This window comes from Enterococcus sp. 3G6_DIV0642 (genome assembly GCF_002140635.1).
In the GTDB taxonomy this organism is placed as follows: Bacteria; Bacillota; Bacilli; order Lactobacillales; family Enterococcaceae; genus Enterococcus_D; species Enterococcus_D casseliflavus.
This window is the reverse complement of record NZ_NGLH01000001.1, coordinates 816,421-1,047,106: the sequence shown is the minus strand read 5'-3', so window position 1 is coordinate 1,047,106 and position 230,686 is coordinate 816,421. Positions and strand designations below refer to the sequence as shown.

Annotated in this window: 215 protein-coding genes, 2 tRNA genes, 2 pseudogenes and 2 other annotated features (1 of these 221 cut by a window edge); of the genes and pseudogenes, 40 read left to right on the top strand and 179 right to left on the bottom strand. The window is 42.0% G+C overall.

What is annotated here, in order from left to right; translation table 11 throughout:
* The 4 genes from A5878_RS05100 to A5878_RS05080 all read right to left on the bottom strand — a co-directional run.
* Positions 1-415: the beginning of an amidohydrolase family protein gene (locus A5878_RS05100; protein WP_008379093.1), read on the bottom strand. Its footprint begins 809 nt before the window's first position; the window shows 415 of its 1,224 coding nt (coding positions 1-415); its start codon is at positions 413-415; its stop codon lies off the left edge, out of view.
* A gap of 16 nt (positions 416-431) precedes the next feature.
* On the bottom strand, positions 432-1,793 hold the full coding sequence (locus A5878_RS05095) for a hypothetical protein (RefSeq protein ID WP_005225442.1): 1,362 nt from the start codon (positions 1,791-1,793) through the stop codon (positions 432-434).
* 349 nt (positions 1,794-2,142) lie between these two features.
* Positions 2,143-3,066, bottom strand: coding sequence for a peptide-methionine (S)-S-oxide reductase MsrA (gene msrA / locus A5878_RS05090; RefSeq protein ID WP_086294820.1), 924 nt, complete (start codon positions 3,064-3,066; stop codon positions 2,143-2,145).
* A 315-nt stretch (positions 3,067-3,381) separates the two neighbouring features.
* Entirely contained in the window at positions 3,382-3,927 is a 546-nt protein-coding gene (locus A5878_RS05080) for a cysteine hydrolase family protein (protein ID WP_185953313.1), read from the bottom strand.
* A gap of 120 nt (positions 3,928-4,047) precedes the next feature.
* Between A5878_RS05080 and A5878_RS05075 the strand changes: the two genes are divergently transcribed.
* Positions 4,048-4,455 carry an Lrp/AsnC family transcriptional regulator gene (locus A5878_RS05075; RefSeq protein ID WP_373270289.1) on the top strand — a complete coding sequence of 136 codons (408 nt, stop codon included), beginning with the start codon at positions 4,048-4,050 and terminating at the stop codon, positions 4,453-4,455.
* 315 nt (positions 4,456-4,770) lie between these two features.
* On the opposite strand, the gene A5878_RS05070 is transcribed toward A5878_RS05075, so the two are convergent.
* From A5878_RS05070 to rlmH, 7 genes are all read right to left on the bottom strand, one after another.
* Positions 4,771-5,121 carry a type II toxin-antitoxin system PemK/MazF family toxin gene (locus A5878_RS05070; protein ID WP_086294818.1) on the bottom strand — a complete coding sequence of 117 codons (351 nt, stop codon included), beginning with the start codon at positions 5,119-5,121 and terminating at the stop codon, positions 4,771-4,773.
* Positions 5,115-5,405 (bottom strand): AbrB/MazE/SpoVT family DNA-binding domain-containing protein, encoded by a 291-nt coding sequence (locus A5878_RS05065; protein WP_086294817.1) that lies wholly within the window; start codon positions 5,403-5,405, stop codon positions 5,115-5,117. The genes A5878_RS05070 and A5878_RS05065 overlap by 7 nt, the downstream gene beginning before the upstream one ends.
* 258 nt (positions 5,406-5,663) lie before the next feature.
* Positions 5,664-5,831 (bottom strand): PTS glucose transporter subunit IIA, encoded by a 168-nt coding sequence (locus tag A5878_RS17810; protein ID WP_016610017.1) that lies wholly within the window; start codon positions 5,829-5,831, stop codon positions 5,664-5,666.
* A gap of 344 nt (positions 5,832-6,175) precedes the next feature.
* On the bottom strand, positions 6,176-6,274 hold the full coding sequence (locus A5878_RS17340) for a type I toxin-antitoxin system Fst family toxin (protein WP_074534955.1): 99 nt from the start codon (positions 6,272-6,274) through the stop codon (positions 6,176-6,178).
* An 87-nt stretch (positions 6,275-6,361) separates the two neighbouring features.
* Positions 6,362-7,120, bottom strand: coding sequence for a type I methionyl aminopeptidase (gene map / locus A5878_RS05055; RefSeq protein ID WP_005234612.1), 759 nt, complete (start codon positions 7,118-7,120; stop codon positions 6,362-6,364).
* Positions 7,121-7,162: 42 nt separating this feature from the next.
* Positions 7,163-7,900 carry a tRNA pseudouridine(38-40) synthase TruA gene (truA, locus tag A5878_RS05050; protein ID WP_005225435.1) on the bottom strand — a complete coding sequence of 246 codons (738 nt, stop codon included), beginning with the start codon at positions 7,898-7,900 and terminating at the stop codon, positions 7,163-7,165.
* Between the two features lie 65 nt (positions 7,901-7,965).
* On the bottom strand, positions 7,966-8,445 hold the full coding sequence (gene rlmH, locus A5878_RS05045) for a 23S rRNA (pseudouridine(1915)-N(3))-methyltransferase RlmH (RefSeq protein ID WP_060791768.1): 480 nt from the start codon (positions 8,443-8,445) through the stop codon (positions 7,966-7,968).
* Between the two features lie 373 nt (positions 8,446-8,818).
* Between rlmH and A5878_RS05040 the strand changes: the two genes are divergently transcribed.
* Positions 8,819-10,123, top strand: coding sequence for a S1C family serine protease (locus tag A5878_RS05040; RefSeq protein ID WP_086294816.1), 1,305 nt, complete (start codon positions 8,819-8,821; stop codon positions 10,121-10,123).
* A 68-nt stretch (positions 10,124-10,191) separates the two neighbouring features.
* Here the strand turns inward: A5878_RS05040 and ytpR are convergent, their stop codons facing one another.
* The 4 genes from ytpR to pepA form a co-directional block, all read right to left on the bottom strand.
* Positions 10,192-10,806 carry a YtpR family tRNA-binding protein gene (gene ytpR, locus A5878_RS05035; protein ID WP_005225431.1) on the bottom strand — a complete coding sequence of 205 codons (615 nt, stop codon included), beginning with the start codon at positions 10,804-10,806 and terminating at the stop codon, positions 10,192-10,194.
* A 570-nt stretch (positions 10,807-11,376) separates the two neighbouring features.
* Positions 11,377-11,838 carry a universal stress protein gene (locus A5878_RS05025; protein WP_005225429.1) on the bottom strand — a complete coding sequence of 154 codons (462 nt, stop codon included), beginning with the start codon at positions 11,836-11,838 and terminating at the stop codon, positions 11,377-11,379.
* Positions 11,839-11,850: 12 nt separating this feature from the next.
* Positions 11,851-12,171 (bottom strand): thioredoxin family protein, encoded by a 321-nt coding sequence (locus A5878_RS05020; RefSeq protein WP_026008043.1) that lies wholly within the window; start codon positions 12,169-12,171, stop codon positions 11,851-11,853.
* Between the two features lie 133 nt (positions 12,172-12,304).
* The gene (gene pepA / locus A5878_RS05015) at positions 12,305-13,381 is read right to left on the bottom strand and encodes a glutamyl aminopeptidase (RefSeq protein WP_034872382.1); all 1,077 of its coding nucleotides are present in this window, start codon (positions 13,379-13,381) and stop codon (positions 12,305-12,307) included.
* 292 nt (positions 13,382-13,673) lie between these two features.
* Between pepA and A5878_RS05005 the strand changes: the two genes are divergently transcribed.
* Positions 13,674-14,018, top strand: a complete 345-nt coding sequence (locus tag A5878_RS05005) for a peptidase (protein WP_005234590.1) — start codon at positions 13,674-13,676, stop codon at positions 14,016-14,018.
* Positions 14,019-14,078: 60 nt separating this feature from the next.
* On the opposite strand, the gene A5878_RS05000 is transcribed toward A5878_RS05005, so the two are convergent.
* The 3 genes from A5878_RS05000 to A5878_RS04990 all read right to left on the bottom strand — a co-directional run bounded on the left by A5878_RS05000 (position 14,079) and on the right by A5878_RS04990 (position 16,026).
* Positions 14,079-15,113: a YncE family protein gene (locus A5878_RS05000; RefSeq protein ID WP_086294814.1), complete on the bottom strand. Its 1,035-nt coding sequence runs from the start codon at positions 15,111-15,113 to the stop codon at positions 14,079-14,081.
* A gap of 77 nt (positions 15,114-15,190) precedes the next feature.
* A complete protein-coding gene (locus A5878_RS04995) occupies positions 15,191-15,592 on the bottom strand; it encodes an Ohr family peroxiredoxin (protein WP_086294813.1) in 402 nt (133 codons plus the stop codon).
* 185 nt (positions 15,593-15,777) lie between these two features.
* Complete coding sequence (locus A5878_RS04990; RefSeq protein WP_005225422.1) at positions 15,778-16,026, bottom strand: GlsB/YeaQ/YmgE family stress response membrane protein; 249 nt, start codon at positions 16,024-16,026, stop codon at positions 15,778-15,780.
* Between the two features lie 406 nt (positions 16,027-16,432).
* On the opposite strand from A5878_RS04990, the gene A5878_RS04985 reads away from it, so the two are divergent.
* The 3 genes from A5878_RS04985 to A5878_RS04975 all read left to right on the top strand — a co-directional run bounded on the left by A5878_RS04985 (position 16,433) and on the right by A5878_RS04975 (position 19,498).
* Positions 16,433-17,692 (top strand): ABC transporter substrate-binding protein, encoded by a 1,260-nt coding sequence (locus tag A5878_RS04985; RefSeq protein WP_086294812.1) that lies wholly within the window; start codon positions 16,433-16,435, stop codon positions 17,690-17,692.
* A 92-nt stretch (positions 17,693-17,784) separates the two neighbouring features.
* On the top strand, positions 17,785-18,657 hold the full coding sequence (locus A5878_RS04980; protein ID WP_074534946.1) for a carbohydrate ABC transporter permease: 873 nt from the start codon (positions 17,785-17,787) through the stop codon (positions 18,655-18,657).
* Positions 18,647-19,498, top strand: coding sequence for a carbohydrate ABC transporter permease (locus A5878_RS04975; protein WP_010747711.1), 852 nt, complete (start codon positions 18,647-18,649; stop codon positions 19,496-19,498). Before A5878_RS04980 ends, A5878_RS04975 begins: the two co-directional genes overlap by 11 nt.
* Before the next feature lie 72 nt (positions 19,499-19,570).
* On the opposite strand, the gene A5878_RS04970 is transcribed toward A5878_RS04975, so the two are convergent.
* Entirely contained in the window at positions 19,571-20,512 is a 942-nt protein-coding gene (locus A5878_RS04970) for a magnesium transporter CorA family protein (RefSeq protein ID WP_086294811.1), read from the bottom strand.
* A gap of 185 nt (positions 20,513-20,697) precedes the next feature.
* On the opposite strand from A5878_RS04970, the gene A5878_RS04965 reads away from it, so the two are divergent.
* Positions 20,698-21,525 carry a manganese catalase family protein gene (locus A5878_RS04965; protein ID WP_005225417.1) on the top strand — a complete coding sequence of 276 codons (828 nt, stop codon included), beginning with the start codon at positions 20,698-20,700 and terminating at the stop codon, positions 21,523-21,525.
* A 135-nt stretch (positions 21,526-21,660) separates the two neighbouring features.
* Entirely contained in the window at positions 21,661-22,500 is an 840-nt protein-coding gene (locus A5878_RS04960; protein WP_086294810.1) for an aldo/keto reductase, read from the top strand.
* 351 nt (positions 22,501-22,851) lie between these two features.
* On the opposite strand, the gene A5878_RS04955 is transcribed toward A5878_RS04960, so the two are convergent.
* From A5878_RS04955 to A5878_RS04920, 8 genes are all read right to left on the bottom strand, one after another.
* The gene (locus A5878_RS04955) at positions 22,852-24,375 is read right to left on the bottom strand and encodes a hypothetical protein (protein ID WP_086294809.1); all 1,524 of its coding nucleotides are present in this window, start codon (positions 24,373-24,375) and stop codon (positions 22,852-22,854) included.
* A gap of 67 nt (positions 24,376-24,442) precedes the next feature.
* A complete protein-coding gene (locus tag A5878_RS04950; protein WP_086294808.1) occupies positions 24,443-25,984 on the bottom strand; it encodes a hypothetical protein in 1,542 nt (513 codons plus the stop codon).
* Positions 25,985-26,116: 132 nt separating this feature from the next.
* Positions 26,117-30,250: a S8 family serine peptidase gene (locus A5878_RS04945; protein WP_086294807.1), complete on the bottom strand. Its 4,134-nt coding sequence runs from the start codon at positions 30,248-30,250 to the stop codon at positions 26,117-26,119.
* 399 nt (positions 30,251-30,649) lie between these two features.
* Positions 30,650-31,387, bottom strand: coding sequence for an SIS domain-containing protein (locus tag A5878_RS04940; protein ID WP_086294806.1), 738 nt, complete (start codon positions 31,385-31,387; stop codon positions 30,650-30,652).
* On the bottom strand, positions 31,388-32,638 hold the full coding sequence (locus tag A5878_RS04935) for a PTS ascorbate transporter subunit IIC (RefSeq protein ID WP_086294805.1): 1,251 nt from the start codon (positions 32,636-32,638) through the stop codon (positions 31,388-31,390).
* 2 nt (positions 32,639-32,640) lie between these two features.
* Positions 32,641-32,922, bottom strand: coding sequence for a PTS sugar transporter subunit IIB (locus A5878_RS04930; RefSeq protein WP_005225413.1), 282 nt, complete (start codon positions 32,920-32,922; stop codon positions 32,641-32,643).
* A gap of 12 nt (positions 32,923-32,934) precedes the next feature.
* Positions 32,935-33,363 (bottom strand): PTS sugar transporter subunit IIA, encoded by a 429-nt coding sequence (locus A5878_RS04925; RefSeq protein ID WP_086294804.1) that lies wholly within the window; start codon positions 33,361-33,363, stop codon positions 32,935-32,937.
* Positions 33,360-35,000, bottom strand: a complete 1,641-nt coding sequence (locus A5878_RS04920; protein ID WP_086294803.1) for a PRD domain-containing protein — start codon at positions 34,998-35,000, stop codon at positions 33,360-33,362. The genes A5878_RS04925 and A5878_RS04920 overlap by 4 nt, the downstream gene beginning before the upstream one ends.
* Positions 35,001-35,201: 201 nt before the next feature.
* Between A5878_RS04920 and A5878_RS04915 the strand changes: the two genes are divergently transcribed.
* Positions 35,202-36,092 carry a neutral zinc metallopeptidase gene (locus A5878_RS04915; RefSeq protein WP_086294802.1) on the top strand — a complete coding sequence of 297 codons (891 nt, stop codon included), beginning with the start codon at positions 35,202-35,204 and terminating at the stop codon, positions 36,090-36,092.
* Between the two features lie 285 nt (positions 36,093-36,377).
* Here A5878_RS04915 and A5878_RS04910 read toward each other — a convergent pair whose 3' ends face one another.
* The 6 genes from A5878_RS04910 to A5878_RS04885 form a co-directional block, all read right to left on the bottom strand.
* The gene (locus A5878_RS04910; protein WP_086294801.1) at positions 36,378-37,193 is read right to left on the bottom strand and encodes an ABC transporter permease subunit; all 816 of its coding nucleotides are present in this window, start codon (positions 37,191-37,193) and stop codon (positions 36,378-36,380) included.
* Positions 37,190-38,074 (bottom strand): ABC transporter ATP-binding protein, encoded by an 885-nt coding sequence (locus A5878_RS04905; RefSeq protein WP_086294800.1) that lies wholly within the window; start codon positions 38,072-38,074, stop codon positions 37,190-37,192. Before A5878_RS04905 ends, A5878_RS04910 begins: the two co-directional genes overlap by 4 nt.
* Before the next feature lie 443 nt (positions 38,075-38,517).
* Positions 38,518-39,348, bottom strand: a complete 831-nt coding sequence (locus A5878_RS04900) for an energy-coupling factor transporter transmembrane protein EcfT (protein ID WP_086294799.1) — start codon at positions 39,346-39,348, stop codon at positions 38,518-38,520.
* Complete coding sequence (locus A5878_RS04895; protein ID WP_086294798.1) at positions 39,338-41,047, bottom strand: ABC transporter ATP-binding protein; 1,710 nt, start codon at positions 41,045-41,047, stop codon at positions 39,338-39,340. Before A5878_RS04895 ends, A5878_RS04900 begins: the two co-directional genes overlap by 11 nt.
* A 25-nt stretch (positions 41,048-41,072) precedes the next feature.
* A complete protein-coding gene (locus A5878_RS04890; protein WP_086294797.1) occupies positions 41,073-41,627 on the bottom strand; it encodes an ECF-type riboflavin transporter substrate-binding protein in 555 nt (184 codons plus the stop codon).
* Positions 41,624-42,472: an S-adenosyl-l-methionine hydroxide adenosyltransferase family protein gene (locus A5878_RS04885; protein ID WP_005225399.1), complete on the bottom strand. Its 849-nt coding sequence runs from the start codon at positions 42,470-42,472 to the stop codon at positions 41,624-41,626. The genes A5878_RS04890 and A5878_RS04885 overlap by 4 nt, the downstream gene beginning before the upstream one ends.
* Before the next feature lie 91 nt (positions 42,473-42,563).
* Positions 42,564-42,803 (bottom strand) — a binding site (T-box leader).
* 630 nt (positions 42,804-43,433) lie between these two features.
* Between A5878_RS04885 and A5878_RS04880 the strand changes: the two genes are divergently transcribed.
* Positions 43,434-43,515 (top strand) — tRNA-Leu (locus A5878_RS04880).
* A gap of 93 nt (positions 43,516-43,608) precedes the next feature.
* On the opposite strand, the gene A5878_RS04875 is transcribed toward A5878_RS04880, so the two are convergent.
* A complete protein-coding gene (locus tag A5878_RS04875) occupies positions 43,609-45,261 on the bottom strand; it encodes a peptide ABC transporter substrate-binding protein (protein ID WP_086294796.1) in 1,653 nt (550 codons plus the stop codon).
* Between the two features lie 561 nt (positions 45,262-45,822).
* Between A5878_RS04875 and A5878_RS04870 the strand changes: the two genes are divergently transcribed.
* Entirely contained in the window at positions 45,823-46,275 is a 453-nt protein-coding gene (locus A5878_RS04870) for a DIP1984 family protein (RefSeq protein WP_005225396.1), read from the top strand.
* Between the two features lie 235 nt (positions 46,276-46,510).
* On the opposite strand, the gene A5878_RS04865 is transcribed toward A5878_RS04870, so the two are convergent.
* From A5878_RS04865 to A5878_RS04850, 4 genes are all read right to left on the bottom strand, one after another.
* Positions 46,511-47,227 (bottom strand): NADPH-dependent F420 reductase, encoded by a 717-nt coding sequence (locus A5878_RS04865; protein ID WP_086294795.1) that lies wholly within the window; start codon positions 47,225-47,227, stop codon positions 46,511-46,513.
* On the bottom strand, positions 47,220-48,281 hold the full coding sequence (locus tag A5878_RS04860) for an LLM class flavin-dependent oxidoreductase (protein ID WP_086294794.1): 1,062 nt from the start codon (positions 48,279-48,281) through the stop codon (positions 47,220-47,222). Before A5878_RS04860 ends, A5878_RS04865 begins: the two co-directional genes overlap by 8 nt.
* A 152-nt stretch (positions 48,282-48,433) precedes the next feature.
* Complete coding sequence (locus A5878_RS04855) at positions 48,434-48,796, bottom strand: TIGR02328 family protein (RefSeq protein ID WP_086294793.1); 363 nt, start codon at positions 48,794-48,796, stop codon at positions 48,434-48,436.
* Between the two features lie 14 nt (positions 48,797-48,810).
* A complete protein-coding gene (locus tag A5878_RS04850; RefSeq protein ID WP_086294792.1) occupies positions 48,811-49,779 on the bottom strand; it encodes an NADP-dependent oxidoreductase in 969 nt (322 codons plus the stop codon).
* Positions 49,780-50,046: 267 nt separating this feature from the next.
* Here A5878_RS04850 and A5878_RS04845 point away from each other — a divergent pair, with 267 nt between their 5' ends.
* Together A5878_RS04845 and A5878_RS04840 are read left to right on the top strand one after the other, a co-directional pair.
* Entirely contained in the window at positions 50,047-51,126 is a 1,080-nt protein-coding gene (locus A5878_RS04845; protein ID WP_086294791.1) for a PotD/PotF family extracellular solute-binding protein, read from the top strand.
* Positions 51,127-52,728, top strand: coding sequence for an amidohydrolase (locus A5878_RS04840; RefSeq protein ID WP_086294790.1), 1,602 nt, complete (start codon positions 51,127-51,129; stop codon positions 52,726-52,728).
* Positions 52,729-52,845: 117 nt separating this feature from the next.
* Here the strand turns inward: A5878_RS04840 and A5878_RS04835 are convergent, their stop codons facing one another.
* The 3 genes from A5878_RS04835 to A5878_RS04825 are packed head-to-tail and all read right to left on the bottom strand — an operon-like array spanning position 52,846 to position 57,023.
* The gene (locus A5878_RS04835) at positions 52,846-54,276 is read right to left on the bottom strand and encodes a glycoside hydrolase family 1 protein (protein ID WP_086294789.1); all 1,431 of its coding nucleotides are present in this window, start codon (positions 54,274-54,276) and stop codon (positions 52,846-52,848) included.
* Positions 54,277-54,304: 28 nt separating this feature from the next.
* The gene (locus A5878_RS04830) at positions 54,305-56,176 is read right to left on the bottom strand and encodes a beta-glucoside-specific PTS transporter subunit IIABC (RefSeq protein WP_086294788.1); all 1,872 of its coding nucleotides are present in this window, start codon (positions 56,174-56,176) and stop codon (positions 54,305-54,307) included.
* The gene (locus A5878_RS04825) at positions 56,166-57,023 is read right to left on the bottom strand and encodes a PRD domain-containing protein (RefSeq protein WP_074534926.1); all 858 of its coding nucleotides are present in this window, start codon (positions 57,021-57,023) and stop codon (positions 56,166-56,168) included. Before A5878_RS04825 ends, A5878_RS04830 begins: the two co-directional genes overlap by 11 nt.
* A gap of 720 nt (positions 57,024-57,743) precedes the next feature.
* Here A5878_RS04825 and A5878_RS17475 point away from each other — a divergent pair.
* Both A5878_RS17475 and A5878_RS04810 read left to right on the top strand, forming a co-directional pair.
* Positions 57,744-57,890, top strand: coding sequence for a hypothetical protein (locus tag A5878_RS17475; RefSeq protein WP_005234527.1), 147 nt, complete (start codon positions 57,744-57,746; stop codon positions 57,888-57,890).
* A 218-nt stretch (positions 57,891-58,108) separates the two neighbouring features.
* Positions 58,109-58,693 carry an SOS response-associated peptidase gene (locus A5878_RS04810; RefSeq protein WP_005225388.1) on the top strand — a complete coding sequence of 195 codons (585 nt, stop codon included), beginning with the start codon at positions 58,109-58,111 and terminating at the stop codon, positions 58,691-58,693.
* Positions 58,694-58,775: 82 nt separating this feature from the next.
* Here A5878_RS04810 and A5878_RS04805 read toward each other — a convergent pair whose 3' ends face one another.
* The gene (locus A5878_RS04805) at positions 58,776-59,381 is read right to left on the bottom strand and encodes a short chain dehydrogenase (RefSeq protein ID WP_086294786.1); all 606 of its coding nucleotides are present in this window, start codon (positions 59,379-59,381) and stop codon (positions 58,776-58,778) included.
* 201 nt (positions 59,382-59,582) lie between these two features.
* Positions 59,583-59,814, top strand: a binding site (T-box leader).
* 49 nt (positions 59,815-59,863) lie between these two features.
* On the opposite strand from A5878_RS04805, the gene A5878_RS04800 reads away from it, so the two are divergent.
* On the top strand, positions 59,864-60,703 hold the full coding sequence (locus tag A5878_RS04800) for a MetQ/NlpA family ABC transporter substrate-binding protein (protein WP_086294785.1): 840 nt from the start codon (positions 59,864-59,866) through the stop codon (positions 60,701-60,703).
* Positions 60,704-60,841: 138 nt separating this feature from the next.
* Positions 60,842-61,753, top strand: coding sequence for a LysR family transcriptional regulator (locus tag A5878_RS04795; RefSeq protein WP_086294784.1), 912 nt, complete (start codon positions 60,842-60,844; stop codon positions 61,751-61,753).
* 137 nt (positions 61,754-61,890) lie between these two features.
* Here A5878_RS04795 and A5878_RS04790 read toward each other — a convergent pair whose 3' ends face one another.
* The 11 genes from A5878_RS04790 to fdrA (A5878_RS04735) all read right to left on the bottom strand — a co-directional run bounded on the left by A5878_RS04790 (position 61,891) and on the right by fdrA (A5878_RS04735) (position 77,582).
* Positions 61,891-63,639, bottom strand: a complete 1,749-nt coding sequence (locus A5878_RS04790) for an ABC transporter ATP-binding protein (RefSeq protein ID WP_086294783.1) — start codon at positions 63,637-63,639, stop codon at positions 61,891-61,893.
* A complete protein-coding gene (locus tag A5878_RS04785) occupies positions 63,623-65,377 on the bottom strand; it encodes an ABC transporter ATP-binding protein (protein ID WP_086294782.1) in 1,755 nt (584 codons plus the stop codon). The genes A5878_RS04790 and A5878_RS04785 overlap by 17 nt, the downstream gene beginning before the upstream one ends.
* 462 nt (positions 65,378-65,839) lie before the next feature.
* Positions 65,840-67,483, bottom strand: a complete 1,644-nt coding sequence (locus tag A5878_RS04780) for a peptide ABC transporter substrate-binding protein (protein WP_074534921.1) — start codon at positions 67,481-67,483, stop codon at positions 65,840-65,842.
* 28 nt (positions 67,484-67,511) lie between these two features.
* Positions 67,512-68,222 carry a gamma-glutamyl-gamma-aminobutyrate hydrolase family protein gene (locus A5878_RS04775; protein WP_074534920.1) on the bottom strand — a complete coding sequence of 237 codons (711 nt, stop codon included), beginning with the start codon at positions 68,220-68,222 and terminating at the stop codon, positions 67,512-67,514.
* Between the two features lie 293 nt (positions 68,223-68,515).
* Positions 68,516-68,998, bottom strand: a complete 483-nt coding sequence (ssb, locus tag A5878_RS04765) for a single-stranded DNA-binding protein (RefSeq protein ID WP_074534919.1) — start codon at positions 68,996-68,998, stop codon at positions 68,516-68,518.
* A 228-nt stretch (positions 68,999-69,226) separates the two neighbouring features.
* Positions 69,227-70,288 (bottom strand): ureidoglycolate dehydrogenase, encoded by a 1,062-nt coding sequence (allD, locus tag A5878_RS04760; RefSeq protein ID WP_074534918.1) that lies wholly within the window; start codon positions 70,286-70,288, stop codon positions 69,227-69,229.
* 48 nt (positions 70,289-70,336) lie between these two features.
* The gene (locus tag A5878_RS04755; RefSeq protein ID WP_081343838.1) at positions 70,337-71,554 is read right to left on the bottom strand and encodes a dicarboxylate/amino acid:cation symporter; all 1,218 of its coding nucleotides are present in this window, start codon (positions 71,552-71,554) and stop codon (positions 70,337-70,339) included.
* 13 nt (positions 71,555-71,567) lie between these two features.
* Positions 71,568-72,500: a carbamate kinase gene (gene arcC / locus A5878_RS04750; protein WP_074534917.1), complete on the bottom strand. Its 933-nt coding sequence runs from the start codon at positions 72,498-72,500 to the stop codon at positions 71,568-71,570.
* Positions 72,497-73,747, bottom strand: coding sequence for an MFS transporter (locus A5878_RS04745; protein ID WP_005225376.1), 1,251 nt, complete (start codon positions 73,745-73,747; stop codon positions 72,497-72,499). The genes arcC (A5878_RS04750) and A5878_RS04745 overlap by 4 nt, the downstream gene beginning before the upstream one ends.
* 15 nt (positions 73,748-73,762) lie before the next feature.
* On the bottom strand, positions 73,763-74,584 hold the full coding sequence (locus A5878_RS04740) for a DUF2877 domain-containing protein (RefSeq protein ID WP_086294781.1): 822 nt from the start codon (positions 74,582-74,584) through the stop codon (positions 73,763-73,765).
* Positions 74,574-77,582 (bottom strand): DUF1116 domain-containing protein, encoded by a 3,009-nt coding sequence (gene fdrA, locus A5878_RS04735; RefSeq protein ID WP_086294780.1) that lies wholly within the window; start codon positions 77,580-77,582, stop codon positions 74,574-74,576. The genes A5878_RS04740 and fdrA (A5878_RS04735) overlap by 11 nt, the downstream gene beginning before the upstream one ends.
* A 116-nt stretch (positions 77,583-77,698) precedes the next feature.
* Here fdrA (A5878_RS04735) and A5878_RS04730 point away from each other — a divergent pair, with 116 nt between their 5' ends.
* The 3 genes from A5878_RS04730 (at position 77,699) to A5878_RS04720 (ending at position 81,421) form a co-directional block, all read left to right on the top strand.
* Positions 77,699-79,276: a PucR family transcriptional regulator gene (locus A5878_RS04730; RefSeq protein ID WP_010747680.1), complete on the top strand. Its 1,578-nt coding sequence runs from the start codon at positions 77,699-77,701 to the stop codon at positions 79,274-79,276.
* Positions 79,273-80,070: an alpha/beta hydrolase gene (locus tag A5878_RS04725; protein ID WP_086294779.1), complete on the top strand. Its 798-nt coding sequence runs from the start codon at positions 79,273-79,275 to the stop codon at positions 80,068-80,070. The genes A5878_RS04730 and A5878_RS04725 overlap by 4 nt, the downstream gene beginning before the upstream one ends.
* Positions 80,071-80,275: 205 nt before the next feature.
* Positions 80,276-81,421, top strand: coding sequence for a cation:proton antiporter (locus A5878_RS04720; RefSeq protein ID WP_015509193.1), 1,146 nt, complete (start codon positions 80,276-80,278; stop codon positions 81,419-81,421).
* Positions 81,422-81,577: 156 nt separating this feature from the next.
* On the opposite strand, the gene abc-f is transcribed toward A5878_RS04720, so the two are convergent.
* The 4 genes from abc-f to A5878_RS04700 all read right to left on the bottom strand — a co-directional run bounded on the left by abc-f (position 81,578) and on the right by A5878_RS04700 (position 87,309).
* The gene (abc-f, locus tag A5878_RS04715; RefSeq protein WP_086294778.1) at positions 81,578-83,047 is read right to left on the bottom strand and encodes a ribosomal protection-like ABC-F family protein; all 1,470 of its coding nucleotides are present in this window, start codon (positions 83,045-83,047) and stop codon (positions 81,578-81,580) included.
* A gap of 358 nt (positions 83,048-83,405) precedes the next feature.
* A complete protein-coding gene (locus A5878_RS04710) occupies positions 83,406-84,674 on the bottom strand; it encodes a dicarboxylate/amino acid:cation symporter (protein ID WP_086294777.1) in 1,269 nt (422 codons plus the stop codon).
* 18 nt (positions 84,675-84,692) lie between these two features.
* Entirely contained in the window at positions 84,693-85,943 is a 1,251-nt protein-coding gene (locus A5878_RS04705; protein WP_005225368.1) for an MFS transporter, read from the bottom strand.
* A 151-nt stretch (positions 85,944-86,094) separates the two neighbouring features.
* Positions 86,095-87,309, bottom strand: coding sequence for an alanine--glyoxylate aminotransferase family protein (locus A5878_RS04700; RefSeq protein WP_005225367.1), 1,215 nt, complete (start codon positions 87,307-87,309; stop codon positions 86,095-86,097).
* Between the two features lie 130 nt (positions 87,310-87,439).
* Between A5878_RS04700 and A5878_RS04695 the strand changes: the two genes are divergently transcribed.
* A complete protein-coding gene (locus A5878_RS04695) occupies positions 87,440-89,071 on the top strand; it encodes a PucR family transcriptional regulator (RefSeq protein ID WP_086294776.1) in 1,632 nt (543 codons plus the stop codon).
* Between the two features lie 30 nt (positions 89,072-89,101).
* On the opposite strand, the gene arcC (A5878_RS04690) is transcribed toward A5878_RS04695, so the two are convergent.
* Genes arcC (A5878_RS04690) through allC form a run of 7 tightly spaced genes read right to left on the bottom strand, consistent with a single transcriptional unit; the run spans position 89,102 to position 97,070 of the window.
* Positions 89,102-90,037 (bottom strand): carbamate kinase, encoded by a 936-nt coding sequence (gene arcC / locus A5878_RS04690; RefSeq protein WP_005225365.1) that lies wholly within the window; start codon positions 90,035-90,037, stop codon positions 89,102-89,104.
* Positions 90,010-90,873 carry a DUF2877 domain-containing protein gene (locus tag A5878_RS04685; protein ID WP_086294775.1) on the bottom strand — a complete coding sequence of 288 codons (864 nt, stop codon included), beginning with the start codon at positions 90,871-90,873 and terminating at the stop codon, positions 90,010-90,012. The genes arcC (A5878_RS04690) and A5878_RS04685 overlap by 28 nt, the downstream gene beginning before the upstream one ends.
* 38 nt (positions 90,874-90,911) lie before the next feature.
* Positions 90,912-92,174, bottom strand: coding sequence for a DUF1116 domain-containing protein (locus A5878_RS04680; protein WP_005234461.1), 1,263 nt, complete (start codon positions 92,172-92,174; stop codon positions 90,912-90,914).
* 12 nt (positions 92,175-92,186) lie between these two features.
* The gene (fdrA, locus tag A5878_RS04675) at positions 92,187-93,941 is read right to left on the bottom strand and encodes an acyl-CoA synthetase FdrA (RefSeq protein WP_086294774.1); all 1,755 of its coding nucleotides are present in this window, start codon (positions 93,939-93,941) and stop codon (positions 92,187-92,189) included.
* Between the two features lie 8 nt (positions 93,942-93,949).
* Positions 93,950-95,026, bottom strand: coding sequence for an ureidoglycolate dehydrogenase (gene allD, locus A5878_RS04670; RefSeq protein WP_086294773.1), 1,077 nt, complete (start codon positions 95,024-95,026; stop codon positions 93,950-93,952).
* Between the two features lie 13 nt (positions 95,027-95,039).
* A complete protein-coding gene (gene allE / locus A5878_RS04665; protein ID WP_086294772.1) occupies positions 95,040-95,825 on the bottom strand; it encodes a (S)-ureidoglycine aminohydrolase in 786 nt (261 codons plus the stop codon).
* A 15-nt stretch (positions 95,826-95,840) separates the two neighbouring features.
* Positions 95,841-97,070 carry an allantoate deiminase gene (gene allC / locus A5878_RS04660; RefSeq protein WP_005225359.1) on the bottom strand — a complete coding sequence of 410 codons (1,230 nt, stop codon included), beginning with the start codon at positions 97,068-97,070 and terminating at the stop codon, positions 95,841-95,843.
* Between the two features lie 170 nt (positions 97,071-97,240).
* Between allC and A5878_RS04655 the strand changes: the two genes are divergently transcribed.
* Entirely contained in the window at positions 97,241-98,113 is an 873-nt protein-coding gene (locus A5878_RS04655; protein ID WP_086294771.1) for an alpha/beta hydrolase, read from the top strand.
* Between the two features lie 85 nt (positions 98,114-98,198).
* Here the strand turns inward: A5878_RS04655 and tkt are convergent, their stop codons facing one another.
* From tkt to rhaB, 11 genes are all read right to left on the bottom strand, one after another.
* Positions 98,199-100,202 carry a transketolase gene (tkt, locus tag A5878_RS04650; RefSeq protein WP_086294770.1) on the bottom strand — a complete coding sequence of 668 codons (2,004 nt, stop codon included), beginning with the start codon at positions 100,200-100,202 and terminating at the stop codon, positions 98,199-98,201.
* A gap of 165 nt (positions 100,203-100,367) precedes the next feature.
* A complete protein-coding gene (gene alsE, locus A5878_RS04645) occupies positions 100,368-101,060 on the bottom strand; it encodes a D-allulose 6-phosphate 3-epimerase (RefSeq protein WP_086294769.1) in 693 nt (230 codons plus the stop codon).
* Between the two features lie 70 nt (positions 101,061-101,130).
* Positions 101,131-102,231, bottom strand: coding sequence for a PTS fructose transporter subunit IIC (locus A5878_RS04640; protein ID WP_086294768.1), 1,101 nt, complete (start codon positions 102,229-102,231; stop codon positions 101,131-101,133).
* 24 nt (positions 102,232-102,255) lie between these two features.
* Positions 102,256-102,576, bottom strand: coding sequence for a PTS fructose transporter subunit IIB (locus A5878_RS04635; protein WP_008380953.1), 321 nt, complete (start codon positions 102,574-102,576; stop codon positions 102,256-102,258).
* A 25-nt stretch (positions 102,577-102,601) separates the two neighbouring features.
* The gene (locus A5878_RS04630; RefSeq protein ID WP_074536500.1) at positions 102,602-103,054 is read right to left on the bottom strand and encodes a PTS sugar transporter subunit IIA; all 453 of its coding nucleotides are present in this window, start codon (positions 103,052-103,054) and stop codon (positions 102,602-102,604) included.
* A 58-nt stretch (positions 103,055-103,112) separates the two neighbouring features.
* The gene (locus A5878_RS04625) at positions 103,113-103,550 is read right to left on the bottom strand and encodes a PTS sugar transporter subunit IIA (protein ID WP_086294767.1); all 438 of its coding nucleotides are present in this window, start codon (positions 103,548-103,550) and stop codon (positions 103,113-103,115) included.
* Positions 103,543-105,021: a PRD domain-containing protein gene (locus A5878_RS04620; RefSeq protein WP_086294766.1), complete on the bottom strand. Its 1,479-nt coding sequence runs from the start codon at positions 105,019-105,021 to the stop codon at positions 103,543-103,545. The genes A5878_RS04625 and A5878_RS04620 overlap by 8 nt, the downstream gene beginning before the upstream one ends.
* A gap of 352 nt (positions 105,022-105,373) precedes the next feature.
* Complete coding sequence (gene fucO / locus A5878_RS04610) at positions 105,374-106,525, bottom strand: lactaldehyde reductase (protein WP_086294765.1); 1,152 nt, start codon at positions 106,523-106,525, stop codon at positions 105,374-105,376.
* Between the two features lie 84 nt (positions 106,526-106,609).
* Positions 106,610-107,434: a rhamnulose-1-phosphate aldolase gene (rhaD, locus tag A5878_RS04605; RefSeq protein WP_086294764.1), complete on the bottom strand. Its 825-nt coding sequence runs from the start codon at positions 107,432-107,434 to the stop codon at positions 106,610-106,612.
* A gap of 7 nt (positions 107,435-107,441) precedes the next feature.
* Complete coding sequence (gene rhaA / locus A5878_RS04600) at positions 107,442-108,695, bottom strand: L-rhamnose isomerase (protein ID WP_016612607.1); 1,254 nt, start codon at positions 108,693-108,695, stop codon at positions 107,442-107,444.
* The gene (rhaB, locus tag A5878_RS04595) at positions 108,692-110,107 is read right to left on the bottom strand and encodes a rhamnulokinase (protein ID WP_205905110.1); all 1,416 of its coding nucleotides are present in this window, start codon (positions 110,105-110,107) and stop codon (positions 108,692-108,694) included. Before rhaB ends, rhaA begins: the two co-directional genes overlap by 4 nt.
* A gap of 199 nt (positions 110,108-110,306) precedes the next feature.
* On the opposite strand from rhaB, the gene A5878_RS04590 reads away from it, so the two are divergent.
* A complete protein-coding gene (locus A5878_RS04590; RefSeq protein ID WP_086294762.1) occupies positions 110,307-111,188 on the top strand; it encodes an AraC family transcriptional regulator in 882 nt (293 codons plus the stop codon).
* 56 nt (positions 111,189-111,244) lie between these two features.
* Here the strand turns inward: A5878_RS04590 and A5878_RS04585 are convergent, their stop codons facing one another.
* Positions 111,245-113,059 (bottom strand): beta-glucoside-specific PTS transporter subunit IIABC, encoded by a 1,815-nt coding sequence (locus A5878_RS04585; protein ID WP_086294761.1) that lies wholly within the window; start codon positions 113,057-113,059, stop codon positions 111,245-111,247.
* Positions 113,056-115,713 (bottom strand): glycosyl hydrolase, encoded by a 2,658-nt coding sequence (locus A5878_RS04580; RefSeq protein WP_240937517.1) that lies wholly within the window; start codon positions 115,711-115,713, stop codon positions 113,056-113,058. Before A5878_RS04580 ends, A5878_RS04585 begins: the two co-directional genes overlap by 4 nt.
* A gap of 152 nt (positions 115,714-115,865) precedes the next feature.
* On the opposite strand from A5878_RS04580, the gene A5878_RS04575 reads away from it, so the two are divergent.
* Positions 115,866-116,834, top strand: a complete 969-nt coding sequence (locus A5878_RS04575; protein WP_086294759.1) for an AraC family transcriptional regulator — start codon at positions 115,866-115,868, stop codon at positions 116,832-116,834.
* A 176-nt stretch (positions 116,835-117,010) separates the two neighbouring features.
* Here A5878_RS04575 and A5878_RS04570 read toward each other — a convergent pair whose 3' ends face one another.
* The 21 genes from A5878_RS04570 to A5878_RS04470 form a co-directional block, all read right to left on the bottom strand.
* Complete coding sequence (locus tag A5878_RS04570) at positions 117,011-117,865, bottom strand: GRP family sugar transporter (protein WP_086294758.1); 855 nt, start codon at positions 117,863-117,865, stop codon at positions 117,011-117,013.
* A gap of 102 nt (positions 117,866-117,967) precedes the next feature.
* Entirely contained in the window at positions 117,968-120,553 is a 2,586-nt protein-coding gene (locus A5878_RS04565) for a glycoside hydrolase family 38 C-terminal domain-containing protein (RefSeq protein ID WP_086294757.1), read from the bottom strand.
* A gap of 2 nt (positions 120,554-120,555) precedes the next feature.
* A complete protein-coding gene (locus A5878_RS04560; protein ID WP_071859233.1) occupies positions 120,556-121,692 on the bottom strand; it encodes a PTS fructose transporter subunit IIC in 1,137 nt (378 codons plus the stop codon).
* Entirely contained in the window at positions 121,682-121,999 is a 318-nt protein-coding gene (locus tag A5878_RS04555; RefSeq protein WP_008380922.1) for a PTS fructose transporter subunit IIB, read from the bottom strand. The genes A5878_RS04560 and A5878_RS04555 overlap by 11 nt, the downstream gene beginning before the upstream one ends.
* A gap of 23 nt (positions 122,000-122,022) precedes the next feature.
* Positions 122,023-122,472, bottom strand: coding sequence for a PTS sugar transporter subunit IIA (locus tag A5878_RS04550; protein WP_086294756.1), 450 nt, complete (start codon positions 122,470-122,472; stop codon positions 122,023-122,025).
* A gap of 1 nt (position 122,473) precedes the next feature.
* Positions 122,474-124,378, bottom strand: a complete 1,905-nt coding sequence (locus A5878_RS04545; RefSeq protein ID WP_086294755.1) for a BglG family transcription antiterminator — start codon at positions 124,376-124,378, stop codon at positions 122,474-122,476.
* 304 nt (positions 124,379-124,682) lie between these two features.
* Positions 124,683-126,512, bottom strand: a complete 1,830-nt coding sequence (locus A5878_RS04540; protein ID WP_086294754.1) for a lantibiotic ABC transporter permease — start codon at positions 126,510-126,512, stop codon at positions 124,683-124,685.
* Positions 126,487-128,751 (bottom strand): glycosyltransferase family 2 protein, encoded by a 2,265-nt coding sequence (locus tag A5878_RS04535; protein ID WP_086294753.1) that lies wholly within the window; start codon positions 128,749-128,751, stop codon positions 126,487-126,489. The genes A5878_RS04540 and A5878_RS04535 overlap by 26 nt, the downstream gene beginning before the upstream one ends.
* Positions 128,748-129,788, bottom strand: a complete 1,041-nt coding sequence (locus tag A5878_RS04530; RefSeq protein ID WP_074536517.1) for a bifunctional glycosyltransferase family 2/GtrA family protein — start codon at positions 129,786-129,788, stop codon at positions 128,748-128,750. The genes A5878_RS04535 and A5878_RS04530 overlap by 4 nt, the downstream gene beginning before the upstream one ends.
* 59 nt (positions 129,789-129,847) lie before the next feature.
* Entirely contained in the window at positions 129,848-130,900 is a 1,053-nt protein-coding gene (locus tag A5878_RS04525; protein ID WP_005225346.1) for a GGDEF domain-containing protein, read from the bottom strand.
* A 332-nt stretch (positions 130,901-131,232) separates the two neighbouring features.
* On the bottom strand, positions 131,233-132,342 hold the full coding sequence (locus A5878_RS04520) for a GGDEF domain-containing protein (RefSeq protein ID WP_086294752.1): 1,110 nt from the start codon (positions 132,340-132,342) through the stop codon (positions 131,233-131,235).
* A 4-nt stretch (positions 132,343-132,346) separates the two neighbouring features.
* Entirely contained in the window at positions 132,347-133,054 is a 708-nt protein-coding gene (locus A5878_RS04515; protein ID WP_086294751.1) for an EAL domain-containing protein, read from the bottom strand.
* Between the two features lie 375 nt (positions 133,055-133,429).
* On the bottom strand, positions 133,430-133,837 hold the full coding sequence (locus tag A5878_RS04510; protein ID WP_034868672.1) for a NusG domain II-containing protein: 408 nt from the start codon (positions 133,835-133,837) through the stop codon (positions 133,430-133,432).
* A 25-nt stretch (positions 133,838-133,862) separates the two neighbouring features.
* On the bottom strand, positions 133,863-134,258 hold the full coding sequence (locus tag A5878_RS04505) for a hypothetical protein (protein WP_086294750.1): 396 nt from the start codon (positions 134,256-134,258) through the stop codon (positions 133,863-133,865).
* Between the two features lie 37 nt (positions 134,259-134,295).
* Entirely contained in the window at positions 134,296-134,466 is a 171-nt protein-coding gene (gene rpmF, locus A5878_RS04500; RefSeq protein WP_005225341.1) for a 50S ribosomal protein L32, read from the bottom strand.
* Positions 134,467-134,495: 29 nt separating this feature from the next.
* The gene (locus A5878_RS04495) at positions 134,496-134,630 is read right to left on the bottom strand and encodes a putative metal homeostasis protein (RefSeq protein ID WP_005237325.1); all 135 of its coding nucleotides are present in this window, start codon (positions 134,628-134,630) and stop codon (positions 134,496-134,498) included.
* A 15-nt stretch (positions 134,631-134,645) separates the two neighbouring features.
* Positions 134,646-134,915 carry a 30S ribosomal protein S14 gene (rpsN, locus tag A5878_RS04490; protein ID WP_005225340.1) on the bottom strand — a complete coding sequence of 90 codons (270 nt, stop codon included), beginning with the start codon at positions 134,913-134,915 and terminating at the stop codon, positions 134,646-134,648.
* A gap of 16 nt (positions 134,916-134,931) precedes the next feature.
* Complete coding sequence (rpmG, locus tag A5878_RS04485; RefSeq protein ID WP_005225339.1) at positions 134,932-135,084, bottom strand: 50S ribosomal protein L33; 153 nt, start codon at positions 135,082-135,084, stop codon at positions 134,932-134,934.
* 300 nt (positions 135,085-135,384) lie between these two features.
* A complete protein-coding gene (locus A5878_RS04480) occupies positions 135,385-137,364 on the bottom strand; it encodes a S9 family peptidase (protein WP_086294749.1) in 1,980 nt (659 codons plus the stop codon).
* Positions 137,365-137,454: 90 nt separating this feature from the next.
* Positions 137,455-138,399 (bottom strand): tocopherol cyclase family protein, encoded by a 945-nt coding sequence (locus A5878_RS04475; protein WP_086294748.1) that lies wholly within the window; start codon positions 138,397-138,399, stop codon positions 137,455-137,457.
* A 128-nt stretch (positions 138,400-138,527) separates the two neighbouring features.
* Positions 138,528-139,565 carry an NADH:flavin oxidoreductase/NADH oxidase gene (locus A5878_RS04470; protein WP_086294747.1) on the bottom strand — a complete coding sequence of 346 codons (1,038 nt, stop codon included), beginning with the start codon at positions 139,563-139,565 and terminating at the stop codon, positions 138,528-138,530.
* A gap of 263 nt (positions 139,566-139,828) precedes the next feature.
* Between A5878_RS04470 and A5878_RS04465 the strand changes: the two genes are divergently transcribed.
* Positions 139,829-141,967 carry a UvrD-helicase domain-containing protein gene (locus A5878_RS04465; RefSeq protein ID WP_086294746.1) on the top strand — a complete coding sequence of 713 codons (2,139 nt, stop codon included), beginning with the start codon at positions 139,829-139,831 and terminating at the stop codon, positions 141,965-141,967.
* 171 nt (positions 141,968-142,138) lie between these two features.
* Here the strand turns inward: A5878_RS04465 and A5878_RS04460 are convergent, their stop codons facing one another.
* Positions 142,139-143,515 carry a CHAP domain-containing protein gene (locus tag A5878_RS04460; protein ID WP_167823093.1) on the bottom strand — a complete coding sequence of 459 codons (1,377 nt, stop codon included), beginning with the start codon at positions 143,513-143,515 and terminating at the stop codon, positions 142,139-142,141.
* 391 nt (positions 143,516-143,906) lie between these two features.
* On the opposite strand from A5878_RS04460, the gene A5878_RS04455 reads away from it, so the two are divergent.
* Positions 143,907-145,307 (top strand): metallophosphoesterase, encoded by a 1,401-nt coding sequence (locus A5878_RS04455; protein WP_086294745.1) that lies wholly within the window; start codon positions 143,907-143,909, stop codon positions 145,305-145,307.
* 450 nt (positions 145,308-145,757) lie between these two features.
* On the opposite strand, the gene A5878_RS04450 is transcribed toward A5878_RS04455, so the two are convergent.
* The 5 genes from A5878_RS04450 to A5878_RS04430 form a co-directional block, all read right to left on the bottom strand.
* On the bottom strand, positions 145,758-146,111 hold the full coding sequence (locus A5878_RS04450; protein WP_086294744.1) for a nuclear transport factor 2 family protein: 354 nt from the start codon (positions 146,109-146,111) through the stop codon (positions 145,758-145,760).
* Positions 146,112-146,679: 568 nt separating this feature from the next.
* A complete protein-coding gene (locus A5878_RS04445) occupies positions 146,680-146,880 on the bottom strand; it encodes a cold-shock protein (RefSeq protein WP_005225331.1) in 201 nt (66 codons plus the stop codon).
* Positions 146,881-147,127: 247 nt separating this feature from the next.
* A complete protein-coding gene (locus tag A5878_RS04440) occupies positions 147,128-148,588 on the bottom strand; it encodes a glycoside hydrolase family 1 protein (protein ID WP_086294743.1) in 1,461 nt (486 codons plus the stop codon).
* Between the two features lies 1 nt (position 148,589).
* The gene (locus A5878_RS04435; RefSeq protein WP_086294742.1) at positions 148,590-150,032 is read right to left on the bottom strand and encodes a glycoside hydrolase family 1 protein; all 1,443 of its coding nucleotides are present in this window, start codon (positions 150,030-150,032) and stop codon (positions 148,590-148,592) included.
* Positions 150,029-151,900, bottom strand: a complete 1,872-nt coding sequence (locus A5878_RS04430; RefSeq protein WP_005225328.1) for a beta-glucoside-specific PTS transporter subunit IIABC — start codon at positions 151,898-151,900, stop codon at positions 150,029-150,031. Before A5878_RS04430 ends, A5878_RS04435 begins: the two co-directional genes overlap by 4 nt.
* 107 nt (positions 151,901-152,007) lie before the next feature.
* On the opposite strand from A5878_RS04430, the gene A5878_RS04425 reads away from it, so the two are divergent.
* Both A5878_RS04425 and A5878_RS04420 read left to right on the top strand, forming a co-directional pair.
* Positions 152,008-152,817, top strand: coding sequence for a MurR/RpiR family transcriptional regulator (locus A5878_RS04425; RefSeq protein WP_086294741.1), 810 nt, complete (start codon positions 152,008-152,010; stop codon positions 152,815-152,817).
* A 245-nt stretch (positions 152,818-153,062) separates the two neighbouring features.
* On the top strand, positions 153,063-153,647 hold the full coding sequence (locus tag A5878_RS04420) for a polymer-forming cytoskeletal protein (RefSeq protein WP_010747631.1): 585 nt from the start codon (positions 153,063-153,065) through the stop codon (positions 153,645-153,647).
* Positions 153,648-153,843: 196 nt separating this feature from the next.
* Here A5878_RS04420 and A5878_RS04415 read toward each other — a convergent pair whose 3' ends face one another.
* The 4 genes from A5878_RS04415 to A5878_RS04400 all read right to left on the bottom strand — a co-directional run bounded on the left by A5878_RS04415 (position 153,844) and on the right by A5878_RS04400 (position 158,411).
* Positions 153,844-155,508 (bottom strand): peptide ABC transporter substrate-binding protein, encoded by a 1,665-nt coding sequence (locus A5878_RS04415; protein ID WP_086294740.1) that lies wholly within the window; start codon positions 155,506-155,508, stop codon positions 153,844-153,846.
* Positions 155,509-155,735: 227 nt separating this feature from the next.
* A complete protein-coding gene (locus A5878_RS04410; RefSeq protein ID WP_086294739.1) occupies positions 155,736-156,683 on the bottom strand; it encodes a hypothetical protein in 948 nt (315 codons plus the stop codon).
* A 108-nt stretch (positions 156,684-156,791) separates the two neighbouring features.
* Positions 156,792-157,631 carry a Cof-type HAD-IIB family hydrolase gene (locus A5878_RS04405; protein ID WP_179190622.1) on the bottom strand — a complete coding sequence of 280 codons (840 nt, stop codon included), beginning with the start codon at positions 157,629-157,631 and terminating at the stop codon, positions 156,792-156,794.
* A gap of 156 nt (positions 157,632-157,787) precedes the next feature.
* Positions 157,788-158,411 (bottom strand): GNAT family N-acetyltransferase, encoded by a 624-nt coding sequence (locus A5878_RS04400; RefSeq protein WP_086294737.1) that lies wholly within the window; start codon positions 158,409-158,411, stop codon positions 157,788-157,790.
* A gap of 73 nt (positions 158,412-158,484) precedes the next feature.
* Here A5878_RS04400 and A5878_RS04395 point away from each other — a divergent pair, with 73 nt between their 5' ends.
* Positions 158,485-159,273: a MerR family transcriptional regulator gene (locus A5878_RS04395; protein WP_086294736.1), complete on the top strand. Its 789-nt coding sequence runs from the start codon at positions 158,485-158,487 to the stop codon at positions 159,271-159,273.
* A gap of 87 nt (positions 159,274-159,360) precedes the next feature.
* Here the strand turns inward: A5878_RS04395 and A5878_RS04390 are convergent, their stop codons facing one another.
* The gene (locus tag A5878_RS04390; RefSeq protein ID WP_086294735.1) at positions 159,361-161,133 is read right to left on the bottom strand and encodes an oleate hydratase; all 1,773 of its coding nucleotides are present in this window, start codon (positions 161,131-161,133) and stop codon (positions 159,361-159,363) included.
* A gap of 244 nt (positions 161,134-161,377) precedes the next feature.
* Complete coding sequence (locus A5878_RS04385) at positions 161,378-163,021, bottom strand: SH3 domain-containing protein (protein WP_086294734.1); 1,644 nt, start codon at positions 163,019-163,021, stop codon at positions 161,378-161,380.
* Between the two features lie 612 nt (positions 163,022-163,633).
* On the opposite strand from A5878_RS04385, the gene A5878_RS17470 reads away from it, so the two are divergent.
* Complete coding sequence (locus A5878_RS17470; protein WP_005237363.1) at positions 163,634-163,774, top strand: hypothetical protein; 141 nt, start codon at positions 163,634-163,636, stop codon at positions 163,772-163,774.
* A gap of 74 nt (positions 163,775-163,848) precedes the next feature.
* Here the strand turns inward: A5878_RS17470 and A5878_RS04380 are convergent, their stop codons facing one another.
* Positions 163,849-164,727 (bottom strand): DMT family transporter, encoded by an 879-nt coding sequence (locus A5878_RS04380; protein WP_086294733.1) that lies wholly within the window; start codon positions 164,725-164,727, stop codon positions 163,849-163,851.
* 114 nt (positions 164,728-164,841) lie between these two features.
* Between A5878_RS04380 and A5878_RS04375 the strand changes: the two genes are divergently transcribed.
* Positions 164,842-165,681 (top strand): AraC family transcriptional regulator, encoded by an 840-nt coding sequence (locus A5878_RS04375; protein WP_086294732.1) that lies wholly within the window; start codon positions 164,842-164,844, stop codon positions 165,679-165,681.
* A gap of 255 nt (positions 165,682-165,936) precedes the next feature.
* On the opposite strand, the gene A5878_RS04370 is transcribed toward A5878_RS04375, so the two are convergent.
* From A5878_RS04370 to A5878_RS04325, 10 genes are all read right to left on the bottom strand, one after another.
* Positions 165,937-166,395 carry an N-acetyltransferase gene (locus A5878_RS04370; RefSeq protein ID WP_086294731.1) on the bottom strand — a complete coding sequence of 153 codons (459 nt, stop codon included), beginning with the start codon at positions 166,393-166,395 and terminating at the stop codon, positions 165,937-165,939.
* A 72-nt stretch (positions 166,396-166,467) separates the two neighbouring features.
* Positions 166,468-166,767, bottom strand: a complete 300-nt coding sequence (locus A5878_RS04365; RefSeq protein WP_074536540.1) for a MazG-like family protein — start codon at positions 166,765-166,767, stop codon at positions 166,468-166,470.
* A 91-nt stretch (positions 166,768-166,858) separates the two neighbouring features.
* A complete protein-coding gene (locus A5878_RS04360; protein ID WP_086294730.1) occupies positions 166,859-168,331 on the bottom strand; it encodes an L-fuculokinase in 1,473 nt (490 codons plus the stop codon).
* A complete protein-coding gene (locus A5878_RS04355; RefSeq protein ID WP_086294729.1) occupies positions 168,328-169,707 on the bottom strand; it encodes a PTS galactitol transporter subunit IIC in 1,380 nt (459 codons plus the stop codon). Before A5878_RS04355 ends, A5878_RS04360 begins: the two co-directional genes overlap by 4 nt.
* A 1-nt stretch (position 169,708) precedes the next feature.
* The gene (locus A5878_RS04350) at positions 169,709-169,999 is read right to left on the bottom strand and encodes a PTS sugar transporter subunit IIB (protein WP_086294728.1); all 291 of its coding nucleotides are present in this window, start codon (positions 169,997-169,999) and stop codon (positions 169,709-169,711) included.
* Positions 170,000-170,016: 17 nt separating this feature from the next.
* Complete coding sequence (locus A5878_RS04345; RefSeq protein ID WP_086294727.1) at positions 170,017-170,481, bottom strand: PTS sugar transporter subunit IIA; 465 nt, start codon at positions 170,479-170,481, stop codon at positions 170,017-170,019.
* Positions 170,481-171,326, bottom strand: coding sequence for a class II aldolase (locus A5878_RS04340; protein WP_086294726.1), 846 nt, complete (start codon positions 171,324-171,326; stop codon positions 170,481-170,483). The genes A5878_RS04345 and A5878_RS04340 overlap by 1 nt, the downstream gene beginning before the upstream one ends.
* Entirely contained in the window at positions 171,327-172,097 is a 771-nt protein-coding gene (locus tag A5878_RS04335; protein ID WP_256925762.1) for a GntR family transcriptional regulator, read from the bottom strand.
* A gap of 254 nt (positions 172,098-172,351) precedes the next feature.
* Positions 172,352-173,665 carry a PTS sugar transporter subunit IIC gene (locus A5878_RS04330; RefSeq protein ID WP_016620624.1) on the bottom strand — a complete coding sequence of 438 codons (1,314 nt, stop codon included), beginning with the start codon at positions 173,663-173,665 and terminating at the stop codon, positions 172,352-172,354.
* A gap of 11 nt (positions 173,666-173,676) precedes the next feature.
* Positions 173,677-175,056, bottom strand: coding sequence for a glycoside hydrolase family 1 protein (locus A5878_RS04325; RefSeq protein ID WP_086294724.1), 1,380 nt, complete (start codon positions 175,054-175,056; stop codon positions 173,677-173,679).
* Positions 175,057-175,255: 199 nt separating this feature from the next.
* On the opposite strand from A5878_RS04325, the gene A5878_RS04320 reads away from it, so the two are divergent.
* On the top strand, positions 175,256-175,954 hold the full coding sequence (locus A5878_RS04320) for a GntR family transcriptional regulator (protein ID WP_034858220.1): 699 nt from the start codon (positions 175,256-175,258) through the stop codon (positions 175,952-175,954).
* Positions 175,955-176,018: 64 nt separating this feature from the next.
* Here A5878_RS04320 and A5878_RS04315 read toward each other — a convergent pair whose 3' ends face one another.
* The 25 genes and pseudogenes from A5878_RS04315 to A5878_RS04195 all read right to left on the bottom strand — a co-directional run.
* Complete coding sequence (locus A5878_RS04315; protein ID WP_015509139.1) at positions 176,019-177,338, bottom strand: glycosyltransferase; 1,320 nt, start codon at positions 177,336-177,338, stop codon at positions 176,019-176,021.
* Positions 177,322-177,843 (bottom strand): hypothetical protein, encoded by a 522-nt coding sequence (locus tag A5878_RS04310; protein WP_086294723.1) that lies wholly within the window; start codon positions 177,841-177,843, stop codon positions 177,322-177,324. The genes A5878_RS04315 and A5878_RS04310 overlap by 17 nt, the downstream gene beginning before the upstream one ends.
* Positions 177,844-177,939: 96 nt before the next feature.
* The gene (locus tag A5878_RS04305) at positions 177,940-178,686 is read right to left on the bottom strand and encodes a YcjF family protein (RefSeq protein WP_086294722.1); all 747 of its coding nucleotides are present in this window, start codon (positions 178,684-178,686) and stop codon (positions 177,940-177,942) included.
* 788 nt (positions 178,687-179,474) lie between these two features.
* Positions 179,475-179,864 (bottom strand): DUF6379 domain-containing protein, encoded by a 390-nt coding sequence (locus tag A5878_RS04295; protein WP_086294721.1) that lies wholly within the window; start codon positions 179,862-179,864, stop codon positions 179,475-179,477.
* On the bottom strand, positions 179,857-180,876 hold the full coding sequence (locus A5878_RS04290; RefSeq protein ID WP_086294720.1) for a sugar phosphate isomerase/epimerase: 1,020 nt from the start codon (positions 180,874-180,876) through the stop codon (positions 179,857-179,859). The genes A5878_RS04295 and A5878_RS04290 overlap by 8 nt, the downstream gene beginning before the upstream one ends.
* A gap of 41 nt (positions 180,877-180,917) precedes the next feature.
* Positions 180,918-181,871 carry an ROK family glucokinase gene (locus tag A5878_RS04285; RefSeq protein WP_086294719.1) on the bottom strand — a complete coding sequence of 318 codons (954 nt, stop codon included), beginning with the start codon at positions 181,869-181,871 and terminating at the stop codon, positions 180,918-180,920.
* An 11-nt stretch (positions 181,872-181,882) separates the two neighbouring features.
* The gene (locus A5878_RS04280) at positions 181,883-182,794 is read right to left on the bottom strand and encodes a sugar phosphate isomerase/epimerase (RefSeq protein ID WP_086294718.1); all 912 of its coding nucleotides are present in this window, start codon (positions 182,792-182,794) and stop codon (positions 181,883-181,885) included.
* Between the two features lie 109 nt (positions 182,795-182,903).
* Positions 182,904-183,962, bottom strand: coding sequence for a Gfo/Idh/MocA family protein (locus tag A5878_RS04275; protein WP_086294717.1), 1,059 nt, complete (start codon positions 183,960-183,962; stop codon positions 182,904-182,906).
* 16 nt (positions 183,963-183,978) lie between these two features.
* Positions 183,979-185,073 (bottom strand): Gfo/Idh/MocA family protein, encoded by a 1,095-nt coding sequence (locus tag A5878_RS04270; RefSeq protein WP_086294716.1) that lies wholly within the window; start codon positions 185,071-185,073, stop codon positions 183,979-183,981.
* Between the two features lie 286 nt (positions 185,074-185,359).
* A complete protein-coding gene (locus tag A5878_RS04265) occupies positions 185,360-185,683 on the bottom strand; it encodes a PTS lactose/cellobiose transporter subunit IIA (RefSeq protein ID WP_086294715.1) in 324 nt (107 codons plus the stop codon).
* Between the two features lie 209 nt (positions 185,684-185,892).
* Positions 185,893-186,210, bottom strand: coding sequence for a PTS sugar transporter subunit IIB (locus tag A5878_RS04260; protein ID WP_086294714.1), 318 nt, complete (start codon positions 186,208-186,210; stop codon positions 185,893-185,895).
* A gap of 20 nt (positions 186,211-186,230) precedes the next feature.
* Positions 186,231-187,568 (bottom strand): PTS sugar transporter subunit IIC, encoded by a 1,338-nt coding sequence (locus A5878_RS04255; RefSeq protein WP_086294713.1) that lies wholly within the window; start codon positions 187,566-187,568, stop codon positions 186,231-186,233.
* Between the two features lie 155 nt (positions 187,569-187,723).
* Complete coding sequence (locus tag A5878_RS04250) at positions 187,724-188,368, bottom strand: histidine phosphatase family protein (protein WP_086294712.1); 645 nt, start codon at positions 188,366-188,368, stop codon at positions 187,724-187,726.
* 203 nt (positions 188,369-188,571) lie between these two features.
* Positions 188,572-188,745: a hypothetical protein gene (locus A5878_RS17465; RefSeq protein ID WP_179190620.1), complete on the bottom strand. Its 174-nt coding sequence runs from the start codon at positions 188,743-188,745 to the stop codon at positions 188,572-188,574.
* A 5-nt stretch (positions 188,746-188,750) separates the two neighbouring features.
* Positions 188,751-191,018 carry a helix-turn-helix domain-containing protein gene (locus A5878_RS04245; protein ID WP_086294711.1) on the bottom strand — a complete coding sequence of 756 codons (2,268 nt, stop codon included), beginning with the start codon at positions 191,016-191,018 and terminating at the stop codon, positions 188,751-188,753.
* Between the two features lie 273 nt (positions 191,019-191,291).
* On the bottom strand, positions 191,292-191,987 hold the full coding sequence (locus A5878_RS04240; protein ID WP_086294710.1) for a lysozyme: 696 nt from the start codon (positions 191,985-191,987) through the stop codon (positions 191,292-191,294).
* A gap of 24 nt (positions 191,988-192,011) precedes the next feature.
* Positions 192,012-192,680, bottom strand: a complete 669-nt coding sequence (locus A5878_RS04235) for a peptidoglycan amidohydrolase family protein (protein WP_256925800.1) — start codon at positions 192,678-192,680, stop codon at positions 192,012-192,014.
* Positions 192,681-192,771: 91 nt separating this feature from the next.
* The gene (locus A5878_RS04230; RefSeq protein WP_086294709.1) at positions 192,772-193,152 is read right to left on the bottom strand and encodes a transcriptional regulator; all 381 of its coding nucleotides are present in this window, start codon (positions 193,150-193,152) and stop codon (positions 192,772-192,774) included.
* Between the two features lie 50 nt (positions 193,153-193,202).
* A complete protein-coding gene (locus A5878_RS04225; protein ID WP_086294708.1) occupies positions 193,203-193,967 on the bottom strand; it encodes an N-acetylmuramoyl-L-alanine amidase in 765 nt (254 codons plus the stop codon).
* A 143-nt stretch (positions 193,968-194,110) separates the two neighbouring features.
* Complete coding sequence (locus A5878_RS04220) at positions 194,111-194,338, bottom strand: phage holin (RefSeq protein ID WP_205905107.1); 228 nt, start codon at positions 194,336-194,338, stop codon at positions 194,111-194,113.
* 7 nt (positions 194,339-194,345) lie between these two features.
* Positions 194,346-194,636 carry a hypothetical protein gene (locus A5878_RS04215; protein WP_086294706.1) on the bottom strand — a complete coding sequence of 97 codons (291 nt, stop codon included), beginning with the start codon at positions 194,634-194,636 and terminating at the stop codon, positions 194,346-194,348.
* 374 nt (positions 194,637-195,010) lie between these two features.
* Positions 195,011-195,418 (bottom strand): integrase, encoded by a 408-nt coding sequence (locus A5878_RS04210; protein ID WP_086294705.1) that lies wholly within the window; start codon positions 195,416-195,418, stop codon positions 195,011-195,013.
* Between the two features lie 68 nt (positions 195,419-195,486).
* Entirely contained in the window at positions 195,487-195,795 is a 309-nt protein-coding gene (locus tag A5878_RS04205; protein WP_086294704.1) for a hypothetical protein, read from the bottom strand.
* On the bottom strand, positions 195,773-196,111 hold the full coding sequence (locus A5878_RS04200) for a hypothetical protein (protein ID WP_086294703.1): 339 nt from the start codon (positions 196,109-196,111) through the stop codon (positions 195,773-195,775). The genes A5878_RS04205 and A5878_RS04200 overlap by 23 nt, the downstream gene beginning before the upstream one ends.
* 44 nt (positions 196,112-196,155) lie before the next feature.
* Positions 196,156-196,644, bottom strand: a pseudogene (locus A5878_RS04195) (phage replisome organizer N-terminal domain-containing protein); the annotation flags it as partial.
* 572 nt (positions 196,645-197,216) lie between these two features.
* Between A5878_RS04195 and A5878_RS04190 the strand changes: the two are divergent.
* From A5878_RS04190 to A5878_RS04160, 7 genes are all read left to right on the top strand, one after another.
* Complete coding sequence (locus tag A5878_RS04190) at positions 197,217-197,561, top strand: helix-turn-helix domain-containing protein (protein WP_086294701.1); 345 nt, start codon at positions 197,217-197,219, stop codon at positions 197,559-197,561.
* Positions 197,562-197,573: 12 nt separating this feature from the next.
* Positions 197,574-197,930 (top strand): ImmA/IrrE family metallo-endopeptidase, encoded by a 357-nt coding sequence (locus A5878_RS04185; RefSeq protein ID WP_086294700.1) that lies wholly within the window; start codon positions 197,574-197,576, stop codon positions 197,928-197,930.
* A 498-nt stretch (positions 197,931-198,428) separates the two neighbouring features.
* On the top strand, positions 198,429-199,730 hold the full coding sequence (locus A5878_RS04180; RefSeq protein ID WP_086294699.1) for an ISL3 family transposase: 1,302 nt from the start codon (positions 198,429-198,431) through the stop codon (positions 199,728-199,730).
* Positions 199,731-200,192: 462 nt separating this feature from the next.
* On the top strand, positions 200,193-200,513 hold the full coding sequence (locus tag A5878_RS04175) for a hypothetical protein (protein WP_228074215.1): 321 nt from the start codon (positions 200,193-200,195) through the stop codon (positions 200,511-200,513).
* Between the two features lie 11 nt (positions 200,514-200,524).
* Positions 200,525-200,815 (top strand): DUF5960 family protein, encoded by a 291-nt coding sequence (locus A5878_RS04170; RefSeq protein WP_086294698.1) that lies wholly within the window; start codon positions 200,525-200,527, stop codon positions 200,813-200,815.
* A gap of 1 nt (position 200,816) precedes the next feature.
* Positions 200,817-201,083, top strand: coding sequence for a hypothetical protein (locus A5878_RS04165; RefSeq protein ID WP_179190619.1), 267 nt, complete (start codon positions 200,817-200,819; stop codon positions 201,081-201,083).
* Positions 201,004-201,276, top strand: coding sequence for a hypothetical protein (locus A5878_RS04160; RefSeq protein WP_086294696.1), 273 nt, complete (start codon positions 201,004-201,006; stop codon positions 201,274-201,276). Before A5878_RS04165 ends, A5878_RS04160 begins: the two co-directional genes overlap by 80 nt.
* Positions 201,277-201,293: 17 nt before the next feature.
* On the opposite strand, the gene A5878_RS04155 is transcribed toward A5878_RS04160, so the two are convergent.
* The 25 genes and pseudogenes from A5878_RS04155 to A5878_RS04035 all read right to left on the bottom strand — a co-directional run bounded on the left by A5878_RS04155 (position 201,294) and on the right by A5878_RS04035 (position 221,902).
* On the bottom strand, positions 201,294-201,566 hold the full coding sequence (locus tag A5878_RS04155; RefSeq protein WP_086294695.1) for a hypothetical protein: 273 nt from the start codon (positions 201,564-201,566) through the stop codon (positions 201,294-201,296).
* On the bottom strand, positions 201,553-202,056 hold the full coding sequence (locus A5878_RS04150; RefSeq protein WP_086294694.1) for a hypothetical protein: 504 nt from the start codon (positions 202,054-202,056) through the stop codon (positions 201,553-201,555). The genes A5878_RS04155 and A5878_RS04150 overlap by 14 nt, the downstream gene beginning before the upstream one ends.
* Positions 202,057-202,476: a hypothetical protein gene (locus A5878_RS04145; protein ID WP_086294693.1), complete on the bottom strand. Its 420-nt coding sequence runs from the start codon at positions 202,474-202,476 to the stop codon at positions 202,057-202,059.
* Positions 202,477-202,580: 104 nt separating this feature from the next.
* Positions 202,581-202,654: transfer RNA gene (locus tag A5878_RS04140), tRNA-Ile, on the bottom strand.
* A 50-nt stretch (positions 202,655-202,704) separates the two neighbouring features.
* Positions 202,705-202,983: a hypothetical protein gene (locus tag A5878_RS04135; RefSeq protein WP_086294692.1), complete on the bottom strand. Its 279-nt coding sequence runs from the start codon at positions 202,981-202,983 to the stop codon at positions 202,705-202,707.
* A 388-nt stretch (positions 202,984-203,371) separates the two neighbouring features.
* Positions 203,372-204,067 (bottom strand): lysozyme, encoded by a 696-nt coding sequence (locus A5878_RS04130; protein ID WP_086294691.1) that lies wholly within the window; start codon positions 204,065-204,067, stop codon positions 203,372-203,374.
* 23 nt (positions 204,068-204,090) lie between these two features.
* Entirely contained in the window at positions 204,091-204,747 is a 657-nt protein-coding gene (locus A5878_RS04125) for a peptidoglycan amidohydrolase family protein (protein ID WP_086294690.1), read from the bottom strand.
* A gap of 101 nt (positions 204,748-204,848) precedes the next feature.
* Positions 204,849-205,229 carry a transcriptional regulator gene (locus A5878_RS04120; protein WP_086294689.1) on the bottom strand — a complete coding sequence of 127 codons (381 nt, stop codon included), beginning with the start codon at positions 205,227-205,229 and terminating at the stop codon, positions 204,849-204,851.
* 48 nt (positions 205,230-205,277) lie between these two features.
* Positions 205,278-206,057, bottom strand: a complete 780-nt coding sequence (locus A5878_RS04115) for an N-acetylmuramoyl-L-alanine amidase family protein (protein ID WP_086294688.1) — start codon at positions 206,055-206,057, stop codon at positions 205,278-205,280.
* A 167-nt stretch (positions 206,058-206,224) separates the two neighbouring features.
* A pseudogene (locus A5878_RS04110) lies at positions 206,225-206,593 on the bottom strand (phage holin family protein); the annotation flags it as partial.
* Positions 206,594-206,708: 115 nt separating this feature from the next.
* A complete protein-coding gene (locus A5878_RS04105; protein WP_010749501.1) occupies positions 206,709-206,957 on the bottom strand; it encodes a hypothetical protein in 249 nt (82 codons plus the stop codon).
* 21 nt (positions 206,958-206,978) lie between these two features.
* Positions 206,979-207,401, bottom strand: coding sequence for a DUF1617 family protein (locus A5878_RS04100; RefSeq protein WP_086294687.1), 423 nt, complete (start codon positions 207,399-207,401; stop codon positions 206,979-206,981).
* A 10-nt stretch (positions 207,402-207,411) separates the two neighbouring features.
* On the bottom strand, positions 207,412-211,467 hold the full coding sequence (locus A5878_RS04095) for a hypothetical protein (RefSeq protein ID WP_086294686.1): 4,056 nt from the start codon (positions 211,465-211,467) through the stop codon (positions 207,412-207,414).
* 11 nt (positions 211,468-211,478) lie between these two features.
* A complete protein-coding gene (locus A5878_RS04090) occupies positions 211,479-211,835 on the bottom strand; it encodes a DUF6711 family protein (RefSeq protein WP_010749498.1) in 357 nt (118 codons plus the stop codon).
* Positions 211,836-211,848: 13 nt separating this feature from the next.
* Entirely contained in the window at positions 211,849-216,744 is a 4,896-nt protein-coding gene (locus A5878_RS04085) for a transglycosylase SLT domain-containing protein (RefSeq protein ID WP_086294685.1), read from the bottom strand.
* 10 nt (positions 216,745-216,754) lie between these two features.
* Entirely contained in the window at positions 216,755-217,129 is a 375-nt protein-coding gene (locus tag A5878_RS04080) for a hypothetical protein (protein WP_086294684.1), read from the bottom strand.
* A 23-nt stretch (positions 217,130-217,152) separates the two neighbouring features.
* Positions 217,153-217,560 (bottom strand): DUF6096 family protein, encoded by a 408-nt coding sequence (locus A5878_RS04075; RefSeq protein ID WP_086294683.1) that lies wholly within the window; start codon positions 217,558-217,560, stop codon positions 217,153-217,155.
* A gap of 95 nt (positions 217,561-217,655) precedes the next feature.
* Positions 217,656-218,075, bottom strand: a complete 420-nt coding sequence (locus A5878_RS04070; protein WP_086294682.1) for a phage tail protein — start codon at positions 218,073-218,075, stop codon at positions 217,656-217,658.
* Between the two features lie 12 nt (positions 218,076-218,087).
* Positions 218,088-218,450 carry a hypothetical protein gene (locus A5878_RS04065; RefSeq protein WP_086294681.1) on the bottom strand — a complete coding sequence of 121 codons (363 nt, stop codon included), beginning with the start codon at positions 218,448-218,450 and terminating at the stop codon, positions 218,088-218,090.
* Positions 218,450-218,992, bottom strand: a complete 543-nt coding sequence (locus tag A5878_RS04060) for a hypothetical protein (protein ID WP_086294680.1) — start codon at positions 218,990-218,992, stop codon at positions 218,450-218,452. The genes A5878_RS04065 and A5878_RS04060 overlap by 1 nt, the downstream gene beginning before the upstream one ends.
* Positions 218,982-219,332 (bottom strand): hypothetical protein, encoded by a 351-nt coding sequence (locus A5878_RS04055; RefSeq protein ID WP_086294679.1) that lies wholly within the window; start codon positions 219,330-219,332, stop codon positions 218,982-218,984. The genes A5878_RS04060 and A5878_RS04055 overlap by 11 nt, the downstream gene beginning before the upstream one ends.
* The gene (locus tag A5878_RS04050; protein ID WP_086294678.1) at positions 219,329-219,664 is read right to left on the bottom strand and encodes a phage head-tail connector protein; all 336 of its coding nucleotides are present in this window, start codon (positions 219,662-219,664) and stop codon (positions 219,329-219,331) included. Before A5878_RS04050 ends, A5878_RS04055 begins: the two co-directional genes overlap by 4 nt.
* 162 nt (positions 219,665-219,826) lie before the next feature.
* On the bottom strand, positions 219,827-220,846 hold the full coding sequence (locus tag A5878_RS04045; protein WP_086294677.1) for a major capsid protein: 1,020 nt from the start codon (positions 220,844-220,846) through the stop codon (positions 219,827-219,829).
* Positions 220,847-220,868: 22 nt separating this feature from the next.
* Positions 220,869-221,195, bottom strand: coding sequence for a hypothetical protein (locus A5878_RS04040; RefSeq protein WP_086294676.1), 327 nt, complete (start codon positions 221,193-221,195; stop codon positions 220,869-220,871).
* A gap of 20 nt (positions 221,196-221,215) precedes the next feature.
* The gene (locus tag A5878_RS04035; RefSeq protein ID WP_252708600.1) at positions 221,216-221,902 is read right to left on the bottom strand and encodes a DUF4355 domain-containing protein; all 687 of its coding nucleotides are present in this window, start codon (positions 221,900-221,902) and stop codon (positions 221,216-221,218) included.
* Between the two features lie 204 nt (positions 221,903-222,106).
* Between A5878_RS04035 and A5878_RS04030 the strand changes: the two genes are divergently transcribed.
* Positions 222,107-222,844, top strand: coding sequence for a hypothetical protein (locus A5878_RS04030; protein WP_086294674.1), 738 nt, complete (start codon positions 222,107-222,109; stop codon positions 222,842-222,844).
* A 23-nt stretch (positions 222,845-222,867) separates the two neighbouring features.
* Here the strand turns inward: A5878_RS04030 and A5878_RS04025 are convergent, their stop codons facing one another.
* The 8 genes from A5878_RS04025 to A5878_RS03980 form a co-directional block, all read right to left on the bottom strand.
* Positions 222,868-223,965: a minor capsid protein gene (locus A5878_RS04025; protein ID WP_086294673.1), complete on the bottom strand. Its 1,098-nt coding sequence runs from the start codon at positions 223,963-223,965 to the stop codon at positions 222,868-222,870.
* 12 nt (positions 223,966-223,977) lie between these two features.
* Entirely contained in the window at positions 223,978-224,241 is a 264-nt protein-coding gene (locus A5878_RS04020; protein ID WP_086294672.1) for a hypothetical protein, read from the bottom strand.
* Positions 224,231-225,673: a phage portal protein gene (locus A5878_RS04015; protein WP_086294671.1), complete on the bottom strand. Its 1,443-nt coding sequence runs from the start codon at positions 225,671-225,673 to the stop codon at positions 224,231-224,233. The genes A5878_RS04020 and A5878_RS04015 overlap by 11 nt, the downstream gene beginning before the upstream one ends.
* Before the next feature lie 13 nt (positions 225,674-225,686).
* Positions 225,687-226,982: a PBSX family phage terminase large subunit gene (locus A5878_RS04010; RefSeq protein WP_086294670.1), complete on the bottom strand. Its 1,296-nt coding sequence runs from the start codon at positions 226,980-226,982 to the stop codon at positions 225,687-225,689.
* Positions 226,967-227,746 carry a terminase small subunit gene (locus tag A5878_RS04005; RefSeq protein WP_086294669.1) on the bottom strand — a complete coding sequence of 260 codons (780 nt, stop codon included), beginning with the start codon at positions 227,744-227,746 and terminating at the stop codon, positions 226,967-226,969. The genes A5878_RS04010 and A5878_RS04005 overlap by 16 nt, the downstream gene beginning before the upstream one ends.
* Positions 227,747-227,972: 226 nt before the next feature.
* Positions 227,973-228,914, bottom strand: a complete 942-nt coding sequence (locus A5878_RS03995) for a hypothetical protein (RefSeq protein ID WP_086294667.1) — start codon at positions 228,912-228,914, stop codon at positions 227,973-227,975.
* A gap of 321 nt (positions 228,915-229,235) precedes the next feature.
* Entirely contained in the window at positions 229,236-229,688 is a 453-nt protein-coding gene (locus tag A5878_RS03985) for a hypothetical protein (protein ID WP_086294665.1), read from the bottom strand.
* A 23-nt stretch (positions 229,689-229,711) separates the two neighbouring features.
* A complete protein-coding gene (locus A5878_RS03980) occupies positions 229,712-230,623 on the bottom strand; it encodes a hypothetical protein (RefSeq protein ID WP_086294664.1) in 912 nt (303 codons plus the stop codon).
* Positions 230,624-230,686: the final 63 nt, after the last annotated feature.

Here is a 230,686-nt window from a genome sequence, read left to right as displayed (position 1 = left end):
GGTATTCTTCTTTTAAGCGCATGATGGTGTCAAATCCAGTGAAGCCTTGTGCTGGATCAAATTCGGCATGGGTGCGCACAGCAGTCGTGCCATGTACGATCAGCATTTCTAATGCGCGTTTCGCCCGATCATAAATGTCTTCTTCGGTAAAGGTCGGTTTCAGCTTTGCCGTAACTTGGATCGCTTCTTGCAATGTTCCTGAATTATTGGGCTCACGATCGGCGATCAAGGCTTTGTCTAAGTGGATATGGCTTTCGATCAATCCAGGGATCACCACTTTGCCTTTCGCCTCAATCGTTGTTGCTGCTGATTCTTCAATGTTGGGTGCAACTGCGGTGATTTTTCCTTCTGAAATTGCAATGTCTACTAATTCTGCATCGTCTTCAAGACGTGCTTGCTTGATCAATAAATCCATGTTTTCCTCCTATCCATCAGCCAAACACTAAGCCGATGACTAATAATAATACGGCTGCTAAACTCAACCACTTCACGTTTCCTTTGACTACATCCAGAATCGGAATTTGGAAACCAGAAGATAAAGCTTGCATCGTAATGTTGACAAAACTCATTTGACTGCCGAGGCCAACCCCCATCGTTACAAAGCCAAGAGCTAAGACTGGGAAGCCTAATGAAACGGCAACTGGTAGCACGAGTGTTAAAACGGAGCCGACATAGGCACCTGCGGGAATCCCAATCAAGACACCCGTCAAGATCGCCACGGGAACGACGATCGCTGCGGGGGCATTTTGTGCCGCACCTGCAATTACAGCAAACGTCCCAGTTTCAGCGATCACGTTGATGAAGGCTAAAAAGATCCCCACTTGGAACAAGCGGGTCAAAATATACGTGGATCCGTCCACCATCGCTTCCACCGATTGATTCATGGAAAAGTCGGTACAAACAAAAATCAACGCTAACGTGACCACCATATAAACTAGCGGTGTAAAGAGGACAAAGCCGATCAGGTCATTGATCAACGGGCCAAAGATGACCGCAAAAAGCAAGAAGATCGCAGGCAGTGTCGTTTTGAATAACTCGCCATTGCTTTTGTTTTCGTACTCTTGGTTGGCTGATTCTTTGAAGCCCAGATGACGACGCTTGGTCCCGAAGAATGCCAATAAAATCGCCAAACCAACGAATAACAACCAAAATGGGCGCATTTGATCGACATAAGAAGCGACACTAAAACCGCCTAGTTCAGACACGATACTAGATTCCAAAGAGGCAGGAGAAGTCGTAAAGGAGACCGCTGCCGCTAACGACATCGCTGCGATCAATTCGGGTACCACCCCAACTGCCGCAAATGCTAACGGTGCGATCACCATCGCACTCCCGCCGCCGATTCCAGACATATAAGTCGCTGCTGCCAATAAGATGACAATAAAACCAGCCACATATTCCACTTTTCCTTTGGTTCCTCTTTTGGCTAAGGTTAAGGCCGCCGTATAACTGCCCGCTTTGAAGACCGCCATCGCTACAGCGGAATTGATGATTGGCACCGTAATACTCAACATCGTCGGAATAGCTTCCAACAGTTGCGAATTGGCTTCAGCTAAACTGATCCCGCCAATAATCATCGCCAAGATCCCAGCAATCAAGCCAGCAATGATCATATCTACTTTTTTAAAGAGCAAAACCAGCACTAACACTAATGGAATCAGTACTAGAAATGCTTTAACTCCTGTTGGTGCGACGATCTCATTGATCGCTTCTGCCGCAAACACTGTTCTTTCTGAAAAGATAAAAAGAATGAGAGCCATAAACAGTGAGACGAACGTTCCCTTTTTTTTCATCACATTTCTCCTAACTTATATGAACCTTCATATAATAAATGTTGTGTTGCTATGGGGTGTTGCCGATTGATTTTTCCGCTGATTTTTCTCTGGTGTTTCCCACCTTCTTTCCTCGAAGAAAGGAATCAAGCAAAAGACACCTGCTTTTTCGACCTTTTTCGCCACTTTTTCTTTCTCTATTATAATTCTTGTTGTTAACGCTTTCTTTGGACATTATTCTAAAATAAATCTACGTTTTTTATCCAATTGGCTAAAAGCGCAGAAAAAAGCGCGGCTTGTGGAGAAAAGAGCCTTCATTTGATTCTTTTCCCCTTTTCTCGGAGCCCCGCTTTTTTTAGTGATCCTCTGTTTATGATCGTTTTTTTCCTCGGTTTGTCCAGCGTTTCAGCCGATAAAAAAGCATCAGTTGTTTGCGCGCTCGCTTGATCCGCTGGTAGCGCTTTGGCTGTTTCTTGTAAAATGCTTGATGGTAGTTTTCCGCTGGCCAAAACTGTGTGGCCTTGCGGATCTCGGTCACGATGGGTTGCTGATAATAACCAGATTGGGCTAGTTCCTTTTTGGCTTCTTGCGCAAGCACTTCCTGTTCAGCAGTCGTATAGAAAATGATTGGGCGATAAAAATTGCCGCGATCTTGAAATTGTCCGAAAGCATCTGTCGGGTCTGTCACTTGCCAGTACAACTGCAACAAGTCCTGATAGGTGATGATTTTGGGATCAAAAACGATCTCTACCGCTTCGACATGCCCTGTTGTTCCGCTTAGTACTTGATCATACGTCGGATTCGGGACTGTTCCCCCAGTATACCCCGACAAGACGGAAAGAATGCCCGGCTGGTCTTCAAAAGGCTCTACCATACACCAAAAGCAGCCGCCAGCAAAAATAGCCACTTCTTGTGCTTTTCCACCTGTTTCGTTCGGCTCCACGGAAACTTCTGCTGGTTGGACTTTGCTTGTTTCTTCATTCTTTGCCTTTTTCGGTGCTGACTGGCTGATTGTTTGATAAAACTCTGCGACATTCGGGGTCAGATTGTTTCTCAGTGCCAACGGACGCAACGACGCTTCTAGTTTTTCCAAAACCCGTCTAGTCTGTTGGTCTTCAAGGCTATTTGACGATTCCTTTTCGTGTTTGCCTGCTTTTTGTTTGGTCGCCAGCTGGGTTTCCAGTGTATTTTTTGCTTGCACCAGTTGTTCTCGTTCCCACTGTCTCGTGCCAGGATGCAAGATCAAATTATAGATTTCTGACAGCCACGCCATCGTTGTTTGCTTCATCACCATTGCCCCTTTGCCTCATGAAGGAGCGACTCTCGCTCCTTGTTTGGTTGCACTGTACCATAGTTTCGCCGATTCGCCCAATTTGATGCCCAAAAAACGTTCGAGAGAAATCCTCGAACGTTTTTGGCTTTTGTATGGGTTAGTTCTTATTCATCCTCTGAGGGATCAGCTCAGTATCATTGGTGGGTACGCAACTGGGCATTCATTTTTTAAAGAAACATTGAAGCGGAATGAGATAGGATTGCCTATCTCAAAGAGTGATCAAGAACCACTCAATGCAAATGAACCTTTGCCTTTGTTAGTAAATACGCAATTTTTCTACAATCCGTTTAAATAGTCATCGGTTTTCATCACCGTAGAGAAGGTTTCCAAGGCCGATAAAAACGCTCGTTGAACAGCTTCTGCAGGAATTTCGTGTGCTTCAAATGTTAATGTTTTCGTTGCCGTGGCATCAGAAATCAGTATGGGCTGATAACCGAGCTCTTTACTAGCTCTTGTGGTTGAGTCGATGCACATATGCGTCATCATCCCAGTGATGATGACTTGTTGAACACCTAAAGAGTCTAACGTCTCTTTTAAATTTGTTTCAATGAACGAGTTAGGAAAGTGCTTTTCGATAATAATAGAAGAATGCGTTGTTTTTAACTGTTCATGCAGCAGTACGCCTTTGGTCCCTCGTTCAAAAAAATCAGCTGCTTCTTGATCGTTGATGTGTTGGATATAGATGATCGGGAGTTGCTTTTCGATAAAAGATGCTTCTAGTTTATTTATGTTTGCAAGCGCCTGTTCAGGGGAATGAAGGGCCATTCTTCCTTCTTTAAAATAGTCATTTTGGACATCAATAATTACTAAAGCTTTTTTCATAGAATCACCATTTCTTTTCTTATTTGTTATAATCCAGTATAAATACATATGACCCTACAACAAAGCGTCTCTTGAAAAAGATAAAGTCAATTTACTTTCATTATGAAAGGAGGAACCCTTATGGACATCATCGATGAACAAATCCTAGCTATCCTGAAACAAAACAGCAAATTATCGAACAAAGAAATCGGCGAAATGGTCCACCTGACGGGACAAGCCGTGGGCAATCGGATCTTGAAATTGCAAGATGAGGGAATCATTCAGCGATTTAGTATTGTAGTAAACTACCCAAGTACGCAATACATCCGGTTTTTTATGGATTCAAATCGCTATACAGCTTTTGAAGCCTTCGTGAATCAATACAAAGAAATTGAGGTCTTTCATAAAGTTTCAGGTCAAGCTTGTTATCTCTTGGTCAGTCATTTTACAGATGTAACCTTCCCTTTATTTATAGAGAGTCTCTCAAAATGGGGCAGGTATAGTGTAGAAACCTTTGTGGCTGACAAACTCAATCATGAGGATGTTTGATGTTAGCGGCTGTGGGCTAGTCCTCCATTCATTAGATTCCTTGATAAATTTATCGAAGACTCAATCGCCGAAATTTTGGCAATGATGCCCAGCAGCAGCGTGCCGAATTCAACCATCGCCAAGCACAAAGTATTAAGATTGCTAGTGCAAACACAAAAGCGCCCCCCGTTGCCTTGTTTATATAAGTATCGTTCAGGATCACGGGAATAGAGCTAGTATCTCAAAGATTGTACGGCGTATAATGTTACGAGACAAAGCGTTTATAGAATAAAAGAAAACAGCATGGTCAACATCGATAAGATGAGCATGCTGTTTTTATCTACTTACTTTTTGAAATACTGTTCTAACTTTCATCAATAACTCATCAACCAAGTGCTCATGCGCTTTTTCCAAAAAAACACATGCTCTGGCTTCATAATCAATTGTCGTTAATTGATCCAACAATACTTTTCCTGTTGTCTTCATGCCATAATCTGGATTAATACTTACATATAACGGATAGTTTCTACTTGTACTCGAAATCGGAGCAACGGTGGCAACGTTACTATAATCTGCAATCATGTCATGACTTAAAACAATATAGGGCCTTTTTCCCGTTTGTTCATGTCCAGCACGAGGAGCTGTATCCAATAACAAAATATCCCCTTGTCTAGGTTTTCTTACCATTTTTCATTCCCTACTGCTTCACCTAAATGTTGAATTTCCACATGATTTCTCTCAGCAGTGTAGTTTTCAAATAACTCTTCAATCGTTAACTCGTTTTCTACATTTGCCGCTTCGATGATTAGCCGTTTATGCCCGTTTACTTCTTCTTGTATTATCTTCACTTTGTCATCTGTATGAATGCCAAGATACTCCATAATGTACTTTGGCAATCTAAGACCGTTACTATTGCCCCATTTTTTTACAGGTAACATTTCCATGCGCGACACCTCTTTCTGTATATACATAGTATAACATATATCGGACAGAGTATATACATAATTATCCTTTTTGGTCGATTCACCTAAATTCCATTAAAAAGAATCGTTCTTACAAGTTTACACTGCTGTGCTAATAAAAATTTGTAGTATGCCGAAATGTCAAATTGCAGGACAATGACTGACATAAACGATTTGATTATAACCACGTTGATACGCTCTTTAGGTATTAACAATATTTGGATGCAAGTAAGTAGTAAACAACAGGGATTGCTGTCCCTCCCCTACTTATTCCCTCATGTGTTCTATATTCGATAGCATAGCTAGTTCGAAAAAATAGTTAACTTTCCCACTAATCAGGAAGCCAATAATTTCTTCAATAGGAATACCTGCAAAACCGTCACCCATGGCTTTATCAGAAAATACTGGGTCGTTTACTTTATCCGAATTTATCACTTACATGTACATTTAATTTAAATTTTCTCTATTTAAAAAAAAGAGAAAACAGTAACTCCCACTATAGACTATTTTTTTCACGGTAATACCTCAAGTGGGGGTTACCATCCATATTTCGGAAAATAGAAGTAGAGGTAATTAAATTTCAAATTTATTAGGTTTTCTTTATCTATTCGAATGGATATCACGGGTAGTTTTTTATTTTTCCTGTGATATAATAACCTTGCGAAACGATAGAAAGTTTATAGCACTGCAGCACAAAGGCGCTCCCTAACCGCGACGAAAGGGAGCGCCTTGTTTATGCTAGTTGCGACTGCTAGCATGTGAGTTGGATAGCAACTTGCTTAGTTATCGTCTTTGTCTTTCTCATCCAACCAGTGAGAAAATAGTTCGATGACTATACCAACAACAATTGGTGCGACAACCAACGATAGATAAATCATATACACTACACCCTCCACAGGGGGAGTAGAAAATATTCATATTACGGAAATTACACACAGTTATTTTTCAAAGACATTAAGTGATGTTCACGTTTCTTCCTTTTGCAACGTCATGATGACTGGACCTTCTTTGGTGATGGCGATCGAATGTTCATATTGGGCACAATAACTGCCGTCAATGGTGCGTGCTGTCCAGCCGTTCGGGTCCATCTTCATGCGCCAAGTGCCGGTCGTGATCATCGGTTCGATAGTGATCGTCATGCCCTCTTTCAACCGAATTCCTTTGCCTGGTAAGCCGAAATGAGGAAAGAATGGTTCTTCGTGAATGGTTGGGCCAATGCCATGAGCAATAAAGTCCCGCACGACACCATACCCTTTTTCTTCAGCGAAGCTTTGGATCGCATAACCAATATCGCCGACACGGTTACCGACTTGTGCTTGCTCGATGCCTCTCATCAAGGCTTCTTTCGTTACTTCCATCAGCGCTTGATGTTCTGGTGAAATCTCTCCTACCGCATACGTCCAACAGCTGTCAGAGATTGCCCCTTTGTAATCGACACAAAAATCGACTTTGACGACATCGCCTGATTTTAAAACATATTCTGAAGGGAAACCATGACAAATCTCTTCATTGACACTGATACACGTCGCAAATTCATAGCCTTCAAACCCGATTTGCGCGGCTGTTGCCCCTGCAGCTTCTATCTGTTGATGGACAAAGGCGTTGATTTGGTTCGTGGTGATACCGGGAACGATTTTTTCCCGTAGCTGTTCGTGAATACTTGCCAAGATACGACCAGAAGTTTTCATTTGTTCGATCTCTCGTGGGGATTTTAATGTGATCAATAGATGATCTCCTTTCCTTAAATAGCCATTACCATGTTTCTTTTAATAATACACCTCATCTAGAAATAAGCCATGAGAAGGCACTGTCTCACCAGCTGCTTGTCGTACTTTATCGGCTAACACTTGATCGATCACTTCTGGTGGCAGTGTGCCATCGCCAATGGCAATCAGTGTGCCTGTCAAGATTCGGACCATTTTATGCAAAAAGCCGTTGCCTTTGAAGGTAAACCGCAATAGGTCGCCTTCTGGTGTGATGGTGATTTCATCGATCGTGCGCACCGTTGATTTTTTTGATTTTTTCAATGCAGAAAAGCCGATAAAATCATGGGTGCCGATCAACTTCTCAGCCGCTTGCTGCATTTTTTCCAAATCAAGGGGCTGCGGGCAATGAAAACTAGTATTGCGAGCAAAGACTGATGGGATCGCGTTGTTCCAAACATAATAGCTGTATTGCTTGCCTTTGGCGTGATAGCGTGCATGGAAGCGCTCAGGCACCTCTTCAATCTTGTTGACGACGATGTCTTGCGGCAAATAGCGGTTAAAGAACTGCTGCATCTCTGGCAAACTCATTTGATGGGTCGTCTTGAAATTCGCCACTTGTCCTCGAGCATGCGTGCCCGCATCGGTTCTACCAGAACCGACGATCTCAATTTCTTCTCCCGTCAATAATTTGATGACCCCTTCAACTTTTTCTTGGATCGTTTTTTCAGAATCTCCTAGTCGTTGCCACCCTAAGTAGCGCTTGCCGTCATATTCAATCGTTAATTTGATATTTCGCATGGTTGTTGCTCCTTTTTACCGATACTATCGGTGGATAGTTTTTTCTATTCTATTGCTTGAGGTATTTACTTATGATAAGGCGCCCCCGTATTGATTCGATACGCACGATAGATTTGCTCCAATAAGATCAGTTTCATGAGTTGGTGGGGGTAGGTCATTTTGCCAAAGGAGATCTTGGCATCACTGCGCGTCATGACTTCTTGACTCAAGCCTAGGGAGCCGCCAATGACGAAGGTCAGCTGGCTTTTTCCTTGGATGCCGAGTTGATCGATTTGTTTGGCGAAGGCTTCGCTGGTGGGGTTAGTGCCTTCGATCGCTAAGGCAAAGACGTATTCGGTGTCTTTGATTTTGGCTAAAATGCGCTGTCCTTCTTTTTCTTTGATTTGCAGCATTTGGGCTTCACTCAAGGTTTCTGGTGCTTTTTCATCCGATACTTCGACAAACTCAAGCTTTGCGTATGCCCCCAATCGCTTGGCGTACTCGTTGATTCCTTGAACGAGGTACTTTTCTTTTAGTTTTCCTACTGTGACGATTTTGATTTTCATAGGTTCCTCCTCGTTATCCCCTTATTTTATGAAAATGTGGACAATGCTATCCACAACCTTTTACACACTTTGACTTTCTTTGAAATTCTCCTATCCCATCTATAAAACCGCGACACTTCAAGGGTTTCTTCATCCATCCAAACAAAGTTCTCAAGTTTGTCCACACACTGTGGATAAACAGACCTTTGCTTCTCCCCAGATTCCCCTGCTATTTTTATTCAAAAATGAACGGGTTTTGCGAAGAAAATTTCATCGTTTGAAACAGATTCTTACGCAACTTCTTCATATTTTTTTCAAAATCTCTTAGTAGACTAATCTCAGATAGAAGGAATATACTGATTATAACGAATTATTCATTAAGGGGGAAATAGTAATGGCAAGAAAATATGTCACACCAGGCAAGAAAACTTCTCCTGGTTTATTAAAACGATTAGGTATTGGGATTTTAGGCGGTATGGTCGGCGGTTTATTGACCTTCGGCGGTCTGTATCTGGCAATGGGTTCCTCTTTGACTTCAACACCAGAAACCACGACCAACAGCGGGGTCCAAGATTCTAACGGACAAACCCAAGTATCCAATGTAAAACTTGATGTGACTAGCGATGTCACTGAGGCAGTTGAAAAAGTACAAGATTCTGTCGTTTCCATCATTAATCTACAACAAAGTCAAAGCAACGATTGGAACAGCCTCTTTGGTCAGCAAGGCGGACAAAGTGAAGGCGATAGCCAAAGCGACGACGACAGTGCTTTAGAAGCTTCTTCTGAAGGGAGTGGGGTCATCTACAAAATCGATGGCGACGATGCCTATGTTGTAACCAACAACCACGTCGTAGAAGGTCAAGACGGTTTAGAAGTTGTTTTAGCAGACGGTACGAAAGTCAAAGCTGAATTGGTCGGTACTGACGCTTACACAGACTTAGCTGTATTGAAAATCTCTTCAGAGCATGTGACGACTGCCGCAACATTTGGTGATTCAAGTGCCTTGAAAGTCGGCGAACCAGCCATCGCGATTGGTTCTCCTCTAGGCTCTGACTACGCAAACTCTGTGACACAAGGGATCGTTTCTTCCTTGAATCGTCAAGTAACAAGCCAAAACGAATCTGGTGGTACGATCAGCATCAATGCGATCCAAACGGATGCTGCGATCAACCCAGGGAACTCAGGTGGTCCACTGATCAACGTTGATGGTCAAGTGATTGGGATCAACTCAAGTAAAATCGCCAGCACATCTGGCTCTGCTTCAGGTGTTAGTGTCGAAGGGATGGGCTTTGCGATCCCAAGTAACGATGTCGTTGAAATCATCAATCAACTAGAAGCAGATGGCAAAGTGGTTCGCCCTGCACTAGGTATCCAAACGATCGATTTAGGTTCCATCACATCACAACAACAAGAAGAAATCTTGAAAGTTCCTTCATCCGTAACTTCTGGCGTTGTGATCTACTCAGTCAACAATGCAACACCAGCAGAACAAGCAGGATTACAACAATATGACGTTATCACGAAGATCGATGATACAGAAGTCAGCACAACAACGGATCTGCAATCTGCGTTGTACAAACACAAAGTCGGTGACACGATCACTGTAACCTTCTATCGTGGCGATGAAGAAAAAACAGCAGAAGTAAAACTTTCCGTTGATACGTCGATCAACGAACAATCAACAGACAGCAGCAACTAATCACCAAAACCAATCAAAACAATCAAAAAATGAACTGCCGCAAAAACAGGAAGCGGCAGTTCATTTTTTTAGGCTTTACCGACTGGAAAAGCTTCACCTACAACGGCATCTTGAGGCAGCTCAAGGATGCCTTTTTTCATTGGTGCACCTTCTAAATGCAGTTCTTTAGCAGAGCAGATCATTCCGAAGCTTTCTACGCCACGAAGCGTCCCTGGCCAAATCATCAAGCCATCTGGCATCATTGCCCCAGGTTTTGCGACAACCACTTTCAAGCCTTTACGGATATTGGCAGCACCACAGACGATTTGCAAGACTTCTCCATCTCCAACTTCTGTTTCCGTGATAGACAGATGGTCGCTGTCTGGATGTTCCACACAAGATTTCACATAGCCAACGACGATTTTTGGTTCCGTATCTGCAGGCAGTTCTTCGCTGAATCCTGCTTCTTTGATCATGGTGTTCAATTGTTGGATTTGTTCTTTCGTCAATGTCACTTGGCCACGTCCTTCGATCGTCATCACTTCTGAGATCGCAAAAAAGTTCCAGCCGACGATCGTGCCTTCTTCATTTTTGATTTGGGCAACATTGCCTTTGCGTTCGACGGTTTGTTCTAATCCTTTATCATCTGCTGTGATGGCAAGCAGTGTATCACTGACATATTCTTTGTTATAAGCAAAAATCACGTTTTTTCCTCCTTAGGTACTTACACATTCCGCCCATAATCTTAACAAATTTTTCGGCATCCGTCATGGAATTTCTTTGTTTTCCTTGAAATTCTACTTATTTTCAAAGACAAAAAACGCCTGAGAACCAACTTCTGCTGGCTTAGGTTGAAAATTGACGAAGGAGCAGAACCCGCGGCTTCTGAAGAACTTGCTGGTAGAACTAAGCTCTACGAAAGAAGGCAACAATAAGTTATCCAAAAACTGTATACAGGAAAAAACTAAGAACCAGCTGCGGCTTATTAGCTAAGACGCTGCTTTGCTAACGAGTCGATAAACGCTGGTTCTAAAAACTTCTGTTTGGCACTATTACCTACGAAACAAGACAACAGCGACAGATGTCTTCCCTCAAAACGAGCACAAAAAAACCTAAGAACCAGCTGCAGCTTATCAGCGAAAGCCAATGCTTTGCTAACAAGTGAAACATCGCTGGTTCTCAGGAACTTTTTTTTTACCCTTGTCTTCTTTTGCTGCCATCTTCTCTAAGGAAAAGAACTCGGCAACGACAAGTTTATTTTTCAAAAAAAGACCTTACGCTTTGGTTTCTTCAGGCGATACGATCAGCACGTCGCACCGAGCTTCACGGATAACGAAGCTGGCGACACTCCCCATCATGAAGCGTTCCACTGCGTTCAGCCCAGATTGCCCCACCATGATCAAATCGATGTCGTATTGGTCTGGTAATTGAGTGGCAAGGGCATCTTTGATGGAGCCGTATGCGACGATGCCTTCTACTAGATCAAAATCCACTGATTTTGCGTAAGCTTTGCAGTCGTCGATCAGATTTTTCGCCGTATCTTTTTCTTGTTCTAAGATGGAACTATCCAAAGGTGCATAGCCCATCATGGTCGGCACTTGCTGATCAATGATCGTTGCTGCATAGACCTTCCCTTGATTTCGACGAGCGACTTCCACTGCTTTTTTGAAGGCAGACATCGCTTGATCTGAACCGTCGATCCCTACTAAAATGTTTTGATATCTTTGTGCTTCCATCTTTTTCCCCTCCTATGCTGATTGTACGCTGGTTAAAAAGGCTTCGATCTCTTCTTTGGTTTTGCGATCCTTGTTGACTAACCGTCCCAGCTCCTTGCCGTCTTCGATAACGACGAGGCTAGGAATACCAAAAATGTTCCATTCAACCGCTACATCCATGTATTCATCACGGTCGACTTCGATAAATTGAAGATCTGGAAAGTCCGCTTCGATCTCAGGCAATTGCGGTTTGATGTATCGACAATCGCCACACCAATCGGCGGTGAAAAAGAAGACATTTTTGCCTTTCTCCACATATGTTGCTAACTCTGCTAAATCTTTTGGAATAATCAAATACTCACCACTTTCTTTTCTTTCAGTATACACCTTTCTTTCAGGGACTACCAACTGACATGCTGATCTTGCAAAGCCCTGCAGAAAAAAAGAGACAACGGATGGCTGTCTCTTTGCTTTCGTTCGTTCTCGCTTATTGTCCAGCCAAGATCGTATCAACAGTTGAACGATCCAAACCTTTCAAGACTTGAATCACCATTTCCCGTGCCGCTTCAAAATCAGCGATACTGAATAGGGTTTGGTGAGTATGGATGTAACGTCCAGGAACACCGATGACTGAACTTGGGATCCCTTCATTTGCCATGTGTGCCGCACCAGCGTCGGTACCGCCTTTTGAAACAAAGTATTGGTAAGGAATATTGTTGCTTTCTGCTGTATCCAACAAGAATTCTTTCATCCGTGGCAACATGATCATGCCTGGATCATAGATTCGCATCAAAGTCCCGGCTCCTAGATGACCAAAGGTACCATTTTTGGTGACTGTGTCATCTGCTGGCGAGCAATCGACCGCAAAGAACAAGTCTGGCTTGAATTTCGTCACAGACGGACGAGAACCTCGTAAGCCGACTTCTTCTTGAACGTTGGCACCAGCAATCAGCGTATGGCCTAACGTTTCCTCTTTCAAGGCTTCAAGAGCTTCTAATACGACTGCACAGCCGTAACGGTTGTCCCAAGCCTTCGAGATGATGTTTTTCCCATTGGCTGTTTTGATGGTTTCCACTTGTGGGACGATCGTATCGCCAGGACGTACCCCAAAGCTTTCTGCTTCTTCTTTTGATTCAAACCCAGCATCAAACAAAATATCTGTGACTTCGACATTTTTTTGACCGCTGCTTCCTCGCAACAAATGTGGCGGTACTGAAGAAGAAACACATGGATAATCGCCTTTTGCTGTTTTCAATGTAAAGCGTTGAGCAGAAACCACATAAGGGTTCCATCCGCCCAAAGGAGTGACTTTGAATAAGCCGCGATCGGTGATCGTCGTCAATAAGAAACCAACTTCATCCATGTGAGCAGCTAACATCACTCGTGGGGCATCTGCTTCTTGGTGGTGACGCAAACCGAAGATGCCGCCTAAGCCGTCTTGTTGGATCTCGTCCACCAAGGGGGTCATCGCCTCACGCATATACGCTCGCACGTCGTGTTCAAACCCGCTGGTTCCTTGTAACTCCGTTAGTTCTTTGATGCGTTGAAATGTTTTTTCTTCCATGATCATTCGAGAAACACGTATCGGTTGTTTGCTGCCCTAAAGAAACAAAGCTGCTTTTTTTGAAAAAGCAACGCTTGCTGTTGCTGTGTTTTCCAGCAATTTTTGGGTGAAACAACGGATGTGCTCTCTTCCTCCTTATTCCTACTGACATTCTTTATTATAGCGCAAATTTCTATTGTTGGTTATTTTTCTTATAGAATATTTCTAAACTATGGTAAACTATTGTTAAGAGAACCTGTGCTTTCACCGAGATCAAAACATTCGGGAAAACTTACTTTAGGAGGGACATTAGATGGAGAATGAGCATCCATTGCATTATTTTAAAAATGGACTGACCATCGGTTTAGGTCTTGGCTTTGCAGGAGGGATTTTTTCAACGATCTGGTTGAAGAAAAGGCAAGCCATGAATGCCGATGATGTCTTAGACAATATAAAAGCAGCATTTATCAAAGAAGGACCGATCGAAGGTTCTTGGATCAATTTCGAAAAACAACCTTTGCGCAAATTTGCGATCACTTCCCAAGGATATACTGGCGGCATCACCCGCACCGAAGACGGGCAACTTGTCACCTATGAATTTTTGGCAGATGCTCATACAGGCACCGTCTTAGATATCCAACGAGCAATCGTGGAATAATCACTGCACTTACGACCAGCTTCTTAAGAGGCTGGTCTTTTTTCTTTTTAAGCAGTGCTTTTACTGGAGCAAGGTCGCAAGATCCAATACTACGACTTCATCGATGCTGCCGCCTTTTTGCCGATACGCCCATGCCCCACTTTCAAACAAGCAGTACAGCTGCCCTTTTTCTACCACGATCTGTTCAAGGTAATGGGGAAACTTGATGCGCCGCAACGCATGTTTGCGGGTCAGCACCGTTGCATCCTTTGAAAAGACCCATAACTCCGCCGACCCTGGTCCAAAAGAACGTGCCAGCAACATGTATTCAGTGGTAAAGGCGATACTTTGGACTTTCGTGGTGGTGACCCTTCTCTTACGAGGCTTGATGCGAGGAGGCGCTTTGCGACCGCTGTCTGAAAGGACAGACAACGGATAATTCGCCACCTCGCCTCCTTGTTTCAAGGCAAAGGTCCCTGAGACAAGTTCACCGCCATCGGCTGCCAAATAGGAGCTGTGAGTGATGCCTGCCAATTCGATGACTTGCTGATAAGCGATAGGCTGATTGGTTGCCAAGGAATCATCTTCCAGCAGTGCTTGTAGAGAAACACACGCCACGCGCCCCATTCCTTTCCCTGTAATGGTTAGCCACAGCATTTGCGTTGCTCGATCAAAGACTAGTCCACCGACATGGGGGCGTTTTGGCAGAACCACCGTTTTCAGATGCCGCCCGCTCGTTCTTTCTATTATATAAAGCTGTGAGTGATGTTCCTGCTGCGAACAATACGCTGAGATGAACAAATAGTCCTCTGAAACGGCCACCCCTTGTGGGGTCATTGCCTGACATTGATCTGCATGCTTGTGCAGCCTCGTTTCTGCTTTCGCCGTTGCCGTCGTTGCCACTGCGGCAGTGGCTTCTTTTAAACCGGGAACCAAAAGGACTGCTTCCCTTTTCGCCCCGGCTGCCAGCCACGCTTGCCGCACACTGGGATAACGCTTCAGCTGGGCTGCCAGTGCTTGGTTGTGGCGTGTATGTCGGTGCTTTTTTAGCCAGTACACCACAAAAAGGCCAACCGCAAACACACCCAAAAGCAGCAAGCTCTCTGTTTGTCTCATTGATTGACCTCCTTGATGAATTCCCTCTTGTCGGTTGATTTACCAACCGCTTATTGTTTGTCTATTCGTAATAATGCTTAGACTACTTGAACTTCGACATCAATGTTGCCGCGAGTGGCACGAGAATACGGACAAAAATCGTGGGCTTCTTCTGCGATTTTCTCTGCCTCGGCTTTTTCAATGCCTGGTAACGATACTTCTAAAATCACGCCGATTTGGTAACTACCGTCCTCATGCTGATACAAAGACACTCTTGCTTTAACTTCGGATTCGGATTCGATGTTATGCTCTTTCAGCATATGCTGTACGGCACCGTTGAAGCATGAAGCATAGCCTGCGGCAAATAATTGCTCAGGATTGGTCCCTTCACTATGAAGACCTGGCTTGTCGATTTTCAGATGAAAACTACCGTTTGGTGCTTCGACCTCTCCGACACGTCCGCCTCGATTGATCATCGCTGTTTCATATTGCTTTTTCATTGAACCTCTTCCTTTCTTTTTTTGACCTACTTCAAGTGTAACGACAATTTTCAAATCTGACAAAAGGATTGCTTATGCATCCTTTTAAAAAACAAAAAAAGACAAACCCAGAAACTCTGGATTTGCCTGTCTATTCGAGGTAATTGCTACCCGAAATAAATGAATGAAAACAATTGCTGAATGGACTAGCCGTTTGAACGTCCTAAGAAGAATGAAACAACAGCAACTACAATAACCGCACCAATAATTGATGGGACGATTGCCATTCCAGCAAGTGATGGACCCCAAGAACCTAAGATCGCTTGTCCAATAGCTGAACCTACTAAACCTGCAACGATGTTGGCGATCCAACCCATTGATCCACCTTTATTTGTGATAGCTCCGGCGATCAAACCGATAATAGCTCCTACGATTAATACCCATAACCAATGCATATTTTTCTCCTTCTTTCTTTTAAGTAGTTATTACACATATTATGTTACGCTTAATCCCCGTTTTAGACAAAAGATTTGCACTCAATTTGCAAAAATAATTCTCAAACCTTGTTATATTAACGTTTATCAGCACTTCTTAATTATCGTTGTAAGAGCTTTAATTCGTTTTTTTTAGTATTGGTGCATTTTTTGAAATCGTTTTATTTTGTATTTTGCATCTTATCCGCTAAACTGAGGGAGAACCACTCTTATTTTGTCAGATAATTGGCACTTTTCACTCCTCGATCAGTCCTAGGACTGCTATCATTTCAGTACTTCAGCTATTTTTCATTGGGGGACGTTTCGATCGTTTTCGATTGGAAACGTTTTTTTGAACAAAAATCATTCAATAAAGGAGAGGAACAAAATGAACAAAAAAATAGGGTATTCAATTTTGTCTTTGGCGGCAGTGATGTTAGGGGTCGCTGGCTGCGGCAGTGGTGACAGTGCCAGCGAGAACAAGCAGATTCGTATGTTCGTTTCTGGAGATACCAGTGAAGGCGGCGCTTATTCGAAAATGGCGGAAAAATACAAGGAAGAAACTGGTGTAACTGTCGAAGTCACCGACGTGCCTTATGCAGACTTGCTGACAAAGATCACCAAAGCTGTTCAAGCGGATGATGCGCCAGAAGTCGTGCGGGTTTCTACCGTTCAACCTGACTGGAATGACTATCTGATGGATCTATCGGACATCGCCAGTGAGGCAAAAACATTGGAATCGATGATGATCAAAGATGAAGCAGATGTCGTCAAAGCACTTCCTTCTGATGTCACTGCCACTGGGTTGTTTATCAATACGGATTTGTTTGACGAAGCTGGTGTGACCTACCCCACTTCGGAAGAGGACATTTGGACTTGGGATGAATTTTTAACCGCGATCAATGAAGTCGTTGAAAAAACCGATGCCAAATACGGTATGGTCATGGACGCGTCGGATCACCGTTTACGGGCTTTCACCTATCAATACGGGGGACAAGATTTCTTTTTAGATGACAGCGGTGATTCTTACACGACCGATGATGCTACGAAAGCGGCTTTGCAAAAATTTGTTGATTTGAACAATGACGAAGTGATGCCAAAATCGGTTTGGACCTCTGGAGAAGATGCTTCTGCTATGTTCAAGAGCGGCCGTGTTCCAGCTTACTTTTCTGGCAGCTGGCAGATCGTTGATTTTTCTACCAACATCAGCAACTTTAACTGGCAATCCACCTATTCTCCTTATGAAGAGACCCGCGCGGTCAATATGGGCGGCAACTTCATCACTGGCTTCAACAATAGTAAAAACAGTGAAGAAGGCGAAAAATTCATCAAATGGTTGTACGAAGAAGAAAATTACAAACAGCTTTGTACCTATGCTGGTTACTTACCTGCGGTGGAAGATTTGACGGTCGACTATGAACAAGGCCAGGATGCTTATGAAATCTACAACCAAGAGATCGCAGCCGCTGCTCAACCAATCAGCAGCAAGCAAACCACCGATCAAGTGACGATGAGTATGAAAGGCTACACTGGATTGACAGGGGCTTACCGTGATGCCATCGTGCAAGTATTAAATGATGAAATTACATTAGATGAGGCAATCGACAAGACGATCAAGGATTACAATGATGGGTTTTTGAAGAAATAAACAGACGTTCAACCACAAAGAACCCATAGTCTGACTTTTTGCAGACTGCGGGTTCTTTGTTGCTGATACGATCGTCGGAGGAGGAATTTTCTGTGAGTACTTTACAAAAAAACAAATGGCCGTTGCTATTCACTGGCGCAAGCATCATTTTGTTCATTATCTTCTTTTTGATTCCAGCACTCTTAGGACTTTATTACTCGTTAACCGACTATAAAGGCTTTGCGACAGCCAATTTTATCGGTTTGGCGAATTATCAAGAATTGTTTCAAGACGCCAGCTTCTATAAAGCACTATTTCGTACATTTCGTTATGTGATCATTCTGGTCCCAAGCATCTATGTCGTTTCTCTCGCCGTCGCTTTGATGTTGAACAGTCAGCTGGCGAAAGGCAAATTTCTCGCAAAGATCATTTTTTTCTTACCATGGACTATCTCTGGGATCATCGCTGGGGTTATCTGGAAATGGCTGTTTGGTGAAAACTTTGGCTTTATCAACTTTATTCTAGAGCAAGCAGGACAACCAACTGTCCCGTGGTTTACCGACTCGAATGCTGCCTTTTCTGTCATTATTTTGGCTGCCATCTGGGGCGGGACTGCCTTTAACATGCTGCAATTTACTGCAGCTTTGAAAAATATCCCTCGCTCATTGTATGAAGCTGCCGAGATCGACGGCGCCAGCTTTGGGCATAAATTACGCTACATCACCTTGCCTATGCTGCGGCCGACTTCCTTTATGGTCATCTTATTGGCTTCGATCGGCGCTATGAAAGAGTTCGCCCTCGTGCAATCGCTGACCAATGGTGGTCCAGGAACCGACAACATGTTGATCGTGCAATATATCTATACGACTGGGTTTGACAAAATGCGGGTCGGCTATGCCAGTGCTGCCTCCATGGTACTTTTCGTGATTCTTTTACTGTTAGGCTTAGCACAAATGAAGATTGGAGGCGGCAAGAATGACATCTAAGACCATCAAAACCAAACGACCTGTCACAAGAAAGTCAGCGATGTTTTTTTTAACGCTGGCACTGATCATCACTTCCCTGCTGTACCTTTTCCCACTACTTTGGTTCTTATTAAGTGCCTTTAAACCAGGGACTGAACTATTTGCTTATCCCTTGAAAATCATTCCTGAAAATCCAACCATTCAAAACTTTATTGATGCTTGGACAACATTGGATTTCTTTCGTTACTTCAATAATACGTTGATTTCAGCGGTGGTCACCACTTTATTGACGATCCTAGTCAGCGCCGCCTGTGGCTATGCCTTTGCAAAATACGATGCCAAATGGCTGCGTTTTTTCTTCATCTGTATCATCGCCACCACCATGCTGCCGACGGAAGTTATCATGAACCCAACGTTTTCTGTCATTCGTTCGCTAGGCTTATATGATAACTTATTGGGGATCATCATCCCTTCCATCAATACAGCAACAGGTATCTTTATGTTCCGAACCTTTTTCGTCTCCGTTCCTGACGATCTGATTGAATCAGCCCGCATCGATGGCGCTTCGGATGGGATGATCTTTTTGAAAATCATGCTGCCGATTGCCCGACCAATCATTATGACACTGGGGATCTTTTCCTTCCAGTGGCGGTGGAATGATTATATCTGGCCCTTGATCGTCTTGAATGATCCGAAAAAATACACCTTGCAAGTGGCGATCCGCAGCTTGGTGGGTGCGGAAAATATCAATTGGACGATTTTGATCGCTGCCTCGGTAATTTCCATTTTGCCTTTGCTGCTGGTCTTCCTCGCCTTTCAGCGCTGGATTCTCGATAGCAATTTAGACAGCGGACTAAAATAAAAAAAGTGCCGACTGCTTCGTCACACCTTTCTCCTTTTATGGATGAATGGTGCAACAGAGCAGCGGCGCTTTTTATTTTGAAAAGTCTTTTCGTGACAAGTAGACGGCAGTTAAAATGCCGACTAATATAGCCAAACCAAAGACAATGATCGTGCCGATGGCATTGTCTTTTCCTGGCAGTCCCCCGGTGTTGATCCCCCATAGCCCCGCGATCAAGGACGGCACAGCCACCACTAATGCCGCAGAATCTAAGTATTTCATCAGATGGTTTAGATTGTTGTCCATCATATCAGAGAACAAGCCACCGATGGTTTCTAGCAAGTCGCGATAGATGGTGACCATTTTCATGGCAAATTTCTGCCGCAGCTTGATGTCATAAACGAGTGCTTCATTATCCAAACGATCCAAAAATTCTTTGCGATCCATCAAACGATCGACAGTATGGTTTTGGTCCCGCAAGGTGTGATCCAGATAGACCATGTCTCGTTCGGTATCGGCTAAATTAAACAATTCGTTGTTTTCCGTCGTTTTACGGGCTGCTTCATCTAGTGCATCAATCTGTTTCTTCATTTCCTGCAGACCTTTGATGTAATGGGTGTAGATCATCAGCGTCGAGTAGGCAACAATATCTTCATACCGTTGAATGTCTTGCTCATGCTTTTCGATCAATCGTTTGATCAGATTGGATTGATGAGAGACATACGTGATCAACAGATCTTTGGTGTAGATAAAAGTCACAGGCTCAAGACGGTCTTCGATTCGATCCTCAGTCACTTCCGATAAATCGATCAGGGTATAGAGAATCGGATGATTCAACTTAGTGTTGCGCAAGTATTCCAACCGCGACACTTCTTCCGGTTCATTGGCGCCAATAAAAATATCTTCGGGCAGTTGATACTTATCTAACAAGTGGCGTTGTTCCTCTGGATCTGTGCCAGAAACCACTAGCCAATTGTAATCCTCCTCCGAAGATTTCCTTATTTTTCGGTCTTCCATTTTGTAATACTGAAACATGGTGACTCGCTCCTTTTCTAATTCTCTCTTAATTTAACTATCTAACGCTTCAGGCTTTTTGTCAAAATAAATGGCTTTTCTTTTCAATGCTTTTTTCATTTTGGCAAAGTGCGTTTTATTAGACGAACGTTTCGATTCATGAGAAACTTTTTATGGGCCCAATAAAAAATTTTAGGAGGAATCGTATGTTTCGTCATCAGAAAGAATTACAGTTTGAAGCTAAACCAGAAAAACCAAATCCGTTAGTTGCGAAATACCTTCAAGAATTAATCGGTGGACAATATGGAGAAATGAGTGTTGCCATGCAATACTTATTCCAAGGATGGAGCTGCCGTGGGGAAGAAAAATACAAAGACATGTTAATGGATATCGCTACTGAAGAGCTTGGACACGTTGAAATGTTAGCAACGATGGTTGCACGTCTACTGGAAGGTGCACCTGTGGAAGATCAAGAAGCGGCTATGAAAAAAGACCCAACGATCGGTGCGATCATTTCTGGAATGAATCCGCAACATGCCATCGTTGCCGGCTTAGGACCACGTCCTGCTGATAGCGTCGGCAATCCATGGTCAGGTGCGTATATCATTGCTAGTGGCAACTTACTTGCTGATTTCCGTGCCAACTTAAATGCGGAATCACAAGGTCGTCTGCAAGTAGCACGCATCTATGAAATGATCGATGACCGTGGGGTCAAAGACTTACTTTCGGTCTTATTAGCGCGTGATAGCTACCACCAAAATCTCTGGGCAGCTGCCGTGAAAGAATTGGAAGAAAACGAAGGCTCAATTTTAGTGCCGACTACCTTTGACCGCAAAAACGAACGCTTAGATATCGCTTATGATTTCTATAACTTCTCAGAAGGCGACCAAAGCAAAGAAGGCTCTTGGGCGAAAGGCAAAGCCCTTGATGGTGAAGGCGAATACCAATGGCTAGACGAACCAAAAGTCGAAGGAAAAGCGCCAAAACTCGATCAAGTCACACCAAAAATGTATGGCACACCGCCTGAAAAATAATTTGATCAAAAAGAGCAATTGTTTCTGAAACAGAAACCGTTGCTCTTTTTTCTTTGTCTGCTTGAGCAAGTTGGTTACGTTCCTGTCAAAAAAGCGTTAGAGTAGAATGTAGAAAAGAAAAGGAGGAATCATTTTATGAAAGCACCTTTACTGACATTAAACGACGGCAATTTACGCCCCGCAGTGGGTATCGGTACCTATCAGATCCGCGGTGAAGAAGGATTGAGCCAGCTGCAAGCAGCGATCGCCGACGGGTATCGCTTGATCGATTCTTCAACCAATTATGACAATGAAGGCATTGTCGGCAAAGCGATCCGTCGCTCTGGTATCCCACGTTCAGAATTTTATATCACCTCAAAATTACCAGGAAAATACCATGGCTATGATGATGCCTTAACCAGCATTCAAGAATCCCTTGCTCGCATGGGGCTCGACTACTTCGATGCCTTTTTGATCCACTGGCCATTACCAAAACGCGGCAAATATGTCGAAGCTTGGCAAGCCTTAGTGACCGCCCAAAAATTAGGCTTGATCCGTTCCATCGGCGTTTCCAATTTTGAACCAGAACATTTGGATGCCATCATTGAAGCAACTGGTGTGACCCCTGCACTAAATCAAATTGAGATCCATCCTTACTGGGTCCAAGAACGGATGGTCGCAGAAAACAAAAAGCGCGGCATCGTAACGGAAGCTTGGAGCCCATTAGGTCGTGGCAGCGATGCCCTGAAAGAACCACTGATCACTGAATTAGCTGAGAAATACCAAAAATCCGCTGGTCAAATCATCTTGCGCTGGCATGTGGATCGTGGCATTTTGCCCCTTCCAAAATCAAGAAACCTCGCCCATCAACGAGAAAATCTTGCGATCTTCGACTTTGAACTGACTGAAGATGAAATCAATCAAATCAATCAGTTAAACAAAGCAGACGGCCGCATCGATAGTCAAGACCCAAATGAGTATGAAGAATTTGAATAAACAATTTCAACTGGAAAAAACACCATAGCTATCTCTTGGTAGACAAAACCTCTCAAAAATCAGCGACCAGCTGCTTTTGAGAGGTTTTTTATGTAACCAAGGCTCCAGTGGTTAGCTTTGCGTGGATCAAAGTCGTACGATCAAAATATTCTTTTTGGCAGAAATTCCCTTGCTAGCACTTCGATTTTCTTAAAGGCGACAAGCGTCAGCTAGGCGTTCATCACAGCTTTTAATCGAATGTTGGTTTCTCGAAAGAAGGTTGTCCTTCACTGTTTCGACACTTAAAGACAACAGCGTTTCCCCCGTTCTCCTTCAGCTTGAAAGGACTTTCCACATGCCAATCAATGAACGTTATCCCCAAAACTCGTGTTTCTTGCGAGGAGGTCTTTTTCGGTAAATGAAGATGGCGAAATTCAGAATGCCACAAAATAGACCGGCGCCTCCTAGTAGTTTCACGATAGTCGGCAGCCCTCTTAAGCCCATTTTGTATATGGATGATACTGTGCCATTCCTATTGATGGTCGCCCAGATAGGATAGTTCCGTTCTTCAAAGGTGCTCATAACACGCCATCGTCGTTTGTATTCGGCTGTGGTAGTATAGCCATAATTATTTTGCCTTCCTCTGATTATTACATACCCTTTTGAAAAGACTTCGGGATAATTCGTCAGTAGTTGTTGCCCTTTCTTCACTAAATTCCTTGGTGTATTTCCTCCTACAGCTATTTGCACATAAGGATAAGAAAGTCGATTTTCTTCTAAACGAACGCCGCCAATCGCTGCAACAGCTTCATCGATTTTTTCGTTTATCAGTGCCTTGCTGAGATAAGTTTCAGGAAATGATTCTGGACTTAAAAATGTGGTTTCTTCATGCAGCTTGAAACCTACTACATTGTCCTGATATCTTCGGAAAAACAAACCTGGTACCCAGCCGATTTTTAGCATCTCTGGTTTGAATTCTACAGAACGATTGACAGGTTCCTCTGTCCTCGGTAATCGTTCTGCTGCTGCTAAAGTCATTTCTTCAATTTCTCCATCGGTAACAATATCCTCAGTAAATGTTTCTAAATCACGAATAAATCTATTAAGCTCTCTATAAGGAGTTTGTTTTAACTGAATCGTTACTCGGGCATTCTTGTCTGGACCAGCAATCAATACCATGTCGTAATATGCAAGTTCATCAAGCAAATCATCTAAAAATTTTTCGGCATTCACTTCATTTTCTTGCACGAATTTCTCATTATTCAATTGGAGATGAAGCCGATTGTTAATGAAGGTCACTTCTTCCCCATAATAATCTTCCGTCGTTACATCAGCGATAGTCGGCAACGGCGGCTCGGGATTTTCCGATAACCAAAATGACTGCTCTATGGGATAATAAGTCCTTTTGTTACTACTATCGACGGCGACCAATTCAAATTTACTTTCCTGTTGGTCACTAGAGAGAAAAAGCCTCGCCTCACCAAATGTTCGCTCCGTGAACTTTGGCTCTCCTATCGCTCTTTGATACAAATGCCGATCATATTCACCGTTCACATTGACATAGACTTCTTTCAGCATTTCCCCCTCACTTGGTGTCACTGCATAAATCAATTCAAAAAAGGGAATCATTAGTTCTGAATCGGGTAGCTCTGTGACGATTTCTAGCAATGGTTCAGTGAGTGGCTCTGTGGGTTCTGGGGTATTCCTTTCGCTGTTGAAGATGTCGGCTAAGACGCCTTGAGACTGGCCGGTTGGTACTTCGACTGCTGATACTTGCCAACTGGTCATATGATAGATGGCAAGAGAAAAGAAACACAAACAAAAGATTTTATGGTTGCGAAAGAGGTTTTTAATACCTTTCTCGTCGGTTGAATTTATTTTCGCAGCGACTTGCATTCACTTTGCTCCTTTCTTCTTTAGAGGTAACAGAATTCTTTCAGATTTTAAGAATGACAAACGGGTATCAGTTTTTACCTGGTTCCCTATTCCTCTTCCGTTTTTCTGCCCTTTGACAAGCAAAAAATTCAAATATAAACACAATAAAGCCGATAGAACCAAATCCTATCACTAACGCCATGCTGACAGTCACGCCGTGCCAACCCATACTCGTTAACGACGAAACTGTGCCGTTCGGGTTGATGATTGCCCAGATAGGGTAGTTCCGTTCTTCAAAGATACTCATAACACGCCATCGTCGTTTGTATTCGTCTGTGGTAGTATAGCCATAAAAATTTTGCCTTCCTCTGATTATTACATACCCTTTTGAAAAGACTTCGGGATAATTCGTCAGTAGTTGCTGCCCTTTCTTCACTAAATTCCTTGGTGTATTTCCTCCTACAGCTATTTGCACATAAGGATAAGAAAGTCGATTTTCTTCTAAACGAATGCCATCAATCGCTGCAACAGCTTCGTCGATTTTTTCATTTATCAGTTTCATACTGAGATAAGTTTCAGGAAACGACTCGGGATTTAAAAAAATGGTTTCTTCATGCAGCTTGAAACCTACCACGTTGTCCTGATACCTTCGGAAAAACAAGCCCGGTACCCAGCCGATTTTTAACATATGCCGTTTAAACTCAACCGAGCGATCGACGGGTGCTGCTGTTTTGGGTAACTGGTCCACCTCAGCTAAAGTCATCTCTTCAATTTCTCCATCGGTAACAATATCCTCAGTAAATGTTTCTAAATCACGAATAAATCTATTAAGCTCTCTATAAGGAGTTTGCTTTAACTGAATCGTTACTCTCTCATTCTTGTTTGGTCCAGCAATCAACGCCATGTCATAGTAAGAAAGTTCATCCAACAGCTGATCTAAACTCGTTTCGCCGTTTTGCTCGTTTATTCCTGTAAGTATCTCGTCATTATATTGGAGATGGAGACGATTATGTACAAAAGCTATCTTTCCTTCATAACGATCAAGGATTGATATGTCGGCAATAGTCGGCAACGGCGGCTCGGGATTTTCCGATAACCAAAATGACTGCTCTATGGGATAATAAGTCCTTTTGTTACTGCTATCGACGGCGACCAACTCAAATTTACTTTCCTGTTGGTCACTAGAGAGAAAGAGTCGTGCCTCACCAAATGTTCGCTCCGTGACCTTCGGCTCCCCTATCGCTCTTTGATACAAATGCCGATCATATTCATCGTTCACATTGACATAGACTTCTTTCAGCATTTCCCCCTCGCTTGGTGTCACTGCATAAATCAATTCAAAAAAGGGAATCATTAATTCTGAATCAGGTAGCTCTGTGACGATTTCCAGCAATGGTTCAGTGAGCGGCTCTGTGGGTTCTGGATTAATTCTTTCGCTGTTGAGGATGGCGGCTAAGGTGCCTTCTATCTGAATTGAATCAGTATCTGAAACTTCGGCTGCTTTTACAGGTAAAACTAAAAAGTGACAGATGGTGAAACAAATTAATAAAATACAAAGAATGATACATAAGGGATTTGCTCTATCAGTCTCTTTCTTATTCATTGCGGTTATGCGTTGATCTGATTGCATTCAATTCACTCCTTACATCTAAGGTTTTCGAAGTTTATGAAAAATGTCCATCAAATGATTATTTTTCACTAGTAAAAAAACTAATTGATAACCATTTGATGAACAACAAATTCATATTCCTTAAAAAGAACTCTATGCTACTAAACGTTCAGACTCCACATTGGTCGTCTGAAGATTTTGAGCAATAGTATCTGAAAGTTCGATTTGCAGCTTTTGGATATCTTCGTCAAATAGTTCGTAACGAATTTTTTCAAAAATTTCTGCTAATTGTTGGAAGTTAGAGATATGGAAGAATTCACCATCTGTTTCTTTTGCAATATTTTCGAGAAAGCGTTGATTTAGATTATTCCCCACCCCTATAGAAAAGATTGTTACATCGTTTTCTTTAGCCTGTTGGATCAACTCTGCCTCTGGGGGACCTGAAATATTATTGTGTCCATCTGTAAGAACAACCATTACTTTTTTTGCGTTTTTTCGTCTATACTGTTCAAATTCTTGGTTACCTTGCGCAATTGCTTGGTTTAATGCAGTACTACCGCCAACTTGCCTAGGAAGCCGCTCAGCTGCAAGTAAAGGATTTAAAAATGAGAAATGTAGATTTACTCTAGAATTAAAGGTAAACAAGCTAATCCGATCGTCACTCGTAAAAGCATCTTCATTTAAAAATAATGCCTGTACTTCATTAGTCATCTGCCTAAAATTATTCGCGCTGATACTGCCAGAATCATCTAATAAAAAGACAGTGTCAATTCCTACATAAGAAGATTCATGGAGGAAAATTAGCCCTACATTCGTTTCTTGACTGCCAGCAGTAGTTGAAAGATTATTGATTCTGGCAGCTGCATGCCATGGGTAGTGCACTGTTATTCGGTAATCATGACCGGGCGTTTGATTGTGGAATCGAAACTCTCCCCCTTGATCTGTCCATGTTCGTTCTAATAGTTCATTATTCTGATACAAATGAACACGAGCATTTTCGACCATATGACCATTAGATTCTAGACAAACTTTTCCACGAATGAGAACCGTATCAATATCTGGATTTACTCCACGAGCTTGACTTAGTGCAGCATGAGCATCTACTTGATAGTATGTTAGTTTAGGAAGATCTGCCCTAGTTTCTTTAACCTCTGTGCCAGACCTTTTTGCAGATTGGGTGATGACCTCTTTAACTTGTGCACTCGAAAGTCCTGGATTTTCCGACCATACAAGAGCGGCAAGACCAGCAACATGAGGTGCTGCCATGGACGTTCCACTCTTATGAACATATAAGTCTTTACTAACCGATGAAGTACTTTTTATACTATGCCCTGGAGCAACAACATCTATAATCGTTCCATAATTTGAATCGCTCCACATTTCAATTTGATTGTTCTCAGTCATTGTTGCTCCTACTGTTATTATTCGTTCTCTTAATGCATGGTTTTCTCTAATGTTAGAAAAAGACGTTGTATATTTAGCATCCATTGTACTGTTCCCTGCAGCATGGATAATCACGAACTCATATTGAGCACTAGCTAAGTTCTGAGTTATTTTTATAAAAGGATTAAAAAAACTAATCTGTGGTAATGGTTTAACCCCCTTATTTGAGCCAATACTTGCATTGATTACTTTGGAACCGCTTATGACATTCCATTTTAAACCACTTAATTGAGCATTAGCACTGGTTGTTAAAGATTTTTTACCCGTGTTTCTATCTGTAGCTATCCTATCAAACGAATTATAACTAAGAAGATTCTGTCGTGAAATATTAATTACTCCACTAACTCCTAGTTGATTATCTTGAATGGCTCCGATCGTTCCCATAACATGCGTACCATGATCGGCTGTAAATAGATCCGTATTTGTTTTAGCTCTGGGATCATTTTGAATATTTCCAGCTGGTATTTGTAGATCCTCGTGCTCCCCCCATACACCATCATCGATAATTCCTACTTTGACATTCTCCCTTTCATGTGTGCCAAATGACGCCCATGCTTCGGGTAAATTAATCGCACGTAGCCCCCATTCACCGTTATTCCACCATGGATCGTCAGGAAAATATTCCTTATTGCTCATTGTTTCCACAGGGGTGACTTCGTCGATTGATGCATCATCTAATGTATCAAGATTGCCATTTTCAAAGACTTCTGGAAATTTTTCTATCACATCTTCAATCATTTCAATCAGCTCTTCTGCTGTACTTTCTTTCACTTGAACAGTAAGCTGACCGAGCCAATCAGGTTCGATCAATAAAGTGGCATCAATGGAAGCAAGTGCTTCTTCAATCATCTCTGGCGTCACATTTTTTCTTTCCTCAACGGTAGCTCCTGTAAGCCATAACTGGAAGCGATTATTCACAAAGGTGCGTTCATCTTCCCAAAAGAACTCCGTACTAATTTCTTCTGGTTTTGGTGAATCTGGAACAGGATGTTCCACCACTTTCACAGGCTGATCAACTTTATAACTTCCTGTCACACCACTACTATCAAAAGCCACGACCTCAATATGATTTTCTCCTTGTATCGGTCGGAAAAAGACTCTCCCTGTGCCCAACTCACCCTTGGGCGTAATACCATTCCCGCCTTTCAGATACAAATAACTATCAAAATTACCGTTGATCTTCACATAGACTTCTATAATCTCATTGCCTATTGTTGGGGTTGCTGTATACTCAATGTCAATGAATGGGACAGTGACTTCTCCTTCTGGAAACGCTGTATGAACAATGATCATGGGTTCTTCGATCTCCTTTGGAATGTCAAGTTCTTTATAGGAAAATTGAAATACTGGATAGCCCTTATCAATGATCCAAGTATCTTCAAAGTCCCACCCATCGAATGTCCCTGACTGTGAAAATTCTTGCGTATCTTTTCCTTGAGGTCTAGCTCCACTCGTTTGCTCGCCGCCTGCATTACTTAAATTTTGTGCGATACCAGCTATTTGCTGATCAAAATAATTCGTCCCTGCATATTGTTGCCGTGTGCCAAGATGTTGACCGGCAAAAGCACCGGCACGCTCTTGATTTCTTTCATCCGTATGGATCGTATTCGCTGCATAGCTGTTTTCAATGATCGCAGAATCATAGAATGTACCAACAAAACCACCTAGTTCGGTCGTTCCAGTCACTGCTCCTCGTGCGTAAGAATTACTTACAGAGGCCGAGTTATACAATGCTCCGACAAAGCCACCTGTATAGCGCACAGCCTCGACAGAACCATAAGCCGCAGACTGGTCAACCTTTGAACGATTGTAAATGACTCCAGCAAAGCCGCCATTGTAGGATCCTTTGCCGTTTATTTTCGCATGCGTCAGTGTTTGCCGCACTTCACTGCCTTCATAAATTGCCCCAATTGCCCCACCGGCATAGGAGCCTCTTCCCTGTACGCTGCTTTCAGTATCGACAATGTTTTTCGTTACTAATGTGCCATTGCTGTGCGCCTGAGCAGAGTATCCATAAGTAACCCCAGCTATCCCTCCAGCATAGGAATACGCCTCTACCTTGGCACGATTGATTGCATTATCGAATAATGAAGAGTTACGAGCAGCACCGACAAGTCCTCCGGCGTAATTGCTAACGCCATTTGTCAGGACATTGATATGGTCAACCTGATTGTTTTCCAGTCGTGTATTATCTCCAGAATAACCAATCAGCCCGCCTGCATACCCAAGCAGCGCCGTGGCTCTAACTGTATGCCCGTTGCCAATCACCTGATTGTTTTCTAAAACGGCACCATTGTTTGTTACATGCGTCGTTCGCCCTGCAATGACACCAACAGCGGAAGATCCTAGGATATCTCCACCAAGTGCAACGGTCACATTTTTGATTGTCGCTCCATTGACTGAACCAAATAAACCTAAAAAACTACTACCTGTTCGATTTATCCGCAACCCACTGATCGTATGGCCATTACCATTGAACACACCCGTAAAGTTTGAGATCGGTAGCCATCCTTGATTCGCAGTATTTGTATTAGAACGATAGTCGGATAGATCAATGTCCTTAACTAGCTTAAAATTCCCGTTTAGTTCCTTACGTATTAAGGTATCTAATTCTTCTGCTGAATGAATCTCTGTATATTCGATACCATCTTCACTATTTTGCTTTTGTTCTGTAGAAGTAACGGCTTCTACCACATTGTCAGCATAACGACCAAATGGAAATAGATTAAGTACAAGGACAACGATCAGTCCGACAAGCAGATACTTATGTAGTTTCCGACTCCTTCGCTTGTCTGTTTCTTCACAATAACTTTTATCACCAAACATTCTCTTTTCTTTTTTCACATTCTTCCTCTCCTTCTTATCGAAAAATCCATACCCACTACCTACTCCATAAGCTGCTCCTTTCTAATCAACGGTTTGTAGATTTTTTATTCATTATTTGTTGTCTTGCTGTAGCTCCCAAGCTAATTATACCGAGCGGGAAGTTAAACAACAATCGTTTTCGCAGTATTTTATTCACATTTTAGCTATTATTTTATATATTTTTATTTTTAAAGACCATTATTAAGTAAAAATATATAATTCCAATTTAAGTCTTCTTTGCTTGAATCGCTTTTTCATCCCTATACTCCTGCCCTTTTCTAACAAGTAAGCAAAAAAAGACATTCTCTCGCAAGGAGAAAATGTCTTGAATGGTTTCTTTGACCGTCTTAGTTCGCTAAGGAACGACTAACTCTTGACTTACAGCTGATAATGGATCGCTTCTTGGTACTTTTCAAACAGGGACTGGTTCAATTCATCCCCGCCGTCTAGGTTCGCTGAGTAAAAAATCGGCGGATAGTCGACACCGGCTTCTTTTAGTTTTTGGCAAACTTCAACGATGATCGCATTTAAGATCGTTGCGCCGACTACGGTGGATGTAGGTCCGACTTTTTGTTCTACGTCTGGAATCGTACACGCTGCATCGCCAATCTCCCCATGATTGTCGATGACGATATCCGCCGTTTCAAACAAACGCAAGCCTGATGTATGACGGCTGCTGACTGTTTTCGAATAGGTAAGGTTCGTTAATGCGATGATCTTGACCCCTTTTTCTTTGGCATGAAGCGCCATATCGATGATAACTGGGTTTCGCCCAGACACCGAATGCAAGATCAGCACATCGCCTGCTGTAAAGGGCTGGATCGCCGCCAAGGCACTACCGTAGCCTTCTAAGCGCTCCATTTTACTAGTGAAGGTGATTGGGCTGCGATCAAGCATCAGTTCTCTTCCAAAGATCGCGTTGATCGTCATCATGCCGCCTGCTCGATAATACATCTCTTCGGCTAAGATCCCAGCGTGACTAGCGCCAAAAATGTAGATGGCTTTTTTGGTCAAGTTGGCTTGCGTCAGCAATTCAATGGCTTGCTCAATCGCTGGTGCTTCTTTTTCTTCTACAATAGACAATAGTTCTTTTGCTTTTTCAAAGTATTGAAACATTTAAAACCCTCCAAACAGCTTGCCGATCAATTCACCAAGGATGCCCCATAGAGATAAATCGTTCCCACCGAAAATCAAGATCCAGTTTTGAATCGTCGTTGAGAACATCGCTGCAGAGATCCCAACGAGTGCTACCATAACGACAGAAGCTGTGATCGTACCAATAATGGCACCTCGCAAGCCCCCTTGTCCTTCGCCGATCACCGCAGCACCGCCACATTCAAAGAAGCTGGTGATGACTAAAGGAACGATCAAAATGCCAAAGACGTTGGTGGTATTGGCAATGACCACTAAAATCGTTGAGGTGATCATCGCCACGATAAAGCCGATGATTACAGCATTTGGACGATAGTTGAACAAGATGGGCACATCAAAAGCTGGTTTCGCTCCAGGAACGACTTTTTCTGCGATCCCTTGAAAGGCGGGAATGATTTGGTTGATCAATAGACGTACCCCATACAACATGATCAATAGTCCTGCACCGAAGTTCAAGCCAGCATCAACCGCAAACATCACCAAGTTGCCCCCTTCAGGAACTAATACGGGCGCAATCAAACCGATAACGATATTCATCAAAAACATCACTAACGCGCCAGTAATCGATATTTCACGGAAAAACGAGAGATTTTCAGGCACTTTCAAATCTTCCGTCGATTTTTCTTTGTTTCCGACCCGTTTTGCAACAAAGCCTGAAACCAATGACAAGATCCCCGTTGGATGACCGATCAAGAATGAATCATCGCCTGTGGCATCCCATACATATTTACGCATGATCCATGGCATGAAGGACCAGTAGCAAGCAGATAGAACCACCCCTAAAATCAACAGTGGGATTCCGGTAAGTCCGCCTTCAACGCCCCCAGCGACGATAACAAATGGGAACCACCACAACATGTGGCCGGTGAGGAAAATCGTCTTCACAGGTGTAAAGCGAGCAATCAATAAATGAATGACAAGTCCGAAAAACATCGCTAAACCTACTGTTCCGCCGTATTCTGCCGTAAAGGTGATGTCAGATAGCCCATCTGACACAGCAACGCCTAATTGGGTTTGAACCGCTGCATTGATCGGTGCGATCGTTCCCACCAACATATTTACCCCAGCCGTCAATGCCACCATCCCGAAGGAAGCTGTTAAGGTTCCTTTGACGACTTCTGCAAAAGGTTTTCTTTGTACCAATAACCCAATCATGGCAATGATCCCCAGTAGGACTGGCGGATTTTTTAAAATATAATCCGTGACAAAATTCATGATTATCCCTCTCTTTCAGCTAAAAATTTTTCCATTTGCTGTTTGACTTCTTCTTTATCCATATACTTTTTGATTGGATAAACGGGTGCTTTCACGGATGCTTTTAACTCATTCAATAATTCATTACTCGTAAAATAAACATCTGCTGGTGTCGCTTTTGCCGTCGATAAATCAGTATTCTCGGCAGTTGCCGTCAACCCTAACTCTTTGATCACCTTGTCGATCGTCATTTTCAATACCATTGAGCTTCCTACACCAAATCCACATACTGCTAAAATTTTCATATCCTTTTCCTCCTATTGGAATAATTGACAAATTTGTTCCCGATCGCCATTTAATATCACGTTGTATTTTTCTTCATCCATAAAGATTGCCATGATCTCTTTCAAGCTTTCTAGATGGCTTTGGCTATCTGCGGCGGCTAAGACAAGAAATATCCGCACCGGTTTGCCCTCAAGATCGATGGGCTGTTTCGTTACTAAAAGGCTCATACTTTGTTCCAAAACGCCTTCTCCAGGACGGGCATGCATCAGCGCAAAGTAATCCGCCAACACCATGTAAGGACCATTTTCTTCCACACTTTGAATCATCGCTTCGATGTATTCTGACGTGATCAGCGCTTCATCCAGCAAGGGCTGACTGGCTAATTTTACGGCTGAGCGCCAATCTGCCACTGTCTCATCCGTTTGTATATGCTTTTCAGGCAAAGAATCCTTCACTTTCATTCTGATTTAACCTCCAACATTTTTGATAGGAACCATTCTTTGTTTTCGATTCCTTGCATGATCAATTTCATCATTGGTTCCACCTTTTGCGTCTCATCCTCTCGGATCATCAATAAAATAATGATGTCGGCTTTTTGGTTGCCCCATTCTACTGGCTGATCCAAAAGCAAAATCGAGATGGCTGTTTTTTCGACATAATTCGGATTGCCATGAGGGATGGCAAAGCCATTATCTAAATAGGTTGATTGTAGCTGCTCTCTTTCAATGACGGATTGCTGAAACTGCGCTTTTCGTTTTTCATCACTAAAAGGGGTTTGTTCGATCAGAAAATTGATGGCTTCTGTTTTGCTGGCAAATCGCTCGAAAAAGACCGTTGGCTGGATCATCGATTGGGCTTGAAGAAGTAAACCATTTTGATCGACCGCCGCCTCATTATCGATGACTAAATCGATGTAGTGATTCATGATCCGCTTCATGTCACGATTGGTCACCATAGGCGAGATCCGCACCACAGGTTTTTGAATCCCTACGAGATCGATGGTTGAAATAATAAAATCGATCGCCGAGATGTCCATCTGCTTTAATTTTTCTACTGAAACGGTTTCGATACTGTCGATCTCTGGCAGAATGCGACGAATTTTCGCAGAGACAAACGAGCTAGTGCCGACGCCATTGGGACAGACAAAAATGATTTTGTTCATGCGGCGCATTCGCTCGATCGCTGCTTGAAAATGGATCGTGACAAATCCGATCTCATCATCAGAGATCCCCACTTGATACGCTTTCAAGAAATCATGGAGCGAGAACCAGACCACGCCATACAAGGCAGGATAGTTTTGTTTAATTTCCTCTAACAAAGGGTTGATGACTGTGGTTTGCGCTTCGATCCGCAACAGCAGTTGATACAGATGGATCGTCACATCTTCTTCCAATCGATTGTCTTGGGTCAAGTCGGTGCCTAAGCCTTCGCTGATTTTTTGAATCAAGTTGCGCACTTTTCCCCGAAAGACGAAAGGAACTTTTTCACTTTTCATAAAAAATTTCAAGCCGCTACCGACAATCAGATAGGTTAGATATTGCACTTCTTTTGGTGAAAATTGATAAATGTGCTGTTCTTCGATTTCTTTCAGTAGCTCATAGACTAACGGATATTTGTCGAACTCCAAAAACAGCTTCCCCACTTGGCGATTTTCTTCAATCACTAAGTTTTCCGCATGACTCGCCCGTTCGATCAGCAGCACGATGGAAAGGACGATACTTTGGATGTAGCTGTCGGGCATTTCCACTTGTTTTTCCATTAACGCTCGACGAAACGCCTGATTTACTTCCTGGTATTTCGCAGGTTCCACCAACAAGGAAAACGCCTCTGGTTGATCCAGCATTATTAAGCAAAAGCGTTTGAGCACCCGATGGATCTGGGATTCACTTCCTTCAAAAAATGTACCTGAATTATCAAATCTCAGGCGCAAGCTTTCTTTTTGAAACAGTTCTTTTAAATAAGAAATATCTTTTGCAATACTGCTGCGGGAAACGAAATAATCCTCTGCTAACTGCTGATAGCTGAGGTGCTCGCCAGCAATCAACCGTTTAAAAATCAAAATCCTTCGTTCCGATGTCCCCGAATAATTCATTTTCATACGCTCACCCTCTACCTCTATTTTATTGCTACTGTACCAAATTAGAAGTCTAATTGTTAGATTAAAGAATGATTAAAAGGAGTGTACACTTTGATTTTCAAGGCTCCTGCAGGCATTTTATAACAATTTCAAGGCGCTTTTTTTCACAATCTGCCGCCTTTCTCTTATAATTAAGCTAGGATTTATATAGGAGGAGATAACATGAAATGGCGTGGGGGTAGACAAAGCAGAAATGTCGATGATCGAACGGGGCGATCATCTGGCTCAGGCGGGATGCTGGCTGCTGGTGGCGGGATCGGTACGGTGATCATCGCTGTTTTATTTTTCCTGTTTAGCGGTGGTGATTTAAATTCGCTGCCGGATGTCTTGGGTGGCAGCGGTCCAGCAGCCAATTACCAGACAGAAAATGTGGGCACCAGTGAGTACACGGAGGAAAAAGAATTTTCCGCAGTCGTGTTCGGCTATTTAGAAGATTATTGGCAAGACGTTTTTCAAGAGCGGCAAGAAACCTATCAGGACCCGACACTCGTACTATTTACGGGAAGTGTGCAGTCGGCATGCGGCTATGCCACGTCACAGGTTGGTCCGTTTTATTGCCCAGCAGATGAGAATGTGTACCTTGATCTGAGCTTTGCCAATGAGCTTTCCGATAAATATGGCGCAAGCGGCGACTTCGCAATGGCCTATGTCATCGCCCATGAAGTCGGTCATCATGTGCAAAATGAGCTGGGAATCACCCAACAATTGGACAAAATCCGCCAACAAGTTTCAGAAAAGGAATACAATCAGTACAGCGTTCGTTTGGAACTGCAAGCTGACTACTTAGCTGGTACTTTTGCAAAGTATCTACAAGGTGAAACCTATCAAGGACAACCGATCTTAGAAGCTGGCGACATTCAAGAAGCGATCACGGCTGCCAATGCTATCGGGGATGATACGCTGCAAAAAGAATACCAAGGCTATGTTGTTCCAGATAGTTTTACGCACGGCACATCGCAGCAACGCGTGGACTGGTTTAACCGTGGCTATCGTTATGGTGACTTAGCACATGGCGACACCTTTAATGTCGATAGCCTTGACTTGAGCAAGTAGCTTCAACTAAAAAATCACTCCGAAACAGCATGAACCGCCTGCTGCTTCGGAGTGATTTTAGGTTCTTGTTGCCCCTTCAAGCCTTTTGGTGAAGGGACGCTTTACGCTTTCTTAACTTTCGCAATGATTTTTTCGCAAAAACGTGCCTGCTTCGTCATACTTTTTTCACATTTCGAGACTATTATATAAGCATACCAACAAACAACCCTAACACTTTTTCATTTTTACTCCTTTGCCTGTCAGTCCCCGCTGACAGGCTCTTTTTTTGTCTTTTGATTGATATACTCAGACCTGCAAGTCTTTGCGCTCATAACGGGAAAAGGTGCCAAAGAAACAGATGATACCGAGCAGCAGTACCCATAGGACTGATGTGGCGCCGTTATCCATTAGTTGGACGGGTAATGCCATGCGGACGGGTGAAAGTCCTGCCAGCCATTCCAATTTATCGTAGAGTTCCCCCACGATACCGAGCAAATACAGACCGAACACGCAGCCTAAGCCGACGCTGGCGGTTTGTTTGCTGGAACGCAAGATCGTGGATAAAAAGAAACCTAGACAGAGGAAGAAGACTAAGACACCGTACTCGGCAACGAAGATTTTGCTGATTTCTTCTATAAAAGCGGACAGGTCATCTTCAGGTAGTTTGAACAAAGCAAATGAGGCCAGACTACTGCCGTAAGCAATCAGCCAAAAGCCAGTCAGCAACAACAATCGAGCGAGGAACTTCCACCCAACGATTTCTCTGCGGCTAATAGGCTGAGCGTATAAATACTCGATCGTTCCTTCTGATTCTTCAGTGATCAGACTGTTCAAGCCTAAAAGCATCCCATAAATACACGCAGCAATAAATAAGTATTGAAAGTAGTACCCGAAAAAACCTGTTGGAGAAACCAAACTTGAGGGTCCTGTCAGTTGAATGTTAAAGATGCCTAGTAATTCTGGGCTGAAAGAGCCCAACATCTGGTCTAAGGACGTTTTCATTTCTGGCGTGATCATTTGAGGATAGATAGCCGTAAATGCAAAAATGATTGCTGCAAAAAGGATCGCCCAGACTAGCCAGCCTTTGAAGGTATTTTTAAGGTCGATTTTCATTAAAGTCATTTTTGAGAACCTCCTTCATAGAGCAGCATAAATTGCTGTTCAAGGGTTGGGTGTTCGATCGTGAACTCTTTAATGGCAGGATTGGTTAGAAAATGTGCCAGCTGATTCATGTCCCCTTGATAGAAAAAACGCACGGTGTGTGAGTCCTGAGCAAGAACTTGTACGTTTTCCAAGCCGGCTAATGAGAGGCTCCCCCCATTCGTGAGCGTTACAACTTTGCCGAAATTTTCTTCCTCACTCAATTCTTTCACGGTGATGATCTGTCCTTCACGAATAAAGGCGGTACGATGGGCATAGGTCTGAATTTCATGCAGATCATGACTGGATAGAAAAATCGTCATCCCCTGTTTGTTTCTTCTGAGAAGCTCTTCAAACAGCCGTTTTTGGATCAAGGGATCTAATCCATTGGTCGGCTCATCTAAAATCAACATTCTCGGTTGTGCAATCAAGGCGCTCGCAAGCCCGACTTTTTTCTTGTTCCCTAAAGAAAGTTCTGCGATCGATTTGTTTGGATCAATTTGAAAAAGCTCCATCAACTCCTGAATCTCTTTTTTTGGCTGCTTGACTTGATGAAAATCCGCCGTAAATGCCAGTAGTTCTGCTGTCGTCATTTTTGAATAAAACCGTACATCACTGGAAACATACCCAGTAAACGTTTTGATCTCTTTGACTGCTTGTTGGCAATCTCGTCCAAAAATCGCCGCCTGTCCTGCATCTGGTTTGATAAAATTCAACAATACTTTGATGGTCGTTGATTTTCCCGCACCATTTGGTCCGATAAAGCCAAAAATCTCTCCTTCTGCCACTTGCAATGATACGTTCTCGATGGCGTACTTCTTGTTGTATTGTTTACTTAGTCCGTTGATCGTAATGGCATCCATCCTGTCCCCTCCTTGTACTGCTTTGATGCCATCAGTGTAGCCTTATTTCATGTTTCCGTCAATCAAAGATCTAAAAGGCTTCCGCTGGAATGTTTTACGAAAATCATCAACAGATTGACACACTTCTATTGCTTTCTCTTCCTATTTTTTTCACATTTTCCCGCTATTATCAATACATACCAACAATCAACCCTAACACTTTTTCATTTTTACTCCTATCCCGCCAGTCCCCGCTGGCGGGCTCCTTTTTTTAGCGGCAAAAAAACGCAGACCTAGCAGCCTCTGACTTTAGCAATTGTAGCACTCGCTAAAGTCAATTGACTGACTATCCTGCGTTTTTTGGCTCGATCATTTCTGGTACGGATGAATCAATTCTGATTCATCCGTACCACTTTCATTATTGACAAAGAGCCCGTTTTTTTAAATTTTCATGTGTTGATTTGTTAACGAAACGGATTGTAGAAGCGTCCGCCATTAAGGACCATCAAGAACAATCCAAGGGCCACGATCAAGCAAACGACAGCAATCGCCAAGAGATCTTTGCCTTGGATCGGCTTAGATTTCAGCCAGGTACGCTGCTTGTGCTTACCAAACCTTCTTAGCTCCATAGCAGCAGAAATATGGTCGATCCGTTCCAAGCTGGAAAAAATCAAAGGAATCGCGATCGCGACATTGCCTGCCACTCGCTTGCGCAAAGGTGCTTTTTTAGAAAGCTCCACGCCCCGTGCTTGCTGCGCTTTGGCAATGGTCCGGAAATCATCTTGAATATCAGGGATGTAACGCAAAGCCAGTGCGACTGCATAGGCGATCTTGTAGGAAATCCCGATGCGGTTGATACTAGACGCCAACTCACTCGGATTAGTGGTAAACAGGAAAATCAACCCTGGGGGAATCGTGACAAAATATTTGATCAACAGATTCAGCTCATAAAACACTTGCTCTTGGGTCAATGTATACCGACCGATCCCTTCAAAAATCACGTGGCGCGTACCGTAGATCTCCACCCCATATTCTGGTGCGAAAAGATAGACCGCCACCAAATTCAAAAGCGAAAAAAAGATGATAAATTTCAATACAAAAGCGATATCTCGGTAGCGAATTCCAGCACTGGCAAATAGAAAGACCGAAAACAATGCCAGTCCAATGAGAAAACGCGTATCATAAGAGATCATCCCGATGACGGATAGCAGCAAAAAACAAATCAGTTTTGCGGCACCGCTTAATTGGTGAATCCACGTTTTGCGGTCAAGATAGCCGATTAGATTACTCTCCATCGTGTCCCTCCTTCTCGCTGGCAATGAAGGCGGCAGTAAAAGCGGCGGGATCTGTCAGCTGGTTAAGAGTCGCCAGTGTATACAAGCTGGTTTCTTTGAGGTTCGCGGCACTCACCACTTGTTTGTCTGCTAAAACAATTTCCGGTGGTGCGTCCAGCAAAATCGTTCCTTGCGTCAAAACGATCGTCCGCTGTGTATACTCCAACATCAGGTGCATATCGTGGGTGATCATAACGATCGTTAATCCCCGCTGGTTCAACTCCTGTAAAAATTGCATCATTTCGGTGTAATGGCGATAGTCTTGTCCCGCTGTCGGCTCATCCAATAAAATGAGTTCAGGATCTAAGACGAGGATCGCTGCAATGGCGGCTCGGCGTTTTTGCCCATGACTTAGTGCCGACAATGGCCATGAGCGAAACGGATAAAGACCACAAATTTTCAAGGTCTGGTGAACTTTTTCTGTGATTTCAGCCTCTGGAACGTTGCGGTTGCGCAAGCCTAAGGCAACTTCGTCAAACAGGAAGTTTTTTGACAGCATTTGATTGCTATTTTGCAAAACATACCCGATTTTTTGCGCTCGTTCTTTGATGGAATCATTGCCCATGTCTGCTCCTTGCCAAAGTAATTTGCCAGAAGTCGGAGTCAAAAAGCCGGTAATCAAATGGGACAAGGTCGATTTTCCTGCGCCATTATGCCCGACCAAACTAATCATTTCTCCTTGATGGATGGTAAAATCCAGTGCCTGCAAAATGGGTTTGCCCACTTGGTAGGAAAACGATAGATTTTTTGCTTGCAACAACGGTGGCTGGTGGCTAGGAAGCGCCGGTTTCGGAAATTTTTCTTGAAACTGAGTCAGTTTTTCGGCAATCTCAGGTGATGCAAATGCTTCTACCGCGACCAAATCAGCAGCGTCGGTCACGGGAACCCCCGCTTTTTTTAAAGCGGCTAAATACAGTGGTTCACGGATGCCGACTTGCTGTAGCATATCCGTTTTTAATAGTTCATTCGGTGTACTGTCGGCAAGGATGCGGCCTTCTTCCATCACGATGATGCGATCGACAGCGGCGGCTAGCACTTCTTCTAAGCGGTGTTCAATGATGATGGTGGTAAAACGCTTCTCTTGATACAGCTGGTCGATCATTTTGATGGCTTCCACACCTGTTTGCGGATCCAAGTTGGCTAGCGGCTCATCAAACAGTAGAATCGGTGTTTCATCGATCAAAACACCTGCCATTGAAACACGCTGCTTTTGGCCACCCGATAATTCTTGCGGTTTTTTCGCCAAATGATCCATTAAGTCAGTCTTTTCTGCCCAAAAACGCAGCGCCTCTTGCATCACTGCTTGACTGCGCTGATCGTTTTCCAATGAAAACACGATATCTTCTGCTACGGTCAAGCCTACAAATTGGCTATCGGTGTCTTGCAGCACCGTGCCGACGGTCAAAGACAGCTCGTAGATGGAAGCTTGCCCAAAGGTATTGGTACCGATCGTCAACGCTCCAGTACTACTGCCTTTGTCGTTTTGCGGGATCAAACCGTTCAAACATTTTCCTAATGTACTTTTGCCAGAACCGCTGGCACCGACGATCAGGACTTTTTCTCCTTCATAGATCGTTAGATCGATGTTTTTCAAGGTCGGTTCCGCTTGTGCATCATATTGGAAAGAAAAATTCGTAAATTGAATGATTTTTTGTTTCATTTTTAGCCTTCACACATTTCTTTGGTTAGGATTCCTTGCTCAAGCTGCCTTTTTTGGTTTTGGTTTGGGCATAGGCTTTTAGCAGGATCACTCCGATTATCCCAGTTACGACTGCATTGGTCAATCCCGCAATGACTCCTTGCGTAAAGACTTTGTTCGCTGGTTCGCCATAGATCAAAATATCCCCGATCGGGGCAATGATCACCCAGACGACCAAATTTGCGATCGATTCACCGATCAAGAAGGTACGAATTTCTTTAGCGCCAAAGGTTCCTTGCTGGATTGGAATCCAACGAGTCAAAAGTCCAAAGAACACCCCTAAGATCCCAGAGGCGGCGATCCAAGACCACCATGGACCATAAGTCGTTAAATCTCCTAGAGCATGACCGATAAAGCCTGCTAAACCAGCCACGATCGGACCGTAGACAACGCCTAACAGCGCCAAGAAAGGATAGGCTGTGGCGATATCTGTATTTGGGAACCCCGTCGGGATCGTGACGAAACGTTTTAAGACGAAAAAGACCGCAGCACCGATACCGATTGCAACAATGTGTTTTACTGTAAATTTTGATTGATTCATTTTTCATTTCTCCTTTTTTTGAGGGTAATTTTCCAATTTGTGCCAGTCCCGATTTTATAGGTTTCAGCAAATGAAGCCAAGTTGAGCCCTAAACCGATATTCAGCAAGGAATTGACATATAAGACGGGTTCTTGTTCTGCCACTTGCGCAAAGGAGCGTCCGAAACGCACTTCTTCTTGATAACGCAGGGTATCTTGGTAGTAGATACTGACGAGCAGCGACTCATTGTATTGGACCTGCCATTGCTTAAAGAACGTGTGGGGAATATTCGTCCACAACGAACCAAAGCGGATATCGAGAATATCGATCGTCCCTGTGATCGTTTCAGCTGTTTGGCTTGGCTTTTCAATGGCAAAAACTTGGATCGCTTCTTTAGGTTCAGGTGTTCCTAGCTCTTCAAAGCTGATGGCACCGCTGGCGAGCCGAGCGGCGTTATACATATAAACATCCCGACCATGAAACGTATGGCTTTCGGCTGATCCTGCCAAACGCTCAGTTGCCTCATTGATCACCCGAAGTTCAGCGATTCCGATATAAGTCGCTAAATAGGTCAGGGTGCCGTTATCTGGTGTCAAAACCAACTGCCCGGTCGCCAGCTTGGCAACCACACTTCGTCGATCAGAGCCTACGCCAGGATCGACCACTGAAACAAAGACTGTTCCTGCTGGCCAATAGGTGACGCTTTGCAGCAGGCGATAGCTGGCGTCATGAATGTTGTATGGCTCGATCTCATGAGTCAAATCCGCAATGACCAGCTCCGGTGCCACTTGATAGGCTACCCCGTACATCGCATTGACCGCTCCATCTTGCAAACCAAAATCGGTTTGAACCACTAATTTGTGCATTTTCTCTCCTCCCAACAACCTTTCTCCTTTTCAACAAAACCTTCGCATGAAACAGCTGACCCTACAGACACAAAAAAAGCCCTTAGCCAAAGCTAAGGGCATCACCTGCGGTACCACCTTAATCTGTAAAACCTTCACAGGCCTCACCTCATTCAGTACCCGAAAACACTCGGAGACTGTCGCTTGTTAACGGGGCAACCGTATTTTCCTAATTAGTCAGAAAATCCGCTCCAAAGTCATTTTCAAATCATTTGTTGTCGTTCCTTCTCACCTGCTGGAACTCTCTGCTAGACAACGCCCGTGATTCTACTTTCTTTTTCATCGCGTTTGCATTTTGTTTCATTAAAATTATCAAAGCTTGTGCCTTTTGTCAATTCTCTTTTAAGAAAAAATTCAAACAGAAGCCATAATTTGTCAAAAGATTCACGCAATTTCTAAATTTCACGCGAAAATTCTTCATATTTTCTCGGTATGATACTTGTATACCAACAAACAACCCTAACACTTTTTCATTTTTACTCCTTCCCGCCAGTCCCCACTGGCGGGCTCCTTTTTGTCTTCTGACTGTTTTATCTGGTTTCACTTTTTCTTGGCGATTTCTTCTCAGAATTCTGTTTGATTCGTCAATTTTTTTTCACATTTTCCCGCTATTATAAATGCATACCAACAAACAACCCTAACACTTTTTCATTTTTACTCCTTCCCGCCAGTCCCCGCTGGCGGGCTCCTTTTTGTCTTCTGACTGTTTTAAATGGTTTCACTTTTTCTTGACGATTTCTTCTCAGAATTCTGTTTGATTCGTCAACTTTTTTTCACATTTTCCCGCTATTATAAATGCATACCAACAAACAACCCTAACACTTTTTCATTTTTACTCCTATCCCGCCAGTCCCCGCTGGCGGGCTCCTTTTTGTGAGATTGGACTTGCATTTCTTCCTAGAAAGGATTATCTTTATCTTATGCGGAAGTGGCGGAATGGCAGACGCGCACGCTTCAGGCGCGTGTGAGTTTATCTCGTGTGGGTTCAACTCCCATCTTCCGCATTTAGCAGTTCAGCTTTCTGAACTGCTTTTTTTGTTGCAAAACGCGCATGTTCATCGAATAAACATGCGCGTTTCATTCAACTATTTTTCCCCTTATTCACTAACATAGGCGGTGCGGAAAAAGAAATGCGCGCCATAAGCTGGGAATTGGATGTCTTTAACATTTGATTTGATCAGATAATTTGAAGCACTTTGGTAAAGAGGGACTTGCGCAGCATCTTGCTCCAACAAAATTTCTTCTGCCGCTTTGTAATCTTCAAAATATTGATCGGGGTCATTGGCATGAACGGTGCGCGCATCTTCCGTCAACGCCGTATATTCTTCATTGACATAGCCGCCGTAGTTAAAGGAAGCGCCGTTTTTGTATAAGATAAAGAACATATCCATGTCACTGCTTCCAGCGATCCAGCCAGAAACGGAAAGCTCATAATCACTATTTGCTCTTGATTGATTCAAGCTGGCACGTGGCTGTTTGTTGATGGAGATCGACAAGCCTGGCAAGTTTTCTTGCAGTTGGCTTTGCAAGTACTCCCCGATTTTTTGACCATTGTCATCATCTGTCACTAATAAACGCAGCGTCGTACTTTCACCAATTTCCGCTTGGGCTTTTTCCCACTCTTCCTTGGCAGCCTCTAAATCATACAGATTATAATCACCGCTATATGCTCGAAAATCTTCGCCAGTATTTGGATTCGCAGCTAATCCAGTAGGGATCAATCCATTTAAAACTTTCGCTCCATCGTTCAACACATTATCCACGAGACTTTCTTTGTCGATCGCCAACGCGATTGCTTTACGCACATGAACATTTGCTAAGGCATCGTTGGCGGTTTTATTGAAGTCTAAGAAAAAGTTTGCCACATCGTTTTGCGTAACTAGTTCTTCATTGTCCCCGTATTGTTGGACGTAGATCCCGCTGATTTTTTGCAAATCAAGGTCGCCGCTTTCAAACAATTGGATCCCCGTATTTTCTTCTTTGATGGTGGAGCCTTTGATCTCCTCCAATTGAACGACATCAGCATCGTAGTATTGGTCGTTTTTCACTAGCGTCCACTCATCTCCAGTCTGTTGCCAATCGGTTAAAGTAAAGGGACCAGAATACAACAAATCTTCACTTGTCCGGGCATAGGTCTCGCCTTTTTCTTCAACAAAGGCTTGATTTTGCGGTGCCAACCAGCCGATGGAAATCAAGGATAAAAACGAAGGCTGCGGCTGCTCCAACTGCACGATAAAGGTCGCGTCATCTGGGGTTTCCAGACCAATCATTTCTACGTCTGCATTGCCTTCACGAATGTCTTTACTATTGACTACATTATCCAACAAATAGGCATTTGGTCCCATCGTTGCTGGATCAACTAACTTTTTCCACGCATAAGCAAAGTCAGCCGAAGTGATCGCTTCGCCATTGCTCCATTTCGCATCGTCTCGCAAAGTAAAGGTATAGGTTTTGCCATCTTCACTGATTTCGACTCCTTCTGCCAAGCCTGGAACTGGTTCACTGTTTTCATCGAAACGATAAAGCCCTTCGAATAAATGTTGTACGATGGTAAACGTTGCTTTATCCGTCGTTTGAGTCGTATCGAGAGTCGTCAGCTCAGCTGGTAGACTCACCGCGATCGCTTGATTCTGCGCTCCGTTAGTTTCAGCCTCTGATCCCTCGGTATTTCCTGTTGTCGTGCAGCCAGAAAGGGTCAACCCAATCACTCCTGCTGCAACCAATAAACGCTTCTTCCAGATCATTTTCATTCTTCCTCCTATGTGATTGCGCAACCAACGCAAGTGTTTTTCATGACAGCAAAAAACGCATTCAACGATAAAAAGAAAAAACCTCATCCCTTTGCTTATCAACTTTGACAAACAAAGGGACGAGATTTTCGTGTTACCACCCTTTTTCGCACCACTCTCACAAATGGCACCTCAACAGTACGCTAAGATACTTGGCACGGTAACGGCTGCTTTCCGTCTGATTTGCGTGAACAAATCAGATCACTCAGAGCTCATCTTCACTTTTTTTCTGCTGCCCTTTCTCACCATCCGGGTTCTCTTCTAACAGATTCCAAAGCTACTCTTCTCTTCATCGTCTTTCTTTTTATCTAAAAAACAGGTAAATGACGTTTTTTTGTCTATTTCATGATTGTTTTAAAGTATACTATTGGTGTTTTTGGAAGTCAACAAGAATTGCGAATATTCAGTTTTTTATGATTTTTCTATCAGAGCTTGTTTTGCGTCTTACTTGCCTTTCGTCACGTTCTTCTCTAGGATAAGAACTAGATAAGCCTTCTCATTTGTAAAAAGGAGTGTGCCAAAATGAAATTAGCAGAAGCGTTACTTTTAAGACGAGATTTGAACAATCGTCTGTTTCAATTGCGCAACGAAATCTCTAGCAGTGTGTTAGTCCAAGAAGGCGATACCTTGGATCGCAGTATCACAGAATTGTTCAAGGAATACGATGAGATCAATCAACAGTATTCAGAATTAGTCGTAGCCATCAATCGGAAAAATGCGACTGCCTCTTTAGCAGATAGTGCGTTATTGCTGATGGAAGCACTAGAACAGCGAGAACAGCTGCGCCGCAAGCATGCACTGCTTACGCAAGCACTGGATGAAACCAAAGCAGCTCCCCGAATGGGTCGCAACGAAATTCGACTGGTGCGCACGATCGATACAAAAACGCTAACGGAGCAATTGAATGCGACCGCCAAACAGCTGCGAGAATTAGATGGAAAGATCCAACAAACCAACTGGCTAGTCGATCTTTAACAAACATGGGTGGGTGTCAAAGGCGAGCACAAAGCAGGTACAGGCTGATATGTACACTATGGATCGTCTGGCAGAGACGTAAACGTAACAACCACTGCTTACGAATCACAATCGTAACAATCACATTGTATTTTTTAGCGACCACGTGCTGATTTGACTGGATGGGAAAAACCCTCTTCTTTTTTGAGAAGAGGGTTGTTTTTGTCGTATCTAGTCGTACATTGATGCGGCTCTTTTACTGAGGAACCTGCTGCTTGTTACTCACAGCAGAAGGACGCGCCAGAAACGCTTGCCCTTTCTCACTGCTCCAAAACGCCTTCATCAATGCCGTCAATCCCTCTTTGGTTTGATTGGCACCAAAGAAAGGACTGCCGGGTTCTAACATGATGCCATTAGCTAAAGCACCGATAGGAAAGGGATCAAAGCCGAAGGCAGCAATGATTTCTGCTGTCTGATCGAGGGCGGTTTGGTCATCGCCAGCAATGGCGATGGCTTTTTTGGCAGTTCCTTGAGCAGCTGTTCTCGTCAGCAAGGATTCCTCTTGGATATCGTGGTACCCCATATGATTGAATCCTTTGACTACTTTACTTTGGGAAAAATAGCGTTGCACACGTTCCGAAGAAGTCTGCTCGATGGATGAGTATTCTGTTTCTTTGCCATCGACTTCCCACCAATAATTCATGGCATCGATCACTAGCTTGCCAGCCAAAGCTTCTGCTGGCAGCTGTTGGTACTTACTCAATGGGATTGCCAAAATGATCGTTTGGGCTTCTGTCATCACTTCAGCGGCATTTTTTGCGATCGCTCCCGGAGCCAACACAGAAACGGACAAGGCGATTTTTTCTGCTGGCTTCGTACTAGCGATCAAGACCCGATAGCCCGCCTGGGCACCAAGATTTGCGAGCGCTAAGCCTAACTTTCCTGCGCCTAAAATACCGATGGTTTTAGGCATTGCCATCACCTGCTGCCAACAATTCTTTCACCCGTGGAATCACTTTGGTTCCATACAATTCAATCGTTTTGAAACGGTCTTTTTGCAGCTGTCCGCCAGTACCGTAAACCAGATCAAAGCGTTCTACACCGACTTGCGGCATCATACGGGCAATTTTTTGCGCCACGGTTTCTGGACTGCCTACATAGTAAGAACCATGTTCGACTTCAAAGTCAAAGCGCTCTTTGCTCATGGCTGGCCAGCCGCGATCAAGACCGATTTTGTCCATGCTCTTTTTAATGTAGTTCCAGCCGATTTCATAGGCTTCTTCGTCGGTGTCGGCGATCACACCATGGGAGTGCATGCCGATTGGCAAAATCGGTTGTCCCAGTTGCCGCGCTGCCTTTTTATACAGATCAACATAGGGCGCAAAACGAGCAGGTTCGCCACCGATGATCGCTAACATAACGGGAAACCCATAACGGACGGCACGAATGATCGATTCAGGGGTTCCACCGACACCTACATAGGTATCTAATTGGTGTCCCTCAATTTTTGGAAAAACGTCGGCATTTTTTAAGGATTGCGTGAACTTGCCTTCCCAAGTTAATGGTTTGCCTTTTCTCAGTTCACTAAACATCGCTGTTTTTTCTTCAAATAGTTCTTCATAATCTTGCAAGTCATAGCCGAATAGAGGGAATGATTCAGTAAAAGATCCTCGTCCCAGCATGATTTGTGCACGACCGTTCGATAACGCGTCAACGGTCGCAAACCGTTCGTAGACCCGCACGGGATCATCCGAACTCAAGACAGTTACACCGGTACCTAATTTGATGGTTTTGGTAACCATCGCTAAAGCCGCTAGTACCGTATCAGGACTTGAGATCGAATATTCTTCCCGATGGTGCTCCCCTAAGGCAATGACATCGATGCCGACTTCATCGGCTAATTTTCCTTCTGCCACGATATTGCGCAACGATTCGCTGTAACTGATCCGTTCTTTCGTTGTATCATCAAAGGCTAGATCGCCAAACGTATCTAACCCAAATTCAAGATTTCTGTGATTGATGGTCATTTTCTTTTCCTCATTTCTCATTACTGATTCTCTGTTCTCACTATAACAAGGAACAAAAAAAGTTGCGAACAATATGCTTACTTTTTGTAAGTTGTCGATTTTAAAGCAAAAAAACACTTTCCCGAACAAAAATTCAGGAAAGTGTTTGGTCTTTAAAGATAGATTCCTTTACTATGGAGATTCACTAAGCATTCTTCCAAGTATGCTTCATCATGTTCTGGAAAGATCGGCGTAGTCAAAGGAACAGCTTGAACGGAGGGTTCCAGCGGCAGATTTTTGCCACGATACGCTGGATCGTACCATTCAGGTGCTGGCCGATAGCCTCGACAGGTCATTTCATCCAGTACTAACTGATGGTATTGAAACAATTTATAGGGCGGATGGGTAAAAACGTAATCGACGGTTGCGTGCTTTTTACCCCAGCCTAGCCCCCGCAAGGCTGCTGCTTCACGATGCTGGCCTAACAGCTGCTGCCGAGGCAAAGCAGGTATCAGTGCTTCATGCCATAAGCGCATCGGTTCAGCCTCCTTTATTCTGCGTCTTGGCTGATGAAATTGTCTTGGTTTTCAATAACGATCTTGCCGACTGCATGGTGTGTCTCACTCAATGCGTGGGCATCGTAAATCCCTTGTGCCGTCAATGGGAAGGTTGCACCGATGACACTGTTGACTTTTTCTGCTTCGATCAGCTCTGTCAATTCTGCCAATTGTTTGCCGTTGGTTCGTAACCAAACTGCTTTGGCGAAGATGTCTTTTTCTTTTGCCAAGTCTTCGTCTTCAATACTCAAAATCGAGATCAGACGGCCCTTTGGTTTCAAGACAGTGAAACTTTTCTTCTGGGTGTCGCCCCCCATCATATCAAAGACCAAATCGATGTCTTGCAAGACTTCTTCAAAATCTGTCGTGTGGTAATCGATGATCTCATCGGCACCAAGTTTTTGTAATAACTCATGGTTACGAGGACTAGCCGTCGTGATGACGTAAGCGCCAGCTGCTTTTGCTAGTTGGATCGCATAGGTACCAACTCCGCCTGCTCCGGCATGGATCAAGACTTTTTCCCCTTCTTTTAAACGACCGTGTTCAAACAACGCTTGGTAAGCAGTCAAACCAGCTAATGGCACTGCAGCTGCTTCTGCGTAGTTTTGGTTTTCTGGTTTGATCACTGCTAACTCAGCATCCACGATGGCGTAATCAGCATACGTCCCAAAACGAGTCGTTTCAGGGCGGGCATAGATCGCATCACCAACTTTGAACTCTGTCACGTCAGCACCTATTTCTACGATATCCCCTGCGACATCCCAGCCTAAAATAATTGGGAAGTCCCACGGAAACATTTGTTTTAAATAGCCTTCTCTTAATTTCCAATCGATCGGGTTGATGGACGTTGCGGCAACTTTGACTAATAATTGATTTGCTTTTAATTCTGGTAATTGGACCGTTGCTTCTTTTAATTGGTCTTTTCCACCATAGGCTTCAATAACGACAGCACGTGTTTCCATTGATGCTTCACTCCTTACATTCATTCTTCATCAAAGAGAGGTTCCTGTTTTTCCATCCCTTGATTTCTCACTTCCCTAGCTTAGGCAAAAGGAAGGAATTTGACAAATGATATGTTTGGAAACTGCCCCAGCCACCTGGCCGTTCCTCCTTCAAAGCCTTGAAAGAAACGGGTTTATTTTTTCTTCACTTTTTTATTGCCTTTTCTTTAAAAATCAATTACGCTACTCAAGAAATACGAAATTGTAGAGAAAGAAGGAATTGATGAATTGAAAAGGTTGTGGGTGTTTTTTGGCGGTGTGATCGGCATCACCGCGTTGCTGTTTTTAGGTGCTTCGGTGTTAACGAAAGAATCGGGGGCAGCAACGTCGTCCGACAAAAATACAGTGATTATTTACAATTGGGGCGAATATATTGACCCCGAATTGATCAAAACATTCGAAACTGAGACTGGTTACTCAGTGATTTATAATACATTTGACTCCAACGAAGCGATGGAAACGAAAATCAAACAAGGCGGCTCGCGCTATGATTTGGTTTTCCCTAGCGAATCGATCATTCCGAAAATGATCGAAGAAGGATTGTTAGTGCCTTTAGACCATCAGAAATTGACGGGAACGGAAGATCTGTCGCCTTTTTTGATGGATCAAGCCTTTGATCCTGACAATACCTACTCAATCCCCTATTTTTGGGGCACGATCGGAATCATGGCAAATACTGAAGAAGTTGATGTTTCTTCGATCCATGGCTGGAGTGATTTATGGGACCCTGCATTTAAAAATGATTTATTGATGGTGGATGGTGCTCGCGAAACCTTAGGAATCGCGTTACAGACGCTCGGTCTTTCCCAAAATGAAAAAGACCCGACCAAGGTCGCCAAAGCCTTGAAGAAGCTGGAAAGTATCCGTCCCAACGTCAAAGCAGTTTTGACCGACGAGATCAAAACCTTGATGATCAACAACGATGCCCCTTTAGGAATCGGGTATTCGGGCGATGCCGCTTATGTGATGGCGGAAAATCCTGCCGTCACCTATATCATTCCCAATGACGGCGGTGCGATTTGGACAGACAATTTTGCGATCCCGAAAACCGTTGGCAATCTTGAGGGAGCCTACGCCTTCATCAATTTTATGCTGCGACCAGAAAATGCCGCACAAAATGCCGAATACGTGGGCTACGCCACGCCGAGTGAAACGGCCAAAGCTATGCTGCCAGCAGAACTGACTGCTGACAAGGCTTTCTACCCTGAGCCAAGTGCGATGGAACAAATGGAACATTATGAATACTTAGGAAAAGAAGCGGTTGAGCTTTACAACGATCTTTTCCTTGAATGGAAGTTGGGATTATAATTGTCACTATTACTAAAATCTGAACACATCTTTGATACCAAAACAAAAACGACTTTTGCGGGCTTTCTCCTGATTGAAGACCAGAAAATCACGGCTGTGGGTCCTCTTTCAGCGCTGCCAACACTTGCTGAAGACACCCAGGTCATTGATCTCAAAGAACAAATGATCATCCCAGGCTTTATTGATGCTCATGTTCATTTTTATCTTTCCGCATTACTCCATCAAGGGGCACTGACCCATCTTACGGGAGTGACAGAAGAAGCCGTTGCCCAGCAAGTGCCCGCCTTGCCCATCACCCATGGATGGAAAATCGGCATCGGCTGGTTCAGCAGTGATTTCGGCCAGCAAGTCTACCCGACGAAAGATACGATCGACAACTATTGTGCCGATACGCCTGTCATGCTGATTTCCGGTGATGCCCACAGCATTTGGTTGAATAGCCAAGGGATCGCTGCTTTAGGGATCACACCTGAGAACTTGCCAACGGGGATCAGCGGGGAGGCATTGCTTGACGAAAACAGCGGACAACTAAGCGGCTGCTTTTTAGAAGCGATCGCCATTCATTATTTAGCAAAGGTCTTGCAGTCATTCCAAGCACAAAGCCCTGCTGCTTTTCTGACCTATATGAAACAGCTCAATCAATACGGCATCACGACGATCGGCGATGTTGCCTTGACAGGAGAAAGCTGGGACGATCTGGTCTATCCCACTCTTTATCGACAAACGGAAGCAGAAGCGACCTTGCGCGCTGTCTTTTATCCAGCCATGCGAGAAGACATCACGCAACTAAAAGAAACTTACCGTACTTATCGCTCCGAAAAAGTACAGATGGGCGGCGTCAAACAATTTTTTGACGGCGTGACGAGTACGCACACGGCTTTTTTAAAAGCGGAATATGAAACACCGTATTTTGCTGGTGATGTCGGGATGCCGTTGATCGATGTCCAACGGATGCGCCGCTTTATTTTACAAGCCAACCAGCAAGACTGGCCGATGCGCATCCATACCATCGGTGATGAAGCGATTCGACAAGCACTCCTCTTTTATCAAGAAAGTGCTGCTCACCCGCTTTCTAAGGGCAAAGCCAATACCTTGGAACACTTGGAAGTGATGGATGCCGCTGATCTGTCACTAGTTCGCCAAGAACAACTGGTACTCTCCGTACAGCCTAGCCATTTATTAGTCGGCTATGAGACCCTCGATGAAGAAGTAGGACCTCAGCGTGCCAGTCAAATGTTTCCTTTTCAGTCCTTTCTAGAGCAAGGCGCAACCTTGGCTTTTGGGACTGATACGCCAGTCGTGATCGACGTGACCCCTTTAGACTCGCTGTATTATGCGGTTGCTCGGCAAGAGAAAAACGGCCAGCCAGCAGGCGGATTGATGCCACAAGAAAAAATCTCCATCGCCGATGCCCTCTATGCCCACACCGCAGGTGCCGCCAAAGCCTTGAGTCGGCAAGATATCGGTCGATTAGAAGTTGGCTGTTTAGCCGATCTTTGTATTTTGTCCCAAAACATCTTGCCTTTGACTGCCGAAGAATTGCTTCAAACGACCGTTGAAGCGACCGTATTTGATGGGCAATTTGTTTATCGGCGTAATTGACATGAACCACCGATAGGGACCACGCGTGAGCTACGCGTGGTTTTTGTTTTGTACACGCTGAAATTGATGCGCAAAAAAACTCCAGCACTTGTTCACCGCAAGTACTGGAGTATTTAATCATAAGCCGTTTCGTTCAATCACTTTTTGATACCAATAGAAACTGTCTTTTTTCTTTCTATCTAAAGTCCCTGTCCCGTCGTCATATTTATCCACAAAAATGATGCCATACCTTTTTTTCATTTCTCCTGTAGAAGCACTGACAATATCAACGGCACTCCAAATCGTGTAACCAATCAACTCGACACCATCATCGATGGCTTTCTCCATTTCAGCAATATGCTTTTCTAAATAATCGATGCGATAATCATCATGAATCTGTCCATCTTCAGCAAGAGTTTCTGAAACCCCGATCCCATTTTCCACGATCATCAATGGCAGTTGGTAGCGATCATAAATATCATTCAACGCAATTCTCAATCCTACTGGATCAATCATCGCATTCCATTCCGTCTGCTCTAGATAAGGATTATTTACGCCAGAGCCGCCAATCATGCTGTGTCCATTTTTGGTAACTTTCTCATCTGCAGAGACACAAAGTGTTAGATAGTAACTAAACGTGTAGTAATCCACTGTTCCCTTAGCTAGGATCGCTTGATCTTCTGGTGCAAACTCGATTGCAAAGCCATGATCAGCAAAATATTTCTTTGCATAATAAGGATATTTCCCTGTGACCTGCACATCGCCACAAAATTTCGAATGCATATTTTCTTCTTGTTTGGCTAGTAATACATCATTTGGATGGCTGGTATAAGGATAGCGTGGCATATAAGAAATCATACAGCCGATTTTCAGATCTGGATAGTGTTCATGTCCGTAAGCGACAACCTTTGCACTGGCAACAAATTGATGATGCAGGGCTTGGTAGCGTTGCTGTAGATTATCCGGCTGATTGATAAACTCAGATTCACCAACTTGAAGTCCCAGTGATAAAAAGTTTCCGATACTTAAAGTGGCCGTGTTGATTTCATTAAAAGTGATCCAATAGTTTACTTTTTCGTGATAGCGTTCAAACAGCACCGCCGCATATCTCGCATAAAAGTCGATCACTTCACGACTCGCCCAACCATTGTATTCTTGGCTCAAATATGCGGGAACATCAAAATGAGCAATGGTTACAATTGGTTCAATCCCGTACTTCCGACACTCGTCAAACACACGATCATAAAAGGCCAGGCCTTCTTCATTCGGTTCAGCGTCATTGCCCTTGGGAAAAATCCGGGTCCAGTTGATAGACATACGGAAAGCTTTAAATCCAGCTTCTGCAAACAACGCAATATCTTCTTGATAATGATGATAAAAATTAGTTGCTTCGTGGCTTGGATACAACAACTCTTCTTCAATTTTTGCTGTGATTTTCCGAGAAGTCGTATGGCTGCCACCACTGATCAAGTCAGCACAAGCGAGCCCTTTTCCGCCCTCATTATAGCCGCCTTCATATTGGTTTGCCGCCGAAGCGCCGCCCCATAAAAAATGTTTTGGGAAACTCATTGCTGTCATCCTTTCTTCTTTCTAATGGTTAAAAAATGGCTAATAACTGATCGCCAGCTTGAATTTCTTGATGTTGGGCAAGTACCACAACATCTAAGAAGTCTGCCGTATTAGTAACAGTGATCATAACGGTATCTTCATACCCTGCCTGAGCGATTTTTTCTGAATCAAAATGCAATAACGTTTCTCCCACTGTGATTAGATCACCTTCATTGACTAGTCGTTCAAAGGCACTCCCTTGCATATTCACCGTATCGATACCGATATGGATCAGTAGTTCAATCCCCTCGGTACTGGTAAGTCCAATCGCATGATTCCCTGGAAAAACGGCAGAAACCTGTCCCGTAAATGGTGCTATCACCTGTTGATCGTGTGGCTTAACTGCAATTCCTTTACCTAATGCCAATGAAGCAAACGCCTGATCATTGGTTTCTGTCAATGGAACAGCAGTCCCTTTTAAAGGTGATAATACATTTTTTTCAATCGCTGGTTGTTCTTTCTTCGTTTCAGAAGAAACATCAGTTGCTTCGGGTGTCGCATCTTGCGCTCCAGATTTGACTGCTTGTGGCTGATTATTGTTAGGAAAATCTGCATCTTTGACCATGAGCCAGGTGTAGGCAAAGGCAATCGCAAAAGTAATCAACGAGCCGATCAGCGCATGAAACACACTGCTGTATGATGGAAGCGCCACAAATGAAGCAATGACTACTGGCGTATTGATTTTCATCAAACCAAAATAAAGTCCCCCAGCAGCACCCCCAAGGATCATTCCGACAATCGGTTTTTTCAGACGTAGTGTTACTCCGTACAAAGCAGGTTCAGATACACCCATCAAGGCAGTAATTGCTGATGAAAAACTCACTTGTTTAAATTCCGTATCCTTAGCTTTGATTCCAGCCGCTAAACAAATCGCTGCTTCGGCAGCCAATCCAAGCAGCATACCAGGGACGATCAAATCATCATACCCGTAGGTCGCCAGAGAAGTTAATAAAATAGGAGTCAGCGTCGTGTGCATGCCCGTCATTACAAGCAATTGAGCAAAGGCACCCATAAACAAGACCGCTAACGGACCAAAATTGTTTGTTAAGTAGTTCAAAAACTGTGACACATAGTTACCGATCGTCACACCTAATGGTCCGATTAGTAATAGAGCCAGCGGTGTGATCACGATGATAGCAATCAAAGGACGTAGAATAAATTTGACACTGTTCGGTAAAATCCGATCGGCAAACCGATAAACATAAGACATAACCCAGACACTTAATAAGACTGGTAAAACGGAGGCATTGTAGCTCACATTCGGTACGAGTAACCCAAATAATGAGATTCCTCCTTCTTGGCTAAGAAGTGCCGTCAATCCAGGCATCACAAAAATCGCTCCGACGTAGCTTCCTAAGAAAGGATCAATTTTTAATCGTTTGGCAACAGAATTTCCTAAATAAACGGGAATGAAAAAGAAGGCTGCTTGTGATACTTGATACAATACAAGATACGTATCATCAGTTGCTGCTAAAATGCCTGATAACTCCAACAGTGAAAGGACCACTTGCAGCATTCCTCCAGCTGCAATGATTGCAATCATCGGTGTAAAACAGCCTGCGATAAAGTCAAGGAGTCGTGAGATGATCGATTGATCGCTGCTGCTTTGATCAGCCGTCGTTTCTATCGTCGGAAGTTGCGCGTATACGCTCGATACATCCGGCCCAATAATCACTTGGTATTGACCATTTCCCTGAACAAGTCCAGTCACTCCTTTTAGCTGTTTGATTGCTTCACTGTCAGCTTTTTTGTCGTCGGCCAGCGTGAAACGCAGTCTTGTTGCACAGTGGGTCACGTGCTGGATATTTTTACCACCGCCGACATTTTCATAAATTTCATTGGCTAGTTGTTTATAGTCCATTGTTTTTCTCCCTTTCTCCTTGTTCCGTCAATTTCTGGATATGGAGTGATAGATAGATTTCTTCATTTTCTGAGATATTGATATCATACGTATTTTTGATATAAACCTTGATTTTTTCCACACAGTGAAATGCTTGCGGATACATCTTTTCAATTTGTGCATAGAGCGTCGACGCTTCATAGCTGGGAAGTGTATGATTGATCACATTTTGTGCGAAATAGTGCAGATGCGTGACAAAGCGAGAATAATGGAAACTATTCTCATCAAAATTTTGTTTGTACTCATACTTTACGATCGTCAGTACGTCTTCTATAAACTTCGCGATTTGATTGGTAACCGCCATATCCTTCTTTTGTGATTGGACATTTACAAAATGCAATGCGATGGAGATCGCTTCTTCTGTTGGTACATCGATCGCTAGTTCTTGCTCCATAAGCTGGACAGCATACACCCCAATGGCATATTCATCGGGATAAAATCGCCGAATATCCCATTGCAAAGGACTATGAAAAGTCATTTGCTGCTTGATCCGATGAACAGTGAAATCAATATGATCCAGCAAAGTCAAATAAATATAGTCGCTGACTGCTAAGCGATAATTCTGTTTGGCATAAGCCACAATTTTAGCAACGATCGCTACGTATTTCGGATCGCATTTTCCTAATTGATAGCTAAAATGTTCCAGCATTGCATGGGTATCCAATACAAAAATCTTTTCAAAATCTTGTTCTTCTACATCATCTCCTACCTTCTTATTGAAGCTGATGCCTGTAGAAAATCCGATAATTTCATTGCTGCCTTTCTTTAGTAAGACAACATTATTATTTAAAAACTTCTTTATTTTCATGATTTCCTCCACCTTAAAAACACTAAAAAACCTCATACTCCACCTTTGGTGGAATATGAGGTTTGCCTTCTTACAGTAACACGCCTCTTGGTCACAGCACTTCTGTAACCGTTATCTAATTACATCGGTATCATAGCACTTCAAAAAAAACTTGTCAATCGCTTCCTTAAAATTTTTCACACGATCGGTTAAGCCCCCGTTAAGCTTCTCACAAAAGCTGCCTTTGTCAGACGGACATTTCAAGAACAACTTTTGCTTTTTTATTCCCCAAAAACCAGCAACTTGCCAACACAATAAACAACAAGCTTCGTGCTTATATAGCGCTTGAGTCATCGTTTCTTCTACAAATCATTTTTTGAGGGGAAAATGTATCAATAACACGCAAAAAACGAAAGTAGCTTCTATTCTCTACTTTTGACACATATCTTAGTTATTCCTCGATTGGTCTATTTGTTGAAATGCCAAAACAAAATAGCTTTCATTCTTTGTCCTTCTATGCTGGAAAGCAAGTAGCAGAAATTTTATACGTTTACATTCCTTCGTCTTTCCTCCAAATGCGCATTAGTCTATTCCACCCCCTTACTTTCTCCTTCAATCGTTTTTTAAACCTTTGAATAAATTCTTAATAAAATAACTAACAAAAAATAAACTTTTACTATATCCCTTGAATGTAAGCGGTAAATTTGTTATTATTACCAAGGATAAGGAGGTGTTTATCTATTGTATGCGATTAAAATCTTTCATGGTTATCTAACCGCCGAAGGAAAAAGAACACGGGACAAAACAATTGCATTGACCTATACTTGCAGAGAAGATGCTGAACGTTTCGCAAATAAAATCGGCGGGAGAGTTAAAAAAATTGGCTAACCAACTAGAATAAAAAAGGCTGTCAACCTCAGTAGGTGACTGCCTTTTTTTGTTATCTGATTTCCAACAAATCAAGCGATACTCCTGACTTTTTACATATGTTTAAGATCCTTTTCTTGTTGAATCGAGAAGTGAAGCAAGTTAGTTGGTTTTGACGCCTTGAGTCTTTATACTGAAACAAAGGCACCAGCCAATCCAAAAAAAGGAGTGACCCGTCCATGTGCGGCCGATACTTATTTGACCCAACAACTGGCGAATTGTCAGAATATTATCAAGAAGCCGCGGCGAAAGCCCGCAAGCGCCAACAGACTGTCGCTGTCAATGATGTTTTCCCTTCCAATCATGTCGTAACCATCGGTGCAAATCAACAACAACAAGTTGTAGCTGGTGTGACAAGATGGGGCTTTACCGGCTTTAAAAAAGGGCATTTGATGATCAATGCGCGTTCTGAGACCGTTGAAGAAAAACCGACTTTTCGCAAACCTTTCCAAGAGCATCGCTGTGTCTTTCCGATGTCTGGTTTCTATGAATGGAATCATGAAAAGGAAAAGTTTCTTTTTTCGCAAGATCACGTGATTTATGCCGCTGGTTTTTATCGTATCCTTCAAAAAGAGGATCAGATCGAAACCGAATCAATCATTCTAACGACTGCCGCGAACGATTCTGTTGAACCAGTCCATGATCGAATGCCTCTGTTCTTAGAAAAAGAAGCGATTGCTTCTTGGATCAATGACTTGGCTTTTGCTCGCCAACAACTCAAAGCAGAAATGCCCAAGCTGAAAACCCAATTGCTCTCTTCTTAACTGCTTGCTACTTCTTTTTCAGCAGAACAAAAACCGCCAAGTCAGCTTTGATTTGGCGGTTTTTTTCTACTTCTGCTTTTTCTTAATAAACGGTGAAGGTCTTGCCAGTCATGATTCCAAAGACTGCTTTTTGATACGCTGCAAAAACGGGTGCGTCACCAACGGGAATAAAGCCTTTGAAAGAATCGGCGAAGGTTTCCCAAGAGCCCACAAGCGCATTGGGACTGACTGCATTGATTCGTATCCCCTGACCGATCTCAAAAGCTGCCGATGCCACGAAGGCTTCTAAACCGCCGTTGACCAGTGCTGAAGGCGTGCCCATTGGGATAAATTCGTCTTTGATAATTCCAGAAGTCAGCGTGATACTGCCACCTTCATTGAGAAAATGCTGGCCAATCAACGCAAGGTTGACTTGTCCTTGCAGCTTCGAAGCCACCGACTGTTGAATATCTGCTGGCGTCAATTCCTCAAAGGGTTTAAACACTGTGCTTCCCGCAGCGGAAACAATGGCATCCACTTTCCCAGTGGCTGTAAATAGCTGGCTGACACTGTCTGCATCCGCAATTTCGACTTGATGATCGCCGCTGCTACGGCTAGCCGTGATCAGCTCCACCTCTGGTAGCTGCTGAAAGCCTTCAACTAAAAGCTGCCCAAGTGTGCCGGTATGTCCAATCAAAAGTAATTTCATTTGCTCGCCTCTTTTTTTGTTTTGTGTTTCGATTCTAACCCAACTAAGCGATTTCGACCATTCATCTGCTTTTCCTGCTTTTTAGGTCTATTCTTGCCCTTGTCCATTTGTCCCCCTACTACCTGCGTAGTGATTGGAATCACCTATCACGAAAGCAATTGACAACTTTCTCATCTTGTTCTAAGATACTACTAATTTCATACACATGCAGTGAGAAGAAGAGTACGATCCCCCCTTTCTTTCAAGAGAACTCGGAACTGGTGGAAACGAGTAAGGAAGACGATCCGAAAATGACCTTTGAGCATTCGTGGACGAACAATCCCCGACGGAGAAAGCCCGATAGCGCAATGCAGTTTATTTGATGAACTGACTGAGGTTTTTTGTTTCAGCAAAAAACAAACGAAGGTGGTACCGCGAAATGATCGTCCTTCCCAAAGACTATTCTTTGGGAAGGCTTTTTTTATAAAAAAGGAGGAAAAGTTATGAAACGAAAGATTCGATTGGGTGTGGGCTTTGGTTTATTGTCCTTAGTTTTATTTGCCGGTTGTGGCAATCAAGAAGAAGTAACGGGAAATGCCGAGGAACAGCAGACAGAAATCAGATTGGGGACGACACCAGGGCCTTACAGCGAACTGTTTCTCAAAGGAATCAAACCGATTTTAGAAGAAGCTGGCTATACTGTGACGGATATTGGCTTTACTGGGGTCTTGGAAGCGGACATTGCATTGAACGATGGCGAGATCGACTTAAACGTCGATCAGCACACCGCCTATTTAGAAAACTTCAATGAAAACACGGATGCCGATTTAGTGGGTATCACACCAATTCCTACCGTTCCAGCCGGCTTGTATCCTGGCAGAAAGGACAGTTTAACAGCGATTGAAGCAAACGATACCATCGGGATCCCCAATGATCCGTCAAATAGTGCCCGGGCCCTGTTGCTGCTACAAAAAGCCGGCTGGATCGAGCTTGACTCCGAAGTGGCGCCCATTGCCGCGACTTTGAGAAACATTACTAACAATCCTTATGACCTGGACATCGTCGAGATGGATTCTGCCCAAATCCCCCGCAGCTTAGCAGATTTAGACTATGCGGTGATTCCCGGCAGCATCGTTTATAGTGCTGGAATCGCTGCAGAGGAAAGCCTATTAAGTGAAGACATTTTGCAAGAATATGAACTGGTGGCAACGGTAAAAAAAGCCAACAAAGATAGTGACTGGGCACAGGCAGTGGTGGCAGCTTATCATTCTGAAGCCTTTAAAGAACTGCTGGCAGAAGAGAATCAAACGGGTTATTGGTTTATTCCTGAAGAATTGCAATGACCGCTTCACAAGTAGCAATAAGCAGCAACTGTCGTCGTATTTTTTAAAGAAGCTTCTATTACTATAGAAGGAAAAGACATGACTACTATTGATTAGTGGACCATTCCCCGTCTGAATCTTTGTAAAGGAGGTCAAAAATTGAATATTCAACAAATGCGCATCGTGCAAGCGATCGCTGACCATGGAAGTTTTCGTGAAGCAGCCAAACGGCTGTATCTTTCGCAGCCAAGTCTTTCCCAAGCCGTGAAAGAGTTGGAAACAGAATTGGAGGTCCAGCTTTTCGAGCGTACGAATCAAGGCGCCCGCTTGACTGCCGAAGGCTCGGAATTTCTAGACCATGCCCAGCCGATCTTGAGTCAAGTGGCGCAGCTGCAAACGCGTTTTTCCAGCAAGCAAGCAGCGAGTCAAACCTTCGCTATCGCAAGCCAGCACTATGATTTCACGGCTGGAATTTTCAGTGAGCTGCTGCAGGAATTTCCCGACTGCCGCCAGTTTCGCTTATTAGAAACCACGACCTTAAAGGTGATCACGGACGTGCAACAATATCGAAGTGAATTTGGGATCCTTTATTTGAATGAGCAAAACCAAGCAGGATTGGAACGACTGCTGCAAGGCGCCCAATTGTCCTTCGAGGCGTTGGGACGGTTTCGCCCCCATGTCTTTTTACGAGCAGCTCATCCCTTGACAGAAAAAAGGCAGCTTTCCTTAAGAGATCTCGCCCCTTATCCACAAGTACGCTTTTTGCAAGAAGATGAACGCTATTCGTTCTTCTCAGAAGATTTGATCGACTTCGCTCAAAGCCCTCAAGTGGTGCATGTCAGCGATCGAGGCACGATGGTCCAGCTATTACAACAGACGGATCTTTATGGAACCGGCTCGGGGATCGTTGCCCAACCAGAACGCCAAGGCTTGGCTTTTCTTCCTTTGATCGACGCGTCCGAGGGTGAGATCATCCTCATTAAAAAGAACGATCGCCCGTTATCAGTGATCTGCGAGCGTTTCTTAGCAAAATTACGGCATCATCTTACAGCTTTTCCTAGTGATATATAAGCGAAGGCCTCCTCTTCCAACTCCCCATAGATGATTGGCTGCTCCTTCGCATTATATAAAAAATCCTTGAGCCACTTCCCATGCAGGAGGCTCAAGGATTTTCTTTTACGGTTAACATTGTCGGCAATCACCGCTGATTACAGCTGCTCTGCCTGCATTTGATACATTTGCTGATAGATTCCTTGCCCTTGGACAAGACTCGAATGGGTTCCCCGTTCCACGATCTTCCCTTGATCCAAGACCAAGATTTGATCTGCTTGTTTGATCGTTGACAAACGGTGAGCGATCATAAAGGTCGTCCGTCCTTTTTGCAAGATGGTCATCGCCTTTTGAATGATGGATTCTGTTTCAGTGTCCACATGGCTCGTCGCTTCATCCAGAATCAAGATTTTCGGATCAAACACCAATGCACGGGCAAAACTGATCAGCTGGCGTTCTCCACTAGAAAACTCATTGCCTTTTTCAACGACTGGATGATGGATGCCTTTTTCATAACGGCTCAAAAGGTAGTCAGCGCCGACTTGTTTCAAGGCATCGATAATCATCGCTTCGGTGATCGTTGGATCGTTCATTCCGATGTTGCTGGCGATCGTTCCAGTAAATAGATAGGGATCTTGCATGACGATCGCCATTGACTCTCTTAAACTATGACGATCAAAATCAGCGATCACTTGTCCATCCACAACGATTTTTCCGTGCTGCGGATCATAAAAACGGAACAACAGGTTCAAAATACTCGATTTTCCAGAACCAGTATGACCGACTAGAGCAATGGTCTCTCCTGCGGCAACGTCAAAGTTGATATCGTGCAAGATTGCTTGCTCAGGGTCGTAGCCAAAGGTCACTTGTTGGAAAGAAACATCGCCATTCGTGACAGTCAGCTGCTCACTTTGTTGTTTTTCAACCGGCTGATCAGCAAACTCAAAGACCCGCTGTCCAGCAGCTAATGATTGCTGCACATTGGTGATGGTTTGGACAAGCCCTTCGATGGGATCATACAGGCGGTTGATGTAATCAATAAAGGCATACAGCAAGCCTGCTGAGATCGCCAAGCGGCCATCAAGGAAAAAGGCGGCCAAGGTCGTGATCAAAATCAAGATCGTTGAATTTCGCAACAAATTGCCTAACCCCCAAGCGATACTTGAATCGAGTAAGAGGTATTTACGTCCAGTTTTGAACCATTTCTCTACTGTTTCATTAAATTCTTTCTGCAACTGATTTTCTCGTTGGAATGCTTGGATGATCGCCATTCCTTGGACAAATTCATTCAACTGCCCACTGATTTGTGAGATGTATTCCCGCATTGCTAAATTGTAACGAGAGGCATATTTGGTATAAAAGTGCTGCCAGATTCCTAAAATCGGGATCAAAATCAGCATCGCTGCTCCTAAGGTACGGTTCAAAAGAAACAATGCAATAAACGCACCAATGATTTGGATGATGTTGCTTAACAAATTACTGATCACGATCACGTAGAAATTCGACCGCAAGACTTCGGTGTCATTCGTGATCCGTGCGACGACCTTGCCGGCTGGAATCTGGTCAAAGTAAGAAACCGGTAATTTGTGCATATGGTCAAAAAGCTGATCCCGCATTTTTTTGACGATACTGTTGGACATTTTTCGCAATTGTAGCAAGCTGATATAACGAAAGAGGGAACCAATCAAATTGACCAGCAAATACCCAGCGAGTAATTGGATCAAAAGCATCGTGTCTAAATTGCTACTGTTAACCGCCGGTGTCATCACTCGGTCGATCAGCTGCTTGGCAATCAGTGGTGAAGTCAGTTCGAGCGCGGCAGCCAGCAACAGCAAGATCGCACCCACGGTAAATTGTTTTTTATAATAGCTCAAATACGTGAGCAAACGTTTAATCGTTGAGAACACTCGTATCGTCCTCCTTTAACTGTTGATGATAATACTGCTCTTGGTACCAGCCTGGCGTTTCGATCAACTCCTGATGGGTACCACGCTGTGTGATCCGTCCGTCTTCTAAGACGATGATTTGATCCGCTTCGGTGATGGCGGACAATCGATGGGTCACGATGATGGAGGTCGGTGCCTGCTTCATCGTTTTCAAATTCGTGATGATGGCTTGTTCCGTTTTGGCATCAACTGCCGAAAGGGCATCATCCAGTAAGAGAACTTCACTGTTTCGTAAAAACGCCCGTGCTAAGGACAAGCGTTGTTTTTGTCCACCAGAAAGGGAAACGCCTTTCTCACCGACGACCGTTTCGAGCCCTTCTGGCATCCGCTTGATGTCTTCGCTAAAGCAAGCAGCTTCCAGTGCTTCCCACAATACTTCTTCGGAAGCGTCTGGTTGTCCGAATAACAAGTTCTCGCGAATCGTTCGTGAAAACAAGGTATGTTCTTGCGGTACTTCTGCAAAGTGGTTGCGCACTACTGTTGTTTGATAGGCCGTCAACGGCTGCTCGTTGATCAAGGGGACTTGATCAGAGTATGGATAGCGGTGACCGAATTGTCTTAGCAGCGTCGTTTTTCCGCTGCCGGTCTTCCCAACGATCCCTAAGACTTCTCCACGAGTGATCGTCAAATCCAGTCCTTCTAACACATAACGAGCTGCTTGCGGGTATTGGAAATGATATGCTTCAAAACGGATCGTATTGATGGCTTGCAGGTCGGCTTCACCTGGCGTTTCTAATTCATCCCCCGTCTGCAGCACTTCATTGATTCGACGCCAGGATGCGGCACCTTGCTGCATCACATTCACAAGATCTCCTGCTGAGATCATCGGCCAAACGACCATTGTCAAGTACACTTGGAAAGAGACCATCGCACCGATGGTGATCGTTTGGTTGGCAACAAGAAACGCCCCGACACCAAAGCTCATCACAAAACTGATTGCTAAGATGATGGTAATCAGCGGCCCAAAACGGGAATCGATCTCAGAAACGATATTGTTTTTCGCTCGTGTTTCCAGTGTTTTCTTTTGAAACTGTTCCGTGGTGGCTCCTTCTAGTCCATAAGCTCGGACGACCCGAATGCCATCAATGATCTCCAGCACTTCACTGTTCATCTCAGAAACAGAATTCTGCGCTTCCGTAAACGCCTTATCGACTTGCGAGCCCCATTTGAAAATGTAATAGGCTAAAAGCGGCATTGGAATCAAGGCAATCAAGGTCAATAACCAAGAAACCGTCCCAGCCATCATCGCTACGATAAAGCTTAGATACAAACTAGTATTTAAGAAAACCATCAGACCATACCCAACGGTCATCCCCATCACTTGGACATCGTCACTGGAACGGGTCATTAAATCACCTGTTCGGAAACGATGGTAAAACGGCGCCCCCATTTTGAGAAAGTGGCTCATCAATTGTTCCCGTAATTGTTTTTGCAAATCGTAGGAACCAATAAATAAATTAAACGTCCAAACAAATTCCGCCAAATATCCTAACAAGATAGCTCCCGCGAAGAGACTCACATATTGGATCAGTACGGAGTAATCAAAATTATCTTGAATCAACGCATCGATGAACAAGCGCAGAATATAGATCGGTGCAACATACATCGCACTAGCGATCACCATAAAGACGAATACAAAGGTATAGCGCACCTTATGTTCTTTAAAATACGTTGTTAATTGTTTTAATACATACTTCATGTTTTATCCCTCACATTCTAAAAAAGTACACAAAAAAGCTCTGTCCCTTCGGAAAAAGGACAGAGCATAAACGTCGTTATTATAGACATTATCTGTACACTAATGGTTACCGAATGAGGGATTCACTTTATTCAATTTGGTTGTTTTTTTATCAAATACTTTTTGCATCGTAATCCCTCCTTCTCTTTTTTATTATGCTGACTACACCTAACACTTTACAGATAAGTTTCTGAGAATGCAACAACTTTTATTAATTTTTTTTCAAAAAGATTGACTTTTCTAAAAAGGCGTTTCTCAATTTTTCGCTTTTTAACAACTATTTTTTGAAAACGAATTCTCGGTTTATCCTAAGCGTTGCAAGGAATCTGGCAAAATAAAAAAACAGATGCCCCTCTCTTCAACAAGCGTTGTTTGGTCAGCACACTTGGTTGAAAAAAGTTCCTCTGTTTTCTTACTGCCTGTTTATTCTGTGACAGATGCTAGGCGATAGGATACTGTTCGTCCAAAAGGAAACACTTGCACCCCTTGCAAACGATCTGTTTTCAAATACGCTACCGCTCCTTGATATAACGGCAAGACGGCTGTATCTTCAACGATCAATTGTTTCTCGAGTTCTTTCAATAAGTCCCAACGGGCAGCTGGGTCGTTTGCTAAAGTCGTCCGTGCTTCTTGTAACCCTTGGTCGTACCTTTCACTAGCATACCCAGAGGTATTCAAGCCACCTGTCGAATCATAAAATTCTAAGAAGTTGATCGGGTCCGCGTAATCTGGTGTCCAAGTCCCGAAGACGAGATCAAATTCACCTTGGGATTGCAAGTCCAAGCGGTTTTGTAAAGGAATCGACTTGGCATCGATGGTTAATCCAGGCAAATTGGTTTCTAACTGTCCTTGGACAAATTCGATGGTTTTCTTGGCTGCTGCTGTATCTGCTGACAACAGTTCCAAAGTGATCTCGTCTTGTCCCAACTCTTCTTTGGCTTGTGCCCAAAGCGCTTGTGCGGCTGTTAGATCATACGGCAGTAAATCGCCATTTTCTTCACGAAAATCTTGGTCTGTTTCAGGATCTTTGGCAAAGTTGCTTGGCACAAAGCCGTTCAATGCAGTGGATCCATCGCCTAAGATATTTTCAGCAAATGCCTCTTTGTCGATGGCTTGTAAAATCGCCTGACGTACCTTGACATTGCCTGTGACTTCTCGTTTTTGGTTGGCACTTAAATACCCCACCAGCGCCTTTGGCACATAGTTGGCTTGAGCTGAGTTTTGGTATTGCTGCGCGTACGTATCCGTTAAGGTGGTGTAGTCCAGTTCTCCTGTTTCAAAAAGGCTGACACCAGTTGCCGTTTCCTTCACTACTTGCACGTCGATCTTGGTCAATTGGACATTCTCAGCATCCCAATAATCAGGATTTTTCGTTAACGTCCATGATTCATTGGTTCCGTTCCACCCTTCGATCAAGAATGGGCCGTTGCCAACAAAATTTTCCGCTGATAACCCATAATCGGCACCTTTTTCTTCAGCAAACGCTTGATTTTTTGGCACAAAAGGTGTCCCGACCAAAATTTGATCCAGATACGAGATTGGACTTGCCAATGTCAGCTCTAACGTCTGCTGGTCCAATGCTTTTGCACCTAACTCACTCACCTCAGCGTCCCCTTGACGCACTTGACTGCCATTTTTCAACACATCCATTTGATTACTGCTACTAGAACCATTCTCTGGATTAGCAACATATTGAAAGGCGTAGACAAAATCATCCGCAGTAACAGGATCGCCATTGCTCCATTTTGCATCACGAATGGTGAAGGTATAAACCAGTCCGTCTTCTGATACCGTAGGCTCTTCAGCGGCCATCGCAAGCTCAGGATCCCCCTCTTGATCCAGACGGTATAACCCTTCTGCCACTTGTCCGATCATATCGGAACTATTGACATCCGTGTATTGTCCGCTATCAAGGGTTGATAAGGCGCCAGCGGTTGACACTTGAATTTCTTGCGCAACGGCTCCTTGCTCCTCTTGCTGTCCAGAATCCGTCGTGGGGCTCGTGGTACTGCAGGCACTTAAAACCAATACTGTGAAAGCAGTGATACCCATCATTTTCTTTTTCATTTTTCTCCTCCTTGCGTGACCCTCTTTCTTACAATACGTCAACGACATACTTGAAAACCGCTTGTTCTTGTATAAGCGCATCATAGGCAAAATCAGGATGCCATTGAACCGCCAACAAGCGCTGACCCACGTGTTCAATGCCTTCAATGATGCCATCAGGACTCCAAGCTGTCTTTTGCAATGGACGAGCCAATCGATCCACCGCTTGATGATGAAAGGAATTAACCTTTGTTTTTTGACCGTAAACACGAGCCAACATGCTTTTTTCAGCCGTCACGATGGCATGGGTCGGCACTTCTTTCGGAATCGGCGCCTGCATATGAATGATCTCACTGAAGGTACTGATGTCTTGCTGCAGCGTGCCACCGAATGCCACGTTGACCAGCTGCATTCCCCGACAAACCGCAAAAATTGGTTTCTTTTGCAGCAGCGCTTCATCGATCAGCGCTAGTTCAAACTCATCCCGTGCCAACAAGCCGCTTCCAGTTGCCTGATGGGCCTCCTGCCCATAAAACTTGGGTGAAATATCTTGTCCACCAGCTAATACCAGTTTATCGATCTGTGAAACATAGTCCTTGGCTGCAGCTGGCTCACTGATTGGCACGAGCAATGGCAGTCCGCCCGCTTGCTGGATCGCTCGCACATACCCTAATGGTGTGTAGGCGATCGGCAAATGATGCAGCACATCGCCAGCATCTTGCACTTCATTCGCAGCGATCCCTATAATTGGTTTGCCCATCGACTTCCCTCCCTGATTAACGATTTTTTAAGAAAAAAGCGGTATCTAGCATTTGAACAAGGCAAGCGCCGCTCTTTTCCTCAAGATATGTTTCAACTATTCTAAACCAATCCGCACTTTTTGTGAAACACTATTTTCACTTTCGCGATCATTTATTACAATCACCATTCTATTTAACCCCCTCTTTGATAAGCAATAAAGAACACCGCTAGTCAGATATAGTTGAATTTTGCCAATGCTTTCTCTACGTAAAAAAACATGCGAGAAGCCGTTGCTTTCCGCATGTTTCGTCATTAAAATAATCGATTGTCTTTTAAAAACTCCAGCATTTGTGTTTTTAGGGGATCTTTTTCATTACGGATCGACTTTGTTTGCGTCGTTTCATCAAGTGTCGATGGCCGCGTTTTAGGAAAAGGCGCCGCTGGTTCTTCTGCCAACTCTATGATTTGGAAGCTATCCACCACCACTTCTGCCGCACAAAGTCTCTGACCTTCTGGTGTTTCATAAGGACAGCCTTGCAAGTGTCCATTGATTTTGATACTTGCCCCTTTTTGAGTATACCGTAAAAAGGTCTCTGCCTGTTTTCCATGAATGACGCAAGCAAACCATTCATGGTGCACTTCTTCACTGTTTTGCCATTGAGACACAATGACAAGATCAAAACGTACGCCCTGATCGTCCGCCGCATCAAACGCTTCTTTACTAGGCATCTCTGCGATTTTCCCAGTAAGAACCACTTTATTCATTGCCACGTTGCATCCTCGCTTTTCTCTCATTTCTTGAGTGATCTTACCTTATGCGACCTATTCTACCACATTACAAAAAACAAGCAATCAAAGGTCGAATGGCTTAAGAAATGCTTTGAACAAAATGAACCAACTCAAAGAATTCGTCTAATCTTTCCAATAATGTGCGATTTTCTGACTGAAAACTTCTCTTTGCTCCACACAGCAAAAAAACAATTGGTTCAATCCCCCTCTGAACCAACTGCCTTTTGCGGATTTTTATTTAGCAAAGGAATCTTGACTACCATAGCGATCAAAATGGAGGGTTTCGCTTTCGAGATAATCGATGATCGCTTTGGGGATTATGACCCCTTCTTGCTGGGCTTTTTCAAAGTGTATTTGGCTGATCTCTCCAGGATAGTAGACTTGTGATTGCCCTTCTACTGGCGGGATTGCATGCAGCTCAGTCACCATCTGATCGATGCTTTGCTTGAAGGTTTCGGTGTTGGTAAAACGAGATGGATCGATCACAAGAAGGAATTGTCCTAAGCGGCGTTTTTCCGTCAAGTCCGCATACATGGAGGTGACCTGTTTACCAAAAGCCAAGCCTAGCATCGAGCCAGCTAAAATATCCACCATCATCATCAAGCCATATCCTTTAGCACCAGCGATTGGCAATAATCCTTGGACAGCATAGGGATCGGTGGTAGGCAAGCCATGCTCGTCTACTGCCCAAGTATCGGGGATCTGCTGCTTCTTCGAGCGAGCATCCAAAATTTTGCCCCACGCTTGAACCGTCGTCGCCATATCAAAAACCACCGGTGGATGATTGGCTCGTGGTGCAGCAAACGCGATTGGATTGGTGCCAAAATAGTTTTCGGTCCCACCAAAAGGCACCGCCATCGGATCCGATTGACACATGGCGATCGCTACTAAGTCGGCTTCAGCAGCCTGTTTGACGTAATACGCCATCGTCCCGCTATGGCTGGTCTGCTCGATTCCTACTGCAGCGATCCCGGCTTCTTTTGCCAGATGAATGGCGATCGCCATCGCTTCATTGCACACATAATGCCCCATGCCGTTATCTCCGTGGAAAATTCCGGTAGCGGCGCCTGTTTTTTCAAAAGACATGTTTGGTTCCAGCGTGATGCCACCTTTTACTAAACGCTCGGCATAGTAGTCCATCCGCACGGCACCATGAGAATGGATCCCGCAAGCATCCGCAAAGGTCAAATGCGCCGCTGTTTCACTGGCAGCGGCTTCTGGCAAACCAGCAGCCAATAGTTTCTTTTTCATCAATGCTTCTAATTCCAGCAGAGAACGTCTGCTCATTTCTTCCATCTTTTCTCCTCCTTAGAAAAAGAGAAGCACGCTTGGCAACGGCTTCTCTTATTGATTAAACACGCGATAATCCAGTTCATCGGCTGACTTAGCGATCAGCAGCGCTGAATAGACGTCTGAGTTCACGTTCAAAATTGTCCGCAGCATGCCAACAAACCATTCGACACCAGCAAATAGCGCAATGCTTTCGATTGGTAAACCAAGCTGGGGAACGATGATTGCCAAGGAAACTAACCCCGCTCCGGGAACAACTGCATTGGCTAAAGAAACGAAAGTCGCAGTTACAGCTACCGTCACCATTTGGATCCCGTCAAAGTTGATTTGATACATTTGGGCGATTGTCATGACGGTAATCGCCATATGCATCGCTGACCCATTGCTGTTCAAAGACATGCCCAATGGCAATACCAAATTGGTGATGCGGCTACTGAGTCCTAATTTGTTCTGGGATTCTTCCATAGCGATCGGCAGCGTGATGGCAGAGGAGGTTGTCGCCAATGCCATGACCGACATATTCTTCATATTTTTGATCAATCGTAACGGATTGATCCGACAATACACGGTCAATAAGACTAGCCACAGCCCAAGGAACGTGACGGTGGCTAGACCGTAGACGAGCAAATAGCTGCCTAATGGCAAAATGATCTGCAAGCCCAGGGAGCTGATCGTTGAAGCGATCAATGCAAAAATACCGATTGGTGCCACGATCATCACGTAACGAATGATGGCAATGACGACCTCATTCAGATCCACGATCAGCCCATAAAGAGATGACTCAGGTTTCTTTTGCATAAAGCGATTGAGGGCAACACCAAAGAACAACCCAAAAACGATGATTTGAATAATTGACCCTTTACTCAACGCATCGAAAATATTCGTGGGAATAAAGTTGATCACTGTCTCTGATATAGAAATTTCTTGTGCTTGCAGAGGTTCGCCGGCAGCTTGTGAAAAGTCGATCCCTTTGCCTGGAGCAAAGAAGAGCGCCATCAGCACGCCCCATGCAGCAGCGAATAAGGAGGAAATCCCAAAGACAGCGATCGTTTTTCCACCCAAACGAGTGAGTTCTTTCGGGGCAATCCCCCCAACTGCTTGAATGATTTGTCCAACGATCAATAACGGGATCGCCATTTGCATCAGACGCAAGAAAAGATCGCCCAAGATTTTTAGGAATGAAGCGGCTTGCCCAAAGAACAAACCGCAAAGAATCCCTAGAAGAACGGCAATAACGATCTGCGTCACCATCGGTAGTTTTTTTGCTTTCACTTTGATCCCCTCTTTATTTTCGAAGTATGGTTCCTGTATGCTGATCTAGTTCAGCTAACTTTTCGATTGAGGTAATAATCGCGGTTCTGGCTGCATCTTCTTCAACAAAATCAATCGCAGCTTCTATTTTTGGCAACATACTTCCCGCTGCAAAATGGCCTTCCTCGATGTAGCCCTTGGCTTGTGCCACACTGATTTCCCCTAAGGCTTGCTGATTCGGCTGATTGTAATTGATGTAGATATTGTCGACACCGGTCAAAATGATCAGGCGATCGGCCTGCACATCTTTTGCTAAGACACTGGCGGTAAAGTCTTTGTCGTTGACGGCTTCCACGCCAGTAAACCCATTATCGTTGCGAACGACAGGTACGCCACCGCCACCGGCACAAATCGTGATCACACCTGCATCGACCAATGTTTTGATGGCTTCTTTTTCAACAATTTCTTGCGGTTTCGGCGATGGAACCACTTTGCGGTAACCACGCCCAGCGTCTTCTTGATACACCCCGCCATTGGCTGCCATCGCAGCATTGGATTCCTCTTCACTATAAAAAGGTCCGACTGGTTTGGAAGGTCTCTCAAACGATGGATCTGCTGGATCGACACGAACTTGGGTGACTAATGAGATCACCGATGGATGTGCTTGACGTGTGGCAAACTCATTGATCAAGGCATTTTGCAGCCAATAACCGATACTTCCTTGGGTCATCGCTACGCAGCTGTCTAATTTCAATTGGGGATTTTTTTCACTTTCCCCGGCTTTTTGCTGCAACAGCAAGTTGCCGACTTGTGGTCCATTGCCGTGACAAACAATGACTTTTTCCCCTTTTTCGACAAAATCGGCAATATAACGTGCTGCTTGCGCAACAACTGCTTTTTGTCCTTCATCACTGGGGTCTTTATCTAAAATAGCATTACCGCCTAACGCGATCACATTCAAACTCATTTTATGCTCTCCTTCTGATTTTCCTTTGCTAATACGGCAAAAACACCTAATCCGATCAGCAGTAATAGACAAGACAGGTAAAACCCGACCTGCATCGATCCTAAAGAATCGGCTAAAAAGCCAGTAACATAAGGTGCTAAGATCGACCCCGACATCCCGATAAAGTTATAGGCACTCAAGGTCGTTCCTAAGGCGCCTTTTGGTGCGTTTTTCGTCACAAAGGTCACGACGATTGGATCAAGCGCCAGCTTGCCAGTCAATCCATACAAAATCAAAACAGTGATCAGTAAGGTACGATCCGTTACAAAGGCAATGGCAAATACGGAAAGGGTCGCCAATGGGACCAATAAATAGACTAATTTTTTCGTTGCGCCTGTTTTATCATTCAATCGAGCAAAAATCAACGCACCTGGAATCGATGCCCATGGGACTAAGGAAGCAATAAAGCCGACACTCGCCCCTTCAAAGCCACGCTCGGCAATCAAGAATTGCGGCAACCAAGTAATGATTACAAAGTTTGCATAAATGCTGGTAAAGCAAAGAACAAAGGCTGCCACGAGATTGCGGTTTGAAAAAATCTGCTTCAAGGAAATCTTTTCTTTTGGCCCTTCTTCTTTTATTTCTTGTCCTTCATCTTCTGGACGAATCACTTTTTCTTTCAAAACAAAATAGAACAAGACACCAACGATCAAGGTCGGAATTGCCATTAGGAAGAAGGGTTGGCTCCAATGGCCCCCGTTATCCAAGACTAATTTACTAGAAAGCAAGTACCCGCCAGACGTTCCAAACGCCATCCCACTGTTGATAATGGCATTTCCGACGGTTCGTTTGTTGTCGGGAATCGCTTCGGTAGACAATGCGTATTGCGGACCGTAATAGGCACCTTGACCAATCCCTGCAATGGCACGAATCACTAAAAACAAAACAAAGCTTGTGGCTAGCCCACTGAAGTACGTAGTCACCGCCAATAAAACAAAGCCTAGAGCGATCACTAATTTGCGACCGATTTTGTCGCCGATGATCCCAAAAGGAATTTGCGCAACGGCATAAGTCAAAAAGAAAATACTATTGGCAAGTCCTAGTTGTGTGTTACTTAAATTGAATTCTTCACCGATCACACCCATGATTGGATTGAAGATCGTCCGTGTGGCGTACATTAAAATCCAGCCGACAAAGAAAATAGCAACGACTTTTTTCCAGTAAGAATTGCTTACTTTGACCGCATCTTTCTGGTTACTGATTTCCATGATTTCTCCCCTTTTCTATTCTTTCTCCTCAAGTGACAATGACTCCAACGCTAACAACAACCCAAAGCTAAGATCTTTGCCTGACGAATGACCGATGGACATCAGCTGCTGCACATCGTTTTCCAGCACCTGCGGTTTTTTACTTTTTACGTCTTGGAATAATTGCAGCATTACCGAATTGACATACCCTTGACTGGCACTTTGAATATATGCAAGGCTGACATCCGTCGTAGACAGCGGTTTTGCCAATGCTTGCGCTAACGTTTCGGCTTCTGGCTGCTGCAAGGCATAGAGCATCGCTTGATAGGCAACGAGAAGATCATCGCCGCTAGGTGTCAATCCTTTGCCGCGGCCAATCAGGTGGTCAATGATTGGTTCCCAATCTGAGACAGGCTGCCGCAATGCCGCAAACACTGCTTGGGTTTTCTCATCTTCTGGCAACCCAATCTTGGTTTCTAGTTCTTGCTGAAGCAGTATTTCTTTCAAAAGCTGCAATTCCGCAGAGGTGAAGGATAACTCCTTCACCTGCAGCGAAACCAATTCTTTCTCCTCTAATGAAAGAGAAAATGTTCCTTTTGTGCTGTAAAAGGTCAGACCATGCTCTCGGACTTGCACGCGATTGCCGACTTCGATCAAAGGCAAGACTTGTTCAAACAATGCATTGGGTAAAAAGACCCCGAAGCCAGTCAAATAGTTGCGATAGTTGTTGATATTGACCAGCTGCTGCCCGATCATCACATTGAATGAACGATCAAACACGCTATGCACCCGACCGGTACGACCGAATCGTTGCAGTGGGTCTAGATAATCACTGATTTTGATTTTCTCAGTCAACATCGATCCCCAGATCCTTCGCATAAGCCGTCAAGGCATTTTCAAAACAGCCTAACGGTGCACGCACCGTGCCTGCGCCGACTTGACCGACACCTGCTTCTTTATGGGCGATCCCAGTATTAATGATTGGGGTGATGCCTGTTTCAACGACTTTGCGGATGTCGATCCCCAAACAAGTCCCTTGGAAATCCCATGTTGGGATCGAGAAGGTCGGATTATGACCGAAACAGATTTTTGCCATTTCATTGGAAGTTTCTAGCGCATCTTCAAAACCACCAGCGCCGACAAAGCGTGTTACCCCTGGTGCGGCTACCATTGCCATTGCTCCGACACCGACGGTTTCAGTAATGGCACTGTCCCCAATATCGGGATTGCCATCTGCTTCGGTAAACCCAGTAAAGTACAAACCTTTCGGCGTATTGACTGGTGCAGTATGCCATTGGTCTTCTGTTTGGGCGACACGAACCCCAAAGTTAACACCGTTTCTCGTCATGGTGGTCACGATCGTTCCTTTGGCATCGACACGGGCACTTTCAACGATGGCTTTGCCAGTTGCCATCATGATATTCAAGAAGAACTGATCGGTATCTGCTAAGAACTTGATCACTTCATATTTTTGCTTTTCATCGATCTCTGTTTGGATGATCAACGGCGCGATTTCTTTCAAAAAGTTCAATGATGCTGCAATATTTCGTTGATGGAATTCATCCCCCATTGTGATCGACCGGGCAATCAATACATTCAAGTTGATGCCTTCTTCTGTTAATTGCAATGCCTTGGCAATGGTTGGTCCTAAGACGTCTTTGATCCAATCCAAACGATCGATGACTTCTTGTGAATAGGCACCAAATCGTAAGACTTTACCGATCCCTTCGTTCAAAATACAGTAGGCTTTGTTGCCGACAAGGCGGTTTTCAACCACAAAGACAGGCATATTCCCAGAAGTGATTCCCCCCATTGGTCCAACTGCCTGGACATGGTGACATGGCATAAAGCGGACTTCCCCACTTTCGAGTAAGCGGCGAGCTTCGTCTTCATCCTTCGCCCAGCGTTCAAACAAGGCAGCGCCGATACAAGACCCTTGCATCGGTCCCGTCATTTCCGACCATTGGATCGGCGGTCCTGCATGCAGCAAGGTTTTCTGGCTTTCGTTTAATTCAGCGATCACTGATTTAGCTGGAACGACATCAATCAAGAATGGTTGGGCATTTTTGATTTTATCCGTCACTGCTTGGTTTTCAGCTGTGATTTTTTCGTCAAATTCTTCTAACGCGTCTAAAATACGGATCATTTTCTTGTTGCCGTTGGCACGAGGACGCCAGTTAAATTGTTCTGTTTTCCCGCCATATTGCAGGATCGATTCATTGAAGCTTTGCAAGCCAACATTGATGATCCGTGGTTTGGTGGTCAACAGCTCCATCACTTTCTCGCTAACTGTCGGCACCTCAACTTTGCTACCAGTATAGTCATTGACCGCTTTGTCTGCTTCAGAAAGAGTCGCCCCTTTTAAGGCGAGGGCTAATTGCACTGCTTGAGCATTGCTTGGTGCCACATAGACGCCAGCTGCTTTCAAACGGTTGACTGCTTCTTGATAGTTTTGCGGATCTTTTTCAGTTCCGCAGACGGTAGCAACAAAGTACAACGCGCGATCGGCTGCTTGGGCTGTTTGCTGTGCAGCTTCGATGGCTGGTAACAAAGCTCCTACCATATCTGCATGTGCGCCGTAACCTAACACCACATCAAATAAAATGACCCCGGTTTGCTCATCTTGCGCATAGTCTTCGATTTTTTTGATGCGCACTTCAGGATCGATCATTGGGTGCGGTTTGCCTTGGGTATAGATATCATCACCAAGGTCGATCACATCATAGCCGTGGGAATGCAAGATATAGCCTTCTTGTTTTACAAGGCCTTCTAGATTCAAGGCTTCGGAGATCAGCATTCCTGCTTCGGCAGCTAATGTACCGCCAGAATAAAGACCTTTGACCACTTTGTCTTCAGCGAGTTTGGGCACATCTGGGGTTGCCACGCGTTCAAAATAGTTCGCTTTGACGGGTTCTTCATTGGCAAGATCAACAGCGATGCGCGCTGTTTCTTCCAGAGTATGTGCCAAATAGACTTTTCCTTCATGGGCTTCTGGTTTTTCTCCTAAGAAAATCGCTACCACAGGTTTGCTGATACTTTGCAGCAATTGAACGACTTCATCCCGCACTTCTTTTGCAGGTGGTTTCGAAATCACGCAAATCACATCTGTCGGTTCATGATTTTCTAAAGCAACGATGGCATCTTTGACAGTGATCGCCCCAACTTTGTCGCTTAAGTCACGTCCGCCGGTCCCAATGGCATGAACGACACCACCGCCTAATCGGTCAATGATCGTCGTCACTTCTTGAATCCCCGTACCAGAGGCACCAACGACGCCGATGTTTCCTGGTGCCACGACATTCGTGAAGGCAATCGGAATGCTGGAAATAATACCGGTCCCACAGTCTGGCCCCATCATCAATAAGCCTTTTTCATGAGCCAGCTTTTTCAAACGCACTTCATCTTCGATAGCGACATTGTCCGTAAACGAGAAAACATGCAAGTCATTTTTCAAGGCTTTTTCCATCTCGGCTGCGCCATATTCCCCAGGAATACTAAATAATGCAACATTGGCATCCGGCATTGCGCTCAAGGCTTCTTGCCATGAAGCCGCCGCTGGCGTTTCTTTGCCTTGATCTTTTGCTGAAAGATCAGCTAAAAATGAATCGATCGCTGGCATTACTTGATCCATGATCTGTTCGTTTTGGCTATCGACTACGATCATCATATCGTTGGGTGAAGCACCTTCAGCCTCTTCAGAAAGCAAGCCAGTGTTATTTAATATGTCTTTGTTTGCATCCGTCCCCATCATGATTTGACTCATTTCGACATCGCCTAGATCATTGATCGTATTCGTCAGCAGCATTAAGTTAATGGAATCTTGGTAGTTATTCTTTAAGATTACTGTATGCAGCATTTGTTCTCCTCCTTTTCTTATACTCTCATTCTAACGAGCCTTGTTTGCGTTTTCATTGGATAAAGTTCTAAAAAAATGCTATACTTTTTATCCAAAAGAGAAAAAAGGAGCATTTTATGAAATTAAAAGAATTGGTTGAACTGCCGCTTTTTGAAAAAAGTAAAGTCCTGACTGGCTCCATTGGTTTAACAAATTCCGTCGGTTCCGTCATGGTGCTGGAAGCGATGGACATCGAGAAATGGAGCAAAGCCCATCAATTGATTTTGACTTCTTTTTATGCCTTCAAAGACCAATCCCCTGAGGAACTGCGTGTTTTTTTTGAAAAAATGCAGCAAATCGGTGTCAGCGGTTTAGTGATCAAAGTGGATCGCTTGATCCCTATGATCCCAGATTGGGTGATCGAGCTTAGCTTTGCTTATCAGATCCCTTTGATCAAAGTGCAGCAAGAAGTCAGCTATGAAGCCATCATGCTAGCGGTTTACGAACCATTGCTAAATCACCAAACCCAGCTGCTGCGCACCTATTACGAAGTTCGCCAGCGCTTCATGAAAGTTGAGCGCAACCACTCTTCTTTCGATCAGATCATGCAGGAGTTCTATCAATTGATCGAAAAGCCTTGTTCGTTGCGCATTCCTCATTTAGATGTGCATGTGTCCGTCGGTCAATCCTTTAAGAATTTCGTGGTGACCAAACAAGAACCCATGAAAACCATCGAGTTTACCAAGAACCACTACGAATATTTGGAATTATTTTCTCATGAGAACAATCAATATGTGACTGCCATAAAAGTAGAGATCATCAATCCTTACAATGATCTGTGTACCTTGATCGTTTATCAGAAAGATTCGCAGATCCCTGAGGCAAAAGTCATGATCATTGAAAATGTGATCGACGTCATTTATGAACGCCTCCAAATGGAGTATTTGTTGAAGAAAGAACGCTACAATCGCATGAACAATCTGGCCGATGCGATCTTACAAAACACTCCTAGTAATTTGGCTGAGCTGGATCTTTTGTTAGAAGAAGCGCAACTGGATCGCTACGATTTCTACCAAGGCATTGCCTTTGCTTCCAACAGCTTTAAAGATAAGGAGCGTAAGTCCGTCGTCTTGCACAAGCTGCGGGCGTTGAAAACACCCCACGTCTTTTTCGAACACCACAATTATTTGGTGATCCTCTATAATTTCCAATCGATCGCCCATCAGGTGACGAAACAGATGCTGCAGACACATTTTGATAATGCCCTATTAGCCGATGAACATGGCTGCTTGGTGGTCAGCGAAGTCTTGCGCAAGGAACAGATCAAAGAGATCCTGCCAGAGTGTTTGGATGCGATCCGCTTCAATCGGCAGTTTTATTTGGCGCCGATCATTGCCTATAGCGACTTAGGTATCTTTAGTTCCTTTATCAAGGAGAACCAACTGGAAAAGCTGCAGCAAAGCATTCCCCCGAAGCTGTATCAACTTTCGGAAGAAAATGAAGAGCTGTTCAAAACGCTGTATACCTTTTTTATCACGAATCGCAATTACAAAAATACGGCTGAAACCTTGTTTCTTCATGCCAAAACGATTCGCTACCGGCTAAGCAAAATCGAACAGCTACTAGAGATCGATCTGACAAGTCCGATCCAATTAGTCAATTACGAGATCGGCACCTATTTATTAGAGCTTCAGAAAAGGAGTCAAGCAAAATGAAAAAAGAATGGCAATTGACCACCGGTGCTTCGGTGTCCCTTTATCCTGCTTCGGAGAAATACCTGATTTACTTTCACGGCGGCGGTTTTGTTTATGGAACCCGTCAAGACATTCCCGCATCACTGATCGCACTATTTCAAGAGCAGCAATACAGTGTCCTCACAGTCGATTATTTACTGGCGCCCAATTCCTCGTTAGCGGAGATTTTGGCGCTGAACTGGCAAAATTTTCAAGAATTGCAAGCAACTGTGCTTAAAGATAACCCGTTTTGTTTCTGCGGACGCTCAGCTGGCAGTTATTTGATGCTGGCGCTGACCCAGCAATTACTGAAGGAACAACAGAGATTGCCTGAAAAACTGGTCAACTTTTATGGGTATACCGATCTTTCTTTTATTGAAAACAAACGAGTCTTGCAGCAGCCGCTCTTAAGCAAAGAGCAAGTCCCTTCTTTGGATCAAACCGAGAACGTTTGGGATGATCCGCATTTTCAGCGCTATTTGCCTTATGTTTATTGGGTTCAACAGCAAGAACTCACAACGATCTATGGTCTAACAGCTGAAGCTCTTTCTGACTATACCATTGATCCTGAGCTGCTTGCTCAATTTCCTCCAATTTTCAGCAGTGCCAGCAGTACCGATGAGGAAGTTCCTTTTCGTTACAGCAAAGGCTTGAAGAAAGTGCCTAAAAGCAAATTTGTCCCTGTCTATGATTTGCCCCACGACTTTTTGAAAAACGTCGAGGAGCCGCAAGTCCAAATGGTGTTTCAGCAGCTCGCCCGTTGGCTGGAGCATTAATTTGTTATAAATAAACCGAAAGTAACGTTTTTTTATTTTGGTAGCCAATGGGAATGCCTTCATCTGATCTAACTTTATCCGACTTTTCGAAAAAGGAACCGTTTCCGAATCTCCCTTTATTCAAAAAAGGCTTGATACAGGCTCAATTCAAGAGAGAATGCTATACTAAAGGGGAGTATGTTATAGGAAAGAAGGATGAGGTTTTATGCATTTTGTCGGGATTTTGTGTTTGATCCTAATCACGACGACCCTCTTCTCGCATCTGGCGAGACGGATGGGCGTTCCTGCTGTCATCGGGCAGTTGTTAGCGGGGGTTCTATTAGGAGGCGCAGGACTCAATTGGGTCCATCCAGATATTCTGGTTCATGATTTTTCAGAGATTGGTGTTATTTTGCTGATGTTTTTAGCGGGATTGGAAAGTGATATTTCTTTATTGAAACGCTATTTTCGTCCAGGGATGCTCGTTGCCCTTTTGGGGATCGTGTTCCCTATGCTCTTCGGGTATGCCACGGGGATCGGCTTTCAAAGCAGTCCCACAGAAGCGTTCTTTTTCGGGATCGTATTAGCTGCCACCTCAGTCAGTATTTCTGTCGAAGTATTGAAAGAGTTGAATGTGGTGAATACGAAAGAAGGGTCGACGATTCTTGGTGCTTCCGTCGTGGATGATATTTTGGTCGTGTTGGTTTTGAGTCTTAGCCTTTCCTTTTTAGGCGGCGAAAGCAGCCAAGCAACACCACTGCCGGTCACCTTATTGGTAGAATTGATTTATTTTGTGTTGATTTTTCTATTAGTGAAATGGATCGCTCCGTTCTTATTGGCACTTGCAGAAAAGCTATTTGCAAATTCCGCGGTGATCATCATGTCACTGATCATCTGCTTAGGAATGGCGTATCTTGCTGACCTTGTTGGGTTAAGCTCTGTCATTGGTGCCTTCTTCGCAGGGATCGCTGTCAGTCAAACGAAGGTTCGTGAGGAAGTGGAACACAGTGTCGAAGCATTAGGTTATGCCGTCTTCATTCCGGTGTTCTTTGTCAGCGTTGGCTTAGAAGTTGATTTTTCCCGCTTAAATGAGCAATTATTCTTTATTCTTGCCTTTACCGTGGTCGCGATCTTGACCAAGCTGGTCGGCGGCTATGTCGGGGCGAAAATCGCGAAATTCTCGAACAACAGTGCTTGGATGGTGGGAGCTGGAATGATTTCCCGAGGTGAAATGGCATTGATCATTTTGCAGATTGGTCAACAAAACCAATTGATTTCGTCCGCATTGTATTCCCCTTTGGTGATCGTTGTCTTGTTGAGTACCTTGATCTCTCCCCTGATCTTAAAATACTTTACGAAAAAGATTTATTAAGCGATGTAGCAACAGCTAGGCGATACCGATGATTGCGAAAAAAACAGCACGGGTTTTGTAGTGACCGCTCAACGGCCGATTGTTGATCGATCGTTGAGCGGTCGCTTCCTTTCCCGCGCTGTTTTTCTTTATACAGGTATAAAAGCGACAATGCTGCTAGTTACTGGAAACCAATGTTAATTTTCCATGATCGATTTGATACACATCATCCGCGACGGCATCGATAAACGCTTGATCGTGAGATGTGAACAAAACCATGCCTCGATAGCTGCGAATCAATTGTTCCAAGACGGTGATTGTCGGCAGATCAATAAAGTTCGTCGGTTCATCAAGTATCAAGACATTGGCAGATTGAGTAAAGATGCGTGCGAGCTCGACCCGTGTCGCTTCCCCGCCGCTTAGCACATTGACTGGCATCATCACGTCAATCTGGCTAAATCCCAGATTGTGTAAAATACTGCGGACCAGTGGTTCCTGATAGTCTGTTTGAGCCATCAATTCCGTCAAAAGCGGTGTGGTGCTGTTTTTTCGATAGCCCATTTGCTCGTAGACCGCAAAGACGATTTTCGGTGATACATAGATTCCCTCTCCACCTGCGATGATTTCTTTTAGTAAAGTCGACTTTCCCGAACCGTTCGGACCCACGATAGCGATTTTCTTCCCGGCAGCAAACTGGAAACTGCTGCTGTCTAGCAAACGTTTCGCCCCTCTTTGAATGGTTACTTGCTCCCCACGAATCGGTCGTTTATTATGCAGCTCCACTGCAGGGACTACTGGAAAACGAATCACCTGCTGCCGGGCAACACCCTTCACTTCTTCCAACTGATCCAAGCGGCTTTCCATGGCTTTGACTGTTTTTTGCAATGACTTTTGCACCGTGTCTTTTTGTTTTGATGACGACAAACGGTCTGGTCGGATGTTCTGCTGCCGCTTTTTTTCAGAAATACGACTGCTCTTGATCGCTTGTTCTTTTTTCTTTTGGATTGCTTGGGTCAACTGCTGTTTTTGTTGCCGATACTGCGTCGCCTCCCAGGCAACACGCTGTGTCGCTTGCTCTTTTTGCTGTCGGTAACTGTCATAATTGCCAGAATACTCGGTGACTTTGCCTTGATCGACTTCCCAGATTTTCGTTGCCAGCTGATTCAATAGGTACCGATCATGACTGACCACGATCAGGGTGCCATAATAATACTGCAATTCCTCAATCAAGACTTGAATTCCTTGCTGGTCCAAATGGGTCGTTGGCTCATCGAGCAAAAGTCCTAACCGATAGGAAGATAACGTTTGTGCCAACCGGTATTTGGTCTCCTCCCCGCCGCTTAGTGTCGCCAATTCATTTGTTGGGATCGAAAAACGACCAAACAGCGCCCAGTCAAGGGCCTCCGTCTTTTCAGTCACCTCAGCGATTTGCGGGAAATAGTGAAACGAATTTTCTCTTTGGATCGTTCCTGAATCAGGATCGATCACTCCCGCAATCAATTTCAGCAAGGTAGACTTGCCTTGCCCATTTGCGCCCACGATCCCGATACGATCCGTTTGATAGGCACTCAGTTCTTCAATGTTCAGTACTTCTTTGGCCCCATAATTTTTGATTAGATTATTTATTTTTACACTTAATTGTTCCATCAGTCTGTCCTTCCCGTCTAGGAAAACGCAAGCACAAAAAAGGGCATAGCCTACCGCTATACCCTGATTTTAATAAGAAATTGGAAAAAAGAGGACACTCATCCCTTGAAATCACGATTGCCTAGACTTTTGAAATAGATTTAAATTAGCTATTCAAAAGGTCAATCCACAATTTCATCGATGCTGTCATGTTTTTTCCTCCTCTTTTTGTCGTAGTTGTCTGTTGAATGACAAGCGGAAAATTAGCCGCTACTGTTTACCGTTTACGGTATTTCAGGAAGCTTCTTTAGTCTATCAACGAATCAATCGTAACACGTTTTCAAAAAAGAGTAAAGTTTCATCACAAGAATGATTGGTCTTATACGCCATCGGTGATTTTTTCTGCTAATTTGACCGGGGCTTTTTCACCATTGAAGACTGCATGATCCAGTTCTCCTTCATCATGAGCAACGATCAACGCCACTGTGACGTCAGGGTCAACATTCAAGAGGGTCCGAAACATCCCAGAAAACCAATCGATCCCAGCCAGTAAGGCGATGCTTTCATTAGGCAGTCCTAACATAGGTAAAACCGTGGCCAGTGTGACTAATCCGCCACCTGGAACGACGATCGTTCCCAAGCATGCCAACGAGGACAACAAGACCACTTGCAAAAGATCCCCCCAGCTCAATTGGATCTGGTACGCCTGAGCAACGGTTACGATTGCCAGGGCTAAAAATAAGGAGAGCCCATTGCTATTTAAGGTCATGCCCAGAGGCATCACGAGCTTATTGATTCGATCACTGATCCCAAATCGTTCTTTGCCATCTTCCATTTGAAACGGCAATGAAACAGCAGAAGAGGTAGTCGTAAAGGAAACCACCGAGAGGCGCCACATGTTCTTTATCAAACGAAACAAGGAAACTTTGCAATAGAGCGACGTCAAGAGAAACCAAAGAAACAAAAAGAGCAAAGATGCTGCTGCTAACGTCAATAAAAAACTGGCTAACATTCCCAACACACGAATACCGGTATCTTCTACTAAGGAAGCAACAAGGCCGAAAATCCCGATCGGCGCCAACTTCATGATCATGCTGACCATTTTTAACAAAATATGATTAAAACTACTGATCATATCTAGAAACAGCTGATTATTTTTTTCATGCTTGATCAAGCTCAAGGCAAGGCCAAAGAAGAGCGAAAAAATAATCACTTGGATCATATTCTGCTCCACCATGGCTTGAATAATGTTCAGTGGAACAAAGTTTAAGATGACTTCTTCCATGCTGCTGGTACTTAATGCAGTTTCTGTACTTTGCAGCAGTGACTGATCAAGGCCTGCGCCAGGCTTGAGGATCAAGGCGAACAAGAGACCGAAAATAGCGGCGACGAGGGTCGATCCAGTAAACCAGAGAAAGACTTTCCCGCCGATCCCACCTAATTCTTTTGGATCAAGTCCCCCCACCGCTTCAATCACCGAGCCCATGACCAGCACGACCACAGACATTTGAATCAGTCGCAAGAAGAAGTCCCCGACTAGCTGCATTTGATCACCTAAACCGGGAAAGGAAACGCCCCAAAAAATCCCCAATACCGTTGCAATCATGATTTGGTTGGTCAAACTGATTTTTAAGGATCGTTTTTTCATCTTTTGTGCCTCACTTTTCTACTTTGCTGTTTTCTTAGAGTTTACAGTCAAGAATAAGAATGTACCACCGATCAACAAAATAATTGCGATATAAAAGCCCATTACTTTTGACCCTGTTGCATCCGAGATCGATCCGGTCAATGTTGGTGCGATAACGGAAGACATCATGCCGAAAAAGTTGAAGACCCCTAACGTCGTACCGACCCCAACTTTTGGTGCATTTTCCCCTAGCCAAGAAATGATGATTGGTTCAACCGCTAGTTTTCCAAGGAACCCGTACAAGATCAACGCGATCATTAAGAAGGTCGAATTTGTCGCTTGCACCGTTACTAATAACATCAACGCCGCCAACACTTCTAAAATAACGATAAAAGTTACTTTTTTATGCATGTATTTGTCTGCCAAGCGGCTAAAGAACAATGCCCCAGGAATGGAAGCAAATGCTACCAATGAAGAAGAGAAGCCGATCGCGACTCCTTGGAAGCCTCGTTCTGTTCCTAAGAAGTTTGGTAGCCAAGTAACCGTCATATAGTAGGCATAACACGTCGCAAAATATAACACGTAAGTAAAGAGCATCCGCAGTGAGAACAAGGTCGAAAGGGAAACTTTTTCTTTCGGCTGATCCGTTGTTTCTTCTTCAGCTGCTGCTTGACTCTCCAAGAAAGCTACGTCTTCTTTGTTGCTGCGGATCACCAATGCAAAAGCGATCGTCATACAAACGATCAAGAAAGCGGATAAATACATCATTGTTTGCCAAGGCATGTTCATCTGAATAACGATAAAGCTTGATAAGATCATCCCAAACCCTGAACCAACGGCAGAACCACTATTGACGATCGCTGTTGAGAAGCTCTTCTTTTCTTTCGGAATGTTCTGTGAGGTCAAAGAATACGCTGAGCCGTAAAATGACCCACAGCCGATCCCTGCTAAAAAGCTACCGGTATAGATCATGGAGATTGAAGAGGCTTGTGAAATCAGTAAAGCTGCCAGTGCAAATACCACGAATCCTGGAAGCAGAACTGTTTTCTTCCCAATCTTATCCACCAAAAAGCCGGCAGGGATCTGCATGATCACATAGCCGAAAAAGTAAAAGCTGGCAATCGATCCTAATGCTGTATCAGAAATATTGCCGCCAAGTGACTCATTGATTTGCGGATAGACCGGTGATAACGCAGCGCGATAAATCCAGATAGTGACCCAGCCTGAACACATTAAGATAATAATTTGTTTCCAGTAGGCAAGCCCACCACGTTCTTTATTGATTTCCATTTTTTTCCCTCCATCAGTTACACAAGTAAAGTTTGTGAAGCACGCCAACGAAAGCGCTTTAAGATAGTCTTAGTGTACGTTTTTTTGCCGACGATTGCATTTGTCATTTTTCACAAAGCGCTTTCAGTCGTTGTGCATTTGTGCTAAAAATTTAAGTCGTTTTTTGGTAGTAATTTAACGCAGCGATGAGCGCTTTGCCAGCAGAAATTGGTGCTTGCTGGTACAATAGTGCCCCTTCTAACGCGGCTAGGACATGTAAAATATTTTCTTTGCGGCTGCTGTAGCCCATATTTCCAATCCGCCAGATTTTTCCTTTTAGATCACCAAATGAACTAGCAATCTCTACACCAAAGGAGTGAAGCATCTCTTCTCGGACAGCTTCGCCATCAACACCTTCTGGAATAAAGATGGGGGTAACTGTCGGCATTTTGGTTGCTTTTTCGCCATAAATCGAAAGCCCCATTGCCTCCAGTCCAGCGACCAACGCCCCTTCATTCGTCAAATGACGTTGATAGGCTGCATCAAGGCCTTCGTTTAGCAGCATCCGTAATCCTTCATGAAGCGCATAGATCATACTCGTCGCTTCTGTGTGATGGTTGATTCGCTCTGTGTTCCAGTAGCGTTGCAATTGACTCAAATCCAAGTAATTACTCATAATGTGCCGCTTGTTTCGATCCGTTTTGCTCAAGCCTAATTCTTTTTGGTAACGGGCATTAAGGACGGCTTCGACTCGCTCGTTGTAGGTCACTAATGAAAGACCAGACGGCACACTTAAACACTTCTGAGTGCCGGCAATTGCCAAATCGACACACCAATCATCGACTGACAGGGCCACGCCACCATAAGTCGCCACCATGTCAACGACAAAGAAAATATCTTTTGCGCGACAATACTGCCCGATTTCTGCTAACGGCTGCATTTGCCCATTGGCAGTTTCCCCGTGGACCATCGCCACGATCTTGGGTTGAAATGCATCGATTTCTTTGATGACCTCTGCGGGTGCAAAAGGAGCCGTCCATTCTTTTTCTACATATTTGACTTGCGCTTGGGCACGTTCACAGATTTCTCCAAGTAAGAAAGCAAAGCGCCCATAGGCGGGGATCAAGACTTTGTCCCCTGGTTCGATCAAAGCGATCAGCGCCGCTTCTAAACCAGCTCGGGAAGTCCCGTCAATGGCAAATGCCTCTTTGTTTTTGGTTCCAAACGGTTGTTTGATCATTTCTTTTACCTCATCCATGATCGCCAAAAAATTCGGATCAAACTGCCCCAAAATACGATTGGTCATTGCTTGTAGAACAGCTGGATGGGCTTCTACAGGCCCAGGTGTCATGATCGTACGTTGTGCGATCGTTAACTCTTTATACATCTTTTCCCCTCATTTCTCTTTTTGATTTCACTGTCCAACGCCTTGTCAACGTTTCCAAGTTTGTTGTACAATAAAGCTAAAAAAGGACATGTTTTTGTTTGTTTTGTTCAATTCCAAAAGGAGTTTCTCTATGAAGTTAGTTGCTGAATTGCTTGCTATACCACGCTTTTCCAATTTGCGTTTATTGACAGATCCCCTGACTGCGGAAATTCCCGTCGACAGTATCGAAATCACCGAGACCCCCGATATCGCCCACTATATTCCTGAGCATACCTTTATCTTAAGCACGGCGATGGTTTATAAAGATAATCAAGGAGCGCTTCTAGAGCTGATCGATTCTCTCGTAGCCAAAAATGCCGCTGGATTAGGCATCAAGATCGGTCGTTTTTTGGATGTCATCGATCCTGAAGTCATCGCCTACGCCGATAGCTTGGGTTTCCCCATCGTAGAAGTACCTGCCACGATGCCGCTAGGTCGTTTGATGCACCAGCTTTTGAATTTATTGTGGAACACCAAAACCGAGCAGCTGAGTTATGCGTTAGACATTCAAAAACGGTTCTCTGCTTCCTTGATGAAGGATGTCAGCATCGCTCGCTTTATCGCTGATTTTGGCCAAATGGTCAATACACCGATCATTTTGTTGAATCCTTTTAAACAAGTGATTGCCCACTCCAAGCATTTCACCCGCATGTCAAAACCCGCGGAGTATTACATCCATCAATTAGGACAAACGAAAGGGGTTTTTACTGGTGAAAAAAGCGGGGCGATCCCTATCAAAGATCTTCATGAAAAAACGTCACAAATTTCTTATTATGCCATTGAAACCTCCACTTATTTCCCCCATTATTTAGTCATTTTGAATCCTGAGGCGATTCCTTATCCTGTCTCGGATTTTGCGCTGGAACAAGCAGCCTTGGTCTTGTCGTTTATGCTTTACAAGAACCAAAAAGTGCAAGAATCTTTTGAAGATTTAAAAAGTGACTTTTTAACACGGATGATCGAATACCAGCAATCCACCAAGCAAGAACAAAAAGATTGGTTAGATCTCGGAAAGACTTACGGGTTAGTCAAAGCCCGCCATTATCGTGTCATCTATGGTGCCTGCGAACCAACCAAAGAAACCAAAGGCAAAGACAAATACTTAAAAGAAGAAAGTGACTTGGTTTATCAGTGGTTTAGTGAACAACTGCCTTATCGCATCAAAGATGTTTGTCTCTTTCGCTTAAAGGGCAGCAATCACTTTGCGATTTTCGTGCAGCACAAGTGTGATGCCTTAGAAGACCATTTGATCGAGACCGCCAATGCTTTGACCAATCGGTTGCCATTTCGAATGGCCTTTGGGGTAGGGAGTGTCTGTGAAAGTATCAATGATTTAGCCAGCTCCTACATCGAAGCAAAGACTGCTTATGAAGAACAAAGAGGCCAACATGATTCGTCCATCGTCTCTTTCTACCATCAACGGGGAATGCGGAGTCTATTTGAAAAAATGAGTCCTGAAGATATCCATTATTTCTGCCGTACGATCCTCAAAGAATTGGCGTTTCCGCAAGAAGATGCCACCATCGAATTGCGCAAAACCTTACGGGCTTACTTGGATTATCAATGTGAGATCACCCGCACCGCCAAAGCCTTGTTCGTTCATCGCAACACGATCAAATACCGCATCGAACAGTGTCAAAAGCTACTAGGAAAAAACGTGCATGATCCTAGCATCAGCCTGGATCTGCGTTTAGCCCTTGAGCTGTCGGAAGAAGGCGACTAATAGGCGAATCAAGCAGTTGGATCGCTGGTGTTACCCAGCGATCCTTGTGCCTGCTTCACCTAACAATGCTAAGTCCGCTTCTTCCAATGAGCAGATGATTGCTGTCTTTCCTTGTTTGGCAAACGCAATCGCCGCTTCCATTTTCGGCCCCATACTACCTTCTGCAAAATGCCCCGCATCAAAATATGCTTGCGCTTCACTTACGGATAAGCCCGTTAATTTTTCTTGTTTCGGTGTTCCATAATTGATATAAACGTTGTTGACGTCGGTCAGCATCATAAATACATCGGCATCCACTTGTTCTGCCAGTTTTTTCCCAGTTCGATCTTTATCGATGACTGCTTCGATCCCTTTCAAGCCTTCCGCTTGTTTTACGACTGGAATCCCACCGCCGCCACCAGCGATCACGATGGTATTTTGATTCAATAAATGAACCATTGATTCCACGCCGTGGATCGTCACAGGTTGTGGAGATGGCACGACGCGACGATACCCACGTCCAGCATCTTCTTCCATCACCCAATGTTTTTCCTCAGCCATCTTTTTTGCTTCTTCTTCTGAGTAGAACAAGCCGATCGGCTTCGTTGGCTTTTCAAACGCGGGATCATCCGCTGCCACTTCCACTTGGGTCAATAAGGTCACGACATTGCTGGTCAGTTCTTCTTGCTCGATTTTATTTTTGATGCTTTGCTCCATTAAATAACCGATAAAGCCTTGTGACTCTGCATTGCAGACATCTAGTGGAAAAGGCGGCACGACTTCTTTGGCTTCTTCATTTTGTCGTAAAATATTGCCGACTTGCGGACCATTGCCGTGCGTCACGACGATTTGATGGTCAAGCTTCTCGATTTTAGCGATCTGTTCCGCACTTAACTGGATATTTGCAAGCTGTGTTTCTACGGTCGCTGGTTGATTCGGTTTTAAAATTGCATTGCCCCCTAGAGCGATGACCACTCGTTTTGCCATATGAATTCCTCATTTCTATTGTTTTGAAATTGATCGATACTGCGAGCAAACCCTGCCAAAAAGTCGGCCCCCGAGGTATGACCGATCGCTAGTATCTCTTTGATTACTTGGGAAAAAGCCACTGAATCAGTACACTTGGTCAAGGATAATGTCGATTGATTGAATGCGCCTGTCAGTGCATGCAGAAGATAGTGTTTACTGACGTCAGTCGTTAAATCATTGACTGTCAACAGCCTTCTTTGTAGATAAGCCAACAAGCGGGTATCTTCTTGCCCCATCACTCGGCGAGCCAGTAAATGACCAACTAGCATATCATCGCCTGTGGGGGTCAATCCGACACCCCGTCCGACTAAATAAGCGACTGCTTGCCGTTGTTCCTTAAATGAAGGCGTGCATAGCTGATCGATTGCGTCGTAAAACGGATGATTGCTGCTGATGGTTTCTGAAACAGCTTCTTGAATCCCCGTCTTTTCCGTGACGTTTTGAAGGGTTGACCAAAACAGTTCTCGATCAAATGGGACTGTGCCAGCTGGAAAGGTGGTTGTAAATTTGGCTGCCTTTTGAAAAGACAGACGATGATGCGGAAAATGGATCACCCGTTGCTGAACCAAAAGAGTGGTACCAGCAACTAACCCTGTCGCCAACGTTGCATAATCGTCGGCAGCTAAAATCATCCCTTTGGGCACGCGAGCCGTTTGTTTGGAGACACAGATCAGCTGATCCTGACGAGGATCTTGCAGATTGAAACTATGCTGAAACACACTGTGAACGAGCCAGTTGCCATTGATAAATGTGGGTTCAAATAAAGCTTGGTCGATCCATTTTGCCTGTATCATCACTAGGTTGCTCCTTTTTCACGTTTTCAGTTCCTGATTTATTCTTCAAATCCTAATTTTTTTGCATAAGCTAAGACAGCTTTTTCAAAGCAATCCATTGGTGGTGTCACTGTCCCGGCACCAATTTGTCCTCGTCCAGCTTGTTTGTTGGCGATCCCTGTATTGATCACCGGTAAGATCCCTGTTTCCACGACTTTCCGAGCATCGATCCCTAAACAGATCCCTTTGAAGTCCCATGTAGGAACGGGAAAATTCGGATTGGTATCAATTGAGATCTCTAACATCTCATTGCTGGTTTTCAACGCATCGTGAAATCCACCAGAACCAACGAAGCGTGTCACAGCTGGGGCAGCAATCATTGCCATTCCCCCAACACCAAAGGTTTCCGTAATGGCACTGTCGCCCATGTCTGGAGAGGCATCTTCTTCACTGAATCCTGAGAAATAGAGCCCTTTTGGTGTATTGACAGGACCAGTAAACCACTCGTCTCCCATGCCAGAAATACGGATACCGAATTCATGCCCGTTGCGACACATTGCGGTCACAACCGTGCCTTCTTCAATCGTTCGGGCGCCATCAAGCACCGCTTTTGAAGAAGCCATCATGATATTCAAGAAAAACTGATCCGTGTCTGCAAGAAACTGAATGACTTCTGGTTTTTCTTTTTCAAATCCTTCCAGGGTAACGATCGCTGGTGCTACTTCTTTTAAGAACGCCAACGAAGCAGCGATATTTCGTTGATGGAACTCATCCCCCATGGCGATTGCTTTTGCGACTAAGACATTGATGTTCAAGCCATCGGGTTTTGTTTGTAGTGCAGCACTTAAAACTGGCGCTAACGTATTTTTCATCCAATGCAAGCGATCAATGACTTCTTGAGAATAGGCGCCAAAACGTAAAACTGCCCCGATCCCTTCGTTCATCGTACAATATGCTCGGTTGCCGTCGGTTTTGTTTTCCACCACGAGCACTGGCATATTGGCAGAGGTGATGCCCCCCATTGGACCAACCGCTTGCACGTGGTGACAAGGAATCAGTTGAACTTCCCCAGATGCTAATAAATGACGTACCTCTTCTTCCGTTTCGCCCCAGCCTTCAAAAAGCCCCGCGCCAACACAAGCACCTTGAATCGGATCGATCATCTGGTCGTAGCGGATCGGTGGTCCTGCATGCAATAGGACTTTTCCTTCACCTAATTCTGGAATGACACTGACTGCTGGAACGACATCCAGCAAAAAAGGCGAACCGGCAACGATTTTGGCAATAACGGCTTGGTTTGCTTCTTCAATAGTTTCGTACACGATAACTTCCTCCTACTCTGATAGTGACACTTGTGCTAAGAAACGTAAGGCTTTTTGTAACGTTACGTTTCCACCAGCAATTGGCTGCCAGTCATATTGAACGACTTGACCGTGATGCGCCTGGATCGCTTCCGCAAAGCTACGCAATCCTACATTGATGAACGCGTCATTCGCCAACAATTCGCGGCTCTTTTCAGATGGCTCTGGCAACGCATCGGTAGTTGTCACTGCTTTTGGCAACAGCTTACGATTAATTGGTGAAAACGGGTGACCGAGCATTGCTAAAGCTTGTTTGACTGCTTGGGCATTGCTTTGACACAAAATCACGCCAGCTGCGGTTAAAATCTCTGCTTGCTCGTTGCTGTCTTGGGGGTCTAAATCAGTTCCGACGATCGTAGCGATCACCGCTAACTCCCGGCCAGCTGCTTGCGCTGCTTCCTTCAACGATTTGATGGTCGGTGCCAATTCACTCGCCATATCTTGATGAGAGCCATACCCTAAAACGATATCTAACAAAATCACTGCCGTTTCAGGATCTTCTCCCGCTTGTTTCAACAGTTCGATCCGCTTTGTTGGGTCGATCATCGGATGGGGCTTGCCTTGCGTATAGATGTCATCACCTAAATCGATGATCTCATGGCCAGCTGCTTTTAAGATGTACCCTTCCTGATGGGCATCTTCTTGTTCTAGATTTAATCCTGTTTTGACCAGCATCGCTGCTTCGTACGCCAATGTTCCGCCAGAATAGTAAGCTTTGATTTTTTGCTGTTCAGGTCCAAAAGCGGCAGCTGCCGTTTCCTCTTTTACTGGCTCTAATCCAATCTGTTCTTGACGTAGCAGCTGCACGGCTAATTGTGCCGCTTCTTCCAGCGTGTAGGCTCGGTAAAGATTTTCTTCGTGGTCCGTTGGTTCTTCCCCCAGAAAAATCGTGACTGCAGGTTTTGTTCCTCTTCTTAATAATGCCAACACTTCATCGCGGACACGTGGTGCAGGTGGTTTAGAGATCACCACGATCACCTCCGTATCAGGATCGTGTTCCAAGGCAAGAATGCTGTCTTTCATGGTGATCCCACCGACGGCTTCTTTGAGATCTCGTCCACCGGTTCCGATGGCTTGTGTCACACCGGCACCCAATTTATGAATGATGGTGGTGACTTCTTGGATGCCCGTACCCGAAGCGCCGACAACACCGATTTTCCCTTTACGGACGGCATTCGTGAAGGCTACTGGTATCCCATTGAGAATCCCTGTGCCACAATCTGGTCCCATTAAAAGAAGTCCTTGTTCATGCGCCAGTTTCTTTAGCCGAACTTCCTCTTCCAATGAAACATTATCACTGAAACAAAAAACATGTTTGCCCGCTGCTAATGCGGTTTCAATTTCTGGTGCTGCCATAGTACCAGGAATCGATAAGACAGCGACCTTCGCATCTTTTCCAAGATCTAAGGCTTTTTCCCAAGTTTTGACGCTTTGGGTTTCTTCTCCTGCGCTATTGCTTTGGTCCGATAAGAAGGCATCGATTTCTGACAGGACTGTTTCGATGATTTCTTCCTCTTCAATGTCTAAAACGAGTACCATATCGTTGGAGGTCGCATTGCTCATCTCCTCGGTATAAAGACCACCCGTCTTGAAGATATCCTTATTGGCAGGTGTACCCATCATGACCGAAGCGTTGTTGATCCCTTCGATCGTCAGTAAACGATTGGTCAAAAGCATTAAAACAATGGAATCTTGGTAATTGTTTTTTTGAATAATAGTGTGTAACATGGGTCTCCTCACTTTCCTGTTCCTGTCTGTGCAAAGGCATCTGACCCAGAATACTGGTCAAAATGAACCGTGTCGCTAATGAGATAGCGATAAATGTTCTTCTCGATGGGAATGCCTTCTGCCATATATTTTTCATAGGTTAGTTGATTGATCTCGCCTGGATAATAGACTTGCTGGAACTGTTCAGCAGCCGGTATGTCGTGCAGTTCGGCAACCATCGTCTCCACCGACTCTTTAAATGTGTCTAAATCTGTAAAGCGTTGCGGATCGATCAGCAAAATAAATTGCCCTAAGTCGCGACCTTTCGTCAGATCGTTGTACATAGAGGAAACATGCTTGCCAAAAGGCAGCCCAAGGAGCATTCCAGACAAGATATCCACCATCATCATCAACCCAAAGCCTTTTGGTCCTGAGATTGGCAATAACCCATGAACATGATGCGGATTCGTCGTTGGCTTGCCATGGGCATCAACGGCCCATGTTGCTGGAATCTCTTTATCTTTGGAACGAGCATCTAAAATTTTGCCCCACGCTTGGACTGTCGTTGCCATATCAAAAACCACCGGCGCACCATGCTTTCGCGGTGCCGCAAAGGCAATCGGATTGGTACCAAAATAATTTTCTTTGCCGCCAAAAGGAACCACCATTGAATCCGATTGGCACATAGATAATGCAATCAAGTCAGCTTCTGCGGCTTTTTTGACATAATAGGATAGTGCCCCACTATGACTCGTTTTCCGCACACCAACCGCCGCGATCCCAGAACGTTTGGCCATCTCAATGGCATGCTTTGTCGCTTCTAACACGACGACCTGCCCTGCGCCATTTTGACCGTGAACGATCCCGCTGCTAGGTCCAGTCTCTTCAAACGTGATCTGCGGGGTGCGATTCATCCCGCCTTTAGCGATCCGCTCTGCGTAATAGTCTACCCGCACAGCCCCGTGAGAGTGGATCCCGCTGGCATCGGCAAAGACCAAATGCTCTGCAACGATGGCTGCGTGCTCTTCAGACAAACCAGCAGCCGCTAATTTGTTTTGGATCAATTGCTGTAACTCTTGTGACTGTACAATAACCGTCTCTTCCATCTTCTAAACTCCTTTAAATTTCCGGATCGCGGTTGCAATCTTTGGAATAAATATAGGTCAATGGTTCGTCACGGCCAACACCATAGGCCGCTTGCTGTACATAGGCACTCATGAAAATGTAGTCGCCTTTTTCCACTGGGAACCACTCATTATCTAAGTTATACATCCCTTTACCTGACAGTAAGTACGCCCCATGTTCTTGGTAGTGGGTCTCAATGTAGCCATGACTTGCCCCTGGTTCAAAGGAAAGGATATGGATATTCATGTCAAAGCCCAACTCTTTCGGTAAGAAATCCCAAAGCAAGACGTCTTCCATCCCTTCGTATTGGATCGGTGTCAACTCTGAAAGATTCCCCACTACTTTGTAGGCTTGGTGATTTTCTAGCGGTTGGTAACGCTTCTTATACAAGAATACTTCTGTCGCTTCTTCTTGGAGATTTTTCATATACAGTTTTTCTCCAGCAGGCAGATAGATATAGCCTCCGTCCGTCAATGTATGGGTTTCTTTGCCATCACTTACTTCCAGTTTGCCCGAGATGACATACAAGAAACTCTCGATCTCTGGACCGCCGAAGCCCAATTGGTTGGCACCATCTTTTTTGAATGAAATGATGTAATCGACAAAAGACGCCCCTAATTTTGGTGTGCCGAGTATCGAACATTCACAGTTTTCGAAGCCTGGAATGACATTATTCACTAGCCCATCATGCGGCAAGATCGCAAAATTATTTTTTCTAATGACTGCTCGTGATTGCAGCAATCCTTCTAAATAGCCCGTATTATTATTTTTATATCCCATGTGTGTCCCTGCTTTCTATTCTTTGTATGCTAGCTCATAAAGGGAAGCTGCTAAAACTTCAACCCCAGCTACTAAATCTTCGATAGTCGTTGCTTCGGCTGGGTTGTGGCTAATCCCATCAATACTTGGTACAAACAGCATCGCAGTTGGAAAATGTGGTGCAATGATTTGGGAATCATGCCCCGCCCCACTATGCATGACTTTGTAGCGTTTGCCAGTTTGCTTCACCGCTTGTTCCACCGTGGCAACGATCGTCTCGTCCATCGGCACAGGGCGTTCATCCATCCATAGATCCATCTCCACTGTCAGGTCGTGCTCTTTGGCGATCGCTTGAATGATCTGTTCTGCTTCAGCAGTAAAGGCATCCAATAGCTGCCCATCGGTATGGCGACAATCCATCGTAAACAACACTTCACCAGGAACCACGTTGACCGTATTCGGTTTTGGCTCAACTTTACCGAATGTCACTACTAATGGATCCCCAAGCTCTAAGCCACGGTCGATCACTGCGGCACACATTTTGGCAAAACCATACACAGCATCTTGGCGATAGCCCATCGGTGTGGTTCCTGCATGATTGGCTTGTCCTTTTAAAACAAAGGTGTAACGCTTTTGACCAGCGATACTATTGACGACACCGATCTGCAAATTTTCTTTTTCTAAAACACTGCCTTGTTCGATATGGATTTCCACGAAGGCTTTGATGTCTGATCGAACCGGTTCTTGTGGGTCGCGAAAATCAAAGCCTTGGCGTTGCATCTCTGCTACGAAGCGATTGCCTTCAAAATCTGCGATCGCTTCAACGTCGGCTTTTTTGGCTTCTCCGACAAAGTTTTTGCTTCCCCAAAAAACGGTTGGAAAGCGACTGCCTTCTTCTTCTGCCATTGAGATGACTTCCAAGGAGCGTAAAGGTTGCCCATAGGTCTCTTTTAAATACTTGATTGCTAAAGCAGCAGCAACGACCCCGTATTGACCGTCTAATGTGCCACCGTTAACGACGGTATCGATATGTGACCCTGAAAGAATCGTTTCTTCTGGATACTGGCTGCCTTCCATTCTGCCGAAGAGATTGCCGACTGCATCATAGGACGTCGTTAAGCCAGTTTCTTTTAATTGTTTTTCTACAAATGATTGCGCTTCTTTCCATGAATCGGTATAAAGCAGTCTAGTCATTCCTCCAGTTGGATCACTCCCAATCTGAGATAGTGCATCGATCATTGCCGCTACTTCTTTTTTCAACTCCATTGTTCTGCCTCCTTTGATTTATACGGTTATTGTAAGCGTGTTACTGAAGGACATCATTGTTCACTTTCGACAAAACCGTTTCTATTTTTAGTCATAACGCTGTTTTTTTTAACCGCTTCCTTCTCCTATACTCTTCCTTATACTATCGAAGAAGAGAAAGGAAGAAAACAATGGTTTATCCTAAAAATGCCTTTGCGCAAACAGAAAAAATCCAATTTGACACCTACGGCACTTTGCCGTTAGAAGTGACGATCCTAAAAGCAGCGCAGCCTCGGATCAGCCTTTTGTATTTTCATGGTGGTGGCTTCCTCTATGGTCAGCGAGAAGACCTTCCGCAGGATTATGTCCACCAATTGCTGGCTGCCGATGTTAGCCTTTACCTGTTCGATTATCCACTGGCTCCCGAAGTAGCGCTACACGATATCTACCTTCATGCAAAAAAGGCATTGGAGTGGTTTTTGGCCGAAGGCTGGCAGTTCAGCGGCGTTGGTACAAATGAGTACGTTTTGTTCGGTCGCTCCGCCGGCGGTTTTTTAGCGACCTTACTGACCGCACGCACAAAGCACTCGGAGCAAAAGGGTTTGATCCGATTTTACGGTTACCAAGAGTTGTTTTGTAAAGAATTTTTGCAGCCGGCACGCTTTTACACACAATTTCCGAAAGTCCCACCACTCGCCGCTGAAGCCATGATCGAAAGCCAACCCATCACCCACGGCACGTTAGAAAAACGATTCCCTTTGTACCTTTCCGCCCGTCAATATGGCAACTGGCAGCGTTATTTAGGGAATCGGGAACAGCTAGCAGCCTTGGCGATTCCTGCTGCCGCTTACCAAGACTTTCCTCCTTGCTTTGTCGTTCATTGCAAAAAAGATCCAGATGTTCCCTTCAGCGCATCCGAAGCTTTCGCTGCACAAGTCCCCCATGCCAAAACACTTTGGCTCGACTTAGATCAGCATGACTTTGATCGGACACCAAATGCGAGCGCTGATGAGTGCTATCGAGAGATGATTTCATGGCTCCTTTTAACAATAGAGAAAAATTAAGCGCAGATTTAGCCATGCTTCTTTAGTAAACAAAAACAGGCGATCTTCAAAGGAGTGTTCCCTCTAAAGATCGCCTGTTTTTTGATTATAGTGAGTTGAAAGTATTCACGACATTCTCAACACTGAAGCCGAATTCCGTTAAGACTTTGTCACCAGGTGCCGATGCACCGAAATGATCGATCGCGATCACTTTCCCATGGCAACCAGTGTAACGTTCCCAACCAAATGGGGAAGCTGCTTCGATCGCTACCCGTTTCTTCACTGCTTTTGGCAAGACGCTTTCTTTGTATTCTAAGCTTTGTGCTTCAAACAAATCAAAGCTTGGTAAGGAGACCACCGATACATCGATGCCTTCTTCTGCCAATTTAGCTTGTGCTTGGACCGCAAGATTCACTTCAGAACCTGTGGCGATCAAAATCCCCGCTGGTGTTTCACCAGCTTGTTTTGAAATCACGTAACCACCTTTTGCGACATTTTCATCCGCACCGGTTTGCGTGCCTTCGATCACTGGTAGATTTTGTCGGCTTAAGACTAAGACCGTTGGTTTATCCGTTGTTGTCATAGCCAATTTCCAGGAAGCACGGGTTTCATTGCCGTCTGCTGGACGAATCACTTGGACATTTGGCATGCAACGGACGCTGGCTAATTGCTCGATTGGCTCATGCGTCGGTCCATCTTCTCCAACCGCTACGGAGTCATGCGTCAAGACATAGATTACAGGTGCATGCTGGATCGCAGACAAGCGCACCGCTGGACGTAAGTAATCAACGAAGACGAAGAAGGTTCCGCCATAGATTCGCGTACCGCCATGCAATTGGATGCCGTTCATCGCTGCCGCCATCGCAAATTCTCGGACGCCAAACCAAATGTTGCGGCCTTCGTATTGGCCAGGTTCAAAGTCTTTTTCTGCTGCCACCATCGTGTTGTTGGATCCAGAAAGGTCAGCCGATCCACCCCAGAGACTAGGGACGGCTTTGGATAAGGCTTGGATCATCTCTTTGCTAGATACCCGACTAGCTTGTGAGCTGCCAACTTCGTAGCTTGGTAATGCTGCAGCCCAATCTGCTGGCAATTCACCCGCAAAGGCTTGTTTGAATTGCGCAGCAAGTTCTGGGTAGGCTGCTTCATAGGCACGGAAGGTTTCGTTCCAAGTTGCTTCAGCTTTTTGCCCTTCATCGATCATGGTTTCTTTGAAGCGCGCGGCAACTTCTTCAGGTACGGTAAATTCTGGGTATTCCCAACCATAAATCGCTTTAGCTGCAGAAATGCCTTCGACACCGATCGGCGCACCATGAACGGCAGAGGTGCCTTGATTTGGCGCACCGTATCCGATCACAGTCTTGATTTCGATCAAGGTTGGTTTGTCGCTTTCAGCTTTTGCTTCGTCGATCGCTTTCGAGATCGCTTCTAAATCATTGCCGTCTTCAACGAGAATGTGTTGCCAGCCATACGCTTCAAAACGCGCACCGACATTTTCTGTAAAGGCTTTTGAAGTTGGGCCATCTAGGGAGATGTCATTTGAATCGTACAAGACGATCAGTTTGTCTAATTTCATGTGACCAGCCATGGATGCAGCTTCTTGCGAAACACCTTCCATCAAGTCGCCATCGCCACATAAAGCGTAGGTATAGTGATCAATGACTTGAAACTTGTCGCGATTGTAGGTTGCAGCCAAGTGGGCTTCGGCCATTGCCATACCGACTGCCATGGCGATCCCTTGTCCTAAAGGTCCAGTGGTTGCTTCCACGCCGTCTGTGTGATCGACTTCTGGATGTCCTGGCGTGCGGCTATCCCATTGACGGAAGTTTTTTAGATCCTCAATGGTCACATCGTAACCAGACACGTGCAACAAGCTGTACAATAACGCCGAACCGTGTCCAGCAGACAAAACAAAACGGTCACGATCCACCCAGTTGCGAGAAGTCGTTGGATTGACTTTCAAGTGTTTCGTCCACAAGGCATAGGCCATGGGTGCTGCCCCCATCGGTAATCCTGGATGTCCTGAATTGGCTTTTTGTACGGCTTCGATACTTAATGTACGAAGGGTGTTCACTCCTAATTGATCGATTTTATCAAATAGTTTTTTCAATTAAATTGCCTCCTTCACTTTCTTCAGCCAGCATGTTTCTATTCACTGCCTTTTCATAATAGAAAAGAACCGGACGTCCAAAGTTTACTGGCTAATAGGCAACGAATGCTCCTCTTTTTAACAGTCCTAACTTTGGTCGTCCGATTCTTTTGCTTTTGGCTTTGCTTAGCTGCTCAAAACTTTTCCAGTCATTTCTTGATAATCTGCGACCATGATCGACCATGCTTTGGCAATGTCATCATCTAAACCAAACAATCCACTGCGTCCGACAATATAGATGTCTGGATTGGCTTCATCGATCCGTTTGAAGGATTTCCGGTTGGAGGAACCGTCCATTTCAATGACATAGTGATAGTCGTATTCTTCCCGTAATTCCCGTAGTTCAACAATTTTATCTAACGCCCCTTCAATAAAGCGTTGGCCAGCAAACCCTGGATCAACTGTCATGATCGTGACTTTATCCAAAAGATCGATATAAGGCAAAATGACCGATACTGGCGTTTCAGGATTTAAAACGATCCCGGCTTTTAATCCAGCATCATGGATTTGATCGATCAGACGAAATGCTAATCCATCCAAAACCTCAGCGTGCATACAGATCCATTCACAGTTGATATCGATCAGCTGCTGCACCCAAAAAGCAGGTTCAGTGACCATCAAATGAGCGGACAGAGGCAAAGTACTGATTTTGCGGACCTCTTGAATAAACCATGGGGATAGGGAAATATTGGGTACGTAATGACCATCCATAATATCAATATGATAGGAGTCAACTTGGTCATTCAAAAAAGTGATTTGTTCTTTAAATTTATCTAGATCCATCGTCATCAATGACGGTGAAAATTCAACTTTGTTCATAGACTTATCCTTTCTCCTCAATCAGTCTTGTACTGAGAGGAACGACTCTTCTTTCAATTGAATCGCTTTTTTAGAAAATTTGAATATCATCTAAATCGATTTCTTCTTCTTCCACTTCTGCTTGTGCGGCTACTTGTTCTTCAGTGACATTTTTCTTAATCAAAGCCAAGGTGATCCCAGTCACTACTATATTTACCAGCAAAGCTACTGCCCCAGCCCACGGACGAGTCATGGTCGGCAGCATCAGCACACCACCAAACGGTACAGTTGCATCTGCCCCTAAGACCATTGAAACAGCCCCGCCAGCAGCGCCGCCAATAGCTGTTGCGATCAGCCCTCGGACGATATCGTTCATAACGATTGGGATCACCCCTTCAACGATATTGATCACACCCATTGGTACGGCAGATTTTAACGTTTCCACTTCTACAGGCGTATAGATGTTTTTGCCGAACAGTTTTGCAATAAAGAATGCGAAACCAAAGCCGATCGGTGTTGCAGTATTGACTAATTGCAGTGCAGTGATCGGTCCATTGATCCCTTCTGCTTGCATCGTCAGAACAAAAGCAAAGACCGTTTTATTGATTGGTCCACCATAATCAACGCCGCTCAACAAGCCGATGACGGCACCAAAAACCAATAATGAAGAGGAGCCTAAGCTATTTAATGCGTTCGTCAGTAAGTTCGTAAAGGCAGTGATCGGTGTACCGATAATATAGACCATGATCAGACCACCGATCAAAGAGGTCAAAAAGGGAATGATCAATGTCGGCATCAAGCCTTTCGCCCAATTTGGTACTTTAATAAATCGTAAAATAGCAATTACTAGATATCCAGCTAAGTAGCCGCCCAAAATTCCCCCAATAAAACCTGCACCAATGGCATTGGCTGTCAAACCAATAATAAACCCTGGCGCGATCCCCGGTTTTTCGGCAATCGCATAAGAAATTCCTGTCGCAATGACCACTGGAAGCAACCCGAGTCCTGCGCCTCCCATCGTAGCTAAAGCATCCCAAATCGTAAATTCACCTGGCACTAGTTGTCCCTGGCTGGTGCCGCCGAAAGCCATGCCAATAGCAATCAAGAATCCGGCACCGCAGACAATCGGAATCAAATAGGAGATGGCTGTCAACAAGTGTCCTTTTAAATTCAATGCTTTGATTTTTTCCATAGTTTCCTTCCTCCTTCAGTTTTCTTAGACCGCCTGCTGTTGGACGACCTCTTTGGCTTTTTCCAACAATTTGCTTGGGGACTTGATGGCAACTTCGGTCGGCACTTGAATGATCCGTTTCCCTTCAAATCGTTCACGTCCTGCTACTTTGACGTCAACTGCTAAAATCACGACATCTGCAGCCGCAATCGCTTCAGGTGACAATTCATTTTCACGACCGATCGTTCCTTGTGTTTCCACATGGATCTCGTAACCTGCCTTTTTAGCCGCATTTTCTAACTTTTCTTGAGCAATATAAGTGTGAGCGATCCCTACTGTACATGCACATACTCCGACGATTTTCATAACTAATTCCTCCTTAAATTTTCTGTTATCCTTGAAATGCTTCAATCACTTGCTGCGGCTCTTTTGCTTTCAACAAGGCAGCCGTCACCTCGTCATTTCCTAATTTCCGAGCGAACAAAGAGAGCAGTTTCAAATGCTTTTGCGCCCCTTCCGTGTCATCACCGACGGCGAATAAGATAATTCCTTTCACTCCCTTGCCATCCAACGTTTCCCAAGGGATCTCTTCTTTTAAAACCCCGATTGCTACGCCGATCTCCTTCACATGAGCACTTTTTCCATGAGGAATGGCAATGTAATTACCAATCCCTGTTTGACCAACTGCTTCCCGCTCATAGACATCTTTTAAAAATGCTGCCTGATCCGTCAAGTACTCATTGGTATATAAAAGCTGACTCAATTGCTGCAGGGCTTCTTCTTTAGAAGCTGCCTCCATGTTGGTTTTGATTATTTTTGGATCAATTACTGTTGAAATATCCATTCGTTTTCCTCCTCTAGTTGAGTACCTCTTGCCTTACTGAATTGATCATTCATTCCTATCAGCCGCGTTGGTTGAGAAGGAAGGCTTCGATTTCTTCTTTTGATTTTTCTGCAATGAATTGCAGATTTTCTTCATAGGCGAAACATTTCATTAAGCGGATGACTGCTTGTTTCACCGCGGTTGTTTCGTCAGTCTTCATCAGGATCGCAAAAATTGTTTTTGCTTGCAGCGTTCCCTGCCAAAGGACTTTTTCACCTCTGACTAGAACGATTCCGCTTTTTTTCACCACTGCACTTTCAATGTGTGGTAGCGCAAAATCTTCAGCAATCATCGTATTGCCGCTCGCTTCTCGGGCTTGCAGTGCTTCAAATAGCAGGGTTTTGCTCTCCGTCAGCCCGATTGTTTGGCTAACAGCTGCAATCTTCCTTAAAACATCGACTTTCGTCTCTCCTGCTTCTATTGAAACTAACGTAAGGGACAAAGGGAATTTAGTCATTTCTCACCCTCCCAATCATCGCTTCAAGGCGTTTTTGGTCTTCCATCGTCAGCATAGCGCTCACGATCACGACCGGAGTCGGACTATCGATCGTTAATTGAACGGTTGAGATGATCATCTCCGTATCCGGGTGTTGCTTTAAAGCCGCTTCCACATCACGAGAAGGTAGGACAGCGGTGATTGCCAACTCACGAAATTTCTTATGCACTTTTACTTTTAATAATTCGGAGGTCCCGATTCCCGTAGTACAGACGATCATAACCTTGAGTTGTTGAGGATGTTCTTCGATCGCTTGAGCAAAGTAAAGGGTGACAAAGCCGATTTCATCTTCTGTGAGCGCTGGCAAATCGTACACTTGACAGATTTCTCTTGCAGTCTCTTCGGTAGCAAAAAACAAATCTGTGTATTCTAATTTGATTTGCTCCAAAAGATTGTTTTTGACTTCGATCCCATGTCGCAATCGATTGATCATTGGTTTGATATGGCGAGCCAATTTACCGAATAACTCCTCGTCTTCAAATGAGCGCTGCAGCTGAGTGCTCATTTTTTCTATAAATGCATTGGAAATCAGTTTTACTTGTTCTGACAGATCCTCTAATTCATCCGTGGCCTTTTGCATCCGTGAGGAGACGAGGTACTGATACATATAATAGCTTTCGTTTTCTGGTAATTTCGTATGCAAGTACTGTTCGCTATTGCCAATGATCTCTTTGGCGATGGTGGCTAACTCTGGGTTTTCTTGCATTTGCTGTTTCTCTTTCTCATCTAAAATATCCTCGTTAAACGAATTCCCTACTTTGCGAAACCGCCGCAATAAGATATACAGGTGAGAAAAAAGATTGATGTTGTATGGGTGAGGAATTACTAAGCCTAGGTGATTTTCAATCAAATTCAGCTGTCGCAAAACAAACTCCGCATCATAACGGTTGAACGCCTCATTCGTCACATGCAGATCATCCAAGCGGATATTGCGGGTTTGCTGGATATACTCCTGCAATGCACGACGGATATTTTTTTCTGCACCGTTCACCCCGATCATTTTATTTTTGCGGGAAACCGTCAGCTCAAAACGCTGCAAAGCTTCAGAAATTAATTTCTCATCACTGTTGATGACCGTTTCACTCACATAAAAAGGCTGATACAGGGAAAAAATATTCTTTCTTTTGGGGGAAATAAGCAATAGCTCCTCCATCACCTTGTTACGGCGTTCCACTGGTGTCAGTGCATTCGGCATTTCTGCTTTCTGACTCTGGGGCTTTTCTTGATGATGGAAACTTAAGCGGTAGCCTTTCCCTTTTTCTGAGAGAATCACATAGTCAATCGTGGCATCCTCATTGATCGCTTTTACGATGCGATAAATCGACTTTGTAGAAAGTCGAAGCGCTGCGGATAGTTCATCGGCTGTGACAAATTCTCTCGTATTGGAAAGAATATGGATGATTTTTCTCTTTCGTTGTTCCATAACAGTCATGTAACCGTTCTCCTTTCTACACACTTATCATAGCACCAGGAAATGTAAGCGTTCTATCATTCTTTGTCCCCTTCAAGGGACAAAGACGATCGATAATAAGAATTACAATACAACGTTAAGGACAAAAAAAACAGCCATTTTTTAAAATGGCTGTAACAAAATCTGTGTTATCATCAATGTTCCTTATTCAACTGTTGGAATAAGAAAAGAAAAGCTGCTAGTTCCAATAAAACGAGAAGGAAAACGCCGTTTATCGAAACCCTTCAACCCCCGTTAAAAAACAATCCAGGTTTAAACGGCTTGTGCAGCAAGCGAAATATCCACTCTCATTGAAAGGAATGATTTGAGCTTTTTACATCAACGAACGATAAAGCTCAATAATCTCTTCTAAAGTCGTATCCCGCGGGTTGCCTGGTGTGCAGACATCGTTCAAGGCATCTTTGGCGATGGCTGGGATATCTTCTTCTTTGACGCCTAATTCAGAAATGGTCGCTGGAATGCCCACATCTTTGCTTAACTGATCGATTGCTTGGCAAGCAGCATCGCGGACGTCTTCAAGTGACATCGTTTCTGCCCCTTCAATGCCTAAAACGATCGCGATCTCACGGTATTTTTCACCCGTAAAGTCTTTGTTGTATTTCATGATGGTTGGCAACAAGGACGCGCACGCTACTCCGTGAGGAATGTTGTACCAAGCGGATAATGGATGGGCCATGCCGTGGACTAAGCCCAAGCCGACGTTTGAAAAGCCCATACCGGCAATGTATTGTCCTAACGCCATCGCTTCTCGTCCTGCTTGATCGCCATTCACGGAATCTCGCAATGAGCGGCCGATGATCTCAATTGCTTTGATGTGTAGCATATCAGTCATTTCCCAAGCGCCTTTGGTAATGAAGCCTTCGATGGCGTGGGTCATGGCATCCATTCCCGTTGCGGCTGCCAAGCTCTTAGGCATCCCCATCATCATATCGCTGTCCACAAAGGCTACCAGAGGAATATCGTGAGGATCTACACAAACAAATTTCCGATGATTGTCTTCATCTGTAATCACATAGTTGATCGTTACTTCGGCTGCAGTCCCAGAAGTTGTCGGTACCGCTAAAATCGGCAAGCATGGATGTTTCGTGTCTGCCACGCCTTCCAAACTAATCACATCGGAAAATTCAGGATTCGTAGCAATGATCGCGATCGCTTTTGCCGTATCGATCGGTGAACCACCGCCAATCGCAATGATACAATCGGCTTGGGCTTCTTTGACAAACGCTAAGCCGTCTTTGACATTTTGGATCGTTGGGTTCGGCACGATCCCATCATATAACGCATAATCGACACCTGCTTCTTCCAATAATTTCGTCACTTTGGTCGCAACTTCAAATTTCACCAAATCTTTGTCGGTGATCACTGCCGCTTTTTTAAACCCTCGTGCCTTGAATTCGGTCGGTACGTTCTCGATCGCTCCTTTTCCAAAATACGATGTTTCATTCAAAATCATTCTATTTGCCATTCTTCCTACCTCCATTTGTTTGTTTATTCACAATATATTTTAAATAGAAAAGACTGAAAGCCTTTTCTATTCTTCTACCATTGATTATACCTCAAGATAGCCTGCTCGGGGAGTGACTTTGAAAGCGTCAGCCAATTTTTTCAGATTTTCATCTGTAATGGTTTGTAAAATTGGGCCTTGCGCTTTGACATAGGTGTACACTTCCGCAGCTTTCTCTGCCGTTTCAATCAAGCCAAAGACTTCGTCCATATCTTTGCCAGCACCGTAGATCCCATGTTGCGGCCAAAGAACCAAACGGGTCTCTTTCATTTTAGCAGCCGTTGCTTCGCCGATTTCATTCGTTCCTGGAACCATCCAAGGAATGATGGAAACACCTTCTGGGAAGACCACCAAGCACTCCGTACACATTTGCCACAAGGTCCGCGTGAAACTGCGTTCATCCAACTCATGGGTAAAACTCATGGCTAAAAGATGCGATGCGTGATTATGCATGATGATTCGGTTTTCTGGATCGACCGACAAGCGAGCGATATGACTCATGAAATGACTTGGCAGTTCACTCGTTGGCACCGTACCATTTTCCAAGCCCCAAAGCAATTCCAATGTTTGCCCATCTTCTTTGACTCGGATCACACCAAGGTTTTCCGCTGGATGTGCCGCTACATTTTTAAAGTATTTTCCTGAACCTGTCACGATAAAGTACTTGCCAGCCAGTGCCGTGGCATCAAAAATCATGGGGATTTCCCGCAAGACGCTTTGCGGATCGATGAAAGGCAAGATCTCTTCTTCTGTTAATAAGTAAGAAATATTGCCGCCGTTGCGCTCATCCCACCCTAAACGGTAAAGATTTGCTGTCGTTTCCATCATTTCTTGTACAAAATTCGCTTGTAAAATATCAATCTTTTTCATCGTTCTCCTACTTTCTGGCTTTTAAGACGGTTTCTTCATAGGCTTTCACTTCTGATAGCCAATCCAGACCTGCTGGTACCCCTTGGCTTTCACAGAAGTAATTCCAAACATCTGCATACGGATAGTCTTTTAATTCTTCCGTCATGGCTAAACGAGTGGTGAAATCACCTGACAATTCGATTGCTTTTAGTTCTTCGATCGGTTCTAGCATCGCTTTTAGCAACGCTTTTTGAGTATTGCGCGTCCCGATCACCCACGCAGCGACCCGATTGATCGTCGCATCAAAGAAATCTAACCCAATGTTGGTTTTTGGCAATAAGTCATTGCGAACTAATTCGCGGCCAATCTCTTGCAATTCATCGTCCATGATCACGACATGATCACTATCCCAGCGTACAGGACGGCTGACATGTAGCAAAATGCCTTTGCTAAATAGTGCCAATGAAGACAATTTATTGGAGATCACTTCGGTTGGATGGAAATGTCCAGCATCCAAACAAATCAATTTATCGCGCGTCAAGCCATAGCCCATATAAAATTCATGAGAGCCGACGGTGTAGGCTTCGGCACCAAGACCAAACAACTTGCTTTCCACGGCATCTACCGTGTATTCCGCTGGCAATTCTTCAGCAAAAATCTCATCTAATGCTGTCATCAAGCGTTCCCGTGGTGTAAAACGATCGATCGGGTTGTCTTTGTAGCCATCTGGCACCCAGAAATTATTGACACAGACTTGCCCAGTTTCTTTCCCCATATAAGCAGCGATTTGACGAGAACGTTTGCCGTGTTCGATCCAGAACTGACGAACTTCTTCATCTGGTGAAGCAAGGGTAAAGCCATCTTTGAACATGGGATGTGAGAAAAAGGTTGGATTGAAGTCTAAACCTAAGCCTTGTTCTTTCGCCCAAGCGACCCATTTTTCAAAATGCTTCGGCTCCAATTCATTTAGATCCACTGCTTCCTCGGTGTCTAAATAGATGGCGTGAAGGTTCAATTTGTGTTTTCCAGGAATCAAAGAGTAGGCTTTTTCTAAATCTTGGCGCAACTCCTCTGGGGTATGGGCAGCACCAGGATAATTCCCCGTTACAGAGATCCCACCAGATAATGCTTCATCACTCAAAAATCCTTGGACATCGTCCCCTTGCCAAACATGCATCGAGATTTTCACATCGGCTAATTTTTTCAAAACCGCATCCGTGTCGACACCTAATTTGGCATATGCTGTCTTAGCTTCTTCATAACGCTGTTGAATCGTTGTCATTTTTTTCCTACTCCTTCTATAAAACGTTGATAGTTGCTTAAAATCTTGTGATCAAAAGGCTGTGGTTCATGAACACTGCAAGGAAATGAGTGTTTGACCGCGCGGCGTGCTTCAGCCAGCGACGTGAAGATGCCAGCACTCATCATCTGCATTAAAAGATTACCGATCGCCGTTGCTTCACTTGGGCCAGCTTCGATCGTCAGCTGCGCAGCATCAGCCGTCAGTTGATTTAAAAAGCGATTGTTGGAACCGCCCCCCACGATATGCAGTTTTTGCAGCTTGCTCGTCGTACCTGTCAGCTGTTCCAGCTTTTGTAATTCACTGGCATAGCAAAGCGCTAAGTTATCATACACACAGCGAGCCAGTTCCCCTGCGGTTTCTGGAACTTTCTGCTGGGTTTCTCGACAATACGCTTGCAGTTCAGTAATCATGTTTTCTGGATTCAAAAAACGAGGATCATTGACATCGACAAACTGTTGAAAAGCAGGCGTTGCTTGCGCCAATTCCGCCAATTCTGCATAGGAATATTGATAGTCTTGCTGCCGAGCCACTTCTTGTATCAGCCACATGCCCATGATGTTTTTTAAAAAGCGAATCGTGTTGTGGGCACCCCATTCGTTCGTATAATTTTCATCAAAGGCGGCAAGGGAAACATTGGGTACTTTGGTTTCGATCCCCAGCAATGACCAAGTCCCGCTGCTGATGTAGCCCCAATCTGCCCCCTCTCCAGGTGTACCGATGATCGCTGATGCCGTATCATGACTAGCGACAGTGACAAAGGTCGCTTGTGGCAAATCATAGGCTGGAAACTTCTGTGTTTGCAGTGCGCCTAAAACCGTTCCTGCATCAACCAATGGTGGGAATAGTCCTTCTGTTACACCGATCTCAGCTAACAATTCTGCATCCCATGTTTGGGTGTTGGCATTTAGAAGCTGCATCGTCGAAGCATTGGTTTTTTCCGTGACCATCTTACCAGTAAAAACGTAGCCCAAGTAGTCTGGAATCAACAGCAGCTTGTCGGCTTTTTGCAGCAGTTGCGCTTCTTCTGTGGCTAACTGAAAAATCGTGTTGAAGGGCTGCAGCTGAATGCCTGTTTTCTCATACAGTTTTTGCAAAGAATAGCGCTGACCAAAAGTTGCGATCGCATCATTGGTGCGACTATCTCGATAAGCGACTGGGTCGCCTAAACGTTCGCCTGTTTGATCGATCAAACAGTAATCCACTGCCCAGGTGTCGATTCCGACGAAGCAGTCATTGATACCTGCTTGTTTCACTTTTTGCAGTCCTACTAAAATCTCTTGGATCAAATAATCGATCGCCCAACGGTCAAAGCCTTCATGAGGACGAAAGCCGTTTTTAAAGCGATGGATCTCTTCTAAAGTGATCTGCTCATTTTCCCAACGGCTCAGCATCAGACGACCGCTTGATGCACCGATATCGATTGCGATAAATGTGTTCACTGGTCTCCACCTTTCATTATCTTGTTTAAAAATAAATCGATTACAATTCACTGATTCATTCTTGTTTCCTCAATTTTAGCTTGACAATCAATGAGTTTCATCACACAATTTTGATAAAGACTTGCACAATCTTGGTAAAAAGGAGGATCCGATGGATTACTGGGAAAAAGCCAACCACTCATGGTCAACCGATTCACTGCGTTACATCAATACTTCAACTCAAAAGCAGCGTGAACTTTTCTATTACATTCAAGAAATCGGCTATTTCAAAGCCAGCAAACCTTACTTTACAGAACGAGAGAACCTGCCTTCTTATTTGATCAAGTATACATTGTCCGGCTGCGGTGAATTGCGCTACAAAGGAAAAAGCTATCAACTGAAAGCGGGTGATGTGTTTTTTATCGACTGTCTAGACTATCAGTACTACCGCACCGTTAGTCGAGAGCCCTGGGAAATGGACTGGATCCATCTATATGGCGCCAACGTCGCAGCGTTTTATGAGGAATTCCTCAAAAATGGCAGTCCAGTTTTTCACACCAATCCTGCCAGCAGCCGTCAAAATCCGATCCATTTGGTCTTACAAGATTTATTGATGCTACAGCCCGAACCAAATGCAAAAACTGCCTTCCAAAGCTCTGTTTTGATCCATCAGCTGCTCAATGAACTGCTCCTGCAAAAATATCATCTCGACTTTTCAGATAGTGAGATCCCTCCTTATATTTTGCAGATTCGTGACCAGCTAGAAGAAGATTTCCGTCAAGGGATCACCTTGGAATCTTTGGAGGAAAGGTATCATATCAATAAGTATCAAATCGTCAAGGAGTTTTCCAAATATATGGGCTTGCCCCCCATCGAGTACCAGATCAGCAAACGCATCTCTTATTCGAAAGACCTTTTGCGCTATTCTCGGCTTTCCATCAAAGAGATCTCATTGGCGATCGGCATCGAAAACACCGCCTATTTCAGCCGTTTATTCAAGAAAAAAGTCGGCATTTCACCTAGTGATTATCGACAGACGGAGAATGGACGGTAAAAAAAAACATGAAATCATTCACTGATTTCATGTTTTTTTGCATTGAATCTAACGTTTTAGTTGGCAACAATAAGAGACTCTTTTTCATTCATGATCTTCTCGAATGCTGACGCATTCGTTACCACAACTGGCGTAATGGTCGCATATCCCTCTGCTTGGATAGCTGCGAGATCGGCTTTTATCAGGGGCTGGCCCTTTTTGATTGCTTGATTTGCTTCAACAAGGGTCGTAAAGTGCCTGCCTTCTAGCTCTACGGTGTCAACACCGATATGGATCAAAAGCTCAACGCCTTGATCACTGGTCAAGCCGATCGCATGCTTTGTCGGAAATAAAGCAGTGACCACGCCATCAAAAGGGGCATAAAAGGTATTTGATTCCGGTTTGACAGCTTTACCTTGCCCCATCAAGCCTTCTGAAAAAACTTTGTCAGGAACCTCAGTTAAGGGAACGACTTCTCCTTGAACGACTTCTTGAAAATTGATTTTTGTATTCACTGATTCTTTTGATTTGACTGTTTTACTTTTTTCAGGTTCTATAATCCCCCAAAAATAGGTGATTAGAAATGCCGTAACAAGCCCTACTACCTGCGAAGCGATCCCACCATAAAATCCACCATCGATTCCTGCTGGATTGATGATCAAAGGAATACCCAATAATCCCGAACCACCAAAAGAATACTGCACTGTCTGCATAAATCCTGCAATAACACCACCTAAACTTCCACCGATAACAGCAGCGATCAGCGGACGCTTATAAGGAAGTAATACCCCGTACAATGCTGGTTCGCTGACACCAATCAAGGTTGTCAGACCTGTTGAGTATGCGAGTGCTTTCGTTTTATCATTTTTCGTTCGTAGACCAACCGCCACGACAGCTCCAGCCATTGCCATTTGGTTCGCTAGGAGCAGACCCATCACAGGATCGAATCCTTGCATCGCCATGTTGTTAAGAAAAATCGGAATGAATGCCCAATGCAATCCGAACATGACCATCAAGATCCATGGTCCCCCAATCACCAGCCCACCCAAAACCGGACTGAATTGATAAACATTATTTACAAGCGTTGCCAGTAGACTGGATAAGTTGGATATAATTGGACCAACGACCAGCAGGGCAAGGGGGACAGAAACTAGCAACACGATAAGAGGCTGTACCATGAATCGCAAATCCTTCAACGGCCATTTCTGAACGAAACCATTGATTTTGGCTGCTACCCAGACAGCAATGATTGCCGGAAAAACGGAAGAAGTATAGTCCATCATATTCACGGGAATCGACAAAAAAGTCAAACTACCTTCTGTCGCATACGGGAGCAAAGTAGGATAGATCAACGATGCCCCGATCAACATTCCGACATAGCTGTTTAATTTAAAATAATTTGCCGCTGAAGCACCTAATAAGATTGGCATGAAATAAAAGAAAGCATTAGACAATGCGTACAAAACGATATAGGTTCCAGATGTTTCTGACAAAATACCTGCTACTGATAAAATCGTCAAGATTCCTTTGATCGTTCCTGACGCAGCCATCGCGCCTAAAGCTGGCGTGAAAATCCCTGAAATTGTGGTGGTAAATTGATCAAAAAGAGACTTTTTTGTTTTTTCACGAGTATTGTCCTCTTTTAGTTCGCCAACTTGTTGCAAGACCGTATCATAGACATCGTTCACGCGATTTCCTAAGACGATCTGGTACTGTCCGCCCTGTTCAACGACTGAAATCACTCCGTCAAGACTAGCAATCGTCTCCTTATTTGGAATACCGGTATCATGCAATACAAAACGCAGACGTGTGACGCAATGGGTCACCGATTCGATATTGGCTTTTCCACCAATTTCCTTCAAAATATCTGCTGCCAACTGCTGGTTGTTCATTTTTGCTCCTCCTCAATAAAAAGTTTGATTTCGCCAGTGATTCCCAAAGGTTCGAACAGGACAAACTGCGAAAGATAATCCCTCATACTGCGACCTAAATTATTGATCACTTCAATCTGGATCGAATTGTTCGTTTCTTGAAGCAGGTCCGTCAACTCAAATGTATACGGTGTACTGATTCTTGTGCCTACACAATGACCGTTCACTAAAACAGTCACAACTTCTGAAGCATCTTCAATACTTAATAAAACCTCTCCTACTGCTTTAGGGAAGTCCACGGTATAAGTGATTTTCCCGCTAAACCGACTGAAATCATCACCGACCCCCAGTAAAGGCAGTGACGAATATTGCTTTTGACAGGTAACTGCTGCTTGCTCTTTCCCGATTCCTTCGAAAGTGACTTGCCATGGCTGATCGTTTAGATGAACTTCTTTCATTGGTTTGCTTGTTTTAATACGCAATGGTTGTTCCGAGGTAGCTTCAAAAAGAATCAGACTCTCTGCTGGTGCTAAATGAATCTCATAGCTGCCATTTTTATATGACACAGGTTTCAGTTTATTTTCTATTGGATCATATTGAACTAAAGGCTTCTCAGAAGGAAAAACAGCCTGAAACTGCAGCGATTCACTGTCATTTTCATTGAAAAGCATGAATACCTCATCTGTCTGCTGCTGATAATGATAGTACCGCAAATACGGCAGAGCTTTTGACGTTTCTAAACGATCCCGTACCTTCAAGCCAGCATTATCAGTAAGTGCTGTGAGCGGCGTTACTTCTGTCAGACGATCGAGAAGCCGCAGCTCATGGCTAAGCAGAGTCTCTTCAAGGGATTCTTTCACCATCTCCTCAATAAAAATAATTTGAATACCAGATTCTGCGAGAGCTGTCAGCTTTTTGATCAATGGGTCAGACATTCGCTCAGCATATGGAATGACTAGTGTTTGAAAGGCATGCTCATTGATGACAAATGTTTGATTCGTATATTGTGCATCAAGCATCATCTCAACCGAAACGATTTCAAATTCGTATTGATGTTCCATCAGTTCACGAGCAACTTTTTGAATCGGCATATAAGCGCCTGCCCACTCCGCTTCAGCATGGTACAGCACAGCAATGTCCGCTTGATGTTTCCCGTCACTAAATAGATAACTCAAACGATTCATATACGCCATCAGCTGTTTGAAGCCCTCAAATTGTGGATTATGGCCTTGCGCATAAAAATGCGGCGGACAATCGGCATCAGGAAAGTCATTCATTGAAAAGGCATGAGGGACAAAATGATTGACCCCTCGCACCAGCATGTGATCGGTTAGCCATTTCATCAGTTTGGTTCCTTCTGACCAACCATATGCGCCGAATACTTCGCACATCGTTCGACCTTGTTTCACAGGGTCTAAGTTTCCTAAAGACGCCCCCATTTTTCCTAATGCGTAATGGAAAAATTCGCCATCCCAGCCAGTAGATGTCATGGCTTCAAAGTATCCGTCATTTTGTTGCGGCATCAATTGATGCAAAACGACATCGATTCCTGCCATCGATTGACCTTTCATCGATTGAAAGAAGTGACCTGCCCCATAGCCTAAACGTGCATGGGCATTGTTATCCTCAATTACATGTCCGATATAGTCGACTTTATGTTCACGACACCAGCGTCCGATCCGCTGAGAAAAATGTTGACTATATAGCTCAGAAACCAACGACATATAATTGTAACGAATCTTAGCCGCCTGTTTTGATTCACCACGATAGAGAGCCGGCAACAGCCCTCGCAGCTCAGTTTCAGATATGGCTAGCTGGTTTGCTAACAAAGTCAACAAATCATACCGCCAGGGCAATGGCATATCAACTTTTCCAAGGACTGCATCAGGACCCTTGATATTCCCAAACCGCGGTTCATCTGAGAAAAATCCTTGGATCGTTGTGCCAAATTTCTCTCCAAAGTGTTGATAATGACTTTGATAAACCGTTTCCAGCAAAACATCCGTTGCTTCTGGTACCAAAGGATTCAAGTACCCTTGTGTCGAAGCTTCCCCTCCTTCTTGTGTCGTGTAAAAGACAAAGATACTCCACTCTCCTTCAGGAATAGACCAATACAATGTCTCATCAATCATTGAGTCTGTAAGGTCGATCCACTCCTCCTCACTAATCTGCTTAAATCCAGTTTTCTTGACCGCAACGGCGCTGATGATTTCAGCTGAAAAAAATGACTTGCCACTCTCCTTAACCGGTTCACCTTCTGAATTCAAAATATTCGGTCTTTCTGCATTAAAACACCAATCCAGCATAATTCCAGCATTCTTTTTGGGACCTACAAAATCAAATTGTCGGAAATTCAAAAATTCTTTCTGCAAGTGACGATGATTCTTTTCAATTTCCCCTGCGGCATAGCCTGTTGGAAAGTGTTTGTCATCCAAAATCCAAAGTGTCATCTGTCTTTTTTCACACTCTTCAATGATGATCGCCAACTCATCCCACCATTGCGCTTTCAAAAATTCTTCATGGGGGCGTGATTCGATACAGACAGATCGGATGCCTGCTTCATAAATTTTATTGATGTAAGTTTGAATCGTCTCCTTATCTTCTCCATGCATCCATAAAAACGGAAAAATATGATTATCATATTTTTCGTTCAATAAATTTGTTATCTTTTTCATACAAATTCCTCTTTCTTTCTCATTCAACTTCATTTAAAATCATAATAAATACGCTTTCAAATGTATCATAAGCAATTCTGTAGCTTGAAACAATGTCATACGCTTTGTAGATAATTATCATATTTTTAGATTTATGAAAGGAGGAGATCGTAATGACAACCGAAGAAATGGAAGCAAAACTTTTTCAGCTATCTGAACGAGAATGCTATCACAGAGACCATCCAAACCACCTTTCTGACTATTATCAACAGCTGGAAAAAGTGACGATCAATGGCCGACAAGTTTACTTATTCGATAATCTGATAGAAGAACAAGAAAACTTTACTCTGGTAAAGCAAAGCCGCTTCAGTCCAGTTCCTTATCATAACCACAGTTTTATCGAATTAAATTATATCTACTCAGGAACATGCATCCAATTGATCGATGATCAGAAAGTTACGCTGACAAAAGGACAAATTTGTCTGATTGATACTGGAATTCCACATTCGATTGAAATGACTGGTGAAGAAGATGTCTTGATCAATCTTTTGATCAAGCGGGATTATTTCGCTCAATTGATCAGTCGGGAACAGTTTAATGAAGGGGTCGTGCTTGATTTCGTTCTGACTGCATTGTCAGACAAACACGCGCATGACCAATATATTGTCTTTAAGAACAATAAAGATGATCGGATCCATGCTGTGATTCAAGAAATGCTGAAAGAAACTTATGAAAAAGCCATTGGCAGTAAACGAATCATCAGCAATCTGATCGCCATTCTTTTCACTTTTCTCGTGCGCGAGTTCGACTATCAGACCAACAAGCAAGAAGCGGCAAAAAAACAGCATATCCTAGCGATCTTGACCTATATCGAAGAAAATTTTCAAACCGTTACCTTACCAAAACTCGCCACCCTTTTTAACTATTCTCCTTCCTATCTAAGTGCATTGATCAAACGAGAAACTAGTAAAAATTTGACCGAATTGATTATCGAAAAGAAATTGAATCTCGCCCACAACTTAATTGCTTCCTCCACCAAACCAATCACCCAATGCGCGGCTGAAGCAGGATTCACCAATATCACTTTTTTCTATAAAAAATACAAAATTTATTATGGGCATACGCCGAAGAAGAAAAAGTGATCCTATGTCGCCACTTGTTTAAATAAAAAAATGTGGCATAAATTAAATATTCATGTTCTAAACAAAACAAAAAAAGAGTGGCTACCCACTCTTTGATTTTTAAATAAATTATTTATTTGTTAAACTATTATCTGCTATTTTATTGGTCGCTAACTAAAATTGCTCAACTGATAAATTTATTTCAACCAACTCATCCCTAATACACCAACAATATAGAGCAAGCTACCAAGAGCAACAAATTGCTTTTCTCTGCCAACTTTTCGTTCCTTTAAGAAAATAATACTTCCAAAGGTGGCAACAAGTAAGCTCATTTGAGAAAATGAATAGGTTACGCCTACACCCAAAGAAGACGACACAGCGAATAACGAAGCATTCGCGAGAACCCAAGTGCTACCAGTACCTAAATTGCGGATTATTTTGCGGAAACGCAGTTGTTTCTTACTTTTCAAGGAAATCACGCTTCCCCCGAGAAACATCCCTACTGCCTGAGGCAAGAAAATCTGTGCTCCACTTATCTGAAACAGACCAGTGACTGTCACATATAGCATCAAAAAAGCTGAAGAACAACATAGATAAAGAAGTACTTGCTGTGATAAGCTTGTTTTCTGATGACTTGTCTTAGTTACAAGGAAAACACCTGTTAGGATGACTCCTAGTGCCATGATTGAGAAAATTACCGTCGTTAAATCTTTCCATTCTTTGAGAAAGAAGCCAGATGCTAATGTAACAAATAATAATTGGGTACCGACGGAGACGGGCATTACTTTAGAAACCTCCGCTTTTTCCAAAGCGAGAAATTGGAAGTATTGTCCGCAAGCCCAAAAAACCCCAGATAATAAACTGATGAAAAATGGCACCATGGCATAACTCACTTGATTCAAAAAACCAAATACACTACCGAAAATCAAGGCTGCGATTGTTGTTCCTAGCAGTTGTTCCTCTGATTTCCCTCCCATCAATTTAGCGACGATTGGCATTAAGCCCCATCCTAGTGCAGGCAGTGAGGCAAGCAATAAAAGTTGTACGGACATAAAAACTCCTTCTAAACATTGTAAAAAGCGAGAACACAAAATCTTGTAGAGGAAAACGTTACAGAAGCAATTCCTTCTCGACAAATTTTGTGTTCTTTATTCCTATTTTTTAGTTAATAAATAGGTTGCTACCCCATAAGCATGGATGATATGATCCGCTTCAAGCGGTTCTTCTAATGCATTGATTCGTTGATATGCGTACCCATTAAATAATTTTTTTGGCTCAAGAGATCGTTCTTTGTTTGTTGAATTGACGAAACGGATAACGATTCCCTCAGAGTAATACGCATTATGAAGCGCACTGACTCCCACACCGGGTTCTAAGCTGCAGGACAACAAAGAAAGAGACATGTCGGTCAGAGATAATGGATCAATGCGCTTTTGAATTTTATTATCTATGCGATAAATAAAGTAATTCAAATCTTGCAATTGATAAGAAATCGATGGCTGTTCTTTAACAGTTTTCCAAGTAACCAACCACTCTTCAGAAAGAGCTGTTGATGCAACTCGCAGGGAAAAATCGAAGACCATCTCATAGTTTTCCATTTGAGCAAGAGGCGTTTCCATCATAATATGTCCCTTTTTGGTTGTATCGCCAGAAGCGCGACCTGGTCGATACAACAAATCCGGTTTTCCAAGGGAGTCGGTTGTAGCTAGTACCGTTACATATAAGGAGTCGTCGAGATATTCATACTCTTTGCTCTGCTCGCTATAAAAAACGAGGGCGTTTTCTTGATCATAAACAACCACTTGTTTTTCAAATGGTTCAATATTGACGGGTTTTTCTGCATATTTTTCTTGCCAATTTTCCAGTGTTTGATTTCTTTTTTCAAGATAACCAAATTGAATGGCTGCAACCGCTCTTTCTATCGGCTTGTTTAGTCGAGCTTTCACTCGAATCCGATGATTTAAAAGCGTATTTTTAAAACGTAGCTTTGCGTTTACCTCACCGTTTTTTGTCAGTTGGAGGATCAATGTATAGGCGAATGTTTTGGTGGCGATCCCTTTCATCCGTTCTTCGATCGTATACGGTAGATGTAAACTTCCTTCCAAAACCAACGTTTCTTGCTTTCCTTTGCAGCTGGCAAAAGAAAGCGTGATCGGTTGATCATTCAAAATAGGCGAATAGTCATACGTATCACCGGCATTACTATCATCGATGATCGACAAGAAATCCACGATCTGTTGTTTTCCATCTGAATAAATCAGGTGGCCGTCTTCAAAGGAAAGCGTATATTTCCCATTTCTAATCCATGTGTTTTGATCTAAAGAAAATTCGGGAGTTGTCTCTTGCTCTTCAAATGTAAAGACTCGATAACCAAGGCCTGAAAAGGCACAAGTCACTTGAACAGTTAACAGATAATACCCCTCTTCTTCAATAAAACGGTTGCCAGCAGGCGTTTCTTCCATAATATTTTTCCTGCTTGGGATATACACTGCTTCAAGAACAGATGAATCAGCTCCAATAACCTTGATATTGTTGGTTCTGGATACGATCTTAACGAATTTCTCCCCTTGAAATGGCAATGGTGTTGGATGAAGAATCAGAAATTGATTGGCTTGTAAAGCGAGTCCTTCACTGATTCTTTTTAAAATCAAATTTTCAATACTAGCACAAATCTCACTGATTTCTTTTAATCGATGACTGATATCTTGAGCAACACTATCTGATACACAGCCTGCCAAACTATCATGGGCTTGACATTCAAATAACTTTTTCCAAGCTTTCATTAGCAATCGATTACTTAATTCAACCCCTAAATCTTTCGCAATAACTAGCATTGGTTCAATTTCTAAGACTAATTTGTTTTCTAATCGAAATATCTCACGTTTCAGATCCATTCGTACAGAACCAATTGTTTTGTGGACCCGAGCAAAAACCGGTGCACGAAACTCTCCTTGATAAACTTCCAGTTCTTTTTGACGGACGATCTCCATAAATGCTGGATAGGTGCTCAATTGATACTTGTATTTTCCAAGCTGATTGATTTTCGTTAGTTTTTCTTCTATGGCAGAAACAATGCCTAACTGATCATTTCCAGTTGGAATCAAGATTTCAGGTTCATTCGCGTAGCTCTTAATAAAATCGACACCTTTATCGAGTCTGCCATCTACATAACTGCTCGTTGGCTCCAATTGCTGCTGTGCACCATATCCTTGAGGAAAATTCACCGCATACAGTGAATCTTGCCCACTTAAACTCGTCCATTTAAAGTAAGGGGATTTGACCTGTTCCCCTAAATCGATGCCTCGCCAAAAGATAATGTTATCAAGTCCAACTTCGTTCAATATGGTTGGCATTTGAGCATTAAAACCAAATGTATCTGGCAAATAGCCGATCGGCATATAGCTGCCATATTTTTTGCTATCAAATATACCAATCATGGCATTTCGAATGATGGACTCACCAGAAGCAAAAAAGGCATCTGTTTGGGTGTACCAAGGACCGATGAACAATTGACCATTGGCGATCAACTCTCTGACCTCAGTCAAGCGCTCAGGATAGAGTTCTAAATAATCGTCTAGAATAGACATTTGTCCATCTAGCACGAAAGAAGCAGTCGGTTGCCTCTTTAGTTCTTTTAGTACATCACTAAATAATTGATCACTCAAAACGACACAGTCCATTGAAGTAAAATACCATTCACGATCCCAATGGGTGTGGTTTACTATGTGTACATTTGTCATAGCTATGCTTCCCACTGCTCTTCCCAAGCAGCTTCGTCAAATTCTTCCATCGTGGTATCTGTTTCTTTCCCCGCATCTTTTGAACGTAGCAAGCTTGTACAAATCGCAATGAATAATGAGCCAGTAGCAATCGATAAAACATACAGTGGCCATTTTTCTACAGTGAACCAGCCATAAAAACCAGAGATTGGGGCTGTATTGACAGCTCCAAGACCTACAGCCATTGCAGAACCAATCGCTGAACCAATCATATTCACTGGGATCACTTTTAGTGGATTTTCCACCGCAAATGGGATCGCTCCTTCTGAAATGCCTACTAGACCCATAATGATCGACGATTTTCCTGCTTCTTTTAATTCGTTATTGTATTTACTCTTGGCAAAAACAGTCGCTAAGCCTAAACCAATTGGTGGAATAATGATTGCCACTTGCGCTGCAGTGTTTGGTGCATAAACGTTACTTGTCAATAAAGCCATCGCGGTTGTCACAGCTGCCTTATTTACTGGTCCCCCAAGGTCAAATCCAACCATTGCCCCTACAACTGCCGCCATCACGATCGCATTTCCGCCACTCAATCCGTTCAACCATGACTCTAAGCCCACATTGATAGCTGCAAATGGTGTACCGATCACATAATTCACAAGTAGGACAGTGACTAAAGTACCTAAAACAGGAACTAAGAACACTGGAACTACCGATGCCATCGATTTTGGCAGCTTTATATGGTTTTTGATCCACAAGCAAATGTACCCAGCGATCAGCCCTGAAACAATTGCGCCTAAGAAGCCTGCGTTAATGTCTTTTACTAACATACCTCCAACAAGACCAGGGGCAATCCCTAGCTTATCGGAAATCGAATAAGCAATAAATGCCGATATTACGGGAAACATCAATCCTAAAGCGATGCCACCGAATCCATCTAAACTATGGAGTAATCGGATGATCGTATTCGCACTTTCTCCATGAGAGGCGTCCCAAATATCGACGATCCCAAATATTGATCCGCCTACTCGAGAAATCGCCATGATAACTGCTCCGGCAATCACCAGAGGAATCATATAAGATATTCCTGTTAAAACATGATTTTTCATTTCACTTGCCAACTTTTTCATCTGATTTTCCTCCTCTTTATTGATCAATCAGCTTTAATGCATCTTCAATTACTTTTTCTGCATTTTTTATAGGGGCTGCTACCGGGACTTTAAGGATCTCCTTGCCATTGAAACGCTCTTCATTTCTCACTTTCGTATCGACGGCAAAAATCACGACTTCCCCAATTTGACAATCCCGCTCGTTCAATTCATTTTCGATACCTGTTGCTCCTTGTGTCTCAACCTTGATTAAATCCCCACGTTTCGCTGCTGCTTTTTTTAGCGCCTGTGCCGCCATAAAGGTATGGGCAACTCCTGTGGCACACGCCGTTACTGCAATAATTTTTCTCTTCATTCTTCTTTCTCCTTTTCTCCGTTTTATTCGCTTAATAGTTTCGCGATAATCTCTTTATCTGTTTCGTTTTTCAGCGCTTCTGTGATGTCTTCATCCATCAATTTCATGGCAATTTCTGATAAGATCCGTAAATGGGTGTCTCCTTGATGTTCTTCAGGAATAGCAAGCATAATCACAACCGTTACTGGTTCATCATCTAAGGATTGCCATTCTAATGGTGCCTTTAACCGAGCAAAAACGATTGCGGGTTCAGAAACTGCACGACTTTTTCCATGGGGGATTGCTATATTATTGCCTATTCCTGTGGTCGAGTGATCTTCTCTTTCCATAACTGATTGAACATACTCATTTTCGGATTGAACAATTCCTTCAGTTACCAATATTTTTGCTAATTGACGGACCACTTCTTCTTTAGTGGTTGCCTCTAGACCAAGAACAATATGTTCAAAAGGTAGTAGTGTTTCTATATTCATTTTATGTTCCCCCTTGTAAATACTTTTTTAATTCCTCTTTCGTCCCTTTAAGGAGGAAGGTTCGTTCATCTGATTCCATCACATTAAGCATCGTGTCATAGATTTCCTCAAGTTCTTGTACAGTTTCATCTTTGATACAGATGAAAAAGACATATTTCACCTTTGTTTCTCCCCAGTGGATCTCATTATTAAGACGTAAAAATACAATCGCTGATTTTTTCACGTATTCTGGTGTACCATGAGGTGTTGCGAATCGTCCAAAAGAAGTAAAGGAAAGCTGTTCCCTTTTTAGCGAAGAGTCAATCATTTCCTCGTTTACATACCCACGAGTAATCAATTGCTCCCCAATAAATGTAATCACCTCTTGATAATCTTCAAAATGATGATCTAAAAAAATCAAGTCCTCATGAATCAATTTCGCAAACTGACTGAAAGAACCATTTTGTTTTTCTTCGACTTTTCTTAAAAAGGCTTCTATTTTTCGCTGCTCATCTTTATTCAGTACAGGTGAAACATGGATTGTTGGAATCGAATCGATTTTTAAATCCACTGTCGATAAAATCAAGTCCTCATAAATATTGGTCTGAATCAACTCTTGAATTGAAAGAATCCTGGAAATATCGATTTGGTCATAATTTCTCCGAATACGAGCAGCTAATAGCTGTGAAGTGCCTTTCCCACTGCTACAAACTAATAAGACACTCACTTTCTTAGGTTGTTTTTCTTCTCGTTGTTCTTTCATCACTTGGATGTGTACGGCCAGAAAGGCAACCTCATCTTCAGGGATCGAAATCGAAAAATGCCAATTTAAGGCATGAGCTAATCGAAGCGCTTCCTCAAAAGACAAAGGGAAATTCTTCTTCACATCATTTAGAAAAGGGTTATGAATGACTAATCCTTTTTGAATGCGATAAATAGCTTCTTTGATATGTGATACCAATCCTAACAAAAGACTTTCATTGCGTAGGGAGATCGTTTCATGAATCAATTTGCGTATCGTTTCATCAAGCAAATCATCGGAGTCATTCTTCTTCATCAACGAATCCCCATAGATATGAAGCGAAATATAATGAACTTCCGAAACTGGCAACGACAGAGAAAACGTTTCTTCTATTGAAGCAATAAAACGATAAAAAGCTCTGTTCTCCATCAAAGGATGTCTTCTTTCTTCAAAAGTCAGATAATTCTTCTCTTTGACCCGATCAATCATGATGATTAGATGAAGCAATAGTGAGTGATAGGCAGCATCATTAAGCGTAATTTGTTCTTTTTTCAAATACTCTTGTAAGAGCGTATCAACTAAAGAAATCTTTGTCAGGTCAATAAAATCATTAACAAACTGAGGAATTCCTTGAATCGAATGCAAATAGCGTTGCTGCTCTTGTGTTATTTTCCAATTTCCACCCCAGAAATAGTAGATCAAATCAAATGCTAAACGACGTTTTTCTTGTTCTGACAAATTCAAAAAGGAACCCTTCCCCGGTAAAACTTCAATCGTAACGTTAAAATGACGAAAGATCTCGCTTACCTGCCCCATGTCATTTTCTAAAGTTGATTTACTGATGTAGAGTGCATCTTGCAGTTGTTGACGCGTAAAATACGTTTTTTGTTTCAGTATTTCAAAGCAAAGAAACTGAATACGATCTTTTTTGCTCGTCGGTAAGTTTGATTCCTCGTGCCCATCAAGATACTTTAGAATTTCAGCTGAATCACCATCAAGAAATACACCTACTCTAGGTTTGCGAACAAGCCTTATTGCTGTTTCCTGCAAAAATTCATCAATTCTCTTTAGCGATTGCGAAACTGTCTTTTGCGAAAGCGACATATGCAACCCAATTTTAGCAACCGTTGTTGGTCCATTCTCTAAGAGATATCGAATAATTGCTTTTTCCCGTTCACTGATCATGAAACTATCACCTCGTCTACGTTTCTAATGGTAGCTTTTTCTTAAAAAAATGAAAACACTTACTTTTACTGCATTCATTACAGTAAATCATAGGCACTGAATATATTGCGCCGTTTTTTTTCATGTGTACTTTTTCGTTTAATCCAGATTATTTACATGTCCCTTGGTATTTTCATAGTATAGAGGATATTACTCAGTGGGAACAGAAAAAAAATACCAATGAACAAACGAACTGTCGTCTGTTTCATTGGTATTTTAACTTTTGATTCTCTAATAACGAGACACGCTTGAGCAATTCCTTCCCTTAACGCCCCAACACCTCCGCCACCGAATAAACGCCTGGGGCAAAGGTCTTGCCTGTTAGCTTCTTCGTCATGGCATTAAAGGTATAGTGCTCTTCTAAGACGACGACTTCATCGTATTGCTTTAATAGCGTGCGAAATTCAGCATCGGATAAGAGGAAATTCTCTCGGCCATCGACATTAGGTGAAAACAAGTAATATTTTCCGACATAGCCAACTAAGTAGCTATCTACTGCTTCTTTGTTAGTACTGACCACCAAATATTTTTTCTCGTTTAGGTCAAAGTGATCGCCAGTAACGGCTGAAACTTGTGCTGGAATCGAAGCAGCATATTCACGATTGGTATAACGCATGCCATTATTCTCTGAAAGGATCAGCAATGTCGCAAAAAATAGCAGAATCAAGGTACTGTATTGATAGATTTTTTTCGTGGTCAAGCTGGCAAAACTACGGTAGTTTCGCCGATCGATCGCTTGTTCATGATACAAATGATCAATGCCTCGGACCATGAAAAAGGTCATTAATCCAAGTGCTAAAATCACGATACTTGAGGCATAGCGATCGAACCCTGCCAAAGACAATGCTTCATCAGTGGGCATCGAGAACAAGAACATGGCATAGATTCCTAAATAATACCCCCCAATGATACCATCGATCAACAGCAGTTCTTTGAAAAATGGATTGCGTTTTTTCATGATAAATCGGACAAATAGCCAACTACCCAACAGGATGATCTGGATCAAGAGAATCCCTTGCGTGGAGATCGTCGCAACATCCGTGATGGTTTTGACAAAAACATCCGTTATCTGCTGTAGTATCTGAGAATCCTTTTCACTAAAAATCTGTTTATAAGCGGTCACGCTGACTTCATGCTTCGATTTAGGAAAATTCGCTTTGACATGCAGGTTCCAAAGAATCGCTGGCAGGACAGATAGCCCAATGGCAGCTAATCCTACAATCATCATGCCCAGCCGTTGCCGCCAACGAACTGATGCCTGCCACAAGCAGACTAGTAAATAGCCGCCTAAAATCAGCAGAAAAAAGACGGCGCTATTTTTGACCAAATCAAGAGAGGCGCCAATCAAAAGAAAGAAACCGATCGACGGTAGTACGTTGCCTTTTAAAGCGAATAAGCCAGCGATGCCAGCTAAAGTCAACACTGGCAGGATAAAGTCCACTAACAAATTATTCATTCGAATCGCAATATTAAAATAATTGAAAACCGCCATACTGGTGAAGATCAGGGCAAAAGCCAGCTTTCTTTTCGGATCACGAATAATCGCAAAGAAACTATACAGACTACAGAAAATCAAAATCAATTGACCAATCAGCAAGACATTCTCATGATAGCCAACAATGATCGCTGTATAAGTAACAAACAGCGAGCTGCCTAAAGGATAGGAAGTAAAACTGATGATGGCATCGGCTGCCGTTGGCAATTGTCCCTGCGTATAAAGGAATTTAACGATCGTCGCCCAATGGGAGAAGTTGTCATAGTGGGTCAAATGACTGTGAAGCAAGGTTAAAACGAACAAAGCAAAATAGCCGTAAAACCACAGCAGGATGGGCTCTTGCAAGCCCCAACGTACCTGATGGCGCTCCTGCCAAAAACGCCAAACGCATAATAGTAAACCAAGACCAAATAAAACCCATGCCCCCCGGATCAACCATCCTTTTGGACCATATGCGACAAAGGAAAGAACGAGGATCGGCAAACAGCAAGCAGCGATCCAGCTGATGTGTTTGGGAAAATGGCAAACTCGTACAAAAAGATAGGCATAGCCAGCTAATGATAAACCAAAAAGACTAAATCGCAGCAGGATCTCGATCATCATCTTCCTCCTTTCTCAGCAAACTGTCTACCCATTCTTGAAAGGCTGCTGTAAAACGCAGCTCGGAAAGATTGCTTACTTGATAAATCACTTGATTTTCTGTTGGTTGAAGCGTTGCTTTTTCAGCGTGAAGCACAAGATTACTGATCGGCAAGGTTAGACGGGCAGGCATCTCGACTTCTTCTGTTTTTACCAAAGTGAGCTGGTCAAAACCAAACGTTGTGACCGTATAGGCTCCTTCTTCAAAGACCCATTCTTGATCAATCGACAGGACAGGCACTCGCTGAGGCGGCAATGGCTTTTCTTTGGCTTGCAGCAGATGCTTACCGAGATTTTCAAAAAGACTGTCAAAGAAGGTCATCCACGGGTCACGCAGAACTGGCAGGCTTTGATTGAAGCCATCATAAATGATCTGCAAATAAGCTAAGTAGTCTTTTTCTGATAATTGGTGTAAAGCAACCCCATAGACCCAGCGATCCTTGCCTGAAAAAACGCGGACGACGTTTCCCGTCATCTCTGCTTGGTAGTCATTACGGGTGATTTTAAACGTCAGCTGCGCATCTGGCGGAAAATAAAGAGGAACGTCAGAAACAAAGGACAAGCCGTTTTCTGAGATATTTTCTGTCATCAAAGAATAGCTGGCGTCTTGGTCGGAAACTTCAACAGGATAATGGGCTCTGAACCGTTCCGTCGTTCGGTAAATCGGGCGACCGAGATAAAATAAGACCGCAAAGGTTAAGTTAAAGAAATGGGTCAGCAACCAGAAAGTCAACACGCTGCCATAGAAAATCTCTGAGCCGAATTTGCCGTAATTAAACTTCACTAAGCCGATAATCGTCAAAATCAACAGCAACAAATGCGGCACCACAAACAACAAGTCTTTTTTAGACTGAGTTGCTGCTTTATTGGTCACTTTGAAACGGGTCTCTTTGATGCCAATGGCTTGTAAAAAGACAGGAATCACTAGGTAAGGTGCAAAAATCGTTTCCTGGATCTCGCCCCAGCGCTGCGTTCGAATATCACTGCTCAAATCCTGCATCGCCAAATGCAAGAACGTATAGCTTGGCAGCCAAAACAGCAGCAAGACCCAAAAGTTGGTCTCTACGACCCTTACATTAAAGACGGTGTACAAAATCGGCGCGAAAATAAACAGCAACCGACGTAAAAACGACCACCAATACAAATAACTGTTTAAGAAAACCATTTTTTGCGCCAAAGACAACGTCTTGTTCTTAAAAAGATGGAGATTGTGGACACTTTGGACCACTCCTCTTCCCCAGCGAATCCGCTGCTTTAAGGCACTTGGGATATCAATTGGAGACAGACCGCTGGCCATTGGCTGCAATGTTGATAAACTGCGATAACCTTGGCAATTGATCAAGGCGCCTAATTCAAAATCTTCTGTGATCGTGTCCGTCGGAAATCCGCCAGCGGCTTCGATCGCTTCTCGTGCGATCACCGTATTGGAACCTGTATAAATAGCGGTATCATGGGCGTTGTTCAAAACATTGACTTCTCTGGAAAAGAAGTCCTGCTCGTTAGGGATCGCCGCTTCTGAAAAAAGATTGTACTGAAAAAGATCCGCATTGTAAAAACTTTGCGGTGTTTGGACAAAGCCCAACGGTTTGATGGACTGGTCTTTGCGGCGTTCCTGCTGATTTGCCACAAAATATGGCACTGTTTCCAGCAAAAAATCTGAGTAAGGAATCATATCTGCATCAAAGGTCGCTACTAGCGGCGAATTGGTTTTTGATAATGCATGATTGAGATTGCCTGACTTGGCATGCTGATTGCCTGTCAATCCAATATAGCCAATGCCAAATTTATCTGCCAGTGCTTTGACCTCTGGACGGTTGGTGTCATCTGACAAGTAGATGTGAACTTTTTTTGGATCGGGGTATTTCATATGAACTGCCGCATTGACCGTTTTTAATAAAAGCGGCACTTCTTCATTATGGGTCGCAATCAACACATCGATCGCTGGATAGTCGGCTTCTGGCACGATCGGTTTTTCAAAAGGCTTTGCTTTGTTTTTGTTCCAAATCAACAGCAAGCCCGTAAAGTTCGATACGATCTCACTACCCCAAAGTAGCAAACCAAACAGCAGGGCAAACCAAGACTCGTGCCATGGCAATGTATACAGCCCCCGCCATGATAAATAGATCAGCGAAAAGACAAACGCCAGAAAGTAAACGACTTTTTTCGCCCAAGGCAAACGTTTTTGTTCCACCTCAATCACTCCTTAAAGATGACATTTTTTTGCACATGGTAACTAAAGAAAAAGAGCAGGCAATCGACGCCTATTTTTAACAACACAGAATCCCCGATCGGCAGGATCAAATAGATCAGGTAGACGAGGAAAGAGGACAGCAAAATCTGTACGATTACCAATAAAAAATACTGCAGCATACTGTTCTTTGTCCGTTGACCAAAAACAAGCTCGCGATTGATGTAGTAATTGACGATCGCCGAAATCAAGCGGGCACCCAACGAAGCAATCACGATGGAGGACAGATCGATGACAGACAAGAAATGGATCAATAACGCATAGGCGATCACATCGACAAAAAAGGAGACCACAGATGAAAACAAATACTTCAAAAAGACGCTATAGATAGCGACGGAATCTGCCAAGACCCGAAAATGGGAAGAGGCATTTTCTTCAATATAGATGGTGGCGATCGGTTGCGAGAGAATCGGCCACCCCCGTTTCTGGGCTTCGATCAGCATCCGCGTTTCATATTCAAAGCGCTCACCTGAGATCGCCAACAAATCTGTCATGAATTTCCGAGGGAAAACCCTTAAGCCCGTCTGCGAATCCTCGATGGCAAGACCAGTCGCTAAACGTAGGATATTTCGGGTCAAAATGTTGCCGAACTTACTCCGCAAGGGCACTTCTTTGCCAAAGGATCGGGTCCCTAAAATAATACTGTCGGGATGGGCTTGGGCCTTTGCTAAGCAAGCCATCATATCGGTATACTCATGCTGCCCATCCGAATCAATGGTCACCATAAATTCAACAGCTGGCTGGTTTGTCAGCACTTCGGTGAGGGCGGTTTTGATGGCTGCGCCTTTTCCAAGATTCTTTGGATGGGTCAAAACCTGACAGCCAAACTGCTGTGCCAACGCCGAAAAGACAGACTGATAAGCAGCCCCACTGCCATCATCCACGACCAAAATCGGCAGGTGCTGGTTATGCAAACGAATTTTCTCCACCAGAGCCAGCAGTTTGTGGTCAGGTTCTAGCGAAGGAATCATGATTAAACTATTTTCCATATGCGCTCCTCATTTAAGGTAGTATTTTTGAAAATAAAAAAGAAAAGAAGCCAACCCCGTCAGTAAAGACAGAGTTGGTCGCGACCGCTGCGCTTGGCTCGATACAATGCTTGATCGGCTCGTTCTTGTGTTTGCTGTAGCAACTCGCCCTTTTGCCGTTGTGCGATCCCAATCGACAACGTGATGCTGACCGAATCGCCTGCATCCAAGATGATCTCTTGGTAACGGATGCGCTTTTGGATTTTTTCGAGGAGATAAGCAGCAGCCTGTGCGTCTCCTTGGATCAAGATCGCAAACTCTTCCCCACCGATGCGATAGACCGGGTTGCTCGCCGTACAGTAGGTCGAAAAAATACGAGCGATTTCTTGCAAAATCACATCCCCAGCACGGTGTCCGTAACGGTCATTGTAATTTTTGAAATGATCGATATCGATCAAAGCGATCGATAAGTCCACCTCGGTCGTGTCTAGGCGTTGGCGGTCATCTTGAAATTTACGGAAGTTGTTCAACTGCGTAAGATCATCGATTTTGACCAATGCCAAAATGCGCTGCATATCATTGACTATCGAGTAAAGGAAAAACGCCAACGTATAGGCGAGAATGCCATAAACTATATAAATTAGGGTCGTTTTTTGAATATCACCCGTCAGATAAAAACCAAAAAGAAAGGAGATAGCGATCAAGTAGGTAATTGATAGGAATAACTCTTGTTTGTCAGTAAATCGCCGTTTGGCCCAAGCATGCAGAAATGTCAGTGTCACTATCAAAAAAAACGTAAGATATAAGTTCAACCAAGACGATTTTGATACTTCAAACAAGAAACGCCCTAACGCTAGATTGACCATCGTCGGTACGGTCACCTTCCACCCCAGATATTTCATGGAAAAAGCGTAAAGCAAAAAGCGCAGGTCAAATCGCGTTTCGTATACGACGTAAGAGAAATTCATCATCAGCATCCCCACCACGGTTTCACAAGCAATCGCCGCTGCGATCTGTTTCGCTTTGAACGTCCCTTGGCCAACGAATCCGTCACTGATTTTGAATAACAAATAAATATTGATGATAATTGCGCCTAAATTTGCGAGTGTATTGACAACCAGCGTATTTGCCATTTCCTGTGCTTCCTTTCTAAAAAAAAGAACCCTTACTTGCTGATTCGACGGGACAATTCCAGAAACATTTCATTGGAAAAGCGGACAAAGCATCAAGTAAGAATCACTATTAATTATTGACAGTTTTTATCACTCTTGATTTAGAATAATTTACCAGAAATTATACATAGTTTCAATCTTTTTGTTGATATGCGAAGACTCTCAAGATAAATAAAAAAAGCAAAATGTATATTTTTTAAATAAATAACATTATTTCTTTATTATTACTAACTTTTTGTGCATAAAGATTTAATTCTTTGTGAATTTGTGCAAATCATTTTTTCATTATTTTTTTACGTCTCAGGTAAGGTGCACACCCGATTTCGACCACTTTGTTTTGCGAGATAGAGTGCTTGATCGGCTCTTTCGACGGCTGCCAAGATATCGCCATGACAAACGGTGCTCGCTTCAACGCCGCAAGACAAAGACATCGTCCCTTTTTCAAAATTGGCGACAGGAAACATACTGCTGGAAATGGTTTGACACAGCGTCGTCATCGCAGCTACGGTCTTTTCTTTGACATCCCCTTCGATCACGACACAGAACTCTTCGCCGCCATAACGATAAAAGGAAAAGGTCTCGGCAAAATGCGCATCTAAAAAAGTGGACGTCCGTGAGGCGAAAGTTCTCAATAGCTCATTTCCGGCGATATGACCATAACGGTCGTTGACCTTTTTGAAGTGATCGAGATCGATCATGGCGATCGTCACAGTCTTTTTCTGTGAAACGGCTTGAAGCAGATCGTGGTTATAGGTCCCATAGTTGAAGCAGCCGGTCAACGCATCGATCTTACTATTCGCCAACTCTGCCAGTACTTGGTACTCTTCGCCTTCAATCAACCGATGCAGCCACATAAAGCCACCCAACAGCACAAAAGAACCAACAAGTACTGCCAACATCGCTTCCCAGTCATAGGTCGTCGTATGATGGACCAACATCGAAAAACGCGGTGAGAGCAGACAGGTCAAAAAATACATCAAATAAAATTGCTGTTGCGGACGCAGCGGCTTGATTTTTGATAAGAGAAAATCAAGGACAAAGACGCCGACACCTAATAGTGGTAAATAAAAGGCTTTTCCAATGTCAGAAAAACCGACAAACAGTAAATAGAACACGACCATACACGGCGTTATCAAAATCAAGATCTTGCCACGATCACCATAGAAAAAATGACTCGCAATAAAAGCAGTTGTGTATTGATAACAGATAAACCCAACTGAATTCATTGAGAAAGAAAGAATAAAATACAAATGCGTAAACGTCAGAATACCAATAATAAAATACTTAAATGGACGAGAAACCGATATTTTTTGCACACTTCGTACAAAAACATCTGCGGTCACCAGTAAACTGGCAATCATCAGCGGCAAACCAAACGCCAAGAGCACGCCTCGTTCTAACATTCCATCACAATCGCTCTCCTTTAGACCATAAATATCCTTGTTGTAAATGAACCCCCATCTCAAGCAGCTGCGCCATCTTATCGCGATTCTCGATGCCTTCAACGATCAACTCAAGCTGATACTTTTTGGCGACCTTCAACCAACAGGTCAAGAAACTAAACCCGATCTCCTCATCGAGCTGAATAAACGGCAGTAGTGAAAATTTCAAACAATCCACATTTTCAAGATTGGCAAAGACCAATGACAGGGTATTTTGGCCACAGCCGATGTCATCGACAGCGATCACATAGCCATAGGCTTTGATTTTTTCAAGGGCAGTAGACAAATTAAAAGAATCATGCTGACCTTTTACAGGATGCTCTGTTAATTCGATCTGCAACTGCTCTTTGTGAGCAGTCATCCCCTCAAAAAAGGTCCACGTTGACTGCCACAGCAGCTGTTGTGGATGAATATTGACACTAAAGCGGGTTTTCGGCTTTTTTTGGCACAACCGTCGCAGCTCCTGGGCATACCACCCCATCAACTGCTGATTGCCACTTTCAGATTGAATCATTGCGCTGAATTCTTTTTGCGGAAAGCGGTTGTTTTTCTCGCTGCGCAGCAAGACCTCATAGCCGTTCACCTCTTGCTGACTTAGCGATTCTACCTGCATGATTGGTTGACATAACAGATAAAAATTGTCTGTGTTTTCCCAAATTGTTTCATTTCCCATCTTCGTTAAGCCCCCATCTAGTAAAGTTATCACTTCCGAAAATTGGTCATATTCGTATCATCGCTCGTTCATAGTCCTTAGAAAAAGAAGCTTCTAAGGAACTGACTTGCCTAAGTATACCAAATAGAGCCGCAGTTCCCCAACTATTTTAGATGATTGGGCAGAATTTTTTGTGAACGATTGGACAGAGATTGCTATTTCCACCCATAGTTCCTCTTTCTTCTGACGGTTGGAATTCTGCGCTTTTCTTGTATCAAAAACGCTGTTTCTGGCTGACTTACACGTTGGTCGATTGGCGTTTTTAACAGCTTCTTCTGCTCATCCTCATAAAAAAGCCAGCTGAACAGGAATTGTTCAGCTGGCTTCCTTTTTCTGTTAATAAATTAAATAGTCAGAGGCACCGGCTTGCTTGATCTCGATCACCAGCTTATGAGGCAGGCAAATACTCGTCTGCCCATTGCGATAGATCCAGCTGGTTTTGACAGCAATCTGGTCGGGACTATTGTCTTCACGAACTCGGATCGCGCCATCTTTGATCTCGACGATATTGTACTGACCTTCTGCTGGATAGTAGGTTTTTTCCATCGCATCGATTTCTTCTAAGTTAAAACGGTCAACCTCTTCTCCATTTATTCGCACGATTGCATACCGATCGCCGGTATCACTTTGAGCTTGTGCTTCAAATAGAAAAAGCGGTAAAAAAGAGCCGACAACTAACAGAATAAACAGCAGATAATCATAGGGCTTTAGAAGTTTTAAAAATGGCTGGATCGTCTTTTTCATCACATGTACGCCTTTCACGGTTCATTCACTGTTCCTTTTTAGAAGGTAATCGCTCTTCAAAAAAAGCAGTTAGGTCAATGATCTCTTCCTCTGTGAAGGTTTCTTGCTCCCATCGGGCAAGGATTTGTTCTTGCAAAGCCAAATCCATTTCCCAAAAATGCTCGATCTTCTTGAAATGCTTTGAGTCAAAGGAACGAAACACGGGGTAGATCATCAAAAATTCTTCAAAGGTAAGATCCCAGTCCTCAGTATAATCTTTAACGACCCCTTCTGACAAGGCTTTTTCCGTCGGATCGCCGTTTTCTTTGATCAAACCTGCTTCGTAAAAATGGCGATAGATTGCCTCTTTGGTGATCTCTGGATGAAATTTTTTACTGTGACGATAGGCTTCTTCAATCAATGACGGATAGATGATCTCCATTTTCCCCCTGCTTTCTGGACGGCGTCATAAGACGCCGTTAATTCTTTTCGATTGGGTGCTGCGCTTTATATTCTGCTAATGATACATGGTGGCTACGCTTGAAGGTTCCTGTTGTCCCATCAAACGAAATCGCTGGTGCTTTGACGCCATAGTGGGTTCGGCGCTTATTCTTTTTTGCTTTTGATGTTTTTCTTGCAGGTACTGCCATGTCATTTCCAACTTTCTTTCACTTTCTCATTATGCACGCAGCTGCAATGCATTTTTTCGTTTATTTCGCTTAAATTCATGAATGATCTTTAATGCGCGTTTCCTTGTTTTGATGTTCGGGCTCTTTAAACGTCGATACGCACTAGACAAGTCCGTTTTTTCCATATTGACTCCTTTCTGTTACCAGCTTGCTTTTGTAACGCCGGGAATTTCTCCGAGATGTGCATGCTTACGGAAATTGATCCGTGACATGCCGAATTTATTCATGTAGCCGCGCGGACGACCATCGATCATATCCCGTTTCTTCAAACGAGTCGGATTCGAATCCTTCGGTAGTTTGGCCAATGCTTGGGTATCTCCTTGTGCTTTTAGTTCTTGACGTACTGCTCGGTATTGTTCGATCAGTTGTACTTGTTTGTTGTATTTTGCAATTTTTGATTTTTTTGCCATTCAGTTATTTTCCTTCCTATTTCTTGATTTCACGAAAAATCGCTCTGCGCCGCAACTTTGGTGAATATTTTTTTAATTCTAAACGTTCCGGCGTATTGCGCTGGTTCTTATTGGTCAAATAAAGTCTTTCCCCTGTCTCCACACATGCCAAAATAATATTGTTTCTCATAATAACCAGCTCCTTTCTCTTACGTCACACCAAAAGAACACTTAAAGTGTAACGATTACGTTTTGTATCATATCACACTAAAACACAGGAAGCAAGCAAAACTATTTCTTCTTTTTGTTATTTAACACGTGAAGAAAACGTCATATGAATTTGTTTTCAACCGTCGCTGTCATTGGCGGCAAGATAACAGAAACCTATAGCTTTTGATCCCGCAAAAAAATCACCTGATTTTTAAGAAATCACTGGTTGGGCTTTTCAAGCAGCCCAAGTCGTGATTCTTTGTCAGGTGATTTCATTCGGTTAATTTACTGATTGGTTCTCATGTGATGCAAGCCATTCACTGATCGCCTGCAAGCGTTCTATCCGCAAGTTCGGCAAGCCATTGCGTGATAAACCATGAGAGGATTGAGGAAACAGCATCAGCTTCGTATCGACGCCTTGACGTTGCAATGCCATGTAAAACTGCTGTCCTTGTTCTTGCGGACATCGCAAATCATTTTCCCCATGGAGGACTAGCGTAGGTGTCTTGACTTGGCTGGCATAGGCCAAAGGCGACATCTTCCAAAGTCCTTCGGTCTCATCAAGTTCCCGCAACAATTGGAATTTGACAAAGGCAGGTCCAATGTCACTCGTCCCATAAAAGCTGATCCAATTTGAGATCGAGCGTTGCGTAACGGCCGCGCAAAAACGATCGGTATGGCCAACGATCCAGTTGGTCATAAAGCCACCATAACTGCCGCCAGCCACATGGATGGTGTTCGTATCGATTTCTGGATGGTTTGCCATCACGGCATCCACCCCTAACAGCAAGTCTTGATAATCTTTATTGCCATAATCACCTAAAATCGATTTGACAAATGTTTGACCGTATCCTTGCCCGCCACGAGGGTTCAACAAGATGACCCCATAGCCATTAGCGGCATGGACTTGCATCTCATGGAAAAATGTTTCCCCATAACAGACCTGCGGACCGCCATGAATGTACAAAATCGCTGGATGATTTTCCTTTGTTTCGGTCGGAGGCAAATACCAGCCTTGAATTTGCCAGCCATCTGCTCCTTCGTACCAAAACGCTTCAGGTTTACTGATCGTTAACTGTGACATAACTGCTTGGTTGGGATCATAGAGATCGGTTACTTCACCACTTGTTAAGTCAATCAATGCTAAGCGACTAGGGATCGTTGGCGTCGCATAAGCAACAGCAAGTTTGGCTTCTGAATAGATCGCCGCATCGAGGATATCCATTTTTTCATCAAGTAGTTTGGTCCATTCTCCTTGGGTCGTGGCACGGTACAATTGTAGCTTGCCATGTTCTGTTACGGGTATAAGGAATGTGTCATCCGTCAACCAGGTGATCGCTACACCACGATTTTTTTGTTGAAAATCACTGATGATCGCATTGCCAAAGGCAACATCTAACTCCTTGGAAAGATTTTTGACTGCTTTCGTTTTTAAGTCGATCAAAAACAAATCATCCAAGGTCACAAATCCGTAAGAGAGATCATTGCCTAATAGTAACAGCTGATCATTGCGCGCTGCAGCAAAAGTGTAGGTTCCTTCTGGCAGAATGTTTTCTAAACTTTCTGTCTTTTTCGTCTGGCTATCAAGGAGACAAACCTTCGAGCCATAGTCCCATTCATCTTCTTCCTCTTTGTCAAAGGTGAGGAACAACGTCTTCTGATCATCCGCGATGCCAAAAAAAACAAAGGGAGAATCATGCTCAAAAATCAGTTCCGTTTCTTGTGTCGCGAGCGTTTTTTTGATGATCGAATGTTTTTTTTCTTTTAAAAAGCCGACGCCATCCGCCAAATAATTGACTTTCGTAGTAGCTTTTACTTCTGGAAATTCCTTTTGCTTGTCCGTCTTTTCTGTGTCGTCTTGATTCTCTGAGATCGTCTCTTCTTGTGCCAGCTTATAATAGACCGCAGTTGCGTCTTGCTTCCAAAAATAGTCCCCCAGACCCTTCTCAGTGACAAGTGCTTGAGGCTTGCCTCCGGACACTGGCATCGTCCATAACGTACTTTCACCTTTCTTTGGATCGGTCGTCACAAAACTGAGCCTTTGCTCATCTGGCGAGACCTTTAGGTTGTTGTGGGTCGTCGCTTCGGTGCCCCACTCACGCCGTTCGTTGGTCTTTGGGTCAATACTATAAATCGCTGAATCATACGTATTAGTCTCTTGGTTGACTGCCGTTTCCAAGTAAAAAACCTGATTTTGCCCCACTGCAGGCTGCGCAATCGTTTTCAGTTCAAACAGTGTCTCATTCGTTATTTTTTCCATCCGTTTCCCTCCAAAGATACGTGTTTTCGCAGTAACTATCTACTAGTATATCAAAAGAAACGAATTTTTCTGCTTTTTTCCCGCCTTTTTTTAATAGTGAAATCCTCGCAGATTCGCTACTTCTTCAAAACCAGCCGACGTTCCCGTCTGCCGCAAGATCTCCTGCCCATTTTCTAAAAGGGTCAAGGCAATTTCCGTACTGGCGCTTTCGCGAATGATCCGATTCATTTGCCCAATAGAAGGTGCTAACAACGAATGGCCTTCTTTCGTCAACACTTCGATCGTCAGCAGCCACTGTTTTTGTTTGAGCTGGATCACTAAATGGTCTTCCGTACGTTTGACATCATGAATCTTTGCACCATGATAAGTAGCAAAACGATATTCTTGGCTGCCGACTTGCAGAACACAAATCGTTCCCAAAAAAGCAAAACCAGCAAAGGGAATGTCGGCTGCGGAGAAAAAGAACCGTACATCTGGTGCATCAAAACTGTTGCACTGAACCCAGATATAAGCTGCTGGAAAGGAGGTTCCCCAGTCTTTTTCCAAATAACCGATCCCGTTCGAAAAATCGATTGGTTCTTCGTTCCAGTACAGCGTACCTTCTAAGCTATGACTCATGCTCAAGACACCGTGGTAGCACTCCATAAATGACAGATACGAAAAAGGCCCCATGATACTCGGCGCATAACGTGTCCGCTGAATCGGTTTGTGGTCGTTGTATTTTACTGCTCCTTGTACTTGGAGATCGTTATTTTTTAAAGAGACTTGAATGCCTGCTTCACTAAAGATATTGTCACCAATCGTTACTTTTCGCTCCTCTTCTGAAACCTGAAAATCAGTTTCTGGAAAGGAGAAGTAATGCGCGCCCTCATGATTGATCACTTGAATGAACACTTCTTTGGTACCGTCTTCTTGAATCGAAAGACCTGGAATAAAAGCATAGACTTCTTCACCGATTTGGTGCTTATGGTACCAGCCTTCAAAAAAAGCGGTCTGCTTGTCGTGGCCGTGAAAGAACCGATCTGTTGTCAACATCTTGATTTCCCTCCGTTTCTTTTTTAAGTGTAGCATGAAGCAGAAAGATTCCTCAGGATAATGCCTTTGTCCATGTAAAAAAATCTCCTAAGAAGATTTTTCTTCTAGGAGAATTTTTATCAGATGAATCAACGCTTCACCCCGCGTTGATAGGAATCATTGTACGCTTGAAAGGACTTATCGTGAAGTTTCGCCGCTGCATCTGCCAACCAGTTGACATTTCTGATCAATGCGCGGCCTTGTAAAACCAAATCCACTTGATTGGTTTGCAAAAGATATTCGCAAAGATCAGGATTATCCAATAAACCGACTGCTGCTACGGGAATATCGACCACTTGCTTGATAGCTGCAGCAAAGGGCACTTGGTAGCCATCATAGATCGGAATATTAGGCTTTTTATCCACCACACCGCCTGTAGAGCAATCAAGACAATCAATGCCATCTGCTTGAAGCCATTGGGCCACTTGCTGCCAATCTTCCAACGAATTTTGGCGTCCTGGTTCTTCATAGTCTGTCAGTGACAAGCGCATCCACAAGGACCCAGAAAAGACTGCTCGAACTGCTTGTACCGTTTCTTTTACAAAGCGATACCGATTCTCTAAGGAACCACCATACAGGTCGGTGCGTTGATTGACGAAAGGCGAAAGAAATTGATCCATCAAGTAGCCATGAGCCCCATGAAGTTCGATCATCGTGACACCCGCATTGGCTGCTCGTTGGGCAGCCTGAACAAAACTATCTTGCACCCGTTTGATCTCCGACAGGGTCATTTCTGACGGTAACGGGTAGCGCTCGTTAAAGGCAACGGCACTTGGTGCCAAAGGATTGGTGGCATCAACTGCTTTTCGTCCTGCATGGCTTAGTTGGATGCCTACTTGCGCATCGAACCCATGCAGCAGTTCCACCAATTTCGTCAGCTCTGTTTGCTGCTCTTCATTCCATAACCCTAGATCATTGTTTGTGATTCGTCCGTCTGGTTCAACGGCAGTCGCTTCAATAATGATCAAGCCGACTTTGCTTAATGCTCGTGCCCCGTAGTGAACAAAATGAAAAGGCTCCGCAACACCGTCTTCTTTTTTTACTTCATACATACACATCGGCGACATAACGACGCGGTTGGCCAATGCTAAACTCGCTAGCTTCACTGGTGACAATAATTTGGACATGCTGACACTCCCTCAACGATTTTTCGCTTTGTATTTTTCTCTATATTCAGTATAAACAGCCCCTTCAAAAACACAAGCAATGACCCTTTTTCCCATTTTTAAAACAAAAAAATAGACGCATTCTGCTTGCTCCCATGACATTGGAACAATCAGCTGCCTCTTCCCACTATTATTATACCGCATCCAGAGTCAAAAAAATAGACTAGTATTTTTGGTGGATGCTCGTATAATTGAGATACTTTGGAGAATGGATGTGAGTCTGAATGAACGACCTAAAGGCTGAAAAGAAGCATCTCGCAGACACGTACCAGCAATTGCTGACGCGAAAGACAGGGCTGAACAGTTTCTTGACTGAAGGCAGAAAAAAAGATCGCCTTGCGATGCAAAGCATCGGCGAAGAGATTCGCTTAAACTTTGATAATTTTGCTGACCGTTTAGATACTTTTGCTGCCATCGAAAGTAAGAACCGTGAGATCGACCAAATGAACGCCGCTCTTCAATCTGCTGAACGTGAATTAGCTGCCATCGACCGTCTACTGGATAGTCCCTACTTTGGTAAAATCTCCCTACAATTTGAAGATGAGGAAATGATAGAAGATTTTTACATTGGGATCAATGGTTTTGTTAATGAAAATAAGGAAGGGCTGATCTATGATTGGCGCTCCCCTATTGCCGAATTGTTCTATGCCAAACGCTTGGGCCCGGTCTCTTATCAAGTGAACAATCAGACGATTTCTGCCGCTCTTGAACATCGCCGACAATTTATTATCGAAAAAGATCACTTGAAGCAAGCCTTTGATACCTCAGTCGCGATTCAAGATGAAGTGTTACTGGCAGCCCTTGAAGCCAATAATAGTCAAAAAATGCAAGATATTACTGCTTCGATCCAACACGAACAAAACGTCATCATCCGTGACTTAGCGCATAAAAACCTACTGGTCAACGGTGTTGCTGGAAGCGGAAAAACGTCTGCTGTCATGCAACGGATCGCCTTTTTGCTGTACCATTTTCGTGAAGAGATGACCGCAGAGAATGTCTTGATCCTCTCCCCGAACTCTCGGTTTATTGATTATATTTCGCAAGTGCTGCCTTCCCTCGGTGAAAAAAATCCATTGACGTTGACCATGCGGCAGTTTTGCCAAGCATTTCCTAGCGTTGACTTAGAATCGGAAGCGGCGTATTTTGACCGCATCCAGCAAACACCCAGTGAAGCAATCGACCTTTTACGCAGTGCGGACTTCAGTCGCTTTCTTCAATACTTGAGCAAACAGCTGCCAGAAGAACTTGTGCTTCAGTTTAAACCAATCAAAAGAAAAAACGTCGTCCTTTTTTCTGAAGAAACGATCGACACTTTCTTCCAAGAGACACCGAAACAGGCATCCTTGCGCGATCGCATCCAAGCAGTTAAAAAGAAATTGGCTTACGCTTGGGAGGATCGACTGCAAAAAAATGCCTTAGCAGCAAATGTTCACGACCAAGTTCGTTCTTTGACTGAAGACGAACAGCACTCCCTATTAGGGAAAGTTTTAAAGGATGATTCAGAAAAAACAATTCAGAAAGCAGCCATTCGCCTCCTGAAGAAAAAATACGCAACGGTTTCCAAACAAATCAACGACCTTACTTGGTTTGATACGAAACGATTGTTAGCAGACAGTGCCGACTATTTTACTCATGGACAGATCACTTTGACGCAAACAGCAGATAGTTTGGATTATACCGTATGTTTATTGCTGATTCGTCATTTGCTCGCCGAAAAACAACCTGTCCCTGCGTTACGCTATCTGTTTATCGATGAAGTCCAAGATTATACGCCAGCACAACTTCAGTTTCTATTATGTCTTTTTCCTATGACCGCTTTTACCCTCGTGGGGGATCAGCAACAGGCGATCTTTACAAGTGCCATCACCGTATCAGAAATCCAAACGTTATTTCAACAACAGGCGAAATCCCTCGAAACGTATCAGCTGACTACGAGTTATCGGTCTAGCGGTGCAATCACGCGGTTATTTGCCCAAATGCTACCAAAAGAAACCAATTTAAACATCTCTGCCGTCCGACCAGAAGGAAAGTTGCCACAGTTTTATGCCAATCTGTCTGACGTTGCGTTAGTAGACATAGTAAAGGAACTTAAGCAACCAGTAACGATCATCACCAAAGATAGTCGATCCAGTGAGGAGCTCAAACAGTTCTTCGATAAACAGGCCGTGTCATTTCATGGAACGGTTTTACCGATTCATCTTGCCAAAGGATTGGAATTTAAGCAGGTTCTTTTATATGATGTCTCAGAAGAAAATTATCATATCGATCAAGATCGGCGGATTCTCTATACGGCGATTTCTCGTGCAATGGAAGAACTGGTGGTAACTTCAAAAGGAACCTTTTCGCCGTTTCTCACTCCTTGAATAGTAAAACGAGAAACCTCCTACTTTCTATAGAATCTTGATTAGATTTGAGAGAACCCTGTCTTGCCTCTCTAGGTAGTTCTCTCACCTAACTGATCAAGAAGTGAAAAAGCTATCGATCAAATAAAAAAGCATCAACGCGATTGCGTTGATGCTTTGCTTTTGAATTGATTAGCGATGGATGTAAGTATATCCAGATGCGCTCATTGTTGCAGTGTTTGGTCCACCAGGACTGTCAAAGCCCGTTCCGCCTTGAGAGATTGTGATGGTATTGTTTGATGGGTTGTATGATTCAACATAAGCAACGTGTCCATAAACTGGATGAGCAGTCCATTCGCCACCAACTGATTGACCAGCGGCAAAGACTACAACGGCACCGGCTGCTGGTGTACCATTGACGGTGTATCCATCAGCTGCAGCTGACGCACCCCATTGTGCACCATTACCCCAGTAAGTACCTACCCAAGGAGCGCGGTTTTTCACGTACCAAGTACATTGACCCCAAGCATACATGTTACCTGAGCTTGAATGATCTTTTCCGCCGCCAGTAGAAATACTTCCGGTAGAATTATTGTTTGATGAAGAGTTTGAATCTGAGTTACTTGAGCTTGAATTGCTTGAACCAGTGTTTGAAGAGCCTGCGTTCGATGAACTTGAGCTGTTAGAACTGCTGGTATTGCTTGAGCTTGTGTTGCTTGAAGAACTACTTGTTGCGATTTCAGTAGAAGCTGTTGTATTCTCTGTCGCGCTTTCAGTTGATTGAGCAGCAGCTTCTTGTTGTGCTTCTTTCAAAGCAGCAGCTTGTCTTTCTTCTTCTGCTTTTTGAGCAGCAGCAGCTTCTTGTTGTTCTTTCAAGATACGGGCTTTTTCAGCTTCCGCTTCTTGTTTTTTCTTGTTCAATGCATCTTTGTCTTTTTCAGCAGTCGCTTGTTCTGCTGCTAAGTTTGCTTTCAAGACATTTAAATCAGCTTGTTTTGCTGCAATGGCATCTCTTTGTTGGCTAAGTTCTGCTTGGTTCGCAGCAACTTCTTGGATTTTGCTTTCGTTTTCTTTGACTTTGTCTTCAACATCTTGTTTGTCTTGTTTTTGTTGTTCAACTAAATCATTGTTTGCATTGACGATCGTTGTCATCGCTTGTACGCGACCGATAACATCCGTTAAAGAATCTGCTTCTAAAACAGCATCAATGAAATTGGTGCTTTGACCGTTAACTTGTACATCACGGGCTTGCTTTTGGATTGCTTCTTCACGTTTGGCAATACGCAATTTCAATGTTGCGATTTTGTCTTGCAATTTCTCAGCTTCTTGACCTAACTCAACTTGTTTCGCTTCTAATGAAGCAACTTTTGCACTCACTGTTTCAATTTCTGCTTCTAGAGAATCGATCTGTGATTGGGCGTCAGCTTGCTGACCTTTAAGAGAATTAATTTTTTGGTCTTGCTGCTCGATTTGATCATCAATGGAATCTGCAAATGCTAATGCAGGTGCTGCAACTGCTGTTAATGTTAGTGAACACACCATTAATGCTGATAACAAACTATTCTTCACTCGTTTTTCCTCCGACTAGCTGGTTGATTTGACAGATGAACTGCCTTTATAAAAACTTAATTTTGTCTAAGAAAGTTTAATGTTCGATTTAACGACAAATGAATTCTACCATAATGATATGACACACAGATAAAGGAAATGTTACAAAAATGTTTCAATCTAACACTCCCTTTATCTCCACGATAAATAACAGGACAATTAAAGACCGTTAAATCAACGTTTCTGAATAAATTACCGCATTTTCTTTTCATTTTCATCATCTAAAATAAAATAAATTTATGTTATCTTTATCGAAAGTAAGGCTAATTATTCAAGGTTTATAACTTGATCGCAATTATTTTAATAAGAAAAACTATGAAAACAAGAATTCATTCAAAAAAAGACCATTTATGTGACAAGATCCCTATTCCTTTCTATAATAAATAAAACAAGCGAGGAGGGAATCGCGATTCGTACATACAAAAAATGGTTTTGGCCATTGGCACTACTTACACTTTTTGTCACCTGTTTCCTGTTATTCTTTCAATTTCGTAAGGTGCATGAAGCCGATACTCCATTGCAACAGGCAAGCAACAGTGAGTTTTGGCTCTTAAGTGATATTCATTTTCTTTCCTCCACGCTTCATGATAACGGCGCAGCCTTTCAGACCTTCACAAAGGGAGCTGCTGGCAAAGAGATGACGTATCAAGAACAATCGATTGAGGCCTTCACCGCTCAAGCCTTAAAAGAGAAACCCACGGGAATTATTTTGACCGGTGATATGACGCTCAATGGCGAGAAAGCAAGTGCTCAAGAGTTGGCAAGATTGCTTGCACCATTGCAAGAAGCTGACATTATGGTTTTAGCATTACCTGGCAACCACGAGATTTACAATGGTTGGGCGCGAGCATTTAAAGGTGAAAAGGAATACTACGCAGATCAAATCAGTCCTGAGGATTTTCAAACGATTTTTGCTGAAGGTTACGAAAAAGCCAACAGTATCGACAAGTCTTCCCTTAGCTACAGCATTCAGTTAAACGACAAGTATCGTCTCTTTTTGCTCGATTCATGTATCTACGATTCTGAGGTTAATTGGGATGATCCTACTACGAATGGTGAGTTAAAACCGGCTACTCTAACTTGGTTGGAGGAGCAATTAACCCTGACGAAAGAAGCGGAGCAAGTACCACTGGTCTTTTTGCACCATAACTTGTTTGGTCATAATGAACTCTTACAAGACGGTTATGTTCTCGACAACGCCTCTGAGACTGTCGCTTTGTTGGAACGCTTCAACGTGCCAGCCGTTTTCTCTGGTCATATCCACATCCAAGACATTAACGAAGGGAATGATTCGCTTTATGAAGCAGTCACTGGGTCTTATTCAACAGCAGAATTAGGCTACGGCGTCCTTTCTCTTTCTGACAAGGAAATCAACTATGAAGCTCGCCAGATTGATCTCGATGCTTGGGCGGCTGAAACGAAGCAAACTAATGAACAGTTGCTGAACTATCAAAACTACCAGAAAAGTGTTTTTGAAAAAGACACCGACCAACTGGTCCGTGACCAATTGTCCGCAGTGTCTGAACTGTCAGATGCCCAGATGACAAAACTTTGCACGTTTGTCACGAGGCTGAACACTGCCCTTTTTACTGGCAATGATACTTACTCAGCCGAAGAAAAAGCTGCCATCAAAGACTCCCAGGAGTATCAGTGGTTAGCGACCTATTCTTACTTTTTGAAGCAATATGTCGATTCAATGCTGGACGATCAAACCGATGATCGCAAGCTGACGATCCCCCTCACAGCAGAATAAAGCCAAAAAGTGTCTTCTTCCTTTCTTTTAGGAAAAAGACACTTTTTCTTTTCTAATGAACGATAGCCCTCTCGTTTGGGTAAACGAGAAGGCTATCTGACGAGTCAATATTTATTCTTTGAAAGTGCAGCATACTATTACTACTATTATTTATTTCTCATTTAAACGATACAATCCCTAACCTCTATTGTATCCTTGTAACTCTGAAGTTACGCCAGGTTTGAATAAATTTCTTCAAAACAAGTAACGTGTGGTACAAAAATATTTGTCGCTTATCAATAACTATACCACGCAACTAGGCGCCGACGGAAGTAAACTAACTTATTCTTAATCATTACTTAAACAAAAGGTATTGTTTTCAAACAGTGTTACTCCTTTAAGAATTCTACGTGAAGCGATTAACCTTCCTGTCATGCATATCTGCTAACCATTCCTATAAGGTAATTCCTTTTATTCAATAGGCAAGTCGTGCTGTTTTAAGAAAGATAATTTATCCCAGTAGCCTCTTTGAAATAAAATTTTATCATTTACTATTTGAAAAAAACCGCAACCTCTCAAACCTAAGGGGTCACGCCACTCTAAAATTGCCCATTGTCCATCTTCGAAAATGTTCTCAACGATACAAACCATTTTTGCGTTAGAAAAATCTTGCTCAAACATCTGCTTGATCGCTTGTTTCCCAACAACTGGCTCGTTGGCAACCTGATGGTTTATTGCATTGTCATCATATAATTCTGAAATAATTTCAACATCTGCCTGATTAAACGCATCAACCCATTGGCAAAGTATTTCTTTTGGCTTCATATAAATCCCCCTCGAAATGTAATCATCTTTGTTCCAATCGCAATAAAAAAAGCAGCTAATTTGTACCAATATATTCTACTTTTACAATTCATTCAAGACAATATCGATGAAACGAATAAGAAATATCGATCTTTCATATCGATTACTCTTGTATAAGTACGGGGTACCATATATTGAATCGTAGCATGTTCCGCTTTACCTGTTTCTTTATTCCATTCACATGAGTCATGCCATTTGACTCACTAGTAATCATTGCTTTTAATGGTAGCAACGCTACTAAACCTATTCAACCACTTTATTAATTTATTGAATAAGGTATACAGCCCCTCTTTCTGTTTTCCTCTTTTTATACGCTTATCATCGAATGAGAAATCATGGGTAAGTAAACCGCGACGCTTAGGGCTAGTTGAATAGTGAAATCAAAGATGTACTATTTACCATGTTAGGTCCTCAAAGCCTGCAACTATTCTCTTGTAGCAGATCATCAACACCCAATCCATTTCAATATTTATATAAAATAAAACAAAAAAAAGCGAGAACCCAATGGATTCTCGCTTGTTAACGTCAATTAACCTTTAACGATGTTTGTTGCTTGTAAGCCACGTTGGCCTTCTTCAACGTCGAAAGTCACTGCTTGACCTTCTTCTAAAGTTTTGAAGCCGTCGCCTTGGATAGCTGAGAAGTGAGCAAATACATCATTGCCGTCTTCACCTGTAATAAATCCAAAACCTTTATCTGCATTAAACCATTTTACTGTACCGTTATTCATAAACGTATACCTCCATATTACACATCGACTGTGTTTATTTGTTTGTAATAGAAAATGATGTGTAATTGAAGTGTGTATCAATAGAAAAGATAAACAAGTATTAACATATCAGAACTTTACCTATTCATCATAGCACGGTTAAAATAAAATAGCAAATAAAGTTGGCTTTTTTTCTTGATAAAAAGGTAAATTGTTAAGAAACCTTATGATTAAGCCCAGCAATTGCTTTATCTGAAAGAATCAAGAATCAAAGAGTTGCGCCGTTTGAAGCAATTACTTTTTTGTACCAATCAAATGACGCTTTCTTGATGCGTTTCTTTGTGCCATTGCCTTCATCGTCTTGGTCAACATAGATAAAGCCATAACGTTTCGACATTTGTGAGGTTGAGGCACTAATGATATCGATGCAGCCCCATGCCGTATAGCCAAAGACGTCGACGCCATCATGCAACGCTTCATTGATTTGTTCAATATGCTGACGCAGATAGTCGATTCGATAAAAATCATCGATGGTGCCATCTTCGTTTACGACATCTTCTGCTCCCAAACCGTTTTCGGCAATAAACAAAGGTTTTTGATAGCGGTCATAGAGTTGATTCAATGCTGTTCGCAACCCTTTGGGATCGATCTGCCAGCCCCATTTACTGCTAGGCAAATAGGGATTTTTGATCCCACCAGTGATCAGATTCCCGACAGCACTTTCCAAGCGTTCTGGATGCGCGCTGACTGCACTGGACATATAGTAACTAAAGGAAACAAAATCAACCGGGTTTTCTCGGATGACTTCTAAGTCTCCTGGTTCGATCGCCAATTCCACTCCTTTTTCTTCAAACATGCGGTTGGCATATGCTGGATAATAGCCTCTTGCCTGCACATCACTGAAAAAGAGTGAGGTTCGTTGACTTTCAACTGTTTTTTGGACATCGTCTGGATCACAGCTGTACGGCGTTAATAATTGATAGCTGATCATGCAGCCGACCTTGGCATCGGGAATCAATCGATGGCAATAGTCAGTCACGATTGCGCTGGCGACAAATTGATGGTGCGCCCCTTGGTACTTGTCTTGTTCAATATTAGGATGACCTTCTTCAATGATCCCGACACTAACATATGGATGGTGTTTGACACAATTGATTTCATTAAAAGTCACCCAGTATTTGACTTTCTTTTGGTATCGCTCAATCACCGTCTTGGCAAAACGGACGTAAAAGTCGATCACTTGCCGGTTTGGCCATCCTCCATACTCAGTCACTAAATACAAAGGCATCTCATAATGGGATAGTGATACCACTGGTTCGATCCCATACTTCAAACACTCATCAAAGACTGCGTCGTAAAATGCCAATCCAGCTTCGTTTGGCTCTACCTCATCCCCCTTTGGAAAGATCCGTGTCCAGGCAATTGACATCCGATAGGCTTTGAAGCCCATCTCAGCAAATAAACGAATATCTTCTTTAAAGTGATGATAAAAATCGATTCCCTGTCTTTTCGGATAGTATTTCGTGCTGTTTGGATCCTGTGCTTCTGCAACTTGCTGATGAGTCATCATATGCCATTGGTCCGTCCATCGTTCTTTCGGCATTGAGGAATCGAATAGATAGACATCAGAAACCGACAAGCCTTTTCCATCGATTCCAGAACCTCCTTCAACTTGGTTGGCAGCTGTTGCTCCTCCCCAGAGGAAATCTTTTGGAAAATAACTTTTCATTTTACTTGCCGCCTTTCAAAAATGATTCGTACGCCAGCGCTTCCCCATTCGTGGCAATCACTTGCTGATAATACGCAAAACTAGCTTTTTTCTGGCGGGAAAGATCTCCGCTACCATCATTTTGCTTATCAACATAGATAAAGCCGTATCGTTTTTCCATCTCTCCTGTCCCCGCAGAAACGATATCGATCGGTCCCCACCATGTATAGCCTAGAATCGCTGCGCCATCTTTGATCGATTCCGCCATTGCTTCTACATGGTCTTTCAAATAGGCCATCCGTTCTTCATCGACGATCGACCCATCTTCATTGACAACATCCTTTAAACCAATTCCATTTTCAACGATAAATAATGGTTTTTGATAGCGATCAGTCAATTCGCTGCAAACATAGCGTAATGCCAGCGGATCGATCGGCCATCCCCAAGCAGTTTCTTTTAGGTAAGGATTCTTTTTCCCTAGTAATCCGCCAGTATTGCCTAAAATTTTCATGCCTGCTTCATGCAATGAGCTGCGGTAAAAACTAAAGCCTAAATAATCGCAGGTCCCCGCTTTAATGATCGCTAGATCTTCTTCTGTAATGTCCAGCAACAGATGATTATCCTTCACGATGCGGTCGAAGTATTCCGGATAGGCTCCTCGCAATTGCACATCACTATAGAACAAGGAACGACGGCGCAGTTGATACGATTCAAAAACATCTTGCGGGTTGCACGTTGCAGGGTAAATCGGACTCAGTGACAGCATACAGCCAATCTGATTGTTTTCATCTTCTGCCTTCCCATTCAGAACTGCTTTGGCACTTGCAACAAACATATTATGACTTGCTTGATAAAGTGCCTGTAATTTTTCTTCTTCAGTCTCGAAAGAAAACACATCGATACCTGCTGCGAGTAACGGGATCGTATGGGTATGGTTGATTTCATTGAAAGTCATCCAATATTTCACTTTCCCTTTGTAGCGTGCAAAAACCACTTTTGTATACCGATCAAAAAAATCGATCAGCGCACGATTTTGCCAACCACCATATTTCGTCACCAAATGCAGTGGCGTCTCAAAATGAGCTAATGTAACAACTGGTTGGATCCCTTTTTCATTCAAGGCATCAAATAAATCATCATAAAATTGTAAACCTGCTTCATTGGGTTCCGTCTCATCCCCATTCGGAAAAATGCGACTCCAAGCAATTGAGGTACGCAAACACTTCAAGCCCATTTCCGCAAACAGTTCAATGTCTTCTGGGTACCGATGATAAAAGTCGATGGCTTCATGGCTCGGATAAAAGTTATCCTCTTCAAGCTGCAGTGAAACTTGCTCAATACGTTTTTCACCAACTGGTAAAATATCTGCTACACTTAATCCTTTTCCTCCTTCCAAATAAGCTCCTTCGGCTTGATTTGCGGCGATCGCGCCGCCCCATAGGAAATTTTTTGGAAATACACTCATGAAATCGCTCCTTTTAATAAATCATTTGCTACCAATGCGGTAACGTCTTTTTTCGCTTGATCCACAACTGTCAATGCATCTTCTTTGATCACACTGGTAAAGACCAACATGGTTGTCGGATCATATCCTTTTTCAATAATTTTTGCTAAGTCAAAGGTGCCAATTTTTTGCCCCTTCACGACTTGATCCCCTTGTTTCACCGAAATCTCAAACACGCCTTTTGCTAAATCAACCGTGTCTAAGCCGATATGAACCAACACTTCCGTCCCAGCAGCTGATTGGATCCCAAAAGCATGTCCAGTTGGAAAAACTGTCACAACCGTACCAGTAAGTGGCGCATAAATATCGCCGGCTGATGGATAAACGGCTAATCCATCCCCCATTGCTCGAGAAGAAAATACTTCATCTTTGACATCATCAAGCGTGATCGCTTCACCAGCAACTGGTGTCATCACTTGCAGCCCTGCACCTTCTTCTAAAACAGGTTCTACCGTTTCTTCAAATCCTAATACATAGGTCAAAATAGCAGTACCGAAGAACGCAAAGGCAATGCCGATCAAATAGTACACAAAGGTGTCCCCAAAGAAAGCTGGCAATGTCGTCAATGCTGGAAAAACATAGACGATGGCCTTGGTTTGCATCATTCCCATAAACGCACCAGCAAGGGCACCAACGATGGTTTGAGCAATCAACGGCTTTTTAAATTTTACCGAAAGTCCATAGACGATGGGCTCTGTAATTCCTCCAAGCAATGCTGGAAGCAAGGAAGATAGCGCCAGGCCTTTGGTTTCTTTTCTGCGAGAGCGTAAAAATACACCTAAAGCAACCCCAGCACTCGCAAATGTTGCTGCTGCGATCATCGGGCGCAGCGTATCATAGCCATATACCGCTAGGTTATTGACCATGATCGGTACAACTCCCCAATGGATCCCGATCATTACTAAGAATGTCCAACCGCCACCGATCAACAAGCCAGCTAACAGCCCGCTCTTGTCGCTGATAAAGTTCATGGCATTGCCTAAACCGTCCCCAAGCATTACACCGACCGGTCCAATGATCAAAACGGTCAAAGGCACCATGATCAAAAGAGCTACTAGTGATAGAGCAAAAATCTCGATACTCTTAGGAATGATCCGTTTGAGTAGTCGTTCCAAGTGCGAGTAAATATAGATCGAAACGATCGCTGGAATCACGGTACCCGAATACCCCATCAGCACAGCTGGGATTCCAAAGAAATCGACCGTCACACCATTTTCCGTCACCATTGCTGTAAAATTCGGCTCCAGCAACGCCCCAACGATTGCTAAAGCAATAAACATATTGACTTTGAAAATCCGCGCTGCACTGATCGCTAAAAATAAAGGCAAGAAATAAAAGACACTATTGCCAGCAGCAGCTAATATTTTATAGGTGCTTCCTTCCGCATCCATCAAATGATAGGTTGTAAAAACAACTAGCAAAGCTTTCAACATCCCTGCCCCTGCAAGAGCAACAATGATTGGATTAAAGATCGCAGACAATACATTGAAGAATCGGATAAATACATTGCCTTGTTTTTCTGTTGATTCTTCGGCATCCCCATCACTTTCCAAAGCATTTTGGATCGAATACTTACTCATGATCGTTTGAAAAACATCCGCTACATGATTACCGATCACGACTTGAAACTGGCCATTTCCTTCAATGACAGACAATACCCCATCAAGCTGCTGAATCTTATCCTTATTTTTTCGTGCCAACTCGACATCTTTCAACTTAAAACGCAATCTAGTGATGCAATGATACAGGCTAACGATATTTTGTTCCCCACCGACCTGTGCTATAATTTCACTAGCAAGTTTTGAATAATCTTTTGCCAAATGACTCACTCCCGTGTTTGATTTATAAAGCGCTTTATGGCGTTACTATAGCAGATTTTTTTCTCTCACCTGCGAAAGTTCGCAATTTGGAAACTGCTTACAAGAAAGGAAAGAAAATGGGCCTCTTAATTATTCGTTTATTGAATCTTTTAAATAATGCACCCACTGATTCCACCAACTACTATATCGGTTTGACCATGATCAACTATTACGATCAGATCCAAACTCTAAGTATTGGTGAATTCGCCGCTCTTTGCCATGTGTCAAAGTCAACCGTTTCAAAATTCGCCCGTACCTTAGGCTTTGATGACTATGGTGATTTAAAAGACAACGCAGCTTTCATCGAGAACCGCTTCAACAATCCCCTGAATTATCGTTCGAATATTTTGTCTGCCTTAGAGCAAGAGGGCGTAGACTCCTATTTTGACGCAGTTGTACAAGACATCGATTATCTGCGTCATCATCTTGATCTGCCAGCCATCGAACGGGTCGCAAAAGCCATTGTGACGCATAAAAATGTCTTTGCTTTTGGAATTTTATTCTCAGAATCGGCTGCTATTGATTTCCAGATCAAACTAGCATACAACGGCAAGTTCATTCGGACCTTCCAAGACGATCTCGTACAGGAAGAAATCATCAAGACCGCTGATGAAGAATCGCTGTTTATCATTTTTACCAACTCCGGTGACTACCTAACGAAACAGCAAATTCGAAATGGAACACCACGGAAAGATTTCTTCGATCGAACCAAAGCCAAAGTCATCGTGATCACCGCTAATCCACAGATCTCGGAACTGCCCTTTGTCCAAGAAGCAATCATCTTCCCTCACCAAACCCATTTTCAAACCCATGCTTTTATGTATCAGTTCATCATGGATTTGATCGTATCGAAGTTCAAGCAGTTGACGGATCGAAAGCGCATGTAGTAATGACCCTCCATTATAGAAGAAGGGCATTTCTTCCATAATGGAGGGTTCTTTGTGAATAAGATGTCTCATTCATTCGTAAGCGTCACTCATTTATTCCTAGTTTCTTTGAAATTTTTTTAATCCTAGGCTGCTATTTATTAAATTTCTCCTCATTTATGTTTTTTGTTTCACAAACTTCACCTCGGTATGGTATAATCATTTTGTTTTTAAGAAAACTATGGGAATACAAAGGAGAAGGAAACATGAAAAAAACTAAAATCACTTTAATCGCTGCATCATTGCTTATGGGAGGCACTCTTTTAGCTGCATGTAGTTCAGATAACGATACAGCTGCAAGCTCATCATCATCAACAGCAGCTTCAACTGCTGCATCAACTGAATCATCAGATGACGTTGTTTCAACTGCTTCTATCAGTGACCAAACTTCAGTGATCGAAAAAGCATTGAGCGCAGATGGTAACTGGATCGTTGCTGTAACTGGCGACATGACATTTGATAACGATGTAACCGTTGATGGCGAATTCCACGACAAAGGTGACGACTCTGCTGATATCTACCGTAAATTTGCATTGTACTCACAAGATGAAGACCGCAACGTAACAGCTGAATACACAGTAACTGTTCCTAAATTGATCGTTAACTCAGAAAACTTCAACATCGTTCACGGTGTAATCAAAGGTGACGTTGAAGTGAATGCTAACGGCTTTGTATTGAATGGTGCAAAAGTTGAAGGTAACGTAACATTCACTTCAAAAGAATTCCAAGATTCAGCAACACTTGACGAAGATGGCGCTTCTGTAACAGGTGACGTAACAGTTAGCGAATAATCTTTCACTGGATTTCTGTGAAATAGATGAACAAAAAACGAGGTTGGCAAGTCGATCGTTGATCCCTTGCCAACCTCGTTTTTTGTTTTTTTATAAACAATTGCATCCGCTCTCATTACTAACATTGTGTAAGTAAGAACAAAGCCCGAGAAAAAAACTGGCTTGCTTACGCAAAACCAGTTTCTTCTTTAGGCGCTTATTCTTCAATAACTGCCCACTTGTAGTCATATTGCGCTCCAGCACCGTGTGATACGACCCCTTTTACTTTTGGTGCACGTAAATGAGCTTCAACGTTTTGGTACACAGGGATGACCCCTTGTTGATCCATAATGATTTTCTCTGCATCTAACAAATCTTGCCAGCGAGCATCTGGATTGCCAGCGTTTGTCGTGGCTGACGATTTCACTGCTGCATCGTAATCCTCGCTTGTCCAACGACCGCGGTTGTAGGAATTGTCGGTAACAAACAAATCAGTAAAGCTGCTAGCATCCGCATAGTCAGCTCCCCAACCACCCATGACGACATCAAAGTCACCTGAGTTTGAACGATCTAAACGAACGGAGAAAGGAACAGGACTTAGGCTAACTTTCACCCCATCCAGCGTGTCTTGAATCGCACTTTGAATATACTCAATGGCCTTTTTGGTTGAATCTGTATCAGAAGCCAAAATTTCAAAGCTCAAGGAATCGATTCCTAACGCCTCTTTGGCTTTTTCCCAATGTTCTTTGGCCTTTTCTTGATCGTATTCAATGACACTTTCCGCTTCATCGACAAAATCAGTATTATCAGTTGGGTTAAAGGTCATTCCTTTTGGTATCAATCCTGTGGAAGCCAATGAACCGTCCCCTAAAATCGATGTCACTAATGCATCACGATCGATGGCATAAGAGATTGCTTTACGCAGATCCTCATTGCGGAATGGCGAATCTTCTTCTCGCTGATTCAACTCGATATAGGAAGTACGGGCTAATGGTTCTGACACAAACGCTTCATCATTGGCCATTTGCTGTGCCAATTCTCCTGTTAAGATGACGTCGTCTGCTTGCCCATCTTGGAATAGATTCAAGGAGGTCGATGATTCTTTTACGACACTAACATTGATGGTATCAAGTTTCACCGTCTCTTTGTCCCAATATTGGTCGTTCTTTTCATATGACCATTCTGTATCGGTTCCTGGCCCATCAAAGCCAGCTAATACAAAGGGTCCATTGTAAACGGCATTGTCGCTTGTTGAAGCATATTGATCGCCGTTGTCTTCTACAACTGCTTGGCTTTGTGGGAAGAAGGATGGAAATGCCAATAAGTATTGGAAGTATGGCGTAGGTGTCGTCAGCGTGATTTCTAATTCATAGTCACTGACTGCTTTGATCCCCAATTCTGAGGCATCTTTTTCACCTGCTGTTATCGCTTCGGCATTGGTTACAGGCGCAAATAAGTACGCATATTCAGAACCTGTTTCCGCACTTACGGTGCGTTGCCAACCAAAGACATAATCCGCTGCCGTTACTGGTTCTCCATTTGACCATTTGGCATCTTCTCGTAGTTTCAATTTATAGGTCAGACCATCTTCACTGACTTCCGCTAATTCGGCGGCACCTGCTGGTTCGGGCTTACTATCAGCATCTAAGCGGTACAACCCTTCATACACATTATTTAAAGCACTGAAACTGATCGTATCGGTGGCTAAGGATAGATCGGCACTCGGCATTTCTTGTTGAACCACAACATTAAAAATTTGTTCGGCAGCTGCTGTCCCACTACCACTTGAACTTTCACCTGTACTTGATGTCCCTCCTGTTGAGCAACCTGCCAATACGATTCCACAAACAGCGACGACACCATATCCCCATTTTTTCTTCATCTTACCTACCCCTTATGAAAATCCAAAATTTTCAGAATTATTACAAAACTCTGAATGTAAATAAGATTTTAATAAATATTAATTATAAAAGCAAGCTATTTTTCTCATTTTATTATTATTTATTTTTTATGTTAACACTGCATGTTATTATTTATGACACAAAACAAAAAACACAAAGCGAAAGAGATCTCGTTTTGTGTTTTTTTATCTTTGGATAGAAATGTGGATTACTCCATTTTATAGCTTTGACGCGTCACTTTACCATCTCGTACCGCAGCAATAATAGTTGGCACAGCCCCAATCGCCGTAAAGAGATAGACCAGACCTAAGTTCCCGTAATATTGACTCGCTTCCAAATATCCTTCACGAATCAAATCAGGTAAAATACGGAAGGCATAGAAGACATCAACGTCCGTGTAATAATTTGCTACACTGATCGACCAGTCGATACGATTCCCGACATAGACCATGATGATCATGACGATGATACTACTAATAATACCTTTTGTGCTGAGTTTTCCACCTAATAATTCATACCCTTTGATGGCACAGATCGCCATCGCGATCCCAGACAATGCAGCAACATACCCCAGTTGTCCTAATAAAATAATTGCGCCGGCACCAATCAATGAGCCAAGAAACGCACCCACGGTTCCAGCTAACCAATTTTCTTTTTTCTGCCCTTTTTCCCGTTCTTGCGCAAGGACCGCTTCTTGTTGTTTCTTAAAGCAAGCTTCACAGGCAATGACGGGAGCGCCGCCAATAGCATACAGCGAAACCGGCTCAGCGACCGCGCCGCAGAAGGTACAAGCATTTTGGAAGCCTTTCGTCTTCAAAAAATTCGTCAACTGGTCCAACGCAGTACGGATCTTGTCCACGGTTTTCCCTGCAGTCATCGCTCCGCGTAATGTATAGGCAACTTGATATCCTTGGATCACACAGTCGGTGATCTCTTTTGACTCACTTAAAACTTCTTTGACTTCTTCTTGGTTCGGAAGTTCCCCCTCTTTGCTAAGGGAAAAATGAGCCACAAGAGAATAACTATTGTTATTCTCTTGAACTAAAAAAAGTTTATAACTATGATACGTTCCATAAATCACCCCGGTGGAAGTATCAACTGAGAGCCCCAACGGCTCGGCAAATTTGGTCAATGTCTTCTCGATCTTCTTATTCATTCTTCTCCTTCTTTCCAACAAACACTTACCTTTTTAGGTATAGCTAAAAGTTTAAGGAGAGTAGAAATGAAAGTCAATCAATTTGTTCAAAAAACCTAGTTTTTTTGTCTATTCTGTGACAAATCGCCGCAATGCATCAGCAACCCCATGGTCTGTATTGCTAGTCGTCACAAAATCAGCTTTTGCTTTGACCAATTCAGGCGCATTCTCCATCGCAACACCAATACCAGCTGAAGCAATCATTGGCAGGTCGTTAAAATTATCGCCGATCGCTAAGGTTTGCGCCAGCGGCACTTGAAAATAGGCCGCCAATTCATTTAGCGCCTTATCTTTTCCCACAGCTTGATGAGTGACTCCCAAATAATTCTCTTTGGATAAGTAAAAGGCGCTTTCTAAAAATCCAGCGTTCTGGCAGGCAGCATGAAGCGCTTGGATTTCTGCCGCTGTGCCGATCAAAAGAAACTTATGAACCTCAAAAGCTTCTTGTGCCAACAGTTGTTCTAATGAAGTTTCTACAGGAGTCTCTGTGGTGATCGCCGCTTCTGCTCGTGCCCATTGGTCCACTCTTTCGCAATACCACTGATCACCAGAGTAGACATTGATGGAAACACCAGGAAAATCAGCTTTGATGCGCGCGACCAAAGTCTTTGCCTCTGCTTTTTTGACCTCATGACTGAAAATCGGTACCAGTGTGCCCTTTTGATCGTATCGTCCAATCAGGGCACCGTTGTAACAAGCCAAGGGCCAGTCTTCTATCCCTAATTCTTGAGCTATCGGTAGCATTCCTTTCGGGGAGCGAGCGGAAGCCAAAACAAAAGGAATCGCTTGCTGCTTCAACCGTTTGATTTCTTCAATCAAATCCAGATCGATTTGATGCTTATGATCCAAGATCGTCCCATCAATATCACTTAAAATAAACCCTATCTGCTTTTTTTCCAAATAAACCATCCTTTCCCATTCCCCATCCTTTTTACGAAAGCGAATTGAGCCATCGCTTTCGACCAGAATAAGCGCCGTTTCTATAAAACGAAAACAGCTTTCTTGTTCTTCTTTGCTTCCAGTTTACCATACTAGCCAATGAAAAAAGAGTGCGTCGCTGCACTCTTAGGAAGTATAGATATAAAACTCGATTTCCTTCATGATCGGCTTTTTGATCCAGCGTTTCACAGCAGCTGCCCGCTTCAAGCCCATATGCTCATAAAAACCGTAATTACAGGTGGTATCGGTATAAAGGAAAAACGGAGCCGTTTTTTCCTGCTGGACCATCGCTAAAAAGGAAGTAAAGAGCTGCTTGCCTACACCCAATCCTTGTGTCTTGGGACTAACAGCAAACAAACCAACTTCGGTCTGAAAAGGAGTTTGTAAATCTTTCAACATCGCTTGATTTAACTCAGCCACCTCTTTGGCATAATGCAGCAGCGTGTTTCTCCCTTCTTTCGTAAGCAGTAAGCAGCCAGCATGCCAAATCGTTTTCCCCCAATAGCGCATTGGATGAAGCTTCTTCCCTCTTTTACTGTCTGCTAATAAGATGCCGACAGCTTCACCATTTAAAAGAGCCACCCGCGAATAGGTCGCACGGGCAAGTTCATAACACAAAAAGACATGAGCAAAGTGCTTGGCGGTCATCTTGTCAAATTGCTCGTCGTAGTTCCAGCTATCAATAATCACTTGCACAAGCGCAGGCAGATCTTCTCGTTTAAATGGTCGATACGTTACTTTTTTATTCATTCTATCTTCCTCCCAGTAGTTGACTATCCTTAGTATAAAGTTTACAGTAACTGTAAAGTCAAGGAGGAACGCCATGAAAACCAAATTAAAAGTATCGGAAATGGCACGCTTCGCGCGGATCAATCCTCGGACACTCCACTATTATGACGAGATTGGACTATTTCAACCAAACAGCAAAGACGAGAACGGGTATCGATACTATTCCCTTGATCAACTTTTGGATCTCGGATTGATCCTATCACTGAAAGAATTATCGATGCCCTTAAAAGAGATTCAAACAGCGTTGCAGGGGGATGACGAGACCATGAGAAACTTATTGGAAGCCAAGCGGCAAACCATCGATGAAAAAATTCAGCAGTTGACCAACATCAAAAAAATCATCGAACGAAAAGCTGCGGATTTGCGCCTGGCTGCAGAAAAAACTTCCCCCTTCACCTTGAAGGAACAGCCAGAGGAATATTTCTCCCTCAGTCCTAGATTAAACGGCAGCTCCATCCCAGAGATGATCACCCAAGCCTACGATCTTTTGATGGCACAGCCTTATCTATTCTCGAATAACGAGTACGGTTTTATGATTCGGACGAACAAAGACGATACGCAGGACATCGACTACGTTTACGTGCGGCAAGAAGAGCCGCAAGGGACTTCCTTCGTGAAACCAGCAGGATGCTATTTAACCGCCATTTATCAGGGGGATGACGAAGGATTGAAGCAGTTCTATCAAAAACTCAAGCAGCTGATTGCGACGCACCAATGGCAAATCGATGACTACTTCTATGAACGATCGATCCACGAAACGACCCTTAGCAACGAGCAAGCTTATTTGACAGAGATCCAAGTTCGGATTTTATCTAAGGAATAAGGATTCCTTCAAACAGCGTTGGACACATAAATAAAAGACGCAACGACAACGAGCAGCTTCTTTCGCCTCGTTGTCGTTGCGTTTGATTTAAATCAAATGGTTTTCTTTCAACAGATCGCCAATGTAGGTATGTTCGGTTTTCTTAACGAAGCCTTCCAATAGTTTCCGTTCGATAAATGGCAGCTCCATTTCCGTAATTTTTTTCTTATCGGTCAGATAATAGACAGCTTTGGCCAAAGTACGTAGATCATAAGCGGAAGCAAACACTTCTGGTACCCCACGTTCCACAGCTAATAGCTGATAAACAGCCTCCATTGCAGTCCGAACGGAATATTCTGTTGTAAATACAGTGTCTCGTTCAGTCTCTGCGAAATTACCGATAAAAGCTAAGTTTTTGGAGCCATTTGGAATAACCAATGGCCGATCCCCTGGTTCACGCAGCATGAAGTAAGAAGTGATAAACGGCATGTAGACTGGAACTGCCACACTTGATTCTTTTGAAATGCGTTGGATTTCTGCTTCCGGCACGCCTAAATGGTAAAGCAGTTCTTGCACGATTTCTTGTCCAGAACATTGTTCAATTGGTTTTTTGATGTAGTTTCCTGGCGTATTTGACAACAAGCCATACACCCATGTGATCGTTTGTTGATCTTTTTGTTCTTTAAAGTGCGGTTGGCGATGGGTCGCAAAGCTCATCATCCAATTGGAATCTTTGATGGTGATGATCCCGCCAGTGACGATTCTGCCTGTTCGTAACTTGCGATGGGTCAATTTTTCTAAATAAGGTTCCACATCAAAATTTTGCCAAGTGACGGTTGCCGAAACAAACCAACTTTCTTCAGGTAAGTTTTCATAAAAGACTTCTGGATGACCAAACTCAGGCGATTGCGCCGCCAAGTTTTTCCATAAACGCCAGCTGCCACCAGGTGCTTTTGAGATAGGCGCTGGAGTATAGTGGTCCCCTTGCGTGGAACTTTCAGTGATCGATCCGTTGGTAACAAAGACCAAGTCATCTTCTGACAAAGGAATTTCTTCGATTGCCCCCGCTTTTTCTAGCACAAGTTTTTGAGCAACTTTTTCCTCGCCCACGATCCGAACATCGATATTGCTGACGGTGCATTCATATTGGAAGTCGACTCCTTGTTCTTCCAAATAAGCAAGTAGTGGTTTGACCAATGACTCATATTGGTTGTAACGAGTAAATTTTAACGCGGTAAAATCAGGCAAGCCATCGATATGGTGCACAAAACGCAACACATAGCGACGCATTTCAATCGCCGAATGCCATTTTTCAAAGGCGAACATCGTACACCAGTATAGCCAAAAATTGGATTCAAAGAATTCTTCGCCAAAAACATCTTCGATTTTTTTCCCGATCAATTGATCTTCTGAAGTCATAAACAATTGGGTCATTTCTTTTTGTGCTGTAGCAGACAAGGTGAATTCTCCATCATCTGCTGCTCGTTGGCCGCGATTGTGAATGATCCGACAGTTAGACGAATTTGGATCATCGTGGTCCAACCAGTAAAACTCATCTAACACCGAAGCATCTTCCACCTCCAAAGATGGAATCGAGCGAAATAGATCCCACAGGCACTCAAAATGATTTTCCATTTCTCGACCGCCGCGGGTCACAAATCCATCATGGGGAATGAATTTTCCGTCTAATGAACCGCCTGATAAAGAAAGTTCTTCAAGCACGTGGATTTTCTCACCCGCCATATGGCCGTCACGGATCAAGAAGACTGCCGCAGCAAGTCCTGCTAATCCCCCACCAACAATATAGGCTTCTTTCTTTTCGACATCTTTCGGTTTTCTGCTTCTTGCAAAAGCTTCGTAATTTCCGTTCGTATATCTCATGTAGATCCCTCCTAATATTGGTACGTTTTTATGGTATCAGTAACTATTTTTTTTGACAAAAATTTGTACTAGTAAAAACAAGTGATTTTGACAAATCGGCCTTTTTGTCAAAAAAAACAGGGCAAAGCCCCACCTTTTTGAAGATCTGCGCCCAGCACAAAAAGCGCCCCTAAGAAAACTGATGGCAGCTTTCTTAGGGGCGTTTCTAACAAAGGACAAACTCTTTGCCTTTTCAATAAAATATTTATTTCACGCGTAGAGCGAAGCTAGCAGTCGAAAAGCCTGATTGTGCTTCGGTGACTGTATAACCCGTGCTTGGCGCATGGATATAGCTTGTATTACTTGTAGCGATCGCTACATGGTAGGTATTCCCTTTTTGACCCCAGAACAGCAAGTCGCCAGCTTGTGCTTGCGAGACAGGAATGATCGTCCCTGCGCTTTCTTGTGGGACTGTCCAATCACCGATGTTTTTGCCCGTCACTTTTAAGAAGACGTAGCGTGTAAACCCAGAACAGTCGAAGACATCTGGTCCTTTGCCTCCCCATTGATAAGGAGTGCCGATATGTTTTCTAGCTTCTGCAACGATCGCTGCTCCATTCACGCTCATCGGAACATTGGTATTGCCTGTGTTGTTATTGTTGCCAGGAGTCGTAGCACTGACTTCCTTCACATACGCTGCAGATACCCAGCCACCCGTTGATAACTTATACCAAGTGGCATTGCCATTGACTGACGTGCCTTGTTTTTGAGCGACTGCTTTGAAGGTCGCATTGCTACCCAAACTGCTGACTACACTTGCAGAAGTCGATGCATTTGAGCGGACATTCATACCAGTGGTTGTTTGGAACGTTTTATTGATGGCTTGCTCACTCGCATTGCTTGAGCCGTTTGATGAACCGGTGTTGCTTGAACCTGTGTTTGAATTATTGTTATTACTTGTATTTCCAGAACTAGACGTGACGTCACGCACATATGCCGCTGTGATCCAGCCACCAGTCGATACTTTGTACCAAACATTGGTGCCGCCAACGGATGTGCCATTTTTCTGGGCAACGACCTTCACCGTCGTGCTGTTGCTTAGGCTGCCAACAACACTCCCACTTGTTGAGGCACTCGAACGGACATTCAATGCCGCTGTTGTTTTCACGTTCTTGTTGATAGCCGTTTCTGCAGAAACACTTGTGTTGCCGCCAGAAGAACTATTGCCTGTCGAGCTGCTGGAAACATCTTTGACATAGGCCGCCGTGATCCAACCGCCTGTGGACAATTTGTACCAAGTGGTCGTGCCATTCACCGACGTTCCACTCTTTTGTGCAACGACTTGTACTGTCGCATTACTGCTCAAACCGCGTACGACACTAGAACTAGTCGTTGCATTTGAACGGACGTTCAATGCAGTAGTCGTTTTCACTGATTTCGAAATTGCTTTTTCCGATGAAGAAGACGACGAATTGGACGAGCCTGTATTGGCAGAAGAAGAGCCTGAAGTGCTTTTCACATAAGCCCCTGAGATCCAGCCGCCTGTTGATAGCTTATACCATGTTGTATTGCCATTCACTGAGGTACCGTTCTTTTGAGCCACCGCAGTGATTGTTGTATTTGCTCCTACGCCACTTACGATAGAGGCACTTGTTGAAGCATTTGAACGAACATTCAGTGAAGCAGTTGTTTTAAATTGTCGATTGATCGCCGTTTCAGCTGACGATCTGGCAAGAGTAGCAGTTGTGTTGGTTGATGACGAAGCGTTTGTCGTTTCGGTCGCATGAGCAAGAGACGTAAAGACACCTGAAGTCGATGCTAACGCTGCTGTGATACCCAATCCTTTTTGTACGAAAAGGGACCGTTTTTGTTTCACTAAACGCTTCCGTTTGATTTTCCGAGATTCCAATAAAACACCCCCTGTACCCCATTTTAACAAAAATTAATATTTTTTGATATTGTTTTCGTTTTGTATTTTTTTAATTTGCGTTTAATAAAACGTGTCATTTATTTTCCTGCGTTATTCTTTTTGATCACTTTCTCTTTGGTGTTGCTCAATGGTACTCTATTTACAAAGATTTCTATAAACTACAGAAAAACGCTATTTCATTCAACGTTATTTTAATTCGCGAATAAAAACAGGATTTTTTTTGCAAACAAACCCACTTTTTGAAAAACAAGACTGTTATTTGAATAACATTTCTTTCCAGATCCCCTTTTTCAAAAATCGATACTAAAATCACCCATTTATCATTCCTTTTTTACACGAGGGATTCTGTGAAAAAGTTGCTTCAAAAAGAACGCTGCTTTCACCTGTGTGATCAACGCTAAGATGAGATCCTGTTACATCGCTTCCAATCGGATGCGAATTTCTTAATAGAGAAGTCCCTCATCTCTGCCAAAAGAAATATTTTCACAATGTATTTTACGAGAAAGATTATAACACCAAGGAGAAACCCAATAATTTGCATAAGTTTGTGAAATCATGCTATACTTAAAAAAAAGGAAGAGGTGACCGAGTATGAAAACAAAGACGAAAGAAAAAGTGTATGCTGAACGACAACATAACTATAAAACGAAAAAAGAAGAGATTTTCAAAAAAGCCCTAGATTCCGTACCGACCACAGACAAGAAAAAAGAAGAACAGAAAAAGAAAGCGTAGACTCCTGCGTTTTCTTTTTCTGTTGATTTATAAAAAAGACGAGACTTCACCGATTTTGGCGAATCTCGTCTTTTTCACAATTTTTTTTGTAAACACATGATGCTTCCTATGACTGCCATAAATCCTACTAGCTCCACCACTGTGAAGTGATCATGAAAAACAATGATCGATAAGAAAGCAGCCAGCAGTGGCTCAACTGCTGTTAAAACTGTTGCAAGTGTTGAGGATAAATAGCGTAAACTTGTTAAAAAAATCAAATACGCTAGTGCTGTTCCAAATAAAATGACCACCAACAAATAAAGAATCACTTGAACGTTCAGTTGACTATCGATCTGCCAAATTGGATGAACCACATTCGCCAAGCCTCCACCAATCAACATCCCCCAGCCGACAATTGGTAAACTCCCATATTTTTGCAAAAGTTTACGCGGCTGGATAGAATAAAAAGCTAGTGATATCGCTGATGCTATCCCCCAGCCTAGCGCAGATTGGGAAGTCGCTAATTGCTCAATCTGTCCTTTTGATGCCACAGCCGTCACGCCAAGTAAGGTTACCAATAACCAGAAACATGTCTTTAAAGAGGGGATCTGCCTTTTGGCTATCGCAGCATAGAGTAAAACAAAGAAAGGTCCTGTATATTGAATAATTGTTGCAAATGAAGCATTGCTTTGCTCAATCGTTTTAAAGTAAGTAAATTGAACGAGAAACATGCCTAAGAAAGAAAACAAGAGCAGCTGAATGAAGTCCTTTTTCTCACGAAATGGGGAAATCAATCGGGCGCGATCCTTTAACCCAATGCTTAGCAACAAACACCCTGAAAGAACCAATCGTGTTGAAACGAGCCAATTTGCTGAAATACTATATTTCGCAAATAAAATTTGTCCAGCGATGCCAGAAACTGCCCACAAAGCTGCTGCTGAACAAGCATAAACAATCCCAACTGTTTTTTTCATAAAAACTCCTTTTGTCTTTCACTTAACTTTGTTAGTATTATACCGAATCAGATAGTGAATTTTTGTCAATATCCTGATTGTTTTTAACACTATTCTGTAAAAAGGTGGTGCGGTATGTACTTTGAACGCACAGAAGAAAACGAAGAAACGACCAAACATACAACTACAAATCGCTCCTTTGCAATTTATCAACGTTGCTTGCAACAAAAGCGTGGCGACCAATTGCCTCTGCATTGGCACGACGAGCTGCAAATCGTATGGGTCGAAGAAGGTAGCTTCGTGTATACAATAGACGACGAGCAAATTTTGCTAAGCAAGAATGAGGCGATCATTATTAATAGCCGTGTACTCCATGGTGCTGTTTTAGCTTCAGAAAACATCCGATATTGCTGCTTTGATTTTTCTTCAGGCTTTATTGCTGACCCTGTTTTTAAAGAAGCGATCGAACAATTAGTCCACGATCGCACCCGCATCTATCGGCGATTAACCTTAACCGCCCAACATCAAGCATTTGTTCAAACCGTGCGTCTGCCTCTGCTTATAGAACAACGATTTTCTCTCTATGAATTGTTTTTAGCTGCCCTTTCACAGCTAATGGCTGCAAGACCTGCTTCACCCAAGAAAGAAACTATCTACTTAATGCTGGCATTTGTCCATGAGCATTATCAAGAACCATTAACGGTTCCTGCGATCGCTAAAGCTGCTGCCATCAATACACGTACTTGTACCGCCCTTTTTCGGCAATACACGACATTGACCCCAATCAACTATCTGATTGATTATCGATTGTCTCAAGCCAAAAACCTATTGATCGAAACGGATGAGCCGATCTCAACCATCTGCTACCACGTTGGCTTCAATCACTTGAGCTACTTTAGCAAAAGATTTCAGCGTAAATTTGGTTTAACGCCGCTACAGTATCGCAAAACCTATCGCGAAGATGATAGAAATTAGCTGATCGGTACCAACAGAGCCTCTCATCTAGATAAATATTGCTATATTCTATAAGCGTTTCAGTACTTTTTTCACTTTTACGCTCATTGGTCCATAAGAATCTCTTTGAAATCCTTTTCTAAAAACCACACACCCAATATTTAGTAGGCGAAAACATGTTCCTACAACATATTGTGGATAAACCTGTTGAAACTGTGCATAACTAAAAAGCCTGCGATTTTTTCGCAGACTTTTTTATTTATTGACAAGCTATTATTATTCTAGAGATAAATAATAGCTCACATTATCTGGTAGCGGTTTAAAGCCATTCTTTTTATAAAAATCCGCTGCTGGCATACTTTCTTCGGTATCTAACAAAATCGTTGGAATCTCTTTCTTGAGCAAATCCTCTTTGATCCTTTCTAAAAAAGTGGAACCAAGGCCTTTTCCTTGGTGCGTGCCAGTAATTAAAAAAGTATCGATCACATACTCTTTTCCTTGATACCAGGGCTTGATAAAGCCTAATGAAAGACCAATCAATTCATTCGATGCTCGGTCTGTTAGTCGATAACCAATAAAAGTATTCATTGCCATCATTGATGATACATAGTCGGTGATTTGCGGCACTGTCAAATGGTCATTCCATGGTTCTGCTGAAAATACAGCAATATAGTGGTCCACGACTTCTGCTAAATCTGCCGTGGTCAATTCACGCATGCTTACGTTCTTTTCCATCCTATCTCCTGCTTCCATTTCTATTTCGGTAAGGGCCTATACTCGAGGAATCCACTAGTTTTTGTGCGTGTATCAACTATCGATTCGTTTTGCATAGCCATTGCCATAACTCGTATAACGACGCTTTTGGTTGACGGCCATTTTTTTATGAATCTCAGCTTCAAGATCGATGGAAAGGATTTCTGCTAACCCAAGAAGATAAATCGCCACATCCGCCAATTCTTCTCCTACCTCTTGTTGCTTCCGATACGCGTCAAAGGCTTCCCCTACTTCACCATATAAAGCCAAAAACTCTTTTTCAATATTTGTGACATTGAATTGGTGATCGATTTTGTTTTGATAAATCGCTTTTTGCATTTCTGATAGTTTCATAGTCGCTCCTTTTGGGATAGTATACCATTTTATCTTACCTAATTAACAATTCTGCCAATCAATAATTGTATTAACGAAAGAAAAGCCCCTTCTAAGAAGTGAGCTTTCCTTTCGTTATTTGTTTTTTGCTTTGATACAGCGTTTGATATTTTTCAAAAACTTGAGAAAGTTCTGATGCTCGCTTTGGATTCGGTTGGTAAGTTTCCGAAGGTAGTTTTGCAGTAAACGTCGGATAGGCGATTCTTAGTGCGCCAAAGGACACTGCCTCATCGATATTAATGACTTTCAACTCTTTATTCATCGCATCTGCTTTTAGTTGCAGCCATAACGGATTATTGATTGCTGGACCAATAACAACAATTCTGTCAGCAATATTATGCTCAAAGCATTCAGTTACTAATTTTAGTTCTAAAACTAGTCCTAAAACTAAGGCAAAAAGAATGTCCTTAGCTTGCGTCGTCAGGTCCAATCCATAGAGCATTCCCTTCGAACGTCCGTTTTTAAAAGGAGCACCTGAACCATTTAAATGCGGAATAAAAAAACCAGTTTCTAATGGAACGATTTTATCTTTTAGATACTCATTAAGCAATTGGCCACATTCGCTAGTTAATTGTTCCTTGGATTTGTTAAATAGCTGCTGATACCAAGCAAAGGCAATCCCTCCCGTTGGCATAGAGGAAAAAATCGTGTACATCTGCGCATCAATAAAAACACCATTTGACAATGATTTCCCGAAATTTTCTTGATTATTTGCTGGACTTTTCATTAATTGAAGTAGGCCTTCTGTCGTACCAGTTGAATTTAAAAGCTCGTTTTCCTGTAATTCGATTCCAAAAGCACCCACCATGTGGTCATGTCCAGCAATACGTATAGCTATTTTTTCATCACTTAAAATAGGTAACCCAGAATCTGTGGTATAACCAATAATAGTGCTTGCAGAGATGACTTCTGGAAACTGAATCATCCCATCTAAGTCAAAATAGCTCAGTAGTTCATTGGACCAGTCTTTTTTTTCAATGTCATAGCACATTGTTCTGCTGGCTAATGAATATTCCGTCACTTTTCTTTTCGTTAAATAGTAAGCAAAAAGATCAGGAATATTCAACCACAAATATGGACCTTGCTCTTTGTTCTTAATTCGATCCATCAGCCACTTGATTTTCCCCAAACTATAATTAGAATGCGCCGGTAACCCAGTGATCCGATAGATCGTTTCTTTCTGTTGTTTTGATAAGCATTCGATATATTCTCTTGCCCGTTGATCATACCAAGCGATCATTGGAGTTACAACTACTCCTTCTTGATCAAGCAAAACACCTGCCTCCCCAACGCTGGCTATAGTGATTGAATCGATTTTCTCCTTATTTTGGACTACAAATGATTTCAAGATTGCTTCCAATTGTCCCCAAATTGCCTGATGATCAAATAATTCACCCTCTTTATCCTCTATTTTTATCGTAGGAAAAGAGGCTCTTTCACGAATTTCTCCTGTAGTATAGTCAAATAAAGTAACCTTCGCATTCGTTGTCCCTATGTCAACCGTAATGGCAAGATTTTTGGTCATTGTGCAGTTCCTTTATCAATTAAATGCGTTTGATTGTAAGTTACTTTATAAATCCAGAATATAACCACTCCAACTACAGGAATCAGACCAAGAGCAATGATATTCCCATTGAAAATCTGTAGTAACCAATATCGTAAAGGATTCCCACCGTCCAAGAAGCTTGAAACAAGGCCGCTCGAACCTTCTGGAAAGTTGAAATTCACATCTTTTGCCATAGTAGTGATGAATGGGGCGATTGCTGAAGCAATATAAAGATCACCAATCATGATTGGAATTGCAATCAAGACTGCTCTAAAAACATTTCCCTTAGTCGAAAGAACTACCATTGACGCCATCACTGCTAAGTTAGCTAAATCTCCCAAAGGAAGAACCGTATTTCCTGGTAAGATAAATGCCAATACAACTGCGATCGGTGTTAAGAGCAATGCAGTAGAAATGATCGCAGGATTACCAATCGCCACGGCAATATCGAGACCTATATACAGATCATCTCTATCTGGATAACGTTCATTCAAGAACTTTTTGATTGCTTCTGATAGGGGAAGCAATCCTTCCATTAAAATACGAACCATTCGTGGCAAGATAAACATTACCGCTCCGATACTGATACCGGTCGTTAAAATCCCTTGTAAATCATATCCAGCAACGATTCCTAATAATAAACCTAAAATCGTTCCCACCATCATCGGTTCGCCGAAAATTCCAAATCTTTTTTGAATCGTCAGCGGATTGATATCAATTTTGCGGATGCCTGGAATCATGTCGATCAGCTTGTTTCCAATCAAACCGATTGGAAAAAAAGTAATAGAAGAAACAGTCGGTAATGAAATTCCTTCTAGACCAAAATATTCTTCTCCCATGGGCGCTGCCCAGTCTGCCAATTTGAAGACAATGACTGCGATCACACCAGAAGCTAGTATTCCCAACCAAAAACTACCTGTGCTATAATATACTAAGGTTCCTGCAAGCGCAAAATGCCAATAGTTCCACATATCAACGTCTACGGTTCTCGTTTGCTTGATTGCGATCATGATTACATTGATCAACATCGTTAGTGGAATAACAAATGGAGCAATCGGTGATCCCCATGTAATTGCTGATAAAGGCGGCCAACCTAAGTCAACTACTGGAAGATTGATCCCTGTTTGTTCTACCATTGCTTGTGCTGCAGGACCTACATTATTAGTCAATATATCGAAAATCGCATAAATGCCGACAAACCCAATTCCCACGGTTAAAGAAGACCTCAGTGCTTTCGCTGGCTTGATTTTGAAGAATAGTGCCAAAATGAACAATACTAAAGGCAGCATAACTGTTGGTCCAAACCCTAAAATATATTGCACACCATCATATAATTTCTGTGTAAGATCCCCCATTTTATTCTCCTTCTGTTAGTTTTTCATAAATACTGTTCAATACCTTCTCTTCATTGATACCTGTAATAAGCGCTAATCCATTGATTACTGGAACATTTAACTCATAAGGTATTTTTGTTGTTGAAACGATCAAGTCTGCATCATCAGAATTCGATTGAACTGAAGCGACATTTGTTTGTGAATAATTCACTGAATTCAAGCCTTTTTCTTTTAAAAATTCCATTACCTTCTCAGTAACTGCTGTTGAAGTCGCAATACCTGTAGCACATACGAATAAAAGATTTTTAGCCATTTTTTTTCCTCCTATTTTTAAAGGTTCAATTCATTTTTAGCAAAAGCAAAAATTTCTTTTTTGCTGCTATTCTTCAATGCTTTTAAGATTTCTTCTTGATTTAAGATCCCCATCAATTTTTGTAAAATATTCAATTGTTTATTTGATTCTCCCAGTGCTAAAAGAAAAACAATTGAAACATCGACCGTCCCTTCATCCATTCCCCCCATAATTTCCATTTGTATCGGAGCTTTCAGGATGGCAATCGTTACTTTATTGTTGTATACAAATTCTGGATTCGTGTGGGGAATCGCCACGCCTATCGGTTGTGTCGGTAATCCTGTGGGAAATACTCGTTCTCTTTCTATCACTTGCTTAGGGAAATCCACAGTCACATCTTTGTTTTCAAGTAATGGTTGCGCGATTATTTCCACAAGCTCTTCAAAATTTGAGACCTCAATATCAACAAAAATGTTTTCTTCATTTGTTAATTCTTCTACCACTATTTTTGCACCACACTATTCATACTCAAGATTTTTTCGTGAACCGTCTCAAAAACCGAATCCTCTGCTTTTTGCAGCACTTTGATTAAGTTTGCTTCATTCGGGTTTTCTTCATACGCTCTCCCGACACTTCTAATAAAGCTTTGCCGCAAATCACTCGCAATATTGATTTTGGCAACATTGTATTCAACCATTTGATGGATATGTTCATCTGGGATACCTGATCCACCATGGATCACTAATGGAACTGGTGATACTTCATTGATTTCTTTTAATAGATCAAAATCAATATTCGGTTCATCTTCTAATCCATGAACATTGCCGACAGAAACCGCTAACATGTGGCAACCTGTCCGCTCAACAAATTCTCTCACCTGTTGAGGATCCGTTTTTGCATCGGCTTCAGAAACATGATCATCTTCTTTCCCAAGAATAGCACCAAGTTCCGCTTCAACTGGGATACCATACGATTTCGCAAATTCCACTGCTTGTTTAGTGAAGGCAATATTTTCTTCAAAATCAAAAGCAGCACCATCAATCATAACTGAGGTAAATCCTGCGCGTATCGCTTTCCTCACATCATCAAATTTTTTGCCATGGTCTAAGTGTAATGCAACAGGTGTGTCCATATTTTCTGCATATCGTGAAACCATATCAACTAAGTATTCATACCCAGCAAGCGTTATATTAGTAGGCGCAACTTGAATAAATGTTGGGATGCCTGTCTTTTCAACTGCTTGTAATATTCCTATAGTTGTTTCTAAATTCGTCGTATTGAATGCTCCCGCAATGACTTTCCGTTCTTTTATGATATCTAACAATGTGAATCCGTTTACTAATGGCAATTAAATTTCCTCCCTTTGAAGGATCGTTCCAAGGTAGTATTTATTAGCCTTTAACCAGACATTTCCAAATTCGACAGGGGTTCCTCCTTCCAAATAAACTAATTGTTCCAAGTGAAGAACGGGCGAATCCGGTGAAACCTCTAATTCTAGCGCTCGCTTTTCTCCCATTACTCTCGCAGCATACCGACTTTCTGAATACGCAATTTTGCTGCCAGTCAATTGTTCGATTACACGAAATAGGCTTTCGTGATTAAAATCATGCGCTTCGATTCCCTTGCACAGCTCTGCATTTAAACGGTTTTCAATCAACATGACTTTTTCACCTTCAACATATCGAATCCGTTTCATGTACAGGTATTCATCGCCAACATTAATACTGAGTCTTGTCGCGATCTCTTTCGTAGCATTTCGAAATTCAGAAGTGATAACTTTTGTTTCATAAGACAATTTTTGACTTTCCAAAGATTCAGCAAAAGAAAGCAACCCTTTTCCTAAAGGATAGGAAATATTTCCTTCTGTTACATAGGTACCCTTCCCCTGTATCTGATGGAGAAGCCCTTCTTCAACTAACATATTCACTGCTTTTTTGACTGTACCTCGACTGACTTCAAGATCCGTCATAATTTGATTCTCTGACGGTATTTGTTCCCCCTTTCCCCATTCCTCAGCATAGATACCATTTCTCAAGTAGTCTGCCACTTGAAGATAAATCGGCTTGGAAACATTACGATTGATAATCATACAATCACCTCCTTCATTCATTACGTACATGTATACACCACTATAGACAACTTTAAACCAGTGTGTACAACCGAGTACAAGTTCATTGTAAACGGTGACATAACGAAAGTAAAGCGGTATTTTTTAACAAAACATTATTCGATTTATAGTTTTTGCTGAAAAATCATTGAATCTCTGACTTTTGAACCATTCTTGAGGAGTTAAAGAACACTTTTTTATTCAGAACAATCAAAAAAGAGTAGATTTCTCTACTCTTTCGTTCTTTTACTTAAACGCTAGCTTGTTTATTCTGCCCGCTCCAATTCAGCAGATTTGATTGCAACCCGTTGAGCGATTTTTAAAAATGGAAAATAGATTGCTACACAAACGACGATGATGATCACTTGAACCAAAACAACTTTAAAATCCCCTTTTGATGCCAACAATGCACTAAGAATTGGTGGTGTCGTCCAAGGAACCATCACAGAAAGTGGCTCAATAAATCCTACTGCGGTAGCAAAGTAGCCAATCAACGTCGCAACAATTGGACTTGCAACGAAGGGAATGATCATGGGTAAATTGAAGACGATCGGTAAACCAAAGATGATTGGCTCGTTGATATTAAAAATACCCGGAGCTAGGGATAGATTGACGACATCCCGAAAAGGTTGGTAATTGCGGACGAATAAGAGCACTGCAATGATCAAGCTGATCGTAAATCCAGTCCCGCCTAGTTGTGCGAAAACCGTCACGAATGCTGAATTTAAGATATTGGGTGGCGTAGCGCCTTCTTGCACGGCTTGCATGTTTTCATTCATATTGACTAACAGCAATGGATCTAACAAGGTGCCATTGATGACGGTTTGGTGAATGCCTAAAGTAAACAGAAAATTGCCCGTTGAATAGATGATCAAGAACCCAAAAATCGATGTGTTCAATAAACGCAGTGGTTCTTGGATCACTGTTGAAATGATTTGAATCAGATCGGTATCAAAGGCTGCTAGCACGGTCGCAACTACGGCAAAGAAGGAAATCACCAAAATAGCAGGGATCAACGTGCTGAAGGATTTGCTGACGGCAGGAGGAACTTGATCCCCTAAATTGATTTTTAGGTGCTTGTTTTCTGACAGTCGAATAAATAATTCCGTGGCAACTAACCCACAAATGATTCCAGAAAACATCCCTTTGGTCCCGACATCGTCAAATAGCATCACACCACTGATGGTCACTTCTGCTTGAGCGCCTTCTGGCATCACGGCATGAGCCATCGCCAACATGACCACTAAGCAAGTCGTTGCCACAAAGGTTGCATTGATGGCGCTCGGATTGTTTTTGTTGCGGCAAAGAAAATAAGCGATCATCGGGGCGATCAGCAGACCGGCGATATTCAATGTTCCATTGGTGATGGAATTGCCAAACACTTGCATTCGCGCCAAGGCAGCCCCTTCTAAGAACCATGGAAAGAAGACATTATTAAACAACACAGCGATCCCTGCGATAATAAAGGCAGGCATTAAGGTCGCAAACGCATCACGAAGACTTTTGAGATGAACCTGATTGCCGAGACGGACCGAAAACTCTGTAAATTTATCTAAAAACGTGCGCTTTTCTGCTGCCATTTTTGTTCCTCCTATTCTGTATATGGGTTTGTATAGATCGTACTACCATTGGTTTTGATCACTTCTTTGAACCATTCATACGATTTTTTCGGTACACGTTTCATATCTCGCAACTCATGGTTGCCACGATTGACATACACGAGTCCGTATCGTTTCTCCATATCACCTTGCGAGCTCAAAATGTCGATCAGCCCCCAACCAAGATACCCAAGACAGACCACTCCATCTTCCACCATCGCTTCAAACATCGCTCGAATATGCTCTTGATGATAGGCAATACGGTAATCATCTTGAATCGGTTCTTTGCCATCCCAATGCTCTCTGACACCAATCCCGTTTTCAATCGGAAACACTGGCAAGCGGTACCGCTGATAGACTTTATTTAAGACATCATGGAAGCCGAGCGGATCAATTTGCCAATTCCATTCCGTCGTTTTAATATACGGATTGTCTTGTTTTCCAAAAGTCATGTACCGATTCGGCGGCGTTCCTTCAGGAATTTTTTCAGCATTCAAGGTAGAAGAAGCATAATAGCTAAAGGCAATGTAATCATTTTTCTGCGCTGCGATCGCTTCTAATTCCCCAGGTAAAATATTCATATTGAGTTGATGATTTTTCACGTATCGGTCTTGTGCTGCCGAATACTTGCCGTGCGCATAGCAATCTAATAAAGTAAAGTTCGCAAATTCATCAAACTCTCTTGCTGCTTTGATGTCTTGTGGACGACAAGTCGCTGGATACGCCTCAGAATACGCCAGCATGCCGCCGATCTTCGCATTTGTTGTTTCATGAAGATAATTACAGATTTCTGCATGGCAAACCATGACATTGTGGAAAATCTGATACAATTCTTCTGTCGTTTCTTCCCCTTCTAAATAACCGCTGATCTTAAAACCATGGTCTTGGTGGAAAAGATTTTGTTCGTTAAAGGTTAACCAATAATGGACTTTATCCGCAAAACGATCTACCATTTCTTTTCCAAAACGAATGAATGCGTCCTTCACATCTTTGCTGATGAACCCGTTATAGGTTTTCGCCAGATGCAGAGGCATATCAAAATGGTACAAACAAATCATAGGCTCGATCCCTCGAGCTAACAGATCATCAATAAAACGATCGTAATAGGCGATCCCTTCTTCATTAAAGGCACCATCTCCATCGTGAACGACCCTTGACCAAGAAATTTGGAAACGATACATGTTCATCCCCAAATCTTGCATATAATCAAAATCTTCTATATACGCATGATAGTTATCATTTGCTACATGCCAATCGCTAGCCTGTTCCGAAGCTTCCCGTATATCATAAACGGATAAGCTTTTACCGCCTTCATTCCAACCACCTTCTGTCTGCATACTGCTGACACTGTTTCCCCAGTAAAATTTTTTCATATTGATTCCTCCATCATTTGTATTCGCTTACAAAACCTATTATAATTAGGTGAAACTGGCATGTAAATTTTTCAAAAACATATGTAAAGCTTTTTCTATACATGTGAATTTCAGCGGATTCTTTAGTGATAGACCTTGTTTTTATCCCCTTCAAACAAAACTCAAGTCCATGAATTTCTTTACATAAGGAGTGATGACTATGACAAAATACAAAGAGATCGTTGATCAGTTGCGGACGGATATTTATGAAGGAGTTTTTCCTGCTTTATCAAAACTACCGGAACAAACGGCGTTAGCCAAACGATTTCAAACCTCGCGAATGACGATCCAAAAAGCGCTAAATCAATTGAAGCAAGAAGGCCTGATTTCTACCAAAAGAGGTCATGGCACCTATGTCAATTCAGCGACCTACCAAGGACAGATCAATGAGTATATCGGTTTAGTCAACCGATATGGCGGACGGCATAAAGTGCAAAGTAAAATCATTAGTTTCAATGTACGTTTTCCAGAAGCCAACGAAATGGATTACTTGTCTTTGCGAGAAAACGAACCGGTTTATGATATCGTACGACTGCGCTATGTTGATAACGAACCATTTGAATTGGAGTACACGATCATGCCCATCAAAACCATTCCCGATATTGATATGGCGATCCTTGAACACTCGATCTATCGATATATCACTGATTCCTTACATCTCAAAATAGGTCCCGCCATACGTAAAATCCGTGCCGACAAAGCGGATTCCTATGATATCAAATATTTAGAAGTCGATCCCAATGATCCGATCTTAGAATTAGAACAAGTTGCTCGTCTCTCCGACGGACGACCCTTCGAATTTTCGCAAACTCGTTATCCTTACCAAAATCGTGAGATTTACTATCTTTCTGAACCTTAATGGCAAAAAAACAAGTCTGAAGAAAACTCAGACTTGTTTTTATTGTCCAGGGAAGGTGAATTCGTTAAGATTCTTCGGTTTTTTTCGCCGTTCGCTCAGGGCTGACCCAAACGCCGCTGCCGTAGCCAAGTATGGTCTTGACGGCTGGAATAAAGGTAGTGACGATCGTTATGGCATTAATCATCCAGTAAAACAGCATGTAAAAAGGGGCAAAGCGGAAATACTTCAGCTTGCTGCGGTTATCATCCGCCAAGAGGCTGGTAAATAGCTGCATGACCCCCGCAATCATCTCGAAACAAACGAAGAGAAAGGCCATCGTAAACATATGATAGATCCGTTCGTAATTCCCAGTTGCACCATAATAGATCAGATAGAAGACAAACAAGGCAGATGAAAGCCAGAAAAAGAATGACCAGATGATACTTAATGTTTGATCGACAAACATAGCGGTTCGACCAATGTTTTCAAAAGGATGCAAAAAGACCTTTTTAAAGTTGGTCAGCCATACTTCTGTACCGCCCTTCGCCCAGCGTTTCCGTTGTCGGTAGAGCATCTTGAGTGTTTCTGGCACCTCCATGAAAAACATCACTCGTGAAGCAAATAAAGACAGCCAACCTCGGAATTGGTGGTCCCAGGCAATACTGATGTCTTCTGTGGCTCGATTTTGTCGAAACAGACCCACGTCCATCAATGCCGCGCGGCGATACATCGTATTGGCACCGCTATAGGCATAGATGACGCCGAAAACGGCTTGCTGTGTCCGTTTGATAATTCCTACGATACTTGAAAACTCAACAGTTTGTGATTTTCCTACGATCGTTGTGCGGTTTTGAACGTCCATATTCGCCGTAATGGCAGAGATATTGATGGAGTCTTGGCGGATGAAATAATTGACATATTTCCATAACGCATCAGGTTCAGGAACCGTATCTGCATCGTTGCTCAAGATCAATTCCCCTTTGGCAAACCCTACCCCAATATTAAAGGCATGGGCTTTTCCTTGATTTTTTTCGATGCGCAACACTCTTAGATTTGGGTACTGTTCCATCAATCGGTCTAGTATCACAGGAGTTTGATCCGTTGAGCCATCATCAGTCACCAACACCTCATAATTGCTGTAGTTCAGATTGTTCATTAAATAATGAATCGTGTCTTCAATAACGATTTCTTCATTGTGAGCTGGTACCATAATCGTGATCATCGGCTCGATCTCTTCGGGGATCGGTATCCACTCTAATTGTCGATAACGGAACAAAAAACGATTGCAGATCACCCCGATGAACCAAGCAAAGCCGCCTAAAATCGGATACGTGAAGAGAATCATTAAAACGACTGTTAAAAATGTATCCAACCACGGGAACCCAGTATCAAAATTGACAACCATCAGCCACCCCATTTCTACGGAAAAGTTCTTGGATCTCTCTTTCTCCAATGTTTTGCTCCGGTGCAACCGCATAGTATTTTGCCCCATGGCGTTCTTCTTTCGTCCCGAAGCGTTCTTCATAAAATGCTTCTAGCAACTCTTTGCGTTTTTCCAAGGCAGCTTCATCATGCATCGATTGCTTTTGCAGCAATCGTTTGAAGCGACGGTTGTTCCTCAAAGTTAATAAAGTAAACGTAAGAACTAAAATCAAAAAAGAAATGCCTAAAAATAACGCTAGAAATTCGAAAGTGACTGCTTCTTCTAAATAGGTCCGAAAGGCGATCCGATCCGCCAGATTCGGCAGGGTCAATGGAATGGCCAGCCAGGCAAAGGGAACCAAGACCATCAGCCAAGCAAGAATCGTCAAAATCGTTTGGCGGGTCTTTAAAGCGGAACGACCTTTTTGAAAATACGCATCGGTGACCAACCGTTCTTTGACTTCTTCCCGTGTCACTCGTTGTTTCATTTTACTCACTCCTTAAAAATTTTTTTGTTTGCTGTGAAGAAAAAGAAGCAACAAAAGCAAATCGTCTGGACCTGCTTCGTTCTTCTTCTGTTTGTCTCACTTGGATTTTTTGCCAACTTTCAACGCATTGAACAGCGTGTGAAATTGGCCTTTGAAGGACATCACTTGCTCAAACACATCTTCCCCATCATTCAGCATCTTGACAGTCACCCAGCCTAAGGCTTCGGTGATACCACTAGCCACACTGGCATTGATCGCAGCTCCAGCAACGGTGCCGACTGCTGGGACAAATTTCAAGATATTGCCAACGGCACTGCGACCAAAACTCACAACGACTAGCTCTTTCGAGATACTTTTCGCTAACCCTTCACGCCATGTTCGCCCAAAAATACGATACAAACGTGCCATCATCGTCATTTGAACTGGCACAAGTAACACTGCATCTGAAAAGGGAATCGGTGAACAGCCGATGATCGCCGCCGTCAAAGAAGCCGCATGGATCGTGCGGTGGGCTTTTTTCCGCGTTTCATCATCTACGCCAACCAAAAACTCCTCAAACACCTGATCAAATTGATCCTTGCTTTTCGCTAACACTTTTTCCGCCTGGGCTTTTGATCCGTCATAGCCTTTCATCACAAGGGCAGCCGATTTTTTCGGCATTCGATTCATGACATCCGCAAAAAAAGAAGTAAACTCCGCTTCTTCTTGCAGCTCTTCTCTCGTTTGACTTTGCTCGACTTGAACGGACTGTTCCGTTAATAATTCATTTTCGTGTTGCTTCTTTTTGCGTTTTATCCATGGTTTTTTCAAAGAAATGTCTCCTTCTTTCGACTCGTTGTTTATCTAAAAATCAAAGTGAGCCATGATTTTGTTCCTCTTTCTATTTTAGCTCAGGTTTTTCAAGATAGCGAAAATGTAGCTTGAGAGAGCTTACACTTGCTGAAAAATGCAAATTTGCATCTTTAGATTATTTATTTATATTATCGTTTTTTTATGCTATGATACACAAAAGGAGTGGATCGAATGAAAAAGAAATTGAATTGGAAAGTCCTTTTTTATCTAGGCTTATTGACTTACTTTCTTTTAAGCGGGATCTTCGCATTCTTTGGAGTCGAAATACCGTTTCTTTATAAACGTTGATCTTCACGTTTTCTCAGAACCATATCATTCAACCCTTTGCTCTATGTTAAGATAATCCATCATTCTATCCTCCATTCAATCTAATCAGAAAAGGTGATTTTCTTGTCCATTTTATTTGATCTATTGCAGCTGCTTGCCGTTATCTGTATCGCGTATTTATTGTTCACAAAAAACCATTTCCTCAAACAATTAACCGCTGTTCAGAAAATGGTCTTTGTCGTTTTATGTATTTCGGTGATACTGCCGGCTCTCTACGAATTTATTACTGGTTTTGCGCAGGGATTTTGGGAACGGTTGTAACAAATCCTTCATTAACTAAAAATTATAAAGAGCGCTAGCCAGTCTCTAGCCTATGAAAAACTACCGACTAAGAGGAACACTCATTTGAAACGGATATCCTGTTCGCACACCTGCTGCTTTTTCATTGCTTTTGCGAATAAAGAGTAGAAAAAGAGATAGCAGAACCAGTTGGTTCCGCTATCTCTTTTTACTTAAACAACTACCTCTCTCTTACAGATCCCTTCAATCGGAATCGGGATGTAAGCTGTACGAGTCACCACAGCTAATTCTACTTCATGAGTGCCTGCGGATAAACCGCCTGCTTGCTGAACATAAATGTATAAAGGCTCGCCATACTCCCACTTATAGGTGGTAACCGTCGTCATCTCATCTAGTGTGAACCAATCTTTTTGGTCAACACTGCAACGAATAGCTTCTCTTGCTACTTCTTCACCGTCTACAGTGACGCGAATATCATTGACCATTGATAAAGGAACACCACGATAATACGTGATGTGCGTCTGTAATTCAAACCCATCCGTCTCTCCTTCAACGACTTTATTTTTGCAAGATCCTTTAATAAACACATTGTTATCAAACATTGATCGTCGCCCCTTCCAATTCAGTGATTATTGACTTAATTAATTTCTGATGGGCAATCACTTGTTCTTTTTCGACCATTGGGTGCCCTGGCAAAATCCAACGGTTGCCTTCATATTCTGTCGCCACATAACCATCGTAGCCATGTTCATGCAAGTAAGTCAAAATCTTACGATAATCGATGGAATACTCTTCTCCTTCGTCCGTCGTTTCCCACAGTTTAAAATGGAAATGTTTGATATACGGAAAAACGTCCTCTAAAACTGAGAGAGGTGTATTCTCATAACCGTCGGCCAACATAATGTAAGGCATGTCTTTTGGTTCAGCCATCGCAGCCAATTCTGGTTTTAATTGGTGAGCTTCATCAAAGGCTTGCGAGCCATCCAATCCTTGATCAAAAAAGGCATTGAAATAGTCGATAATAGCTGGATTGACTCCCAAAACTTGCTTATTGAATTCATTAAAGACACGGGGAATTCGATCACAGAAAATACCGGTATCAATTACCAAACCGCAATAGGGTGAATTGACTCGTTTCATTTCATCGATAAATGCTTTTGTTTCGGGAATATCAAAGCTCATCCCCGCGTGGATCTCCAGCGCGAAAGCCACATCATACTTTTCCGCATACGGTAGCAACGGTTCAATCACAAAACTTGGAACCATCGAGACCAGTCGAATGAGTTTGAAGCCTAAGCGAGAGGCAAGCTTGATTTCTTCGATTAAAAGATCCAGGCATTCTTTTTGCGTCAACCCACGATTGTTATACAAATTTGTATTAAGAAAGACATCTGCGCAAACCGGCTTGACCTGTGCTTTACTCATGATGCGATCCCAATCAGCCAGCGTTTCTTTACTTGGATGAGGTGTGTTATGGAGCATTTGATCCGGTAAGATTTCAAACCCCTCAACGTCATGTTCATCTAAAAATGCGATGATTTCTGCAAGGGTCATTCGTTTGTTCATATATTCGTCTTGCAAGCTGTATAAGCTTACACCTGATTTTATTCCCATACTAACTTCTCCTTTACTATTCTTATTATTGTCTTATTCTTTCAGCCAGCAGTGTTTCTGATTTTGACTAAATAAGCTGCGCCGAAGATACCAGCATCTTTACCTAATGATGCCCTTTTGAGTTTCGTTGTCTTGCGAACTGCTGGGAAATTCCCTTGTTCGAATCGTGCACGAACACGGTCCATTAAAAAGTCCTTGGCTTCTGCTACCCCGCCGCCAATGATGATCGAATGGGGATTGAGCAGATTGGCAATCATACTACAGGCTTGTCCCAAATAGTTGGCAGCCTCATTCACCACTTTTAATGCAAGCAAATCCCCTTTCTCGGCTTCAGCAAAGATGATTGCACTGGTCAATTTAGGGCAATCATTCAACGTAGTCGCAGTGGTAAGCCGATAACTTTCTGCTAACTTGACGATACCGGTAGCACTGACTAACGTCTCTAAACAACTGCTATTACCGCACGAACAATCAAACGAATGAGGATTTGTCACAGGAAAATGTCCGATCTCACCACCGGCACCGCCGACTCCGGTAACTAGTTGATCGTTCAAAATGACACCTCCACCGACTCCAGTTCCTAGTGTCAAAAAAACTACATCCTTTTCGCCATCCCCAGACCCCTGCCATTTCTCTCCTAAAGCCGCCGCGTTGGCATCATTTTCAAGAAAGAAAGGCAGACACAAACTTTGTTCAAAGGCCGCACGAATCGGTTGCGCATGCGTCCATCCTAGGTTAAAGGCATTACTGACCGTTCCATGGACCCGGTCAACGGCGCCAGGACAGCCCATTCCGATACCTAAAATCCTTTTTTGCTCCAGTTCTGATGCCAGCTCTTTTTGAATACTTGCCAGACAGTCAGGAATGATCCGTGTTCCGTTCTGACGACAGTCTGTCGGAATCCACCATTCTTTTTTCAATCTGCCTTCGGTGGTGACCAACCCGAATTTAGTCGTAGTACCGCCTAAATCAATGCCAAGATAATAGTTTTCCATAGCAGCTTCTCCTAAACAAAATTTCGCAAGTAATGAGTACTTAGGGCAACTGATTTCTTGACGGCCTCATAACTATTCTCAAAGGCTTTATCTTCGATCTCAATACAGCTATAACCGTCAAAGCCGATATCTGTTAATGCCGAGATGTACTTGCCCCAATCCACATCGCCGAGACCAGGTAATTTAGGACTCATATAACTCAGAGGCACAGCCATCGTACCAACATCGTTTAGCTTTTCTTGATACACTTTGATGTCTTTATAATGAACATGAAAAATCTTTTCCTTAAATTCATACAAAGGTTGAATGTAATCGATCTGCTGCCAAACAAAATGGGATGGATCATAGTTTAGACCAAGGTATTCGCTGTCCAGCAGCTGAAAAACCTGACGCCAAATCGTTGGTGTGGTCATCAGATTTTGTCCTCCCGGCCATTCATCTTCTGTAAAAAGCATCGGACAATTTTCGATGGCGATTCTCACTTTCTGCTTTTCGGCATAAGCAAGAATCGGTTGCCAGACGTTGACCACTTCCTCAAGGTTCTCTCGGATATTTTTCGTTGGCATTCTTCCTAAAAACGTTGTGACGAGATTGATTCCCATCCGTTTGGAAGCATCAATCAGCGTATACAAATGGTCAATCGCTTCTTGCCTTTTATCCAGGTTTTCGTCTAAAGGATTGGGATAATACGCCAATGCAGAAATTTCCACTCCCTTTGCCTGGCAATAGTGCTGGATTTCTCGAATGCGTTCTTCCGTCAACTGTTTCGTATCGATATGCGATACCCCTGCATAACGCCTTTGGGCTTTTCCTTGCGGCCAGCAAGCGACTTCCACGCACTCCAAGCCGTTAGCAGCAACGATATCGATCATTTCTTCAAAATTGCTTTGATCAAATATGGCACTTACAACACCAAGTTTCATCCGTATCTGCTCCTTCTTTTTTCCACCTGTTCAAGTGTTTTTTTCTCGTTTCAATCATTTTCCTTTTGTAGCTACTGTCTGAAATTTGTCTGATAAAACGACCAAGCGACTAGGCCAGCGCAACTGCCTGCTTCGTTTCGGCAGATACGCGAATAGCATCCAGTACTTTCATCAAGAAAAAGATTTGATTTGGTTTAACAGCCAACTCTTCTTCTCCTTGGACAAAGCGATAATAATTATCAAAAAACATTTCATGATTCACATGAACCTCCGGCAGCGGTTCGCTGATGATTCGGCCTTCCGGCGGTGGGCCAAATGAACGGGTCGGACCTGCTGGGGTCATGGTTACTTTGCCACTAACACTTTGCAGTAGCTCAGAAGTACGAGTAATCGCACCTTGTGGATCAAACCCATCGATAACCGCACTTCCTTTGTTCCCACCGATAAACCAGTGGCGCTCAAACCAATGCTCCTTCTCACTCAGCATATAGGTGCCTAGCTCGACTTGCCCGGTCACTCCATTGTCAAAGCGAAGCATAATCGAAAAATAATCATCAACATTCTTATTAATGACGTTTTGCACATCGGCGTAAACAGATGTTAACCGACTCGGTGAGAGCATCGTCAGCATTTGATCGATCAAATGAACGCCCCAATCATAAAGCATGCCACCACCAAATTCTGGATAAATATGCCAATCATGCATGTTGCCATTAAACCCATAGAGACTGTTTTTGACCGTAAAGATTTTTCCTAACGTCTGGCTTTGGTAAATTTCCTTGGCAATACAGAAATCTTTGTCCCAGCGACGTTGATGATGAATCGTAAAGCGGACATTGGCAGCTTGAGTGATCTGCATCATCTCGGAAAATTCGGCGGCATTCATAGCAGCTGGTTTTTCGCAAATAATGTCTTTGCCGGCTTCGGCTGCTTTTTTGACCATTTCTAAATGCAGGTGATTCGGAACTGCGATAATGACTGTGTTGATTTCAGGGACAGCCAACAACTCATCTGCTTTTAAAAAGGTTAAAATAGGATCGCTTGCTTCTTTAAACTGCAGTGCATTGGTATCGCATACTGCAAGCAGTTCTGCATAGTCCAATGTCTCGATCGTCTTTGCGTGGGTCTGGCCCATAAAACCAAAACCGATGATTCCAAATTTTAGCATCGTCTATTCCCCTCTTCTATAATTCCACGACTTGCCCGGTTTCTGCTGATTGATAAATTGCTTCTAAAATCTGTGTCACAACGATTGCCTGCTCCGGTTTTACCAACGGCTCAGTGTCATTTAAGATTGCTTCGACCCATTGTTTCGCTTCCGCATCTCTTTGTTCCAACGAAGCTCCTTCAAAACCGAAGACACCGCCAGCATCAGAAGGTTGTGTTTGTTCTAATTGATTATGATCGGCTTTATTGAAAACGACGTAGCCCTGATCAAGAAAGGCTTTGCCAAACATTTCCGCACCTGCCTTATCTCCGCATAAGGTAACTTGTGCTTCTTTCGGATTCACCATATTCAATGCCCAAGCAGCTTCTAAAAAGATCGTGGCACCATTTTCCATTTTGATTAAACCGAACGCTGAATCTTCGGTTTCAAATGTTTCAGGATCCCAAGGACCAAACATATTCGCCATTGGTTTATCCTTTAGTTTTTGATAGGTTGACCCTAAGACCATTTTTGGTTTGTAATTATCCATGCACCATAAAGTAAGGTCTAATGCGTGTGTCCCGATATCAATCAGCGGTCCGCCGCCTTGTTTTTCTTTGTCCGGAAACACACCCCAAGTTGGTACTCCTTTGCGTCTTACCGCGTGAGCTTTAGCAAAATAAATGTCTCCCAATTCCCCTTTGGCGCAGGCATCATGAGTAGCTAATGAATCCGAACGGAAGCGATTTTGATAGCCGATCGTTAATTTTTTACCCGTTCTTTTGGCTGCTTCCAACATTTTTTTTGCCTCTTCATAATTGATAGCCATTGGCTTTTCACACATCACGTGTTTGCCAGCTTCCAGCGCTGCCACTGTGATTTCCGCATGAGAAACATTCGGTGTTAAGACGTGAATCACATCAATGTCTGGGCGTTGGGTCAACTCCTGATAGTCTGTTGTAACGAAAGCACCTCCGATTCCATAGGTTTCCGCCGCTTGAACTGCCCGTTCTTCGATAATGTCGCAAAAGGCGACCAGCTCTACTTGGTCAGCTAACTTAGCTAGTGCTGGAAAATGTTTTGTATTGGCAATTCCTCCGCATCCGATAAATCCAAAGCGTAATTTTGTCATGTAGGTTCCTCCTTGTTTTGTTTTACATTTATAGATTAACCGTTTTCAAGAAAATCCACTTCCTTATTTCAATAAATTGACACACACAAATTTAACTAGAAAAAACTCTGTCTCAATCCACAGCAAAGAAATACCACACTTTCCATACTGAATTGTCACTGTTGGCCTATAAATAAAAAACCGGACAAATCCTTCATTTGAAGAACGTCCGGCACGTTAGGAAACACAGATTAAGCTGATTTTGCACAAACTACCTTAGATCACGCAAAGAGCAATGATAATGCACCTATGTTTCGGCTTGCTCGATCCGTTGGTGGATCGCAATGATTTCTTTCGCTAAATCACAAAACGCAATCGCTGTCATCAGATGATCCTGACTATGGATGGTCAGCAGCGTGATCTCTGCTGCGATTCCTTGGGCTTCATTTGTCAGCATAGTGGTTTGGGCATGATGCGCTTCTACAATCGCAGCTTCTGCGCTTTTCATCCGTTCTTTCGCCTGCATAAAGTCGCTGTCTTTTGCCGCACTGATAGCTTCCATCGCGTCACTTTTTGCGTTACCGCTATGAATGATCAATCCCATCACTGCTTCTAACTGTTCTTGATTCATCGGTTGATTCTCCTTTGCACAGAAGGAATAAATCCCTTCTATGTGCTGTTTTTTAAGGTTTCCTGCTGTCTATCGCAAATTTTCGCTTTGCTTGATTGGCAACAACGTGACTGACGAGTCTTCGAAAATTGGGGTTGCCTGCAGCTGATACATTGTTGATTTTACTAATCCTGTATTCGCAACTCGCTTTTTCTTTTTTTAACACTCGGTTACTGTGCTTGCGATACCAATCCTAATGCTTGTTGTAGTACTTTTTCTCCGTTCATCGTTCCGTATGCAGACATATCGATCACCGAAACCGGAATCTGATCTTCTACCATTGCGCGAATCTGTTTTTCCTTAAATCGAACTTGTGGACCTAACAGAATCACCTCTTTGCCGGGAAGATAACTTTTGATGTCTTCGATTGGTCGCGCATCAACACTAGCGTCAATTCCCTTGGCTACCCCGGCTTTCTCCATTTTTTCAATTAGAAGGCTAGTACTCATTCCCGCATTACAGACTAATAAAATGTTGATTTTTTTCATTTTCACTCGCTCCTTTATGTTTATTCCGTTACGACAGCACCTAAATCGACTGCTTTTTCTGCCGCTTGTTCTTTTTCTTCTGCTTGCTCCCGCTTGTATTCAAGATTGTCGGCTGCTTTGAAAAACGGGAAGTAAATTGCTGTGGCAACAATGACACAAATGACTTGTGCTAGCATCATTTTCCAGCCTCCGACCACTATTGCATTAAAGAAAGTTGGAAACCCTGTTGGAAGATGGACCCCTTGCGGTCTAGGTACCAATCCGCTGACAATTGAGAAGTAGCCAATTAAACCTGTCACTAACGGCGTTACTAGGGTCGGTACAAGAAATATCGGATTCAAGCAAACCGGTGTTCCAAAAGTAATGGGTTCATTGATGCTAAAGAAGGTTGGAATACTAGTGATCCGACCGATGTTTTTGTACTGACTGCTTTTAGCAAAAAGAATAAAACAAACCGCAAGTCCTAAAACACAGGCTCCCCCGCCAATTTCCAAAAAGACATAAGTAAAACCAAGATCAATCACATTAGGCGGTACCTCACCAGCTGCTGCTGCAATCATGTTCTCGGTCGTCATCGCTTGTAAGATCGGCGCATATACTCCGAAAATAATCGCTTTGCCGTGCAGACCAAACCACCAGAATAAGCCAATCAATGAATAGGCGACTAAGACACCGGCAACCGACCCGCCAATCGATTGAATCGGCGCTTGAACCACTGTATAAATCATATTGTGAACGCTACCATAACTTGTGAAAGCAAAGCCCCAAGAAATAACCGCCATCAATAAAGCGATCGAAAAACACGGGATGATGGAACTAAACGATTTTTCTACAAAACTCGGCACACTTTCTGGCATTCGGATGGTAATATTATTTTCAATAAACCAACTGTATAACTTTGCTACGACTAAGCCGACAATGATTCCTACAAACATCCCTCTGGAACCGATAAAATCAAAGCTAATAAAATCGACTGGTTGCATGGCTCCGCGTACTTCTTGATCAATCGTTGCTAAAGGGGTCAGTAACAAGAATGAAACGATTGCTAAGAAACCGGGAACCATTCCGTCAAGTTTAAACGATTTTGCCAAATTGAAGGCAATAAAGTACACCACAATGACCCCCATGATATTGCTGGTAAACATTCCTGGAAGCAGCAACAATGTTCTTAACCCATTAGCATCAATAAAATTTTGGTAACCATCAAAAGGTATATTTGCCAACAAAGTCAGCATCGATCCTGTGATACTGAAAGGAATTGTCATGACCATCCCTTTACTAACTGCCTTGAAATAACGATTATTCGACATTCCTTCTGCCGCTATTTGCAGCTTTTCAAGCTTATTTATAAAATTCATTTTTGAAACCTCCCCATTCGTTTCTCTAATTTAACCCGCTCTTCGATGACTTACTTTAAATTTATGAGTCACTCGTCGCTTTAGTGTCTGCATAATACGTACTACAAATTCCTTCCCATTGTGATCGTCTTTTTTCGTTCTCGATAAAACTATACTTATAAATTCACGCTCTGGTTATAAAAGAGCAGTTTTTTTTCATGCTTTGTCAGTGCTATCTTTGTGATTGCTGCATTCAAGACAACCTCCGCACAATCTATCTGCGGATCAATTAAATAGGCGAGATTTCGGATCGTGTTGCCGTGAGTCACGACTAAAATCTTGCTGTCGGAAGAAAACGTATTTTCGAGTTTTTCCAACCCAGCTTTGATCCGAGTGATAAAAGTTTCGTAATCCTCTGCGTCTTTTTGCGGATCAGCTTCATGAAAAGCATTCATCACCTCGTTGATTTTTAAATTTGCATAAAACTCGTTGACGGTCTCAAAGCCTTTTGACTTTGCAACTTTGGGCCAAACGTTTTGGTTCAATTCACCTTCAAAATAACCGAAAAATGTTTCGCGGAACTCTGGCATGAGATAGAGCTCCTTTGTTATGTTTAACTGAGTTCTAATGATTTTGCTGGTTTCAATCGTTCTGCCTAAATCACTTGAAACAATTTGGCTGATTCCTTTAGAAGCCAAATAAGCTCCGCATTTTTCAGCACTTATTCTCCCCTGATGTGTCAGCGGGGTATCTGCCCATCCTTGCATACGATCGTATTTATTCAAATACGTTTCACCATGTCGAACAAAATAAATTTCCATCTTCACTCGCCTCGTTTTCTGTCATCACATCTGCTTACTTCTATAATCTCAAATTCTTGTAATCGATTACAATTGAATCATAACAAGTTCTCCTTGTGGTTACTTCGCAGGTTTCTCCTTATCTCTTGTATGTGTATGACACTACTATGTTTCGAAAATAAAACAAACAGGAAAGTATGATACTTTCCTGTTTGTTTTACTTATTATTCTTCGATTACAATACGTTTAAAAAGCAAATCATGGGTTTCCATCGCAAATTCGATCGTCAGCTTTTCCCCTAGTGGCAAATGCTCGATCCACATTTTTGGCAGACTTTGCGCTTGTAAATAAGCCTCTTCTTCTCTTGTACTAAGAGTCTCAATCGCAATTTTTGCCATTTCTTCTAAGTGAGTCCCGTTTTTAAGCCAATCTGCTGCGTAGTGATTTTGGCTTGTTGCCTTTTGTTAATCTCCGGCAAATCAATCGTCACGCGAAATTTTTTATCTGGCATATTATTGAAAACTGCATAGACATTTTCTTTGCGGAAGGTTCCTTGAGAATTGTAATAGTATGCTGAATTTAAATGGGCATAACTGATCGCCAGAATATTGATCGTATACGGATCAGGCATTGTAACTAGCAGTTCTTCATTATAGTAGAGGGTGCGCCCTGTCATTTTCGCTAAAAATAAGAACGCATAGTAACCGATTTTTGGAATCGCATGACGGGTTAGGAGACCTGCCCCACCAAATACTTCCTTCTCCTGGCAATCAACAGCAACTGCTGAGATATCTGAAAGCAGCCAATAGCCGATCACTTTACAGTACGGACTGACTTCTATCGCATTTTTAATGATATAACTGCCTTTATAAGCTGTATCATTGATCAGATCTCGATTCGCGATCGTGACATTAAACTCAGTGATATAAATCGGGATATCAGCTTGAAGGCGATTAAATATCTTTTTGACGGCTTTTACGTGGCGCGACATAAAGTACATATCCGGTGATATTGGATTACTTCTTCTTTGTTCAGTAAAATCACTTTTGATCTCATCCATCGGATAAACCGCTAGACTAAAGAAATCCGGTTGCTGTTTTTGTTCTAGCCATAACTCGATAAATGTAGGGAAATTTTCGTCACTATTTTTGATATCGACACTAATGCCGCAACCACCCACCTTCATGTTCGGAAGGATTTTCTTGATTTGCTCACTTATCTTGGTAAAAAAGCAATAGAAGTCCTTGGCTCGCGTAATTTTTAACCGCGTATCATCATAAAAGACTTCACCAAGAAATGGAGCTTGGATCGCTTGTAAGACGATGGGATGCGGTTTCCATATCTCGATCTGCCATTTTTCAACAGCGACCCGACCATAGCGGTTGATACAGTGCTTCAAAAACAAAGCAATGGTTTTTAGGTACGCTTCCAAGTGAAGACTGTTTTTACTGAAAACTTGATTCGCCAAAATCGAAGTGTAATCTTTGTAGATTGTTTTTCCTTTAAAGCCAAGTTCCAGAAATGGAATTAAATCAGCATCAAGGATCGCATCAAGGATTTGGTTTGTCTGTGAAAAGTCCAGCTGATCTGGATCACAACCGATAATTTCCGGCGACAATAGACCCCAAATCCGTCCGTAAGTAAATGGTCCATCTTTCTTCACACGTGCTAGCGCTACATGAAAATCCTTTCTTAACAAGTCCTGTGCAAACCCTAAATTTATCAAAAAAGTCGGTGCATAGCTTTCAAAACTTTTCTCATTGCTGATTTGGATGGCATAAGTGTCGGTTCCTTCATGGGAAGTTGTCGTATCGATCAGCTTCTTTAAATCCGCCAGATCTGTCTCCTCCTCTTCCACAGGATTCGATAAGACAACGATTGATTGCTTTACTTCTTTCCGATAATCAGTCGGCGTCAGGCCTTGATACTTTTTAAATATTCGATTGAAAGAATTGATATTGGAAAAACCGGCATCATAAGCAATTTCAATCACCGATTTTTCCGTATGAAGCAGTTCATTCCTGACTTTTTCCAGACGTTTCTGCACTAAATAATCACTGATCGAAAGCCCAACTTCTTTAGAAAAGACTCGAGAAATATATTGTTCAGACAAGTACAGATTATTGGCGACATCCGCTAATTTGATATCCTTTTGAAAATTATTGTCGATGTAAAACTTGATTTCTTCAATTTTTTTCGTTGTACTTTTTTTACGGTCCATGGTCTCTTTTTTTCGAAAATGCTTTTCCAGATTTCCGATCAGCGCAAAATAATTTTGAAAGGCAAACGCATTCTGGTTATATTCTTTATAAACAAATAATTGCAACAAGCGATGAATGTATTTACGAATCTCATTGTTAACAGTACTTTGTTTTTCAATAGAGTTGCCTTGAAAGATATACTCAATATCATTATCCTTTGTGTTCAGGGGAAAATCATAAGACAAAGTCAGTGTGAACACTTCCGCATTGTTGTTCTGGATCAAGATTTTTTCTCCTTTAGGAACAACTAGAAAATCGTCTTTTTGCAAAACAAATAGCTGATCACTGTCTTGAATCGAAACATCGCCGATCAGAACGAACAGCAGATGAATATCATTATCAAAATAATAGAGCTCTGAAGTATTTAGTTTTTCTATCTTTATATTTTCCCAAGGGTTTACCAGCTGCACAAAATCACCTTCTTCAAATTTTTTTTAGTATACCATGAAAAGAAATGATTATTGTTACCGCTTTCTATTTTATTTGAACTGTTGGTGATGTATATTCGCAACTGCAGAGTGGTCCATATTTGTATATTTTTATGCAGCTTTTTTTGAAAGAGCTATAGTAAGAGTTCCGCATTAATATTCTTAGATAAACACTTATAGGAAAAGTTTCGAAAGACTTAGAAGAAAACAAGAAAATCCTGCTCGAACCCGAGCAGGATTTTTATTGTATTTCTTTTAATAATCTGGCTTACGGTTCAAGACATTCGCTAAGCGATTATAATACGGTGCAGAGTCTGTCCAGTTTGTCAAAAATGGGACTTCTTTTCCTGTATTCTCATGATACACTTGTCGAATTGCTCTCATTTCATCTTCGTGCCCAATTGCATACGCATGTTCTCCATTAAACCAGCGCACAGGCGCATTTTTATTTGCTTGATAAAATGCCCACATCATAATTTCCTCACTTTCTTTCGTTGTACTATCATCTACCACCCTTAGAAAAAGATCTGTCTCAGCTTTTCGTCTACGAATCAGTCCTTCTAGCGGTTTTCCTCCTGCATTAACATACTTATTCATCTCATTGGCTGCTTGTTGCCAATTTTTAGAATTTATATATGTTAGTAATGCAGTTTCTTGTAAAATATTTGCGCCTAAATTGAAATGAAAACTTACCAAAGCATCGAATTGGTTTTGATTCAGTTGAACGGTTATATATTTAAAAATTCCAGATGCATGACTGATAACATCCTGGTCTAAAAATATATTTGCTTGAGCTTCAGTAATTGTCATTCCTGAGTAGACACCTTGAGTATGCCCGTAACCGATCGTCCAAACACCAACTGAATCTTGATAGGCAGTCAGGCGCAATCCCTCAAATTCTTTGATTAAATTACGACCAGTTTCAGAAAGCTTCATATTTTCGTTTGCCATTACTTTCCTCCCTTTATCTGCTTATTAATAATCAGGCTTGCGATTCAAAACATTTGCCAAGCGGTTGTAGTAAGGTGAAGTATCTGTCCAATTTGTAAGAAACGGAACCTCTTTCCCTGTATTTGCATGATAAATTTGTCGAATTGCTCTCATTTCATCTTCATGTCCAATAGCATAAGCATGTTTTCCATTAAACCAGCGAACCGGTGCATTTTTATTTGCTTGATAAAATACCCACATTAGCATATCCTCACTTTCCTTATTTGGTATGTTTCCATCATTTGTAGTGTTTAATCGATAATATTCAGTAGGCTCTGGTCCCATATAACCACCAGCAGCTGGTGTAGTATAAATGCCATTACGTCCGGAGGAACAATGAATAATATTATTATTATCCATAAAAATCCCTGTATGTCCGTCGGTAGCCCAATATTTGGAGATAAAGATGTCTCCTTTTTTACATTCCGTTCTATTTACTTTTTTTGCAATCGATGGTAACGCTATATCATGCAAAGTTCCTGTCCACCCCATGCTGCCTACTGGTAAAAAGCCTCCTGAAATCAAAGAATAGTACACTGCGGAACTACAATCATAACTACTGGGACCTAATCGATCAGACATTGAATATGTCACTTTGCCTTCTCGATCTTTGAACCATTGAATCATGTTATCAATACTTCCCAAAAAAATCACCTCCGCGGAAATGTACTTCGTGCGTCCACGAGTTCGAAACATGTTTCTTATTTCCACCTTTATTATAACGAGGAAAGTTTGATAAAAGAGATCAAACTGAAAGCCACCCTAGCCTTTTGGCAATCTCAGCGATAAACTCCGAATCTCTTCTTTTAATAGTGGATTCACTAAGAAAAGTTTCTGCAGAAACTATCGCTAGTTTTTTTTTAAAATGCCCATTGTAGTATTTGACATAAAAGATATCGCTAACATCAACTGTCGAATTTTCTAAAATCGTATTGACAGTATTTACAAATATTTTAAAAAAAATTATTTGGTTCAACGACCAATTCTTACTTCCTTCATGGGTCAAGGCTGTTATATCCAGTTCTTTTTTTGTATCACTGATCTCAGATAATCTTATCAGTGATTTTTCGATTTTTTTATATTGCCAGAGCAAACTGCGAATATGTGCCCTAGTTTCATTTGTCATATTATCACCTCTAAAACAGACCCCAAAAAAGCAGGGGCTCATTCCTTCTTTTACTCGCTGAATGATGCTTTTTTGATATAAGAAATCTGAGTTTCGTCGGTACAAACCGTCGTATCATAACCGTATTTTGTCATCAACTCTTTGATTTTACTCAAATCACTTTCAGATTGAACATGGGCATATTTATTCCCTAATAAAAAATATACTTTCGGATCGTTTGGGCTTCTGAATAACAACATAATTTTCCCTACTTTCTTTATTTGTGTATTTGGTTCTCCAGGTTTTGGCAGGTTACCGCTATACCCGAATAATTTAACAACTTCTTGTACTGCTTTTTCCATTTTTGGTAATAGTTTTCTTAAATCGTCTTGATTATCAATAAACCCCCATTCTATAAGCAATGTTCTTCCTATTGAGTTGCGAATCACATATAACCCTGTTGTTGCTTTTGCTCCCCTATCGTAAAGTCCTGTAGTTTTTGCAATGACAGCAGATACTTTCGCAGCCATCTGCCGCGACTCCTCATCCCCTTCCAAATACCACACTTCAACGCCGCTTGCGATTCCGTTATATGCATTCAGATGATTACTAATGTGATAATCACCTGGACGCTTATTCATATTGTCAACGATATTTTCCAAGTTCTCCAAGACTGTTTTTCCTAAGTAATCCGACGTGTCAGGTACACCTGTATATTTCACCATCAAATTATTTATACTATGAGCGATTTCCGCTTCTTTGTAGCCATTACTTATCGCTCCCGGATCCATCATATTTAATCCCCAGTGTCCTCCATGAACATCTTTCAATACCATATTGCCACCTCTTTTTCAAATTAATAATCCTATTTATAGATTTGTTTTTTTGAATCATATTTCTATCAAAGGTTACATATACATCTAATCAATGATAATTATCTTCTGATTCTAATACATTCACAGTTACGATTGTCCATTAACTAATCAGCATTTGTCTGACTATCATCATATTTTTTTTTGTCCTCTCGATAATGATTACTAGCAATATTAAGAAAAACGCCTGCTAACGTTGCACCTGCTGTGATTGTTCCGACAATAATATCTGTCGAAAAATGATAAAGCCCTCCCATCGTCACAACAAACGCCGTTATTGCAGGTATGCCCAGAGTTAAAATTTTTTTTACTGAATCATATTGTCTGTTCGTCATCTTCACTCTATTTATTCTCCTTCCATAAAGATTTTATTTGTTCACCATGCTCAATTAAACGATCATTATGACGGTCTAATCGCTCATCATGTTTTTTTAGTTCATCATGTATTGCAACACGGTCTGACTTACTAGCCTCAAGATCTCTCGTAAGCAGATCAAGATTATGCCCAAGCTTATTTAGATTTTCTGTTATTTTGGTGAAATTAGACATAACTGGCTTAATCAGAAATGCAAACAAACCAATTATTGACAAAATCCATCCCGCCCAAGTTGAAAGTTCGCCTACGTTTAACATTTAACACCTGCTTTCAGTTAGAATTGAAACCGCTCAGTTCTTTTATTTTTTATGTTGTTATCTATCAGTAAAGACACTTCAAAGAAACTACAAAATAATCAGTTAGTCACTGGAGTCATGTTTGTGATAGTTTCGTTATAAGAAAGAATTATAGCTTTTAGAAATTATTCACTTTCATCTACCAGAACTTCTTTTCAAAAAACGGCAAGACATATAATTGTTTTATCCTTACGATTAGTAACACCATTAGTCATTCAAGAACTCAAATATTTGTTTTGAACGATCTAGTGAGAAAAGCTTTGATCTTTCATTAGAATGGTACTTGCTAATATTATTTTAGATTATTATTCCAATCCCTAACGTTCAAAAAAAGTTCAAAAATCAAGTTGCTTATCTAATTCTTCAAAAAATCTATCACGTAGTCTTTTGGCAGTGCTTAGACTTACAAGGATTATTCTCTGATTAACCAATCCTTGCATGGTATATTGAGTAAATTTTTTGATGTATAACTCATTAATGATTGTTTCAGTATCATTATCACATTCCTCTAACAACTTTTTTACAGCAAAACTGCTTCGCTTCAAATCTCTAATCTGCTTATGTGTGTGGATAGTCCAAAAATTGTTAGTCAAAACATCCAGACGAATTTCTTCGTTACTATTCCTTCTACCAGCTTCCTGATAGGGAACTAGAATCTCCCGTTCAAGCTTTTTGATATACTGTTCCATATAATGAAAATCCTTCAGCACTGCTTTGACTCTTTCTACTCGCCATTTTTCCAAATGATTGTCCTCCTCAATTTACTTTTATCTCGAAAATTTGTTCTTGTTAAACACCCATTGCTTCTAAATTATCGACTTTCTTTCTTCAAAGTAGCATATAATTGTTGTGCTTCTTGCCAAAGTTCATCTGTTGAGGCACGAAAAAAACTTTTTCCAAAATAGTTTTCGACCACTTTTTTTTCACTGATTAAGTAGTGACGATAAATAAACATAAATGTTCTAAACTTTGCTTCAGCTTCTCGAGTTTCTGTATTTCCTGTTTCCTTCACGTAACCAATCATAGATTTCAGAGAGAATTCCATAAGTGTCTGCTGTTCTGGCGGAAGCAATTTGTAAATTAATTTTACAGGTTTACTAAAATCTTTCTTCATTGGCATCTTCTAAAAATCTCCTTAAGTCATCTTCTGTAATTGTTGATTTATCCTTAGAGTAGTTGGTTGGTTCATTCGCCCAATTAGGAATACTTTCTCTTCTTAAATATTGTTTATTTTCCGATGTATTGTTCTTAGCACTCCGTTTGTCTTTTTTTGCCCAGTTCCTAATTGTCGCTAAATAATTCTTATAGGCCTTTCCAGTTGATTCACAGTATTCAGAAACTATATTAATGCGTTGTTCCCAATCATCTGGAAACTCATGCTTTAATTTGCTTAATTGATCATAACTTAAAGGAACATTTTGGTAGTTACCATACATATGGAGAACATGAGTAACGGCTGCTTTTTTTAAGTTACTGTTTCTTTATCTTTATTTCCATCTACTTCTATATCTATTTCTGAATCTATCTCTGTGGTATCACGTGATGTCACGCCAGCATTTTTTTCTAACAACTGCTGCTCTTTCTTTTTGCGCTCTCTATATTTGCGGTTTCGCTCAGCATTCTTCCTTCTTATTTGTTCCATACCGTCAATGTTTTGATGTTTTTCCCATTTGCTAATACATATAAAGCCGCCATCTATCCTTTCAATCATATTGAATTCCTCTAATGTTGCAAGCGCCAATTGTATCGTTTTGGTCTCTTTATTAAAAAGAATCGATAAGCCTTCTTCCGTATAAGGCATGTTTTTTTGAACATAAATTATTCCTTCATCATTCGTTTTCCCTGCTAAAATTAATAATCTTATCCAAATTATTAAAATAGCATCTGATTGTGGCATTGCTTGAATTAATTTGATCTTTTCATCATCAAACATCATTGTTTTTAATTTTATCCAACTTATTTCTGCCATATTTCAATCCTCCAACTTATTTCTTTTAATAGAATTAAAAGTACGCCTACTTCCTATTTGATATATTTGTTATAATATCTTTATCACTTAAAAATTTATTAAATAAGATACGGAGGGATCTATATCAATAAAAAGCTTAACCTTAAAATATTTGATAATTTCCTAAAAAAAATAAACAAACCTGAATTAATCGCAAAAGAAATTATTGATAAACGTGGTGGCATTGATCAAAAATGTCCAAATTGTCATAGAATTGCTAAAGTACCTAGAACAGGTGCTCTTTGCTCTTGCGGTCAAAAAATCAAGTATCAGTCATCCAAGCTATTTTCCTAAAAATGATATTTGTTCTACTATTTCAATCACCTGATATTTCGGAATATTTTCCTCTGAAACCTTGACAAAACACTGAAAATATTCCATAATAAAAACAAAAAAATAGAAGAGTAATTTTTAATGTTCTACTGATGCACTCTCAAACCACTATATATTACGTCAATCTATTTAAAATTAATATACCACTGATTTTTTTCCGAGTCAACGAATAAGAAAGAATATTTTCCGAGGTGTGAAAAATGAATGTTTTGAATAAAGTAAAGGAATTGGCTAAACAAAAAAATATCAGCATTGCTGAGCTTGAAAGGCGAACTGGATTATCAAGCGGTTCAATTACCAAATGGGGAAAAAGCGCACCTTCAGTTGATAAACTAACAAAAATAGCTGAATACTTTCATGTATCAACGGACTATATCTTAGGCAGGACCGACAATCCTCACATGGGTATGTCTGAGAAACAAAGAGAATTAACAATTAAGGAAGCTCTAAACTCAGTTATGAGCTACAACGGGAAAAAAGTTTCAGAAAACGACCGTGAAGTATTGGAAAGGATCGCGAAAGCATACTTAGACGGAAAATTATAAGAGGGTGTTTATTTGGATGTTCATATTTTAGAAATAATTGAAAAGTTAAATGTTACGATTATCTATGATGATTGTCTAGAAGATCATGGAAAATATGTTCCAATTTTAAACATCATTGTAATAAAAAATAATTTGAGTGATTTTGAAAAGAAAAAAGCGTTGTTACACGAATTGGGACATGCATGTGAAGACAGAGATAACTACGAATTATACAAAGTTTCTTTTGTTTTAAAATCCAAAATGGAATATGCCGCAAACAGATTTATGATGAACTATTTTATTGCTGAACATGAAGGCATTTATAATTATAGTCAATTAATTGAAGAATTTAGTATCGGTATGGGGTACGATGTTCGTTATGCAAAGTAATACCCATATATATTTTTGATTAGATAGCTATGAGAAAAAATGTATTCTTTGATAGTTGGTCTTTAGATAAAGAGAAGTATCAATCAGAGTCTCTCTTGGTTTTGACGGATTCTTGTTCTTAAGAGCAGTTTTTTATACACTTTTTTTCTCCTTTTCCATGGCAACGGGTCCCCAACTTATTTCATCCCACACAAAGCCTGCTTTTACTTATATATGCTCTATGTAAATACTTTAGCTTATGTTCTTTAATAATTTGTTGATTTTGTTCAATCATTGATTGTTATTCTTAGACTTAAATTAAAAATAAATTTTTGATGATATAAAGTAATTTTAACCGCATTTGTTTACAAAAAAACGGTTCTACAATATTTAGTGTTGGTGGAAAATCTACGGATTTTCTACTGACACTTTTTTTATAAAAAAAGATAGAAAAAGAGATAGCCTAACTGGTAGAATTTAGTCGTCTAAAACAAAACCAAACCAAGAAAGGATATCTCCATAGATCATTGTACTAGAAAATTGTTAGGTTTAACAGATGAAAATTTATTCTTCGAAGAAGAATGGTTAGAGACAGTAGAAGAAGAGGGGTTTCGCACCAATCTTATCCATGCCAAACTTAGCTATATACCAAGCCATTGCCGTAAATGTGGCATCAAAAATGAAGGACAAATCATCAAGAATGGCTCACACAAAACAAAAGTTCAACTTTTGCCTTATCGAGACACCAAAACAGAGTTACGCTTGGTACGTACGCGCTTTTACTGTAAAGAATGTCAGTCGACATTCAATGCTCAGACAAACTTGGTGGATGAAAACTGCTATCTTTCAAAAGAATTAAAGGTTCAAATCGCCTTGGAGCTGGCCAAGAATACAACAAGAAAAAAAATTGCCGATCGCTATTTTGTCTCTGACGTAACCGTTCTGCGTGTCCTACACACCTGTTTAAAAACGGATCATCCTCGTTTTGATACGTTACCTTCGGTCCTTTGTTTTGATGAGTTCAAATCAATGAAGTCCTGCAGCGGAAAAATGAGTTTTGTCTTTATGAATGGGCAGACCCAACAATTGATCGGCGTATTGGAGAATCGTCGCCTTGCATTCTTAAAACCATATTTCCTTAAATTCACCCGAAAAGCACGAGCGAACGTGAAATACGTCGTGATGGATATGAATGCCCCTTATTTTGAACTTGTAAAGGCGGTCTTCCCAAACGCAAAAATCGTGACCGATCGCTTTCACATTGTCCAACAAATCACTCGTGCGTTAAACCAGTTGCGAATTAAAACAATGAACAGCTTTCAAAAAACGGAACCGACAAAGTATCGACGATTGAAGCGATTCTGGAAATTGCTCCTTAAGCATGCCTATGATCTGGATAGTTCCAATTATCAATATGATCGATCCTTTCGTAGACCAATGATGCAAAAAGCGATCGTCGATGAACTTTTGAGTTATGACGAACAATTAACAAGGGCTTACGAGACTTGTCAGCTCCTCCTCTATCACTTTAAACACAAGGACAGCCAAAGCTTTTTCGATACGATCAACAGCTTAGATCAACGCCTCCCACAATGGTTTTGTAAGAAGCTGACGTTTTTAAATAAATACAAATTAGGGATTCAATATGCTTTAAAAACCAGGTATAGTAATGGGGCATTAGAAGGAACAAACAACAAGATAAAAGTGATAAAACGAGTAGCCTACGGCTATCGAAATTTCCACAACTTTCGAGCAAGAATTTATCTCATTCAAGGCTTAATCTTCCAAGCAAAACAAAAACCAGTTAAGCAATCTGCCTAACTGGTTATGACTAAATTTTCAGTTGTATCTTTCTCTACCAACACTAAATGTCGAAAAGCCTTTTTCCACTATTAATTCTGAAAATATTCATCATAGGGCTTATCCATTACTGATTTTTATAAAGCATACGAATAAAGGCCCAATCGGGCAAAGACAAATTTTTCTTGATTCCAATTTTGTTTTAAAAGATATGCAAAAAAAGAACCCCTCAAAAGAGGAGTTCTCAAGGCTTGCTTACATCATGCCGCCCATCTAAGGTCGTCTGACACACTCAATTACACTAGTATAAAAATGCCTATTTAACAGCCTTTTTAACAATTTCAATTATAAAAATAAATCAACTAGTTCGAACTAATAAAGTTATTTTGCCCCTTTTTTGCCCCCTATTCTTTATTTAAACCCTTTACAAAACGAACAAACGTTCGTATACTGAAGATGAAATAAACAAGAGGAGTGGTCAAAATGAAATATAATGATTTTAAAAACCTTTTGGAAAACCGTCTATCTGGTTACGAAGTATTTATGCAAAAAGCCGAGGAATTCCAAATTGCTAAGAATAAACTGCGTTCCGGAAAGGCTAAGTGGAATGACAAGAAAGTTAACAAAGCAATTAACGGTATGTGGGATCAAGCTGCACAAAATATCTATCAGACTGTAAAAAATATGGATAAGATTCCAAATAGTCGATCATTAGACCCTTACAATGATTGGCTTAAATTTATGGAAAGTAGAAATCTATTTGAAGTACTGTCAGATTCTCTCGCTGATGTCGAAATGGAATAGGAGTGATTGATATGCAAATACCGTTAGCGCATCAAAGAACCTATGCATTAGAAAGATATTACTACGAGTTTGTCGAGAGAATGGGTCCAGCACATTTCATGTACGACCAGTTTGTTCGGACGATGGAGAATTTCGGGAAACCCTACTTTACCGTACCATCAAGCTACAGTGGTTACCCAAAAGAATTAGCTTATGTATTTAAGAAAGATGGTGACAACTACCTGTTTGATCATGTTAGGACGCAAGACGAGATTCTTCGAAAATACGATCCGAGCACAAAGTATAAGCCTGGCGGTAACTGATATGAACATAATCAGCCAATACGAACAAGGATACCTATCTCTATCTGATTTTATAAATGAATTCCCAGACAGTATTTCAGAGTCACAGGAAGCTTTATACGGCGAAAAATGTGTCGAGTTTTATGTTGCTGTCACTTTAGGTAAAACGGATTGTCGCTATTATGTACAAGCATACGGAGGCGATTGTTATGAAAACGATGAAAGGCTGTGTATCGAAGATACGAGTACTGAAGATGAGCAAGACCCCTTTGGTGCGGTTCTCGCTTGATGGAGTGAATTGTTTGATTGCTACGCATAGTTTGAACTTTTTGGCAGATGTGGATGAGGAGATGCAGATTGCGGTTGCTGGTGAGTATAACGATCGCAAACAGTTTGTTGTGAAGAAGTATTCGGTGATCGGAAAGACGAAGATTATGATTGAATTTGAAGCAATGAAAAAAGCCCCCTACTCAAAAGAGTAAGGGGTATTTGATTTACTTTATTTGTCCGCTCGACTTGGATCAGCAGTAGTTAATCCATATTTATTCATTACATTTACATCATTAAGAACATACAATATGCCTGAACCATTCACAAGAAATCCCATAACAAGCCATGCGTAGAACCCTATAACAGCATGCACCTCATTGCTAAAATTTTTTGTAATAAGCATGATTCCCCATCCAAATGCCCCTAGAAAAATAAGTTGTGCCAACCAAAGCGGCCATAAATGTAGTAAGACTTTAGTTGCATCAACCTTAACGTTTTCCACTAGCTTGTGCCTCCCGATTATATTTAAGAAATTTCTTTGTAAAAAAGAGCAATCCTATAGCACTTGTAAACATCAATAGCAGAAGAATAAATAGATAGAAAGAAAAACCGACCATTAGATTTACAAAATTGAAAATTATAAAAACCAGTAAGAATATGATTAAAGAATAATTTGTAATCTTTGTTTCAAAAGAATGTCTATTGATCATAACTTCTCTCTCCTCCTCTATTTTCTTCGCATCAAAAGGGATGTTCAATTGAAAAACTAAATTTTTTGCGGATACGTCAATAGTATCTATTTCTTTGAATTTTATTTGATACATTTTACTTGATGGCATAGTTATATTCAGGGATGTTACATTACTAACATATGACTTCTCGGTTAATTGCGAAAGTTTAATAACATCATCATATAAATCATTTTTATTAGATATTGAATCCGAAAAAATATTTACCTTTGTTACTCTGAAATCTCCTATTGCCATATCCATCTATAAATCACCCTCATCAACTACTGCCACATTAAAATTCTGAACAAATTTATCTTCGTCAATAGTGATTTCTACTTGATACATACCTTCATTTCTAAAAATAAAATTATTCATCTCAAAATTAAACGCTGTGTTTTGAGCTGTCGTGTTTGAGGCGTCTATATAATTATCTTTAGGTAAAGTATTACTAAATGAAATTCTCCTATTATAATTATTAGCATCCAGATTAAGAACTTTGATAGAAAACTTTTCAACTTCACTATAATCGATTCCTGTAGTTAACAATGAAATAACAAACGAAAAATTATTGGGAATCGCCAACAAAGGTATAGTTAACATAGGGTTAACTAATATTGAGGGTTGATTTTCATTCCCACCTTGTACTTGATTACAAATAAAAATTTGAGCTAGTCTATTCATTTTTATACTCTCCATTATTGATCTTTTCTTAATTGTAACACAAATAGTATTTCTAACAAGAAAATATATTCTTATAAACAAACTTTCTAGCAGAGAGGCATTTATGTACCTTGTAGGACTCGAACCTACGACCGGACGGTTATGAGCCGTCTGCTCTAACCAACTGAGCTAAAGGTACAAAACCAACCACTCCCGGGGAGGAGTGGCACAATTAGATGAAAAAGTTTTTCACATTTCATGCTGGTCAAAAAAAGCTGTATACTTCTCCACAAGTTTAAAATCCTGCTCAAGATTTTTTCTAATGAATATTTGATCTCCTAAAAATGACTTACGAGATGTACGTGATATCTTATGATAAACATCATTTTTGATTAAATAGTCTAATTCCTCATTAATTTTCTCGAGGTTGCTTTGATCAGAAAGAGACTGAAAGTATCGTATTGCATTGTATTCTAGGTGTTTTGCATTATTAATTACTTTTCTATAATGTAATTTATCGACTTTCATAGAATCACCTCTAAAATAAATCTAACGCATTCTTAACTTTTATCAATCTTTCAGATTCGATAAAAAATTAATTTCATTACTATTTATAATATAGCTGGCTAATTTCCATGATAATTATTGAAGATAAGTAGATAATTTAGACGGATTTCTGAATGATAATATCTATTAAGTAAGAACAATGATAAAATAAATACGAAGAGTACTGGTCGCAGTCCAGAAAAACTTCCCCAAGTTTCCTGCGCCAGTACTCTTCTTAGATTAATGCATGTTGCACGATAAAGTCTAAGGTATAAATCAATTTAATACAAGCTAAATTACTTTCAAAATAATAAAAAATCTCCCTACTCTAATTTGAACAAGGAGCTTTTTATCTGTAACGAATCAGTTGTTAATAATCCGGCTTACGATTTAAAACATTCGCTAGACGGTTATAATAAGGCGCAGCGTCTGTCCAGTTTGTTAAGAATGGGACTTCTTTTCCTGTATTCGCATGATACACTTGTCGAATTGCTCTCATTTCATCTTCGTGTCCAATTGCATATGCATGCTGACCATTAAACCAACGCACAGGCGCATTTTTATTTGCTTGATAAAATACCCACATCAATATTTCCTCTCTTTCATTTACTGTATTGTCATTTACTGGTGTTAAAAACAAATCAGTTTCAAGTTGTCTTCGTGTCACAAGCCCCGGTATCACAGAGCCATTTCCATTTACATATTTTTTCATTTCGTTAGCTGCTGCTTGCCAATTTTTTGAATTGATATAAGTTAACAGTGTAGAACCCTGTAAAATATTTACACCCAAATTAAAGTGAAAACTTGCTAGGGCATCAAACTGGTTTTGGTTCAATTCTACCGTAACATATTTATAAATACCGGGTAAATGGTTTTCTATATCCTGCTTCAGAAAGTTGTTTGCTTGTTCTAAAGTAATAGTCATTCCAGCGTATACACCTTGTGTATGACCATACCCTATTGTCCAAACGCCGACAACATCTTGGTAGGCAGTCAAACTTAACCCTTCAAAACTTTTAATCAACTCAAAACCGTTCTGAGATAGTTTCATATTTTCATTAGCCATTCTTTCTCCTCCTCCTGATGATTTTAAAAATCAGGTGTTCGATTCAAGACATTGGCCAAACGATTATGATAAGGAGTTGCATCAGTCCAATTTGTCAAAAACGGAACATCTTTACCTGTGTTCGCTTTATAAATTTGCTGAATTGCTTTCATCTCATCAGCGTGACCGATAGCATATGCATGCTCTCCATTGAACCAACGAACTGGTACATTTTTGTTTGCTTGGTAAAATACCCACATTAACATTTCCTCGCTTTCTGTATCTGGCATATTTTCATCATCTGCATTATTCAATCTATAATATTCAGTTGGTGATGGGCCCATTCGTCCTTCTGCTACAGTTGTTCGAATGTTATCATCATATGCATTGCAATGAATGATTGTACCGTTATCTAAAAAGACTCCCGTATGCCCATCATTTGCCCAATACTTTGATAGGAAAATGTCACCTCTGCGACATTCCGATCGTGAAATTTTTTTTGCGATAGGCGGTAAAGTTGTATCGTGTAACGATCCGGTCCACCCCATACTTCCCACTGGGATAAATCCACCAGCAATCAAAGCGAAATACACTGCGGAACTACAGTCATAACTATTAGGTCCCAAGCGTCCGTCTTGGCTGTAGCTTACTTTACCTTCTCGGTCTTTAAACCACTGAATCATATTATTTATACTACCCAAATTTAAAGCCTCCTATGGAAATTTATTTCGTGCGTCCACGAGTTCGAAACATGTTTACCATTTCCACTTATAGTATAAATCGAAGTACAAATCAAAAGAGGTCAAACCGATAACCAGCCTAACCTCTTTGCGATTTCATTAATAAATTCTGCATCTCTTCTCTTTATAGTAGATTCGCTTAGAAAAGTTTCCGCCGATACAACCGCTAGGCATTTCTTCGAATGGCCGTTGTAATACTTCACGTAAAATATATCTCTAACATCAAGTGTCGAATCTTCTAAGACACTATTAACTACTCTCAAAAAGGATTTGTAAAACAAAATTTGATTCATTGTCCAACTTGGATTTTCTTCCCCTAACGGATACTCCATATAAGGGTTCCTATCTGTTGCAATAATGTCTGAGAACTCTTTGAACGTTTTTTCGATTTTTTTATATTGCCATAGTATACTGCGAATTTGTGCTCTGGTTTCATTAGTCATGCTGACAACTCCTTAAAAAATCCGCACTCAGAATAGAACGGATATTTTTTATACTTCTGTCGCTACCTTGCGGAGATACGCAACTTGAATTGGATCTGTGTGAATCTGAGTGTCGTAGCCTGCTTTTTCCATCATCGCTTGGATTTTTTTCAAATCACCTTCTGTTTTCACATGAGTAAATTTGTTTCCTGTCAAAAAGTAAACTTTCGGATCATTTTGATTTCTAAATAGTAACATGGTTTCTCCTACTTTCTTTGGTTGAATTTGTGGTGTGTTTTCTTGTGTGTTGTTGCTTGTATTGCTGAAAACTGCGTTCTTGAATCGTTCGAACTCGCTTGGTTTCGCCACCCAAGGAGCTGGACAGTTTTTGCCTGTTACGTCAAAGTGGCGCCAAATCTTCTCTCTCGTAATATGAGGATAAATGGCGATCAATTCTTTGACAGCCTTCACAGCATTTTGAAATGTCTTTTCCGTAATGTTACCATTCGTATCTAGGCACATTTCAACACCAATCGTTGAATAGTTGGCGTTGCCTATCTTAGAATACAGTGGACGATAGCGTGAACCATCTGCATTGTATTTGCTAATTTCGTTGGCGTGATACGCAACTTCATTCAAGGGAATGATACAGAGTGCTTCAATATCATCTACAAACAGTTGAGCAGAAGCATAGGTTCCTTTTAGATTATTAAAATAGTTCTTGTGATTGCGTGCGGTGCCACCATTGTTGGCGGTGTAGTGCATAACGATACCATCAATACCGTTATTCCTGATACCTGGTCTTGAGTACTCATTAATATTGATATACTCGTATTTGATGAAACTCATATCAATCATCCTCTCTAAAAAAAGAAGCAGCCGATCGGCTACTCCTTCTTTTCTGTAAATTCTTGGCCATCGCCATAGTCTGGAACATTTTTACTATCCAGAGCTTGGGTTTCAGATTGACCATCACCATAATCGATTTTGATTTCTGTTACTTTAGGTTTTGGATTTTCATTACTATCTTGTAATTTAGTTAGTCTTTCTTTTACCCAGTTTGGAATTGGAATCCCCAGTTGTCCAAGATTTTCAATAATTGAGATTCCATAAACTGCGATATAGAAAAAGACGAATGCGGTCGCAAACGTCTCGAGATTCATAATCTTTAGGTACGGATAAGCAATGATCACTAAGCACACAACTAGCATATGCTTAACAATGCCAAGTAATCCTTTTGTACTATTAGCGTCTTTGATAAATACCCCTTTGCAAAGTCCTGTCACGATATCTCCTACCACTACCCACAAGAACACCTGCACATAACCATTTGTCAACAACCCTCGAAATTCATTTAGTAACACTCCATTATCAATAATCACCATATTTACCACCTTATCTATTATTTAAGAAAAATTCGATTTCCAAAAAATCTTTCATTCTAATACCAATCAATTGAACATGTGTCGCATATTTTCCAATAAATTAAAAAGCAACCTTCTAAGGCTGCCCTTCTACTTCTTTTAGCAAATCGTCTTCTACAGTCCAAACCTTCCCCTGAAAGCTCTCAATATCACTTCTGCATTCTGTTCGATTTTGTCGATATAAATCTTGATTGACAATTGATTGATTAATATTCGTATTTCCTGCACTATCTGTTGTAACATTTGCTGTTAGATAAATAACCTGTTGTCCATTTATTTTCGATTCTCCTGAAATGTTGATAGATTTCTTCGTTTCTAATGCCATAGTATTTTCTCCCTCTATTTTTTATTCGTTATCTTGGGACTCAAATTCATCCATTAAACGATCGTAAATTTGAGCTTCTTCACCGGATAACACACCGTCATATTCACTCAATATACGTTGGACTTCTGAAAGATTTTTAGCATACATGCCCCCTTCTACAATAATTTCTTCTTCAAGAAGTATCGTCTGCTCTCTATTAAAAGCCAAAACATTATCAATTCTTCGATCATTATCCGATTTCAGTTGCCCATTAGAATCTATAAGTTCGAATTTATTCATCAACGTTTTTTCCTCTTCAGAAAGTTCTAAAAGCGCCTTGTTTAATTGCTTTACAAATTTTGAACGATGCCTACTATCTTTAGGTTTTAAATTCATTCTATCTAAAAAATTGATCGCTGTTGTTATCTCTTTGTTTTTAAGTTTGATACAAATTTTGTTGTTCATTTTATTCCCCTCACGATGCATTTCTTAATTGATTAAATTCATTTTGCAAGTTATCTATTTTTAATGCCAACATATCAATATTTTGCGAAGTTTTTTTTGCATGCTCCTGTAATGAAGTAGCTACTAAAGTTATAAAGGAATATTGATCAATCCCTTGACCTTGGATTATTTTTTCGGGCGCCTCATCAAGCACAGGCCCCAATTGATGTTGCAACGTATCAATACGATCATATTCATAAAATTTCATTTTTTGCAGAACAGACAGACTATCCTTTAGTAATACCAAATTAGTCTTTAATCTTCGTTCTGAGCTATTGGTAAATGATGCTGCATATACTCCTGACCAATCAGAATCATTTGTTTTGTGAACGTTTAAACTCGATACATACAAATCAAAGTTGTTCGCTAAGCTTATTCGCTTACCAGTTCTGAAGTTATTTAGCGTTATACTATTTCCAGAGTAGAGCAATCGTCCGTTTGCACTTGTTGAACCGATGCTGTAAAAGTCGACATACGTGCTATCCCCGGAAAGAGTTAATCCAGAGTTTCGAAAGTTTCCACTATTGCTAGAACTAGCAGCTATATTTATGCCTTCATTAAAGAAAGCTAGTGCACGTGTTCCGTAACTCGTGTTGACATTAACTATACCGTTATAATTAAGTCGGAAACTGTTTGAGGATGTATCAAATCTTAAGTCAACACCATTTAACTGCATATTCCCAGAACCGCTAGATCCATAGAAAGTTGCAGCACGTATGTTGATTCCCGTTAACTCTCCTGTCGATATGCTACTAGCATTTAAGTTAACAATGTTCACATTCGCTGCATTAAGCGTTCCAGTGGTAATCTTGGTCGCTGAAAGACTACCGATTTTAGCATCAGTGATCGCCGCATCTGCAATTTGCGCAGTTCCAACTGCAAGATTTGCTATCTGCGCTCTTCCGATAACCCCATTTTCAATATAAGTCTGACCAGTGATTTGAACTTTACTTCCAGAAATCAAAACTCCTTCCGTCGATATATTGATTTGATTGACTATATCGTTTTTTTCAACTTTCAGATTTATATTGTCTGACAGCTGAGTAATCTGTGATTGTTGGGACTGAGAAATGTCAATAATCTCATATCTTGCAATGTACCAATTAAGGGGGTTAGCCGCTGTCGGAACAGTCCCATCCAGTACATATAGATGACCAAAAGTACTGAAAGTTCCGCCTGTGCCGCATTCAACAAGGTACATATATTCAGTCCAAAGTCCAGTTCCCGCAGTAGAAGTAAGCCATGTTACTCTTGCGCCATCACCCATACTGTTATTTGCGTGCATAAATCTACGTCCTATTGGTAACAAGGCTGTAAACCTAATTACAAACTTTGCGTTAACACGTGATTGAGTAAGTCTTAATATCCCACCAAATTGTGGATTTGCTGAACCAGTCACAGTAATTTTCATGCGAGCGTTTGAATTGGTAGGCTGCGTGCCTCCGCTAATAGCTGATTCTCTTGTCAGAGTGATCACGCCGTTATTAGCATTGTTGTAAACAATTAACCCATTGTTTCCTTTGCGGAACTCTGGATCATCGGTAATTACAAGCCCACCAGCAAGGGCCGTTTTGATATTAGTAATACCAAGTTGGGACTGAACTTCAGTCACAGTCTGTCTAATACCATTTGCGGTTGACTCAACTTGTGTAGCTTTAGTTAAAGCAGAATTAGCGGTTGTCTCAACGCTTGATATGGTTGTTTTCAGGCCATTCGCAGTTGTTTCGACTTGCGTTGCTTTGTTTAGAGCAGAATCAGCGGTGTTCTTGACACTTGCAACAGTTTGAATCGTTCCTTCTACTGTTGATTCAATTTGATTGACTTTAGTCACAGTTGCTAAATTATCTGGGTCAGGTAACCAGCCTAAGTATCTGTTCCCTTCGACAATCACAAACTCTTTGATTCTAATGATACAAGTAATGTTTGCTTGCAACGCAATAGTTATTTGAGGATCATTTACCCATGTGCCGACTCTTGTCCTGCCAGTTCCTTTTACAATTTGCCATTCGCCTACTTTACTGAAATCAATATGACCTATCGGTGCATCCAGCATCGCACCGTTATTTGTTCTCAAGAAGGCATTTGACCCTGTAGAAGTAGCATTGTTGGAAACTGATTCCACGTAGACCATAATCCCCAATGTGTATTGAGTGTCTGGCTTAAATCTTCCATCTGTGATGTTACGTGATATAGTTGATCTGTTTGTGGATGTACTTTCCTTAACAACTCTTGTGTATGACCCGTTTGATGTAATACTTGTAATAAGCGAGGCTACCCACCCAATGCTATCATCGTAAAAGGAACTGTTGGGCACTAGATTTCTTGCAGAAATATTGAAGTCATTCTGCCATTCTTCCACACTAGTCAACGTCTGTGTAACACCATCAATAGTTGATTCCAAAACGTTCGCCTTATTCAAGGCGCTGTTTGCTGTTGTTGTAACCGTTGCAATTGTTTGCTTCTGCCCATCCACCGTGACGACTAACTCATTCAGTTTTTTAGTGGTACTTGTGGCAGTCGATTCAACATCTGTGATCCTTCCAGTTAAACCATTCACTGAGGTTTCAAGCGTTGCTGTTCTACCTTCGACAGCATTCGCCTTATTATAAGCATCGTTAGCTTTACTACTAATAGAACTAACTGTCCCATTGATCGTAGTAACATCGGAAACAAGACCATTAACATCAATTCTTATTGCATCGGCTTTGGACTGGACGGATTCCGCATCTAATTTTGCTTGTTCAGCGACTTCTTTGGCTTGTTCGCCTGCTTGTTTTGCTTCTTCTATAGCTTGTGCGAGTTCAGGGTCACCGGTTGATGTGATTTTCATTACCCATTTTAGATTTCCATCAACATTTCGATACACCCAAATTTCAGTGTCCTGTCCATTTGGCTTAAACCAAATGTCACCTTCTTTAGGATTGGTTGGTTCGGTTTGATCATAATAGTTTGAGTTCCACTTATTAGCACTTAGAATTGAGTCTAAGTAATCAACTCGTTGACTTAATGGTCCTCTGTATTTATAAGTAGCTTGAGAACTTGAATTCGTTGTAGCTTTTGACTCGGCAGTCAAACCTCCATTGAACGTCATACTATATGAAAGATTTGGCACCGAGTATCGTTTTCCGTCTTTATCTTCTACATAAAACCAATCTCCAGCTTCTAACGGTGGACACCCTCGCCATTTTAATTCATACGGAAAATAGTTGATGTCTTTAACAAGATTCCACATAATGTCTAACAAAGATTGGGTCATCACTTTGTTCTCAAGAATTACTTGCGAACCATTTAGTGAACCCACTCGAATTACATCCGTTTCTTCTTCACCTGTTTTAACAGAAATACCACCAATTCTATAGCTCACTTCATTTTTAGTGAAGCCTTTTAAAAGATAGCTTTCCGGAGTCACCTCAAATGAAGTAGGTGCAAGTCTTCTTATTTCAAGTTCACCATCTCTATTAAAACTTGCGAATCCTCCTTCAAATTGAGCAATCAACCCAATTGCTTGCCGATAGGTGTAACCTTCAGGTTCGGCTATAGAGGAAATTCCTAACGATGAAAATGATGCTTGATTTACCTCAACACCCGAAAGATTTGCTATTTCTAAAGCAACTTCCCTATAAGGTTTTGGATAGGTTAGGTTAGATTCAAAAACACTTTCCATGTACATCATTTTATCGTTAGCAGTTATTGTTGTTTTGTTGCTATTTCTATCTCGATCGAATTCAGATACGTAGAAATGCCCTAGCTTGGTATATTGATAATCCCCTTCCAGCAATATTGCTAATTCGGGAATTACTTCTATATCTTCTTTTATACTTTCAATAATTGAAGGAAAAACTATTTTTACAGAGTTCATATATGTGGAACCAATCTGATACGTTTCACCAGATATGCTTCCTGAATCAAAAGACAATGAGGTAATATCCCCACTGCCATAAGTAGTACCATTAATGTTTACACGAATAGACAATTGCCTTGAGGGCTTCAACCATGCGGCTTTAATTTCGTCACTAGTTACTAACACATTTACCTCACCTACCTTTCAATAAAACTCATTGTTAATCCTTCCCATTTAGGCAATTTGTCATGCCAGGAATATGCTGGGGAGGATCGATCACCCACGTAAAAAGTTTTCGTGACAATACCGCCTTCCATAGGATCTGGATAAGTTACTTCAAAGAAAACAGGCATCACCGCTTTTAAAATTGGCGAAATTTCTGCGTCAGTCAGTGGTCCCCACTCAAGGTCCATCTTTCTCTTTGTTGTAATATAGTCGCGCACCATGTCTCCTTTAGCATTACGACCAGAGTCGCCATCAACTCCTTGAATTCCAGCTGTAAACTTTTTAGGAGTTTTGATCGTAACTCCGTTTATTTTTAAATATCCAGCCATCAGATCAATCCTCCTAAATGTTTAATTCGGTATACCCGAGTTGTTGGTGGTACTTGTTAATTTCTTTAACAGCGATACGACCAAATTCTTTGCCGCCAATATTAATGATAATATCTCCATTTGGCGCCTGTGTTGGCGTTGCACCCATGGCAGAAATGGCATTCATCAATGTTGTTACCATAGATGATGTAAAGTCTTTCATGCCACCACCTTCATAGTTCATTTGGTTATTGTTACTAAACGTACTATTCGACGGTGAGAATGTTGGTGTTTGGAACATTTCTGGCAACATTATGCTTGAGTTGAACATATCAAGTCCAAGATACTCAACAGCTTGTTGGATTAATTCAGCAGCCCGTTGAGGTTTCTCAAGCGGAATGACCATCTCTTTCTTATTACCTTCACCCATTCGATATAGCCCATCTTGAGAAACTAAGCCGCCATTCTCATATCCAACACCTCGATAAGCTGCTGCCAGTGATCCGTACCGACTTAATGCATATCTCATAGAAGCCAAAATATTCGACATAGGATCCCAAATATTCTTGTTGTACGGGCTTCTTGCATAGGCTCTAAATGTTGGATCAATGACCTGCATCAATCCTTTAGAAGGTGTGCCATTTTTGGCATTGATATCCCAATTGTTGATAGCGTTAGGGTTACCGTTTGATTCAGTCTTCATTTGGTAAAGCGTGCGATTTGCATTGGCTAGTGAGTAAATACCTAGTTTGTTCAATGCGCTATTGACAGTCGATCGCCATCTTTCTACTGATGAACCATACTGACCAGCAACTGCTGCACCTCCAGATGCACCAAACGAAGCATTCTTGTCTATGTCACTTGCTCCGAGTGAGCCGTTGATATGCAAATGGTCGTAGTGGTCGTTTTGCGGCCATCTCACCCAACTTCCACTTGATCCAGTACCGGACATTCCTTTACGGTCTCGAACTTTACCTTGAGTGATTACGTAGGCTACTTTAGAAGCAAAGTTATCAAATACCCAGTTCGCTGGAGCAAAGTATCTTGATGATCCATTCATACTTGCAGGATATGCAACATCAATTGCTTGGTGCTTTCCGTGAGAATGAGGATCGCCTGGTCTAAACCCAGAAGTGATTCTCATACCAGGATATCGATCGACGGTTTTTCTGGCGATATCATATAGGTATTTGTATACACCCCAATTCCCCATTGATCCATCAAACGAACTGTTTTGCGTCTCGTATCCTGCGTCAAATTTAGATTTAACCCATTCATAGGCGCCTTCAGCAATTGTTCCTACTGATCCTTTTGCGATTGACAACGCTGGATCCACAGCGCCTTTTAAATTAACAAATTTCGAAATCGCAGCATTTAAAAGTTTTTTAGGATTCGAAGCATATGACCAAATATCTGAAGCAATTTCCTTTGCTCCATCCCACTTTTCTTTTAACCATTCGCCTACACCATTTGCGTAAGCTGGTACATCATACATTGCAGCGGTTTTAGGACCACTCAAGACAGATGTTCCTTTTGGAAGGTTAACCATAAGATTTCTTTGAGCAGGAAAGATTCCTGTTCGTCCGTCAGGTGTCCGGTAAGCTTCTTGATAATTAGATCCTAGTCCGTCATTTACTAGAGCGGGTCCCCCCGGGTGATACCCAGTACCTTTAGCATAAGTTGGAATAGTCCATTTCTGCAGGGCGCTATCTCCTGCCCCAACTTTACTTAATACCCAGTTAATACCACTGATAACACCGTTGACACCTTTTCCAATGACTCCTACCATCCCATTGAAAATTTTTCCTGCGCCTTCTTTAACTTTCTTAGCACCATCTCCAAGACCTTTCCCGATTTTTTCACCTAATCCCGTAGCCCAACCAGTTATTTTTTCAAAAGCTTCTGAGGCATTAGTTTTCATGGTATCAAAAGATCCACCCATGTTTGTTTTCAAGTTAGAGATTGCAGTGCTAGCTTTTTCTCTGGCAGATTCAGCCGATGTTGAAACTTTGTCTCGGATTTCATTCCATCTCTCTACCGTGTTACTTTTAACATTATTCCATCGATCAGAAATATTATTCCTAAGCTCTTGCAGACGACTTGATGCATTATCCTTAGCAGTTCTTGCTTTGTTTGAAACATCTGTAGTAAAAGTGTCCCATGTTTCTTTCGTGTTTTTTTTGATGTCACTCCATCTACTACTCACGCTGTTCCAGATATCAGAAGCTTTCTCAGAAACGGTTTTCTTAGCATTGTTCCAAGTATCACTAGTCCACTTTTGAACGTTCCCCCAGGTATCAGAAACAAAAGTCATAATACTACCGAACTTGTCATCTATGACATCTTTCAATTCACCAATTGCTTTTTTAGGATTCTTAACTGCATTTGCAACTTTTTCCAACACGCTGGCAAGGAATTCAAGCCCTTTAGTCAATGCCTCTAATTGAGTAAGGATCAAAAATTTAGCTACCTGAGATAAGGGAACGATAACCACATCCCAGAACCATTTAAAAATTGGTTTAAATATCTCAATCACTTGATTTAAAGCTTCCAACGCTGCTGAGAACATATCAAAGTATTTAGGCACATAGTCTTCAATGAAAAAGCTTGCCAATGGTAACAAAACATTCTTGTATAACCACTCAAGCCCATCACCAACATTTTTCAAGATAGGCCGAATTGATTTGAATAATCCATCTATCGCTTTAAGTAATGGCGTGAAATCAAGGTTTTTTGCCCACTCTTCAGTGGCTTTTGTCATGCTGTTGATATTACCTAACAAATCATCTACTGCATCGAGTATCGTTCCGAAGATTGATTCTCCAACTCTTCCTTCTTTCCACGCCTTTTTAAGTTGCTCGGCAATGTTGCCGATCGTGTTGAAGATATTCGTATAGATTTCAAGAATATTGGCAGCTATACTTTCTCCACGACCATCGTTCCATGCGTTTCGAAAAGCAACAGCAATTTCATGAAGTAATTCAAGAATTCGATTCCACATATCAAAGAACGATTGAATTAGCCTTGTTCCTCGGCCATCATCTTCCCATGCACGTCTGAACGCACCAGCAATATCACCAATTATGCCAAGTACATCTGCTAATAAAATCAGGATATTCTCAATGAATAATTGACCTGTTCCGTTTGTCCAAACTTCCATAAATGACTTGCCGATAGCAGAAGCCAAACCCATTACCTCGCCTAATGCATACTTCCAAGCATCGATCACTCGTTGGCCTTGATTTTTCCATGCATCTTGGAAAGGCTTGAAGAAATCCTTCAACAAATTTTGGATGTCTCTCATCCATTTAGGCGTTGAATAAGTGCCTGTCGCTGAACCAAAATCAATGCCAGGAGTTGTGGAATCTTCTTTCTTTTCCTCATCCGTATCCATCGTTAGCTTGTTGATTTGGTCAAATCCCATGAGAGACTTTTGTAGTTTCTTCACTTTCTCATTGACTTTATTTGCGGAAGATCCGGTATCGTTTAAAGCTTGGATATTGTCATACAGTCCACTAGCGCCTTGTTTTGCTGCATCATAGGTTGTCCCGAATAGCATCGCAATAATGGAAGCCAGCTGCCCTGTCAGTTGAGCTACTGTACTCATTAACGCATTTAATGCTGGTAAGATTGCCGTGTATATCGGATAGAATGCCGTCATAAGATTGACTTTAATCTGATTCAAAGAAGCGCTGAATTGATCGTTCGTTTTCAACGCTGACATCATACCGCTAGCTAGTTTGGTAATTGCGCCACCTAACAGCTGATAAACAACCAATGAAGGTAACAGATATTTCATCGACTGGCCAAAAGCATTCGTGCTTCCTGTCATTCGATTTGTCCCAGATGTAACTTTGTTGGAATTACTAGAAAATAGACTTCCGAACTTTCCAATAAATCCAAGAGAGTTCCTTAAGCCATTTCCGACACTCCCAAACCCGTGCGAAACTGCATTGGACATACGGTTGAATACACCGCCATATTTAGAAACAGCCCGCTCAGATTGCTTCAGTCCTGTACCTGTCATACTAGCGCCGCTAGAAGCATTGCCCGTTTGAATGGATGATTGTCCCAAAGCAGAGTTAACTCGTTGCAGAGCCTTTCTCAACGCATCTGCTCTGTCTTCTGTTTGTGCGTATTCCTTTTGCAAACGATCATTGTCACTTATAAGCTTATTCATCTTGATTGATTGTTTTTGAATCTCTCCAGACGTTTTCAGTGATTGAGGAGTATCTTCATAATTCTTGAATCCAGATGTAAAGCTGCCAGTTGGCACACGTTGATCGTTGTACTCCGCCTTCAACGTCCGAATTCGTTTTCGCATCGCTTCAATTTGGGCTTCGTTTTGGCTCATGCCTTTTGTTATATTTTCCAAGGAAGATGGAACAGCGTCTAATTCACGCTTGATTGTATTACCCATACCTTTTGCCTGATCTTGGAATTTTGTCATCTGAGCTTGCGCTCGAGCGATTTGTTCATCGTATTTAACGACTTTCCCTGTATCTCCTTGACTAGATGCCGTTTGCCTTTGCGATTTCAGATAAGCAACCTTTTCTTGTGCTGCTTTCGCTTGTCCCATCTTGGCGTTGATCTCATTCACCATCGCATCGATTTCCTTGGTCACTTTCGGACGAGCTTTACGTACACCTGTTGCAAAGTTATCACCAGCCGCTTCGGACGATTGCTTTGTAGATCGTTCAAAATTTGCTAACGTCTTTTCTAGTGCTTGATTCATTTTTTCAAGTTGTTTCGTGAAATTGCTAGCGCCTTTTTCAATATCCATATTTTTCTCTGTGCGATCCATTGAGTTACCGGACATTTGTTGGATTCTACTCATTGCACCCTCAATTTTTGGCAGTACACTCTCTAGGGATTGCTCAACTCGAGCAGTATTGATATCTAATAAGACTTCAAGTGTTTCTAATTCCATGCTTTCTCACCTACCTTTCTTCAATGAGTTTTCTTCTTTCCCTTGTTGCTTTGATTGCTTGCGCTTGTGCCAAGAATATTTCCTGTTCACATTGCATAGTTTCTTGTTTTGTTTCTTCTTCAGTTTTCGCTTCTTCAACAGCTTGCTCAAGTTGCTTGAGAAAAGGATAAGCATCTTCAAATTTTGGAAACTCCTTCGGTGCGTTGAAAGCGAAAACCGCTAAACGTTGCTGAGAGTAGTCAAACATTGCTTTTTCTTTCAGCTCATTCTCTTTGATCTTTTTGTTTGCTTGCACTTGTATCATAATTTCTTCAAGCGTCATTCCCCAATACTCGGTAGCAGGGATTCCTGCTTCAACCGCTTGAGGATACATGTGCTCAAGCATTTCAGATAAATTAGAAAAGTTTTTTATAGAAGACTGTCTTCGCTGTTCGTTTGATCCAAAGATTCCCCATCTGTCGCTTCGTTCGCCGTTTCTTTCTTTCCGAAAAAACCAGCTTCATCCAAGAAGTCGTTGATTTCGCCAAATAGATCCATCGTTGTTTTTCCTGATTCAATGTATTGCTCGAACGCATCAACGATTGCTTTATCTGTCACACCGCTTGTTTTATTAGCACCTTGCAAGATAATCAATAAACTGTTGGCTGGTGGTAATTTGATTTCGCCTTGTTTTTTAACAAAAAGACCCATAATCCCTTCGTCTAAGCGCTTTTCGATTGCTAAAATCGATTTACCATCTAATCGAAGTTGTAAAGTTAAGTCTCCTAATTGAAATGTTTTAGTGTTTGGCATTTGTACTACGTTGTTTTTTGACATGTATGTTTCCTCCTAATTTATAAAAATAGAGACTAAGGATTATCCCTCAGTCTCTGATTCGTCTGCATTGTCCCCTTTGGTATCTTCAGTGGTTATTACTCCCCCGGCGCTGGTGCCGGAGTGATATCTGGACCGTCACTTACAACGATACCTAAGTTAAACCCAATCGCTTGGTTAACTTCAGCTCCATCAAATTTGTAGTAAGGCTCGCCAGTGAATTCAGCTTTCAATCCGTCTGGATAAGTGATCGTCCAAGCCACAGATTTGCCAGTTTCAACCAATGCATGGACATCTCGGAAGTTGTCCCCTTGATAAACGATCGCAAATTCAAAGTTATCTACATCTTCGATACCTTTGATATAAGCTTTCTTTTCTGATCCCAAGTGTGTAACATCAACTTTTTCTGGGTCACTGCCCAATGCTGGGATAGATTTAACTGCTGCTACAGTTTTAGTTGTTGCACCATCTTTGTAGGTTAAGACGGTACCTTTTGATAATAGTCCTGCAAAATCCATGTGTAATTCCTCCTATTTTTTATAAACATATTTCGTAACATTATCAACTACAGCTGTTACTTCAACGATGATTCGCTTTAGATCAGCCGTGTTAGCATCTTTAGCGGTACCAGAAAAACCAATACTACCGAATGTACTTAAAACACTTTCAGCAATACTGGTCTGGCTTTTGTCTCCGTATAATTCAACTGTGATTGTCCAATCTGTTTGTAACTCATTGCCCAACGAATCAATCTGATGTGGTTTATTGGCTGTCCTATAAATAGCCAATGGGAATGTATTCCAAGTTGAAGGATAGTCCGTGGCAATCTTTTTGATAGCTGTAACGGATTGTAATACTTCAACAGTGACTGTCTTCATATTCACTCGTTCCATCACTTCAACTCCCTTAACTTGCGTTGTACATGTTCTTTGTAGATTTCAGGTGCTTCACCGATCAAATCTACTAAAGAAGGATACAAGAACGGTCGTGCTGGCTGTCCTTTGGTAATGTAGAAGTCTGTACCTTGAACAGTCACACGAGGAATACCGTATATAGCTTCCAAATCCACAGCAACATCTTTTGCTGGGATAAACCATGCTGTTTGCGAGTAAACTGGTGTAAATCCTTCTGGTAGGTCTTTTTGACTAGCTTCACCGACAGGACCAGTACCAACTTCACGAAATAGCGCTTCTTGCTTGTCGGACCAGACACGCCCAACAATTTGGTTTTGTGCATTGATCACAACTTCATTCTTCAAACTTCCCAATAATTCACCACTAGAATATTTCATGCTAGACGATAATCGCAATTCAGCGGCTTGTTTGATCAACTCGGTAATTTCAAAGGTTGCATCCCACATCGCATCATCTAAGATTTGCGGTATTGCTTTCACTTTTCGCCGTAAACTTTCAAGGCCTTTGATTTCAACTCCCACGATTATCATTCCTTTCCAGCATAATATTCTTGTGTGTCGAAAATGTCTGGATAGATTTAATCGTGAAGTCTGGTTCCTCATCTTTACCAACGTAGACGCAAATGCCGTCTAGTTCATTCTGTGACTCGCTAATCTTGTCGCCTTGGTATTTGCAAGCTTTCATTGTTTCAAGCTTGCTGCCATAGATTTGGGCGTTTACAGAACCGCTTGCAGCTTGTACATTCATACGTAACTCAATCGGATCAAACGGGTATGTGAGTATTTCTTCTGCTTCTTCGTCATGAGTGACTTTTCGCTTTTTTAGGTAGACTGTTTGCAAGTCTCGTTCTCTAAGTCTCATCTGAACGACCTCACTTTAGCCACTCTGTAGCGATTGAGTTTTGATTGGATCTTTGCAGGCACACCAATTTCAAACGATTGAGATATACCGCCCTCAGTACGAGCGGTTTCTCCTTCGTTTCCTTCAGTATTTCTGCGAAAGATATACAAATCTTTAACAGAAGACGACATATTACCCACAAGTACATCACGATTACAATAATCCAAGGCGTCATACATCGCATCTTTGATATCATCTTTCAAAATTTCGATGGCCGTTGGATCCGTAATAAAAAACTTACGCCCTAGTTCGACAGCAAGCTTATCTAGGACTATTTGATTTTGTTCGTTCATAAGCTATCACTCCTTTGAGTTAGCTTTTTTCTTCTGTTGTACTTCTTCAAAGAGAGTTGAGTTAAAATACTTCTTGTCGATTTGAAGTGTTTCTCCTGATTTATACCGGTGTCCATCATAGAACACCGGGCTATCTTTAACTTTTACCTTCATAAGCTAGACCTAAATCGGTTGTGCTTGGAACACTTCATCAGCAGCTGCAAATGAAGGTAATGCAGTTGCAACAGCTTTTGTCCAAGTTCCAACTGGATCACGAGTTTCGTCATATACAGAAGCTAAGACGTTTCCGACTAAGCTGGTATCGACAGCCGGATCACGAGTCAAACGAGTTTCTTCTGCGGTTGGCCCATATAATGTTTCTCCCAGCAAGTCGTCATTGAACATTGCAAATTTGTTTTCTGGGAAGTATTTCTTAGTAGTGTATGTTCCATTAGCTTCTTGTACTTTGTATTTTTCATCGTAGGTACGGATCACTGGATAACCATGAGTTTCCATAAACGCATCCAAATCAGCTTGAGAAACTACACGACCAGAATCTTTACCAAAGATTGCAGCAATGATTTTAGGATGGGTAGCAAGTGCACGATAGATTTTGCGAGAAGTCAATGCACGAGTTGGCTTAGTATCCAATGCATCAATCCAACGTTCAATATCAGCTAATGGATCAGAATTTTCATTCGTCCAAACGTTCGTACCAGTCAAGGCTTCTTTGTGTTCAGTAGGAACATGGTAATCAAGCGTGAAGTTCAATCCATTTTCTTTAACCGTAACTTGTCCAGCAGCTAATACTTCCATCCGCATAGCTTCCACACGAGCACGGACACCTTGCACTAATGAATCGATATCATTGTAGACTTGACCTACTAGATATGCTTGTTCTGCAGGCGTGCGTGGATTTTCCAATGCAATAATGTCTGTTTCTTTCAATTGCATTTTGCGTTTGATCAAGCTCAATTCCAACTCTTGCTTGTTAGCAATACGGCTTCCGATTTCCGCCTCAGTATCGAAGTCGTGGATAGATGCTGCGATAGGGATACGACTACCACCGCTTAATTGATCCAATTTCAAAGACGGCTGTTTGCGCTCTGGGAAGAGTGTTTCACCTAGTAAAGGTTTATATTCGCGATCACGAACATAGCTTAAAACTTCGTTTTGTGTAAATAATTCCATAATTGTTGGCATGTTTATTTCCTCCTGCTTTCTTTTATTCTCCGCTGTCAGCGGCTACTTTTGGTTTTTTATCAGCATCTAAGAAGGTGATATTCTTCAGTGCAGTGATCGCAGCATCCGTTGGTGCTTCTGGCAAACGATCAGTCAATACATAACCACCCACAAGGATTGCTACTGGTTGTGAGCCTGTGTCAGCATCTACTGTTACTGAATTAAATACAATACCTAAAGCTGTAGCGTCATTCGCTGGATAGATTTCACCAGATTCGAAAGATTTGTCAGCTTGATAGGTAAAGTTTTGGAACGTTGCGCTAGCTAAGAAGTTTAATTGCTCAGCTGTTTTGATTGGTTTTACATACATTTGTGTTTCCTCCTATTTTTTTATTTCCAAAAGGTGTCATTGTCTGCTTTTGTACGACTGTTCGCATTCTTGGCATATTGACTACCGATTGATTCTACATCTGAACCGCCACCGTTACCTGCTGGGTTATCAGCTGATCTGGCAAGACGAATGTTCACTGCTTGCTCAACTGCTTCACGAAATGCTTTAGATACATTGCCATATGCTTCATCCAAATTCTTTTCATCACCACCGAATAGAGGTGCCAAAACTGTTGAGAGAGAGTCAGGAAGCTTATCAGTAGAAAGGCGTTTAATTACACTTGTTTCATCTTTGTCACGCTTTAATGCCACACGGTCAGCTTCTAACCTTTCACGCTCTTGTTGCAACTCGTACTGCGCTTTTTCTTCAGCGGACATTTGACCTTTTTTTTCAGCATCTTGAATGCGTTTTTCAGCTTCTGCTTGCCATTTAGCCTGTGCAGTTTCAATAGCTTTAGAAATACGCTTATCGACTACAGAATCAAATTCAGATTGGCTGGCGAAAGAAATCGGCTTGCTTTCACCATCTCCAGAATCACCATCTTGACCACCGTCTGCACCGTCACCCTCGCCACCATCAGCAAAGAACTGCAGTTTCATCTTCATCAATCGATTGCTACATGGCTGTCCTACAAATTGGTTCATTAACAATTTATTCTCTTGCATAAACTTTTCTCCTTTACCCATGCACACTCAAAACAGGCATAACAAAAAGCACCCCATCCACGCTTTCGCCCAGACACAGTGCTTTCACTTTGGTATTCTATTTTGAACCCACACACGTTAATAGATTATTGCTCACTTAATTTGTAAAGCCCCAAGTAGCGAATGGGCATAGCATAAATATCTTTTATTCTTTATAATGATAAATATAGAAAGGTGGAACACAATATGAGAATTGAAATTCCTAATTACAAAAATGCTTACTTTTCTTCAAATGCAGATTATCCAAATCACATCGTTGATGCATCAAAAGTTATTAGTTTATCTATGAAAATCATAGATAGGGCATGGAATTTATCATTTGCAGATAAACTAGAAATTATAAATGATAGAAATAGAGATTCGCCTATAAACCTTTATCATGACAATATCATTTACTTAAATTTTTCATCAAACCTTCTTTATTCACAAATTGCGTATCAGATTGGGCACGAATATTGTCATCGACTAATAAATAGAAATGAAGATCAACCCTACTTATGGTTTGAAGAAATAATTTGTGAATGTTCATCAAGATACACTCTAAAAAAATTATCTCAAATGAAATTAAAAGGAAATTTTAAAAATTACGAATTAAATTATCTAAGATATTACAATGATTTATTTGATTCAAAAAATGTTAAAAGTTTCTCTTTAAAAAACCTGTTGGATCAAAACAATAAATATCCTTCAGAATTACTAAGTGAAATAATTCTAGAATGTGACTCGAATCATAGACCATTGCATCAGTATGCCGCTTCGTTTTTGACACCTATTTTCAATAATGATTTCTCGTTATGGACATTAGTTCCAGAATTTAAGTATTTCGATATTGCTAACACACTAAGAGAAAACCTTATGGAACTATATTATAAAACCAATCACAAAGGAATAATTAAAATCATTGAAACATTTGAAGAAAACTAACTCTTTTATAATAGTATTATCTTTTAATTTATTGATTTCAACTTATCCATCCAGTCGTTATAGGTTGTGTCACCTCTAATCGGAATGACATTGCCACTGATAGGATCCAAAGCGTTTCTAGGTAGCTTCAGTGTGCGCTTGCTGTGCATTACTGCTATTGTTCTGCACCATGGATGAAAAGGCGGATACGTGCCGCTAGCGCCATTTACTTTAGCTTCATAAACTGGATATATTTTGTGGTCTTTCCCCTTACAAATTTCAGATGTTCGCAAGTCCAACACAGCAACAAGCATGTACTCTTTTACGCCGTTATCTTGCCACGCTTTGAGTTTCGCTTGATTAGCCATGTAATTAGCTTCTGTCCGAATTAAGCGTCTAGCAACACCAATAGAGCGGTCGAACTCATTAGCTATTGCCTTAGCCATTTCAAACTCTGACATAGCAGTCATGCTTTCAACAGTGAACAACTCTTCCAGCCTTGCTGCTAAAGCTTCAGTATCTCCCCACAGCCGTTTAGAATAATTCGATCCATGCCAGTGACTATCAAGGATGTTCTTTGTATACCTGGTCGATAATTCCTTAAACTGATAATCCTTTTTATTCCATACTTCAATGACTAAGCCGTTCTTAGCATTCTCTTGTGCCTTACGGATGACTGATTCAGCTGTCGCCTCACGATACGTTTCATGAATAACATCTACATAGAATTCCGTCTGCTTTTCTAGTTGAACATCAGCAACTTGCTTAGAAACTAAAAAAGACTTGGCTTTCAAGTCCTCTGCACGTCTGATGCGTTCTTTAAATGCTAATGCTTGCAATCTGTTTTTTGCTGAAGCTTGCAACTCTGGATCTTTAATTTGTTTAGATAGCTTTCTTAACTCCGTTAACTCTTCAACCGAGGTTGTTTGATTCAGTATCCGTTCAGCTTCATCCTCAGATAGTCCTGATCGTTGTTGGGAGCGAGCAAATAGCTTCCTAACCTTTTGGGTTAAGTAGGTCTGCGCTTGCCTGTAAGCCTTCGCCACAGATTCCTCAACTTTGATTGCGCCATCGTTTATCTTTTGCTCAGCATCAATGTTTCGTCGTTCCCAATAGGATAATTTGCGTTTCTTTTGAGCCATTTAATCAGCTCCTCAATCCTTTACAAGTTCATAAGTTTCGTGAAAAATGTCAGGATTGCAAGGATAGAACTCACCTTGAACGCCTTTGATGATGTAACCACCATCAGATATTTCCATTGTGCCTTCTAATGTTTCAATACCAGGTAATCCATTCGGCATATTATTATGGTCAACCCATACTTCACCAACAAATTCTTTGCATTTGCGATAAGAACGTGCAGATAGCATTTTTAGTTGTACAACTTCAACCACTACTGGTTTCTTCCTAGCTTTCATCTTTTTCATCCTCCTCTGTCTCATCATCCAAATCCGAATGACTATCTTCAGCTTGAACCCCCAAAGCTCTGGCTTGCAATTTCATGTTTTCCTCTTTTTGCTGATTCAACATTTCAACCACTTCTTGTGGATTATCGATATCATCCAACCAACCTAAACTAATTAATAACGGTATAAACTCTTGCGATTCCTTGATCTGATTTATGATATCCGATCGGTTAATTGGCAAGTTAGGTTTAAACTTGATCGTTGTTCCTTCGACATCCACATTCTGACCCTTTACATTTAAAATGTTTTGTAACAATTCCAAACGCTGCATGATCCCATCTTCCAAGTATCCAATTTTGATTGACAACACAAGCAACAACCCGAACAATTTGTATTTCATCGCTTCTCCAGATTGAGTACCAGCAAAGTTCTCATCATTAAGATTTGGTACATAAGTTGTCTTATGAAAATCGTCTAGCAATGAATCTGCTAGTGTTTGTACTTGAGTTTCATCAAACGTGTTAGTAGCATACTGGAAATCTCCGCCATCTGATTTGGCTGGCGCTTCGATAGCCATTGTTCCATTAATCTCATCTGGCTTTTCGTCTGGCAGACCAAATCCAAACATGATCATAATCGCTTTGACAAAGTTCTTCTTGTCTTTGATACGATCAGTCTGTAAGACGTTGTACCCATCTATCTGGGACAATTGCTGCTCATAGTCGCCTTGTTTTTCTTCGTTATTCCTAAATTCGACCACAGGCACATCCTTGTAGTAATGTGGTTTAACTTTAGGATTCGGCGATTTATTGATTAAGCTTGTAGGGTCTAATCGCTTCGTTTTTGATAAATAAGTGATTACCCACTTTGGAGTGTAAACTGTTATCTCCCAGAATGTTCTTCTTTTCAAGTCACGCTTCTTGACCATACGAACAGCAAATAGCTTCGTTCGGTCGATAGTATCATCAACCACTAAAAACATACCTCTTGGATCAATCCAAGCAATCTTAGGTATGGTTTCAGGAACATCGTTTCCTTCGGTACCGGGTTTAATAGCAAGGTAATGTAACTCAAGTCCCATGCCCATTGTTGATAGACCTTTTTCTAATTCTTTATCGTGCTTCTTAATTTTCATCTTTTCTAACGCATCCGTAACAGGCGTAATGTCTTTATCCTTTGCTGGTGCATAAGATACAGGAGCGCCGACAGTGAATCCCACCATCATATCCGTTACATATTTAGCGTTGTTGACAAAGATTTCATCCATATCGTGTGGTGTTCGAATCTTCGTTTGTCCGATCTTATGTGGTTTACCTTCGTAGTAATCAAACAGCATATCCAGCCGTGGTATTTCTTTTTTATGCTCATCCATGCAGAAATTAATTACTTCCATACTAGGGTTATTAATATCACCAGCTAATTCACGATCAATAGCAATTGCCATTCTTTCACCTTCTTTATTCCATCCATGTAGGACGATTAGTAATTTTAACTTTATTGCTCTTGAAGATAATCGTGTAAACGAAATATCTTACAGCATCCATTGCGTGGTCATTTTGCTTTATTGGCTTATCCTCCCCACGATCCATTGCTTTAGAATCCCATATATATGAACTAAATTCCTTAAGGGTATTCACACAAGAGGAATTAAACGCTATTTTTTCTTCGTTAAGGAGAGTACTAACAAAACGAATGCCATCTAGCACATCATTTTTTGCTTTTCTTATTTTGAAGTTTCGCTTCTTTAATTCGGCAATAAAAGAAGCAGCAGACGGATCCACAATCACTTCTTTGATTCGTATACCTTCTGTAAACTTCTGTAGTTCATCAGCAAATTCACTGTCTGTTTTTTGTTTCTTGCTATCACGTCCAGAATAATAGAACTCCTTCACGCAATACCAAATGCCATCTTTACCTTTTTGCCACAATAAAAATACGGTAGCGTTCTGCGTACCGTAGTCAATGCTTATATAATTATCGCCAAAAATAAAATCAATTAGTTTATTGTAGACATGCTTTGACTGATCAAACATATCGTAAATAACGCCTTCAGCAACTGTCCACAAACCAAGAATATATCGTTTGTAGAAGACTCCTGAATACATGCTGCGATATCTCTTCTTGATTGATTCATCTAAACTAAGGTTGTCATCCATCGTAAAGTGAAGATACACCAGATTTTTTTCTTTGATCTTGTCAATCCAATTCAGTTTGAACCAATGATATGGGCCATCTGGGTTGCAGTTGAACCAAAACTTTGAACCTTTCTCGGAACAACGTCCAGTCGCTTGGTTTACAAAAGATTCTGGCATAAGCGCTACTTCATCAAAGAACATGCCAGCTAGTGTAATTCCTTGAATCAAGTCTTGCGATCGTTCATCTTTACCGCCGAAAACATAAAAGTAATTGGTTTTGCCTTTTTTGGTAACTTCTAGCATATTATCAGCACGGTGATCTTTGTAGCGATATCCTCGCGATAAAAGCATTAGCTTTAACCAAAAAAGCACGTTCCGCCGAAACGAACCAATAGTTTTACCTGCCATACCAAGGTTCTTGCTGTCAAATGTTGACATAGCCCACATGACATAAGATAAACACATTGAAATAGTTTTGCCTGAACGAATAGCGCCATCGGCTATGATTCCGTCTTTATCCTTAACGGCAGACTTCTTTGTCCACCAAGTAAGAATCATCTTCTGTTTTTTACTGAAAGGTTTGAACTTAAATACTGCCCGTTTTACTCTTCTGGCCATAGTTCTTCACCTTCAGATTCCAATGCTGCCAGGAAACCATCGTCTTCCATATCAAACTCTTCGCTGCCATCCTTATTCTTAGCAATAACTGCAGCAATCTGCGCTTCTCGCAACCGATCACCACCAAGATATTTCATGAGTTCTGACATTGCTTTTTGCTTATCGTAAAGCTTAACAGATACACCGTCCTTGCCTTTTTTCACTTCTTGAATAAGAGTGCCATCAACCGAATCCGAATCTTTTAATCGTACAAATGACACTGGACCCTCGCTACCATCACTGAACTGAACTATTTCTTGTCCAAACTCTGTAAAATCAGTGATATCAGAAAAGGCTTGTTTTGCATACTCGCTAATCAAATCTTTAACATCTAAAAACATATCATTTTGCAATTCAGCTTTGAGTCGATGCAATTCATTTTTAATGTGAACATTTGTCAACAATCTATTTCCAGCAGTTTTGGCGGACTGATAGTCGCATTGGTATGATTTCTGATATGCTTTAGTAGCATTAAAACACTCTAAATAGTAAAGGCAAAACAGTTTTTGTTGCTCTGTAAGATCATCATTATCTATTACTGGTTGCACCTCTTTTTTGTGTGCAACCTTTTCTTTTTTTGTTGCACCCTTTATTTCAGGAGGTGCATTCCACTTTCTAGACTTCCAAGACTTAACTGTATTTATAGATACATCATGTTTAGCGGCTATGTCTTTGTACTTCATGCCGTTTTGATAATCTATGTATGCTAACTCCCATTTCTGCACATTAACGCCGCCACCTTTCTATAAAAATCTGTTCAACCTCTCAACAATATGCGAATCACTCTTCCAACCATGCCCAACATATATCAGCCTATGCCGATCGATATACTCGTCGCCAAACTGGCCAAAGCATTCAAGCAACGTGTGCTTAGTTTTCAACTCCGCTTGTCGGATGTTCTTATGATTTAGTATTCCAACTGATAGCTGAATGTAATAGTAATATCTCGGCTTAGATGTCATACGTCACCCTCAACAGTTCACTATCATATTCAAACAACTGCAGCACCTTCTTACCCATCGTCCAACCGTTCTCAATCTCGTAGCTATCATTCGGTTTAATGGTCCCTAACTGACGATGGATCACACCTTGATAGTCGTTCGTCTGTTGCGTGTGGAAATGACCAGTGATTATCTCCCTTGTAGTTGCCTTACTCCATATATCGCTAAACTCAGTAGCAAACAACATCGGCAAATCCTTCCGCTTGCCATACTGCCCATGAGTAATCATGATCGCCACATTATCCAACATGAATGCTTGTCGGTACTTATTATGGTAATTCACTTGGATATCCGGATACTTGGCTTCTAGGTATAGGAGAAACATATACTCGATCGACCCACTATGATTCCCTTCAGCGTGTTCAACAGTCACTTGCTTCGAATGTCTCACACACTCAGTAATCAACACGTCAAAAAAGGAGCGAGCGTCTTTAATCGCTTGCTCCATATCCACATCATCTAACTGTGTGCCAGCCATCGTGACTGACTTCTTAATCTGGCTGCTATGGAATAAATCTCCTAGCTGACCAATAACAATCTGCTTATAGCCTTTTGAGATAATCTCAATCATTCTCGCTAGCTTATCTTGTAAATCCTCTATCTTAGTGATACCAAAGTGCCAATCAGCCAAACCAATGAATAAGTTTCGGTCACCCGTCTTGATTGCGGTTAGCTTTACTGGCTCGATCGATTCAGTGAAGGCAGATGCATTAAATGCCTTGTGTTTTGGCTTCACCACAAACTTCAATTGCTGATTCCATTTCTGGATATCTGCTGTTGTGGTCGTCCACTCGTTAGTTGTTACTTGAGATATTTCCCACTCTTGCGGATCATAGCCCTTATACTTGAGAATGTCTTCTGGCGTTTTACTGTCCTTCTGGTAGAAAGCCATTTTTACATCGAATTCAGCTTGAGAAATAGTGCCATCAATGTTATATCGTTTGTTTTCGTTGATTGACCATCTACGGTGCGAGGCGGCGTTACTTTGTTCAATCGTTGACGTTTGCTTTTTACACTAATCTTGGTAAACTCTCTTCCGTACTCGTTTGATAATATGATTGCTATTTCTTTATTGGTATAACCTTCGTTGATTAAATCTTTGAGCCTATCAATTTCTTGTTCCGTCCAGTTTATGTCTGCCACCTCGCTTTTCTATAAATAAAAAGACCACTTTGTAAGCGATCTTTTTAAAAATTTAATTTTAGAGATGTTTTTAATTATTAATTTCTTTTTTTATATTTGAAAAAAGTTCTTTGAATATACTGAGCATCCCATATAATGCTGTTAACAACAGAGTTAGCCATAATGAATATACAAGTGTTACATCGGACCAACTTAATAAATCAGAAAATACAAAAAATAATGACATAATAGACACCAAAAAAAATAAAAAAGCATCCAGCATTATTCTTTCAAGAATTTTTACGTCTGTTCTTAAACTTTTGAAGAAAGGGGATTTTTCAGCCATTACAGGTATAAATGACACTGTGAAAAATAAAAATGCTGTTGCTAATGAAGCAAATGATAGTGCCGCATCAATAGATCTATTCAAAGTTTCTAATTGTTCTGAAGACATTAATTCTGTATGAATAGGAAATTTACATTGAAATAAAATAAATCCGAGTACTAGAAGTACACAATAGTCTTTATTTCTCCACAATATCATCTATGATTCTCCTATCTTTTTAATCATTGTCTATTTAAAGCTATAATTAACTCATTATCTTTGTATGCCATTTCTATTGAATTAACTATATTTTCAACAGTTAGTTTTCCATCACTATTTAATGGTATCTTATCATCTATATAAATTAATCGGTTATTTATAAGATCAATTACCTGTTCACGCTCACCGACTTGACCTTTTAAAATTAGCTTACCCACTTCATTTTCTTTACTTCCAATCAGTTCTCTACAGTATTTAACTACGTTGAAGACATTTAAATTACCTGTGTACACTATCTTCTCTTTTTTAGCCTCTAATCTATCGATTGTTTTCTGATCTTTTCTTGCGCTGTTTCTAGGATTGGATAATTTTTCAGTATCAACAATTCTGTGTATAGAAATATCGATTTCGTGTATAGAATCTATCTTACTAACATTGTCTAAATCAGTATTATTAACAATGACAGCTAAATCTCCACCACTTTTGCGTGCTAGTTTATAAAAAAATGTTACTAATAGATTTTTGCTAACACCACCGCGGTTTCTTGGTATAACCACTACTCCATTAGCTGGGTTGAATAATATAACTGTTTCAGTTGTAGGGCCTTCATTATTTGATTCAGCGTATACACTTCTACCGTCTTGCACAGGTTGAGAAATATCATTTACAATTGCTAATTTTTGTGTATCTACTTTAGATAAACAAAAAATCCACGCCTTACCAGTTTCAAACTGTATTTTTTTTATGTAACTAAACCCAACGTATAGTGATCTATTACACTTAATAAAATTTACCTCTGATTGCCCTTTACCATTCAAACAAACATACGCTTCATCAATTTTTTTATCTAAAACTTTGTAATCTGTTATATCTTTTTTATTCCTATAATGTTTATACATAAAAAAATCATAAGATTTTGTTGCAAGTTTCACCATTTCTTTTCAACTCCTCATCAATTTTATATCAGCTATATCAATTAAATCAAAAAGAAGGTAAAA

What these genes read in the sequence shown, in the direction of transcription:
- A5878_RS04170 (WP_086294698.1), top strand. Translation starts at nt 200,525, where the DNA reads ATGCAAATACCGTTAGCGCATCAAAGAACCTATGCATTAGAAAGATAT.
- A5878_RS04115 (WP_086294688.1), bottom strand. Translation starts at nt 206,057, where the DNA reads ATGAGTTTCATCAAATACGAGTATATCAATATTAATGAGTACTCAAGA.
- A5878_RS05000 (WP_086294814.1), bottom strand. Translation starts at nt 15,113, where the DNA reads ATGAGACAAACAGAGAGCTTGCTGCTTTTGGGTGTGTTTGCGGTTGGC.
- A5878_RS04975 (WP_010747711.1), top strand. Translation starts at nt 18,647, where the DNA reads ATGACATCTAAGACCATCAAAACCAAACGACCTGTCACAAGAAAGTCA.
- A5878_RS04655 (WP_086294771.1), top strand. Translation starts at nt 97,241, where the DNA reads ATGGTTTATCCTAAAAATGCCTTTGCGCAAACAGAAAAAATCCAATTT.
- A5878_RS04915 (WP_086294802.1), top strand. Translation starts at nt 35,202, where the DNA reads ATGAAATGGCGTGGGGGTAGACAAAGCAGAAATGTCGATGATCGAACG.
- A5878_RS04780 (WP_074534921.1), bottom strand. Translation starts at nt 67,483, where the DNA reads ATGAAAAAGAAAATGATGGGTATCACTGCTTTCACAGTATTGGTTTTA.
- A5878_RS04635 (WP_008380953.1), bottom strand. Translation starts at nt 102,576, where the DNA reads ATGAAAATCGTCGGAGTATGTGCATGTACAGTAGGGATCGCTCACACT.
- A5878_RS04435 (WP_086294742.1), bottom strand. Translation starts at nt 150,032, where the DNA reads ATGAGTGTATTTCCAAAAAATTTCCTATGGGGCGGCGCGATCGCCGCA.
- A5878_RS04070 (WP_086294682.1), bottom strand. Translation starts at nt 218,075, where the DNA reads ATGGATTTTGCAGGACTATTATCAAAAGGTACCGTCTTAACCTACAAA.
- A5878_RS04225 (WP_086294708.1), bottom strand. Translation starts at nt 193,967, where the DNA reads ATGGTATTGAAAGATGTTCATGGAGGACACTGGGGATTAAATATGATG.
- A5878_RS04775 (WP_074534920.1), bottom strand. Translation starts at nt 68,222, where the DNA reads ATGGGCAAACCAATTATAGGGATCGCTGCGAATGAAGTGCAAGATGCT.
- A5878_RS04955 (WP_086294809.1), bottom strand. Translation starts at nt 24,375, where the DNA reads ATGCAAGTCGCTGCGAAAATAAATTCAACCGACGAGAAAGGTATTAAA.
- fucO (WP_086294765.1), bottom strand. Translation starts at nt 106,525, where the DNA reads ATGGCAAATAGAATGATTTTGAATGAAACATCGTATTTTGGAAAAGGA.
- A5878_RS04745 (WP_005225376.1), bottom strand. Translation starts at nt 73,747, where the DNA reads ATGGAAATCAGTAACCAGAAAGATGCGGTCAAAGTAAGCAATTCTTAC.
- A5878_RS03985 (WP_086294665.1), bottom strand. Translation starts at nt 229,688, where the DNA reads ATGATATTGTGGAGAAATAAAGACTATTGTGTACTTCTAGTACTCGGA.
- A5878_RS04930 (WP_005225413.1), bottom strand. Translation starts at nt 32,922, where the DNA reads ATGAAAATTTTAGCAGTATGTGGATTTGGTGTAGGAAGCTCAATGGTA.
- A5878_RS04970 (WP_086294811.1), bottom strand. Translation starts at nt 20,512, where the DNA reads ATGTTTCAGTATTACAAAATGGAAGACCGAAAAATAAGGAAATCTTCG.
- A5878_RS04260 (WP_086294714.1), bottom strand. Translation starts at nt 186,210, where the DNA reads ATGAAAAAAATCAACATTTTATTAGTCTGTAATGCGGGAATGAGTACT.
- A5878_RS04130 (WP_086294691.1), bottom strand. Translation starts at nt 204,067, where the DNA reads ATGGCTAATGAAAATATGAAACTATCTCAGAACGGTTTTGAGTTGATT.
- A5878_RS04285 (WP_086294719.1), bottom strand. Translation starts at nt 181,871, where the DNA reads ATGGAAAACTATTATCTTGGCATTGATTTAGGCGGTACTACGACTAAA.
- A5878_RS04965 (WP_005225417.1), top strand. Translation starts at nt 20,698, where the DNA reads ATGTTTCGTCATCAGAAAGAATTACAGTTTGAAGCTAAACCAGAAAAA.
- A5878_RS04275 (WP_086294717.1), bottom strand. Translation starts at nt 183,962, where the DNA reads ATGCTAAAATTTGGAATCATCGGTTTTGGTTTTATGGGCCAGACCCAC.
- A5878_RS04190 (WP_086294701.1), top strand. Translation starts at nt 197,217, where the DNA reads ATGAATGTTTTGAATAAAGTAAAGGAATTGGCTAAACAAAAAAATATC.
- A5878_RS04905 (WP_086294800.1), bottom strand. Translation starts at nt 38,074, where the DNA reads ATGGATGCCATTACGATCAACGGACTAAGTAAACAATACAACAAGAAG.
- A5878_RS04925 (WP_086294804.1), bottom strand. Translation starts at nt 33,363, where the DNA reads ATGAAAGTGAAGGATTCTTTGCCTGAAAAGCATATACAAACGGATGAG.
- A5878_RS04240 (WP_086294710.1), bottom strand. Translation starts at nt 191,987, where the DNA reads ATGGCAAACGAAAATATGAAGCTTTCTGAAACTGGTCGTAATTTAATC.
- A5878_RS03995 (WP_086294667.1), bottom strand. Translation starts at nt 228,914, where the DNA reads ATGGCTTTCTACCAGAAGGACAGTAAAACGCCAGAAGACATTCTCAAG.
- A5878_RS04720 (WP_015509193.1), top strand. Translation starts at nt 80,276, where the DNA reads ATGCATTTTGTCGGGATTTTGTGTTTGATCCTAATCACGACGACCCTC.
- A5878_RS17470 (WP_005237363.1), top strand. Translation starts at nt 163,634, where the DNA reads ATGAAAACAAAGACGAAAGAAAAAGTGTATGCTGAACGACAACATAAC.
- A5878_RS04725 (WP_086294779.1), top strand. Translation starts at nt 79,273, where the DNA reads ATGAAAAAAGAATGGCAATTGACCACCGGTGCTTCGGTGTCCCTTTAT.
- A5878_RS04805 (WP_086294786.1), bottom strand. Translation starts at nt 59,381, where the DNA reads ATGAAATTACTTTTGATTGGACATACCGGCACACTTGGGCAGCTTTTA.
- A5878_RS04540 (WP_086294754.1), bottom strand. Translation starts at nt 126,512, where the DNA reads ATGATCGAGATCCTGCTGCGATTTAGTCTTTTTGGTTTATCATTAGCT.
- A5878_RS04265 (WP_086294715.1), bottom strand. Translation starts at nt 185,683, where the DNA reads ATGAATCAAGAACAGTTAGAAGCAGTGATGGGATTGATCATTCATAGC.
- A5878_RS04440 (WP_086294743.1), bottom strand. Translation starts at nt 148,588, where the DNA reads ATGAAAAGTTATTTTCCAAAAGATTTCCTCTGGGGAGGAGCAACAGCT.
- A5878_RS04875 (WP_086294796.1), bottom strand. Translation starts at nt 45,261, where the DNA reads ATGAAAATGATCTGGAAGAAGCGTTTATTGGTTGCAGCAGGAGTGATT.
- A5878_RS04085 (WP_086294685.1), bottom strand. Translation starts at nt 216,744, where the DNA reads ATGGAATTAGAAACACTTGAAGTCTTATTAGATATCAATACTGCTCGA.
- A5878_RS04895 (WP_086294798.1), bottom strand. Translation starts at nt 41,047, where the DNA reads ATGAAACAAAAAATCATTCAATTTACGAATTTTTCTTTCCAATATGAT.
- A5878_RS04335 (WP_256925762.1), bottom strand. Translation starts at nt 172,097, where the DNA reads ATGTACGTAATGAATGAAGGAGGTGATTGTATGATTATCAATCGTAAT.
- allE (WP_086294772.1), bottom strand. Translation starts at nt 95,825, where the DNA reads ATGGGATATAAAAATAATAATACGGGCTATTTAGAAGGATTGCTGCAA.
- A5878_RS04545 (WP_086294755.1), bottom strand. Translation starts at nt 124,378, where the DNA reads ATGATCAGTGAACGGGAAAAAGCAATTATTCGATATCTCTTAGAGAAT.
- A5878_RS04445 (WP_005225331.1), bottom strand. Translation starts at nt 146,880, where the DNA reads ATGAATAACGGTACAGTAAAATGGTTTAATGCAGATAAAGGTTTTGGA.
- arcC (WP_074534917.1), bottom strand. Translation starts at nt 72,500, where the DNA reads ATGAGTTTGAATGTGATCGCGTTAGGCGGTAATGCTATTTTAGATAAA.
- A5878_RS04450 (WP_086294744.1), bottom strand. Translation starts at nt 146,111, where the DNA reads ATGAAGCCAAAAGAAATACTTTGCCAATGGGTTGATGCGTTTAATCAG.
- A5878_RS04555 (WP_008380922.1), bottom strand. Translation starts at nt 121,999, where the DNA reads ATGAAGAGAAAAATTATTGCAGTAACGGCGTGTGCCACAGGAGTTGCC.
- A5878_RS03980 (WP_086294664.1), bottom strand. Translation starts at nt 230,623, where the DNA reads ATGGTGAAACTTGCAACAAAATCTTATGATTTTTTTATGTATAAACAT.
- A5878_RS04590 (WP_086294762.1), top strand. Translation starts at nt 110,307, where the DNA reads ATGGATTACTGGGAAAAAGCCAACCACTCATGGTCAACCGATTCACTG.
- A5878_RS04025 (WP_086294673.1), bottom strand. Translation starts at nt 223,965, where the DNA reads ATGGCTCAAAAGAAACGCAAATTATCCTATTGGGAACGACGAAACATT.
- A5878_RS04230 (WP_086294709.1), bottom strand. Translation starts at nt 193,152, where the DNA reads ATGACAAATGAAACTAGGGCACATATTCGCAGTTTGCTCTGGCAATAT.
- A5878_RS04165 (WP_179190619.1), top strand. Translation starts at nt 200,817, where the DNA reads ATGAACATAATCAGCCAATACGAACAAGGATACCTATCTCTATCTGAT.
- A5878_RS04035 (WP_252708600.1), bottom strand. Translation starts at nt 221,902, where the DNA reads ATGGGTAAAGGAGAAAAGTTTATGCAAGAGAATAAATTGTTAATGAAC.
- A5878_RS04860 (WP_086294794.1), bottom strand. Translation starts at nt 48,281, where the DNA reads ATGACCATCAATCACAGAAATCTTGAATTTGGGTTAGATACGTTTGGC.
- A5878_RS04920 (WP_086294803.1), bottom strand. Translation starts at nt 35,000, where the DNA reads ATGAAAATGAATTATTCGGGGACATCGGAACGAAGGATTTTGATTTTT.
- A5878_RS04100 (WP_086294687.1), bottom strand. Translation starts at nt 207,401, where the DNA reads ATGAACAACAAAATTTGTATCAAACTTAAAAACAAAGAGATAACAACA.
- A5878_RS04825 (WP_074534926.1), bottom strand. Translation starts at nt 57,023, where the DNA reads ATGAAAATAAAGAAGTTTTTAAATAATAATGTTGTCTTACTAAAGAAA.
- allD (WP_086294773.1), bottom strand. Translation starts at nt 95,026, where the DNA reads ATGGAAGAGACGGTTATTGTACAGTCACAAGAGTTACAGCAATTGATC.
- A5878_RS04640 (WP_086294768.1), bottom strand. Translation starts at nt 102,231, where the DNA reads ATGGAAAAAATCAAAGCATTGAATTTAAAAGGACACTTGTTGACAGCC.
- A5878_RS04515 (WP_086294751.1), bottom strand. Translation starts at nt 133,054, where the DNA reads ATGGGAAATGAAACAATTTGGGAAAACACAGACAATTTTTATCTGTTA.
- ssb (WP_074534919.1), bottom strand. Translation starts at nt 68,998, where the DNA reads ATGAGAGAAAAGCGAGGATGCAACGTGGCAATGAATAAAGTGGTTCTT.
- A5878_RS04465 (WP_086294746.1), top strand. Translation starts at nt 139,829, where the DNA reads ATGAACGACCTAAAGGCTGAAAAGAAGCATCTCGCAGACACGTACCAG.
- A5878_RS04315 (WP_015509139.1), bottom strand. Translation starts at nt 177,338, where the DNA reads ATGGTTGTCAATTTTGATACTGGGTTCCCGTGGTTGGATACATTTTTA.
- A5878_RS04215 (WP_086294706.1), bottom strand. Translation starts at nt 194,636, where the DNA reads ATGTTAAACGTAGGCGAACTTTCAACTTGGGCGGGATGGATTTTGTCA.
- A5878_RS04705 (WP_005225368.1), bottom strand. Translation starts at nt 85,943, where the DNA reads ATGGAAATCAATAAAGAACGTGGTGGGCTTGCCTACTGGAAACAAATT.
- A5878_RS04585 (WP_086294761.1), bottom strand. Translation starts at nt 113,059, where the DNA reads ATGAACAACCAGCAGTTGGCAGCAGATATTTTGAAGGAAATTGGTGGA.
- A5878_RS04625 (WP_086294767.1), bottom strand. Translation starts at nt 103,550, where the DNA reads ATGACTAAATTCCCTTTGTCCCTTACGTTAGTTTCAATAGAAGCAGGA.
- A5878_RS04065 (WP_086294681.1), bottom strand. Translation starts at nt 218,450, where the DNA reads ATGGAACGAGTGAATATGAAGACAGTCACTGTTGAAGTATTACAATCC.
- A5878_RS04255 (WP_086294713.1), bottom strand. Translation starts at nt 187,568, where the DNA reads ATGAATTTTATAAATAAGCTTGAAAAGCTGCAAATAGCGGCAGAAGGA.
- A5878_RS04900 (WP_086294799.1), bottom strand. Translation starts at nt 39,348, where the DNA reads ATGGAGAGTAATCTAATCGGCTATCTTGACCGCAAAACGTGGATTCAC.
- A5878_RS04050 (WP_086294678.1), bottom strand. Translation starts at nt 219,664, where the DNA reads ATGAACGAACAAAATCAAATAGTCCTAGATAAGCTTGCTGTCGAACTA.
- A5878_RS04830 (WP_086294788.1), bottom strand. Translation starts at nt 56,176, where the DNA reads ATGGACTATAAACAACTAGCCAATGAAATTTATGAAAATGTCGGCGGT.
- A5878_RS05080 (WP_185953313.1), bottom strand. Translation starts at nt 3,927, where the DNA reads ATGAAAAAAGCTTTAGTAATTATTGATGTCCAAAATGACTATTTTAAA.
- A5878_RS04870 (WP_005225396.1), top strand. Translation starts at nt 45,823, where the DNA reads ATGAAATTAGCAGAAGCGTTACTTTTAAGACGAGATTTGAACAATCGT.
- A5878_RS04950 (WP_086294808.1), bottom strand. Translation starts at nt 25,984, where the DNA reads ATGCAATCAGATCAACGCATAACCGCAATGAATAAGAAAGAGACTGAT.
- A5878_RS04375 (WP_086294732.1), top strand. Translation starts at nt 164,842, where the DNA reads ATGTACTTTGAACGCACAGAAGAAAACGAAGAAACGACCAAACATACA.
- A5878_RS04090 (WP_010749498.1), bottom strand. Translation starts at nt 211,835, where the DNA reads ATGGCTGGATATTTAAAAATAAACGGAGTTACGATCAAAACTCCTAAA.
- A5878_RS04525 (WP_005225346.1), bottom strand. Translation starts at nt 130,900, where the DNA reads ATGGCAAATACGCTGGTTGTCAATACACTCGCAAATTTAGGCGCAATT.
- A5878_RS17340 (WP_074534955.1), bottom strand. Translation starts at nt 6,274, where the DNA reads ATGATTTATCTATCGTTGGTTGTCGCACCAATTGTTGTTGGTATAGTC.
- A5878_RS04420 (WP_010747631.1), top strand. Translation starts at nt 153,063, where the DNA reads ATGAAAAAAACTAAAATCACTTTAATCGCTGCATCATTGCTTATGGGA.
- A5878_RS04295 (WP_086294721.1), bottom strand. Translation starts at nt 179,864, where the DNA reads ATGTTTGATAACAATGTGTTTATTAAAGGATCTTGCAAAAATAAAGTC.
- A5878_RS04175 (WP_228074215.1), top strand. Translation starts at nt 200,193, where the DNA reads ATGAAATATAATGATTTTAAAAACCTTTTGGAAAACCGTCTATCTGGT.
- A5878_RS04630 (WP_074536500.1), bottom strand. Translation starts at nt 103,054, where the DNA reads ATGGATATTTCAACAGTAATTGATCCAAAAATAATCAAAACCAACATG.
- A5878_RS04480 (WP_086294749.1), bottom strand. Translation starts at nt 137,364, where the DNA reads ATGGAAAAAATAACGAATGAGACACTGTTTGAACTGAAAACGATTGCG.
- A5878_RS05025 (WP_005225429.1), bottom strand. Translation starts at nt 11,838, where the DNA reads ATGGAAGCACAAAGATATCAAAACATTTTAGTAGGGATCGACGGTTCA.
- A5878_RS04990 (WP_005225422.1), bottom strand. Translation starts at nt 16,026, where the DNA reads ATGCATTGGTTATGGGTATTAATCGTAGGAGCTATTATCGGTTTGATC.
- A5878_RS04400 (WP_086294737.1), bottom strand. Translation starts at nt 158,411, where the DNA reads ATGAATAAAAAAGTAACGTATCGACCATTTAAACGAGAAGATCTGCCT.
- A5878_RS04565 (WP_086294757.1), bottom strand. Translation starts at nt 120,553, where the DNA reads ATGACAAATGTACACATAGTAAACCACACCCATTGGGATCGTGAATGG.
- arcC (WP_005225365.1), bottom strand. Translation starts at nt 90,037, where the DNA reads ATGGCAAAACGAGTGGTCATCGCTCTAGGGGGCAATGCAATTTTAAAA.
- A5878_RS04280 (WP_086294718.1), bottom strand. Translation starts at nt 182,794, where the DNA reads ATGAAACTTGGTGTTGTAAGTGCCATATTTGATCAAAGCAATTTTGAA.
- A5878_RS04415 (WP_086294740.1), bottom strand. Translation starts at nt 155,508, where the DNA reads ATGAAGAAAAAATGGGGATATGGTGTCGTCGCTGTTTGTGGAATCGTA.
- A5878_RS04390 (WP_086294735.1), bottom strand. Translation starts at nt 161,133, where the DNA reads ATGAGATATACGAACGGAAATTACGAAGCTTTTGCAAGAAGCAGAAAA.
- A5878_RS04710 (WP_086294777.1), bottom strand. Translation starts at nt 84,674, where the DNA reads ATGAAAAAACGATCCTTAAAAATCAGTTTGACCAACCAAATCATGATT.
- A5878_RS04470 (WP_086294747.1), bottom strand. Translation starts at nt 139,565, where the DNA reads ATGTCCAAATTATTGTCACCAGTGAAGCTAGCGAGTTTAGCATTGGCC.
- rpmG (WP_005225339.1), bottom strand. Translation starts at nt 135,084, where the DNA reads ATGAGAAACAATATTATTTTGGCATGTGTGGAGACAGGGGAAAGACTT.
- A5878_RS04410 (WP_086294739.1), bottom strand. Translation starts at nt 156,683, where the DNA reads ATGAATAAGAAGATCGAGAAGACATTGACCAAATTTGCCGAGCCGTTG.
- A5878_RS04015 (WP_086294671.1), bottom strand. Translation starts at nt 225,673, where the DNA reads ATGGCAATTGCTATTGATCGTGAATTAGCTGGTGATATTAATAACCCT.
- A5878_RS04105 (WP_010749501.1), bottom strand. Translation starts at nt 206,957, where the DNA reads ATGGCATTAGAAACGAAGAAATCTATCAACATTTCAGGAGAATCGAAA.
- A5878_RS04575 (WP_086294759.1), top strand. Translation starts at nt 115,866, where the DNA reads ATGACAACCGAAGAAATGGAAGCAAAACTTTTTCAGCTATCTGAACGA.
- A5878_RS04865 (WP_086294795.1), bottom strand. Translation starts at nt 47,227, where the DNA reads ATGCCTAAAACCATCGGTATTTTAGGCGCAGGAAAGTTAGGCTTAGCG.
- A5878_RS04570 (WP_086294758.1), bottom strand. Translation starts at nt 117,865, where the DNA reads ATGTCCGTACAACTTTTATTGCTTGCCTCACTGCCTGCACTAGGATGG.
- A5878_RS05070 (WP_086294818.1), bottom strand. Translation starts at nt 5,121, where the DNA reads ATGGTAAGAAAACCTAGACAAGGGGATATTTTGTTATTGGATACAGCT.
- truA (WP_005225435.1), bottom strand. Translation starts at nt 7,900, where the DNA reads ATGCGAAATATCAAATTAACGATTGAATATGACGGCAAGCGCTACTTA.
- A5878_RS04685 (WP_086294775.1), bottom strand. Translation starts at nt 90,873, where the DNA reads ATGATACAGGCAAAATGGATCGACCAAGCTTTATTTGAACCCACATTT.
- A5878_RS04985 (WP_086294812.1), top strand. Translation starts at nt 16,433, where the DNA reads ATGAACAAAAAAATAGGGTATTCAATTTTGTCTTTGGCGGCAGTGATG.
- A5878_RS04475 (WP_086294748.1), bottom strand. Translation starts at nt 138,399, where the DNA reads ATGTTGACAACAGATCGGTTCTTTCACGGCCACGACAAGCAGACCGCT.
- A5878_RS04365 (WP_074536540.1), bottom strand. Translation starts at nt 166,767, where the DNA reads ATGAAACTATCAGAAATGCAAAAAGCGATTTATCAAAACAAAATCGAT.
- A5878_RS04700 (WP_005225367.1), bottom strand. Translation starts at nt 87,309, where the DNA reads ATGTATAAAGAGTTAACGATCGCACAACGTACGATCATGACACCTGGG.
- A5878_RS04010 (WP_086294670.1), bottom strand. Translation starts at nt 226,982, where the DNA reads ATGGCCAGAAGAGTAAAACGGGCAGTATTTAAGTTCAAACCTTTCAGT.
- A5878_RS04355 (WP_086294729.1), bottom strand. Translation starts at nt 169,707, where the DNA reads ATGGGGGATCTTACACAGAAATTATATGATGGTGTGCAATATATTTTA.
- A5878_RS04045 (WP_086294677.1), bottom strand. Translation starts at nt 220,846, where the DNA reads ATGCCAACAATTATGGAATTATTTACACAAAACGAAGTTTTAAGCTAT.
- alsE (WP_086294769.1), bottom strand. Translation starts at nt 101,060, where the DNA reads ATGAACAAAGTTGAATTTTCACCGTCATTGATGACGATGGATCTAGAT.
- A5878_RS04120 (WP_086294689.1), bottom strand. Translation starts at nt 205,229, where the DNA reads ATGACTAATGAAACCAGAGCACAAATTCGCAGTATACTATGGCAATAT.
- fdrA (WP_086294780.1), bottom strand. Translation starts at nt 77,582, where the DNA reads ATGCTGCATACAGTAATCTTAAAGAATAACTACCAAGATTCCATTAAC.
- A5878_RS04020 (WP_086294672.1), bottom strand. Translation starts at nt 224,241, where the DNA reads ATGAAAGCTAGGAAGAAACCAGTAGTGGTTGAAGTTGTACAACTAAAA.
- A5878_RS04730 (WP_010747680.1), top strand. Translation starts at nt 77,699, where the DNA reads ATGAAATTAAAAGAATTGGTTGAACTGCCGCTTTTTGAAAAAAGTAAA.
- fdrA (WP_086294774.1), bottom strand. Translation starts at nt 93,941, where the DNA reads ATGTTACACACTATTATTCAAAAAAACAATTACCAAGATTCCATTGTT.
- A5878_RS04250 (WP_086294712.1), bottom strand. Translation starts at nt 188,368, where the DNA reads ATGGAAATTTATTTTGTTCGACATGGTGAAACGTATTTGAATAAATAC.
- A5878_RS04320 (WP_034858220.1), top strand. Translation starts at nt 175,256, where the DNA reads ATGACAAAATACAAAGAGATCGTTGATCAGTTGCGGACGGATATTTAT.
- A5878_RS04310 (WP_086294723.1), bottom strand. Translation starts at nt 177,843, where the DNA reads ATGAAACAACGAGTGACACGGGAAGAAGTCAAAGAACGGTTGGTCACC.
- A5878_RS04360 (WP_086294730.1), bottom strand. Translation starts at nt 168,331, where the DNA reads ATGACCAAAAATCTTGCCATTACGGTTGACATAGGGACAACGAATGCG.
- A5878_RS04740 (WP_086294781.1), bottom strand. Translation starts at nt 74,584, where the DNA reads ATGTTGACTGAGAAAATCAAAATCAGTGATTATCTAGACCCACTGCAA.
- A5878_RS04150 (WP_086294694.1), bottom strand. Translation starts at nt 202,056, where the DNA reads ATGGATATGGCAATAGGAGATTTCAGAGTAACAAAGGTAAATATTTTT.
- A5878_RS04395 (WP_086294736.1), top strand. Translation starts at nt 158,485, where the DNA reads ATGAAAACCAAATTAAAAGTATCGGAAATGGCACGCTTCGCGCGGATC.
- A5878_RS04495 (WP_005237325.1), bottom strand. Translation starts at nt 134,630, where the DNA reads ATGGAAAAAACGGACTTGTCTAGTGCGTATCGACGTTTAAAGAGCCCG.
- rpmF (WP_005225341.1), bottom strand. Translation starts at nt 134,466, where the DNA reads ATGGCAGTACCTGCAAGAAAAACATCAAAAGCAAAAAAGAATAAGCGC.
- A5878_RS04810 (WP_005225388.1), top strand. Translation starts at nt 58,109, where the DNA reads ATGTGCGGCCGATACTTATTTGACCCAACAACTGGCGAATTGTCAGAA.
- A5878_RS04995 (WP_086294813.1), bottom strand. Translation starts at nt 15,592, where the DNA reads ATGAAAAAGCAATATGAAACAGCGATGATCAATCGAGGCGGACGTGTC.
- allD (WP_074534918.1), bottom strand. Translation starts at nt 70,288, where the DNA reads ATGGAAGAAATGAGCAGACGTTCTCTGCTGGAATTAGAAGCATTGATG.
- A5878_RS04940 (WP_086294806.1), bottom strand. Translation starts at nt 31,387, where the DNA reads ATGTTTCAATACTTTGAAAAAGCAAAAGAACTATTGTCTATTGTAGAA.
- A5878_RS04505 (WP_086294750.1), bottom strand. Translation starts at nt 134,258, where the DNA reads ATGGAGATCATCTATCCGTCATTGATTGAAGAAGCCTATCGTCACAGT.
- A5878_RS04695 (WP_086294776.1), top strand. Translation starts at nt 87,440, where the DNA reads ATGAAGTTAGTTGCTGAATTGCTTGCTATACCACGCTTTTCCAATTTG.
- A5878_RS04885 (WP_005225399.1), bottom strand. Translation starts at nt 42,472, where the DNA reads ATGCACAAATTAGTGGTTCAAACCGATTTTGGTTTGCAAGATGGAGCG.
- A5878_RS04835 (WP_086294789.1), bottom strand. Translation starts at nt 54,276, where the DNA reads ATGAGTTTCCCAAAACATTTTTTATGGGGCGGCGCTTCGGCGGCAAAC.
- pepA (WP_034872382.1), bottom strand. Translation starts at nt 13,381, where the DNA reads ATGGAAGAAAAAACATTTCAACGCATCAAAGAACTAACGGAGTTACAA.
- A5878_RS04325 (WP_086294724.1), bottom strand. Translation starts at nt 175,056, where the DNA reads ATGAAAAAATTTTACTGGGGAAACAGTGTCAGCAGTATGCAGACAGAA.
- A5878_RS04890 (WP_086294797.1), bottom strand. Translation starts at nt 41,627, where the DNA reads ATGAATCAATCAAAATTTACAGTAAAACACATTGTTGCAATCGGTATC.
- A5878_RS04200 (WP_086294703.1), bottom strand. Translation starts at nt 196,111, where the DNA reads ATGTATGGTAACTACCAAAATGTTCCTTTAAGTTATGATCAATTAAGC.
- A5878_RS04220 (WP_205905107.1), bottom strand. Translation starts at nt 194,338, where the DNA reads ATGACGAACAGACAATATGATTCAGTAAAAAAAATTTTAACTCTGGGC.
- msrA (WP_086294820.1), bottom strand. Translation starts at nt 3,066, where the DNA reads ATGGTGATGAAGCAAACAACGATGGCGTGGCTGTCAGAAATCTATAAT.
- A5878_RS04040 (WP_086294676.1), bottom strand. Translation starts at nt 221,195, where the DNA reads ATGTATGTAAAACCAATCAAAACAGCTGAGCAATTAAACTTCTTAGCT.
- A5878_RS04510 (WP_034868672.1), bottom strand. Translation starts at nt 133,837, where the DNA reads ATGAAAAAGACGATCCAGCCATTTTTAAAACTTCTAAAGCCCTATGAT.
- A5878_RS04935 (WP_086294805.1), bottom strand. Translation starts at nt 32,638, where the DNA reads ATGAATTTTGTCACGGATTATATTTTAAAAAATCCGCCAGTCCTACTG.
- A5878_RS05005 (WP_005234590.1), top strand. Translation starts at nt 13,674, where the DNA reads ATGGAGAATGAGCATCCATTGCATTATTTTAAAAATGGACTGACCATC.
- A5878_RS04160 (WP_086294696.1), top strand. Translation starts at nt 201,004, where the DNA reads ATGAAAACGATGAAAGGCTGTGTATCGAAGATACGAGTACTGAAGATG.
- A5878_RS04030 (WP_086294674.1), top strand. Translation starts at nt 222,107, where the DNA reads ATGAGAATTGAAATTCCTAATTACAAAAATGCTTACTTTTCTTCAAAT.
- A5878_RS04380 (WP_086294733.1), bottom strand. Translation starts at nt 164,727, where the DNA reads ATGAAAAAAACAGTTGGGATTGTTTATGCTTGTTCAGCAGCAGCTTTG.
- rhaB (WP_205905110.1), bottom strand. Translation starts at nt 110,107, where the DNA reads ATGCTGAGCCGTTGGGAAAATGAGCAGATCACTTTAGAAGAGATCCAT.
- A5878_RS04205 (WP_086294704.1), bottom strand. Translation starts at nt 195,795, where the DNA reads ATGCCAATGAAGAAAGATTTTAGTAAACCTGTAAAATTAATTTACAAA.
- rlmH (WP_060791768.1), bottom strand. Translation starts at nt 8,445, where the DNA reads ATGAAAATCAAAATCGTCACAGTAGGAAAACTAAAAGAAAAGTACCTC.
- A5878_RS04425 (WP_086294741.1), top strand. Translation starts at nt 152,008, where the DNA reads ATGGGCCTCTTAATTATTCGTTTATTGAATCTTTTAAATAATGCACCC.
- A5878_RS04270 (WP_086294716.1), bottom strand. Translation starts at nt 185,073, where the DNA reads ATGACAAAATTACGCTTTGGATTTATCGGATGCGGAGGAATTGCCAAT.
- A5878_RS04350 (WP_086294728.1), bottom strand. Translation starts at nt 169,999, where the DNA reads ATGGCTAAAAATCTTTTATTCGTATGTGCTACAGGTATTGCGACTTCA.
- A5878_RS04530 (WP_074536517.1), bottom strand. Translation starts at nt 129,788, where the DNA reads ATGGAAAATAGTTTAATCATGATTCCTTCGCTAGAACCTGACCACAAA.
- A5878_RS04075 (WP_086294683.1), bottom strand. Translation starts at nt 217,560, where the DNA reads ATGTCAAAAAACAACGTAGTACAAATGCCAAACACTAAAACATTTCAA.
- A5878_RS04145 (WP_086294693.1), bottom strand. Translation starts at nt 202,476, where the DNA reads ATGAATAGACTAGCTCAAATTTTTATTTGTAATCAAGTACAAGGTGGG.
- A5878_RS04550 (WP_086294756.1), bottom strand. Translation starts at nt 122,472, where the DNA reads ATGAATATAGAAACACTACTACCTTTTGAACATATTGTTCTTGGTCTA.
- allC (WP_005225359.1), bottom strand. Translation starts at nt 97,070, where the DNA reads ATGGAGTTGAAAAAAGAAGTAGCGGCAATGATCGATGCACTATCTCAG.
- A5878_RS05095 (WP_005225442.1), bottom strand. Translation starts at nt 1,793, where the DNA reads ATGAAAAAAAAGGGAACGTTCGTCTCACTGTTTATGGCTCTCATTCTT.
- rhaD (WP_086294764.1), bottom strand. Translation starts at nt 107,434, where the DNA reads ATGAAAAAGATTGATATTTTACAAGCGAATTTTGTACAAGAAATGATG.
- A5878_RS04290 (WP_086294720.1), bottom strand. Translation starts at nt 180,876, where the DNA reads ATGGGAATAAAATCAGGTGTAAGCTTATACAGCTTGCAAGACGAATAT.
- abc-f (WP_086294778.1), bottom strand. Translation starts at nt 83,047, where the DNA reads ATGGAACAATTAAGTGTAAAAATAAATAATCTAATCAAAAATTATGGG.
- A5878_RS04135 (WP_086294692.1), bottom strand. Translation starts at nt 202,983, where the DNA reads ATGAAAGTCGATAAATTACATTATAGAAAAGTAATTAATAATGCAAAA.
- A5878_RS04910 (WP_086294801.1), bottom strand. Translation starts at nt 37,193, where the DNA reads ATGACTTTAATGAAAATCGACCTTAAAAATACCTTCAAAGGCTGGCTA.
- A5878_RS04855 (WP_086294793.1), bottom strand. Translation starts at nt 48,796, where the DNA reads ATGCGCTTATGGCATGAAGCACTGATACCTGCTTTGCCTCGGCAGCAG.
- A5878_RS04800 (WP_086294785.1), top strand. Translation starts at nt 59,864, where the DNA reads ATGAAACGAAAGATTCGATTGGGTGTGGGCTTTGGTTTATTGTCCTTA.
- A5878_RS04580 (WP_240937517.1), bottom strand. Translation starts at nt 115,713, where the DNA reads ATGAAAAAGATAACAAATTTATTGAACGAAAAATATGATAATCATATT.
- A5878_RS04960 (WP_086294810.1), top strand. Translation starts at nt 21,661, where the DNA reads ATGAAAGCACCTTTACTGACATTAAACGACGGCAATTTACGCCCCGCA.
- A5878_RS04330 (WP_016620624.1), bottom strand. Translation starts at nt 173,665, where the DNA reads ATGGCAGCAGAAAAGCGCACGTTTTTAGATAAATTTACAGAGTTTTCG.
- A5878_RS04055 (WP_086294679.1), bottom strand. Translation starts at nt 219,332, where the DNA reads ATGAGACTTAGAGAACGAGACTTGCAAACAGTCTACCTAAAAAAGCGA.
- A5878_RS04080 (WP_086294684.1), bottom strand. Translation starts at nt 217,129, where the DNA reads ATGCTTGAGCACATGTATCCTCAAGCGGTTGAAGCAGGAATCCCTGCT.
- A5878_RS04620 (WP_086294766.1), bottom strand. Translation starts at nt 105,021, where the DNA reads ATGACTGTTATGGAACAACGAAAGAGAAAAATCATCCATATTCTTTCC.
- A5878_RS04785 (WP_086294782.1), bottom strand. Translation starts at nt 65,377, where the DNA reads ATGAAGTATGTATTAAAACAATTAACAACGTATTTTAAAGAACATAAG.
- A5878_RS05065 (WP_086294817.1), bottom strand. Translation starts at nt 5,405, where the DNA reads ATGTATATACAGAAAGAGGTGTCGCGCATGGAAATGTTACCTGTAAAA.
- A5878_RS04370 (WP_086294731.1), bottom strand. Translation starts at nt 166,395, where the DNA reads ATGGAAAAGAACGTAAGCATGCGTGAATTGACCACGGCAGATTTAGCA.
- A5878_RS04405 (WP_179190622.1), bottom strand. Translation starts at nt 157,631, where the DNA reads ATGGTTTATTTGGAAAAAAAGCAGATAGGGTTTATTTTAAGTGATATT.
- A5878_RS04520 (WP_086294752.1), bottom strand. Translation starts at nt 132,342, where the DNA reads ATGTTAGAACGAGGCGTGCTCTTGGCGTTTGGTTTGCCGCTGATGATT.
- A5878_RS05040 (WP_086294816.1), top strand. Translation starts at nt 8,819, where the DNA reads ATGGCAAGAAAATATGTCACACCAGGCAAGAAAACTTCTCCTGGTTTA.
- A5878_RS04850 (WP_086294792.1), bottom strand. Translation starts at nt 49,779, where the DNA reads ATGGAAACACGTGCTGTCGTTATTGAAGCCTATGGTGGAAAAGACCAA.
- A5878_RS17465 (WP_179190620.1), bottom strand. Translation starts at nt 188,745, where the DNA reads ATGGCAAAAATTGCGATTGAGACTCTTAGTACAAGAGAAGAAGAGGCT.
- rhaA (WP_016612607.1), bottom strand. Translation starts at nt 108,695, where the DNA reads ATGACAACGATTCAACAGCGTTATGAAGAAGCTAAGACAGCATATGCC.
- A5878_RS05075 (WP_373270289.1), top strand. Translation starts at nt 4,048, where the DNA reads ATGGACATCATCGATGAACAAATCCTAGCTATCCTGAAACAAAACAGC.
- rpsN (WP_005225340.1), bottom strand. Translation starts at nt 134,915, where the DNA reads ATGGCAAAAAAATCAAAAATTGCAAAATACAACAAACAAGTACAACTG.